The following is a 226,752-nucleotide window of genomic DNA, read 5'->3' on the forward strand; positions in this document are numbered from 1 at the left end:
GAACTGGCCGTGACCCTGCCGCTGATGCCTTGCGACATCAGCAAGGCCGAGCGTGGCTACCGCCTGTTCGATGCCAACAGTTATTCCCTGAGCCTACCCGCGCCGGAACTGAGCGCCTCGATGCCGCTGGACGATGCCTTCGCGGCGCTGACCTGGCACCTGCTGGGCAGCAGCCAGCGCCTGGCCGAGCAATATCGCTTCAACGGCCACTGGCGCCTGCTGCAGGACTGGGTCGACAACCTGGCGGAACTACGCGCCCTAGTCAGCAGCCTGGGCCAGGCCGCACCGCGCCAGGCCACCGCCGAGCTGCGCGCAGCCCTGGATGCCCTGCTGGAAGACTGGCGCCCGCTGGTGCAGGCCGGCCTGGACGACGAAGACGTGCGCAAGGCCGCGCCGGAGCAGTTCCTCGAAGAACTGCAAGACGTGCGCTGGGGCCTGTTCTCGCTGAACACCTCGCGCTGGCTGCTGGCCCGTACCTGGGCCGCCGAGCGCAACACCCGCGGTAATCGCCAGGGCGCGGCGCAACTGGCCAGCTGGTTGCCACGCCTGTTGGCCGAAGAAGCCAGCGCCCTGCAACTGCCGCGTTACCAGCAGCAGCCCGAGGACCTGGCCGAGCAACTGCCGCGCATCGAACGCATTCAGGTCTGGCTGCATCACGCGCGCAACGTGCTGGAAATCCCCGAGCTGGATCGGCTGTACGGCGAGCTGAACAAGCTGGCGCAACTGGCCCACGCGCCGATCAGCGAAGAAGCCCTGGAAGCGCGCAAGCAACAGGCGATCACGGTGTTCCAGAACCGCGCCTGGAAGACCCTGCTGCGCATGTAAGGACCCGATCGCGGGCGAGCTCCCTCCTGCAGGAGCGGGCTTGCTCGCGATAGCATCAACGCAACACCGGCAAGCTCGTCGTCGACTTGATCTCCGACAGCGCGACGATCGAATTCACCTCCTGGATCCCCGGCACCATCGACAGCTTCTCGAAGAAGAAACGCTCATACGCCTCGATGTCCGGCGTGACGATGCGCAGCAGGAAATCCACCGCCCCCATCAGCACATAACACTCCAGCACCTCCGGAAAGCCGCGGATCGCCTCGGTGAATTCGGTGAAGTTGGAGCGGCCGTGGGCGTTGAGTTTGACCTCGGCGAAGATCTGCGTGTTGAGGCCGATCTTCTTGCGGTCGAGCAAGGTCACCTGGCCACGGATCACCCCCTCCTCCTTGAGCCGCTGGATACGCCGCCAGCACGGCGACTGCGACAGCCCCACCTGCTCGGCGATCTGTGCGCTGGACAGCGAAGCGTCCTCCTGCAGCAGGGCGAGAATGCGTCGATCGTAGGCGTCCAGCTCGCTGTGCATATAAATTCCTCGATACCTTGAAAATACGAATCGGGTAATTCGCCTATGGCGAAAATACCTGAATATTAGATAAGAAATACCCGGAACCGAATGTAAAAATTTCTCCACTTTCCAGGAGAAGCCCATGCCCCCTCTCGAAGCCGTCAGTTCCCGCGCCGATGTGTGGAACGTCGCCAACACCCATTGCCGGGTGCATTACCAATTGGTCACCGACGCCGAAGCCGACGTGCTGTGCCGGGTGCTCAACCATTTCGCCCTGCAGTCGCTGCTGCCGCAGCAGGTCCAGGTGCGGCAAGAGGACGATGCGTTGCTGATGGAGGTGGTGCTCGAGGGCCTGAGTTGGCACCGCGCACAGGTCATCGCGGAAAAACTGCGCAACCTGATCAGCGTGTGCTCGGTCCAGTTGCAGCCCGCCGAACGCGAACGGCTGCAAGCCGCCGGCTGAGGGCTGCCGGTAAAATCCGGCAATGCTTGAAGGGCTGGCAGCCGCCACCCCGGGACTATTCTTGGCAATTCGTGGTCAGAGGCGCATCTATCCCGCCCGCCGGATTGTTCACAAGGAGCCCGCATGTCCGTTCCCCTCGTCACCCAGGACCGCTGGCTGGACCTCAACGACCTGCTGCGCGACCTGGTCAGCCAGGGCCGCCTGAGCCAGGATGCGGCCGAACACGCCCTCGGCACCCGGCGCAACGCCGCCAACAGCCAGTTGCACCCGCTGGAGTTCCTCGCCAGCCAGTCCCTGGAAGACCTGCACCGGCCAGGCCGGCGCCTGGACCTGGAAAGCCTGACCCTGTGGCTGGCGCAGCAGGCCGGCCAGCCGTACCTGCGCATCGACCCGCTGAAAATCGACGTCGCCGCCGTCACCCCGCTGATGTCCTACGCCTTCGCCCAGCGCCACAAGATCCTGGCGGTGGCGATCGACCGCGACGCCATCACGGTGGCCAGCGCGCAGCCTTACGTCAGCGCCTGGGAAGCCGACCTGACCCACGTGCTGAAGCTGCCGATCCGGCGGGTGGTGGCCAACCCAGTGGAAATCCAGCGCCTGACCGTGGAGTTCTTCCGCCTGGCCAAGTCGGTCACCGGCGCCAGCGCCGACCAGAAAAGCCAAGCGCCAGGCAACTTCGAGCAGTTGCTCAACCTCGGCGCCAGCGACCAGGAGCCGGACGCCAACGACGCGCATATCGTCAATATCGTCGACTGGCTGTTCCAGTACGCCTTCCAGCAGCGCGCCAGCGATATCCATATCGAGCCGCGCCGCGAGCAAGGCACGGTGCGCTTTCGCATCGACGGCGTGCTGCACAACGTCTACCAGTTCCCGCCCCTGGTCACCCTGGCGGTGGTCAGCCGCCTGAAAAGCCTGGGCCGGATGAACGTCGCGGAAAAACGCAAACCCCAGGACGGCCGGGTCAAGACCAAGACCCCGGAGGGCGGCGAGGTGGAACTGCGCCTGTCGACCCTGCCCACCGCCTTCGGCGAGAAAATGGTCATGCGCATCTTCGACCCCGAGGTGCTGCTCAAGGATTTCGACCAGCTGGGCTTTTCCAGCGATGACCTGCGGCGCTGGCAGGACATGACCCGCCAGCCCAACGGCATCATCCTGGTCACCGGCCCCACGGGGTCGGGCAAGACCACCACCCTCTACACCACCCTGAAAAAGCTGGCGACGCCGGAGGTCAACCTCTGCACCATCGAGGACCCGATCGAGATGGTCGAACCGGCGTTCAACCAGATGCAGGTCCAGCACAATATCGACCTGACCTTCGCCAGCGGCGTGCGCGCGCTGATGCGCCAGGACCCGGACATCATCATGATCGGCGAGATCCGCGACCTGGAAACCGCCGAGATGGCGATCCAGGCCGCGCTCACCGGACACCTGGTGCTGTCGACCCTGCACACCAACGATGCGCCCGGCGCGATCAGCCGCCTGCTGGAACTGGGCGTCGCGCCCTACCTGATCAAGGCGACGTTGCTCGGGGTCATGGCCCAGCGCCTGGTGCGCACCCTGTGCCCGCACTGCAAGACGCCCATGACCCTGGACGAAAACGACTGGCAAGGCCTGACCCGCCCCTGGCAGGCGCCGCTGCCCAGCCACGCCCACGGCGCCAGCGGCTGCGCGGAATGTCGCGATACCGGCTACCGGGGCCGTGCCGGGGTGTATGAAATCATGCAACTGAGCGACAGCCTCAAGGCGCTGATCACGGCCGACGCCGACCTGCTCGCGATTCGCCGCCAGGCCTTCCAGGAAGGCATGCGCAGCCTGCGCCTGTCCGGCGCGCAGAAAGTCGCGGCCGGGCTGACCACCCTCGAGGAGATATTGCGCGTCACCCCACAGAGCGAGCAGCGCTAGCGCGCAGCCGTTTCGCGCGCCTCTGGACTACGCTTAGCCACAGGTCAACGGGAGCAGGGAGTGGGCATGAACATCCGTCAGAAAATGATCGTTTCCGGAGCGCTCAGCGTGCTGGCCATCGCCCTGGTCGCCGGCATCGGCTGGTGGAGCCAGGCGCGCCTGGCGCAGGCGCTGGCCGATAGCCAACTCAACGCCAGCGCCCTGCGCAATCACCTGGAAGCGGACATGATGCATGACGCCTTGCGCGCCGACGTGCTGGCCGCCTTCGCCAGCCAGCCGGGCGACACCAGCGAGGGCGAGCAGATCAGGGGCGACCTGCGCGAACACGGCGACTGGTTCCGCAAGGCCCTCGCGGACAACGCCAAGCTGCCCCTCGCGCCGGACATCCGCCAGGCGATCGGCGAACTGCAGCCGGTGCTGGAAAACTACATTGGCGCCGCCGAGAAGATCGCCGGCGAGGCGTTGCGCGATCCCATCGCCGCCCGCGCGGACATGTCGGCGTTCGCCAAGAGCTTTACCGAAGTGGAAGGCCTCAACGAGGCCCTGAGCAGCAAGATCGAAGCCAGCACCGCGCAAGCTCGCGAAGCCAGCGAGCGCACCGTGCGCCACGCCGGCTGGTGGCTGAGCGGTGGCAGCCTGCTGGCCGTGCTGGCGATCTGCCTGCTGACGCGCCGGCTGTTGCATTCCGTCCTGCGCCCGCTGGAAAAGTCGGTCGGTGCGGCCCGGGCCATCGCGCAAGGCAACCTCAGCCTGCCGATCAGCATCGACAGCGACGACGAGGCCGGCCAGTTGCAAAAGGCCCTGGGCGAGATGCAGGCCAACCTGCGGGACATGATCACCACCATCCGCCGCGAAAGCGAAGGCTTGCAGGGCACCTCGCACAACCTGAGCCAGACCTCCCAGGGCATCGCCGACGGCGCCAGCGAGCAGGCCCAGGGCGCGAACAACATGGCCGCGGCCATGGAACAGATGATCAGCAATATCGCCCAGGTGGCCGAACATGCGCGCAACGCCCAGGACATCTCAGCGCAATCGGAATCCCTCGCCGGCAGCGGCGGCCAGGTCATCCTCGGGGTGGTCGACGGCATGGCCCACATCGCCGAGGCGGTGAACCAGTCCTCGCAGAGCATTACCGCCCTTGGCCAGTCTTCGGAGGAGATCCACTCGATCATCCAGGTGATCAACAGCATCGCCGAACAGACCAACCTGCTGGCCCTGAATGCCGCCATCGAAGCCGCCCGCGCGGGCGAGGCCGGGCGTGGTTTCGCCGTGGTCGCCGACGAGGTCCGCAGCCTGGCGGCGCGCACCGCGCAATCGACCCGGGAGATCACCGGCATGATCGAACGCATCCGCGAAACCACCGGGCAAGCGGTACGCAGCATGCAGACCGGCGTCAGCCGGGTGAACGACGGCGTCGGCATGGCCCAGCAGGCGGGCACCTCGATCAATGAAATACGCGAAGGCGCACAACGCTCGGCACTGATGGTCGAGGAGATTTCCCACACCATCGGCGAACAATCCAAAGCCAGCAGCGAAGTGGCGCAACAGGTGGAGATGATCAACCAGATCGCGCAGCGCAACAGCCTGGCCATGCACGAACTGGCGACCACGGTCGAGCACATGGAACGCTCCGTCGCCACCCTGCAGACTTCGGTCACGCGTTTTCAGTTGTAGGCGCCGGACTGCTCCCGCCTACCAGTCGAGGACGCCCAACCCGGTATTGGGCTTGATCCACAGCACCGCTCCGCTATCGCTGCGTTGCTGTATCGAGCGCCCGGCGTCGAGCGTTTCCCCGGTGCGCAGGTTATGTGCCGAATCCGATCGGCTCGGGCTGAACATCAGGGTGCCTGGCGTGTCCTGGCGAACCCGCATCCGGCGGGGGTAATGCCAATCGCCCAGGGTCAGGTCCTGGGCCAGTTGCCCGCTCCAGCGCCCGGGTCGGCGCTGCTCGTCGAGCTTCAGGGTCAGGTCCGACAGTGCCACCCCCTGGATGACCACCGGCGGCGAAGCCAGGCCCAGGGTACTGACGCTGAAACTGCCGTCATACCGACTGACCTCGCTGGAAGCCGGCCACTTCACCCCTGCCACATCGCTCCCGGCCACCAGCGTGCAGGAGGAGAAGCGCCAGCGGCTGGGTTGCAGGCGGTCCTCGTCGGCAATGTCCAGCGTGACCCAGGTGCCGCCGGCACAGGGCCATCCCATCACCTCCTGGTCGCGGCTCAGCAGCATCTTGGAGAACGGCCCCCCGCCATACATCCGCAACTGCGTCACCTCGACGCCGTTGATCGCATGCGGCGCAGCGAACTCGGCGAAGACAAGGCTGCGCAAGCCATGAGGCTGCGGCCGGCCTTGCGCATCCAACGGCTCCAGGGTGTCCAGGCTCAGCTGGGTGCCGGCAGGCAGCTGCAAGCCATCGAGCTGCACGTCCTGCTCAAGGCGAGGATGAAGGGCCTGGTTACGCTGATCGTCGCGATGGATCTTCCACAGGGTGCACGCCACGAAGAGGGCACAAACGGCTGCCAGCGCGCCGAAGCGCAGGGGTTGGCGGCGCATCCGGCGTCGACTGGCCGGAATGAGCAAGGCAAGCAGCAGCAAGGGAAGTCCGATAAAGGACAGCATCAGCAGGTTCAACAGCGTTCCATACATCATTGCGCCAAAGATCAAGGCCGGCATCCGTGCAGTCGAAACAGTCGCCCATGGTGTCAAATGCCAACCCTGTGTTCCAGCGCATTGGCTGGGCGTCGAAGTGAAGTCACCGCGCCTGAAGATGTCGTTCGGCCCCGCCCCCGCAGGCGAAAGCTTGTTGCGGAGCAGGGAACTCGGGCGGGTGAATGCCTATCAAAGCCCTCGGAATAGTCCCCCCTGTTGGAGTCACCCACCATGCGTTTCAAAACAGCTGTCGCCACCCTGGCCCTGCTTTCCCTGCCCGTAGGTTCGGCAATGGCCGACAGCTTCTGGCGTAATGTCCTTTCCTCCGGCGCGACCACCGCGTCCACCTACCTGACATTCAAGGATCACAAGCTGATCGTCGCCGCCCAGGACGACGCGGGCAGCTTCGTCGCCAGTGAAGGCAACATCCGCGGCCCGTTCCTGGAAGCCGCGATGAACAAAGTCCGGGCCGACAATCCGGGCCTGCAGGCCACCGACATGGAGCTGGCGAACGCCATCCTGGCGAAAAACGCCGTCGCCCAGCAGTGACCGTCCGCCTGTAGCCGGTTGGCGCAATAAAAAATGCCGCTCTTTCGAGCGGCATTTTTTTGCCCGGCGTCCGGCCTCAGCGATAGGCATCCACCGGCACGCAGGCGCAGAACAGGTTGCGGTCGCCGTAGACGTTGTCGACCCGGTTCACCGTCGGCCAGTACTTGTGCGCCCGGGTATGCGGGCTGGGGATCACCGCCTGCTCGATGCTGTAGGGCCGCTCCCAGACACCGGCGATATCCGCCAGGGTATGGGGCGCGCGCTTGAGCGGGTTGTCCTCGGCCGGCCAGTTGCCCTCCTGGACCTGGGCGATCTCGGCGCGGATGCTCAACATGGCCTCGATGAAGCGGTCCAGCTCGGCCTTGGACTCGCTTTCGGTGGGCTCCACCATCAGCGTGCCCGGCACCGGGAACGACATGGTCGGCGCATGGAAGCCGTAATCCATCAGGCGCTTGGCCACGTCCTCTTCGCTGATGCCGGTCTGTGCCTTGAGCGGCCGCAGGTCGAGGATGCATTCGTGGGCGACCCGGCCATTGCGTCCGCTGTAGAGCACCGCGAAGGCCCCGCTCAGTTGTTCGGCCAGGTAGTTCGCGGCGAGGATCGCCACTTCGCTGGCGTCCGCCAGTTGCGGCCCCATCATCGCGATGTACATCCAGCTGATCGGCAGGATGCTCGCGCTGCCCCAGGGCGCCGCGCTGACCGCGCCGTTCTGCGGCAGCGGCCCGTCGATGGCCACCACCGGATGGTTGGCGACGAACGGCGCCAGGTGCGCCCGCACGCCGATCGGCCCCATGCCCGGGCCTCCACCGCCGTGGGGAATGCAGAAGGTCTTGTGCAGGTTCATGTGGGAAACGTCGGCGCCAATATCGGCCGGCCGCGCCAGCCCGACCTGCGCGTTGAGGTTCGCGCCATCCATGTACACCTGGCCGCCGTGGCGGTGGATCACCTCGCAGATCTCGCTGATGCCTTCCTCGTACACGCCGTGGGTCGAGGGATAGGTCGCCATCAGGCACGACAGATGCCCGCCGGCGGCGCTGGCCTTGTCTTTGAGGTCTTGCAGGTCGACGTTGCCGGCATCGTCGCAATCGACGATCACCACCTGCATGCCGGCCATCTGCGCCGAGGCCGGGTTGGTGCCGTGAGCCGAGGCCGGGATCAGACAGACATTGCGCTCGCCCTGCTGGCGGCTCTCGTGGTATTTGCGGATCGCCAGCAGCCCGGCGTATTCGCCCTGGGCCCCGGAGTTGGGCTGCATGCAGATCGCGTCGAAGCCGGTAATGGCGCACAACCAGCGCTCGAGCTCGGCGATCATCAGCGAATAACCCAGCGCCTGCTCCGCCGGGGCAAAGGGATGCAGGTCGGCGAATTCGGGCCAGGTGATGGGGATCATCTCGCTGCTGGCGTTGAGTTTCATGGTGCAGGAGCCCAGGGGGATCATCGACTGGTTCAGCGCCAGGTCCTTGTTCTCCAGCTGTTTGAGGTAACGCAGCATCTCGGTTTCGCTGTGGTGGCTGTTGAACACCGGATGGCTCAGGTAAGGCGTGGTGCGCAGCAACTCCTGGGGGATGCCCGGAGCCAGGGCCTCGGCATCCAGTTGCGCGACCTCCAGCCCGTGGTCGGCGCCGAGGAACACATCGAACAACCGGGCGACCGTATTCTCGTCGCAGGTCTCGTCCAGGCTCAGCCCCAGCTGCCCGCGCCCGAGGATCCGCAGGTTGATCCGCAGCGCCTTGGCGCTCTCGATAATCGCCGTCTGGCTGCCGCCGACGTCCAGGGTGAGGGTGTCGAAGAACCAGCGGTTCACGCGGGCGATGCCCTTGCGTTCCAGGCCCGCGGCCAGAATGCAGGTCAGGCGATGCACGCGCTGGGCGATGCGCCGCAGGCCTTGCGGGCCGTGATAGACCGCATAGAAGCTGGCGATATTGGCCAGCAGCACCTGGGCGGTGCAGATATTCGAGTTGGCCTTCTCGCGGCGGATATGCTGCTCGCGGGTCTGCAGGGCCATGCGCAGCGCGACGTTGCCCCGGGCATCCCGGGACACGCCGATGATCCGTCCCGGAATCGCCCGCTTGTACTCTTCGCGACTGGCGAAATACGCCGCGTGGGGGCCGCCGTAGCCCATGGGCACGCCGAAACGCTGGGACGAACCGAATACCACGTCGGCCCCCAGTTCGCCCGGCGGTGTCAGCAGCAACAGGCTCAGCAGGTCGGCCGCCACGCAGGCCAGTGCCTGCTGGGCGTGCAGGTGATCGATCAGCGGCCGCAGGTCGTGGATCTCGCCGTGGGTGTCCGGGTATTGCAGCAAGGCCCCGAACACCTGGTGCTGCTTGAGCTGCTCCAGGCTGTCGACCACCAGCTCGAAGCCAAAGCCTTCGGCGCGGGTCTGCAACACCGAGAGGGTTTGCGGATGGCAGTTGCGGTCGACGAAGAACAGATTGCTCTTGGACTTGGCCACGCGCTTGGCCAGGGCCATGGCCTCGGCGGCGGCCGTGGCTTCGTCCAGCAGCGAGGCGTTGGCCAGCTCCAGGCCCGTGAGGTCGATGGTCAGTTGCTGGAAATTGAGCAGGGCCTCGAGCCGGCCCTGGGCGATTTCCGGTTGGTACGGCGTGTAGGCGGTGTACCAGCCGGGGTTTTCCAGCACGTTGCGCAAGATCACGGTGGGGGTCAGGGTGCCGTGGTAGCCCATGCCGATCAGGCTGGTCCAGACCTGGTTCTGCTCGGCATAACCGCGCAGCCTGGCCAGGGCGGCCTGCTCGTCCAGCGCCGGCGGCAAGTCCAGTGCCCGGTTGAAGCGGATGCCCGGCGGCACGGTCTGCTCGATCAGTTCGACCCGGCTGCCCAGCCCCAGGCTGTCGAGCATCGCTTGCTGCTCGGCGGCGTCGGGCCCGAGGTGACGCCGCAGAAAGGCATTGGGGTCGCGTAACTGGCTCAAGGACGGCAACTGGGACATGACAGGCTCTCTCTCAGGCGGCGCTCGGCGTCGGTGCAACACGGTCAAAGCAGCATAGCAGCCGATCCCCCGCGCCGACGGTGTGGCACCGCGGGCGCAGCGGGGGCATGATGCTCGACTCCGGCGCGGCCCGCCGCCCGGCCTCGACCTCCGCTTATCGGGTATTCCATCGTCATGAGCCAGCTGCCTTTCCTGCCGTTCTCCAAACCCACCATCGATGAAGCCACCATTGCCAGCGTCGGCGAAGTGCTGCGTTCGGGCTGGATCACCAGCGGCCCCAAGGTCCAGGCCTTCGAAGCGCAACTCTCGGAATTCTGTGGCGGACGCCCGGTGCGCACCTTCAATTCCGGCACCTGCACCATGGAGATCGCCTTGCGTATCGCCGGCATTGGCCCTGGCGACGAGGTCATCACTACGCCGATCTCCTGGGTGGCCACGGCCAACGTGATTCTCGAAGTCGGCGCGACCCCGGTGTTCGCCGATATCGACCCGGTGACCCGCAACCTCGACCTGGCCCAGGTGGAAGCGGCCATCACCCCGCGGACCCGGGCCATCATCCCGGTGTTCCTCGCCGGCCTGCCGCTGGACATGACACGCCTCTACGCCCTGGCGCACAAACACGGCCTGCGGGTCCTGGAGGACGCCGCCCAGGCGCTGGGTTCAAGCTGGAACGGCGAGCGTATCGGCGCCGGCGGCGACTTCGTCTCGTTCAGCTTCCAGGCCAACAAGAACGTCACCTGCAGCGAAGGTGGCGCCCTGGTGCTGAACGACGCCGAAGAGGCGCGCCTGGCGGAGAAGTACCGCCTGCAAGGCGTAACGCGCCACGGCTTCGACGGCCTGGACGTGGATGTGTTGGGCGGCAAATTCAACATGACCGACGTCGCGGCCGCCATCGGCCTGGGCCAGTTCGCCCATCTCGAGGCGCTGACCGCGCATCGCCGCGAGCTGGCCCGGCATTACTTCGATTGCTTCGGCAACGACTTCGAGGCGCGCTACGGCGCCCAGCTACCGCCGGCGGACTTCAGCAACAGCAACTGGCACCTGTTCCAACTGGTGCTGCCGGAGCGGCATGACGGCAAACCGGCACGCGCGACCTTCATGGAGCGGATGCAGGAACGCGGGATCGGCATCGGCTATCACTACCCGCCGATTCACTTGCTGAGCCTGTACCGCGAACGCGGCTTCAAGGAGGGGATGTTCCCGGTGGCGGAGCGGGTGGGACGCCTGATCGTCTCGCTGCCGATGTTCACGGCCATGACCAAAAGCGATGTAGAACGGTCGGTGGCGACCGTGAAGGAAGTGTTGCAAGGGTAAGGCCATCGCCGCCAGGCTCGCTGCGACAAGAACAGCGGGCCTGGCGGCGATCGATGCGCGGCTTATTCGCCGATCGAAGCCTTGTAGCCGGCGGCGTCCAGCAGCTTGTCCAGGTCAGCGCTGTTGCTTGGCTTGAGCTTGAAGATCCAGGCGTCGTACGGCTCGCTGTTGAGCAGCTCCGGGCTGGCGCTCAGCTCTTCGTTGACCGCGATCACTTCGCCCGCCACGGGCGCATAGATGTCGGAAGCGGCTTTCACCGACTCGACTACCCCGGCCTGGTCGCCAGCGCCGAATACGTTACCGACTTCGGTCAGCTCGACGAACACAACGTCGCCCAGGGCTTCCTGGGCGTGGTCGCTGATGCCCACGGTCACGCTGCCGTCGGCTTCCAGACGGGCCCATTCGTGACTTTCGGCAAAACGCAGGTCAGCAGGGATATCGCTCATGTTCTGTGTCCTCAAGAAGAAGTGTCAGCGGAAATCCCGCCGGAAATAAGTTAGATCAAGGTTTTGCCATGACGCACGAAGGTCGGTTTGACCACCCGGACCGGGTACCACTTGCCACGGATTTCCACTTCGGCGCGGTCGGCGGTCGCCATGGGCACCCGCGCCAAGGCGATCGATTTGCTAAGCGTAGGAGAGAAACTACCACTGGTGATCTCTCCTTCGCCAACATCGGCGATGCGCACCACCTGGTGAGCGCGCAGCACGCCGCGCTCTTCCAGCACCAGGCCGACCAGCTTGTGGCTGATCCCACGGGCGCGCTCGGCCTCCAGCGCCGTGCGGCCGATGAACTTACGCGACGCCGGCTCCCAGGCGATGCTCCAGCCCATGTTGGCCACCAGCGGTGAAACGTCCTGGCTTATGTCCTGGCCGTAGAGGTTCATGCCGGCCTCCAGGCGCAGGGTGTCGCGCGCGCCGAGGCCGATCGGGGAAATGCCCGCGCCGACCAGGTCGTTGAAGAATGCCGGGGCCTGATCGGCGGGCAGGACGATTTCCAGGCCATCCTCGCCGGTATAGCCGGTACGCGCGATGAACCAGTCGCCATCGGCCTGGCCTTCGAAAGGCTTGAGTTGCTGGATCAGGGTGCTGCGCGACTGGCTCACCAGCTCGGCGATCTTGTGCCGGGCCTGGGGCCCCTGGATCGCCAGCATCGCCAGCTCGCTGCGTTCGTGCAGTTGCACCTGGAAAGCGCCCAGTTGGGCCTGCATCCAGGCCATGTCCTGGTCGCGGGTGGCGGCGTTGAACACCAGCCGGTAACCGGCCTCGCTGCGGTAGACGATCATGTCGTCGACGATACCGCCGTGCTCGTTGAGCATTGCGCTGTACAAGGCCCGACCGGGGCTGTGCAGGCGTTCGACATCGTTGGCCAGCAGGTGCTGGAGCCAGGCCTTGGCCTGGGGTCCGTCGACATCGATCACGGTCATGTGGGATACATCGAAAACCCCGCAGTCGCGTCGCACCTGATGGTGCTCCTCGACCTGCGAGCCGTAATGCAAAGGCATATCCCAACCGCCAAAATCGACCATCTTCGCGCCCAGGGCGAGATGAAGGTCATACAGAGGCGTGCGCTGTCCCATGGGTTTCTCCTTCCGGGCGTGGCGAAGGTACGGGGGGTCGCCCTATGAGCTGAAAGCCTTGAAATAGATGGTTTTCAGACAGCTACGACGACCAGATCAGAAAGATCGCCCGCACCGAATGCCGCGCATTGTAGCTGCATGGTGTGACCCTGGCACCTAACCGATTCGATGAGCGGAGCGGCGAATCAGGCCAATTACCGGTAGCAATCCCACCAGGACCAGGGTCAGCGCGGGCAATGCCGCACGCGACCATTCGCCTTCGCTGGTCATCTCGAAGATCCGCACTGCCAGCGTGTCCCAGCCGAACGGGCGCATCAGCAGGGTCGCGGGCATTTCCTTGAGCACATCGACGAACACCAGCAGCGCCGCGCTCAGCGTGCCGGGCAGCAACAGCGGCAGATACACTTTGAAAAACAGTCGCGGACCACTGACCCCCAGGCTGCGCGCCGCTTCCGGCAACGAAGGCCGGATCCGCGCCAGGCTGCTTTCCAGCGGCCCATAGGCCACCGCGATAAAACGCACCAGGTAAGCCAGCAGCAACGCCGCCAGGCTGCCCAGCAGCAACGGCTTGCCCGCGCCGCCGAGCCAGCTCGACAGCGGGATCACCAGTTCACGGTCCAGGTAACTGAACGCCAGCATGATCGACACCGCCAGCACCGAGCCCGGCAAGGCATACCCGAGGTTGGCCAGGCTGACGCCGGAACGGATCGCCCGGGTCGGCGCCAGCCGGCGGGCGAACGCCAGCAGCAAGGCCACGCTCACCGTGACCAGTGCCGCCATGGCGCCCAGGTACAGGGTGTGCAGGATCAGCCCGGCATAACGCTCGTCGAGGTCGAAGCGGCCGCGCTGCCAGAACCACACCAGCAGTTGCAGCAGCGGAATGACGAAGGCGCAGGCGAACACCAGCACGCACCAGCCTGTGGCCGCCAGGGCCTTCAACCCGCGCAGCGGATACAGCGCCTTGCCGCGCGGGCGCTCGTTGGCTGAGCGACTGGCACCGCGGGCGCGACGCTCGCCGTACAGCACCAGCATCACCGCCAGCAGCAACAGGCTGGCCAGTTGCGCGGCGCTGGACAGGCTGAAGAAGCCGTACCAGGTCTTGTAGATGGCGGTGGTGAAGGTGTCGAAGTTGAACACCGCCACCGCGCCGAAGTCGGCCAGGGTTTCCATCAGCGCCAGCGCCACGCCGGCGCCGATGGCCGGGCGCGCCATCGGCAGGGCCACCCGCCAGAACGCCTGCCAGGGGGTCTGCCCGAGCACCCGCGCGGCCTCCATCAGGCCCTTGCCCTGGGCCAGGAACGCCGTGCGCGCCAGCAGGTACACATAGGGGTAGAACACCAGCACCAGGACCAGGATCACCCCACCGGTGGAACGCACCCGCGGCAGGCGCAGGCCTGTACCGAACCATTCGCGCAAGAGGGTCTGCACCGGGCCGGAAAAGTCCAGCAGGCCGACGAAGACGAAAGCCAGCACATAGGCCGGAATTGCGAAGGGCAGCATCAGCGCCCAATCCAGCCAGCGGCGGCCGGGAAATTCGCAGAGGCTGGTCAGCCAAGCCAGGCTCACCCCCAGCAGCGTCACGCCCACGCCGACACCCAGCACCAGGGTCAGGGTGTTGCCCAACAGGCGCGGCATCTGGGTTTCCCATAGGTGCGACCAGATCTGCGGGTCGACCACCTGCCACGACAGCAGCAGCACGCTCAGCGGCAGCAGCACCAGGGCGGCGACAGCGAAAACCAGCGGATACCAGCGACGTTGGGCGGGATGGGCCACGAAAAACTCTCAAGCCAGGTGGGTCAATAAAGGACAATCGCGAACCGGGTAAACAAAACGCCCCGCAAAGGCGGGGCGCAGTATAACCAGCGGATCAGTTCCAGCCAGCACGGTCCATCAGGCGAATGGCTTCGGCCTGACGCTTGCCGGCGACTTCCACCGGCAGGGTGTCAGCCACGAACTTGCCCCAGGCCGACACTTCGGCCGAAGGCGGCACGCTCGGGTTGGCCGGGAACTCCTGGTTCACGTCGGCGAAGATCTTCTGCGCTTCGGCGGTGGTCATCCACTCCACCAGGGCCTTGGCGGCTTCCGGGTGCGGCGCGTGCTTGGTCAGGCCGATGCCCGACAGGTTGACGTGCACGCCACGGTCGTTCTGGTTCGGCCAGAACAGCTTCACCGGCAGTTCCGGCTTCTGCTTGTGCAGGCGGCCGTAGTAGTAGGTGTTGACGATGCCCACGTCGCACTGGCCGGCGTTGATCGCCTCGAGTACCGCGACGTCGTCGGAGAACACGTCGGTGGACAGGTTGTTGACCCAGCCCTTGATGATCTCTTCGGTTTTCGCCGCACCGTGGGTCTCGATCAGGGTGGCGGTCAGCGACTGGTTGTAGACCTTCTTCGCGGTGCGCAGGCACAGGCGGCCTTCCCACTGCTTGTCGGCCAGGGCTTCGTAGGTGGACAGCTCGGAAGGCTTCACCCGCGCGGTGGAATAGGCGATGGTCCGCGCCCGCAGGCTCAGGCCGGTCCAGGCGTGGGAAGCGGCGCGGTATTGCGGGGGAATGTTGCTGTCGATCACCTTGGAGGTGAACGGCTGCAGGATGCCCATCTGCTCGGCCTGCCACAGGTTGCCGGCATCGACGGTGAGCAGCAGGTCGGCGCTGGCGTTCTCGCCCTCGGCCTTGATCCGCTGCATCAACGGCGCTTCCTTGTCGGTGATGAACTTCACCTGGACCCCGGTTTTCTGGGTGTAGAGGTCGAAGACCGGCTTGATCAACTCGTCGATACGCGAGGAATAGACCACGACCTCATCGGCTGCCTGGGCGGTACCGCCAATGAGGGTGAGGGCCAGGGCGGTCAATAGACGCTTCGGTGCCAGCATGGGAGCAGTCTCTCGGAATCAAAGGGAAGCAAATGATAAGGACTAGCATTTGCCTTCTCAAACCGAACAGGAAACCCAGGCGTTACCAGATGTTGCATAGCCCGCCGAAGCCCATGCGCCGGGGGATCCAACGCACCCGCGATGGCGATGCCCGCCCCACCACAGCCATCAGGCCCTGGCCAGCTCCGGCAAATCCCCGCTCAAGCCCAGCGCCTGGCGCACGAACAGCGCCTTGGCTTCGGGCATCTGGTCGACCATTTTCAAGCCGGTGTTGCGCAACCAGCGCAGCGGCAGCGGATCGGCCTGGAACAACCGCTCGAAGCCCTCCATCGCCGCCATCAACGCCAGGTTGTGCGGCATGCGCCGCCGCTCGTAACGGCTCAGTACCTTGGTATCGGCCAGCCGTTCGCCGCGGCTGGCCGCCTGCAGCAGCACCTCGGCCAGCACCGCGGCGTCGAGGAAGCCCAGGTTGACCCCCTGCCCGGCCAGCGGATGGATGGTGTGGGCCGCATCGCCGATCAATGCCAGCCCTTCGGCCACGTAGCGTTTGGCATGCCGCTGGCGCAACGGCACGCACAGCCGCGGGTCGGCATCCAGCACCGAACCCAGGCGGCCCTCGAAGGCGCGCTCAAGCTCCCGGCAGAAGTCGCCGTCGGCCAGCGCCATCAGGCGTTCGGCCTCGCCCGGCGTGGTCGACCAGACGATCGAGCACCAGTCCTGCTCCCCGTCGCGCGCAAGCGGCAGGAAAGCCAGCGGGCCGTTGTCGGTGAACCGCTGCCAGGCGGTCATGCGGTGCGGTTCGCTGCAGCGCACGCTGGTAACGATGGCGTGATGCAGGTAATCCCATTCACGGGTGGCGCAGCCCGTCAGGCGTCGCACCGCTGAATGGGCGCCGTCGGCGGCGACCACCAGCGGCGCGCGCAGGGTACGGCCATCGGCCAGGGTCAGCAGCCAGTCGTCGCCGGAACGGCGCATCTGTTCCAGGCGAGCGTTGGCCAAGAGGCCGATGTCGCAGTTGTGCAGGCGCTCCAGCAGCGCATCCTGGACCACCCGATTCTCGACGATATGGCCCAGCACCTCGGCATGCACGCTGGCGGCCGAGAAATGAATCTGCCCGGTGCCGCTACCGTCCCAGACCTGCATCTCGGCATAAGGGCTGCTACGGCGCCGGGTGACCCCTTCCCAGACGCCCAGACGCTCGAGAATCCGCTGGCTGGCCGCCGACAGCGCACTCACGCGCGGCTCGAACGGGGCTTCTTCGTCGAAGGGCTTGACCTTCAGCGGGCTGCCATCGAGCAGCAGCACTTCCAGGCCACTGTCCTGTAACGCCAGCGCCAGGGCGCTGCCGACCATTCCGGCCCCGACAATCAGCAGATCTGCACGCATTTCCATGCTTTAAACCTGTCTCGCTTGCGGCTCGCGCCGCGGGTAAAGGATTTTGCACTCACGCATCGGGACGGGTCCCCAGCCCCATGGCCTGCCGCGCGAACCAACGCTTGGCCGGCGGCAGCAGGTCCAGGCCCAGCAGCCCGATATTGCGCCCCAGCGACACCAGCGGCAGCTTGCTGCCGAACAGTCGGGTGACCTGGTCGGAAAAGCCCACGGTCAGGTCCTGGTCCAGGCGCTGCCGCTCGCGGTAGCCCTGCAACACACTGAAATCGCCGGGTGCCGCCGGGCTGAGCAACAGCGCATCGGCCAACGCCTGGGCGTCGCGCAGCGACAGGTTGAAGCCCTGCCCGGCAATCGGATGCAGGCTGTGGGCAGCGTTGCCCAGCACCACCAGATGCGGGCGCACTTGCTCCTCGGCCTCCACCAGCGCCAGCGGGTAGAGATGCCGGGCCCCGACTTGCTTCAGGGTGCCCAGGCGGTAGCCGAAGACGCCCTGCAATTCGCTGAGGAAGCTGCGCTCGTCCAGCTCGGCCAGGCGCTGCGCGTCCATCCCCAGGCGGGTCCAGACCAGCGCGCAGCGGTTGTCCGGCAGCGGCAGCAGCGCCATCGGCCCGTCGTCGGTGAAACGCTCGAAGGCCATGCCGTTGTGGGCTTCGCTCGGAGTGATATTGGCGATCAGCGCGCTCTGGTGGTAAGGGCGCTTTTTCACCCCGATTCCCAGTTGCTCGCGCAGCCCGGAACGACCGCCGTCGGCCAGCACCGCCAGTTCGCAGTCCAGGATGGTTTCGTCGTTGAGGGTCAGGCGGTAACCGTCTTCCAGCGGCTCCATGCGCGTGACTTCGGCCGGGCAACGCCAGCTCACCACGTCCTGGTCCAGGCCTTGCCACAGGCACTGGCCGAGCCAGGCGTTTTCCACCACATACCCGAGGGCGGGAACCCCCTCCTCCATGGCCGACAGGCGCGCGGTGGAAAACCGTCCGCGGTCGGATACATGGATCTGCTTGATCGGCTCGGCGCGGCGGGAAATTTCCTGCCACAGGCCCAGCCGCTGATAGATCTGCCGCGCGCCGAACGATAGCGCCGAAGAGCGCGCGTCATAGCTGGGCTGGTAACTGTTGCCCGGCGCGAACGGCTCGATCAGCACGATCTTCCAGCCGCGCGCCTTGGCGCCGGACTGCAGGGCCAGGGCCAGGCTGGCGCCGACCAGGCCGCCGCCGATGATCGCCAGATTGACCCGGCTCATGCCGCGCTGGCCCGGGCAGCGGCCATCAGGGCCTCGATCTCGGCCACCGTCTTGGGCACGCCGCCGGTGAGAATTTCACAGCCTTGCTTGGTTACCACCACGTCGTCCTCGATGCGCACGCCAATGCCGCGCCATTTCTTCGCCACGTTCTGGTTGTCCGGCGCGATGTAGATGCCGGGCTCGACCGTCAGGGCCATGCCGACTTCCAGCACCCGCCATTCGCCGCCAACCTTGTATTCGCCGACGTCATGCACATCCATGCCCAGCCAGTGGCCGGCGCGGTGCATGTAAAACGCCTTGTACGCCTCGCTGGCGATCAATTCGTCCACTTCACCCTCCAGCAACCCCAGCTTGACTAACCCTGCCGTGATCACCCGGACGGTCGCCTCATGCGCCTGGTTCCAGTGCTTGTTCGGCGCGATCTCGGCAAAGGCCGCTTCCTGGGACGCCAGCACCAGCTCGTAGATCGCCTTCTGCTCCGGGGAAAATTTGCCGTTCACCGGCCAGGTGCGGGTGATATCGCTGGCGTAGCAATCGATCTCGCAACCGGCATCGATCAGCACCAGGTCGCCGTCCTTGAGCAACGCGTCGTTCTGCTGGTAGTGCAGGATGCAGCTGTTGCGCCCGGCGGCGACGATCGAACCGTAGGCCGGCATCTTCGCCCCGCCCCGACGGAACTCGTAGTCCAGCTCGGCCTCCAGGCTGAACTCATACAACCCGGCCCGGCTGGCCTGCATGGCACGCACATGGGCCTGGGCGGAAATCCGCGCGGCCTCGCGCATCACCTTCACTTCCGCCGCCGATTTATACAGACGCATGTCGTGCAGCAGATGATCCAGGGCAACGAATTCGTTCGGTGGCTGGGCGCCCAGGTGCGCCTTGGAACGGATCACGTTGATCCACTCCATCAGGTGGCGATCGAATTCGGGATTGCTGCCCATGGCCGAATACACCCGGTCGCGACCTTCGATAAGGCCCGGCAGGATGTCGTCGATATCGGTGATGGGAAAGGCATCGTCGGCGCCGTAGTCGCGAATCGCGCCTTCCTGGCCGGCCCGCAGGCCATCCCAGAGCTCACGCTCGGCATTGCGCTCGCGACAGAACAGGATGTACTCGCCATGCTCGCGACCGGGCATCAGCACAATCACCGCCTGGGGTTCGGGGAAGCCGCTGAGGTACTGGAAATCGCTGTCCTGGCGGTAGACATGCTCGACATCGCGATTGCGGATCGCCACGGCGGCGGCCGGCAGGATCGCGATGCTGTTGGGTTCCATCTGCGCCATGAGCGCCTTGCGGCGACGGGTGTATTCCGATTTCGGGATATGGATCATGGGCAGACGGGCTTTCCTATCGAACGATCAGTGCAGAGAAGGCTTGGCCGCTGGCGCAACGCTCTTGTTGGTCTCGGTGAACAGCAGCAGCGGCGCGACACGCAGGTATTCCATGACTTCCATGTAGTCGCTTTCGCCATCCTCGGACTCTTCCAGTGCGTCCTGTACCTGGGCGATCGCCGCAAGGTCCTGCAACACTTCCGTGGCTTCGGTGCTCAGGGAGCTGCTGTCGCGGGAGTTGAGGCCGAAGCCGGTGAGGAAGCCCTGGCACCATTGGCCCAATGCGGCGGCGCGCTCGGCCAGCGGCGCATCGTCGCCAGGCAGCAACAGCACGACGGTCATGTCGTCGCTGGTCAACTCGCCCTTGACCATTTCCTGCAGGCCGATCAAGGCGTTGCGAACGTTATCCTGTGGCTCGCCTTCGAGCACCTCGGCGGCATCGATCAGCCAAGCTTCGACTTCGAAGCCGGCGCCGGCGCAGCTGCGACCCAGCAACAGGCCGTGCAATTCGGCAGGCGAAACAGGATGACCGCTGCTGCTGAGCAGGGTGGCGAAAGCGTTGTACGGGGAATTCTGAATGGGCATGGGCAGCTAGGCGCCAAGCGGCGCAATGTCTAGAATGGAGGCCTTGTATCCTAGCATCGGCAGACGCGCCAAGACCATCGAGGGCGTCAACTCGTTTGCCCAGCCAGTTGCCACTCATCAGACAAACTCAGTGGGATCCAATGGAAGACACCGACCTGCAAGCGCTGATGGCCAGACTCGAACTGCTAATTGACCGGGTCGAGCAACTAAAGAGTCAAAACGCACTCTTATTAGCTCAGGAAAAGACTTGGCGCGAGGAACGCGCGCACCTCATTGAAAAAAACGAAATCGCCCGGCGTAAGGTCGAATCGATGATTTCGCGCCTCAAGGCCCTGGAGCAAGACTCATGAGTTCAAGCAATAGCGTTACCGTGCAGATCCTCGACAAAGAATATTCGATCATCTGCCCCCAGGAAGAACGCAGCAATCTGGTGAGCGCCGCCCGGTATCTGGATGGCAAGATGCGTGAGATCCGCAGCAGCGGCAAAGTCATCGGCGCCGACCGCATTGCCGTCATGGCCGCCCTCAATATCACCCACGACCTGCTGCACAAGCAGGATCGTCCCGACATCCAGGCCAGCGGCTCGACCCGCGAACAGGTACGCGACCTGCTCGAACGCGTGGATCTGGTACTCGCCACCGATACCGACACAACCAAGGCTGATTCCTGAGGGTGGTTGCGGTATAATCCACGCCACTCCCTGGGGTGCTTGCCAGTTGGCGATGTCCCTGAGCCGATTTGCACTACCCTGGAAGTTGCACGTTGGGCCGGTGTGCATGTCCGCCAGACGGAAAGCCTTAACGCCTACTGCATCCTCCGCCTTGAACTTTCGGGTTCAAGGGCTAAGTCGACAGCGGTTCATCCGGGGAGCCTGGATTCCAGATCAATGCCAGCTATGCAGATAGCTGGCATTTTTCTTTTCAGCTGCGCGATGGTTTAGCGGTACGCTGTCCTGCCGTACCCGACCTGGACCTGAGTGACCATGACCGAACCGGCGCCGCTGTCCCGCCCGCAACTTCGACGCATGCTGCGCAAGGCCCGCCGCGCCCTCACCGCCAGCGAACAGCGCCGGGCCGCCGACGGGCTGTATCGGCAGCTGGCGCAGCATCCATCGTTCCGACGCGCCCGGCATATCTCCCTGTACCTGCCCAACGACGGTGAAATCGACCCGCGCCCGCTGCTGCGTGCCGCGCAACGCCGGGGCAAGGCCACTTATCTGCCGGTGCTCAGCGCCTGGCCGCGGACCAAGATGGTGTTCCAGCGGGTTCGCCCCGGAGAAAAACTGCGCCCCAACCGCTTTCGCATCGCCGAGCCACGAGTGAGCCTGGCCCGGCAACGCAAGGTCTGGGCGCTGGACCTGGTGCTGTTGCCGCTGGTCGGCTTCGATGAGACAGGCGGACGCCTGGGCATGGGCGGCGGCTTCTACGATCGCAGCCTGGCTTATCTGGCCCGGCGCAAGAGCTGGCGCAAACCGACGCTGCTGGGGCTGGCGCATGAATGCCAGAAAGTGGCGAGACTGGATCAGGCGAGCTGGGACGTACCGCTGCAAGGAACGGTGACGGACAGGAAATGGTATTTCGCATGACAGGCGCCACCGGACAGCGGCGCCCAGAAAGGAATCAACGCTTGTAAGGCTGCTGCTGCTGTTGCGTGAGTTCGACCGGGGCGTCAGTCTTGCTGGCCCACAGGCTTTGCGCATAACCGGTTGTCACTACGCCCAAACCGAACAAAATAACCAAAATCCATAGTAAATCCGGTTTGCGTTGCATCGATTGCCCCCCTCAGGCATCACACACGATGACAGCAACGGTTTCCATAACAGGCCGTGCAGCAGCGTCAAGCTTAAAATTCCGGCATTCTGCGATAACGTGAACCGACACGCAAATGCTGGCGTCAACCGACCGTCGGTTTGTCATGAAATTGCCCAACAACTTGTCCAGCCACCCTCAAGGAGAGCAAAAAGATGGCCTATTGGCTGATGAAATCCGAGCCGGAAGAACTCTCGATCGAGGGCCTGGCGCGCCAGAACCAGGCGCGCTGGGATGGCGTGCGCAACTACCAGGCGCGCAACTTCCTGCGCACCATGGCGGTGGGTGACCAATTCTTCTTCTATCACTCCAGTTGCCCCGAGCCGGGCATCGCCGGGATCGGCCGCATCATCGAGGCCGCCTACCCCGACCCGACCGCCCTGGAGCCGGACAACCCGCACTTCGATCCCAAGGCCAGCGCCGAGAAGAATGCCTGGAGCGCCGTCGACGTCGCCCACGTCGAGACCTTCTCCAAGGTGCTGCGCCTGGACTACCTGAAACAGCAGGCCGCCCTCGCCGAGTTGCCCCTGGTGCAGAAAGGCAGCCGGCTGTCCGTGATGCCGGTGACCGCCGAGCAATGGGCCGCGGTCCTGGCCCTGCGCTGAACAGCCCAATCGACATTTATCCAGGCATCCCGCGCACAACCAACTAGGCTTGCCCGTTCATTTGACGGACATCAAGCCGCCCCGAGGCTTGAGCCGCCAGACTAGGATGTTACAGCTGCTGGGATGCCTCAATGTCGACGAATCACCGCTCCTCCCGTCTTTTCGCCTGCGCGTTGCTGGCCCTGCTGCTGGTCGCGGGCGGCTTCGGTTATTGGAAGTCCAGGCTGGATCGCCTGCCCGAAGGCCTGAGCATGGGCAACGGCCGCCTCGAAGCCACCGAAGTGCAGATCGCCAGCAAGACGCCCGGGCGCCTGGCCGAAGTGCTGGTCGACGAAGGCGACAAAGTGACCCGCAACCAACTGCTGGCGCGCATGGACACTCGCACCCTGGAAGCGCAGCGGGCCCAGGCCGAGGCCGACGTGGTGCGCACCCGGGAAAACCTCGCGGCGGCCGAAGCCAATGTGCAGTTGCGCCAGAGCGAGCTGCTGCTAGCCACCCAGGAACTCAAGCGCTCCCGGGAACTGTTCAAGCGCGGCTTCGCCAGCCAGCAGATCATCGACCAGCAGCAGGCCCGCCTGAATACCGGCAATGCTGCCGTGCAGGCAGCCCAGGCCCAGGTCGCCGCCGTGCGCGCCGCCATCGGTTCGGCCCAGGCACAAGTCGCCCAGCTGACCAGCGAAATCGACGACAGCAGCCTGCGCGCGCCTATCGACGGCATCATCCAGCTGCGCCTGGCCGAACCGGGCGAAGTACTGGGGGCCGGCGGCCGGGTGTTGCTGCTGATCGACCCGAACGACCAGTACATGAACCTCTACCTGTCCGCTGCGATAACCGGCCGCCTGGCTGTCGGCAGCGACGCGCGGATCCTGCTCGACGCCCTGCCCGAACAACCGCTGCCGGCGAAAATCAGCTTCGTCGCGGCCAAGTCGCAATTCACCCCCAAGGAAGTGGAAACCCGCGACGAGCGCCAGAAGCTGGTGTTTCGCGTCAAGCTGCGGCTGACCCAACCCAGCGCCGTACCGCAGGCCAAGCCCGGCATGCCCGGCGCCGGCTATGTGCGCACGGCGGACGTGGACTGGCCGGCCAACCTGCAATGAACGAGCTGGCGCTGCACGCCACCGGCATCAACCACCGCTACGGCCCGCGGCAGGCCCTGGTCGATCTCGCCTTCAGCCTGCCCGGCGGCACCCGCTGCGGGCTGATCGGCCCGGACGGTGCCGGCAAGTCGAGCCTGCTGGGCCTGATCGCCGGGGTCAAACGACTGCAGCAGGGCCAGTTGCAGGTGCTCGGTGGCTCTATCGAAGAACGCCGGCATCGCAACAGCCTCTATGCGCGGATCGCTTTCATGCCCCAGGGCCTGGGCGGCAACCTGTATCCCGAACTGTCGATCGCGGAGAACATCCGCTTCTTCGCCACGCTGTTCGGCCTGTCGAAAGACGAATGCGAACAGCGCATGCACAGCCTGTTGCTGGCCACCGACCTGCTGCGCTTCGCCGAAAGGCCCGCCGGCAAACTGTCGGGCGGCATGAAGCAGAAGCTCGGGCTGTGCTGTGCGCTGATCCACGAGCCGGACCTGCTGATCCTCGATGAGCCCACCACCGGCGTCGACCCGCTGTCTCGGCGGCGCTTCTGGGAACTGGTGGATGATGTGCGCCGGCAGCGCCCGCGCCTGACGCTGCTGGTGGCCACCGCCTATATGGAGGAAGCCGAGCAGTTCGAGCATTGCCTGATGCTCGACCGCGGCCGGCTGATCGCCCAGGGCTTGAGCCGCGAACTGGCCGCCGTCACGCCCAGCGGCAAGCTCGATGAGGCCTTCACCCATTTCCAGGGCGACAGCGGGCACGACAACCAGCCGCTGGTGATCCCGCCCAGGACTGCGGACAACCAGCAAATCGCCATCCAGGCCCATGAGCTGACCCTGCGTTTCGGCGACTTCACTGCGGTGAACAAAGTCAGCTTCGCCATTGGCCGGGGAGAGATTTTCGGTTTTCTCGGCTCCAACGGCTGCGGCAAGACCACCACCATGAAGGTCCTCACGGGCCTCATGCCGGCCACCGAGGGCAGCGCCAGCCTGCTGGGCAACCCGGTGGATGCCAGGGACCTGGCCACGCGCAAACGGGTGGGCTTCATGTCGCAGAGTTTTTCCCTGTACGGCGAACTCAGCGTGCGCCAGAACCTGGTGCTGCATGCCCGGCTGTTCGACCTGCCCAAGGCCGAGAGCGGCCCGCGCATCGACGAGTTGATCCGCCGTTTCGCCCTCCAGGAGATTGCCGAACAGCCCTCCGGCGCCCTGCCCCTGGGCCTGCGCCAGCGCCTGTCGCTGGCCGTGGCGGTGCTGCACCGTCCGGAAGTGCTGATACTCGACGAACCGACCTCGGGCGTGGACCCGGCGGCCCGCGACGACTTCTGGCGCCTGCTGATCGAGTTGTCGCGGGAACAGGGGGTGACGATCTTTCTCTCTACCCACTTCATGAACGAAGCCCAGCGCTGCGACCGCATCTCGCTGATGCACGCCGGCCAGGTGCTGGCCTGCGATACCCCCGCCGCCCTGCAGCGGCAGTTCGCCGGCGACACCCTGGAAGCCGCATTCGTCCGCTGCCTGGAGGCTGCCCAGGGCACGCCCGAAACGCCTCCTGCCGCCAGCACCCAGGCCGAGGCGCTCCCCCACCCTGTCGCTGGTGGCCGTCGGGGCTTCAGCCTGTCGCGATTGATCGCCGTAGCCGCCCGCGAGGGCAAGGAACTGCTGCGCGACCGGGTACGCCTGGCGTTCGCCCTGCTCGGCGCCCTGTTCATGATGGTGATCTTTGGCTACGGCATTTCCCTGGACGTGGAAAACCTCGCCTTCGCCGTCTACGACCAGGACCAGACGCCGCAAAGCCGCGCCTACCTGGAGGCGTTCCGCAGCTCCCGCTACTTCAAGGAGCGGCAGCCGATCCGCGACGCCGCCGAATTGCACCGGCGCCTGCAACGTTCGGAGATCAAGCTGGCCCTGGAGATTCCTCCCGGTTTCGGCCGCGACCTGTACGCCGGGCGCCAGCCCACCGTGGCCGCCTGGCTCGACGGCGGCATGCCGTTTCGCGCCGAAACCAGCCGCAATTACGTCGAGGCCGTGCACCAGGCCAACCTCGAACAACTGGCCGAACACAGCAGCCCGGCCCTCAAGCGGCCGGCCGCGGCCAAGCTGGAAACCCGCTTTCGCTACAACCAGGACGTGGTCAGCGTCAACGCTATCGGCCCCGGTGTGATGGCGCTGATCCTGGCCTTCATCCCGGCGATGCTCACCGCGCTGGGCATCGTGCGCGAAAAGGAGCTGGGTTCGATCACCAACTTCTACGCCACGCCGCTCAAGCGCCTGGAGTTCCTCCTCGGCAAACAGCTGCCCTACCTGGGCCTGAGCCTGGTCAACCTGGCGCTGCTGGCCGTCATGAACCGCTGGCTGTTCGGCGTGCCGTTCAAGGGCAGCGGCCTGACCCTGGCGGTCGGCGGCCTGCTGTACGTGCTGGCGACCACCAGCATGGGGCTGTTGATCTCCGCCTTCACCCGCACCCAGATCGCGGCGATTCTCGGCACCATGATCATCACCAGCCTGCCGACCATCCAGTTTTCCGGGCTGATCGTGCCACGCTCGTCGCTGGACGGCGCCGCGGCACTGATGGGGCAGTTGTTTCCTTCCGGCTACTTCCTCGACATCGCGGTGGGCACTTTCACCAAGGCCCTGGACCTGCGCGAACTGTGGCCACAGTGCCTGGCGCTGTTCGCCTTCTTCCTCGGATTCACCGGGCTGAGCCTGGCGATGCTGAAAAAACAGGAGGCCTGATGCGCCGCTTCAGTCACATCCTGCGCCTGGGTATCAAGGAGCTCACCAGCCTGCGTCACGACAGCGTGTTGCTGCTGTTCCTGGCATACGCCTTCACCGTGGCCATCTATATGCCCGCCGCCGGTTCGGTGATCGGCGTGCACAACGCCAGCGTGGCCGTGGTGGACGAGGATCACAGCCAGGTCTCGCGCCAACTGGCCGAGGCCCTGCAACCGCCGGAGTTCCAGGTTCCGGTGCAGTTGCCCTACGACCGGCTGGACCAGGTCATGGACAGCGGCCAGTTCACCTTCGTCATCAACGTGCCGGCCAACTTCCAGAACGACCTGCTGGCCGGGCGCCAACCCAGCGTGCAGGTGAACGTCGACGCCACAGCCATGAGCCAGGCATTCATGGGCGCCGGGTATATAGGGCGGATTTTCCAGCGCGAACTGTTGAACTACAGCAACCAGGCCGACCCGACGGGCGGGATGCCGGCACGCCTGACCAGCCGGGCGCTGTTCAATACCAACCTGCAGGGTGGCTGGTTCCTGGCGGTGATCCAGATCGTCAACAACATCACCATCCTGGCGATTGTCCTGACCGGCACCGCGCTGTTGCGCGAACGCGAACACGGCACCCTCGACCACCTGCTGGTGCTGCCGCTGACGGCGCTGGAAATCATGCTGGCGAAAATCTGGAGCAACATGCTGGTGGTGGTGCTCTGCACCTGGCTGTCGCTGGAAGTGATAGTCAAAGGGGTGCTGGGCGTACCGCTGGCCGGTTCGCTGGCACTGTTCCTCGCGGTGACCGCGCTGTACCTGTTCGCCAGCACCGCGCTGGGGATATTTCTCGCGACCCTGGCACGCTCGACCCCGCAATTCGGCCTGCTGGCGATTCCGGTGATCATCCCGATGTTGCTGTTGTCGGGCGGCAGCACGCCGCTGGACAGCATGCCCCAGTGGCTGCAATGGGTGATGCAGGGCTCGCCGTCGACTCACTTCGTCAGCCTCAGCGCCGCGATCCTGTTTCGCGACGCCGGCCTGCCGGTGGTCTGGCCCGACCTGCTGGCCCTTGCGGCGATCGGCCTACTGTTCTTCGGCATCGCCCTGGCGAGGTTCCGCAGGAGCCTGGCGTCCTGACCCAGCAACTTGTAGGAGCGAAGCTTGCTCGCGATCAGCCGTAAGGCTGGGATTGGGCGGGGTGCGCGATATCGCTATCGCGGGCAAGCCTCGCTCCTACAGGATCCTGCATTACTGGATGATCAGGTTGTTGAACAGCAGGTCTTCCACCACCGGCTTGCCGGTTTCGTCGTTCATCACCTGCTGGGTCTGCTTCAAGGCTTCCTGGCGCAGTTTTTCCTTGGCTTCGACGTTGTTCATGGTTTCTGCGGTCTGCTGGGCGAACAGTGCCACCAGCTGGTTGCGGATCAGCGGCTCGTTGGCCTTCACTGCCTGGGCGGCGGCATCGCCGGTCACGCGCAGGGCGACGTCTGCCTTGTAGACCTTGAGCTTGGGACCGCCATCCAGGCCGTAGTTGCCCACGAACGGCGGGTTCAGGCTGATGTAACTGACTTTCGGTGCTTCGCCCTCTTTGGCTTCCTCGGCCATGGCTGCCATCGGCAGAGACAGGGCCAGCATCAACATGATCCACGCTTTCACAGTTCGCTCCTTATCCGGTAGGCGGCCTAGCATAAAGGCCTCCGGTCCTGTGCCCAAGCACAAAGCTTATGGCCGGTTATCAGGACGGGGCATGCTCGTTGACCGCGTTTTTCACCCACCTACACTTATCGGCCATCACTTCCAAAGGAATAGCCCTGATGAAAGCCGTGCTGTGCAAAGCCTTCGGCCCCGCCGAAACGCTGGTGCTGGAAGATGTCGCGAGTCCCGTGCCGAAGAAGAACGAAATCCTGCTGCACGTGCACGCGGCCGGGGTGAACTTCCCGGACACGCTGATCATCGAGGGCAAATACCAGTTCAAGCCGCCTTTCCCGTTCTCGCCGGGTGGCGAGGCCGCCGGGGTGGTGGGTGCCGTCGGCGAGAAGGTGGGACACCTCAAGGCCGGCGACCGAGTCATGGCGCTGACCGGCTGGGGCAGCTTTGCCGAGGAAGTGGCGGTGCCGGGCTACAACGTCTTGCCAATCCCGCCGTCAATGGACTTCAACACCGCCGCAGCCTTCAGCATGACCTACGGCACCTCGATGCACGCTCTCAAGCAACGCGGCCACCTACAGCCGGGTGAAACCCTGCTGGTGCTCGGTGCGTCCGGCGGTGTCGGCCTGGCCGCCGTGGAAATCGGCAAGGCCATGGGCGCGCGGGTCATCGCCGCCGCCAGCAGCGCCGAGAAACTCGCGGTGGCCAAGGCCGCAGGCGCCGACGAGTTGATCAACTACAGCGAAACCAGCCTGAAGGACGAGGTCAAGCGCCTGACCGACGGCCAGGGCGCCGACGTGATCTACGACCCGGTCGGCGGCGACCTGTTCGACCAGGCGATCCGCTCCATCGCCTGGAACGGCCGCTTGCTGGTGGTGGGGTTTGCCAGCGGGCGCATTCCCGAGTTGCCGGTCAACCTGGCGCTGCTCAAGGGCGCGGCGGTGGTCGGGGTGTTCTGGGGGTCGTTCGCCCAGCGCCAGCCCCAGGACAACGCGGCGAACTTCCAGCAACTGTTCGGCTGGTTCGCCGAAGGCAAGTTGAAGCCACTGGTCTCGCAGGTCTACCCACTGGCCGACGCCGCCAATGCCATCAACGATCTTGGCCAGCGTAAGGCGGTGGGCAAGGTGGTGGTGCAGGTTCGCTGAACCGCTTGTTCGCGCAGCGGCGGATGGCCGCTGCGCGGATCGCGAGCAAGCTTCGCTCCTACAGAGGGCGGGAACATTCGTTTGCGACCTTGGCTTATACCTCACCGACATGTTCGCAAAAGAACATCCGTTTGCTCCTTTCTTGTATGCCTGTGGACAAGATGCAGTGCTATTTTCGGTAACGAAACTGTAACATTCGCATCCGCAGTCAAAACAAGAAATTTGGAGCTCTTGAATGTTTGCTTTCTTTCGACCTGCCGCACATCGGGCGCCCCTGCCTGACGAAAAAATAGACAGTACTTACCGCCGCCTGCGCTGGCAGATCTTCGCCGGGATCTTCATCGGCTACGCCGGCTACTACTTGCTGCGCAAGAACTTCTCCCTGGCCATGCCGTACCTGATCGAAGAGGGTTACACCCGCGGCGAGCTGGGCCTGGCCATGTCGGCGATCGCCATCGCCTACGGCCTGTCGAAGTTCCTCATGGGCCTGGTGTCCGACCGCTCCAACCCGCGCTTCTTCCTGCCTTTCGGCCTGCTGGTGTCGGCCGGAATCATGTTCATCTTCGGTTTCGCACCCTGGGCCACGTCCAGCGTGACCATGATGTTCATCCTGCTGTTCATCAACGGCTGGGCCCAGGGCATGGGCTGGCCGCCAAGCGGACGGACCATGGTGCACTGGTGGTCGCAGAAGGAACGCGGCGGCGTGGTGTCGGTGTGGAACGTGGCGCACAACGTCGGCGGCGGCCTGATCGGCCCGCTGTTCCTGCTCGGCATGGGCTGGTTCAACGACTGGCACGCGGCGTTCTACGTTCCGGCCGCGGTGGCTCTGCTGGTGGCGCTGTTCGCCTTCGCCACCATGCGCGACACCCCGCAGTCGGTCGGCCTGCCGCCGATCGAGAAGTACAAGAACGATTACCCGGAAGGCTACGACGCCAGCCACGAAACGGAATTCAGCGCCAAGGAAATCTTCGTCAAATATGTACTGCGCAACAAAATGCTCTGGTACATCGCCCTGGCCAACGTCTTTGTCTACCTGCTGCGCTACGGCGTGCTGGACTGGGCGCCGACCTACCTGAAGGAAGCCAAGCACTTCACGGTGGACAAGACCTCCTGGGCGTACTTCTTCTACGAGTGGGCGGGAATCCCGGGCACCCTGCTGTGCGGCTGGATGTCGGACAAGATCTTCCGCGGCAACCGCGGCCTGACCGGCATGGTGTTCATGGCGCTGGTGACCGTGGCGACCCTGGTGTACTGGCTGAACCCGGCCGGAAACCCGACCGTCGATATGATCGCGCTGTTCTCCATCGGCTTCCTGATCTATGGCCCGGTGATGCTGATCGGCCTGCAGGCCCTGGAACTGGCGCCGAAGAAAGCCGCCGGCACCGCCGCGGGCTTCACTGGCCTGTTCGGCTACCTGGGCGGCTCGGTCGCCGCCAGCGCAGCGATGGGCTACACCGTGGACCATTTCGGCTGGGACGGCGGTTTTGTCCTGCTGGTGGGCGCATGCCTGCTGTCGATGGCCTTCCTGGCACCGACCCTGCGGCACAAGCGGACCGCCAGCCAGGGCCGCGAAGCCATCGCCTAAGCGTCCTGACAGGCGCCTGATTGACAGCGCTTGAGCCGCGCCTCCAGATTGCGATCCGGCATGGCGTGGCTACGCAGGGCGTGCACGGTCTGCTCGACATACTCGCGAGTAGTGCCGTAGCGCCCGCAAGCGCTTTCGAACACCTGGCTCAGCACATGATCCGGCAGGTTGCCGGCATAGCTGGGCAGGTGTCTCTCCAGCACGAAGCCCAGGGCCTGCACCCGGCTACCGTCTTCAAGCCGGCAGTTGAGCCAGTGCGGGCGATAGGATGGGTACGGCATCTCGCGCTGCCACAACGCATACAACGAGGTTTCCAGCTGTTCTTCCGGCAAGCGGTAGGCGAAACCACTGCAGGAACCGCCGCGATCCAGGCCAAACACCAGCCCCGGCTTTTCCGGCGTGCCGCGGTGCTCGTGGGACCACAGGTACAAACCGCGATGGTAGCCATGCACCCGCCCACGCAGCCGTTCGACCGCCGAGCATTCGGGACGCCAGATCAGTGAACCATAGGCGAACAGCCAGACGGGCCCGCCCTTGTGGCGCGCCATGGTGGATTGCATCGAGCTGCGGAGCTGTTCGGGGGTGAGCTGCGGCCCAAGGTCAAGCCGCGGAGGGTAAGCCAGATTCAGGAAACTGGATTCAATGGCTGTCATGGCGAATAGCGTTCGGCTCCCCGCGTATAGAGAATTACTTAATAGAACGCACGGCAGTAACTTCGAGACACATATGTTTCAACGCAAGTTAAGTGCCATTGAAGAGTTCAAACTTTCGACAATGCGTGACATATAACCTACCGATATTTATTCAATTAAATAAATACCGATGGGCTATATGGGAAGTTATAACGAAAGAATCCCGAGCACTCAGGACCTGGGGGCATAGGCAAAAACATCCGCGCGCATCTGGTGCGCGTCCATGCCTGCCTCGACCAGCGCATCCAGCGTGGCGTAGATCATCGCCGGCGAACCACTGGCGTAGACGTGCACGGTCGACAGGTCGGCGATGTCCTCGCTCACCGCTTCGTGCAACAGGCCGCAGCGGCCCTCCCAGCCACAGAGATCGCTGACCACCTGGTGCAGGAACAGGTTGGGCAGCGTCTGCCATTCGTCCCAATGCTCGATCCGGTAGAAATCCTCCGGCCGGCGCACGCCCCAGTACAGGTGCACCGGGTATTTGAAGCCCTTGGCGCGGCAATGCTCGATCAGGCTGTGCATCTGCGCCATGCCGGTACCGGCGGCAATCAGCACCAGCGGCCCTTCGGGCAGCTCGGCCAGGTGGGTATCGCCAAAAGGCAGTTCGACGCGCACGTTGCCGTTGCGCTGCAACTGCTCGATCAGGCTTTGTGCACTGCTTTCGCGCACCAGTACATGCAATTCCAGCTCGCGCCCGGAATGCGGTGCCGAGGCCAGGGAAAACGCCGATTTCTCGCCGTTCTCGCGCTCGAGCATCAGGTACTGGCCAGCGTGGTAGCGCGGCGGCTTGCCGGCGGGCGCCCGCAGCCGGACCCGCCAGACATCGCCGCCGACTTCCAGACACTCGGTGACCTGACACGACATACTGCGCACCGGCAGCTCTCCCAGCGCAAGGACGCCATCCCACAGCACGATGCAGTCTTCCAGCGGCTCTGCAATGCAAGTGTAGAACTCGCCGTGGTCGCGCACTTCGCCGGCCTGCAGGACGCTGCCCTCTACCAGCAAGGCGCAGCACACATGACAGTTGCCATTGCGACAGCTTTGCGGGCACTCATGGCCCAGGCGCCGCGCCGCATCGAGAATCCGCTCGCCGGGCAGCGTCTCAAGCACCGCTCCGGAGGGCTGCAAGGTTACACGCATCAATCTATTCCTAACTGATTCCAGATGGCATCGATCCGGCGGGTCACCGCCTCATCCTTGACGATTACCCGGCCCCACTCGCGGGTGGTTTCACCGGGCCATTTGTGCGTGGCATCGAGCCCCATCTTCGACCCCAGGCCGGAAACCGGCGAGGCGAAGTCGAGGTAGTCGATCGGCGTGTTGTCGATCATCACCGTGTCGCGCTTGGGGTCCATGCGCGTGGTGATGGCCCAGATCACGTCGTTCCAGTCGCGTGCGTTGACATCGTCGTCGGTGACAATAACGAACTTGGTGTACATGAACTGTCGCAAAAACGACCAGACACCCAGCATCACCCGCTTGGCGTGGCCGGGATACTGCTTCTTCATGGTCACCACCGCCATGCGGTACGAGCAGCCTTCGGGCGGCAGGTAGAAGTCGGTGATTTCCGGGAACTGCTTCTGCAGGATCGGTACGAACACTTCGTTCAGCGCCACGCCGAGAATCGCCGGCTCATCCGGCGGGCGTCCGGTATAGGTGCTGTGGTAGATCGGCTTCTGCCGGTGGGTGATGCGCTCGACCGTGAACACCGGGAAGCTGTCGACTTCGTTGTAGTAGCCGGTGTGGTCGCCGTACGGGCCTTCGTCGGCCATCTCGCCCGGATGGATCACCCCTTCCAGGATGATCTCCGCGGTGGCCGGCACCTGCAGGTCGTTGCCACGGCACTTCACCAGCTCGGTGCGGTTGCCCCGCAGCAGGCCGGCGAAGGCGTATTCGGACAGGCTGTCCGGCACCGGGGTGACCGCGCCGAGAATGGTCGCCGGGTCGGCGCCGAGGGCCACGGAGACCGGGAACGGCTGGCCCGGGTGCTTCTCGCACCATTCGCGGTAATCCAGCGCGCCGCCGCGATGGCTCAGCCAGCGCATGATCACCTTGTTGCGACCGATCACCTGCTGGCGGTAGATGCCGAGGTTCTGCCGATCCTTGTTCGGGCCCTTGGTGACGGTCAGGCCCCAGGTGATCAGCGGCCCGACGTCGCCTGGCCAGCAGGTCTGCACCGGCAGCCGCGACAGGTCGACGTCATCGCCTTCGATGACCACTTCCTGGCAGATCGCGTCCTTGACCACCTTGGGCGCCATGGCAATGATCTTGCGAAAGATCGGCAGCTTGGACCAGGCGTCCTTCAGGCCCTTGGGCGGCTCGGGCTCCTTGAGAAACGCCAGCAGCTTGCCGATTTCCCGCAGCTCGCTGACGGCTTCGGCGCCCATGCCCAGCGCTACCCGCTCCGGGGTGCCGAACAGGTTGCCCAGCACCGGGATGTCGTAGCCGGTAGGCTTTTCAAACAGCAGGGCCGGGCCTTTGGCGCGCAAGGTGCGATCGCAGACCTCGGTCATTTCCAGCACTGGGGACACCGGAACCTGGATGCGCTTGAGTTCGCCGCGCTGTTCCAGGCCGCTGATAAAGTCGCGCAAGTCGCGATACTGCATGCGTGAGCCTCGTTTTGGCCGTGGCGTTCGGGGCTGGCAGTTTAGCGCCGAACCCGACTGTTCAGAACAGTGAACTGCCGTTCATCGATAATTCAGATAGCAAAAAGCCGGGTTTCCCCGGCCTTTGCGGTCCCGCTCGACTTACTTGCGTTTCATCGACAGGAAGAACTCATCGTTGGTCTTGGTCTGCTTCAGCTTGTCGACCAGGAACTCGATGGCGGCGACTTCATCCATCGGATGCAGGAGCTTGCGCAGGATCCACATGCGCTGCAACTCGTCGTCGGCGGTCAGCAACTCTTCGCGGCGAGTGCCGGACTTGTTGATGTTGATGGCCGGGAACACACGCTTCTCGGCGATACGACGGTCCAGTGGCAGCTCCATGTTGCCGGTGCCCTTGAACTCTTCGTAGATCACTTCGTCCATCTTCGAGCCGGTTTCGACCAGCGCGGTGGCGATGATGGTCAGCGAGCCGCCTTCTTCAATGTTCCGCGCGGCGCCGAAGAAACGCTTCGGTTTTTCCAGGGCGTGGGCATCGACACCACCGGTCAGCACCTTGCCGGAGCTCGGGATCACGGTGTTGTAGGCACGGGCCAGGCGGGTGATGGAGTCGAGCAGGATCACCACGTCCTTCTTGTGCTCGACCAGGCGCTTGGCCTTCTCGATCACCATCTCGGCAACCTGCACGTGGCGGGTCGGCGGCTCATCGAACGTCGAGGCGACCACTTCGCCGCGCACGGTGCGCTGCATCTCGGTCACTTCTTCCGGACGCTCGTCGATCAACAGCACGATCAGATGAACTTCAGGGTTGTTACGGGTGATGTTCGACGCGATGTTCTGCAACATGATGGTCTTGCCCGCTTTCGGCGGGGCAACGATCAGGCCACGCTGGCCTTTGCCGATCGGCGCGCAGAGGTCGATGACACGACCGGTCAGGTCTTCGGTGGAACCGTTGCCGGCTTCCATCTTCATGCGCACGGTCGGGAACAGCGGCGTCAGGTTTTCGAACAGGATCTTGTTCTTCGCGTTCTCGGGACGATCGTAGTTGATCGTGTCGACCTTCAGCAGCGCGAAGTAACGCTCGCCTTCCTTTGGAGGGCGGATCTTGCCAACGATGGTGTCACCGGTGCGCAAGTTGAAACGACGGATCTGGCTCGGGGAGACGTAGATATCGTCTGGGCCGGCCAGGTAGGAGGCGTCGGAGGAGCGAAGAAAGCCGAAGCCGTCCTGGAGGATCTCCAGCACGCCATCACCGGAGATTTCCTCACCGCTTTTCGCGTGCTTTTTCAGCAGGGAGAAAATCACGTCCTGCTTGCGCGAACGGGCCATATTTTCTATGCCCATCTGTTCGGCCAATTCGAGCAGTTCGGTAATCGGCTTTTGCTTGAGTTCAGTCAGATTCATATAGGAATGACGTAATCATTTATGGAGGGGGGAAATTAAGCTTTTGGCTTAATGAGGCCGCGCCGCGGAGAAGGCGACAGGATCGCGTACTTATTCGAAAAGGAGAGCGTCGGCGACGGCTTGCAGGGGGCAGAGGAGAAACCAGTGCGGGGCCGAATGTAACACCTGATTTTCTGAGCGTCTAGCCCTGAATAATGAAAAAGCCCCGCTATTTACGGGGCTTTTTTGATGCCATTTACAACGACGATCAGATGTTGGCGTCGAGGAAAGCAGCCAGCTGCGACTTGGACAGAGCGCCGACCTTGGTCGCTTCAACATTGCCGTTCTTGAACAGCATCAACGTAGGGATACCACGCACGCCATGCTTGGCCGGGGTTTCCTGGTTTTCGTCGATGTTCAGCTTGGCAACGGTCAGCTTGCCTTTGTAGGTTTCAGCGATTTCGTCCAGGACCGGAGCGATCATCTTGCATGGGCCGCACCACTCAGCCCAGTAGTCGACCAGTACAGCGCCTTCGGCCTTGAGTACGTCAGTCTCGAAGCTAGCGTCGCTAACGTGTTTGATAAGATCGCTGCTCATGGAAGTCTCCAGGTTGTAAGCAAAAAAACGTGGCCCATCATAGCCGCCCTTCCCGCGTTCAGGAAGCCGGAGTTGATTGACTCTCGCTATGGTGCCCGATGAGTTTGGGTATAGCCCAATTCACCGCTACACAGGCGTGACGAAGGCGATTCCGGTGCGCAGGGCCGCGCCGCGCACATGCTCCTGCATGGCTTTCTGGGCCGGCCCCGAGGCATGCCGGGCCAGTCCGCGAAGGATCTTGCGGTGTTCCTGCCAGGTTTCCATGGCCCGCTCGGGCCGGATGAACGGTAGTTTCTGGCTCTCTAGGAAGATCTCTGCGCTGGTGCTGAGAATGCTCGACATCGCCTGGTTGCCGCTGGCCAGCAGGATCTTCTGGTGAAACTCGAAGTCCAGCCGGGCCGCCGCCTCGAAATCCGCCGCCCGCAACTCGGCACGCATTGCCTCGACATTATCCTGCAAGGCATCCAGTTCGTCGGCGGTCAGGGTCACGGCCGCCAGGCCGGCGGCGAAGCCTTCCAGGGCGTAGCGCAGCTGGAAGATGTCCGCCGGCGAGGCCTGGGCCGCGAACGGCCAGCTCAACCCGACGCCGTTGACCGGCGCTTGCGCCGTCTGCACAAAGACCCCCTTGCCCGGCTGCACGCTGATCACCCCCAGGGCGCTCAACGATGACAGCGCCTCGCGCAACGAAGCCCGGCTGACCCCCAGTTGCACGGCCAGATCGCGCTGCGAGGGCAACGCATCGCCCGGGCCGAAACCGCGCTCGCTGATCAATTGGCGAATGCCTTGCAACGCCACTTCGGGTACGGCGCGGGAGATCGAGTTCATAGGGTTCAGGTTGGCCGGTCCAGGAAAAACCTAGTTGTAAAGCTATTCGCCAGGGCCGGCAAGTCGTGCCCCAAGGGGGTTCGGGTGCACGGCCGGACGCTCGATAAAGGGGCGGCAAAGCTGCCCACTGTTCAGACCAGTAAGACCGAACAAAACCAGCAAACTCCAGCGCTCCAGGGCCTTTTCCGGCGTTTGGCACGGGCTGTGCTGTGTGCCAGCGCAGAAATCACTCCCCGTGAATCCGGAGATTTGCCATGACCAAGCGTTTCAGCGCCCTGCTCTCTGCCCTGTTTGCCAGCCTGATGCTGGGCCAGGCGCCCGCCCATGCCAGCGGCCTGGACGACATCGTCGCCCGTGGCGCTCTCAAGGTCGCCGTGCCCCAGGACTTCCCACCGTTCGGCTCGGTGGGCCCGGACATGCAACCCCGCGGCCTGGATATCGACACCGCGAAACTGCTGGCCGAGCGGCTCAAGGTCAAGCTCGAGCTGACTCCGGTCAACAGCACCAACCGCATTCCGTTCCTGACCACCGGCAAGGTCGACCTGGTGATCTCCAGCCTCGGCAAGAACCCCGAGCGCGAGAAGGTCATCGACTTCTCCCAGGCCTACGCGCCCTTCTACCTGGCGGTGTTCGGCCCGCCCGAGGCGCCTGTCGCCAGCCTCGACGACCTCAAGGGCAAGACCATCAGCGTCACCCGCGGCGCCATCGAAGACATCGAGCTGACCGCCGTCGCCCCGCAGGGCGTGACCATCAAGCGCTTCGAGGACAACAACTCGACCATCGCCGCCTACCTGGCCGGCCAGGTCGACCTGATCGCCAGCGGCAACGTGGTGATGGTCGCCATCAGCGAGCGCAATCCGAAGCGCATCCCGGCGATGAAGGTCAAGCTCAAGGACTCCCCGGTCTACGTCGGCGTCAACAAGAACCAGCCCGAGCTGCTCGCCCAGGTCAATCGGATCCTGACCGACGCCAAGGCCGACGGCAGCCTGGATAAGAACGCCCAGCTGTGGCTCAAGCAGCCGCTGCCGGCCGGCCTCTGATCGCGTTCACGGAGGCTCGCCATGGCTTATCAGTTCGACTTTCTGCCGGTGCTGGAAAACACCGGCCTGCTGCTGCGCGGAGCCCTGTTCACCCTTGAGCTGACCGCCATCGGCGCCGTGCTCGGCGTCGGCGTGGGGATCATCGGCGCGCTAGTGCGGGCCTGGAAGATCCAGCCCTTCTCGGCCCTCTTCGGCGTCTATGTCGAACTGATCCGCAACACCCCGTTCCTGGTCCAGCTGTTCTTCATCTTCTTCGGCCTGCCTTCGCTGGGGCTGCAGATTTCCGAATGGCAGGCCGCAGTGCTGGCAATGGTGATCAACCTGGGCGCCTATTCCACGGAAATCATCCGCGCCGGCATCCAGGCCATCCCGCGCGGCCAGCTGGAAGCGGCCGCGGCCCTGGCGATGACGCGCCTGGAAGCCTTCCGCCACGTGGTGCTGCTACCGGCCCTGAGCAAGGTCTGGCCGGCCCTGAGCAGCCAGATCATCATCGTCATGCTCGGATCGGCGGTGTGTTCGCAGATCGCCACGGAGGAGCTGAGTTTCGCCGCCAACTTCATTCAGTCGCGCAACTTCCGCGCCTTTGAAACCTACGCCCTGACCACGCTGATCTACCTGTGCATGGCCCTGCTGATCCGGCAGTTGCTGAATTGGCTCGGGCGCCGCTATATCGCGAGGAACAGCCAATGAGCGATTTCAGTTTCTGGGACATCCTGCGCAACCTGCTGGCCGGCCTGCAATGGACGCTGGTGCTGTCGCTGGTGGCCTTTGTCGGCGGCGGCCTGATCGGCCTGCTGGTCATGACCCTGCGCATTTCCAGGAAGGCTTTCCCCCGCCAGTTCGCCCGCCTTTATATAGAGCTGTTCCAGGGCACGCCGTTATTGATGCAACTGTTCCTGGTGTTCTTCGGTGTCGCCCTGCTGGGGGTCGATATCTCGCCCTGGCTGGCGGCGGCCATTGCTTTGACCCTGTTCACCAGCGCTTACCTGGCGGAGATCTGGCGCGGTTGCGTCGAGTCGATCCCCCACGGCCAGTGGGAGGCCTCCTCCAGCCTGGCGCTCACCCCCTATGAACAACTGCGCCATGTGATCCTGCCGCAAGCGCTGCGCATCGCCGTGGCGCCTACCGTGGGTTTCTCGGTGCAGGTGGTCAAGGGCACCGCCGTGACCTCGATCATCGGCTTCACCGAACTGACCAAGACCGGCGGCATGCTCGCCAACGCCACCTTCGAACCCTTCATGGTCTACGGCCTGGTGGCGCTCGGTTACTTCCTGCTGTGCTACCCCCTGTCCCTCAGTGCGCGCTACCTGGAAAGGAGACTGCATGCCTCTGCTTAGAATTTCCGCCCTGCATAAATATTACGGCGACCACCATGTGCTCAAGGGCATCGACCTCAGCATCGAGGAAGGCCAGGTGGTGGCGATCATCGGCCGCAGCGGCTCGGGCAAAAGCACCTTGCTGCGTACCCTCAACGGCCTGGAGTCGATCAACGACGGGGTCATCGAAGTCGACGGCGAATACCTCGACGCTGCCCGCGCCGACCTGCGCAGCCTGCGGCAGAAGGTCGGCATGGTGTTCCAGCAGTTCAACCTGTTCCCGCACCTGACCGTCGGCGAGAACGTCATGCTGGCTCCGCAGGTGGTGCAGAAGGTGCCCAAGGCCAGAGCCGCCGAGCTGGCGCGGGAAATGCTCCGGCGGGTTGGCCTGGAAGAGAAGTTCGACGCCTTCCCCGATCGCCTGTCCGGCGGCCAGCAGCAGCGGGTGGCGATTGCCCGGGCGCTGGCCATGTCGCCGAAGGTGCTGCTGTGCGACGAAATCACCTCGGCCCTGGACCCGGAGCTGGTCAACGAAGTGCTGAGCGTGGTGCGCCAGCTGGCCAAGGACGGCATGACCCTGATCATGGTGACCCACGAAATGCGCTTTGCCCGGGAAGTGGGGGACAAGCTGGTGTTCATGCACCAGGGCAAAGTGCATGAAACCGGCGACCCGAAAGTGCTGTTCGCTCATCCGCAGACAGCGGAACTGGCGAATTTCATTGGCAGCGTCGAGAACGCTTGACCCTGCAGCCACTGCCGCCAATCGCGCCATGCCCCCGCGGGACCAGCACGGCAACGCCTGGCTTATAGCCTGCCGTAGCGACCGCGGCGGCCGGCTGCGCGAGGTTTCATGCGTTGAATCAACGCATTGGACACTGCGCGTTGGCGCGAGCGATTGATCGTGGCAGGATGGCAAGGTTATCGACCGAGACCCCCAAACCATGCCGCAATCCCAAGCCAAGAATCTGTCCCTGATCGCCGCCATCGACCTGGGCTCCAACAGCTTTCACATGGTCGTGGCCAAGGCTCACCATAATGAAATCCGCATTCTCGAGCGGCTCGGTGAAAAGGTTCAGCTGGCCGCCGGCATCGATGAAGACCGTCAACTCAACGAAGAATCCATGCAGCGCGGGCTCGATTGCCTGAAGCGCTTCGCCCAGCTGATCAACGGCATGCCCCTGGGGGCTGTGCGCATCGTCGGCACCAACGCCCTGCGCGAGGCCCGCAACCGTGGCGAGTTCATCCGCCGCGCCGAAGAGATCCTCGGCCACCCGGTGGAGGTCATCTCCGGCCGCGAAGAAGCCCGCCTGATCTACCTGGGCGTGTCCCACACCCTCGCCGACACCCCGGGCAAGCGCCTGGTTGCCGATATCGGCGGCGGCAGTACCGAATTCATCATCGGCCAGCGCTTCGAGCCACTGTTGCGCGAGAGCCTGCAGATGGGTTGCGTCAGTTTCACCCAGCGCTATTTCCGCGACGGCAAGATCACCCCGGCGCGCTATGCCCAGGCCTACACCGCGGCGCGCCTGGAAATCATGAGCATCGAACACGCCCTGCACCGCCTGACCTGGGATGAAGCCATTGGCTCCTCGGGCACCATTCGCGCCATTGGCCTGGCGCTCAAGGCCGGCGGCCATGGCAGCGGCGAAGTCAACGCCGAGGGCCTGGCCTGGCTCAAGCGCCGGCTGTTCAAGCTGGGCGACGCCGAGAAAATCGACTTCGAAGGCATCAAGCCGGATCGCCGCGCGATCTTCCCGGCCGGCCTGGCGATTCTCGAAGCGATTTTCGATGCCCTCGAACTGCAGCGCATGGACCACTGCGAAGGCGCGCTGCGCGAGGGCGTGCTCTACGACCTGCTGGGGCGCCATCACCACGAAGACGTGCGCGAGCGCACCCTGGGCTCGCTGATGGAGCGCTACCACGTCGATCAGGAGCAGGCAGTACGGGTCGAGCGCAAGGCGCTCCATGCCTTCGACCAGGTGGCCGAGGACTGGGACCTGCAGGACGGCATCTGGCGCGAATTGCTGGGCTGGGCCGCCAAGGTCCATGAAGTGGGCCTGGATATCGCCCACTACCACTACCACAAGCATGGCGCCTACCTGATCGAGCACTCCGACCTGGCGGGCTTCTCCCGCGAAGACCAGCAAATGCTCGCGCTACTGGTACGCGGCCACCGCCGCAACATTCCCAAGGACAAGTTCGCCGAATTCGGCGAGGAAGGCCGCAAGCTGATCCGCCTGTGCGTGCTGCTGCGTTTCGCCATCCTGTTCCACCACATCCGTGGCACCCAGGAAATGCCCCAGGTGAAGCTGCACGCCGCCGGCGACAGCCTGGACGTGATTTTCCCGAAACAATGGCTGGACGATAACCAGCTGACCCAGGCCGACTTCGCCCTGGAAGCGGAATGGCTGACCCGGGTCGGTATCACCCTCAACGTGCACTGATCCCGCGCACAAAAAAGCCGGCTTGCCGGCGATGGCGCCCCGTTGAAGGGACCATCGCCGGCAAGCCGGCTTTTTCATGGGCGCCGTCTCAACGCACCGTCAGCACCGGGCTGCCGAGACGCTCCAGCAAGGTGGCCTGGGCGCTGCGCGGGTTCTGGTTGCCGGTCGGGGTATTGCGGATGTAGCGCCCGTCCGACTGCAGGCTCCAGCTGTGGGTGTTATCGGTGAGATAACTTTCCAGCTCCTTCTTGACCCGCAGGATCAGCTTCTTGCCCTCTACCGGGAAGCAGGTCTCGACGCGCTTGTCGAGGTTGCGCTCCATCCAGTCGGCACTGGAGAGGAACATCTGCTCCTCGCCGCCATTGAGGAAATAGAACACCCGGGTGTGCTCCAGGAAGCGGCCGATGATCGAGCGCACATGGATGTTATGCGACACGCCGGCGATGCCCGGCCGCAGGCAGCACATGCCGCGCACCACCAGGTCGATGCGCACGCCCGACTGGCTGGCCTTGTACAGCGCGCGAATGATCTTCGGATCGGTCAGCGAGTTGAACTTGGCGATGATGTGCGCCGGCTTGCCGTCCAGGGCGAACTGGGTCTCGCGGGCAATCATGTCGAGCATGCCCTTCTTCAGGGTGAACGGCGCGTGCAGCAGCTTCTTCATGCGCAGGGTCTTGCCCATGCCGATCAGCTGGCTGAACAGCTTGCCGACGTCCTCGCACAGGGCGTCGTCGGAGGTCAGCAGGCTGTAGTCGGTATACAGGCGGGCGTTGCCGGCGTGGTAGTTACCGGTGCCCAGGTGCGCATAACGCACGATCTCACCGGCTTCGCGGCGCAGGATCAGCATCATCTTGGCGTGGGTCTTGAAGCCGACCACGCCGTAGATCACCACCGCACCGGCCGCTTGCAGGCGGCTGGCCAGTTGCAGGTTGGACTCTTCGTCGAAACGCGCCCGCAGCTCGATCACCGCGGTGACTTCCTTGCCGTTGCGCGCCGCGTCCACCAGGGCGTCGACGATTTCCGAGTTGGCGCCGCTGCGATACAGGGTCTGGCGTACCGCCAGCACGTGCGGGTCCTTGGCGGCCTGGCGCAGCAGGTCGACCACCGGGGTGAAGGATTCGAACGGGTGCAGCAGCAGGATGTCCTGCTTGCTGACCACGCTGAAGATGTTCTCGCTGTTCTGCAGCAGCTTGGGAATCTGCGGGGTGAACGGGGTGTATTGCAGCTCCGGGTGGCTGTCCAGGCCGGTGATGCTGAACAGGCGCGTCAGGTTGACCGGACCGTTGACCTGGTACAGCTCGGTCTCGCTCAGGCTGAACTGCTTGAGCAGGTAGTCGGAGAGGTGTTTCGGGCAGGTATCGGCCACCTCCAGGCGCACCGCATCACCGTAGCGGCGGGAGAACAGTTCGCCGCGCAGGGCGCGCGCCAGGTCTTCGACGTCCTCGGAGTCCAGCGCCAGGTCGGCGTTGCGGGTCAGGCGGAACTGATAGCAGCCTTTCACCTTCATGCCCTGGAACAGGTCATCGGCGTGGGCGTGGATCATCGACGACAGGAACACATAGTTGTCGCCAGGGCCGCCGACTTCTTCCGGCACCTTGATGATCCGCGGCAGCAGGCGCGGCGCCGGAATGATCGCCAGGCCGGAGTCGCGGCCGAAGGCGTCGATCCCTTCGAGCTCGACGATGAAGTTCAGGCTCTTGTTCACCAGCAACGGGAACGGGTGGGTCGGATCGAGGCCGATCGGCGTGATGATCGGGGCGATCTCGTCGCGGAAGTAGCGACGCACCCAGGTCTTGAGCTTGGCGGTCCAGTAACGACGGCGGATGAAGCGGACCTGGTGCTTCTCCAGCTCCGGCAGCAGGACGTCGTTGAGAATCGCGTACTGGCGGTCGACCTGGCTGTGTACCAGGTCGCTGATGCGCGCCAGCGCCTGGTGCGGTTGCAGGCCATCGGCGCCGGCCTGTTCGCGGGCGAAGGTGATCTGCTTCTTCAGGCCGGCGACGCGGATCTCGAAGAACTCATCCAGGTTGCTGGAGAAGATCAGCAGGAACTTCAGGCGTTCCAGCAACGGGTAGGACTCATCCAGCGCCTGCTCCAGCACGCGGATGTTGAACTGCAGTTGCGACAGCTCGCGATGGATGTACAGGCTGCTGTCATCCAGGCTCGGAATGACCAGGGTCGGCATCGCCACATGGGGCGCATCCGCCTGCACGGGCGGGGCTTCGAGCTCCGGAGGCGTTTCGACGACCTGCTCGACCACGGGCTGAGCTTCTTTTACGGCAACTTCAGTGAGTCCTTCGGTATTCATCGCGTGTTCCTGGGAGGGCTATTTTTGCTCTCGTAACAATTGAGCAGCACGAACGGCAAAGTAGGTCAGGATGCCATCGGCACCCGCACGTTTAAAGGCGGTCAAGGATTCGAGAATCACCCCTTCGCTCAACCAGCCATTCTGGATCGCCGCCATGTGCATGGCGTATTCGCCGCTGACCTGATAGACAAAGGTCGGCACCTTGAATTCATCCTTGACCCGAAAAAGGATGTCCAGGTACGGCATGCCCGGCTTGACCATGACCATGTCCGCGCCCTCGGCGAGGTCGGCGGCCACTTCATGCAGGGCTTCATGGCTATTGGCCGGGTCCATCTGGTAGGAGGCCTTGTTGGCCTTGCCCAGGTTCAGCGCCGAACCGACCGCCTCGCGGAACGGGCCATAGTAGGCGCTGGCGTACTTGGCCGAGTAGGCCATGATCCGCACATTGACGTGTCCGGCCAGCTCCAGGGCTTCGCGGATCGCCTGGATGCGGCCGTCCATCATGTCCGAAGGCGCCACCACCTGGGCTCCCGCTTCGGCATGGGACAACGCCTGCCTGACCAGGGCATCGACGGTGATGTCGTTCTGCACGTAACCGTCTTCGTCGAGAATGCCGTCCTGGCCGTGGGTGGTGAACGGGTCCAGCGCCACGTCGGTGATCACCCCAAGCTCCGGGAAACGCTCGCGCAACGCACGGGTGGCGCGCTGGGCGATACCGTCCGGGTTCCAGGCTTCGGCGGCGTCCAGCGACTTGAGCTCGGTCGGGGTCACCGGGAACAGCGCCAGCGCGGGAATCCCCAGCTCGACCCACTGCGCCGCTTCTTCGAGCAACAGGTCGATGGTCAGGCGCTCGACTCCCGGCATCGACGTCACCGCTTCCCGGCGATTCTCACCATCGAGCACAAAAACCGGGAGGATCAGGTCGTCGGTGGTCAGGACGTTTTCACGAACCAGGCGACGAGAGAAGTCATCACGACGGTTGCGGCGCAGGCGGGTGGCAGGAAACAAGCGGTTGGCTGGGGTAAAGCTCACGACAGACTCCTGAGCCCGGGCAGGCGGGCGAGCGTGACAGTTATAAGCGGCCATTATGACGAACGGATGACAGTTGTGCTTAACCCTGTGACCGGTAGTCGCAGCTATTGTCCGGCCAGCATTTGTTCACGTCGAGACACATTTGGATACTTTCCTCCATGGGCTCGAAGGGGTAGGCTGCGCGTTCATTTCGCCAGCATCCAGACAATGCTCCAACAATTTCTTCAGGAATTCGGCTACTTCGCCCTCTTTCTCGGCACGTTCTTCGAAGGCGAGACCATCCTGGTCCTGGCCGGTTTCCTCGCGTTTCGCGGATACATGGACATCAACCTGGTGGTGGTCGTGGCGTTCTTCGGCAGCTATGCCGGCGACCAGCTGTGGTACTTCCTGGGCCGCAAGCACGGGCGCAAGCTGCTGGCGCGCAAGCCACGCTGGCAGATGATGGGCGATCGGGCGCTGGAGCATATCCGCAAGCATCCGGACATCTGGGTACTGAGCTTTCGCTTCGTCTATGGCCTGCGCACGGTGATGCCGGTGGCCATCGGCCTGTCGGGGTATCCGCCGGGACGCTACCTGTTGCTCAACGGCATTGGCGCGGCGATCTGGGCCGCCGCCCTGGCCGCCGCGGCCTATCACTTCGGCGCGGTCCTGGAAGGCATGCTGGGCAGCATCAAGAAATACGAGCTGTGGGTGCTCGGCGCCTTGCTGGTCCTGGGCTTCGCCCTGTGGCTGCGACGCCGCTTCAAGAACGCGCGGCTGGCCAAGGCCATCTACGAAGCCGAACAGGTCAAGCAGGACGCCAGCTGCAAGCCTAAGACGCCAGCCGAGTAAGGCGGGCCCGACAGCCATACAGCGCGATGCCGCTGAGCAGGCTGTAGCTGACCAGGCCGACCCAGCCCAAAGCGCTGGCCGGCCATAGCCCGACCAGGGGCGCGAGCCACACCAGCGGCAGGTTCGATGCCAGCCGCAGCAACTCCATCTTCAGCGCCCACGGGCGGTTCTCCAGCATCACCCCCAGCACGAACAGCCCCAGGGTCGTGGCGCCCCCGCCCAGTACCAGGGCGGCGACCGGCAGTTGTTCGCCCTGCGTCATCAGGTAACTGCCAAAAGCCGCGTATACCGCGAATTGCAGCACCACATAGAGCTGTTGCCCGACATCCAGCGGCACCTCGAACTTGCGGAACAGGGCAAGGTCCGGCTTGCCCATCGGGTATCTGGCCGCCACATCCGCCGGGCGCCAGCCGGTCCGCATGAACCAGATCCTCAGCTTGTCCCGATAGCGCTCGGCACGCCGCGCATCGGCCAGCAGCTGGGCGTAGAACTGCAGGTTGGCCCACACCGGGTTCCAGCTCGCCAGCGGCGTGGTGACGCCGAACACCGGCGGCTCGTTGTCATCCTCCTCCTGGAAGGTGCCGAACAGACGGTCCCAAATAATGAACACGCCACCGTAGTTGCGATCCATGTAGAGAGCGTTCTGCGCATGGTGAGCCCGATGATTGGACGGCGAGACGAAAAACCACTCGAACCAGCCCAGCTTGGGAATATGCCGGGTATGCACCCAGAACTGGTACAGCAGGTTCAACGCGCCCACGCTGACGAACACCAGCAGCGGCACCCCCAGCACCGCCATCGGCAGATAGAAGATCCAGCTCAGCAAGAAACCGGTGCTGGTCTGGCGCAATGCCGTGGACAGGTTGTAGTCCTCGCTCTGGTGGTGCACCGAATGCGCCGCCCAGAGGATGTTGCGCTCATGCCCCATGCGGTGCAGCCAGTAGTAGCAAAGGTCGTAGAGCACAAAGGCGAATACCCAGGTCCAGGCGCTGTCGGCCGACAGGCTAAACAGACTCAGGTGCTCCAGGGCAAACGCGTAGGTCACCAGCCCGACGCCCTTGGTCAGCAGCCCGGTGGTGGTCGACAAGGCCCCGGTACTGAGGCTGTTGATCGCATCCGCGACCCGATAGTTGCTCACCCCCCGCCAGCGGTCGACCAGCAGTTCGAGGGCAATCAGCACAAAGAAGAACGGCACCGCATACAGAATGAAATTCATCACACGCCCCATCGCAAACCTTGGCGAAGATTAGGTCCGGCAGCGGGATAACCCTATGGCAACGGGCGACAAATTAGTGGACATTTGACGCCATGAATCTGGAGAACAAACCATGAGCAAAAAAGTTGCAGTGATCCTTTCCGGCTGTGGCGTCTATGACGGCGCCGAGATCCATGAAAGCGTCATCACCCTGCTGCGCCTGGACCAGCGCGGCGCGCAGGTGCAGTGCTTCGCCCCCAACATCGCCCAGTTGCACGTGATCAACCACCTGACGGGCGAAGAGATGCCCGAGTCGCGCAATGTCCTGGTGGAGTCGGCGCGCATCGCCCGCGGTCAGGTGAAGGATATCCGCGAGGCCAACGCCGAAGACTTCGACGCGTTGATCGTCCCGGGCGGCTTCGGCGCGGCCAAGAACCTCTCCAACTTCGCCATCGAAGGCGCCGGCTGCGCGGTCCAGCCCGATGTCCTGGCGCTGACCGAAGCCTTCGCCGAAGCCGGCAAGCCGGTAGGCCTGATCTGCATCTCGCCGGCCCTGGCGGCGAAAATCTACGGGCCGGGCGTGACCTGCACCATTGGCAACGACGCCGACACCGCGGCCGCTGTGAAGAAAATGGGCGCCACCCACGAAGAGTGCGTCGTCGGCGACATCATCGAGGACAAGGCGCGCAAGCTGGTCAGCACCCCGGCCTATATGCTCGCGCAGTCCATCGGCGAAGCGGCGGGCGGGATCAACAAGCTGGTGGACCGGGTACTGGAACTCACCCACGACAACGACGAATGACCCCGCAGCCGTGGCGAGCGACCAGCCGCGCTCGCCACACCGCGTGAATCAGGCCTGGCGCGCCAGTCGCGTCAGGATCCGGTCCAGGGCATTGGCGAAAGCCTGCTTCTCCCGATCGCCATACGGCCCCTGCCCCCCGCCCACCTGCCCCTGCTCACGCAGATCGGTAAACAGGTTGCGCACCGCCAGCCGCTCCCCCATGTTCTGCGCGTCGAACTCCTTGCCCCGCGGATCGAGGGCGGCGACGCCCTTCTTCACCAGCCGGTCGGCCAGGGGCACGTCGCTACAGATCACCAGCTCGCCCGGCACGGCGTGCTCCACCAGATAGTCGTCGGCCGCATCCGGGCCGCTGGGCACCACGATCAACTTGACGCAGGCGAACGCCGGCTTGATCTGCGGCTGCCCCGCCACCAGCACCAGTTCGAACTGGCGCTTGAGGGCAAACCTCACCACCTGGTCCTTCGCCGCCTTGGGGCAGGCATCGGCATCGATCCACACACGCATTGCGTCATTCCTCTGAAAAGCATCGCGGGCAAGCCTCGCTCCCTACAGTGATCGCTGTAGGAGCGAGGCTTGCCCGCGATAATGAGCGAAGCGGATGCCTCAGGAAACCTGGGCCCGGCGCTTCTCGGTGATGCGGCTGCGACTGTAGAGCACGATGATCGCCACGATCGCCACCGCCTGGGCGGTCAGCGAGTAGGCGTCGGCGTGAATCCCCAGCCAGTCGAAGTCGAAGAACGCCACTGGCCGCGTGCCGAAGATCCCGGCCTCTTGCAGCGCCTTGACGCCATGCCCGGCGAAGACCACCGACAAGGCACACAACAACGCCGCATTGATCCCGAAGAACAGCGTCAGCGGCAGCTTGGCCGAACCGCGCAGGATCACCCAGGCCAGGCCGACCAGCAGCACCAGCGCCGTGGCGCCACCGGCCAGCACCGCCTCATGACCCGCCGGGCCGGCCTGCAGCCAGAGGGTTTCGTAGAACAGGATCACTTCGAACAGCTCGCGATAGACCGAGAAGAACGCCAGCACCGCGAAACCGAAACGCCCGCCGCCGCTCACCAGGCTGCTCTTGATGTAGTCCTGCCAGGCCGCCGCATGCCGGCGATCGTGCATCCACACCCCGAGCCACAGCACCATGACGCTGGCGAACAGCGCCGTGGCGCCTTCCAGCAGTTCACGCTGGGAGCCGCTGACATCGATCACGTAGGCCGCCAGCGCCCAGGTGCCCAGGCCGGCCAGCAAGGCCAGGCCCCAGCCGATATTGACGCTGCGCACCGCCGATTGCTGGCCGGTGTTCCGCAGGAACGCCAGGACCGCCGCCAGCACCAGGATGGCCTCCAGGCCTTCGCGCAGCAGGATCAGCAAGCCGGAGATGTAGCTCAGCGACCAGCTCAAGCCATCGCCGCCCAACAGGCCCGCGGACTCCTTCAGCTTGGCCTTGGCGGCCTCCAGGCGCTGCTCGGCCTGTGCTACCGGCAAGCCGTCCTGCAACGCCTGGCGGTAGGCCATCAAGGCCTTCTCCGAATCCTTGCGCACGTTGCTGTCGACGTTGTCCAGAGAGCTCTCCACCAGCTCGAAGCCTTCCAGATACGCCGCTACCGACAGGTCATAGGCCTGCTCGCGGTCGCCAGCGCGGTAGGCGGCCAGGCTCTTGTCCAGGGTAGAGGCGGTGTAGTCGAGCAACTGCGCCGGGCCGCGCTTGACCTGCGGCGGCTGGGCGCGCTGGGCGCGGAACGTGGCCACGGCCTGCGAGCCTTCGACGGCCTCTACCTCGCTCGGCGTCTGGCGGGCCAGGTCGGCGAGGTTGTAGTTCTTGTCACCTTTGGCAGCAGCCGGATCGGCGGTGAAGCCGGCGATATAGGTCGCCAGGTCCCAGCGCTGCCGGTCATCCAGTTGATCGGCGAAGGACGGCATGTCGGTGCCTTCGACGCCCAGGCCAAGGGTGTTGTAGATCGCGTAGAGGCTCAGGTGATCCAGGCGGGCCGCATCCCGCAGGTTGGCGGGCGGCGGCGTCAGGCCGACCCCGGCCGGGCCGTCGCCGGCGCCGGTATCGCCATGGCACACCGAGCAGTGCTGGGCATACAGCGGCGCACCACGGCTCGGATCGGGAGTGATGATCGGCGCCTGGCTGACCTCATAGGCCACCGCCAGCCTGGCCCCCAGTTGCCGCGCCTGGCGAGCGACGACCGCGCCTTCGGCCCTGGCCTTGATCGCACTGTCCAGGCTGGCGACGCCCTGCTCCAGCTCGGCCTTTTCCGGCTTGGCCGGCAACTCGGCGATGAGCCCCTGCAACACGCCGAGGAATTCGACCTGCTCGCGGTACTCGGACTCGTCGATCACCTTGCCCGCCTCGACCGTCGGCGGATAATCCGCACCAATGTAGTCGAGCAGATGCAGCGCCTTGGGCGCGCCTTCTACGGTGTCTGCCAGCAGATTGGAGCTGCACAGGGCCAATACTGGCAGTACAAGCCACGCCAGAAAACGGGAGGGGGCAGTCATGAACGAATCTCAAATGGAAATACGAAGTAACACATTGTTCACTTAGAGTGACTTTCACTCAAGCGCTGTCATGTAACCACCCGGCTTCGCCAAGGGCCCGATGCTGGCTCAAAGCCTTGTGCGGCCCGGTCCCCCGGGTTTCCTGAAGAAACATGAAATAAATCCCCGCGCTCGCTCAAGAGCCGTTCGCCGCTGCCCCCTTCCCCTGTCGGACATAAAAAAGGCGCCCCCGAGGGGCGCCTTGTTGTTAAGCGGCGTCTGTCTCAGACCGGCGCTTTGCGGATCGTTGCCAGCAGCCCGGCAGCCCCCAGGAACAGCCCGGCGAACGTGCGGTTCATGCGGCGCTGCTGGGTCGGCGTACGCAGCAGGCGCAGCACCTTCGAGGCCAGCCCGGTGTAGCCGGCCATCACGATCAGGTCGACGGCGATCATGGTCGCGCCGAGGATCAGGTACTGCTTCACCAGAGGCGCGTGCGGATCGATGAACTGCGGCAGCACCGCCAGCATGAACACCAGCGCCTTGGGGTTGCTGATGTTGACCAGGAACCCGCGGAACACCAGGGCCAGGGGCTTGCCGATCGGGCGGATCGCGGCGTCGTCACTCAGGTCGCTGGGCAGTGCGCGCCATTGCTTGACGGCGAGGTAGACCAGGTACGCCACGCCGAACCATTTGATCGCGTAAAAGGCTGTCGAGGAGGCCGCGAGAATCGCTCCCACGCCGGCGGCGACAATCGCGATCTGCATCGCCAGGCCCAGTTGCAGGCCCAGGGCGTTCCAGTAGCCGCGCCAGAAACCGTATTGCAGGCCACAGGACATCGACGCAATGGCGCCGGCTCCAGGGGAAAGGCTGATCACCCAGCAGGCGGCAAAAAATGCCAGCCATGTCTCAAGAACCATCGCACACCTCGGCTCGAATTCGTCGTAGACGCCTAAGCTAATGCGCGAGCGGGCGGATGACCATAGATTTTTGTCGGCCCGCCAGTGGCAGCCGCACGAGGGCTACTTCTCGCCGCTGCCCACCGATACCACATCGCTGCCGCGCCAGCGCCGCACCGAACGCTGGAAGAACAGGCTATTGGGCACCTGGACCATCGCCCCGCCGGTTCCGGCTTCCTCGGCTTCGATCAGCGAGGTGTACAGCAGATTGATCGCCACCACCCGGCCCTTGATGCCCGGCTTGTCGAGGGTGTCCACCAGTTCGACCACATCACCGATGCGGAATGGGCCCACGGTGAAGATCAGAATCGCGCAGAGCAGGTTGGACAGCACGCTCCACATGGCGAAGAACGCCACCGCCGCCACCGCGACAAAGCCGGAAAGCGCGGTCCACAGCACCGTCGCCGAGACCCCGAGCCGGCCCAGGACGAAAATCAGCGCGCTGCCCATGATCAGCCAGCGCAGGCCTCCGCGCAGCGGCATCAGCAACTGCGGCGGAAAGGGATAACGTTCGCCCAGGCGAGTCAGGCCACGCGCGACAAAACGCTGGGCGAGGTAGCCGGCCAGCAAGATCAGCAGGATCTGCACGGCGATCCACAGCGGCTCGATCCACTCGGCCGGCAACGGCAACTTGAAGGCCTCCATCAGGACAAGGCTTCCAGTTCCGCCTGCATGCTTTCCAGCAACTCCAGGGCTTCCATCCAGGCTTCTTCCAGCTCGCCTTCGCGCACCTTCAGCCGGGCTTGTTCGGCCAGCAGGTCGCGCAGTTCGTCCTTGCGCGCCGCCTCGTAGAGGCCACTGTCGCCAAGGCTGGTCTCGATCTGCGCCAGCCGCTCGTGGACCTTGCCCAGCTCGCTTTCCAGCTTGTCGGCTGCACGCTTGTGCGGCGCCAGTTGCTGGCGCAGGGCGGCCGCCGCCTGGCGCTGGGCCTTCTTGTCGGTCTTGTCCGGGTTGACCGGGCCGGTGCTGGCCGGCGCGTTGCGCAGGCGGTAGTCCACCAGCCAGCGGGCGTAGTCGTCCAGGTCACCGTCGAACTCTTCGACCTTGCCGTCGGCCACCAGGAAGAAGTTGTCGGTGGTGCTCTTGAGCAGGTGGCGATCGTGAGAGACCACCAGCACTGCACCGCTGAACTCTTGCAGGGCCATGGTCAGCGCCAGGCGCATTTCCAGGTCCAGGTGGTTGGTCGGTTCGTCGAGCAGCAACAGGTTCGGCCGCCCCCAGGCGATCAGCGCCAGCGCCAGGCGCGCCTTTTCGCCACCGGAGAAATTCAGCACCGGCTCATCGATCCGCGCGCCACGGAAATCGAAACCACCGAGGAAGTCGCGCAAGGTCTGCTCGCGCTCGGTCGGCGCCAGGCGCTGCAGATGCAACAACGGGCTGGCCTTGGCGTCGAGCGAATCCAACTGATGCTGGGCGAAGTAGCCGACCACGGTATTCTCGCCACGGGTCAGGCGGCCGCCCAGCGGCGACAGCTCGCCGGAGAGGTTCTTGATCAGGGTCGACTTGCCGGCGCCGTTGGGGCCGAGCAGGCCAATGCGCGCACCCGGGGTCAGTTGCAGCTTGACCTTCTCCAGCACGGTCTTTTCGCCGTAGCCCAGGCGGGCATCGGAGAGGTCGAGCAACGGGCTGGAGATCTTCTCCGACTCGCGGAACACGAAATCGAACGGCGAGTCGACGTGGGCCGCAGACAGCTCCTCCATCCGCTCCAGGGCCTTGATTCGGCTCTGGGCCTGACGGGCCTTGGTGGCCTGGGCCTTGAAGCGCGCGATGTACTTTTCCATGTGCGCACGTTGCGCCTGCTGCTTCTCGTAGGCTTGCTGCTGTTGCGCCAGGCGTTCGGCACGGGCCCGCTCGAAGGCACTGTAGCCACCGCGGTAGAGCGTGAGCTTGCGCTGGTCGACATGAGCCACATGGTCGACCACCGCATCGAGGAAATCGCGGTCGTGGGAAATCAGCAGCAGGGTACCGGGGTAGCCCTTGAGCCAGTCTTCCAGCCAGAGGATCGCATCGAGATCCAGGTGGTTGGTCGGTTCGTCGAGCAGCAGCAGGTCCGATGGGCACATCAACGCCTGCGCCAGGTTCAGGCGCATCCGCCAGCCCCCGGAAAAATCGCCGACCTGACGGTCCATCTGTTCGTTGCTGAAACCCAGGCCGGCCAGCAACTTGCGCGCTCGCGCATCGGCGGTATAGCCGTCGGCGCTGTCCAGCTCGGCATGCAGGCGCGCCAGGGCGGTGCCGTCATGGGCCGCTTCGGCGGCCGCCAGGTCGCGCTGCACCTGGCGCAGACGCAGGTCGCCATCGAGCACGTAGTCGACCGCCAGCCGCTCGAGGGTATCGACCTCCTGGCGCATGTGGGCGATACGCCAGTCGGCCGGCAGGAAGCAGTCACCCGAATCCGGGTGCAACTCGCCGCGCAGCAAGGCGAACAGGCTGGATTTGCCGGCGCCGTTGGCACCGATCAGACCGGCTTTCTGGCCGGCGTGCAGGGTCAGCTCGGCGTCTTCTAGCAGACGCTGCGGACCACGCTGTAAAGTCAGGTTCTGAAGTCGAATCATAATGGCGGCGGAGTCTACCAGCTTCGCTCGCAACTGGCGCGAGTAGCGAGATGCCCTCTGACCTGTGGAGTTTCACCCTCAAGACCTACGCCCGCCCGGGCGTCGAAAAGGCTTGCCTGGACCTTCAGGCGGCCGGGGCCAATGTCTGTCTTTTGCTCTGTGCGGCCTGGCTGGGCGCACGCGGTGTGGCCTGCGATCCTCAACGCCTGCAACAGCTGCGGGCCCTGGGCCAACCCTGGCACGACGAAGTCGTCAGGCCGCTGCGGCAGCTGCGCACGCAATGGCGGCCGGCCGCGGCGATCGATCCGGAACTGGCAAGCCTGCGCGAGCGGGTCAAGGCATTGGAACTGGAGGCAGAACGGCAACTGCTGGTGCGCCTGGAAGCGCTGGCGGGGGAATGGCCGGGAGATGAAGCGCAAGATCTGATGAGCTGGCTGGAAGGACTGGCGGCCGAAGCCGCCAACCTCAACCGCGACGCGCTGCAGGCGCTGCGCGTCGCGGTGACCGACGCTTAGGAAGCGCTGGTTGGCGTGGTGCTGACAGAAGCGGTCGGCGCTGGAGTGGCCGCGGTGGACGCTGCTGGAGCCGACGAAGGTGCCGCAGCAGCAGGTTTGGCTGCTGGAGCCGCTGGAGTGGCAGGCTTGGCGGCCGCTGGAGCGGTTGCCGGTTTGGCCGCAGGCTTGGCAGCGACAGGCTTCTTCGCGGCAGGCTTGGCAGCTGGTTTGGCAGCAGGTTTCGCCGCTGGCTTGGCAGCCGGTTTTGCTGCGGCAGGTTTCGCTGCTGCCGGCTTGGCCGCGCTGGAGGTAGCCGGCTTGGCAGCTGCGGGTTTGGCTGCAGGCTTGGCCGCGGGTTTCGCTGCAGCCTTCACCGAAGCTTTTGCCGCAGCCGGTTTCGCCGCAGGTTTCGCAGCGGTTTTTGCCGCGACCGGTTTGGCCGCAGGCTTGGCGGCAGCAGGTTTGGCCGCTGCAGTTTTAGCGGCAGGCTTGGCGGCAGGTTTGGCCACAGGCTTGGCTGCGGGTTTCGCTGCAGCCGGTTTGGCCGCCGCGGTTTTCGCAACAGGTTTGGCAGCCGGCTTGGCAGCAGGTTTAGCGGGGGCTTTTGCAGCAGCTGGTTTAGCGGCCGGCTTGGCAGCCGCGGGTTTGGCGGCGGCGGTTTTTGCGGCTGGCTTGGCAGCGGGTTTGGCCGCCGGTTTGCTGGCTGCTTTTACCGGTGCCTTGGCGGCAGGCTTGGCAGGCGCTTTGGCCGCTGGCTTGGCCGCGGCTTTCTGTGCGGGAGCTGCAGCCGGTTTGGCGGAACGAGTGCTCAGCACCTTGGCTGCAGCCTCTTTCACACGACCCACACCCTGGGCCAGTTTCAGGCTTTCCTGGGCATCGCGCTTGAGTTGCAGAATGTAGGCGCGGGTTTCGGATTGACGAGTCTTGAGCGCATCGAGCAGGTCTTCAAGTTCTTTCACCGCGTCCTTGGCCTTGGCTTGCGCCTTGGCCTTGCCGGCCGCCGCGGCGTCCTGCAGTTTGGTGCGCGACTTGTGCAGTTTTTCCTGTGCCTTACCGCGTTGCTTTTCCAGTTTGGCGAGCAATTTCTCAGCATCAGCCAAGGCTTGGGAACAAGCATTTTCCAAGTGCTCGAGCAGGCTGCTCGAAAGCTGTTGGAGCAAGTGCAACGGAGTATTTACAGGCTTCTTATTGGCCGACATGGTTTACCTCCTGGCTGACGTGAGTTGCGGCTCATACTAGACCTCTGCTGCTACCGCCGCTAGGGCATGTTGACAGTATCGAATGCCATGCGTTGCAGAGGATTGAAAATGTTCTTCGCACGCCAGAAAGTTACTCACCAGCCGCCACATCCACACTGGCATAATCCACTCCGTCTCAGGCCGGAGAGTGCCCATGTCGCGCTACCTTTTTTTATCCTTGTGCATGTTGTTGCCGCTGGCTCAGGCCACTGAAGATTCGCAGAAAAACGATGCCCGCGATCTGGCCTACAGCCTGGGCGCCAGCCTGGGCGAACGCCTGCGCCAGGAGGTGCCGGACCTGCAACTCCAGGCCTTGGTGGAGGGATTGCAACAGGCTTATCAAGGCAAGCCGCTGGCCCTCAAGGACGAACGCATCGAACAGATTCTTGCCCAGCACGAGGCTCAGGTCAGCGAGCAGGCGAACAAGCCGGCGATCGAAGTTGCGCTGGAAAACGAACAGCGCTTTCTCTCGACCGAGAAGAAACGACCGGGTGTACGCGAACTGGAAAACGGCATTCTGCTGACCGAACTGGCACCCGGCAGCGGAGCCCGCCCGGGGGCCAATGGCTCAGTACAGGTGCGCTATGTCGGGCGCCTGCCGGACGGCACGGTGTTCGACCAGAACGAGCAGCCACAGTGGTTTCGACTGGACAGCGTGATTGCCGGCTGGCGCAGCGCCCTGCAACAAATGCCGACCGGGGCGAAGTGGCGCCTGGTGATCCCTTCGGCCCAGGCCTATGGTGCCGACGGAGCCGGCGACCTGATCGCCCCTTACACTCCTCTGGTGTTCGAGATCGAATTGCTGGGCGTCACCGGCTAGGTCTTGGCCGAAACGAAAAACGGTGCGCATTGCGCACCGTTTCGTTCAATCTTGCGTTGCAAGTCAGGCCTGCAGCGCTGCCTCTTCCTTGTGCGCGTTGTGCAGCACTTCGATCAGGCAGTCTTCCAGTTCGAAGCGCTCATGCAGCAGGCCACCCAGCTCCTTGAACTTCTCCGCCACGCATTTGCCTGCGTCGCACAGATCGTTGAACGCCAGCAGCTTTTCAGTGATGACATCGATCCGAGGGTAGAGGGTTTCGGCCAGTTCGAGCCCGCGCTTGTCATTGAACGCCTTGGCTTCGCCGGTCAACTGCTCGTAGATTTCAAAGTGCCCGGCGGAAACGTAGTCGACGAGGATGGCGCAGAACTCCTGCAACGGCTGCCGATTGTCAGCCAGTGCCTCAGGCTCTGCGCCGAGAGCATCGTAGGCCCGAACCAGTTCGTGACGCTCCTGCAACCAGCGATCGATCAGCAGATGCACTCCGCCCCAGCGCTCCTGGGCATTCTGACAACTTTCGAGCATGGCGATCTCTCTTCCCTTTTGGGTCATGCCGCTCTGAATCCGCCACTGGGCTGAACATCGTCATTTGCCCAGGCAGAACAGCATCGAGCAACGTAAATGCGGTGACACGTGCGGGCCAGATTATGCCCGCTCGACAGCCGCTTCAAGGTACGCAGGCGATAAAGTTCATACAAGTGTTTAATCTTGAGCTCCGTCGCAAATTGGCGACTCAAGCCCCGGCCGCCCTGCCCCGGCCTCGTGATAGAAGCAGCGCCAGGCGATAAACGCTCAGAATCAGCACCCCGATGAAGAACAGCAGGCTCCACTCCGCCGCGCTCATGTCCAGCAGCGTCCAGGTAACCTCCGCGCACTGTGCCGTACCGGTAAAAGCCAGCCGCAGGGCCCGCTCCCAAGGCAGGTTGCCGAGCATGAACGGCATGTCCGGCAGGCACGCCAGCAACTGATCCGAAGGGATGTTCTGCAATAGCACATGGCGCCCGGCCGTGATGACGCCTCCCAGGCTGCAGAGCAACTCCAGCAGCCAGTACCCGATACTCGCCAGATATTGTGGTGCATGCAGGACCGCCACCAGGCTGACCGAGGTCAACAGCAGGGCGAAGAAACGCTGCAGTACCCAGAGCAGGCAAGGCTCGAGCCCAACCCGGTACTCCAGGTGAAACGAAGCCCACAGGGCCAGGGCACCGATAAGAAATACAAGGCAGAACAGCGAGCGTGAGCCGGCCAGTGACATGGGGTATCCGCAATGGAAGAAACAGGCAGCCACGGTAGAGAAAGCGCCCGCCCCTTTCAAGGCACGCGGCGTCGGGGGGCGACAGAACGAGCAGGCCGGATAGACTGGTCGCCGGGCGGGGCGCATCGAATGGCGCGCCCCGCCCTGGGAGGTCAGGCCCTGGCCGGTATCGGCAAGGGCAAGGCCAGCAGGCGTTCGTCCAGCAGCCCCAGGCCTTCCTGGAACAACTGGTTGCTGCGCTCGGTATCGCCCAGCTGCGCCAGCAGTCGCGCCAGCTCGGCACAGGCTTCCGGGTTGCGCTGCACGCGCAGGCTGCTTTCCAGATAATCCCGCGCCTTGCCCCAGAGACTGGTTTGCAGGCACAGGCGTCCGAGGGTCAACAGCAGGCTCGGATCGTTCGGATGGTCTTTGAGCCATTGCTCGGCGAACTGCAACTGCCGCGCCGGATCGCTGCCACGCAGCAAACCGTAGAGCCGCGCCAGGTGGCTGTCGTACTTGCGCTTGAGGGCTACCCGCAGCACCTCTTCGGCCTCGGCCTCGGCCCCCAGCTGGCGCAGCTGTTCGGCGTAGGCCAGCACCAGTTGCGGTTCCTGGCGCTGGGCGGCGGTCAACTGCTGCCAGGCCCGATTGAGCGATTGCAGGCCAACCGTGCCATTTTCCTCACGATGCGCCGCGAGGGTCAGGTTCTCGCCCCAGGCCCGGCGCTCCAGCTCCGCCAGTTCGCTGGCCGGCAGGACCTTGTCCTTGCGCAGCTCAGGCAGCAGGCGAATCACTGCCGACCAATCACCCCGCTGCTGATGCAGGCGCTGCAACTGCCGCAACACCTGAACGCTGTGCGGGTGACGTTCGTGCATTGCCTGCAGAGTGCTCAAGGCACCTTCGGTATCACCGCGATCGGTCTGTAGCTGGGCATGACTCAAGGCCACCGCCAGCTCAGCCTGGGGCTGACGCTCCAGGGCACGCTCCAGAAGCTTGTCGCTTTCCTCGTAGTGCCCCTGCTCGTTCGCCGCCCGCGCCGCGCCGAGGTAATACAGCAACGGCTGGCGCTCGGCTTCGGCGGCCCGATGCAGATGCCGCTGCGCGCTGGCCCAGCGACCTTCGGCAAGGTCCATCTGGCCTTGCTCGATGGCGATCTGCACCCGACGACTGCGGTTGCGTCGCGACCAGGGATTGACCACGCCACTGGAGGCCATCACCAGCTCGATCAGTGCCTTGATGCCCCAGATCACCAGCCAGATCACCGCGATCAGGATGAGCGTCGCCCACAGGCTCGACTCATAGCGGAAGCTGTTGTAGGCCACCAGCACGTACCCGGCATGCTGGGCGATCGCCAGCCCAAGGAGGCCCGCTGCGGCGATGACCAGGAACAGAATCACATACAGGCGCTTCATGGGCTGGTCTCCTGCACCGGGTTCGCGGCAGGCTTGGCCAGTGGCTTGACCGACTCTTCAGCGCTCAGGTTGCGGCGTTCCAGATAGGCTTGAACGGCACCCAGGGTCTTGGCCAGGTCCGGAGTCAGCACCGTGACCGGCTGTTTGCTCAACTCGGAGACGCGTTCGAGCATGAGTTTGCTCTGTGGGTTGTCCTGGTTGAAGTTGCCCTTCAACACATCGCGAGCCTCGGCCAATGCCTGGGTGTAGACCGGTGCCTGGCCATTGAGCGCCGCCCACTGGGCCTGCTCCAGGGCCAGGCTCAGGGCCAGGCGCACCTGCGTCAGGCTCTGACCGGCGAGCAGCGGCCGCACATTCTTGTCGGCATCGAAGTCGATGCGAATGTAACGCGAGATCTGCTCCCACCATTGCGCCCAGCGGCTGGCGCCGTCGCCATCGGCGGTCAGGCCCAGCAACGAGCCGCCACGGTCGTGATACTCGGGCGCCAGCTCGGTGAGCTCGACCACCTGATCACGCAAGGCGCCCAACTGCAGGAACAGCCCGGTGCGATCCGGCTGCTCGGTGCTGCGCAAGGCTGCGAGGCTCTTGGCCAACTGTTCACGTGCGGCAAAAGAACCGGGATCGTTCTGCTCGCGCAGGATCTCGTCGGCGCCCTGTACCAGCGCCTGCGCGCTGCTGATGTCCTGCAAGGCCGAGAGACGCAGGCTGGCAAGACGCAGCAGGTGTTCCGCCTCGGCCAGGCGCCAGTCCTTGCGGCTGGCGCCCAGTACGCTCTCCAGTCGCTGGCTGAGGCGCTGCTGGTCACCTTGCAACTGCGCGACCAGGCGACGGCGCTCTTCCAGTTCGCCGGCCGGCGGCAGTTGCTCCAGGCGTGTGCTGAGACGCTGCGAGTCGAGCTTCAGGCTCTGGGCTTCATCGCCCAGGGCCTGCAACTGCCCCAGTTGCTGTTGATGGTTGGCCTGCAGGTTGCGTACCTGCCAGACACCCCAGCCACCGGCAGCGACGCCGGCCGCCCCCAGCAACAGGGCCAGGATCGCCAACCCGTTGCCACGGCGCTGCGGAGCAGGGGTTGTGGGTTCAGCCGGTGCATCGAGGACCGGCTGGGCATCATCTTTAGGCAAGGCTGTTTCGCTCACGTATCCATCCTTTGCGTTTAGAGAACGGGCACGGGTTGCTCCCGTAACGCCGTTAGAAAGGCCGCGGCGCTGGCGCCACGGCAATCCACAACTTTCTCGGCCCCAGCGGCACGCGCCATCTCGGCGACCCGAGGGCTCGGTACGAACAACGGCAACTGCGCTACCTCTGGCCACGCCTCGCCGGCCAGCTGCCGCAGGTGCTCGAAGCCCTGCCCACTGCTGACCACCAGCCCATTCAAGCGTTCCGCTCGAATGCGTTGCACCAGGGCTCCGTCGGCATAGTGCGGCAGGTCGCGGCGGTAGAGTTCCAAATAGTCGACACTAGCACCTTGGCCGCGCAAACGTTCAGCCAGCAGCTCGCGACCACCCTCCCCGCGGATGATCAGCACCCGCGCAGCCGACGGTGCAATAGCCTCGCGCAACTGGGGAAGTTCAAGCAAGGCTTCACTGTCGTCGCCCTGTTCGGGGAAAAACACCTCCAGGCGATGCTCGGCCAGAATCTGCGCCGTAGCGGCGCCCACGCTGAACCAGCGTTGCTCGGGCGGCCGAGGCCAGAACTGCTCGAGCAGGTGCACGGCCATTCGCGCGGCCGGCTTGCTGACCACGATCACCGCACGATACAGGGGCAGGTCGCGCAGCAGAGCACGCTGGGCATCGCCGAAAGGCAGGGCGGCGATTTCCAGAAGAGGCAGGCTGCTGCTGAATACACCCGCCTCGTCCAGCGTCTCGGCCAGCAGTGCCGACTCGTCCGCAGGGCGGGTCAGCAACACACGCCAACCGGTCACTCTTCGCCTGCCTCGCCATAGACCGCGCGCAGGATATCCTCGGCGCCCTGGGCCAGCAGGTCGTCCGCCACCTGCACCCCCAGCATCGACGCGGCGCTACGCGAGGCGCGTGCCTCGGCGCTGAGCAGCACGCCGCCGCTCGGCTCGCCGACCAGGCCGCGCAACCACAGTTGATCGCCTTCGAGCACGGCATAGCAGGCAATCGGCACCTGGCAGCCACCATTCAGGTGTTTGTTCAGCGCCCGTTCGGCAGTGACCCGGTCCGCCGTATCGGCATGGTGCAGCGGCGCCAGCAGCCCGTGGATCTCGCTATCGGCAGTGCGGCACTCGATACCCACCGCGCCCTGGCCGCCGGCTGGCAGGCTGTCTTCGACGCTGATCGAAGAACTGATGCGATCTTCGAAGCCGAGGCGGATCAAGCCGGCGGCGGCCAGGATGATGGCGTCGTATTCGCCAGCATCGAGCTTGGCCAGGCGGGTGTTGACGTTGCCGCGCAGAAAGCGGATCTGCAGGTCCGGGCGACGCGCCAGCAGCTGCGCCTGGCGACGCAGGCTGGAGGTGCCCACCACGCTGCCCGCGGGCAGCTCGTCGAGGCTGGAATAGGTGTTGGAGACAAAGGCATCGCGCGGGTCTTCGCGCTCACAGATGCAGAACAGGCCCAGGCCTTCCGGGAAATCCATCGGCACGTCTTTCATCGAGTGCACGGCAATGTCCGCTTGGTTCTCGAGCAGCGCGGTTTCCAGTTCCTTGACGAACAAGCCTTTGCCACCGATTTTCGACAGCGGTGAATCGAGCAGCTTGTCCCCACGACTGACCATGGGCACCAACGTGACGAGCAGTCCCGGGTGAGCGGCTTCCAGACGAGCTTTGACGTATTCGGCTTGCCAGAGGGCCAGGGCACTTTTGCGAGTGGCGATGCGGATTTCGCGAGAGGACATGGATCAATCCGTACTGAAGAAAATACGGCAGATGATAACAGCTCAGCCAAATCGGCTTTGACTTGTATCAGAGCTGCAGCCCCTCCCTGGCTGCAGAAACGCCCTGGACGCGATGCAGAAGCCCCCGGACGCCCGGCTCTAGAGCTGCTGCATCATCTTGCGCACCCCGGCCACATGCCGCCGGCTGACGATCAGCGCATCACCATTGAGGCCCTTGAGGAACAGCTGGAAATGCCCCAGCGGCGTACGCTGCAGGCGCTCGATACGCTCGCGGGCCACCAGGGCATTGCGGTGGATCCGCACGAAACGCTCGCCGAATTCGTCCTCCAGCGCTTTCAGAGGCTCATCCAGCAGGACTTCCCCGCTTTCATGGCGCAAGGTCACGTATTTATGGTCAGCGATGAAATAGACGACCTGGCCCAGCGGGATCAGCTCGATACCTTTGCGGGTGCGCGCGCTGATATGGCTGCGCGGACCGCTGCCGCTCTCTGCGGCGGGCCGGGTCAGGGCAGCCAGTTGAACCCTGTTGGGGCGTTCGGCTTTTTTCAGCGCCTCGAGCAGATGTTCGGAACGCACCGGCTTGAGCAGGTGGCCCACCTCGGTGGCAGCGAAAGCCTCGAGGGCAAACTCGTCAGGAGCGGCACAGAACACCACCGCCGGAGGCGTCTCGCGTTCACATAGCCGGGCGGCAACCTGCAGGCCGTCGAGGCCTGGCATGCGGATGTCGAGCAGCACGATATCCGGCTTCAGGCTGTCGATCAGGGCCAATGCCTCTTCGCCATTGGTGGCGCTGGGCTCCAGGACACTGTATCCCTCGAGCTCACCGACCATACGGCTCAGGCGCTCGCGGGCTAGGGGTTCGTCATCAACGATCAGGACATTCATATTGCGCTGGATTCCTGCGTGAGTCTCGCACAAGGATAGCGTAGACAGGTGAAGTGACGTCCGTCACGGCGATCCACGCTAAGACTAGTGCGAGGGCCAAAAAGTGCCCCACGACGGGCACCAATATTTACCCGGGCCTGTTCGATACCACTCCAGGCCCGCCACTGCACGACAAGGTCATGGGGACTGCTGATACAGGACACAAACACCCCCTCTCTTATAGTCGGCTTCCCTCCTGCCCGCCTCCCTGTGAAGTCACCAGGTGGCGCCGGAGCCGAAGCGCGTGCGACAACGGTTGCGTGATCAGCGGCCGGATCGGTGCGGCATCCGGGAGTGCGCTGTTCCTTCAGTCCAACTGTAGACGGTTGCCAAGACGATATTGCTCAATCGATAAATATCGTTACATCACTCTGCGCAACCGCTATTCGCTCACCTAGTCTCTGCCCGCCCGAAGGCGGCTACAAGCGCCCGCGGGCCCCTGATGGAAATAAAAACCTGCCGACCGGTGCCAGCGACAGGATTGGCAACCCTGTTATCATCCGCGGCAACTTTTCACCCCATTTTTCCTTCCAGCCGATCACGAGCGAATTCATGAGCACTGACAAGACCAATCAGTCCTGGGGCGGCCGCTTCAGTGAGCCCGTCGACGCCTTCGTCGCCCGCTTCACCGCCTCTGTCACCTTCGACCAGCGCCTCTATCGTCACGACATCATGGGCTCGATCGCCCACGCCACCATGCTGGCCAAGGTCGGTGTGCTGACCGATGCCGAACGTGACAGCATCATCGACGGCCTGAACACCATCCAGGGTGAAATCGAGGCAGGCACCTTCGACTGGCGCGTCGACCTGGAAGACGTGCACATGAACATCGAAGCCCGCCTGACCGACCGCATCGGCGTTACCGGCAAAAAACTGCACACCGGCCGCAGTCGCAACGACCAGGTCGCCACCGATATCCGCCTGTGGCTGCGCGACGAGATCGATCTGATCCTGGCGGAAATCACCCGCCTGCAAAAAGGCCTGTTGGAGCAGGCCGAGCGCGAAGCCGACAGCATCATGCCGGGCTTCACCCACCTGCAAACCGCACAGCCTGTAACGTTCGGCCATCACATGCTGGCCTGGTTCGAGATGCTCAGCCGCGACTACGAACGCCTGGTCGACTGCCGCAAGCGCACCAACCGCATGCCGCTGGGCAGCGCCGCGCTGGCCGGCACCACTTACCCGATCGATCGCGAACTGACCTGCCAACTGCTGGGCTTCGAGGCCGTCGGCGGCAACTCATTGGACAATGTGTCTGATCGCGATTTCGCCATTGAGTTCTGCGCCGCGGCCAGTGTCGCCATGATGCACCTGTCGCGCTTCTCCGAAGAACTGGTGCTGTGGACCAGCGCGCAGTTCCAGTTCATCGATCTGCCAGACCGTTTCTGCACCGGCAGCTCGATCATGCCGCAAAAGAAAAACCCCGACGTGCCGGAGCTGGTTCGCGGCAAGAGCGGTCGGGTGTTCGGCGCCCTGATGGGCCTGCTGACCCTGATGAAGGGCCAGCCACTGGCCTACAACAAGGACAACCAGGAAGACAAGGAGCCGCTGTTCGACGCCGCCGACACCTTGCGCGACTCGCTGCGGGCCTTCGCCGACATGATCCCGGCGATCAAGCCCAAGCACGCGATGATGCGCGAAGCGGCACTGCGCGGGTTCTCCACCGCCACCGATCTGGCGGACTACCTGGTACGCCGCGGCCTGCCATTCCGCGATTGCCACGAAATCGTCGGTCATGCAGTGAAATACGGCGTGGAAACCGGCAAGGACCTGGCGGAAATGAGCCTCGAAGAACTGCGCAAGTTCAGCGACCAGATCGATCAGGATGTGTTCGCCGTGCTGACCCTGGAAGGCTCGGTCAATGCCCGTAACCACATCGGTGGCACGGCGCCCGCCCAGGTCAGGGCAGCGGTGGTTCGCGGCCAGGCGCTGCTGGCCAGCCGCTAGAAGCTATCGCGGGCAAGCCACGCTCCTGCAAGAGCCTGGTTTGCCCGCCGTCAGCGATCGGGGCTTTCCTACTTCTTGCTGGCGACCATCGCCAGGAACTGCGGCATTGCCGCATTCTTGTCAGCGGCCACTCGCTGCACATTGGGCATCTGCTCCAGCCGCGCCATCAGGGCCTTGGCCGCCGGTATCCCGGCCAGGTAATCCACCGCGAACAGTTTCTGCCCGACCGCGCAGGCCAGGCTGACGCTGTACAGGAAATACAGATCCGCCACGCTCAGGCTGCTGCCCGCCACATAGGGGGCGAACTTGCCGTGCCTGGCCAGCGAGGCGAAGCCCAGCAGCAGCTCGCTGCGGGACTTTTCCTTGATGGCTTCGGGCACCGTGGCGCCGAAGAACGCTTCGCCGTAGCAGGCGCGCGCCGGCAGCTCGATGTACAACTCGATTTCCTTGGCCAGCGCCAGCACCTGGGCGCGCTCGAATGGATCGCCCGGCAACAGCGCCGGGCCAGACTGGGTGTGTTCGAGGTATTCGAGAATCACGCTGGTCTCGTTGATGAAGCCCTGCTCCACCCCCAGCACCGGCACCTTGCCCCGCGGACTGATGGCCAGCGCTTCGGGGCTTTGCCCGGCATAGAACGGCACTTCCTCGAAAGACAGGCCTTTTTCCAGCAACGCCAGTTTCACCATGTTGTAGTAATTGCTGACGGCGAATCCATAAAGCTTGAGCATCACGTAGCCTCCAGGCCGGGTACGGGGTTGGCAGCCCTTCTTATAGATCCTCGCCAGCCCACTGGCCAGCAGCATCAGCCGGCTGAATACGGGTAAACTGGCCGCCTTTCCTTGAGGAGCCTGCCATGAGCGAGCCAGTTGATATCGACAACGACGAAGAAGAGTTCGCCGAGAACACCTTGATCGAAGCGATCGAAAACCAGATCGCGAGCGATAACCCGCCCGCGGCCAAGGCCACATTCAACAAGCTGACGCTGGTCGGCTACGAGCGCGAGGAAATCCTCAACCTCATGGCCCACGTATTGGCCGTGGAAATCGACGCCATCCTCGAGGAAGACCGCGCGTTCGATACCCAATGGTACGAAGCCGCGCTGCGCGCCCTGCCCGAGCTGCCTCCCGAGAAGCAATAAGCCCGCCCTGCCCCGCGCCCGCAACCGGCCGGCGCGACTGCGGGCCTTGACTACACTGGTACGCACCCTGCGACCGGATGCCGCCGTCCAGGGGCGTAAAAGTCCGCAGCGGACACTGGACAGGCTGCCTAACTGCGGTCACCTTAAGGACGCTGTCGTCTCATTCCTAGAAAGTCTGGAGTCCTTATGTCGTATACCCCTGAGTTGGTTGCCGAACTGGAAATCCTTGCACTCTTCAACCTGGACAATTCCCAGGAAGGCCTGAAAATCCATCAGACCGCTGCCCCTCAAGCCATCGCTGCCGCACGCCGCTTGCACGAAAAAGAACTGATTACCCAGCCCGATGGTGGTTACCTGACCAGCCTGGGTCGGGATGCCGCCGAGCATGCCCAGGGCCTGTTGACCATCCTGACGGTCAAAGAAACCGCCTGAACGCCCCTTCACAGCCCGCGGAATCCCCGCCCGTCGGATTCCGCGAGCAAGACCCGGCCAGACGCTGGGAAACTGACGTCAAAAAACAAAATTCAGCTTAAAGCCCGCCCTCGACAGGCTGTAGACTCTCCCCACCGCAGACCTCCCACGTTCAAGCTTCGCGAGCCTGTTTGAATGACCCGCACCCATGAAATCCGCCCAGACCTGGACGAGGGAATCGATCGCAAGGTTCTCAGCCAGCTACGCACGCGCTTTCTGAAGCTCAACGAGGGCCGCCTGGGTCGGGCCATGGAAGGACTGTCGCCACGCCAGCAGCTGGTGCTCAACCTGTTGCCGCTGTTCTTTCACGTCAACCACCCGCTATTGCCAGGCTATGTGTCGGGGGGCACGCCCGCTGGCTTGTCGAACTATGAGCCCGACACCTCGACGCTCAACGAGGCCCAGCGCCTGACTCGCTCGTTTTCCTACAAGCCCCGGCCAGGCAATGTGCCGCGCCCTATCCATGGCCTGTTTCTGATGGGCAGCCTGGGCACGCTGGCCCAGGCCGATCAGAGCGACATGGATGTCTGGGTCTGCCACGCTCCCGACCTGGGTGAAAACGAACTGGCCGAGCTGCGCAAGAAATGCCTGCTGCTGGAAGCCTGGGCCGCCGGCCAGGGTGCCGAAGCGCACTTCTTCCTGATCGATCCCAACCGCTTTGTCCGTGGCGATCGCGACACCCAGCTGAGCTCCGACGATTGCGGCACCACCCAGCACTACCTGCTGCTGGACGAGTTCTATCGCACCGCCATCTGGCTGGCCGGACGCACCCCACTCTGGTGGCTGGTACCGGTCTACGAGGAGGCCCGCTACCACCAGTACACCCATACGCTGCTGTCCAAACGCTTCATCCCCGCCGACGAGAACCTCGACCTGGGCCACCTGGCCCATATCCCACCGGGCGAATTCATTGGCGCCGGTCTCTGGCAACTGTTCAAGGGCATCGAGTCGCCGTACAAGTCCGTTCTCAAGCTGCTGTTGACCGAGGTCTACGCCAGCGAACACCCGCGGGTGGTGTGCCTGAGCCTGCGTTTCAAGCAGGCGGTGTTCGCCAATCGCCTGGACCTCGACGAGCTGGACCCTTATGTCGTGGTCTACCGGCGCATCGAGGAATACCTCAAGGCCCGTGGCGAACCGGAACGCCTGGAACTGGTGCGCCGCAGCCTGTACCTGAAGGTCAATCGCAAGCTCACCGGAAGCAACGGCGCGCGCAACCCGAGCTGGCAGCGCTCGCTCCTTGAGCGACTGACCCAGGAGTGGGGCTGGGACCACCGCCAACTGGCGATGCTCGACAGCCGCAGCCAGTGGAAAGTCCGCCAGGTCAGCGCCGAACGCCGCGCACTAGTCAGCGAGCTGAATTACAGCTACCGCTTCCTGACCCAGTTCGCCCGTACCGAACAGACCCTCGGCCTGGCCAGCAAGCGCGACCTGAATGTGCTTGGTAGGCGGCTGTACGCGGCCTTCGAGCGCAAGGCGGGCAAGATCGAGTTCATCAACCCGGGGATCGCCCCGGACCTGGCCGAAGACACCCTGACCCTGGTGCAGTCGCCCAACAAGAAAGAGCCGGGGCAAACCCATTGGGGCCTGTACAACGGCAACCTGAATGCCCTGGAATGGGAGAACTTCGCGCCGATCAAGCGCAGCCGCGAGCTGCTGGAGCTGTTGACCTGGTGCCATCGCAACGGGGTGATCGACAGCAGCACGCGCCTGGCGCTCCATCCGGGCAGCAGCGACCTGAGCGAATTCGAGCTGTTCAACCTGCTGGGCAGCCTGCAACAGACCATCGCCCTGCCCCTCGGGATGGTCAGCGAGGAGCGCCTGCTGCATGCCAGCCTGCCCAGCGAAGTGCTGATCCTGGTGAATGTCGGCCGCGACCCGCTCAAGCATCACCGTGACCTGAACATCCTGATGACCACCGAGCGTACCGATTCCCTGAGCTACGCCGGGGTGCGGGAGAACCTGGTGCTGACGCTCGACCAGGTCACCCTGAACAGCTGGAACGAAGTGCTGGTGAGTCGCTACGACGGTGCCCATGCGCTGCTCGACTGCCTGCGCGACTACCTCAACAATCTGCCGCGCGGCCCCGAACAGCCGAAGCTGCGGGTGCGCTGTTTCTGCCACAACCGCGCGCAGTTCATCGCCCAGCGGGTCGAGGAGCTGTTCGACACGGCGCAGAACCTGTTGCTCAGCCAGCTCAATCACCGCTACCTGATCCAGGTGCAGCAGCACTACCACGTGCTGGAGCTGGTGCCGGGCCAGGTCAATCATGTGGCGCTGGCAAGCCTGCCGGCGCTGGTCGACTACCTCGGCGAAGAACAGTCCAGCTACAGCCCGCTGCACCTGGACCCGATGGCCCTGGAAGACCACGACCTGGCGCTGATCCTGCCGATGGGCCAGCCCGAGTGCATCCAGGTGTTCTACCGGATCGTCGACGAGCAGGCCGAGCTGTATGTGCTGGACGAGTTCGACGCGCTCTGGCAGCAACGCCTGCCCTACCACGATGAACAGAGCCTGCTGGTGCCCCTGCAACGGTTCCTGCAATCGATTCTCTACCGGCGCGATACGCAACTGCCGATGGACGCTGCCCAGGCGCTGGTCCCGCTGGATATTTTGTATTACCAGATATTGCCCTCGGGCAGCACACGCGCCCGCAGGGTCGAATCGCGGCCGGCGCCGCAGACGCCGGCAGACAAACCCTTCTATGACGTACAGGGAATCATCGGCAAGGCCGCACCGGGGCAGGTGCAGGTCACCCTGTACTGCAATCAACGGGAGTTTTCCGAGCTGGAGCACGGCGACCAGCTCTTCGCCGCGGTAGCCCAGGAGATTGTCGAGCAACGCCGCGAAACCGAACGCTATCGCTGCTATATCACCGACCTGGACCTGTCCGGCCTGCTCGGCGACCACAACGGTTCAAGCAATCTCTACCTGCGCTACAAGGCCGACCTGGAGCGCGCCTTGAACGACGCGCTCGAGCAGGTCCAGCCGGTCAGGGGCGCCCCTCAGAGGTGAAAGTCGCCAGCCGCTTCCGGCTGGTATTCCACTTCCAGCAGCGTCAGTTTCAGGGTCTTGCCGCCTGGCGCCGGCCAGTCGATGTACTGGCCGACCTGCAGACCGAGCAAGGCGCTGCCCACCGGCGCCAGGATAGAGATCCGGCCTTCGTCGGCGTTGGCGTCCTGTGGGTACACCAGGGTCAGGTGGTAATCCTTGCCACTGCTTTCTTCGCGGCAATGCACACGCGAATTCATGGTCACGACACCGGCCGGGACTTCATCGTGGCCCACCAGGGTTTCGGCGCGATCCAGCTCGGTCTGCAGCGCGATGACGCCAGGCAGCGTGTCGTCCAGGCTGTCGATCAGGCGCTCCAGACGCTGCACGTCGAGCCGGGTGAGAATGATGGAAGGTGCGGTGCTCATGATCCAGGCAGACTCCTTTTTTCGGCACAAAAAAAGCAAAACCCCGTCCAGATAAGACGGGGTTTTCACTGGCCTCGATAGGGCGAGGCAAGGCTGGACACTATCACAGCATTCTGAATAAACAAACCGTACAAGTACGAACCTACAGCCCCTGTGCCGCTACGGCCTGCCTGCGCTCGAGCGCCTGGCGGCAGATCGCCCGCCGGCGCTCGTCGTCCGCCGAACGCCATTCGCGAATGTCCTCGACGTGCCGGAAACAGCCCTTGCAGACCTTTTCCTCGTCCAGCCGGCACAGGCTGATGCACGGCGAAGCCACGGCCGGGCTGACGTTGCTGTACAGCGGCTTGGGCGGTCGTGCGGGAGCGGCAGGGGTCACGGTTTCACAGCCCTTCGAATTCGAGCTTGATGTCGGCCTGCTCGAGCACGATGCGCTCGAGCATCTCGCCCAGTTGCTCTTCGCTCTTGTCGCACATCCAGCGCTCGCTTTCCTCGTCGTAGTCGAAGTGGAAACCGCCGGAGCGCGCGGCCAGCCACAACTGGCGCAGGGGTTCCTGGCGGCTGAAGATCACCTGGCTGCCGTTGTCGAACTTGACGGTGAGCACACCGGCGGAGCTCTCCAGATCGATATCCAGGTCGCTCTCATCGAAAATGTCCTCCAGCGCCTGCTGGGTGGCATCGACCAGGTCGTGGAAACGGGCTTCAGTCAAACTCATTGCGGGAACCTCGGAAAGTGTCTACTCACGCTCAAGCGCCGCAAGATACGGGCGCATCCGGGCGAATGCAAAGGATACCGATCAAGGGCGCCGGCGACAGGGAAAATATCCCCGCGACCGCCCTGCCCGGCGCCCGCGCCAGGGGCAAAGGCCCGCCAGACGGGTGTTCCAGCGCATAGGCAAGCCGCCGGGTGGCCGGTATACTCGGGCGCAATTAACGCATTCTCAAGGATTTCGCCATGAAGCGCCTGATCTCTTCCCTTGCTGCGCTCGTCGCGGTTGCCTGCCTTGTCACTGCCTGCGGCCAGAAAGGCCCGTTGTATCTCCCCGATGAGAGCAAATCCGCTGACGAACAGGGTCACTCGCAGTCGCACAAGCACGACACCAACTAAGGGAACCCCATGGACGCTTTTAACTACCGCGACGGTGAGCTGTTCGCGGAAGGTGTAGCGTTGTCCGCCATTGCCGAACGCTTTGGCACACCGACCTACGTCTATTCCCGAGCACATATCGAAGCGCAGTACCGCGCGTACGCCGATGCCCTCGCCGGCATTCCGCACCTGGTCTGCTTCGCGGTAAAAGCCAACTCCAACCTGGGTGTACTGAATGTCCTGGCGCGCCTGGGCGCCGGTTTCGACATCGTCTCGCGGGGTGAGCTGGAACGCGTCCTGGCGGCTGGCGGTGCGGCGGACAAGATCGTGTTCTCCGGCGTCGGCAAGACCCGCGACGACATGCGCCGCGCCCTGGAAGTCGGCGTGCACTGTTTCAACATCGAGTCCAGCGACGAGCTGGAGCGCCTGCAACAGGTCGCCGCCGAGCTGGGCGTTCGCGCACCGGTCTCGCTGCGGGTCAACCCGGACGTCGACGCCGGCACCCACCCGTACATTTCCACCGGCCTCAAGGAAAACAAGTTCGGCATCGCCATCGCCGCCGCCGAAGACGTGTACATCCGCGCAGCCCAGCTGCCGAACCTGGAAGTGATCGGCGTCGATTGCCATATCGGCTCGCAACTGACCACCCTGGCCCCCTTCCTCGACGCCCTCGACCGCCTGCTGGACCTGGTCGACCGCCTGGGCGAGTGCGGCATCTACCTGCGCCACATCGACCTCGGTGGCGGCCTGGGCGTGCGTTACCGCGACGAAGAGCCGCCATTGGCCGCCGACTACGTCAAGGCGGTACGCGAACGCCTCGACGGCCGTGACCTGGAACTGGTCTTCGAACCCGGACGCTTCATCGTCGCCAACGCCGGCGTCCTGCTGACCCGGGTCGAGTACCTCAAACACACCGAACACAAGGACTTCGCCATCGTCGACGCCGCGATGAACGACCTGATCCGTCCGGCCCTGTACCAGGCCTGGATGGATATCAGCGCCGTACAGCCGCGCACCGGCGAGGCACGCACCTACGACATCGTCGGCCCGATCTGCGAGACCGGCGACTTCCTGGCCAAGGAGCGTCGGCTCACGCTGGAAGAAGGCGACCTGCTCGCCGTGCATTCGGCCGGTGCCTACGGTTTCGTCATGAGCTCCAACTACAACACCCGCGGTCGCGCTGCCGAAGTGCTGATCGATGGTGAAGAAGCTGTTGAAGTGCGTCGCCGCGAGACGGTAGCCGAGTTGTTCGCTGGCGAAAGCCTGCTGCCGGAGTAAAACCATGCTGCTGCGTTTTACCAAGATGCACGGCCTGGGTAATGACTTCATGGTCCTCGACCTGGTCAGCCAGCACGCGCATATCCTGCCCAAACATGCCAAGCAATGGGGCGATCGCAATACCGGTATCGGTTTCGACCAGTTGCTGATTGTCGAGGCGCCCAGCAACCCGGACGTGGATTTCCGCTATCGGATCTTCAATGCCGACGGCTCCGAAGTGGAGCAATGCGGGAATGGCGCGCGCTGTTTCGCCCGTTTCGTCCTGGACAAGCGCCTGACCACCAAGCGCCAGATCCGCGTCGAGACCAAGAGCGGCATCATCGAACTGGATGTGCGCAACGACGGCCAGATCAGCGTGGACATGGGCGCGCCGCGCCTGGTGCCGGAACAGATTCCATTCGTGGCGCCCGCCCAGGCCCTGAGTTATCACGTCGACGTCGACGGCCAGAGCATCGAGATGGCCGCCGTGTCCATGGGCAACCCCCATGCCGTACTGCGGGTCAGCGACATCAACAGCGCGCCGGTGCATGAGCTGGGCCCGAAGATCGAACATCACCCGCGCTTCCCGGCCCGGGCCAATGTCGGCTTTATCCAGGTCATCGACCGTCAGCGCGCGCAGTTGCGGGTCTGGGAACGGGGTGCCGGGGAAACCCAGGCCTGCGGTACCGGTGCCTGCGCCGCCGCAGTGGCCGCGATCAGCCAGGGGTGGATGGATTCGCCGCTATTGATCGACCTGCCGGGCGGGCGCCTGTCCATCGAATGGGCGGGCCCTGGCCAACCGGTGAAGATGACCGGCCCGGCAGTGCGCGTATACGAAGGACAGGTGCGTCTTTGAATGAGCGAAAACCATGACCGATAAGCCTCAGGTTCCAGCCGAAAAGCCCGACGAGTCACCTTCCGAAAACCTGGAGGCCGCGGCGATCGCCGCGTACCTGGAGGCCCATCCGGACTTCTTCGTCGAGCATGAAGAACTGCTCCCGGCATTGCGCATTCCCCATCAGCGCGGCGACACCATCTCGCTGGTGGAACGGCAGATGAAGATCCTGCGCGAGCGCAACATCGAGATGCGCCACCGGCTTTCGCAGTTGATGGACGTGGCCCGCGACAACGATCGGCTCTTCGAGAAGACCCGCCGCCTGATTCTCGCGCTGATGGATGCCACCAGCCTCGAAGATGTGGTGATGAGCGTCGAAGACAGCCTGCGCCAGGATTTCCAGGTGCCCTTCGTCAGCCTGATCCTGTTCAACGACAGCGCCACGCCAGTGGGCCGCTGGGTCACCGCGGCCGACGCCCAGGCCGCCATCGGCGGCTTGCTGACCGAAGGCAAGAGCGTCAGCGGCAGCCTGCGCGAGCATGAGCTGGACTTCCTGTTCGGCGAAGAACAGCGCCAGCAGATCGGTTCGAGCGCGGTGGTCGCCATTGCCCATCAAGGCATCCACGGCGTACTGGCCATCGCCAGCCGCGATCCGCAGCACTACAAAAGCTCGGTCGGGACCCTGTTCCTCAGCTATATCGCCGAAGTCATGGGCCGCGTGGTGCCACGCTTCACCCACTCGCTGCGCTCGGTTCGCTGACCATGGAACGACAACTGGACGCCTACTGCGCGCACTTGCGCAGTGAGCGCCAAGTGTCGCCCCACACCCTGCAGGCCTACCGCCGCGACCTCGACAAGGTGCTGGCCTTCTGTGCCAAGCAGCAGGTGGCCAGCTGGTCCGACCTGGACATCCAGGGCCTGCGCAGCATGATTGCGCGCCTGCACCAGCAGGGCCAATCCTCCCGCAGCCTGGCGCGCCTGCTCTCCGCCGTGCGCGGCCTGTACCACTACCTGAACCGCGAAGGCCTGTGCGATCACGACCCGGCCAACGGCCTGGCGCCGCCCAAGGGCGAACGGCGCCTGCCCAAGACTCTGGACACCGATCGCGCCCTGCAACTGCTCGACGGCGCGGTCGAGGATGACTTCCTCGCGCACCGCGATCAGGCGATTCTCGAGCTGTTCTATTCCTCCGGGCTGCGCCTGTCGGAACTGACCAGCCTCAACCTCGAACAACTGGACCTGGCCGACGGCCTGGTGCAAGTGCATGGCAAAGGCAGCAAGACGCGGGTGCTGCCGATCGGCAAGAAGGCTCGCGAGGCGCTGCAGCTCTGGCTGCCACTGCGAGCCTTGAGCAACCCGCCGGACGACGCGGTGTTCGTCAGCCAACAGGGCCGACGGCTGGGCCCGCGGGCGATCCAGCTGCGGGTCAAGGCCGCCGGCGAACGCGAGCTGGGGCAGAACCTGCATCCGCACATGCTGCGGCACTCTTTTGCCAGCCACATGCTGGAGTCCTCCCAGGACCTGCGCGCCGTCCAGGAGCTGCTGGGGCACTCGGACATCAAGACCACCCAGATCTATACCCACCTGGACTTCCAGCACCTGGCGGCGGTCTACGACAGCGCCCATCCACGGGCCAAACGCAACAAGGGCGATGAGTAATGACGATCAAGCTGATCACCTTCGACCTCGACGACACGTTGTGGGATACCGCGCCCGTGATCGTCAGCGCCGAAGCCGTGCTGCGCCAGTGGCTGACCGACCATGCGCCGCGGCTGGGCGGCGTGCCGGTGGAGCATCTGTGGGCCATTCGCGAACGCGTGCTGAACGCCGAGCCTGGGCTCAGATACCGCATCAGCGCCCTGCGCCGCCGGGTGTTGTTCCATGCCTTGGGAGAGGCCGGCTACGACCAGGAGCAAGCCAACGCACTGGCCGACCAGAGCTTTGAAGTGTTCCTGCAGGCGCGCCACCAGCTGGAGATCTTTCCCGAGGTGCAACCGACCCTGGAAGCGCTGGCCAACCACTTCGCGCTGGGCGTGGTCACCAACGGCAACGCCGACGTACGTCGCCTGGGGCTGGCGGATTACTTCAAGTTCGCCCTGTGCGCCGAAGACATCGGTATCGCCAAACCCGACTCGCGGCTGTTTCACGAGGCCCTGCAGCGGGGCCAGGCCACGCCGGAGACTGCCGTGCATATCGGCGATCACCCGGGCGACGATATCGCCGGGGCACAGCAGGCGGGCCTGCGGGCCATCTGGTTCAACCCGGCCGGCAAGACCTGGGAGGCCGAGCGCCGGCCAGACGCGGAAATCCGCAGCCTGACCGAGTTGCCGAAGTTGCTGGCGCGCTGGCACAGCGGCGCCTGAAAGGACGCTATCGCGAGCCGGCTCGCGCCTACAGTCCGCAGCCCCACGATCCCGAAAAAACGGCGCCCATGAAAAAGCCCGCAGCGACGGCGGGCTTTTTCAGCAAGCAAGTGGCGGGCGCTCAGATAGGCCGGCTACCGTACTTGTTATCAGGCTTCTTGGGCGGATCGGCAACCACATTGGCCTCGACTTCCTGCACCTTGCCGCCACGGGCCAGAAACTCCTCCATGGCGCGCGCCAGTGCGTCACGCTCTTTGTTCTTGGCTTCGACGCTCGGCAGCTCGTCTACCGAGACGGCAGCCTTGGCCTTGCCTTTGGCGGTCGGGGCAGGCGCATCACTGCCATCGTCTTCCGCCACATCTTCGGCGGCCGCTTCAAGACCTTCTTCGGTTTCGTCTTCGTCGCCTACTTCGAGGTCGTCGTTTTCCAGATCATCGTCGCTCATGTTCTACCTCATGACTTGCGAAAAGCAGATTAGTTATAGCCCAGCTGAGCCGACTGTCGAAGGCCGCTGGAAAAAAATCAACATCCACTGATACCAGCGGCTTATGCCTTATCACCGTGCAAGGTGGCAAGGACTTTGCGGGCACCGCCATGATCACGGTGCTCGCCCAGATAAACGCCCTGCCAGCTGCCTAACGCCAAGCGACCCGCCGCTACCGGCAAGCTCAATTGACAGCCTAGCAAACTGGCTTTGAAGTGCGCCGGCAGGTCATCGGGCCCTTCGTCGTCATGTTCGTACCCCGCCTTGCCTTGTGGCACCAGGGTGTTGAAGAAACGCTCGAAGTCACGACGAACCGCAGGGTCGGCATTCTCGTTGATGGTCAACGAGGCCGAGGTATGCTGCAGCCACAAATGCAACAGACCGACCCGACATGCCTTCAGTTCAGGCAGGCCGGCGAGCAACTCGTCCGTTACCAGATGAAAGCCCCGGGGCCTTGCCCGCAGGGTTATCAGAGTCTGTTGCCACATACAGTTCTCCGCACATTCGGCGCGCATTCTAGCGCGCTCTGGAAAAAAACAAAGTGTCGAATATTCCTCCAGTGCTGTAAGTCATTGACCCGAAAAAAAAGCCATCGTCGAACTGGCTGACAAGCTCTGGAAAAAACCTTTGCGCTATCTGGAAATGACAAACTCCAGGCAAAAAAATGCCCGGCAAGCCGGGCATTTTTTCTCGGGCGATTACAGGTTGTAACCGCGCTCGTTGTGTTGCGCGAGGTCGAGGCCAACCGACTCTTCTTCCTCGGTGACACGCAGCCCGATGACCGCATCCAGCACCTTGAGGATGACGAAGGTCACGATCGCGGTGTAGATCACCGTGAAGCCCACGCCTTTGCACTGGACCCACACTTGCGCGGCGATATCGGTCACGGTGCCGAAGCCGCCCAGCGAAGGTGCGGCGAACACACCGGTGAGGATCGCGCCGAGGATCCCGCCGATACCATGCACGCCGAAGGCATCCAGGGAGTCGTCGTAACCCAGCTTGCGTTTCAGGCTGGTGGCGCAGAAGAAGCACACCACGCCCGCCGCCAGGCCAATCACCAGGGCGCCCATCGGGCCCACGGTGCCGGCGGCCGGGGTGATCGCCACCAGACCCGCCACCACACCCGAAGCGATACCCAGGGCACTTGGCTTACCGTGGGTCAGCCATTCGGCGAACATCCAGCCCAGGGCCGCCGCCGCGGTAGCGATCTGGGTCACCAGCATCGCCATGCCAGCGGTGCCGTTGGCGGCAGCCGCGGAACCGGCGTTGAAGCCGAACCAGCCGACCCACAGCATGGCCGCGCCCATCAGGGTGTAACCCAGGTTGTGCGGCGCCATCGGGGTGGTCGGGAAACCTTTGCGCTTGCCCAGCACCAGGCAGGCCACCAGGCCCGCGATACCGGCGTTGATGTGCACCACGGTGCCGCCAGCGAAGTCCAGCACGCCCCAGTCCCACATCAGGCCGCCGTTGCCGGACCAGACCATGTGCGCGATCGGCGCATAGACCAGGGTGAACCAGATGGCCATGAAGATCAGCATCGCGGAGAACTTCATCCGCTCGGCGAAGGCACCGACGATCAGCGCCGGCGTGATGATGGCGAAGGTCATCTGGAAGGTGATGAAGACCGCTTCAGGGAACAGCGCCGCCGGGCCGACCAGGCTGGCGGGCGTGACACCGGCCAGGAAAGCCTTGCCCAGGCCGCCGACGAAGGAGTTGAAGTTGACGACGCCCTGCTCCATGCCGGTGGTGTCGAACGCGATACTGTAGCCATAGATGACCCACAGGATGCTGATCAGGCCGGTAATGGCGAAGCACTGCATCATCACGGAAAGAATGTTTTTCGAGCGCACCATGCCGCCGTAGAACAGCGCCAAGCCAGGAATGGTCATGAACAGCACCAGGGCCGTGGAGGTCAGCATCCAGGCGGTGTCACCGGAATTGAGGACTGGGGCTGCCACTTCGTCTGCCGCCATGGCCAGGCCAGGCATTACGAGGGACAAAAGGGCTCCTAGCCCTGCGATTTTACGCAGAGTCATATTGTTTTCTCCTGGGGCGTTGGGTTTGGGGCGGCTTAGATGGCGTCGGTATCGGTTTCGCCGGTACGGATGCGGATAGCCTGTTCCAGATTGACCACGAAGATCTTGCCGTCGCCGATCTTGCCGGTGTTGGCAGCCTTGGTTATCGCCTCGATGACCCGGTCAAGATCCTTGTCGTCGATGGCGACGTCGATCTTCACCTTGGGCAGGAAGTCGACCACGTATTCCGCGCCGCGATACAGCTCGGTGTGACCCTTCTGCCGGCCGAAGCCTTTGACCTCAGTAACGGTAATGCCCTGCACGCCGATCTCGGACAGCGACTCGCGCACGTCGTCCAACTTGAACGGCTTGATGATGGCAGTGACTAGCTTCATGAAACTCTCTCCCGAATTGGTGGACTTGCCCCAGGAAAACAAACCCGACTCAAGTCTAAGCGCAGTGCCTGGCTTTGTAACGCATCGTCGGCCCTCCTCGGCCAGACCGACGCCAGCTAACCACTCCTGACGAAACACTTCCCCCGCTCCGTCTGCCGCACTGCATTCGTCACAGCGACTGCATCAGTGCATGGGTCATCAGCGTCTAAGCAGAAACCTTGCCATCTCGTGAAAACCCACTGATTTCAACCCCTTGGCCAGCCCTTCGAAAACCACTTCGCCATCATCGCCGCGGATACGCACAACAACGGTGCGCCGCTGCCCGAGACAATGCGCGAAAAGCGTGCACCAAGCCCGTGCAATTGACCGCAGAGCGTGCGTGATACACTGCGCGCCATTGTTTTTCAGGACTTTTCCCATGCTCGCGCCCAAAGACCTTCTCGACGCCCTGAGCGGCCATGCCGCCCGTCTGTTCAGTGGCGACACGCCCCTGCCCCGCGCTGAAATCGAAAGCCAGTTCAAAGCCTTGCTGCAAAGTGGCTTCAGCAAGCTGGACCTGGTCAGCCGGGAAGAATTCGACAGCCAGATGGTGGTCCTGGCCCGCACCCGCGCACGCCTGGAAAGCCTGGAAGCGAAGGTGGCCGAGCTCGAAGCCAGGCTCGACACGAACAAGCAGTAAGCGTTCCAGCGCCCTCTTCCGGCACAGGCTCGAACGCATGCATTGGCCATCGTTCGAGCCTGGCCTGTACCAGCAAAGATTTTCCGTCCTGCCGGTTCATTTCCTCTGCGCTACGCCGATAACATGCCCAGCGCCTGTGACTCGGCCCGGCCATGCCCCGGCATCCCGTCACGCCGCGCGAACGCTTGCCTCGACTTATTCTCCGTTGCGTACCAGGTAGCCCCATGACCGCGCCAGTTCCCTCCAGCCGCTTGGCTTTCTTCGTCCACACCGCCGAAATGGTCAATCACTATCAAGCGGTCTGGAGCCTGCTGGGGGCCGATGCTTTCGAGGTGGTGCTGCATGGTTCCCGCGAAGAACGCACGCAAAGTCGTACGCTCATCGAGGGGCTGGGCTACCGCTGCCATGGCAGCCTGGATGCGATCAACTCCGGGCACCGCTATGAGGTGGTGGTCTCCAACCACAGCATGTTCGACCACGGGACACAGCCGATCATCAAGGCGCTGGGCCACCGGCAGGTGCGCTTCATGTATGCCCTGGGCAAGGCCAGGCACAACTTCTCCGACTGGAACCAGCACTACGACCTGATCCTGTGTTTCGGTCCCTGGCAGGCCGAGCGCATGCGCCAATGCTGCAATGCGGTCACCTTCCAGATGGGCTACCCACGCTACGACGCCTATTTCCGCGAGCCTTGGCTGCAAGGTGCGCATCCGCCCGACCTGGCCCTGGACCCGACGAAAAAGACCGTGCTCTGGCTGCCGACCTGGCTGGAGCTGTCATCGATCAGCCGTTTCGCCGACGCCATGGCCGGGCTGTGCGAGCGCTACAACGTCATCGTCAAGACCCACCCGCTGTCAGCCGAGGCCGACCCCGAGGCGTTGGCGGTGCTGGAGCGCTACCGGTTCACTGCGGTGATTACCCGGGTCTACGACAACCTCACGCTGTTCCGCTGCGCCGACTATGTGGTGTCGGACTACGGCGGTACGGCCTTCGGCGCCCTGTACCTGGACAAGAACCTGTTGCTGTTGAACGTGCCGGACGCCGGGCGGGATGCGCTGACCGGCGAGGAGTCGCCCGATGTGCTGCTGCGCAACGACATCGTCAACCTCGACCCCGAGGCGCGCTGGCAACTGGCCGACCGACTGGAGGACGAATGCCTGTGGCAGGAACAGGCGGCAGTCCGTCAACGCCTGCGCCGCCACTATTTCGCGCCCAGCTATGGTTTCTCTGCGGAACTGGTGGTGCTGGCGCTGCAAAACATCGAAAACATACTCAAGCAGGGGTGAAACCATGGTGATCTGGTTGGTCGGCATGTCGGGCGCGGGCAAGACCACGATTGGCCGGGCCCTGTATGCCAGCCTGAAAGCGCAGCGGCCGCAGACGGTATTGGTCGATGGCGACGAGATCCGCGCCCTGTTTCGCCATGACCAGCGGGCGGATGCCTACAGCCTCGCCGGGCGCCGGGTCAACGCCGAGCGGATCCAGGCCCTGTGCGGCTGGCTCGATAGCCAGGGGATCGATGTGGTCTGCTGCATCCTGTCGATGTTCCAGGACATCAGCGACGACAACCGGCAACGCTTCTCCAGCTACCGCGAAGTCTTCGTCGATGTGCCGCTGAGCACCCTGATCAGCCGCGACAACAAAGGCCTGTACCAATCCGCCCTGCGTGGCGAGCAGAACAATGTGGTGGGCGTGGATATCGAATACCTGCCACCGCAACGCCCGGACCTGGTGTTGCACAACCGTCACGAGCCCGACGACATCCCGGGCTACGTGGCACGTATTCGCCAGCTTTGCGGGTATCCGTCGCCATGCTGAATTACACCTACAGCGAAGGGGATTTGCTGGAGAACCCGCAGACCTACCGTTACAGCAGCTTCCATGGCGCCGCCTTCGTCGTTGCCTGGCGCGACTCTCGCCTGGCCGCGAGCGCCCGGTTGCCGGCGCCGGCCCTCGCCACTGTGCAACCGCAAGGCCCGGCACACGCCGAAGACAGCGTCGCGCTGCTCGGCCACCTGTGCCTGGAAATGCGGGCGGGCAGCGGCGTTACCGGCCCTCTGGCGAGCTACTGGCTGCCCCGCCTGCTGAAGAAATTCGAAGTGAGCAAGCGCCTGTATGCCGGGTACGAGGCCCACGCACCGCACCGCCCTTTGCCGCACAGCGGCTATTCGTCCGTGCAGCCTTATCTGCTGTTGGCCGAATGCATGCTGCATGGCTGGCGGGCAAGCGGCGCGGCCTGCTACCTCAGCGGCCTGCTCAAACTGACCGACACCCTGGTATCGCAGCTGGAGCGCCTGCAGCCGGACCAGGGTGCCGGCCTGGCCTGGCTGCTGGCCCAGGAACGCCAGGTAGTGGCCGACGTCGCACGGGAGGCCGGCCTATGAGTCGCGCTCGCCTGCTCATCCTGTGCGCCCGCACGGCGCGTTCGGTCGCCTACCTGCAAGGCCTGGCCGCCGCCGGCATCGAGCCTGAAGCGGTGATTGTCTATGGCCAGGGAGGCGGCCCCCTGCAAACCACCCGCGACCTGCGGGTGCAGCCCCTGGCGGGGGTGTTCTGCCCCGACCTGAGCCAGGACCTCGACGCCTGCCTGGCGACCCTGGGCTGGCCCCATGAAACGTGCCCGGGGCAAAGCCTCGACGACCCGCACCTGCTGGCATGCATCGCCCGCCAGGCACCGGACCTGCTGGTCTATTCCGGCTACGGCGGGCAACTGGTGCCCGCGGCGCTGCTGAACCGCTACCCGGTACTGCATATCCACTCCGGCTGGCTGCCGGACTATCGCGGCAGCACGACGATCTACTACCAGATCGTCGAACGGCGCGAATGCGCCGCCAGCGCCTTGCTGCTCGACGAGCAGATCGATACCGGCCCGGTACTGGCGCGCAAAAGCTATCCGCTGCCTCCTGCCGGCCTGGACATCGACTACCTGTACGACAATGCGATCCGCGCCGACTTGCTGGTCCAGGTCCTGACGCGCTGGCGCGAAACAGGCCCCCAGGCGCTGCAGCCGTTGCCAGCCGAAGCCGAGCAACCGCCCTACTTCATCATTCATCCCTTGCTCAAGCACCTGGCCTTGTTGGCGGTGGACAAGCATGGGGAAGCGCCATGAACCAGGCCATCGCGGCACCCATTCGTTTCGGCACCAAGTCCGAAACCCTGGAGCGCCTGCAACTGCGGGTGAGCCAGTCGCAAATCCTGCCGTTGTGCTTCTTCACCGTCCGCCAATGGCGGGATGCGCCTGCGCATGTGCTGGCGAGCATTGCCGGGATGGAGCATGACGGTCATTTCGTGATCGTGCGCAGCAGCGCGCAGAACGAAGATGGCCTCAATAGTTCGATGGCCGGCCAGTTCAGCAGTTGCCTGAACGTCAGCTTCACCGACCCGCAAATCCTCAGCGGCGCCATCGAACAGGTCATCGCCTCTTTCGGCGAGCATCATCACGACGACAATCAGATCCTCATCCAGCCGATGCTCACCAGCATCCAGATGAGCGGCGTGGTGATGACCCATGACCTGGAGCATGGCGCCCCGTACTACGTGGTGAACTACGACGACGAGAGCGGATTGACCGATACCATCACCGGCGGCCAGGGCATCCAGAAAACCGTACTGGTCTACCGCGATACCGCCAGGGAACAGCTGCGTTCCCCGCGCCTGCAAGCGGTGATCGATGCCTGCCGGGAGCTGGAAGAGCTGTGTGGCAAAGTGCCGCTGGACATCGAATTCGCCGTCGATCACCAGCAGCAGGTGTATGTGCTGCAAGTACGGCGCATCACGCTGTGCAACACCTGGCATCCGGTCACCGAACGCCGGGTGGCGCGCCAGCTCGAACATATCCAGCGGTTCCTGGGCAAGCGCCTGGCTCCCCAGGCCGGACTGCATGGCGACACCACCCTGCTGGGGGTGATGCCCGACTGGAATCCCGCGGAGATCATCGGCACCACCCCGCGTCCGCTGGCCGCCTCGCTGTATCGCCGCCTGGTGACCGACTCGACCTGGCGCGAAGCCCGCGCCCTGATGGGCTATCACCCCCCCCGGCACCAGGCCCTGATGGTGATGCTCGGCCACCATCCGTACATCGACGTGCGTTGCAGCTTCAACTCGTTCCTGCCGGCGGGGCTGGAGGGCGGGCTGTGCGACAAGCTGGTCAACGCCTGGTTGCAGCGCCTGCAAGCCCACCCGCAATGGCACGACAAGGTCGAATTCGAGATTGTCCAGACCTGCCTGGACTTCACCTTCGACAGCGACTTCGCCGGGCGCTACGGCGTCGGCTTCAGCGCCACCGAACGGCAGGACTATCGCGCAGCCCTCGACCGACTGACCCGGCAGGCGCTGAGCGCAGACGGCGCCGGCGCGCTGGCGCCCTTGCTGGAACAGGTGCGTGCCCACGAGCGCCGGCAGCAGGAACGACGCCTGGGCGCCATGCCCGCCGACCTCGACAGCATCGACCGCCTGCTGCTGGAGTGCCGCGAACACGGCACGCTGCCGTTCGCCATGCTCGCGCGACATGCCTTCATCGCCGAAGCGCTGCTGCGCTCGGCCTGCCGCCGCGGGGCCTTGAGCCAGGATCGGCTGCTGGCCTGGAAGCAGTCGATCCAGACCGTCACCACCGAACTGACCCACGAATACGCCCAGGTCTGCTCCGATGCCCGGACACTGCCGGCTTTCGTCGCCAAGTTCGGCCATCTGCGCCCCGGCACCTATGACATCACCTCGCTGCGCTACGACGAACGCCACGACCTGTTCGCCGTCGCGAACGTCGAACTGAACCCCGGCGACAGCCCGCAGGCACCATTCCAGCTGCTGCCCGCGGAGCGCCAGGCCCTGCAGGCGCTGCTCGACGAGCAGCACTGGCCGCTGTCGGCCGAACAGCTGCTGGGCTACGCCAGCCAGGCCATCCAGGCCCGGGAATACGCCAAGCTGGTGTTCACCCGCGACCTGTCCGATGCCCTGCAACTGCTGGTGAGCTGGGGCGCCGACGTCGGCCTGGCCCGGGACGACCTGTCCTTTCTCGATATCCACCCGCTGCTCGACAGCCTCACCGCGCCCTTGATGGACGATACCGACCGGGTCCTGCTGGAGTCGGCCAGCCAGGCGCGCCGCAGCTATGAACAAGGTATCTCGCTGAAACTCGGGCACCTGATCAGCGCGGTCGACGATGTGTTCGTCGCCCCGCTGCACCGCAGCCTGCCCAACTTCATCACCCGGCAGAATGTCGAGGCCGCCGGCCTGGAGCTGCGCCAGGACACCCCGGCCTCGGCGCCGCTCAAGGGCAAGATCGTCTGCATCGAAAATGCCGACCCGGGCTACGACTGGGTCTTCACCCGCGGCATCGCCGGGCTGGTGACCCAATACGGTGGGGCCAACTCGCACATGGCCATCCGCTGCGCCGAGTTCGGCATTCCGGCGGCCATCGGTTGCGGCGAACAGCTGTTCAACCGCATCCTGCGCAGCCCGCGGATCGCCCTCAATTGCCGCGACAAGACCCTGAACCCGGTGCAGCCATGAAACGTCTCGGCATCAGCCTGAGGACCTGCAACCCCCAGGCCTACCACGAACCGCGCGATGGCCTGGCCAGGGACTGGTATCGCTTTTTTGCCGAACTCGGCTGCGGCAACCAATGGCTGCTGCTGCCCAACCTCGGCGAGGACACCGTGGCCTATGCCCGTGACCACGGCGTGCAAGGGGTGATTTTCAGCGGGGGCGACGACCTCGGCGGCGACCCGCTGCGCGACCAGAGCGAACAGGCCCTGCTGGCCCATTGCGTGGCCGAGCGGTTGCCGGTACTGGGGGTCTGCCGCGGCCTGCAACTGATCCACCGCTTCTTTGGCGGTGACCTGGCCGATGCCGACCGCAAGGTACACGTCGCACAGCGCCACCCCATCACCGTGCTGGCCGTCGACGAGTTGCCCTGGCTCCAGGGCCAGCCTGCCTCGCGCACGGTCAATTCCTTCCACGGCAAACAGCTGCTCGAACCGCTGCCCGGCGTTTTGCGGCGCTGGGCCGTAGATGCCAACGGCACCTGCGAAGCCCTGGTGCATACCCGCCTCAAGCTGGCCGGCATCATGTGGCACCCCGAACGCGAAGCGACACTGGGCGAAGCCGATCGACAACTGTGCCACTGGCTATTTGAGTGACCCGACATGAAAGCTGTAATCCTTGCCGCCGGCCGCGGCTCCCGCTTGCAAGACCTGACCGCCGAACAACCCAAGCCCCTGGCCCGCCTGGCCGGCAAGCCATTGCTGGAGTGGCAGTTGCAGGCCCTGGAAAGCGCCGGTGTCGACGCGGTGCACCTGGTCAGTGGCTATTGCCGTGAAGCCCTCGAAAGCTACGGCCACAGCCGCCTCTACAACGCCCACTGGGCCACCAGCAACATGGTGCGCAGCCTGCTGCGCGCCGACAGCCTGCTGTCCAGTGGGTCGACCCTGGTGTGCTATGGCGACATCGTCTATCGCCCGGACATCGTCCGCGACCTGATCGCCTCCCAGGCGCCCCTGAGCATTACCTACGACCTCGACTGGTGGGACCTGTGGTCGGCGCGCTTCGAGGATCCCCTCAGCGACGCCGAGACCTTTCGCCAACAGGCCGGGCAGTTGCTGGGCATTGGTGAAAAGGCTGCCCGCCGCGAGGAGATCGAAGGCCAGTACATGGGACTCCTGAAGTTCACCGCCGAAGGCTGGAGCCAGGTCAAGGCACTGCTGGCCGAAATGAGCGATGCGCAGATCGACAAGCTGGACATGACCAGCCTGCTGCGCGCCCTGCTCCAGGCCGGCACCGCCATTGCCGCCGTGGCCGTTCGTGGCGGCTGGGTGGAAGTCGACAATCCGTCGGACATTGCGTTGTACGAACAGCGCATCGCCCAGCCGGGCTGGTCCCACGACTGGCGCGGCTGAGCCGCCCGCCGCAACATCCTGAGTCCATTTACTGGCGCGACAAGCCCCCGCCCGGGGCTAGGCTTGCACAACCGCAGGATGCGGTTTCCCCAGCCTCAAGGAACGAGTCATGTCTCTGGCCATCGTCCACAGCCGCGCCCAGAGCGGCGTGCAAGCGCCGGCCGTATCGGTCGAGGTCCACCTGGCCAACGGCCTGCCGGCGCTGACCCTGGTGGGCCTGCCCGAAGCGGCGGTCAAGGAAAGCAAGGACCGGGTACGCAGCGCCATTCTCAATGCCGGCTTCGACTTCCCGGCGCGGCGAATCACCCTCAACCTGGCCCCGGCCGACCTGCCCAAGGACGGCGGGCGCTTCGACCTGGCGATCGCCCTGGGCATTCTCGCCGCCAGCGTGCAGGTGCCGACCCTGGCCCTGGAACAGGTCGAATGCCTGGGCGAACTGGCGTTGTCCGGCGCGGTGCGCCCGGTGCGCGGCGTGCTGCCGGCGGCCCTGGCCGCGCGCCAGGCCGGGCGCACGCTGATGGTGCCGCGTGCCAACGCCGAGGAAGCCTGCCTGGCGTCGGGGCTGAAGGTGATTGCCGTCGAGCATCTGCTCGAGGCGGCCGCGCATTTCAACGGCACCGTGCCGATCGCGCCCTACGCCTCGGACGGCCTGCTCCTGCAGGACCGGCCCTACCCCGACCTGAGTGAAGTGCAGGGCCAACTGGCCGCCAAGCGTGCCTTGCTGGTGGCCGCCGCCGGTGCGCACAACCTGCTGTTCAGCGGCCCACCGGGCACCGGCAAGACCTTGCTGGCCAGCCGCCTGCCCGGCCTGTTGCCGCCGCTGGAGGAGCAAGAGGCCCTGGAAGTGGCCGCCATCCAGTCGGTCAGCAGCCACGCTCCCCTGAGCCACTGGCCGCAGCGTCCCTTCCGCCAGCCCCACCACTCGGCGTCGGGGCCGGCGCTGGTCGGGGGCGGCTCGAAACCGCAACCCGGGGAAATCACCCTCGCCCACCATGGCGTGCTGTTTCTCGATGAGCTGCCGGAGTTCGATCGCAAGGTATTGGAGGTGCTGCGCGAGCCGTTGGAATCGGGGCAGATCGTCATCGCCCGGGCCCGCGACCGGGTGCATTTCCCGGCGCGCTTTCAACTGGTGGCGGCTTTTGTAAGCGAAACTGCTGATCAGGGATTTAGAAGCCAATGCTAGCTTCCCGCTCGCATACTCGCGCCTGAGAAAAGACAGGTCAGTCGCGCTGTTATCGAAGTACTTTGGCCCAGTCACGTCGGATCAGTGCTTCGCAGGATCGTATTCTGGCTGCGAAGTAGTGTTGCGAAACAATCCTCATGCTCCTCTACGTGGAGTAGGAGATGGTCACACCATCTGGATCAAGCAGACCCTACCAGCCCCGGTCAACAGCACATGCCCCACAACCACATCATGAGCCGATACCAGGAACAGTAAACCTCACCATCACCATCACCATCACCTGCCGCTACGCGAGCAAGTCGATAAGCGATACTTGGCATAGCGACAAAATGACCAGTCCAACATCACATCGTCATTGACCAACGACACACCGCGTCGTCAAGGCCGGACACGGAGGTACTGCTGTCGATCTCTTAGACTTGGAGCGCGATGCGCTGGCCCACGCTGTACCTGAGGGATGCTTGGCGGAGAACGGTTGGAAGGTGGGTCGCCGGGGTTCTTAGTCGATGCTATGAACAGTCGTCGAGTGTTCAAGAACGACTTCACCATGGCATTGGGCAAGGTTTTAGCGCAGCAAAAGACTTAATTCTAATTCGGAGGAAGCATGGGTATTTCGTACTACCTTGCATGTTTGGAGACGCGGCAATACGTCTGGGTAGGCAAGCTTGCCCCGCACGGGGTAGTGCCGGCGGCGGATGCCGACGGCTCCATCGCCATGTTCGCGCTGGAGAATCGGAACAAGCCGTTAATCGTCGTGAGCGAAAGCCATCCGATCCTCGAAGAGGGCGTAGAGTGGTCGCCGCCGATAACGCCGGGGCAACAATGACCAATTCACGCCAATCGAATCTCCAGACACTCGCCGCGCTACCTGTGATAGCGCACATCATCGATGGGCAGCTTGAAGCCCTGAAGAGCAGTACATCGCTCTCCAGCAAACACAAGACCAGCCCGGTTCGATGGATGACAGGACAGTTGAGCATGTGCTGAAAGGGGAAAACATGGGGCGCCGACAGCACTATTCTGCGGGGCCCCTCGCTTGCTTTTGGATAACACCAAACACTGCCACCGAGATACCTTAAGACGCGGAGGCTAGGCGCTGGCACTTACCCGCCGAACCTGGATAGCATGGCCAACGCTCACCTTGCGGCGGGGCTTGGCGTTGCCCACGACAATCGCGGATCCGTCGGCTTTGGTTTCAACGAGGTAGCTGCCCTGCACCTTCATGACGGTATGCCCGGCTGCGAGCGCTCGCAGATAGGCCGCGCGAGTCGCATCTGCGGCGACTGCTGGAATCTCGTCTTCAAGATTCCGAATCTCGCGTTCGGTAAGGCGCTTTTTTCTTGGCATACGTTTCTCCCGAGAGGAAGCTGGGCGTATCGGTGCCGCTCTAGGGCAATGCTACCCGCCGCTCACCAGATTCCGGTAGAACCGACCATCACATCTTCATTCCACCAACAGCTCGAACGGTCAAGAATCGACTGGGTCCGAGAACAGCAACGCCACAAGGTATAGTGTTTGAGATATTCGGCGACATTGGCCAAGGTGTTCTCGCTGGAACTCATGAACTTCAGGGCATCGAAGGGAGCCACCTTTGAGCGCATGTTCATCGACCCACAGCCAAGATCGAGGCGAATGTTCATGGTTGTCTAGCAGGCTGATTCGCCAGCTCGTCAACTCTGTGCCCACCGGTTGCAGATCCAGCCATGGATCTGCTGCGCACGGGGCATTGACTCCCCATGCGAGCGTAACCTTGTTTAAGGTAGAGAACGATGTCCACTATTTGCTACATCCGGCACGCGGCCTGTATGACCTGCTCGTGATCCAAGTACTGTTATCGGCTGAGTCGGATCTGGAGCGGCACTGAAAGGGAGGATGAGGTCGACCGGAATTTCATGAGCGCGCCGTAATAGCGACCTTGCCCTCCAGACCTGATGTGTGCAGGCAAACCATGTCACGGCATCGACGTGAGGTGTCCGCGGGTGGGACGGTTTCCGATCAACAGGCCCCACAGCTCATACAACCAGATACATCAAAAAAATTACGATGGGCAGGTCTACTCGGCTGGCTCACCAGGCGGGTGCTTAAGTTTCAAGGACAGCACACCCTCGACACGCTCAAGGATCAACTCATCCCCCACGATCCATCCCAGCCTATCCAGCAACTCGGAAGGCAGCTCGATGATGGCCTCACCACTACCGTCTCCGGGGTCTTGGCAGACCACTCGCCAGCTGTTGAGGTCACCCATGGTCATGTCCTCGTCACGTGATTACATCGCAGGCAATCGAGCAGTGGTCCCGGCCAAGCCGCGTGAGTCCAAGCTGAGCCGGCCTGCTCTATGACTTACGGAATCGGCCGCTCATGAGTAGCGGTACTCTTGCGGCGAAAAGCGTCCCTGGGGACCAAACAACAGCGTGGCAGTGAACTTTTCCAAATAAGCCACCGCTTCCTCTGGTGCGTGCTGCGTGAAATACGCCCGTTGCGCTGCGGGCAGTATGGCGCGGTGCGCCAGACAGGCCTTCACCATTTCTGCCAGCACAGAACCGCGAACGTCGTAACGCGCATCCACAGTGTCTAGGACCGTGCGATAGCAGGAGTGGTAGGCCGATTGATGATCGACCTGCCGTTGGCCATCACGACTCATCCCTGACTTCCCGCCTGCCAGGAGGCCAGAAACTGCAGCACTCGTTCAACCTGGCCCTGACTGACCAGTTGCTCCGCGGTCTGCTGTTCGAAGGTCGGTAAAGGCTCGAGGCGAAACCAAGTGATCGCCCGCTCGACGGCGACTCCGCTCTCGGCTACGGCCAAGATCACCCGCAGGACATCCGCGATAAAACGTTGTGTCGCTTCGGCATCGGATGCGCTGGCCGCATTTGGTTGGCTGCGACGATAGGCCGCGACCTGACCGGCAAACACGGCAGGGCTGAGGCCAAAGATCTCGGCATAGTGCTCAACCGAATAGGGCGCCCCGTTCGCGGGACACAGACAGTCGATAAGCTCAGCGGCCGACAGCACCTCTGGCCGGAGTGCTCCCTGGTTCATGGCTCATTCCTCCTGCCACGTCTCGCTCACAGCATGCCCGCAAACCTGCAAGGGGCAAAGCTCCCATTCGCTAGCCCGGGCCATTACGGTCTCCTTTTCCACGGAGTCGGCCAAAAGCTGCCGCTCGTATGCCCACTCTCGCCATGAGGGATAAATATTAACCCCTCAGGTCGCGACCAAATTTCCTAGCTCACCAATTCCTGAAGAAAGTCCGTGAGCGCCTTCTTGGGGTCATCCTCCTCCGAGACGATCATCTCAATTCCCCATTGACCCAATACTTCCCGTGCCACAGGGTTTGGTCGATTCATGAAGACGTAGGACTTCGGTCTGGCAGATGGCAGAACCGAGCGCCCCCACATTTCAGTCAAGCGATAAAACAGGAGTCGAATGTTGATATCCGAAATGCTGTATCCGATGAAGAGAACGGAATTTCCCAAGACGTCGTTGCTGAGCTTGATGTCCAGCGGAGAGTCATAATTCAATCGCTGAAAGTAACTGGTTTCATCAAGTACGATTGATGCCTCGTCATCGAAATCTCCATGGAATTTCACAATCTGACGCCGACCCTCAGTAGCAGATACGAGGTCGGCAACGCTTGCAATCTTGTCGTATGGCACCTCGTACTTGTCGTGGGCCATTTCCAGCCATCGATCGTAGTTGGTAGTGTAGATCCGCGAGAATCGTCCAAGAGCAATCAAACGATGAATCTCGGATGCAGCGATATCTGTACTGGACTTGTGCCATTCGCGGTCCATCCAACTCCGAAGCGGCCCCAAACTACCTTTTTTCCTCTTGTAGTACTCCGCAAGCGCTAGCGGCGTTCCATAAGTGGAGAAGATCTTTGGGTCATAGCCCAAGTCCTGAGCAATGCGCGCGATTAGTTCACCCCAAGTAGGCAGGCTAAGATTGGCAGACACCCCAGCACCTACAAAAAGCATCAGCTTGCCGGTTTGATATGCACGTAGTAACTCAGCGTTCATCTTATGCCCCCACAAGTTTTGAGATATTCGGCGAACTGGTCGAGTGCTTTGCGGCGCATTGAGATAGCGTCCTTAGCCGATCCCATCTCAGCGAAAGTTTGGGTGTGCCCGTTCGGGACGAAAACACAGTCCCATTGAAAGTCCGTTGGACCGGCCGGTACGAGTGGCACAGTTCCTTCGATGGAGCCTTCGAAAAGACGAATCTCGCGCCCATCACAATACCCGAGCACCGTCTTTGCGATTACTGCGGCATCTTTGAGACCAGCTACAAGCTTAACGAATCGATCTGCCTCCAGCTTATCCCAGAAAATCTGGGTTAAACCTGCTGGAAGCCCATTGAGACCGCTCAAGTAGAGTCCTGTGTGCTCGACGAAAAGAGGACGACCTATAGCCTCGAATGCCTTGGTCAACTTGTCCCGCACCAAGCGGTCAACATCCTCGGTCTGCAGCTCTTCAATTTTGCGCGACACCGATACGACTTCTACCCCAACAGGGGCAAGAATTCGCTGCACCTCAGTGACCTTGTGCTGATTTCCGGACATGAATCGAATTTTCAATCTAGACCCTCTATGAATGAATACCGTTTGGCGACGTCGAACTGCTCGTAAATATCACTAGCGGAGAGTCCCTCAATCATCGCCGTCGTATGATCATCCGCTAGGCCTCGCTGATGAATCGCCGGGTTGTCCGAGCAAATTACAAAGGGGACTTGGTGACGCCGAAACTCCAGCAGAGGATGGGCCTCGTCGACAGGAACAGCTCCGGTGAGCCGGTTGCTAATTGGGCATACTTCGACGCAGATATCCTGCTTTGCCAAGAGGTCTAGCAAATGAGGATCCTTGCTGGCTGCTGTTCCATGGCCAATACGATCTGCGCCAAACAATTCCACGGCTGCTCGAACGTTGTCCACGCGACCGGTTTCGCCTGCATGTATGGTGATCCCGAGTCCGAACCGATCTTTCGCCTTCCGAAACAGTGACGGTAATTCAGCTGGATGCGCAATTTCCTCGTCACCTGCCAGATCAAGCCCCACCACTTCATCCGGTTCACCGAGGTTTTGATACGCTTGCAGAAGTGCAGACAAACCAACCGAGCTGTAATCGCCGCGCGTCACCGTGAGGATCAAGCCGAGACGCATGCCGAAGAGGTCCGACGCGGCTCTGGACGATTCTATGAGGCGTTCCAGGGCTTGTGTGGGTGAGCAATTTTGCAGAGTAGCAAGGTACAAAACGCTGCTTCGGAGCTCCACAAAGCGCACATTGTTCTCCGCGAGACTCGTGACGACTGCAAGGGAAAGACGATCCAGGTTTTCGCGTTTTTTAGGAAAGAGCCGCAACACTTGCCAAGGGGTCAGGTATGACGCCAGTGACTGACACGGCGTGTGCCGCAACAGATCCCGCTCAATTAGAAAGCCAGACGGCAGCTCTGTTAATTCGTCCGCAAGAATGTCTTGAATGGTCGATACCGGGATCGCTCCGTTCATGTGCACATGAAGCTCTCCGCGATACAGCTTACTAAATTCTGCAGTAAAGCTCTGGCGCACCACCTCGTGCTCTATCTCTTCGCTCTGCGTTTTTGATAGGTCAACCTGCCACTGATTCAATCGCTATCCTTAGTCGCTAGCCACGAGCCAAGTTTTCACACCCCTTGACCGTCTGCGTTTTTACGACAATCCGAAAACCACCCTATGTACCTGCTGGTCAGGTAGTTCGTCCACATTTCTGACTTAGTACTTCCTCATTGCTATGGCTCGAGGGGTGACGGTTGGCCCGTACAGGGATCGGTGGCTGCCGGACTCGGTAGCATAAGCTGCTGTTCGTGACAGGCTGCTTCTAGCCGATTCTGTTGAAAAAGTAGCTGCTTCCCCATGCCGTCGGCAGAATTGCTCTGTCAGCGAGTGTGGGGGCGAACAGCATGATGGGACAGTTACCGAGAGGGCAGCAGCGCCTGTTCTACTCGTTCAATCTGGAAGATCACGTCCCAACCCAACACCTCCTGCGCAGCATCGACCAGTGTCTGGATCTCAGTGATCTGCGCGCCTCTACCTGGCGGATTTCTATAGCCCCATCGGGCGCCCCTCGATTGATCCGGAATTGATGGTGCGCATGCTGGTCGTCGGCTACTGCTATGGCATCCGTTCCGAGCGGAGATTGTGCGAAGAGGTACATCTAAACCTGGCCTATCGCTGGTTCTGCCGGCTGGGTCTGGAAGACGAAGTACCCAATCACTCGACCTTTTCGAAGAATCGCCACGGCCGTTTCCGTGACAGCGATCTGTTCCGCTGGTTGTTCAATGAGGTGCTGCGGCGCTGCATGGCGGCCGGCCTGGTAAAGGGGGAAGGTTTCGCCGTCGACGCCAGCATCATCAAGGCTGATGCCAGCCGGCAAACGCCGAAAGGCAACTTGAAGTAGCTTGCAGCCACTTCAACTACAGGCACACCCAACCGTCTGGCTGCCGCTGACCCTACTTTTTCAACAGAATCAGCCAAAAGCGGACGTCAAGAGTAGCGAAACCCACTGCCGGCAGTGCATTGTGCCCAGTCCCCCGGGCTCCACCCTGCTCCTAATGAACGACTTGTAATCCAAACGCATTCCTTGTGGGCATTGTCCGGTAATTAACATCAAAGTAGCATCAGGCCAGCCTACAGAAACCGATCTCAATGGATATGGTGCATGCACGATACGATCAATACGGACACTCGCCCCTCCCGCAGCGAGAGAAACATATCGCCTTTCTTAGCCAAGGCTGGGATACCTCGCACAGGTGAAGATCGGCTTCCGGGATATTACTGCGAGCAACAGAAAATGTGGGTGGTCGACACAGAGCAAGGCACACAGCCCATTATCAATGAGCAGGCGCTCTCGCAGTTGCTGACCAAGACGCGAGCGCACGAAGAGGAAGATGACGATTCCTACCTTGCGCTTGAACTGATGACCAAGACCCATCAGCAAATCGAGAGTGACGATGACACCCGGCCCACGGGGTACAGCAACCTCTTACAGCTAGTGACCAAAACTGAATCGGTTCAAGAGGTTGATGACAATTACTCAGCAAGCCAACTGCTGGAGCTGGTCACCAAGACCAAGGTTCAACAGGAAGCAGACGATGACGGCTTCCAGTCCTTTGGGTTTCATTGCTGACCAGGACGGATCAAGTTAGGGAAAACGAATGCTGTTATTAGTCACAAATCGCCGCGACATCACGGTCGATTACGTCGTGGCCGAGCTGAAGCGCCGGCAGACTTCCTTCTTCCGTCTGAACACCGAAGAGCTATCGACGGCCCGCTGCACAATGACTGCATTTCCCAGAAACGCCTGGTCACTGTCCTTCGAGGGACCAGTGCTTCAGGGATCCGATGTCAAAGCGGCATATTTCCGACGTCCAGCCCCCCCTACTGGCAACGTCAGCATCACCGATAACGGCGAACGGGAGTACGCGGAAGCAGAATGGGGCGCCTTCCTGAAGAGCTTGTATGCACGCCTGGAAGGTCTTTGGCTCAACGCGCCGATGGATATTTTCGCGGCTGAAGACTGAATCGCCCCAGGTTTTCTAGACACTCTCCAGGCTCTGGAAATAGCGCTTTTCAAACTCTACCGGCGACAGCTGATTGTTGAAACCGTGCCGGCGTTTTGGGTTGTAGAACATCTCGATGTAATCGAAAACATCAGCGCGAGCATCCTGCCTGGTGCTGTAGATCTTTCGCCTGATCCGCTCCCGCTTCAGCAGCTGGAAAAAGCTTTCCGCCACCGCATTGTCATGGCAGTTGCCACGTCGACTCATGCTGCCAAGCAAGTTGTTGGCTTTCAGGAAACTCTGCCAGTCACCGCTGCTGAACTGACTACCTTGGTCTGAGTGAATCATCACCTCTTGGTTTGGCTTACGCCGCCAAACCGCCATCAGCAATGCATCAATAGCCAAATCGCTGGTCATCTGTGGCTTCATCGACCAACCGATTACCTGCCGCGAAAACAGATCGAGCACCACCGCCAAAAATAACCAACCCTCATAGGTGCGGATGTAGGTGATGTCCGTAACCCAGACTTTGTTGGGCTCGGTGACATTGAATCGACGCTCAAGATGATTCGGTGAGGCCGCTGGAGGCTTGCCGCCATAACGTCCTGGACGCCGCCGATATCCCGTCTGCGAACGCAGGCCTTCCTGGCGCATTAGTCGAGCAACGCGATGCCTGCCGCACTGTTCTCCAAGCTCACGCAGGTCGTCATGGATTTTGCGGTAGCCATAGACTCCACCGCTCTCTAACCAGGAGTGCTTGATCAAACTCAGCAGCCGCTGATCATCCTTAGCTCGTGCCGAGTTCGGCTCTGCCAGCCAAGCGTAGTAACCGCTGGCATGTACTTTCAGGGTCAGGCACAGGCGGCGAACCGAATAGTCTGCGGATAACTGATTGATGAAGGCGTACTTCAGCCGCACTCCTTGGCAAAGTACGCGGCGGCCTTTTTTAGGATGTCTCGCTCTTCGGTCACGCGCTTGAGTTCGGCACGCAGGCGACGTAACTCAGCGTGTTGATCGTCTTCTTGCGCTCGCTGCTCTTGGGGCTTGCTGTAGCGCTTCACCCAGGCATACAGGCTGTGGGTCGACATGCCCAAGCGAGCAGCTACCTCAGCCACCGGCAGACCTCGCTCGGTCACCTGTTTGACGGCTTCGATTTTGAATTCTTCGGGATAACGCGGGTTGCTCATGGCACCTCCTAATGGGCCGTATTATGAGGCCTGGAGGTGTCTACGAAACTAGGGGCGATTCAGACAAGCCAAGGCAGTTGATGCTCGCGAGCGAGATTGGCTTCAACGTACCGCAAGCAGTGATCACGAACGATATCGCCTCGGTACGTGAGGTAGTCCAGGCAGGGCCTGCTATCGGAAAGCCACTTAGGCAAGCGCTGATCAACGGCGAGCAGGAGCGGGTGATTTTTACCACTCGACTGGAGGATCTTCGCGACAGCGACGAAGACGCCATTTCGCTGGCCCCCTTCATTGCCCAGACCGAGATCAAAAAGCAGTACGACGTCCGAGTGACAGTCGTAGGAAGCCAACTTTTCGCAACCGCGATCAGGTCGCAGGAGTACGAAGAAACCACGGTGGATTGGCGCCAGGGTAGCCGGTCAGATCTTAAGCATGAGCGCATTGAGCTTCCTAGCGAAGTTGAGGAGCAATGCACTGTGCTCATGAAGCACCTGAACCTACGTTATGGGGCGATCGACCTAGTGTGCGACCAACAGGGCAAACTGTGGTTCTTGGAGATCAACCCGAATGGACAATGGGCCTGGATCGAGAACCTCACCGGGTACCCAATTGCCGCCGCGATCGTTGATGAGCTTGAGGACATCGCCCGATGCCAAAGCTAATCCCAGCATGGCTGTGGCCCCGCTTGACGCCTTCATCACCAGAGGATGAATCCCGACAGCAGAAGTGGCTTCGAAGTGAGCAAGAAAAGGTCGATCAAGGATCTTGGGCAGATAAAAGTGATGTTGCGCTGGAGGAGGCACGTAGGCTCTTTGACGCTGAGCATGAGCGCCGCCGAGGGGCAGACTCCAAAGCCGGCCTTTATCTCGCAGCAATTACCGCGCTGATCCCTATCCTAGCCACAATCCTTCCTGGACTCTGGAATGATCAGATCAGCAGAACCCTGAGAGGCACCCTGCTTGGGATCTTCATCTGCGCACTGCTCTATCTGATGCGTGCCGGGTTGTGGGCCTTGCAGACCATCAAGACCACGCCTGCGGCACAGTTAGGTGCAGGCGATATCGCTGAAAGCTTCAGCTCCGATAAGCCTGAAGAGAAGCTTGTGAAGCAGCTGCTGAGTGCCGTGATTTACAACTTCACTGGTACGAACCAGAAAATCAGCTGCATAAAGATGACGCACGAGTTTTTGCTGCGAGCCTTCTTTTGCTTCGTGGCCTTTCTGGCCATTCAGGCAGTTTGGCCTGCGGCAGCTTGGGCGATTGGTCGGATTCATAACGAGATCATCACCCCGCTAATGAGCTGTTTCCCTTAGGCCCCGCGCCCCTAGAACGCTTGGCTCACCTTGCTCACGTCGTGACAGCATTATCTAGAGCTCCACTTACACGGAGCTCTTTGTATGAACGACCTCACGATTTGCCTGGACTGCGGTCTGCCTTTTGGACCAGTGGAATGGAGCGCGGACCTCTCCGGCATCGGTGATGACTGCTCCAACTGGGCAACCTTCGTAGACGATGAGGTGTGCCAATGCGCCGTCGAGGATCACGATGATTGACTCTTTGGCCAAGCCTCCCCCTGACCTGCAGGCCGTGAGCGATCAGAAGCCTCAACCGGCTTGCTCGATAATCGTGTTGGCCTTGAGCTCGGCCATATCAATCTATTCGCCCTGGAGAGCCCCATGACATTTCGCGTCGAAACCCTCTTCGATCAGACCCATACCTGCTCCACGGGTCATGATGATCCTGATCACATCACCGACCGCGACCTGCGCACCTGGACTTGTTCGCCCCCCTTCGCGACGTCTTCCAGTGCCGTCAGATGGCCTACCTCGATGCGCAGGCGATCGGCGTGCAACTGGTGACCCTGCGCAGCGAATCCGTGCGTGGCAACTTTGTGTTCCCCGGGCCGGATAGCCGGGGCCACCATCCGCCGCAAACTGGCGGCGCTGGCCAGCCTGTTTGATCACCTGCTGGAATCTAACGCGGGAGCCGGCGGCAACCCGGTACACGGGTTACGCTTATCTCGAATCCGACGCCGAGCGGGGGCCTGGGCCGGGTCCATTATTTCGCTCGCTACGCGGCCGTGACCTGTCCGGTACCGGGATCAGTGCGAACGGGATCTACCTGCTGGTGGCCCACTGGGCCAAGGTCGCGGGGATCCAGACGAGGGCTTGGGGGTGCACGGACTGCGCACCACGGCGGCAATCAACGCCCTGAAACACGATGCAGATATCGCCAAAGTTCAGGCCTGACTGGGTCATGCCAACATCAGCACGACCCGCCTATACGATCGCAGGGGCTGCGGCCAAGGATTCGCCTACCTACAAAGTGAAGTATTGAGGCTGTGCTCATAGCCGCTATACCGCATCAGGAACTTTGCCTAGACGAGGATCGGCGACCGTCAGGCCTCGGATGAAGTAGGCCCTGAACGCAGGCTTTCCGTCCTCGGGATGGACCATATCGGCGTGCAGCAGCCCGATCGAATAGAGTTCCGACAAGCCGGCTCGAACGTCCGCCCGTCGAACTCCCGTGTGCTCCACGATTTGCTCGTAGGTCAGAGCAGTCCAGTCAAATTTGTTGCTCCGGCGCGCAATCAAAATCACATAGATCTTCAAAGCGGCCAAGCGTATTGCACCACGATTCCCCAACTCTTTAAGGCGAAGACGGAGGAGGTCGAAGGGAAGCTTCGCCCAGTAATTGTCGCCCACCTCATTCACCGTATAGCGGTGCGCGTGATCGCCAGCGATCGTAAGGATCTGCATGTCCGCAAGCATTCGAAGTCCCTTCGAGATCATGGGCCGCGAAAGGCCGGTGAGCAGCTCAAAATCGTTATAGGACACAGCAGCCGTGCGGGTGTGGAAATCGGCCTGCAGCGAAACCGCGAGTAAGCACTTCAGCGCAGCAATGCTTGTTCCCGCTTGTCCGCCGGCCTTGAATGCCCCCAGATCGCAACCAGTGGTCCGCGTCCATCCGGTTGGGAGCTTGCTGAATCGGTAGGCCATATCAGTCCTTCTTCGAGCCGGTGAGATGACGTACAACCTGGTAGATCACCACCAGGGCAACAATAGAAACGCAAGACACCAAGACAGCCGGATCGGCATGGGAAAGGGTACTTGCAAGTTTGGAAATGGAATCCATGGGTAGGCCCTCATTGGCTGAATGTGTGTCCATTCCACCCTACACCACAGATGTTAATCTAGAATAGGTGCCAGCCCTTTCTATGCTCGTGATCTCTGTAAGCCTTGTTGTGAAAGGGCTATACGAGCTAATCGGGAAAAAATGAAAATCCCAAGTTGGTTAACGAGATGGGGAAAAGTACCCATTTTTGGTAAATGGCAAAGATGGTGAAAATTCCTCTTAGTAAATGGGAAGCACCTAAAAACTCCTAGCGCTCTAAAAATCTTGGCTAGGGACGGCCCGATCAGGCGCCACTGACGCCCATGCACAAGGTCGGCACGTCCACTGGCTTTTGGGAGAAAGCGCGTAGGCGCTTCGTCAGTGCCGGCGTCGACTGACCGTGGACATTCGCACTGGCAACCAAGAAGACGAACAGCAGCGCTGGCAGCACCTGGCACCAGAACACGAACACGAACACGAACACGAACACGAACACGAACAGAATGAGGGCCTGGGGATGCACGGACTGCGCGCCACGGCGGCGATCAGCGCCTTGGAACCATGCAGATATCGCCAAAGTACGCATTCAATCGGGGGCAGCATCAAGATGCAATACGCGATGGTTTGAAGGCTCTCAAGCTTCGCTTCTGCGATGATGAATACGTCCAAGGATTTGAAAAGGTCGGCGCCGTAGCCTACGCACAGTTTCTGGGAGCCGATGATGAAAAGGAGTTGATGAGGGAGAACGATAGAACTGCAGTAACGGCTTCGCTGAAGCTGTGAGTACGCGGCTCGGGCCGCACGGGCCCTCAAGTAGCGATACATTCGAATCGCACCTAACATGGCACTAAAGTCATGAGATTATCTACCGCCAGACAAGGAGGGTCGAAGTGCATCTTGTGCGTGTTCGCGTCCGGAACTTCAGAGGCATCGCCTATGGCGAGGTCAACCTCGATGGACACACTGCTTTCATCGGTGACTGCGAAATTGCATCTAACTTGACCAGTCAATTGCATCCATGTTGACCACTGTTTGCATCCGACTTGACCTGTCACGCCGAAGAGGCGACCGGCAGAGAACGGCCATTTGCGGACATTGAGTCATGGCAGCCGCCCACTTCGAATGACGGGCATCGCTACCTCCTATGATCCGCCCCATGAGGCCGCACATGCCGAGCAAGGCAAGCGCATCCCGTCAGCCCAACGGCTTCAATGAATCTCTGGACGGCTGACGCGAACGTATGTCCGCTATGGGGCGAGTAGCTGCCTCTCGGCAGCGGCAGCAATCGGCTGCGGACATCGCGCCCCCCCCTCAAACCAACGATCTTGTCGGTAGCTTGAGGCTTGCGAACAATGCGATGGCGACCAGTACCGCCATCAGCTCGAGCATTACCGACGCTCCTTGCCCACTCAGCACAAACGCTACCGCAAATGGCCCGGCGGCCTGCGCCAGAAGCATTGGTCGTGCTAAAACGCCCATTCTCGCCCCGTAGCCCTCGGCGCCGAAAAGTACCAGCGGCAGTGTCCCTCTCGCGATAGTCAGAATTCCAACGCCCGCCCCATAGAGCGCAGCAGCGACGAATGCCAGCCAGGGCGTTCCTGGGATGAGTAGGCAGATACCGAGCAGGCTTATCAGCACGCCAGCACGAGCAGACCAGGTCGGATGGAGATGTCGCGCAAGGGAGAACTCCAACACCCTCGCCACCACTTGGGCCGGGCCGATAACCATGCCGATTGCCAGCACTGTTACGGTCGGAATCCCAAGCTGCTGCAATGACGCCAGTAGGTGAACCGAAAGGCTTGCCATAACGAATGCAATGACCGTCAGCAGGCCAGCCACCAACCAGAAGAGCCGCCGAGTAGATCGATCCTCAGCGAGGGCGGTCTGCCTCTGCTTAGGCACCTCTCTCACAGCGTTGACGGGCTTGGGGACTGCCAGCCAATGGATCGGCAGGCCGATCACTGCATGTACTGCTGCGAGCACCCAGCAGGTCTCCCGCCACCCGCACCAGGATTCAAGTGCAGCCATGGCGGGCCACCCGGCAGTGCTCGCGAACCCGCCAATTAGGGTGAGTCCCGTGATCGCCCCACGAGCTCGCTCTCCCAGAAGCGTACCTAGTGTGGCGAAGGCCGAATCGTACAAACCAGTGGCCATCCCCAACCCAAGAATCGACCAGGCCAAGTAGTAAACCCACAAACTGCTTGCCGTGGACATCACCAAGAGACCCACGCTCAGCATCAACGAACTGAAGGCGAGTACGACACGCCCTCCGTGCCGATCAAGCAGGCGGCCAGCAACAGGCGAGCAGAGCCCTGCTACTAACATCCCCCAGGACAGACCACCGACAACGGCCGATAGAGACCAACCAGTGTCCCGTGCAATTGGGCTCGCCAGCACTGCCGGCAGGTAGAAGGTGGAACCCCACGCGAAGATCTGCGTTATGCCGAGTGCGGACACCAACCGCAGACGATTAGGGGCGGCTGGAACGTGTGATTCGAGCTGAGTCACGGTACCCTGCACGCATAGTTGTTAGTAGCAACCAAGCTAGACTACCGTGGCCTTTCTGGCCAATCGGAGGCGGCAATAGCTTGACCGCTGTATCCTCTCGGAATATTGTTGCAGGTAACAACCAATTGGAAATGACATGCCGAACAAGCGTACCGACGACCTGAGCCAGGATGCCGAAGCCCTGTATGAAGCGCTGAACCAACTGGTGCGGGTCTACCAGTTCAGAGACCGCGACCGTATTTGCTGCTACGACGTTTCAGTGACTCAGTGCTACGCCGTTGAGACCTTGGTGAAGCAGGGGCCGCTCCGCCTCCAGGCACTCGCTGAGGAGATGTTCCTGGACAAGAGCACTGCGAGCCGGGTGGTCGATACCCTCGAGCGCAAGGGCTACGTGTCGCGCGTTGAAGATCCAGAAGACCGCCGTGCAGTACGAGTTCAAGCTACTGAAGCCGGCGCAGATTTGTACGAACGCATTCGAGCCGACCTGATCGCCGAAGAGAAGGAAATGATCAGCGGCATGCCAGCCGAGGTTCGCCAGGGTGCGCTGACTTTACTGCGTCAGCTCACTCGAGCTGCCGAGATTCGTTGTGGCCTTGTCAGTGAATGCTGCCCAGGCCAGACCAAGGACAAGTGAGGGGGTAGCTCCCCCCTTTTTTAACTATATTGTTGTCACTACCAATCAAAAGGAAAGCACGATGCTAGTCCGCCTCGCAAAGCTCAGTGATAGCCAAGCCATCACCGATATCTACAACCAAGGCATCGAAGATCGCAGCTCCACATTCGAGACCCAGCCGCGCACCGTCGAGGACATGCAGCCCAAGGTAGCCGATATGTCGCGCTACCCGGTTCTCGTGGTCGAGCTCGATGGCGAGGTGGTTGCCTGGGCGAACTTGAGCAGCTATCGCGCGCGCTCCTGCTATGACGGTATCGCTGATTTCTCGATCTACCTGCGCCGGGATGCGCGAGGTCGTGGTATCGGGAAAGTACTCTTGAATGCTCTGTTGGCGGAGGCAGAAGCACGCGGATTCTGGAAAGTCCTTTCTCGGATTTTCACCTTCAACGAGGCTAGCCTCGCGCTCTGCCGCTCCTGCGGGTTCAGACAGGTTGGCGTCTACGAGAAACACGCTTGCCTGGAAGGCCGCTGGCTGGACTGCGCCATCGTCGAGCGGGTCATCTCTTCGAATCAACCTGTCTCTGGAGAATCAGCATGAGCCTGACTGACCTTCCCGTTGTCGTTATTGGCGCCGGCCCAGTTGGACTGGCCGCTGCTGCCCACCTCCTGGCTCGTGATCTGAATCCGCTAGTCATTGAGGCAGGAAATCAGGCTGGAGCAAGCATCAGCCAGTGGGGGCACGTCAGCATGTTTTCGCCCTGGGAATACAACGTGGACAAGGAGGCGGCCAAGCTTCTGGCCGCGACTGGCTGGGAAGCTCCGCGTCCTGACACATATCCCACCGGGCGCGAGCTGTTGGATCGCTATCTCCTTCCGCTCGCTGCTCTTCCGGTGATCCGGGAGCGGACACGTCTGAATACTCGCGTCCTCGCGGTGACCAAGTCGGGGGCTGATGCGCTGAAAACCAAGGGTCGTACTGCTTCACCGTTCCTGGTGCGCATTGCTGGCCCCAATGGTGAGCAGGACATCCTCGCTCGCGCCGTGATCGATGCCTCCGGTACCTATGAAACTCCGAACTGGATGGGCGCCTCGGGTATTCCCGCATTGGGCGAGCTGGAAGCAAGCTCGCATATTGCCTATGGCATTCCCGATGTAACCGGCGGTGCACGTGAGCGCTATGAGAGCCGCCGTGTACTGGTCGTGGGTGGCGGCCACTCCGCCTTCAATGCCTTGCAGGATCTGGTTGGACTGCCCGGCACCAAGGTGTTCTGGGGCATCCGTGGACACTCTCTGGAGAGAATTCTGGGCGGTGGTGCCAACGATAAGCTCGCCGAGCGCGGCAACCTGGGCCTTCGCATCCGAGCGTTGCTCGAACAGGAAAAGATCACTCTGTTCCAAGGCATATCGATCAACCGGGTTGATACCACTGGCCAAGGACTCGTCGTCCACAGCAATGGCGAAACACTGCCGGAAGTCGACGAAATCATCGTAGCCACGGGCTTCCGGCCCAACCTTCAGCTGCTGGGCGAGCTAAGGCTGGCAATTGATCCTGCCACTCAAAGCCCAACCCAACTGGCCCCGCTGATTGATCCGAACGAGCACAGCTGCGGGACGGTTCGCCCACATGGCATCGATGAACTCTCTCATCCTGACGAGGGGATTTTTATTGTCGGAATGAAGAGCTACGGGCGGGCCCCTACCTTCCTAATGCTAACGGGCTACGAGCAAGTTCGCTCTGTAGCGGCAGGGCTCGCGGGCGACTGGGAAGCTGCTCGGCGTGTCGAGCTCGAACTACCCGAAACGGGAGTCTGCAGCCTTCAGTTCGAAGAGCAGGAGCAGTCGTCGAGTTGCTGTGCACCCGCAGCACCGGCGCAGGCCAGTTGCTGTGGTACGCAAGAGTCTCCCGCTGCAGTTGTGGCCCAGAAATCGACCTGCTGCACACCAACGAGTCGCTCATAAGAACTCGTTTCCCATCGACGCTTCGCCGACGTGCCCTTGATCAAAGCCGGCGAAGCGAAGCTGGCATATAACAACCACAAGCCTTGGTGCTCTTTGACTTTTTATCAGTCGTCATTGGAGAACCAGCATGCATCTCATCCAGATATACGATCCCGCCTTGTGCTGTAGCACCGGCGTTTGCGGGGTTGAAGTGGATCAGTCCCTTGTCACCTTCGCGAGTGATGTCGAGTGGGCAATCCGGCAAGGCGCCAATGTTCAGCGTTTCAATCTGGCGCATGAGCCTCAGGCCTTTGCTGAGCAATCCGCTGTTCGCGACTTCTTGCAGCGTTCCGGCCAAGGCAGCCTGCCTTTGACCCTGGTGGATGGCGAAATCGTTATGGCAGGCCGCTATCCGTCACGCACCGAGCTGGCTCACTGGGCCGCCGTTCAAGCCTCACCCTCTACGGACTCGGAGAGCAACGGATGCTGCTCTTCCGGTCGTTGCTGCTGATAGGAGGATTCCATGCAATTTCTTCAATCCCCACCCCGCTTCCTCTTTTTCACTGGTAAGGGTGGCGTGGGCAAGACTTCTATCGCCTGCGCTGCTGCCGTCCAACTGGCCGGCGAGAACAAGCGCGTCCTATTGGTCAGCACTGATCCGGCGTCCAATGTGGGCCAAGTATTCAGTACGGAAATCGGCAACAAGGTCACCGAGATCCGGGAAGTCGCCCGACTGGCTGCGCTGGAAATCGATCCCCAGCAGGCTGCTCAGGCATACCGCGACAAAATTGTCGGGCCAGTGAAAGGTGTGCTGCCCGAAGACGTGGTGAAAGGTATCGAGGAGCAACTTTCCGGGGCCTGCACCACCGAGATCGCGGCCTTCGATGAGTTCACCTCACTGCTCACCGATGACGCGCTGATCGCTGAATTCGACCACATCATTTTTGATACTGCGCCAACTGGCCACACCATCCGCCTCCTGCAGCTTCCTGGAGCCTGGAGCGGCTTTTTAGAGAGCGGTAAGGGCGACGCCTCGTGCCTCGGGCCACTCGCCGGGCTGGAAAAGCATCGCGCCCAGTACAAAGCGGCTGTAGCAGCGCTGGCTGATCCCGTACGTACTCGCCTGATACTCGTTGCACGAGCCCAAAATGCTGCGCTTCGCGAAGTTGCGCGCACCCATGAGGAGCTTGCCGATATCGGCTTGAAGCAGCAGTACCTGGTGGTGAATGGCGTGTTGCCGGCCGCCGCTGCAGAAGGCGACGAGCTTGCCGCCGCCATCTACCAGCGGGAGCAACAGGTTCTAGCGAAAATACCGGAGGTACTTCGTAGCCTTCCGCTCGATCAGGTGGCACTCAAACCCTTCAACCTGGTGGGGCTCGATGCACTGAAGCACCTGTTCCTTGATGTGGCCATTGGGCCAGTCACGGAGACCGAAACGAACACCGAGCTGCACCTACCGAAGCTGTCGCCTCTCGTTGATGAAATCGCCGCCGAAGGGCACGGTCTGATCATGCTGATGGGCAAAGGCGGTGTAGGAAAGACCACCATGGCCGCAGCGGTGGCAGTCGACCTGGCCCGCCGAGGCCTTCCGGTACACCTCACGACTTCCGACCCGGCGGCGCATCTCGCGGAGACGCTCGAAGGCGTCATGGAGAATCTCACGGTCAGCAGAATCGATCCTCAGGCGGAGACCGAGCGATACCGGCAGCACGTACTCAAGACAAAAGGCGCCAGTCTCGATGCGGAAGGCCGTGCCCTACTGGAGGAAGACTTGCGGTCGCCCTGCACCGAAGAGATCGCCGTGTTCCAGGCCTTTTCCAGAGTCATCCGGGAAGCTGGCAAGAAGTTCGTCGTGATGGATACCGCCCCTACAGGACATACCTTGCTTCTTCTGGACGCCACAGGGGCCTATCACCGCGAGATTGTCCGCCAGATGGGCGACACGAAGGTGGGCTACACCACTCCCATGATGCAGTTGCAGGATCCGAAGCAGACCAAAGTGCTCCTGGTAACGCTTGCCGAAACCACCCCCGTTCTGGAGGCGGCCAACCTGCAGGACGATTTGCGCCGCGCAGGAATCGAGCCATGGGCTTGGGTGATCAACAACAGCGTCGCGGCAGCAGCGCCAAGATCCGCATTGCTGCTCAGAAGAGCAGAGAATGAGCGCCGCGAGATCAATGCGGTTGCTACCAAGCACTCTTCCCGCTACGCGGTTGTCCCGCTGCTGAAAGATGAACCTGTCGGCATAGATCGTCTGCAATCGCTGGTCGGAAACTGCTAAAGGCTGCGCCGAGCACCACCAAGGCTGAGAGGCTTCTGGGGTGCTCGGCATTTCCTTCGAATGAGTAAGCGCGTGGACAACGTCTCGGAAAAGCAGAGACACCCGCAAGGCACGTCGGTGTCAGCTATGCCGCCAGACCTTCACCGAGGAAATCAGCAGAATAGCGGCGAGCAGGGGTAGCAGGTATGTAGTGGAAATCAGCCCAAGTAACTGCCCACCGATGAAGGTTCCAATGATCGAGCCAGCGGCCATGATCAGGATGAACGTCCGCTGTGTTCTGACCACCGAAAAGCTCTGGTTGCGGCTGTAGCGGGTGAATCCCACGATCATGGTGGGCAGGCTCACCGCCAGTGAAAGGCTACCGGCAAGCTTTATGTCGGCGCCAAACAAAAGAACGATGGTCGGAATGAGTAGTTCGCCACCTGCGACTCCCATCAGCGCTGCTACGACGCCGATCCCGAAACCGACGACCACACCGACCATAATCAACGCTGCGCCATGAAACAGTGGCTCACCCGTCGCGTTTGCGTCATGGCCAAACAGCAACGCAATGGCGATTCCTACCAGCAGCACTGCCAGCACTCTGTAAAGAGTCTGGCTCTTGAGCTTGGTTGCCCACCCCGCCCCATACCAAGCTCCAGCAAGGCTTCCGGCAAGGAGTGTGACAATGATGTCCCAACGTTCGAGGACGTCCGCATAGGGGACGCTCATTGCACGAAACGGCAAAGCCGTCGCGACGACGATGAGACTCATCGCCTTGTTAAGGATAACTGCCTCAAGAGCCCCAAAACCGAAAAGGCCAATCAGCAGAGGAAGTCGAAACTCTGCGCCACCTAAGCCTATGAGCCCTCCTAAAGCACCAATCAAGGAGCCAGCGGAGAAGACTGCGACATTGTTCTTTTCTTTTTCGGCGCTCATACGGCTCCTGCCTCGTTTCGCATCATCGGATTGCGCGCCGTCGTGCCAGGTCTCCTAAAGGGGCGGCTCGGCGGCCATGCAAGCTATTCCGATGGCAACCTAATGTCTAGGCTCCACAACAGCGCATGGGCTCATGCGACGGATTCGAGCGAAAAGGCAGCGTGAAGGCATGCAGATTCAACGCGCCCGGTACTTTGTCAGTTACACCCGCCCCCACCAATCACCGCACACCGTGCTCCGGGCGTCGGCCCAAACAGCTCATGACAGAACTGTCACTTGAAGTTTATGCGAAAAAACGTATATTCGAAAAACCATATACATCCGGACATCCCGAGATGACTGACAAGATCCGCGTCCTGTTTGTTTGTACCGCCAACGCCGCTCGCTCCCAACTTGCCGAAGCGCTGCTTCGGCACACCGACAGTGAGCACTTCGAGGCCTTCAGCGCTGGAACTCAGCCTGGCGTGATCGACCCGAGAACCTATGCCGCCCTCGATCATCTCTCCATTGATACCAGCGGCCTGCGCAGCAAATCCATCGAAGAGTTCGCGGGTGAACGCTTCGACTATGTCATCACCCTTTGCGACAAAGCCGCTCAGGAATGCCAAACCCTTCCAGGGACTGGCGAGGCATTGGCGTGGAACTTTGAAGATCCGGTGACCAGCAACCGCCACGACGCCTTCCGTCACACGCTTCACGAGATTCACGAGCGCATCAAGATGTTCGTCCTTGTGAAGACCAAACACTGAGAACCGCCATGACTGACTCCCTGACTCCGACCCAGGTTTTCAAATGCCTGGCTGACGAAAACCGCATCCGGATGATGCTGTTGATCGCTCGCGAGGAAGAGCTCTGCGTCTGCGAACTGACCTGTGCCCTGGATGAAAGCCAACCGAAGGTGTCTCGCCACCTGGCTCAGCTGCGTACCTGTGGGCTACTGGAAGACCGCCGGCAAGGCCAGTGGGTGTACTACCGACTGCATCCAAAACTGCCCGCCTGGGTACGCGAGATTCTCGTAACGACGCTTGAGGCCAACCGCCAGTGGTTGAGCACGAGCTCCAAGCGACTGGACACCATGGGCGACCGCCCCGAGCGCGTTGCTGCCTGCTGCTGAAGACTGCCGAGAAGATCCGATGAAAGTTCTGTTCCTCTGCACCGCCAATAGCTGCCGAAGCATCTTGTCTGAGGCTGTCTTCAATCACTTGGCCCCAGCCGGCATGAAGGCATACAGCGCCGGTAGCCAACCCAAGGGGGAAGTGAATCCGCTGTCCATCACAGCCCTGCAGCGCGCCGGTATCGCCACTAATGGCCTGAGCAGCAAGTCCACCGATTCACATGCCGACCTGGCACCGGACTTTGTCATCACCGTTTGCGACAAGGCAGCCGGCGAGGCGTGCCCCGTGTTCTTCGGGCCCGCTGTGAAGGCCCATTGGGGACTTGCCGACCCGTCCGATCTGCAGGGTAGCGAGGAAGAGATGGATGCTGCCTTCGATGACACGCTCGGGCACATCAAACGACGCATTTCTGCGCTTCTCGCACTGCCCTTTGAACAACTCGATGCCGCCCAGCTCAAGGCAGAACTGGCACGCATCGGCACTCTCTGAAGCTACGGAGACCCATCATGAGCAAGAGTCGTCTTACTTTCCTGGATCGCTACCTGACGATCTGGATCTTTCTCGCCATGGGGCTTGGTATAGCGCTCGGTAGTTTCTTCCAGGGGCTGCCGGCTTGGCTGAACGGCCTGTCAGTAGGCTCGACCAATATCCCCATCGCCATTGGCCTGATCGTCATGATGTATCCGCCATTGGCGAAGGTGAAATACGAGGAGCTGCCGCAAGTCTTCAAGGACAAACGCATCCTCGCCTTGTCACTGATTCAGAACTGGGTGATCGGCCCGGTACTGATGTTCGTGTTGGCCGTGGTGTTCCTCTCCGATAAGCCTGAGTACATGACGGGGCTGATCCTCATAGGCTTGGCGCGCTGCATCGCCATGGTGCTGGTGTGGAACCAGATCGCGGGCGGTAATAACCAGTACGTTGCGGGCCTGGTCGCCTTCAACAGCATCTTCCAGATTTTGTTCTTCAGCGTGTACGCCTGGATCTTCCTGGGCGTGTTGCCGCCCCTGTTCGGGCTGGAAGGCAGCGTCATTGAAACGAGCTTCGTCGATATCGCGCAGTCAGTACTGATCTACCTGGGCGTTCCGTTCCTGGCCGGCTTCCTGACCCGCAAAATCCTGATCAACCGCAAGGGTGCAGCCTGGTACCAAGATCGCTTCATTCCGAAGATCAGCCCGCTGACGCTGGTAGCTCTGCTGCTGACCATCGTTGCGATGTTCAGCCTCAAGGGCGACATGGTGCTGCAGCTGCCGCTGGACGTACTGCGTATCGCCATCCCGCTGACCATCTATTTCGTGGTGATGTTCTTCATCAGCTTCTGGATGGGCAAGCTGCTGGAGGCCGACTACCCACGTACCACCGCGCTGGCATTCACCGCCGCGAGCAACAACTTCGAACTCGCCATTGCCGTGGCCATCGCCACCTTCGGCCTAGCCTCCCCCGTCGCCTTTGCGACCGTGATCGGGCCGCTGGTTGAAGTACCTGTACTGATCTCTCTGGTCGGCGTTGCCTGGTGGCTCAAGCGTCGCTGGTTCGATCAAGCCTCTGGCGCCCTTTCCCAGGAGTGAAATCATGACCAATGACCATATCCCCAATATCGACAGCGAACTGATCGATCTGCCGTCCCCGGACAAACTGGCTATCGAACAGAAATCGACTCACAAACCGCGCATCCTCCTGCTGTACGGATCGACTCGCGAACGCTCCTTCAGCCGTTTGCTCACCGAGGAGGCCGCTCGCTTGCTAGAGCACTTCGGAGCCGAGACGCGGATTTTCAATCCGTCAGGTCTGCCCCTTCCGGATGACGTGTCCGATGACCATCCCATGGTCAAAGAACTGCGTGACCTGGTGCTCTGGTCGGAAGGCATGGTCTGGTGCTCGCCGGAGCGCCACGGCGCCATGACAGGCGTGTTCAAGTCGCAGATCGACTGGATTCCGCTGAGCATGGGCGCCGTGCACCCCACTCAGGGTAAGACCCTGGCGGTAATGCAGGTCTGCGGCGGTTCGCAGTCGTTCAACGCCGTTAACCAGATGCGCGTGCTCGGCCGCTGGATGCGCATGTTCACTATCCCCAACCAGTCCTCCGTGCCCAAGGCCTACCTGGAATTCGACGAGGCAGGTCGCATGAAGCCTTCTCCGTTCTACGACCGAGTCGTCGACGTGATGGAGGAACTGGTGAAGTTCACCCTGCTACTGCGTGATCGCGCCGACTACCTGGTCGACCGCTACTCCGAGCGCAAGGAGTCGGCGGAAGAGCTATCCAAACGTGTCAATCAACGATCCATCTGAGGCTTTCTGAACGTGCAATCGCATCCGTATTCCGTTCTTACCGCGTCCGATCTGAGCGGCCAACTGATCTTCACTCCGTGCCCCGGCACCAAGGACACGTCGGTGTCCGAGGCGCTAGCCACGCTTCGCGATGCCGGCGCGGTGGCTCTGGTGACCCTGATGCCAGAAGACGAACTGCTGCAGAACGAAGTCGATCTACTTCCCGAGGAATGCCAACTGCAAGGGATCGAATGGTTCCACTTGCCAGTGGAGGATGACCAGGCGCCCGGTGAAGCTTTCTCCACTGCGTGGGAAACCAATCGAGATCGCCTCAAGGAGCTGGTCAATGGCGGCCAGAAGATCGCCATCCACTGCAAGGGCGGCTCTGGTCGCACAGGCCTGATCGCAGCCCAACTGTTGATCGAGTGCGGCATGCCCATGCGAGAAGCCGTAGCCCAGGTACAAGCCCTTCGTCCCCGTGCGATTCAGCACCCTGCACACATTAACTACATCAGCCAGTTCGACAAAAAATCGCCGAACGCTCGCTAACCGCACTCGAGAACAAAAACATGGCCATCAAAGTAGGCATCAATGGTTTCGGACGTATCGGTCGCCTGGCGCTGCGCGCGGCATGGAACTGGCCGGAGTTTGAGTTCGTACAGATCAATGACCCGGCTGGCGATGCTGCGACGCACGCCCACCTGATCAACTTCGACTCGGTTCACGGTCGTTGGCATCACGAAGCGAGCTCCGACGGTGACTCGGTGGTTATTGGTGGTAAGCGCATCAAGATCACGGCGAACAAAGCCATCGCTGACACTGACTGGTCGGGCTGCGATCTGGTCATCGAGGCCAGTGGCAAGATGAAGACCGTTGCCGTGCTGCAGACCTACCTGGATCAAGGTGTGAAGCGTGTTGTCGTGAGTGCGCCGGTAAAGGAAAAAGGTGCGCTGAACGTCGTAATGGGCGTCAACCAACACCTGTTCGACCCGGCTCAGCATCGCATCGTGACGGCAGCCTCCTGCACCACCAACTGCCTCGCGCCGGTGGTGAAGGTGATCCACGAAAACCTTGGTATTCGCCACGGTTCGATCACCACCATCCACGACCTGACCAACACCCAGAGCATCCTGGATCAGCCACACAAGGATCTGCGTCGTGCTCGTGCGTCAGGTATGAGCCTGATCCCTACCACCACTGGCTCTGCCACCGCCATCGCGGAGATTTTCCCGGAGCTGCGCGGCCGACTGAATGGCCACGCCGTTCGCGTCCCGCTGGCAAATGCTTCGCTGACCGACTGCGTCTTCGAAGTCGAGCGGCAGACCAGCGCGGACGAGGTCAACCAGTTGCTCAAGCGCGCCGCCGAGAATGAGCTGAAGGACATCCTTGGCTACGAGGAGCGCCCACTGGTTTCCATCGACTATCGCACCGACCCGCGCTCCTCGATCATCGATGCGCTCTCGACCATGGTTGTGAACGGTACACAGGTGAAGCTGTATGCCTGGTACGACAACGAATGGGGCTACGCCAACCGCACTGTCGAACTGGCGAAGCTGGTCGGCCTGGCTGGCTGAAGGAGCGGGGCCCGATCATGAAGGCGCTATCGTCGCTCTCACCAGAAGTTCGCCAGTACCTGCTGGTAACGGGCAACTACTGGGCTTTCACGCTCACCGATGGCGCCTTGCGCATGCTGGTGGTACTCCACTTCCATTCTTTGGGGTACTCGCCGCTACAGATCGCAGCCCTGTTCCTGTTCTATGAGTTCTTCGGTGTCGTCACCAATCTGGTTGGCGGTTACCTGGGGGCGCGGGTGGGACTGAACCGCACCATGAACATCGGACTCGCCATGCAGGTCGTGGCGCTGCTGATGCTCACCGTGCCGTCTGCCTTGCTCACGATACCGTGGGTTATGGGAGCCCAAGCGCTATCCGGCATCGCCAAGGATCTCAACAAGATGAGCGCCAAGAGCTCGATCAAGCTCCTGGTGCCAGATGCTCAGCAAGGCAAGCTCTACAAGTGGGTGGCGATCCTTACAGGCTCGAAGAATGCGCTCAAAGGCGTGGGCTTCTTCCTGGGTGGCGCGCTGCTGGCCTTGCTCGGCTTCAAAGGCGCCGTGCTGGCCATGGCCGTGGTGCTAGCCCTCATCTGGGTCGGCAGCATGCTGTCGCTGAAAAAAGACCTGGGCAAAGCCAAGGCCAAGCCCAAGTTCCGCGACATGCTCTCCAAAAGCCGAGCAATCAACATTCTCTCTGCTGCACGGATGTTCCTGTTCGGTGCTCGGGATGTCTGGTTCGTCGTCGCGCTCCCGGTCTATTTGAGCGAGACGCTGAGTTGGGACTTCTGGCTGGTCGGAGGTTTCCTTGCCGCGTGGGTGATCGGCTACGGCATCGTCCAATCCTTCGCGCCGGCATTGACCGGCAAGAAGCGAGGTCACGTCCCCGACGGTCGCGCTGCCTTCATCTGGGCGCTGATACTTGCGGTGCTGCCGGCCGCCATCGCCCTTGGTCTGGATATGAACCTCTCTGCTCAGATCGTGCTCCTGGGTGGGCTGATGCTGTTCGGGGCGCTCTTTGCCGTGAATTCCTCGCTGCACAGCTATCTGATTGTCTCGTACGCCAAGGAGGACGGCGTATCGCTGGACGTGGGGTTCTACTACATGTCCAACGCCATGGGACGCCTAATCGGCACGGTGCTTTCCGGGTGGGTATTCCAGGCCTACGGACTGGTGGCCTGCCTTTGGATCTCTGCGGCATTCGTTCTCCTGGCCGCGCTCATTTCAATCGCCTTGCCCAGACATGCAGAGGTGGTGACCACCCCGAACTGACTAGGGGTGTGAATGCATGAGACTCCTGCCTTCCTGGGCAAGGCAGGCCCGAAGACCTGATGCAATGTGGAGGCACATCATGAACAGGTTGATAGGGTTACTACCGCTTCTCGTCTCCGCACTGTGGCTTAGCGCGTGCGACAAACCGAGCGACGCCCACAAACCCGTTGCCGGCATCGAACAACCGATTGCCGGCAGCTGGTTCGATGGTCAGTGGCGGGCCGAAGCATCATCCGCATCGAGTCCGCCCCTCCTTACGATCTCTGCAGAGGGGCTGCGCTGGGGGGACTGCAAGGCCTCTGGCGACGGGCAGGTCAGCATCAATGGAAAGCAGGCAACCTATGCCATCACGAGCGGATTCGACTGCATCAGCAGGGACGCGACATTGACTGGCGTGGTGTTAACCCAACGGGGCAATTGCGAGCTTCTGTTGGAAGCGTATGCCTCCGATGTCGAGATTGAGAATGGAGTTCCCGCTATCCGGAACACCTACCTCAAGAGTGGCTGTACGCCGTAGCGGCAAGAGGGCGTAATAAACTTCATGTGCAACTTATCGTCAGGCTGACACGTTCACCATGGCACCAAACCAGCTTCTGATCGGGAAATCAGCGTTCATCGTCAGGGCGCAGTCTCTGCCCAATGGCTACAACCAGCGCCCTGGCATGACCCTGTTGCTGGCTGACGGCGAACCGCTCGAGTTGGAGATCGATGGTTTACCAGCCGCCACCTCGGAGGCTTGGCTGTTGGCACCCGAAATACGTCGCCGTTTCCTGCGCCCGCAGCCGCATACGAGCATCACCGTCGAGCCAAGCCACCCGTCATATCTTCGAATGTTGCGCTGGGCCCGTAGCAGCCCTGATGCGGCGCTTCGAGTCGACGTACCAGTTGCCTCTCGCTTCAGGCTGGCCTCCGCAACCACGCAGCAGACCTTCGATGACGCGCTGAATGAGTTGCTTGCTCTGCATGAGCAGCCAGAGATCACACCAAGCCCGCGCCTGGAGTATCTGTTGTCACTGGTCGAGGCATCAGGCGAAGACAGCACCGCAGAGCAGATTTGGGGAGCATTCCGGTCTCGCTATTCCAGTACCCAAGCACACTGCTCCCACTGGCTACAGGAGTCGCTCGGTTTGCCACTGCGCAAATTGCTGCTGTGGCGAAAGCTCCGGCGTGCCCTGGAGGGGCTCAATGACCCGAATGGAGCCACCGCCGTCGCTCATGAAGCAGGTTTTGCCGACTCAGCCCACCTGTCCCGCATCTGCCTGCGGACTTTCGGGCTTCGCCCTTCACAGGCGAACAACAACAAAATCCTTCAAGTAAGCTGGCTGCAGGATTGCTGAAACTCTCCCTCACATCTTGAGGGAGGCATTAGATGCCACATCTGGACACCTGGGCTGTCAGCGGCCTTCTGGTTTTACTGGGAAGCTTCGAGTTGCTTGCCGGACGCATGCTGAACAGGCGCCAATCCGACGAGCTTGCCGTTGACGCGATCAGCCTTGCCCAGTTCGCATTGCTGATTAAACCAGCAGTCATCGCCGGAGCTGCGTTGATCCTGGCCCAACTGGCACCTGGCGCAGCTGGTCAGCTGGGCTCGCTTCCACTTTGGCAGGCGGTTCTGCTGGTCATAATCCCTGCTGACTTCATGCACTACTGGTACCACCGACTAGGCCACACCATTCCTTTCATGTGGCACATGCACCGTACCCACCACACCGCAACGGCAATGAGCATCAGCGTTGCCTACCGGGAGAACTGGCGTTGGTTCTTGTTCATGCCGGACATCTGGTACGCCGGGGCTCTCGTCTATCTCGGCCTAGGCGAGGCGGTGCTCATCGCTCACCTGATTTTCGGTTGCGCCAACGTATTGGTGCACAGCGCGTTCGCCTGGGACAAGGTGCTCTACAAATGGCGCTGGCTGGCGCCCGCTACCTGGCTGCTAGAGCGGCTGGTTCAGCTGCCTAGCACGCACCGCGCGCATCACGCCGAGCTTGATGAGCACGGCAAGCCGCCCCATCACAACTTCGCCCAGTTGCTGTTCATCTGGGACACGCTGTTCGGAACCGCGAACTTCACTCGCGACCGATACCCAGAGCGATATGGAATCCCGAATGATCCTGGTGATCCGTGGTGTGCCCAGCTGTGGTGGCCCTTCTGCAGATCGCGGAAAGCAGATAGTGAATACAGGTGAAGCCGGCGACGAGGCGTCCGTAAACGTCCGCTATGGGCCGGTAGCGGCTGCTATCGGCTGCAGCAGGTCGTGGCTACGGTGTGACTGTTGTGGCCGCATGCAAGCGGTGGTCAGCACGAATGCATATGCTCGGCCAGGAGTTGGTCAGGAGGAATGCAATCGGGTGGCCAAGTCAGTGCAATTGCGCAGGTGACAACAATGCCGGCAAGTCAACATTGCTGGAAGCAGTGGACCTGGTGCTTGGCCCAGAACGCCTCAGTCGCCGCCCCGTAATAGACGAGCACGATTTCTATGCCGGGACGTATGTAGACCCGGTCAAAAAAGAGGTGGTTCCGATCCAGATCGAGGTTATTGTCGCCGGCCTCTCCGATGAGCAGCAGCGGCATTTCCGCGACCACATCGAATGGTGGGATGCGCAGGCCAAAACGTTACTTGTGGGGGCTCCCCCGGAAAGGACAGACGCCCCTCACGTTGGTGCAGCAATGCGCGTCTTCTTCAACGGCTGGTATGACGTAGAAGAGGATGACTTCTCTGGGGATACCTATTACGCCACTCCTGAAACACCGGATGGTTCCTACCTGCGCTTCTCTGCACCCGACAAGCGAAAGTGCGGTTTTCTCTATTTGCGCACCCTGCGAACCGGCACCCGTGCACTCAGCTTGGAGCGAGGCTCTTTGTTGGACGTGATCCTTCGACTGAAGGAGACACGACTGACAATGTGGGAGGACCTGCTCGACCAGCTAAGGGCACTGCCAGTTGGAGAGACCGAAGACATCGGCGAGCTGCTTGCCGCAGTCCAAGATGCCGTGCGGCACTACGTACCATCCGACTGGGCAGAAGACCCTCACATGCGTGTCTCGGATCTCACCCGAGACACGCTCCGCCGAACACTGACCGTCTTCATGGGTACGGGCGCAAAGAGGCCGGACGGTTCCGTCTACTCTGCGCCATATCAGCACCAAGGCACTGGCACGATTAACACGCTGGTGTTGGCTCTGCTGTCCATCATCGCCGAACTCAAGCAAAGTGTAATCTTCGCGATGGAAGAGCCAGAGATCGCGCTTCCGCCGCACACCCAGAAGCGAATCATCAATTCTCTGCGCCAGAAGTCAGCACAAGCCATCTTCACCTCTCACTCACCCTACGTGCTGGAGGAGTTCGAGCCTGCCCAGGTGGTGGTTCTCAAGCGAGTGGCCGGTGTCATGACCGGAATCCCTGCTACATACCCACCATCAGTCAAGCCCAAGGCTTATCGCACCGAATTTAGAACTCGATTCTGCGAAGCCCTACTGGCCCGTTATGTACTCGTTCTTGAGGGTCGTACGGAGTACGACGCATTGGCTGCCGCCGCCCGCCGGCTTGGCGAGTTGGATCCCACACGATTCAAATCACTCGAAAACCTTGGGGTAGCCATCGTCGACGCTCGCGGGGAGACCAATGTCGCTCCGCTGGGTGCATTCTTCCGGTCACTCGGTAAGACCGTGTTTGCGGTGTTCGACAAGCAATCGCCGGAGGCACTCGCAGCCATCAAGGCCTCAGTCGATCATCCTTACGAGTCTGCGAGCGCAGGCTTCGAAGACCTGGTGCTGCAGGGCGCATCTGAGGCCGCACTCCGCAGCTATGCCGCTGCTGTAGTTGCCGGAGGCGATTGGCCGCAGCATCTCGCGGCATGGACACCAGCAGCCGCAACGCCGTTGGCTGATCTGCAGGCTGCTCTGTCGAGTTATTTCAGCTGGGCTAAGGGTGGTGGCGACGCCGGCGACTTGCTCGCCTCCTGTCAAACCGCCGACGACATGCCTGAATACGTGAGAACCACGTTGGCAGCCATCAAGAACGTCATTGAGCCACCACGGCTGCCTCCATTACCTCCCCAGGCAGCCGGCATGCCCCTTCTCCCAGAAACTGCAGCCAAGCCGGCACCATTGGCAGCCGCCTATGGAAGGTTTCAACCGTCCCCGCCCCAGCCTTCGACATGACTGAAGTGTGGAGCGATCAGAAGCGCGGCTTCCTGGCGTGCACCGGGCACGCCCTAGCGCTGGGTGGTCCTGGTGGAGGCAAAACACACGTCGCGCTGGTGAAGGCTCGCGATGAGATTCGCTCAGGAGTACTCAAGCCAGGCCAGAAGATTCTCTTCTTGAGCTTCGCCAGGCCTACCGTAGCGCGCATCATCGAAAAGGCTTCTGAGCTGATTTCTCGTGAGGACCTGAAGCAACTGGAGGTTAGTACGTACCACGGTTTTGCATGGAGCATTCTCCGGAGCCATGCCTATTTGCTGAATGGCAGGCGAAGCCTGCAGCTCCTGCCACCGCCAGAAGCAGCAGCGCATTTGACTGATATCGATAAGGCCCAACACGAAAATGAGAAGCGGCGCCTTTTCGAGCAGGAAGGCCGTCTGCATTTCGATTTGTTCGCAAGCTTGGTCAGCGACCTGCTTCGTCGAAGTGATCGGCTAAACACCATCTTCTCCGACACCTATCCCATAATCATCCTCGACGAGTTTCAGGACACAAACAGTGATGAATGGGCGCTGATTCAGCAGCTTGGAAGACGCAGTCGCCTCATTGCACTGGCAGACCCCGAACAGCGAATCTACGAGTTTCGAGGCGCTGACCCCAGGCGGGTGGGCGACTTTCTGGAGAGCTTCAGCGCCGCTCACTTCGATTTCGCCGGTGAAAACCATCGCAGCGGCGGTACCGATATCGCAACCTATGGGAACGACCTTCTCACCGGGGCGAACAAGGGCAGGACCTATCAACAGGTCAAAATCATTCGCTACGGCTTCTTATATGGAAAGAGCTCGCACTTCAGCGCCAAGACCGCAGTTTACTCGGCATTGGAACGGCTCAAGAAAGTACCGGACAAGTCGATCGCGGTTCTGGTGCCATCCAAACGGCTAATGCTTGAGCTTTCTGACTATTTCTCATCCACGTCTGATGGTCTGCCGGAGCTATATCACGACGTTGCAATGGATGCAGAGCCGCCGGCTCTAGCCGCTGGCGTTATCGCCACGCTACTGGAGGGAGGTACGGCTAGCGATGTGGCAAGCCGCATGCTCGGCGCACTTCACTCGCACATTCGCGGACGGCGCGGAGGCAAGCCTACACCTCAGACGGAGCTTGACCTGGCAGGCGCTCTTAGCGGTTTCCTTTCCACGGGAAAGATCCGCGGTGCCAAGCGCCAGTTGATTGTCAGCGAAGTTCAACGGATCTCAGAGTTGCGGCAACGACTGGAATTCACAGGTGACCCTTCGGAGGACTGGCTATATCTGCGCGGCCTGTTGGCATCCTCCACCGCGGAAGCCTTGAGGCAAGTAGCAACGGATGCCCGCTACTTACGACTTCTTCATCGAGGCTCGGTACTGCGCACCAGCTTGGGTGCCCTGTGGCGTGCCCAGGGTGGGTACAGAGGTGCTGAAGAGGCAGTCCGCAGTGCCTTGATGCAGGAGCATTTCGCTGCTGCTCAAAAAGACTGGCGCGGCATCCATCTCATGACAATTCATAAGTCCAAAGGCAAAGAGTTCGACGAGGTCATCATCTACGAAGGCCTATACCAGCGCATCGCCAAAGCCCCGCAGGACCCAAAGACCTGCGCTCAAGACCTGTTAGCTCTACGGGTAGGAGTGACTAGAGCGGTACGCCGTACTACCGTTGTGACGCCGAAGCGCGAACCTTGTCCTTTCCTGTGACTCTGCATTGCGGGGCACATCAAAGCATAGGAAGTTTCTAATTCAGAAGCGGTCCTAAAGCGGATTCAGTCATAGCAGAAAGAAATCAGGTTATTGTGACTACTTGCAAATAAGAAATCCGAAACGACGCAGGCAAGACTATCCATGTCGAGACTAAGTAGCAGAGCCACGAAGGGAATGGGCCACCACACTTGGTAACTCATAACTCTTCGTCCTGAGTTGCAACAAAGCCTCTTTCACAATTAAAATTGACTCTGCTAGAGCCCTATTTTCACTACTCTTCGCTTCACCCATCAAAGCTTCAATAACACTCATCGCCTCGGCGGCGACGTTTGCAGAATCCTTGTATTCAACCTCAAGCTCTTCGTAGGCCCAATCTACATAGCGCCACATGCTATCAAGCGAAGAGTGACCACTGAGACTCGCGACCTTTGAGAGAACAGTAGTAAGTGCCTCAACGCCAATTGACCCCCGGCTGCTCAAAGATCGAAGCCTAGCCATAACCTGCAATGTAATATATCGGTGCCTAAGCATGTGAGCGGATACCCGCTCAGTAAGGCCCGCCTCTGCCCGGAGATCAGAAAACAACTGTGACACTGTTGAGGGCGCCATCTTGAACCCCTCTCTGGTGCAAAACAGCCAGTCCAGATCTTTGAAGCCAATCTTTCTCCTCTTTAATCTCCTAATCTGAATAGAGCGAGTAACATCGATATACTCCAAGAGCATTCTAAACGTTTCGTCTGAGATAGGTATTAACCTGTAAGGATTGCCTTTTCTTTTAGATGTTCTTACGGGCAATTTCCGGTCAGCAGATGCCCCTACAATATCAGAAACTCGGATCCAAGTTAGCTCTTCTCTACGTATGCCCGTATCTGCAAGGAGAACAAGCATACATCGATCACGGCTGCGACGAAAATTAGTTTTGGCAGTCCATTCACAAGAATCCAGCAGAGCAGATATTGCATTAGAAGAAATAGGGCGAACTGTACGAGGAATGCTTGCAGGCACCATCGCATGATGCTGGGTTCGAACCCTTACAACACCTTGCTTACTCTTCAACGAACGCAAAGAAATTGTTACTTGAGCCCCCTGCCCTAATGAACCCACTAAACGCTTTCCAACCAACAAAGTTTGATACCATTCTAAGAACGATATAACCCGCAACAAAATTCTATTTATGTGGTTCCCAGAAGATTTTTTGCGCTTAATTAACCAGTCTGAAAATGAAACCAGCACATCATCACACACTTCCTCAATCACCACCTCAGACTCAAACAAAAAACGTACAAACAAGGATAGTTCTGATGCATAAGTGTTAATTGTGGAAATAGCGCTATTTGAGCGCCTAAGATGAAGGAAATAAACGTTAAGCTGCCAACATATACAACCATCTGGCCAATACATCACCCTCATTTCGGGGGCCGCCCATCGCTCCGACCTCCTCAACTTATCATATCCAGGCAAATAAAATTCTTTAGAGGAAGTGCGCCAAAGCCGACCAGCCGAAGTCATTTCACAACCTTAATGTGAGGATTTTTTTCATATCGCCGATAATGCCGTTGCAACTCAGACTCTGCTAAATCTGACCGCAACGATAATCTCTTCAGCCGTTCAAGCAAATCCAAGTATCTAGCGGTCATGTCTAGCGCAGCATCTACCGCTAACTGAGAGCTTAACTTCCAAGCATCAACATCATCAGAAGACTTTTTTCGGATCAGCTGTCGGGAGTCGCCGATGATCAAAGCAGCATCACGTAGAAGCTGGGAAAGTCCACCTTCATATAGCCCATTCACATATTTCCGTAATGTTTTATGACTTAAAGGAGTAATTCCAAGAGACTCATTATCCCAAGCAGCTAGTTTTGAAACAGAGGTGAAAGCTGATAGCTCACTCTTAGAAGGGGAAGGAGTTGCTCTAATCCTATCAAACTCAGAGATTCTACAAGCAGCGCTCCTAGCGGCAGTTTCAGATAGGACTTTGATGCTTGATGCAATTTGGCCTTTACCAAGTCGAGGCATCGGCACCCTCCCTAACTGAAACTGCCACCGTATACCTCTTTCTTTTTCCAGCATTAATTTGAATTGGGGTAGCGGTGTATACACCTTTTTCCGACAATAATTCTAGGTAATCTCTTAACTCATCCTCATGCATGACGTTGATTTTTTCAGTGCCAAAATGCTTAATAAGGATATTCCTGAGTTGCTGAACGCCATGAGATTGATCATCAGAGCAAACTGCAGAAGTAGCCAACGCAGCTTCGGATGCACTGAGCTCTTTTCCTGTTAAGCTTTCTTTAATGTAGCGCCAGGTTTCCCCAATATCTTCATGCCCCATAAACCAAGAAAGCGCCGGCAAGGAATTCTCCAATCCTCCGAAGTGAAAAAATGTCATAGCAAAATAGCGGCGAAGTTGATGTGGGAGCACCACCCATCGTTCTCCCGAGTTATCAACAAGTTTTAGGTACTCACTAAGCTCCTTTAGAAAAACATAAGCATCAGCCACATTGAATGGAGAGGCACCTCTGACGTTAACTTTAAAAAACGCCTGCGACTTAAATAAAATATCACTTGAAGGCACTATGATTTGCCAAAGTTTTTTTAGCGCATTTAAAGATAATAAACACTCATAAACAAGGCGCGGAACCGGCTTTTCCATCGGCTCACGCATATTATCAAACCCAGTTTTCCTCAGTAAAACAGAAAGATAGAATCTACCGTCAACCTCATAACTAGCGCTTTTATCCAGATCAACCAGTTCATTTCTGCGACAACTAGTCAGGACACCGATCAAGCAGAAGCAGACGGCCGTATGAAGCCTCAACAAGAAAATCGAGAATGGAAACTGAGTTCTAATTTTTGCCTCAGAGATAAGAGGATCCACCTGCATTCGTCTGTAAGCATCAAAAGCAGAGACCAGTCCATCTGGAATCGGAACAATTTCTTCTGATATGGATAACGCCGTAAACACTGAAACATTCGACTCATCCATTATCGACCGTGAAAGAGGAACAACTTCATTGCAGTAATAGTTGAGTGCCGGATACGTATCAATCATCCATTTGCCGCAACCGAACATAAGACTTCTTCCCGTAGAAAGAGGCAAGGTTCTTGTTCTACCGTTTCCTCCGATGCGGAAAGGCCGCACAATATCCGATATTAAATAAGGATTACCTATTTCTACATGCGATTGAATAGGCAGAGAAGATAGCAGTTCACAGAAATTAACCATCCAGTTTGATAGAGCAGTTGTGGCTCTTGATGCCCCGTTCTCGCTGGACTTACCTCCAGCCTCACAATCAAACCCATGCGTCAAGTATCTTCTGAACTCGGTAGATTGAGATAACCGTTTGTAGTCAACCCCCAAAGCAGCCGCAGCGAAGCGCAAATTTAGATTACCGTTACCATCCAGTGCTCCTAGTTTTCCCAAATGCTCGGAAAGTGATATTGGCTCAATTCCATCCTTGGAATTTGCTAGATAATCTTCCCAGCGCTGTATGAAAGCCCCTGTTCCACTAACACCTCCTACCTCTGCCACTCCAAGAAACTCAACTACGTCATCCACCCCAAAAATAGAAAACCCCTCTTCAGAAAACTTGTTTCCATATCGAACAGCAAGAAACTCAGCTAGCCACAACAGATATAAATGAAAGTGAAGAATGCCTCTTAACGATCTAGCGACTTTAAGAGCTCCATCATAGGCGCACACCACTATCATTTTTGCCTGTTCCAAAGGAACCGCATAAACAGGGCTTGTGAAGCTTCCGCTTGGCAAAAGCCTGTTCCAATTTAGACGAACACCACCTTTAATGGTGCCGTCTACATTCCGAACAACCACCCCTGAGTCTACGACCCATGTAGAACTTTCCAGCTCATTAAGAAGCCATGCAGGTCTGTATATATGATTTATTTTTCTAGTTGTTCGATCAAAAAAATCAATGACTCCGACCGGTAATTTGTGTCGACTCATCACCCCACCTCTGGCAGGATAACCATAGCCGACATCGCTTCTTTCTTCAAAAGCGCCTTCTTGACAAGATTACTTAAATCGCTCATTGATAACGGAAGTGGTGCCATAACTGCGTCAATGAAGTCCATCCAAAATTTCGGTGTGATGCCAGTAAGACTGTCTGGCCTATTTAGGAAGGTTGGGGTTGCTTTGTCGAGAGCATCCCGATAAAGCATTGCAACCGCAAGCGATTCAGGATCATTAGATATGACGAGTCTGGACAAGGTGGCAAAATCAAAGGTTAGCTTTTCGGATGTTTCCCTTCTTTGCGCTTCCAATTCACTTTCAAACAAATAATTATCGATGGACTTAAGAAATTCATGTAATTGTTCCACTGTTCTAAAGTCCGAAATCTTCAGCATTTCGCTTTCTTCATCCATCGCTGAAGTGATTAGTAGATTCTGATGCCTACGGATCTGCCGCTCAAAAATTGCACGCTGCAGCGCAAGCGGAATATAATTATTAATAGTAGTTTTAATGTGCTTATGGCCAAATGCCTTAGCTGTAGCAACCAAGTCGCCATTAGTATTAAGATATGTCGCCACACCCACATTTACACGAATTGCCTTATAGTTGATCTTATCTCTCCACGGCATGAGCACCGGGTGTCTATCTACAAATGAATACGCCCTTGTACTAAACTCTTCCTTACCTGTCGAACGCCAAATTGGATTCATATAAAGCGCTCCTACCAACGCCTTCTCAGAAAAGGACTTCAAGTCATAGTTCAAAGAGCTTATTCCCACCCAAAGATTAGAAGCCTCCTCGTTTCGCCCCTGCTTTCTCAACTCTTCTCGGATAGGGGCAGTCCACTCCATTACTTTCGAAATAACGTCTCTCGCCAAGTCACTCAATATTTCTGATTTCTGCTCCCTAGCTCTCGGCTTTTTAACCGTAAGGCGCAAATTATTTCCATCGGCAGACGACAGGAGGATTGCGAATCCATCCGCGTCTTCAATTTTGGCTCTGTACAATGAAGTCGAATTGAACTTTGGATGCTCTATCATTATCAAGAGCATGCAAACTGCCGCAGCCTCGCTATTCATTAATCCTAAATACGGGATGAGCTTATTCTTTCCGTATTTAGCAACATATTGCCAATGAGAATTTCCGCTGTTTGATACCGGCCTTCTGTCACTCGACTTGAATTTTCGATGAGGCTTAGGGATCCCCCCCATCTCATGATGAACAACAGAAAGTAGGTTTCCAAGCAAGTTAGGATGTCCACCGTCTGCCTCAAAGTAATGGCGCCTAGTGGAAAAATCAAAATACCTCATAAGCCACGGATTCTCTTTCATAGCCGTCAGATAACCACAGCCGGTATTCTTTATCAGCGCATCTCCTTCTGCCTGTTTCGACTTTAGTAGATTAAAGTCCTCTAGCGCGCACGACTTAATTGTATCCAGCACACGATTTATTCTAGCAGTGTACTCGGTCAGGTACCTTTCATCAGAAGCAGTTAAAGATATTGACTCAAAAAGATCGTCATTGTATGAGTTTTTATCCGGTCTAAATGATTTCGGCACCGAAACAACCGCAGCACCATCAACCACTGATTGCCTTTCAGTTAATATTTCTGATTTTCCTGGAGCTCGAACGTATGCACCTATAGTGATATTGGGGATAACTTCTGCAACTACTAGAATCTCAATTAGTCTTACGAAAGATATCCACTTATTTGAGGTCGTTGTGAGGGCCAACCCCTTTTCTGTCTCATCGGTATAAAAGCTTCTCCGAAGCTCAGATAGTTGAAGTTTGAAGTCATCCGCATCTGTATCCTTAGGTTTTTTCCAGCCTCTCTTTCTATGCATCATTGCCCAATACTGGAGAATACGCCGTATAGCGTATGTAGGGGCCGCACTTGTGTAGCGTCTAGAGAAGCGCGAAATGCCTTTCAAAAAGGGATCTGCATCCTCACCCAACCACTCAGTCAGGAAGTCAAAGCTGACGACCGTAAATCCTGACTGGCGGCCATCGTTCCTGACCTTCAGTTCTAGCCCAGACTTCTTTTTCCCTGATGAAGCTTTTCCCTTGGTGGAGCGTGCGCGCTTAGCCATTTTTGCTCTCTAGCAGCTGAGTTTCGGGCGCATGCTCCACGACGGTTCTATTTCCCTCAATAGGGTTTGCTAACAAAAGCTCCACATGAACCCCTGCCCCTGTGGCTACCTGGGCGAACCCAGTGGCCGCTGCCGCTGTACCCCGGAGCAGGTCCAGCGCTATCGCAACAAACTCTCGGGGCCGTTGCTCGATCGTATCGACCTGCACCTGACCGTGGCCCGGGAAAGCACCGCGCTCAACCCCCAGCCGCAGGCTGGGGATAACACCGCGCAGGCCGCGGCCCAGGTGGCGCGCGCCAGGGAGCGCCAGCAACGGCGCCAGGGCTGTGCCAATGCCTTTCTCGACCTGCCGGGCCTGCGCCGGCATTGCAAGTTATCCACAGATGACGAGCGCTGGCTGGAAGCCGCCAGCGAACGCCTGACCCTGTCGCTGCGCGCCGCCCACCGCCTGCTCAAGGTCGCCCGGACCCTGGCGGACCTGGAGCAGGCCGAGCGGATCAGCCGCCAGCACCTGGCCGAAGCGCTGCAATACCGGCCGGCCGTGAGTTGAGCAGGGTCACTCCTTGCTCAGGTCCACCAACGGGGTCGGCCGCACTTCGGTTTGCCGGCCGTCCTGGATCCGCTCGATGGCGGCCAGGGTTTTATCCACAGCCGCCTTGTCGGCCAGCAGGTGGTAGCGGATCTGGAACTGCCGCTGCTCCTTGGCGCCGATGGTCGGCACCAGGTTCAACGGGCGCTGGTAGCGGCGGTTATAGGAAAAGCTGGTGCCGGGTTCCAGGCCGGTCACATAGCCCTGGCCCCGGGTGTCGGTGTTTTTCCACAGGGAGAACACCGGCAGTTGCCGGGTATTGAAGCTCACCGCCACGCCGAGGTTGCCGGCCTTGTTGTGCAACGCCGTCAAGGTCTCGCCATTGGCATCGGCATAGGGCACCACGTTGTACACGGTCTCGTCGTAGTCCCGCGTCGGGCCGCGATAGGTCTGCCAGGTCGCGAGATCGGCCTTGGCCTTGTCATTGAAGGGCGATACCTGGCGCACCGGCGCCGCGAATTTCGCGCCCTCTTCAAGGAATGGCGTACTGAAATTACTGTGGTACAGCACCTGGTATTCCTTCGGATAGTCACCGTTGTTGGTCAGGGTGTCGTTCAAGGCAAAACCGCTGCTGCCCGGTTCGGTCACCAGCTCGGTGGCCACCGAGAAGTCGACCTTCTTGAACGCCTGCTCCTTGAGCTCGCCGCGCAGGCTGATGGCGTAGGGCGGTTGCTCATCGATATGCAGGGTGACCTTGCTCGCCGGAATGTTCGCCGCGCGGCCGTGCAACGTCAGCAGCTCGCCGTTATCCAGGCCGGGGTGCCCGACCCATTCGTAGCCGCAGCGGGTCACCAGTTCGTTGAAGCCCTCCAGCCAACCCAGGCCGCCACGGCCATTGAGCTCGATGAAGGCCGGGTTGACCACCTCCTTGACCGGCGAATCCCAGCCCAGGCGAACCTCGCCGACAGAGGCCTGCAAGACATTCATGCCACGGGTCGGCACCACCGAGAGCTTCATCGCGCCGTTGTCGATATCGACAATGCTCACCCCTTCCTGGCGTCCGCCATGCAGGGTGCGCAGGCTGACCGAGAACGGCTGGGCGGGCTTCACCCCCAACTGCGCACTGGTGATGTGGAAATCCTGGGCGGCCTTGTCGGTATCGAGCAGGACATAGTCCCAGGCCATGGCGTGGGAAGCGGCGGTGAATGCAGAGAGAGCGACCAGCAGTCGGAGCGGAGTCATGGGCTTAGCCTTTATTGGAGTTGTGCGGTTTTTATAGCGCTAGTGAAACGATTCAGCAAGTTCCGAAACAAACACCTCTGCCAACCCCTGAGCGCGCGGTTTGTCTGCTTCTCCGTCAAACCACTGCACACGCCCGCCAACCCATGACACACTCGCCGGCGCTCCCCCGATGTCACGTTGACGACGACATCATTATGACATTAAGGTCGCCAGCTAATTGAGGGAGCAATACAGACACCCTGTCTGGCATTTTTTGCGCGAATGAGCATATGGAGTCTGAATGCGCGGGGCACTATTACGCAGCGGTAAAAGCGGGTCATTCACAGCCCTGGGCGAAACAGGTCAGCCGGTCTACCGGGCAGCCCTGCAACTGCGCGAAGCCATTCGCCGCAAGAACCCCGACATGGTCGACCACCTGGCCATTCCGCAAAGCGACGAGCTGGGCAACCAGATCGACTGGTACAGCGGCATGCCCGGCGATGTCATCCCCTGGAGCAGCGCCACCGAAGAGGAGCGCGCTCCTGCCCGCGTCCAGCTCGCGGCCCTGAAAACCGCGCTCGAAGAACTGAGCCAGCGCTTCCTCGGCAGCGATCCCGCCGAGCAGCAAGGCGACAAGGCGGTCTTCGGCAAGCTGCTCAAGCGCGTTATCCATTTCCCCGACGAAAACTTCGTCTACCTGGTGAACGGCAAACCGGTGCTGACCTTCTGGGGTTTCGAGCACGCCGACGCCGATCGTAATCGCGACCCGCTGCACAGCCTGCAAGCGCCTGCCCCAGCTGCGCCGATTACCCCCGTTGCCCCGCCCCTGGCCGCCGCGGCTGCCGTAGCAGCGCCCGTCGTCGCTCGCCCCTGGTGGCGGCGCTGGTGGTGGCTGCTGCCGTTGCTCCTGCTGCTTCTGCTCCTGCTTCTGTTCGGCCTGCGCGGCTGCATCCCGGGCGTGCCGCTGGTGACATTACCGGTGCTCGGCACCCAGCCCGCAGAACCTGTGGTCGAGGCGCCCCTGGACACCACCGTCGTGCCCACGGTCAACGGCGTGGTCACGCCCGGCACGGCCGTGGTCGGCAGCGGCGCCAACCTGGGCACCACCGAGGTGCCAGTCACCGGTGAGACGCACGAGGCCGCGACGCCGGCCGACATCAAGGTCGATCCAGAGGCCCCGTCGAGCGTACAAACGCCGAACGACCCGGCACAGGACTCCACCGCCACGCCACCCGAAACCCCGCCGGCCACACCTGAAACGCCGGCCGAGACGCCAACCCAACCCCCGGCGCTAACGCCGCCAGGGCCTGCCTTGAGCATTCCGGCCAACAGCGCCGACGGCGTGGCCGACTTCCTCAACGGCCAGTTCCGTGCGGGCGCCGGTATCCAGGATCGTCGCACCGGCAAGCCGCTGCGCCTGGAATACCAGTTCAAGGACGGCAAGGGCCAGGTCACCGTGCGCCGCGCCAATGGCGTCAACTGCACCGGCCCGGTCACCGCGGCCATGAATAAAGGCAGCCTGTCCATCGACAGCCAGGGCCAGGCCGTCTGTGGCGACGGCAGCACCTACGACATGCCAAAGGTCGATTGTCGGCCAGGCGCGACCAGCGTCGCGGACTGCACCGGCGGTTATGGAAATGACAAATTCCCCTTGTCCATACGGCAGACGGGCGAATAAGACTGGAAACCCCTGACATGTTGCCTGAAGTCACCCAATTCGAAGATACCGTCACCCTCGTCAGCGACACCGGCATCCAGTTCATGGACTTTGCCCTGCGCCTCGATCCGCGCAAGGAGCCGGCCGGCGAGTTCGCCCCGATGATCAGCGGGCTGGTCTGCCGCCTGCTGTACAACGAAGCGAAGGATTTCTACTTCTACGAGCCCGAACCGGAAAAGATCGAAAAGACCAAGCCGGTGTTCAGCGTCGACATGAAAAGCAGCCTCGACCTGCTGGACGGTGTCTGGCTGCCGATCCCGTTCTTCCGCTTCATGCCACCGCACCGTTTCGACGAAGGCCCTAGCAACTGGTCGCGGATGCGCCTGGTCAAGCTGCCGGCCCCGGACATCGACGGCAACACCCACCGCCTGACCCTGGCCTTCGACAGTCGGGTCATGCCCAAGCGCGAAGGCACCGCCTACCTGGCGCCGAACGAGGAAGACATCAGCTCCGGTGTGTCCTTCAGGCTCGCCGGCCAGGCGCGCGAGCTGCGCTGGTTCCTGGCCCAGCCGTGGGTCAACGAATGGCTGCTGGAAGTGTTCAACGAGGGCAATACCCACCGCTCCCGCGAAGAACTGGATATCGACATCCGCGCCAATCACCACCTGGCCCACTACCTGAACGTGCTCAGCCTGCTGGACAAGCCGACGGCGGCGCAGCAGTCCGACAAACCGCCGAAGGTCGAGATCCCCGAGCTCAAGGTGGTCGCCAACGGCAGCAACGGCCTGGTCAAGCCGATTCCGGTGGACCTGGTGCTGGACGTCGGCAACTCGCGCACCTGCGGGATCCTGATCGAGAACCACGGTCAGGCCGGGTCCGGGCTCAAGCAGAACTACGTGCTGGAACTGCGCGACCTGATCACTCCCGAACACACCTATAACCAGCCGTTCGAAAGCCGCGTGGAGTTCTCCCAGGCCTACTTCGGCAAGGACCACTGTTCGGTCAAGAGCGGCCGGCACGATGCGTTCCAGTGGGCGACCATCGCCCGTGTCGGCAGCGAGGCCGGGCGCCTGGCCAGCCGCCGCCGGGGCACCGAGGGCTCCACCGGGCTGTCCAGCCCGAAACGCTATCTGTGGGACGAGAACGCCTACGGCCACGGCTGGCGTTTCAACTGCGCCTACGTCAAGACCGACAACGAGCCCTACGCCACCGCGGCGCCGTTCTCGCACCTGATCAACGAAACCGGCGAGGCGCTCTATGCCCTCGACGAAGACGACCGCCTGCCGGTGTTCATGCCGCGTTATTCGCGCAGCTCGCTGATGACCTTCATGCTGGCCGAGGTGCTGGCCCAGGCGCTGTCGCAGATCAACAGCCCGGCCCAGCGCTCGCGCCAGGGCCACACCCGGGTGCCGCGCCAGCTCAACAGCGTGACCCTGACCGTGCCGCCAGGCATGCCCCAGGCCGAACGCAGCATCCTCAACGAGCGCATGCTGCAGGCCATCGGCCTGGTGTGGAAAAGCCTGGGCTGGCACGCCGGCGAAGAAGACCCGCACCAGGATGAAAGCCACAAGGCACGCACGCCGATCCCAAGCATCCGCGTGGAATGGGACGAGGCTTCCTGTGGCCAATTGGTGTACCTGTACACCGAGGTCAATGAGAACTTCGCCGGGCACCCGGAAGAGTTCTTCGACACCATCGCCCGCCCGGACAAGACCGATCGCGAGCGCATCACCCTGGCGACCATCGACATCGGCGGTGGCACCACCGACCTGGTGATCACCGATTACCGCCTCGACCGCGCCGGCAACATGGGCAGCGGCAGCAACGTGCACATCGTGCCAGAGCAGCGTTTTCGCGATGGTTTCAAGGTCGCCGGCGACGACATCCTGCTCGACGTGATCCAGGACTTCATCCTGCCCAGCTTCGAAAAAGCCCTGCGCAACGCCGGCGTGCATGCTCCCGACTCGTTGATGTCGCGCCTGTGCGGCGGCGAGACGGTCAGCGTGCAGGATGAGATCCTGCGCCAGCAGCTCAACCTGCAGGTCTTCGTCCCCCTGGGCCTGGCGCTGCTCAAGGCCTACGAACACTACGACCCACAGGACCAGGCGGACGTGGTCATCCACAGCTATCGCGACCTGCTGGGCGACAACGCCATCGGCCAGACCGTGCTCGACTACGTCAACAGCGCAGTGCGGCGCGAGGTCGGCGGGCAGAGCACCTTCGACCTGTACCAGGCATCGATCGGCTTCGACCTGCAGCGCCTGCACGGCGCTTTCCTCAACGACCAGATCAACATCAGCAAGATTCTCGGCGCGCTTTGCGAGGTGGTGGCCCACTACCCGTGCGACGTGTTGCTGCTGACGGGCCGGCCGTCGCGCCTGCCCGGCGTCCTGGCCTATATCCGCAAGGTCCTGCCGCTGCCACCGGGGCGGATCCTGGCGCTGCAGAACTACCGCACCGGCGGCTGGTACCCGTTCCACAAGAACGGCCGCATCGACGACCCGAAAAGCACCGCCTCGGTCGGCGCCATGCTCTGCCTGCTGTGCGCCAATCACAGCATGCCGAACTTCTATTTCCGCTCTTCGGCGCTCAAGCCGTACTCGACGGTCAAACACATTGGCATCATCGATCAGAACAACGTGATCAAGGATGCCGATGTGCTGTATCGCGACATCCAGTCAGAAGACAACAAGATCAAGCTGCCGGTGATCGGCACCGGGGACGAGGCCGACACGCCGCAGCTGGAAATGCGCGGCGACCTGCGCCTGGGCTTCCGCCAGCTGGCCGCCGAACGCTGGGCCGCATCGCCGCTCTACACCCTGAGCTTCACCCCCGCCGGCCGCGACAAGTTTTCCCGCGCCATCGGCGAGAACGGCGAAGCGCCGCTGCTCAAGGTGCGCTTCGAGGTCAAGGGGCCGGACAAGCACACACGCAAGCACGGCCTGGTCAGCGACCGGCTCTCGGTCAGCGGCATCGAATCCAACAGCAACAACGTCAGCTTCAACCCGCGCAGCGACCTCAAGCTGGAGCTCAACACTCTGCTTGATGCCAGCCTGAGCGAGACCAAGTACTGGCTCGACAGTGGAAGTGTGAAACGCAAATGAACGACCTGACCCCCGAACAGACTCAGCTCTCGACCAGTTGGGCCGCGGTTTATGAAGGTGCCGGTCAGGCGCTGGAATGGATCGGCCAGACCCGCGGCAACGCTCCTCGGCTGGACGGCGAAGCCGACAACCTGAACCTGCGTCTGCACCGCGCGCGCAACCTGGCGCACAGCCTCGGGCGCGTCGCGTGCACGCCGATGACCATCGGCTTCTTCGGCCTGTCCCAGGCCGGCAAGTCGTACCTGATCTCGGCCCTGGCGGCGGGCCGGAACGGCAAGCTGGAGACCGATTTCGGCGGCAAGCGCCTGGACTTCATCGAGCACATCAACCCGGTGGGCGGCGGCAAGGAAGCCACCGGCCTGGTCACGCGCTTCAGCCGCCGGGCCAAGCCCAGCGACGACCCGCAGTTTCCGGTGGAGCTCAAACTGTTCAACGAGATCGAGCTGGCAAAGATCCTCGCCAACTCCTGGTTCAAGGATTTCGACCTGGAGCGGATCTCCTACGAGATCGACGAAGAACGCATCCAGCGTGTGCTCAAGCCGTTCGAAGGGCGGGAAACCGGCCCTGTGCAACCCGGGGTCAGCTCCGACGACCTGGTGTCGTTGTGGGACTACCTGCGGGACAACTTCCGCAACTCGGTGAAGAAGCTCGAGCACCTGTACTGGCCCAAGGCCCTGCAACTGGCGCCGCGCCTGAACTTCCAGGAGCGCGCCGAACTGTTCTCGATTCTCTGGGGCGAGCAACGGGAACTGGTCCGCGCCTATCAGCAGCTGGCCGGGGCGCTGCACACCCTGGGCCTGGCGGAAACCGTGTTCGCCCCGCTGCACGCCCTGGTGCGTTTTGAAAACGACGCCTACAGCCAGCGCGACAGCATCATGAACGTCGATATCCTCGAACGCTTCGGCAGCCCGCAAGACCTGCCCATCGAGGTCCGCCCACGCCTGGCCGGCAGCCTGCGCAACAGCCAGGGCATCCCCGTGGCGCAACTGGCGGCGTTGACCGCGGAAATGACCTTCCGCCTGATCGAGCCGCCCAGCGACGAGATCGTCGACCAGGTCGACCTGCTGGACTTCCCCGGCTACCGCGGGCGCAAGAAGCTCCATGACATCGCCAGCTCCAGCGACCCGGAGTCCAGCACCCGGGACAATTCCGTTTCCCAGCTGATCCTGCGGGGCAAGGTCGCCTATCTGTTCGAGCGCTACACCGACAACCAGGAAATGAACGCCCTGGTGGTCTGCACCAGCTCGACCAAGCAAAGCGACGTCAACGACGTGGGGCCGGTACTGACCCGCTGGATCGAGAAGACCCAGGGCGGCGACGCGGCAACCCGGGCCAAGCGCGAAACCGGCTTGATCTGGGCGCTGACCATGCTCGACCTGCGGGTCGGCTCCTCGCTCAAGCTGACCCCGGCGCAGTACGACGAAAGCTGGGACGGGATGGTCAAGCTGACCATGCTCGAACGCTTCGGCAGCCTGCCGTGGATGAACGACTGGGCCGGGACTCCGTTCCAGAACACCTTCCTGGTACGCAAGCCGCGCATGGACGCGGCCTTCATCAAGCAAGACGGCTCAGGGGCGGAAACCGGGATCAACCCGGATTATCAGGCGCGCCTCGACGAACTGGGGCAGAGCTTCGCCAGCAACGCCCTGGTGCGCAAGCACATCAAGGAGCCGGGCCAGGCCTGGCAGGCCATGCTCAAGACCGACGACGGCGGCATCAGCCATTTCAGCGGCAGCTTCGCCGGCGTCGCCCATACCGGCTTCAAGCTGCAACGGATTCGTGAGCAGCTGGACGAGTGCATAGAGAGCCTGACCGTCCATGGCCTGAGCACCTGGTACCACGCCGATGGCGATGGCGCCGCGGCAGCCAAGAAGGCCCAGGCGCAGATGATCCTCAGCCAGCTGGGACGGCGCCCGGCCGTGCTCGGCGAGCTGATCGACCACCTGGGCGTGCCCAGCGAAGAGATCCGCGACCTCTACCTCAGCGGCGTCTACGACAGTGACGAGGCCGAAGCGGCCAGCGACGAACCGGCCGCCCCGGCAGCGAGCCCGAGCCTGTATGGCGACGAAGGCGGCTTCGATTTCGGCGACCTGGGCGACGACCTGGGCCCGGACAGCAGCCCGGCCAGCCCCGCGGCCGCCACCCAGGCGCCGGAAGCGCAAGGCAACGAACATCGCTTCGCCAAGGCCGCTTTCACCGCCTGGATTGCCCACCTGCGCGACCTGCCGAGCCGCCAGAGCCTGCTGACGCTGTTGGGGCTGGAAAAACCGCTGGTCGAAGCCGTGGTCGACGAGCTGGTCACCGCCGGCTACCGCCAGGACCTGCCCGGCCAACTGAGCCGGGCCGTGCTCAAGCGGGCCCAGAGCGGCGCCCGCCGCGACCAGCTGGTGGAGCGCCAGGTGCTGGAAGTGCAGCGGGTGCTGCGCGACTTCGTGTCCTGGTTCGGCTACATCCAGAAGCCGATCGGCGAACGGCCCAACAGCCGCGCGGGCGCCAAGGCGCCGCTGTTCTCCTTCTACACCGACGTGGGGCCGGGCCAGGTACCGGTGCTGCCGGCGCAACCAGCGAACCAGGCGCAGCTGTTCCTGGGCGACTGGCTCTCGGGCCTGGCCTACATCACCCTGGACAATGCCGGCCATGGCGCCGGCCGCGAAATCACCCCCGAACAGAACGAAAAGCTGGGCCGCGTGCTCACAGCCTTCACAGCGAGATAAGTAATGCCCATTCGAGTCGACCTGCTCGCGTTAGAACCCAATGCACCCGGCCAGGCCCGCCTGACCGTGAAGAAATGGCAAGGCAGCGCGCAGAACCTGGAGTTCTCGATCCAGCGCAACCAGGATGCCTTCTACCTGCAGCACGGCCAGCAGTGGAGCAACAGTCCCTACTGGTTCCAGGTCTCCCGCTTCGACCAGGATGCCAGCGGCGAAGCCCTGGAAACCCTGGTCGGTCCGGAGGTCGTCGACCCGTTGCTGGAAGGCAGCGCCAACTCCAACTTCCAGATCGAGCTGCGCGAGCAAGGCCCGGGCTTCAGCGACAAGGGCGTAGTGCGCCCCGGCGCCGGCCTGTTGCCGTCCACCGCGGGCGGCCAGACCCGCTCGACCTACGACGCCGGTCACCTGGCGGCAACGGCGGCGGTCGCCCCAGAGATTCCTCAACTACCGGAACTGCCCTTGCCCGAGCCTGAGCCTGAGCCTGAGCCGGAACCCGAGCCCACCTTCGTCATCAGCGAAACCGAGCCCCTGGCGCCCCCTCTGGCGACGAAAAAGAACAAGCCGCTCTGGATCTGGCCATTGCTGCTGATCCTGGCGCTGCTGATCGCCGCCGCGGCCTGGTTCTGGCTGAAGAAGCCGCAAGCCCCGGCGCCGGTTGCCAGCGCGCCGGCGACCACCGCCGATGCCGCGGCCTGCACCCTGGAAAGCATGAACAGCCAGCCCGAGCTGGCGTTCGTCCAGGCCTGCATCAAGGCCGCGCCGGCCAGCGCCCAGTTGCTGGAGATCATCAACCTGGCCAAGGCCAACAAGCACTGCGGCGTGGCCCAGCGCCTGTACGCCAACCGCGCCCAGGCCGGCGACCTGCAGATCGCCAGCGCCTATGCCCATGAGTACGACCCCAAGTACCACCAGGCCAGCAGCTGCTTCGCCGAGCCCGACAAGGCCACGGCCGCCTACTGGTACGAAACCATCCTCAGCCATGAACCGGACAACGCGGAAGCCAAGCAGCGCTTCGAGGAGTTGCAGAAGTGAGTCGCGCATCCCTGAACCGCTTCCTGCTCGGCGGCGCCGCGCTCCTGGCGCTGGGCATCAGCTCCCTGTCCCAGGGCGCCGACCAGCCGCTGATCCAGGCCGGCAAGAAGACCCTGTTCCAACGCGTGCTGACCACCCCGGGCTGTCACCTCAGCCCGTCGGCGGGCGGCGCGGCCGGCGAGGCGCAACCGACCTTCTCCCGCTTCTATGTGTATGAACGGGCCCAGGCCGGTAACGCCGAATGGCTGAAAGTCGGCCCCGACAGCTACGGCAAGACCGTCGGCTGGCTGCCGGCCAGTTGCACCACCGACTGGAAAATGCAGCTGACCCTGGCCTTCACCAACCCGGCCAACCGCGACCGCCTGCTGTTCTTCAAGGACCGCGCCACCGTCGAAGGCATCCTCGATGCGCCGGACCCGGTGAGCAAGGTCGCGCCGCTGCGCGCCAAGCTCAAGCAGGGGGCCCAGGCGCCCGGCGTGCTGGCGCAGGAACCGGAGTACTTCGTCGACCTGCAAAAGCAGTTCTACCTGCTGCCGATTCTCAGCGGCGAAGAAGTGATGACCGAAAGCGGCTTCCGCACGCGCCTGCTGAACGTCGCCTCGGTCAGCAAGGACGAGGACCAGCACGCCAAGGGCAGCAACGCCGCGGGCGCCAATGGCGGCGCCGGTGGCGACGTCAATGCCAGCAGCCAGTTGAAGGAATTCAGCGCCGCGGTGGTGTTCGTCATCGACTCGACCATCTCCATGGACCCCTACATCGACCGCACCCGCGAGGCGATCCGTAAGGTCTACCAGCAGATCGAGGCGCAGAATCTGGGCAAGCAGGTCAAGTTCGGCCTGGTCGCCTTCCGCTCCAGCACCAAGGCCGTACCGGGCCTGGACTACGTCACCAAAATGTACGCCGACCCCAACCAGGTCAAAGACAGCGCCGACTTCCTGGCCAAGGTCGCGGACCTGAAACAGGCCAAGGTGTCCAGCAGCAGCTTCGACGAGGACGCCTATGCCGGCGTCATGCACAGCATCGACAAGGTCGACTGGAGCCAGTTCGGCGCGCGTTATGTGGTGCTGATCACCGATGCCGGCGCCATCGAAGGCGACGACAAACTCTCGAACACCGGGCTCAGCGCGACCCAGGTGCGCCTCGAGGCGGCCAAGCCCGGCGTCGCCATCTACACCCTGCACCTCAAGACCCCAGCGGGACTGAAGGACCACAGCAAGGCCCAGGCGCAATATCAGAACCTCTCGACCTATCCGGGCACCAACACCTCGCTGTACTACCCGGTCGACGCCGGCGACGTCCAGGCCTTCGGCCGCAAGGTCGACGCCCTGGCCGCCGCCATCACCTCCCAGGTGAAGGCCGCGTACATGGGCGAAGACGCCATTGGCAGCGCCCTCAACGCCAAGCAGGACCCGGCCGAGAAGAAAATGCTCGAGGACGCCGCCCTGATCGGCCACGCCATGCAACTGGCCTACCTCGGCGAGAAGACCAACAGCAAGGCGCCACCCGTGTTCAAGGCGTGGATCACCGACCGCGACCTGATCAAGCAGAACATCCCCACCACCGACGTGCGGGTACTGCTGACCAAGGCCCAGCTCAGCGACCTCAGCGACGTGATGAAAAAGATCCTCGACGCCGCCAACGAAGGCCTGATCTCACCGACCGAAATGTTCGAGCGCCTGCGCTCGGTGGCCGCCACCATGGGCGCCGACCCCAACCAACTGAAGCAGAAGGGCAACGCCAAGCTCGCCGAGATGGGCGTGCTCGGCGAGTACCTGGAAGACCTGCCGTACCAGAGCGAGGTGTTGAACCTGGATGAGGAAACCTGGAAGAGCTGGGATGGCCTGGCCCAGGAGAAATTCATCCGTACGCTGAACACCAAGCTGCGTCACTACCAGCGCTACAACGCCGACGTCGACCGCTGGGTGGCTCTGGCCAAGGACAGCGACGCCCGGGACAACGTGTACCCGGTGCCCCTGGAAATGATGCCTTAACGAGACGCCCATGCTGGATATCAAGAACCTGCTGGTGCGCCGGGGGGAAGGCGCGCAGGCGCACCAGGTGCGCCTGCCGGAGCTGCGTATCGGTGCCGGCCAGATCCTGGCCATCACCGGCGAAAGCGGCTGTGGCAAAAGCACCCTGCTCGAAGCCATCGGCCTGCTGCTGCGCCCCGTGGAACTGCAGCGCTTCAGCCTGAGCCCGGCGAACTCGCCGGCTGCGGCGCCGCTGGACATCGGCCAGTTGCTCGCCGCCGACGACCAGCCGGCCCTGGCGGCGGTGCGCTCGCGGCACCTGGGGTTCATCCTGCAGAGCGGCGGCCTGCTGCCCTTCCTCAGCGTCCGCGACAATATCCGCCTGCCCCGCCGCCTGCTCGGCATGCCGCTGCACAGCGAGCACGTCGACCAGGCCATCGCCGCCCTGCGCCTGGAAGCGCTGCTGGACAAGCGCCCCCAGGCCCTGTCCATCGGCGAGCGCCAGCGGGTCGCCTGTGTCCGGGCGATTGCCCATGAACCGCAACTGCTGCTGGCCGACGAACCCACGGCGGCGCTCGATCCCCACAGCGCCAGGCGCCTGTTCGAGTTGCTGTTGAGCCTGGTCGCGAATCTGGGGCTGAGCGCCCTGGTGGTGTCCCATGACTGGGCCTTGCTCAAGGACTTCGGCTTGTCGCGGCTGGCCGCCACCAGCCGCCAGGGAGAAACGTCGTTTGAACCTTTGGATTGATCGCCTGCGCCTGCTCGGCAAGCTGGCCATGGAAGACCTCTGGCACGACCGCAAGGTCTCGCTGTGCATCGCCGCCTCGCTGGTGGCGGTGATCGCGCCGCTGTTGCTGCTGTTCGGCCTCAAGCACGGGGTGGTCAGCCAACTGCAGGACGAGCTGCTGCGCGACCCGCGCAACCTTGAAGTGAAGATGCTCAGCAGCGGCAACTACAACGACGCCTGGATCGAACGCCTGCGCCAGCAGCCGGAAACCGGCTTCGCCCTCGGCCAGACCCGCTCGCTCAACACCCAGGCCGACCTGTTTGTCGGCCTGCAGCGTTTCGTCGAAAACGCCGAGATCATCCCCACCGACGTCGGCGACCCCCTGCTGAACCTGCCGCAGATCAACCCCAGCGGCCATCAGGTGATCCTCAGCGCACAGGCCGCGCAGCGCCTGCAGGCCAAGGTCGGCGACAGCGTGCGCCTGCGCGCCGAACGGCGCCTGGACGGCAACCGGGAACGCGGAGAAGTGACCCTGAGCGTGATCGCGATTCTCGACAGCGCGCGTTTCGGGCGCGCCGCCGGGTTTGTCGCGCCGGCCCTGCTGCTGAACCTGGAGCGCTTTCGCGACGGCTATCAGGTCAGCGAGTTCGGGGTCGACAGCGGCAAGCCGCTGGGCGACCTGCAGCCGCTGTACGCCCGGGCCCGCCTCTATGCCCGCGATATCGACCAGGTGGCGGCGCTGGAGCGCTGGCTCAACCAGCAGCACATCGAGACCTCCAGCCGCCTGGCCGACATCGACAACGTCAAGGCCATCAACCATGTGCTGGGGCTGATCTTCGGGGTCATCGCCCTGGCGGCGCTGATCGGTTGCGTGGCGTCGATGGTCGGGGCCTTCCTGGCCAACATCGACCGCAAGCGCAAGAGCCTCGCGGTATTGCGCCTGCTGGGGTTCGCGCGCCCGGCGGTGGCCGGCTTCGTGGTGCTGCAGGCGCTGTTCCTGAGCCTGGCCGGCTACCTCGGCGGACTGGGGTTCTACTGGGTCGGCAGCCAGCTGTTCGACCGCCTGCTCGGCAGCAGCCAGGCCACCGGCACCTTTGTTTGTCACATCACGATCTGGCACGGCCTGGCGGCCCTGCTCATCACCTTTCTGGTCGCTGCGCTGGTTGCCGTCATCGGCGCCGCGCGAGCCATCAGCATCCAACCTGCGGAGAGTCTGCGTGAGCTATAAACGTTTCGGCTGGCTGTTGCCCCTCAGCCTGGGCTACCTGCTCGACGCCTCGGCCGCGGGCTGGGAAGAGAAGTTCTACAACCCGATGCCCCAGGACAACGACGTGGTCCTGCCCATGCCCTGCGAAGGCTCGATGGTGTTTCGCAAGGTGTTCATTCCGGTGGCCGGGCCGCTGGACGATTACCCGACCAACATCGGCCAGGACGGTTCGGAGTACGGCTACGTCGAGCAGACGCGGCCGACCTTCATCGCCGGCAGCTTCACCGGGGCCAAGAGCGACAAGTCCCGCTACTACCTGCTGGCCAAGTATGAGATGAGCCAGTTGCAATACGCCGCCCTGACCGAAGATACCTGCCCGACCGCCTCGACCAAGATGCGCCTGCCGCAAGTGGCGATCAGTTGGGTCCAGGCCGTGGAGGCGGCGGACAAATACAACCTGTGGCTGCGCAAGAACGCCGCCGCCAAGCTGCCCAAGGAAGACGGCGCGCTGGGCTTCCTGCGGCTGCCGACCGAGGTGGAATGGGAGTTCGCCGCCCGGGGCGGAATCGAGGTCGGCACCGCCGAATTCCGTGACACCCGCTACCCGATGCCGGAAGGCCTGAACGCCTACGAATGGTTTGCCGGCGCCCAATCGGCCAACGGCAAGCTGCAACTGAGCGGCCTGCAGAAGCCCAACCCTCTGGGCCTGCACGACATGCTCGGCAACGCCGACGAGATGATGTTCGAACCCTTCCGCCTGAACAAACTCGATCGCCAGCACGGCCAGGCCGGCGGCTACGTGGTGCGCGGTGGCAACTACCTGACCGCCCAGGCCGACCTGCGGACCTCGCTGCGCAAGGAGGAGCCGTACTACAACAGCGAAGGCCAGGTGAAGAACAAGACCACTGGCCTGCGCCTGGCCCTGGTGTCGCCGACCCTGACCTCCCGCGAGCGGGTGGCCAGCATCGAAAGCAGCTGGAAGAAACTCGGCAACGGCGCCCCGGCCAACGCCCCTTCGACCCCCGGCACCGCCCAGGCCCTGGGCACCCTGGCATCGGGCGTCGAGGACAAGGCGCTCAAGGAGAAGCTCCAGGCCCTGGAAAACCAGCTGCGCGCCAGTAACCAGCAACAGGAAGAAACCCGCGACCAGGCGATCCGCGCCAGCCTCAACCTCGGCGCCTTCCTGTGCACCAAGATGCTCGACGACGGCCAGTACGTGGATTTCCTGCAGAAGAACTACGCCCTCAACTGCGAATCGGCCGAGAAAGACGCCACCTGCGACATGCGCAAAGGCAAGCTCGACGAGCAGAAGGACCGCCTGCACAAACTCAGCCGCTACTACGCCAGCAGCCTGGTGGAGTCGGCCTCCCTGTACGGCCAGCCGCTGATCGAACCGCAGGTGCCGGTGATGGAGGAAATCATCTCGCGCAACAAGCAGCTGCAAGACCTCAAGCCGTACCTGCGCACCCACTGGGCCAATCAGAAAACCTTCCTGCAAAAGCAGAAGATCGACACCGAGGCCTGGCTGAAGAGCTGCAAGTCCGTGACCCAATAGCAACACCCGTACCGCTATAAAAAATGCCCATATCGTCTACCAGGAGCACCCCCATGTCGCGCAGCCTTCGGACTCGCTTCAAGCTACAGATCGCTTTCATCCTCGCCGGCAGCCTGCTGCTTGGCGGCTGCGCCAACACCGGCAGCTCCTTGCTGGACGACGATGCAAGCCCCGATCCGCGCCTGACCCAAGGCAACGACGCGCAGTTCTTCAGCAAATCCGGCTACCAGGCCTGCGCCGTCGGCGCTGGCATCGGCATCCTCAGCTGCGCCCTGTCCAACAGCAATAACAAGGCGGTATGCGCTGTCGCCGCGGGCATCGCCGCCTGTGGCGTGGCCATGGGCGCCAACTACTACCTGGACCAGCGTCGCAGCGAGTACGCCGACACCAGCACCCGCCTGCAGAAAATGAACGCCGACGTGCAGCAAGACACCCAGAATGTCATCGCCCGGACCGCGACCGCCCAGCAGGTGATCAGGGACGACCAGGCGCGCATCGCCCAGATCAAGCGCGACATGGCCAACAAGAAGCTGGACAAGGCCAGGGCCCAGACCCAGATCGCCGAGATCGACCAGAACATCGCCCGCCTGCGCAAGGACCTGACCAACATGCGCAACAAGGCCACCGAGTATGCCAAGGTCGCCGACATGGAACGCGCCCAGGGCTCCAGCGCGGAAATCAAGCAGGTCGACATGAGCATCATGAAGATGAACGCGAAAGTCGCTGCGCTGCAGAAAGAAGTGGACGCCCTGTACAGCCAGCGTTCGGCAATCACCCTGGGTTGAGATCATGAATATGAAGCCAAGACACTGGGCGACGCTCGCCCTGGCCCTGACCCTGGGTGGCTGCGCCAGCAACCCGGGCGATTGCGACGCGACCGACCGCGATGCCAGCCTGCTGACCAAGATGAACTGCGACTACTCCGGTGGCTACAGCGAACAGGTCAAGCAGAAGGAACAGGCCCTGACCGCCTCCCGTCAGGAAAACGCCATGTTCCGCCAGGTATACGACAATATCGCAGCCCAGCAGGCCAGCACCCGCAAGGACCTGGCCAGCCAGCAGCAGGCCCAGGCTGCGCTGAACCAATCCCTGGGGCAGTTGCTCAAATCGCTCAAGTCCCGGCATGGCAACGAGAGCCAGGTGCAGAAACAGATCGCCGGGCTCGAGCAGCAACTCAAGGCCTCCCAGGCCAAGAGCGCCAGCAACACCCCGACAGCCCTGGCCGCCAAGCAGGAAGAACTCAAGGCCCTGCAGAAGAAGGTCAACCAGCTGCAGTTCAGCCTGGGTTACGAGTAACCCGCTCCCTTTTCAACCTTGCAGGCATCTTTCGGGATGCCTGCGCCCTTTTCAGGAATCGTCTGCATGCAACGGGTCATCAGGGATGGTCAGTTCACTGTCGACAAGGCCGATGCGCTGTCGGCCAAGGTCGCGCTGATCCAGAAACACTTCCCGCCCACCATCGCCAGCCTCTATGCCATTCCCCGCCAAGGCAGCGGCGAGGTGCTGGAATGGTGGACCGAGCTGGGTGGCCAGCCGACGCCCTATGCCGCGCTGAACGAGGACCAGCAACGGCGTTTGCTGGACCTCTACCAGCAGCGCCAGGAAGCCCTGGGCCGACTCGCAGACGAGTTGCAAAAGCGCAACGAGCCCGACGCCGCCAGCCTGCGCACGCTGATCGGCCCGCCGGAGCTGGAGGACCTCTATAGCCTCAACGGCGAGCCGCTGGTGATTCGCTGGGGCCTGCGCCCACCCAAAGCCGTGCCACCGCCGGTCATGGTGCCGCCCGTTGTGGCGCCGCCAAGCCGCAATGGCTGGAAACTCGCCGCGGCATTGCTGGCCCTGCTGCTGTTGCTGCTCCTGCTATGGGCGGCCTACTGGTTTTTCTGCCCGAAAAGCCATCCCGTGGTACCGGAGCCCAAGGCGCCCGCGCCCGTCGAGACGCCCGCCAAGGCAGCGGAACCGGTCGTCGAGCCGGTCGCGCCCCCGGTCGCTCCAGAGCCTGTCGTGCCCCCCACGCCAGAGCCAGCGCCAGCGCCGGAACCCGCACCGCCACCACCGCCGCCACCGCCACCGAAGCCCAAGCCCGCTCCGGCCCCGACCCTGGACAACTACGCCTGCCGCAAACAGGCGCCTGATGCGGTGCCACCGCAGTTCGTGGTGGTCCTGGATACGTCCGGCTCGATGAACATGAACATCAAGTCGGTGTACGACGATGAAGTGTGGTTCTTCGGCAGCGAACTCAACCAGTTCCTCGATCCGGCCCGTGCCGAGCGGATCTTCACCCCACCAAGCCGGCTGTCGGTGGCCACCGAGTCCCTGACCGGCATGATCAATGGCCTGGACCCGAAGATCGATACGCGCCTGATCACCTTCAACGGCTGCGCCAGCCAGATCGACCATGGCGTGTTCCGGGCGGCCGACCGGCCGCGCCTGATCAATGGTATCCGCGGCCTCCAGGCCAACGATGGCACGCCATTGGCCGCCAGCCTGGCCAAGGCGGCGAGCACCGTGGACGGACGCAAGAACGATGCGGTGATCGTGATGTTCGTCGACGGCGAGGACGGCTGCCAGCAAGACGTCTGCGCCGTGTCCCGGAAGATCGCCGCCGAGCAGCCGCGCCTGCGGGTCAACGTGGTGAACATCGGGCGCGGCGGCCCTTCGCGCTGCATCGCCGAGAACACCGGCGGTCGGGTCTACAGCAGCAACGACGCCGCCGAGCTGGGCAAGGCCCTGAAGATGGCCAGCAAGGAAGTGTCCAGCAGCACCAAGTGCAACTAGGCCAGCACTGGCGTACCGCCTCGTCCAGGGCCGCTTCGGCGGCCTCGGACGAAGGGCGTAGCGCCAGGTCGTTGGCGGTCTGGCGTTATCGCGGGCAAGCCTCCTACAGACACCACATGACCTTGTAGGAGCGAGGCTTGCCCGCGAAGCGCTGTCAGCGGAAGCGATCGACCTCCTGCCGCAGGTCCGCCGCCAGTTGCTCCAGCTCCTTGGCGGTAATCGCCAGGTTGGAGACCACCTCGCGCTGTTCGCTGTTGGCCAGGGCGATGCTTTGCAGGTTGCTGCTGAGCAGGGTCGCAGTGCTGCTCTGCTCCTGGGTCGCGGTGGTGATCGCGGCAAACTGCTCGCCGGCCGCGCGGCTCTGCTCGTCGATGCGCGCCAGGGCCGAGGCGACATTGGCGTTGCGGGCCAGGCCTTCCTGCATCAGCACGTTGCCTTGTTCCATGGTGGCGATGGCGTTGCCGGTTTCCTGCTGGATGCTGTTGATCATCCCCGAGATTTCGTCGGTCGCTTCGCGGGTCCGCGAGGCCAGGTTGCGCACCTCGTCGGCGACCACGGCAAAACCGCGACCCTGCTCGCCGGCGCGGGCGGCTTCGATGGCGGCGTTGAGCGCCAGCAGGTTGGTCTGGTCGGCGATCGAGGTGATCACGCCGACGATGCCGCCGATTTCCTCGGAGCGCTGGCCCAGAGTGTTGATCACCGTGGCGGTGCTGTTCAGGGCGCCGGCGATCTGTTCCAGCGAGGCCGAGGCTTCATCCATGGAGGTGCGGCCGATGCGGGTCTGCTGGGCATTCTCCTGCGCCAGGCGCTCGGTGTTGCCCATGTTGTCGGCAATGTTCAGCGAGGTGGCGCTGAACTCTTCCACCGCCCCGGCCATGCTGCTGATCTCGCCCGACTGCTGTTCCATGCCTTCATAGGCGCCCCCCGACAGCCCGGACAGCGCCTGGGCCCGGCCATTGACCTCCTGGGCCGCCTTGCGGATGTGCTCGACCATGGTCGACAGCGCCTGGCCCATCTGGTTGAAACTGCCGGCCAGCTGGCCGATTTCATCTTGGCTGGCGACCTTCAGGCGCGCGCTCAGGTCACCCTTGCCCAGGGCATCGGCCTGGCGCACCAGGTCGCCCAGCGGCGCCAGTTTGCTGCGCAGCAGCCAGACCGTGGCGCCCACCGCCAGCAACATCGCCAGCAGGCTGCCGATGACCAGGCGCGTGCCGACGCTCCAGGTCACCGCGCGGATTTCGGCTTTCGGCATGCTGGCCACCACCGACCAGGGCCCACCTTCGAAGGGCACGACCACGCTGTAGAAGTCCTCGCCCTGGTCGCTCCAGAAGCGCCCCTTGCCCGGCTGCCTGGCCAGCTCGGCCAGGGTCTTCGCCGACTGTTCCGGGGCCTGCACGCCAGCCGGCGGCACCAGCCATTTCTGCTGTTCGTCGAGCAAGGCCAGGGAACCGGTCTGGCCGATGCGGAAACGCTTGAGGTTGTCGAACTGGGCGTTCTGCGCGTCGGTGTAGTCGAAACCGACGAACAGCACCGCGATCACCTTGCCGCTGCTGTCCCGCACGGGCGTGTACTGGGTCATGTAGAGGCGATCGAAGAGCAGCGCACGGCCGACATAGCCCTGCCCGGCCATGAGCTTCTGGTAGGCCGGGTGCGCGTGGTCCAGCAGGGTGCCGATGGCGCGGCTGCCGTCCTGTTTGCTCAGCGAGGTGCTGATACGCACGAAGTCGTCGCCGCTGCGCACGAACACGGTCGCCACACCGGCGGTCATCTGCTTGAACTCGTCGACTTCCTCAAAGTTGTTGTTCAGCACCACATCACCCAGGTGCAGACCGGGGGTCTGGGTACCGGCCACCGTCACCGGCTGCTCCAAGTGCAGGCTCAGGCCGCCGCTGAAGCGCTTCTCGAACAGCCCGCTGAGGCGCTGGGTACTTTCCCGCAGGGTGCCGTGGAAGGTGTTGAGCTGGTCGGCCAGCAGCCGCGCCTCGCTGGCCAGGTGTTCTTCCCGGGTGTCGAGGTTGGCGGCGTCCAGCGAACGCAGGGCGAAAACGGTACTGCCGCTGATCACGACCGCCAGTATCACGGCGAGGGCAAGACCAAGCTGCGAGGCGATCCGGGCACGAGGTTGAGGCATGACAGCTCCTGGCCGAGAGACCGGATCGTCCTGATCTCGTCCCACGCTCGGCGATTTCTTCTAGTAGGAATGAGGTGTCGAAACCATCCAGAACGAAGGTTCCACTTCCAAGGATTCGGCGGCGTCGATCAATACTTGAGCGAATCGGACGGGTATCGTGCAGGCCCCTTGCCACGGCACCTTCATCGTTTCAGCCGAGGCGCTCTACCGCGGGCAATTGCATGGCCCGGACCTCGTTCTGGAGAAAATCGCTGAGGCGGCGCAAACGTTCACCTCCGGGCCGGGTCTTGGGCCATACCAGGTAATAGTTCTCGCCACTGGCCACCGCTGTCGGCCACGGCAGGCTCAGGCGTCCCTGGGCCACATCCTCGGCCACCATCAACAGGTCGCCCATGGACACCCCATAACCACGCGCCGCGGCGATCATGCCCAGCTCCAGGGTGTCGAATACCTGGCCGCCCTTGAGCGACACCTGTCCGGACAGCCCCATGCGCTCCAGCCAGTTGCGCCAGTCGCGACGGTCCGGGGTCGGGTGCAGCAGCTCGGTGGCCGCCAGCCGCGCCACGTCCCAGGGCTGATCGTTGAGCAGGTTCGGCGCCCCTACCGGGATCAGCAGTTCCGGAAACAGGTAGCTGGCCTCCCAGTCCGGGGGAAAGTGACCATTGCTCAACAGCACCGCGCAGTCGAATGGCTCCTGGTTGAAGTCCACCGAGTCGACGTCCATCCAGGCACTGGTCAATTGCACTTCGTTGCCCGGCTGCAAATGCCGGAAGCGGCTCAGGCGCGCCAGCAACCAGCGCATGGTCAGGGTCGAGGGTGCCTTCATGCGCAGGATGTCATCCTCGGCGCGCAGGGTATTGCAGGCGCGCTCGAGGGCGGTGAAGCCTTCGCGGATGCCCGGCAACAGCAACCGCGCGGCCTCGGTCAGTTGCAGGTTGCGCCCGCTGCGCTGGAACAGCCGGCAGGCGAAGTGTTCTTCCAGGGTACGGATATGCCGGCTGACGGCACTCTGGGTAATCGACAGTTCCTCGGCCGCGCGAGTGAACGAGCTGTGCCGCGCCGCGGCCTCGAAGGCGCGCAAGGCATACAGGGGCGGAAGACGACGGGGCATGGCAGCACTCCACAGGCGCAAGGGCGACAACTTAGCAGAATTCACCCAGCATGAGTTTTAATCATGCTACCAATCGTTTTTATCCCTTTGTGCAAGTCGCCCAGAGCACCGAGAATCAACGTTCTTGACTCCCTCCCCGCGCTTGAGACCGATGATCATGCAGCATCCAGCACGTACCGAACTCTGGGCCATTCTGCGGTTGGCCGGACCGCTGATCGCCTCGCAGTTGGCGCACATGCTGATGGTCCTGACCGACACCCTGATGATGGCCCGCCTCAGCCCGGAAGCCCTGGCCGGCGGCGGCCTGGGCGCGGCCACCTATTCGTTCGTGTCGATTTTCTGCATCGGCGTGATCGCCGCGGTCGGCACCCTGGTCGCGATCCGCCAGGGCGCCGGCGACATCGAGGGCGCCGCCCGCCTGACCCAGGCCGGGCTCTGGCTGGCCTGGCTGATGGCGCTGGTCGCCGGCTTGCTGTTGTGGAACCTCAAGCCGGTATTGCTGCTGTTCGGCCAGACCGAGAGCAACGTGCAGTCCGCCGGCCAGTTCCTGCTGATCTTGCCGTTCGCCCTGCCCGGCTACCTGAGCTTCATGGCCCTGCGCGGCTTCACCAGCGCCATCGGCCGCGCCACGCCGGTGATGGTCATCAGCCTGGGCGGCACCGTGGCCAACTTCCTGCTCAACTACGCCTTGATCACCGGCATGTTCGGCTTGCCGAAACTGGGGCTGGTGGGCATCGGCCTGGTCACCGCGATCGTCGCCAACTGCATGGCCCTGGCGCTGGCCTGGCATATCAAGCGGCATCCGGCCTATGCCGCCTACCCGCTGCGCCAGGGCCTGGCGCGGCCCAACCGCCAGTACCTGCGGGAACTGTGGCGCCTGGGCCTGCCCATCGGCGGCACCTATGCGGTGGAAGTCGGGCTGTTCGCCTTCGCCGCGCTGTGCATGGGCACCATGGGCAGCACCCAGCTGGCGGCGCACCAGATCGCCCTGCAGATCGTCTCGGTGGCCTTCATGGTGCCGGCCGGGATCTCCTACGCGATCACCATGCGCATCGGCCAGCACTACGGCGCCGGGCAGCTGTTGCAGGCGCGCCTGGCCGGGCGGGTCGGGATCGCCTTTGGCGGCGCGGCGATGCTGTGTTTCGCCATGGTGTTCTGGCTCTTGCCGAACCAGTTGATCGGGCTGTTCCTCGACCATGACGACCCGGCCTTTCGCGAGGTGATCAACCTGGCGGTCAGCCTGCTGGCGGTAGCAGCCTGGTTCGAGCTGTTCGACGGCACCCAGACCATCGCCATGGGCGCGATCCGCGGCCTCAAGGACGCCAAGACCACCTTCCTCGTGGGCCTGGGCTGCTACTGGCTGATCGGGGCGCCGACGGCCTGGCTGATGGCGTTCACCCTTGGCTGGGGAGCGACCGGCGTGTGGTGGGGCCTGGCGTCGGGGCTGGCCTGCGCCGCCATCAGCCTGACCCTGGCGTTTGAATGGAAGATGCAGCGGATGATCCGCCGGGAAGGCGCCGGCAGCCGTTCGCAGGATGGTTTCCAGGCAGTGCGGGATTCTCTGTAGGAGGGGCGAGCCAGCTCGCTCTTACACAGTCAGGATCTGCTGGCTGCGGCCGAACGTCAGGTATTCCACCAGCTCCGCCAGCGGCAACGGCTTGCTGATCAGGTAGCCCTGCACCTGGTCGCAGCCGAAGCTGCGCAGCAAGGCCAGTTGCTCGGGGGTTTCCACGCCTTCGGCCACCACCTCGAGATGAAGGTTGTGCGCCAGGTTGATCATGGCGTGCACCAGCTTGCGGTTCTCCTCACGCTGCTCCATGCCGCCGACAAAGCTCTTGTCGATCTTCAGCAGGGCGATCGGCAGGCTGTTGAGGTGCACGAACGACGAGAAGCCGGTGCCGAAATCGTCCAGGGAAAACCGCACCCCCAGCCGCCCCAGCGCATCCATGGTCTGCTTGACCAGGTCGCTGCGGCGCATCACCGCGGTTTCGGTCAGCTCGAACTCCAGCCATTGCGCCTCGACCCCGCGCTCGGCAATCAGCCGGCTGAGGGTCGACAGCAGTTGGCTGTCCTGGAACTGGCGGAACGACAGATTGACCGCCATGTGCAGCGGCGACAGGCCACGCTCGCGCAACACCTGCATGTCGCGCAGCGCCCGGGAAATCACCCAGTAGCCCAGCGGCACGATCAGGCCGCTCTGCTCGGCCAGCGGCACGAACTCGCTGGGCGGCAACAGGCCGCGTTCGCCATGGCGCCAGCGCACCAGGGCCTCGAGGCCGACGATCTGCCCGTCGTGCAGGTTCAGGCGCGGCTGGTAATGCAGCTCCAGTTCGTCGCGGCGCAAGGCCCGGCGCAGCTCGCTTTCCAGGTCGGCGAGGCTGCGGGCGTTGCGGTTGATGCGTTCGTTGAAGACATGAAAGGTACAGCCCTGGGTGCTCTTGGCCTGCTGCATGGCAATGTGCGCGTGCCACATCAGCGGGTCAGCACCGGCGTTGGCCCGGGCATGGGCGATGCCCAGGCTGCAACCGATCAACAGGCTTTCACCATCGATCCAGTACGGCTCGGCCATGACTTCGGCGATGCGCTCGGCCATCCATTCGGCGCGCTGCGGCGCCCGGCGGGTGTCGATCAGCAGGGCGAATTCGTCGCTGCCCAGGCGTGCCAGCTGATCGCCGGCCTCCAGCTGGCTTTTCAGCCGCGAGACCACTTGCAGGATCAAGCGGTCGCCGGCCTGGTGGCCCAGCGCATCGTTGGCGTGCCGGAAGTTGTCCAGGTCCAGGTGCCCCAGCGCCAGCCCCCGCCCTTCGTTTTCCGCCAGGCGCGCCGCCAGCAGGGTCTGGAAACCCTGGCGGTTGGCGATGCCGGTCAAGGGGTCCTGCTCGGCCAGGCGCTGCAGGGTGCTCTCCAGCAGCCCGCGCTCGCGCACATGGCGCAGGCAACGGCGCACCGTATCGGTACCGAGGTTCTTGCTCACCAGCCAATCGCTGGCGCCCGCCGGCGTACTCGATGGCTCCTGGTCCAGCAGCAGTATGGTGGGCAGGCTGCATCGGCCCGGGGCCGGTTGCAGTTGGGGGACGGTCAACAGAATCGCCGAGCGATCCTCGTCGAACAGGCGGCTGACAGACTCCCAGGTTGGCGCGCTGATCAGCACCACCGAGTCTCCCAACGGCGCGAGACACTCGCGCAACAACGCTGCCCACGCCGGATCTTCAGCCAGCAGCAGCAAGCGCAAGGGTTCGACAGGCTTGGACAAGCTAGCTCCCTGGAGTCTGGAAAAGTAGTGGCGGGCATTATGACGCGCGGACAAACAATGACAAATGACATTGATTATCAAACGCAATTTATTCTACCGCTCTAACTCGAACATTAGACGCAAATTGAGCGCGCATCCTGAGGGAAAGTAGCAAAACCGGCAAATTTAGATAGCGTGCTGCGTCACAAGTCGGAGAAAGCGGCAGAATCCGTCCAGCCTGTTAAAATGCCCGCCCGTTTCGCTACAGACCCCTTTTTTTCGTCATGTCCCGACTCAATCCCCGGCAGCAAGAAGCCGTGAACTACGTCGGCGGCCCTCTTTTGGTGCTCGCCGGTGCTGGCTCCGGCAAGACCAGCGTGATCACGCGCAAGATCGCCCACCTGATCCAGAACTGCGGCATCCGCGCGCAGTACATCGTCGCCATGACCTTCACCAACAAGGCCGCGCGCGAGATGAAGGAGCGGGTCGGCACCCTGCTGCGCAGCGGCGAAGGCCGCGGGCTGACCGTGTCGACCTTCCACAACCTGGGGCTGAACATCATCCGCAAGGAGCATGTGCGGCTGGGCTACAAGCCGGGCTTCTCGATCTTCGACGAGACCGACGTGAAGGCCCTGATGACCGACATCATGCAAAAGGAATACTCGGGCGACGACGGCGTCGACGAGATCAAGAACATGATCGGCGCCTGGAAGAACGACCTGATCCTGCCGGCCCAGGCCCTGGAAAACGCGCGCAACCCCAAGGAGCAGACCGCCGCCATCGTCTACACCCACTACCAGCGCACGCTCAAGGCGTTCAACGCGGTGGACTTCGACGACCTGATCCTGCTGCCGGTGAAGCTGTTCGAGGAGCACGCCGACATCCTGGAGAAGTGGCAGAACAAGGTGCGCTATCTGCTGGTGGACGAATACCAGGACACCAACGCCAGCCAGTATCTGCTGGTGAAGATGCTGATCGGCAAGCGCAACCAGTTCACCGTGGTGGGCGACGACGACCAGTCGATCTACGCCTGGCGCGGCGCGCGTCCGGAAAACCTGATGCTGCTCAAGGAAGACTACCCGTCCCTGAAAGTGGTGATGCTCGAGCAGAACTACCGCTCCACCAGCCGCATCCTGCGCTGCGCCAACGTGCTGATCTCCAACAACCCCCACGAGTTCGAGAAGCAGCTGTGGAGCGAAATGGGCCATGGCGACGAGATCCGCGTGATCCGCTGCAAGAACGAGGACGCCGAGGCCGAGCGGGTGGCCATGGAGATCCTCACCCTGCACCTGCGCACCAACCGCCCCTACAGCGATTTCGCGATCCTTTACCGGGGCAACTACCAGGCCAAGCTCATCGAGCTGAAGCTGCAGCATCACCAGATTCCCTATCGCCTGTCCGGCGGCAACAGCTTCTTCGGGCGCCAGGAAGTGAAGGACCTGATGGCCTACTTCCGCCTGATCGTGAACCCGGACGACGACAACGCCTTCCTGCGGGTGATCAACGTGCCGCGCCGGGAAATCGGCTCCACGACCCTGGAGAAACTCGGCAACTACGCCACCGGGCGCAAGATCTCGATGTACGCCGCCACCGAGGAAATCGGCCTGGGCGAGCACCTGGACAGCCGCTTCACCGACCGCCTGGCGCGCTTCAAGCGCTTCATGGACCGGGTTCGCGAGCAATGCGCCGGCGAGGACCCGATCGCCGCCCTGCGCAGCATGATCATGGACATCGACTACGAGAACTGGCTGCGTACCAACAGCTCCAGCGACAAGGCCGCCGACTACCGCATGGGCAACGTGTGGTTCCTGATCGAGGCGTTGAAGAACACCCTGGAGAAGGACGAAGACGGCGAGATGACCATCGAGGACGCCATCGGCAAGCTGGTGTTGCGCGACATGCTGGAGCGTCAGCAGGAAGAGGAAGATGGCGCCGAAGGCGTACAGATGATGACCCTGCATGCGTCCAAGGGCCTGGAATTCCCCTACGTGTTCATCATGGGCATGGAGGAGGAAATCCTCCCCCACCGCTCCAGCATCGAAGCCGACACCATCGAGGAAGAACGCCGCCTGGCCTACGTGGGCATCACCCGCGCGCGCCAGACCCTGGCGTTCACCTTCGCCGCCAAGCGCAAGCAGTACGGCGAAGTCATCGACTGCGCCCCCAGCCGCTTCCTCGACGAACTGCCGCCGGATGACCTGGCCTGGGAAGGCAACGACGACACCCCGACCGAGGTCAAGGCGGTGCGCGGCAATAACGCATTGGCGGATATACGCGCGATGCTAAAGCGCTAGAATTGTCCCTTTTTCAATCGACCCCTTTTATCAGAATTCAGGCGTACCCGACGCCCACAGAGGAAAGCTTCATGGAAGCACTGCACAAGAAAATCCGCGAAGAAGGCATCGTGCTTTCCGATCAGGTCCTGAAAGTCGACGCGTTCCTGAACCACCAGATCGACCCGGCCCTGATGAAGCTGATCGGCGACGAATTCGCCGCGCTGTTCAAGGACTCGGGCATCACCAAGATCGTCACCATCGAAGCCTCGGGTATCGCTCCGGCGATCATGACCGGCCTGAACCTGGGCGTACCGGTGATTTTCGCGCGCAAGCACCAGTCCCTGACCCTGACCGAGAACCTGCTGTCGGCGACCGTCTACTCGTTCACCAAGCAGACCGAAAGCACCGTGGCGATTTCCCCGCGCCACCTGACCAGCAGCGACCGCGTGCTGATCATCGACGACTTCCTGGCCAACGGTAAGGCATCCCAGGCCCTGATCTCGATCATCAAACAAGCCGGCGCCACCGTGGCCGGCCTGGGTATCGTGATCGAGAAGTCGTTCCAGGGCGGCCGCGCCGAACTGGATGCGCAAGGCTATCGCGTGGAATCCCTGGCCCGGGTCAAATCCCTGGCCGGCGGCGTGGTGACCTTTATCTAAGAGGCTCTGCCTCTTTGATCGCAAACAAGCCTCGCCCGCTTCTGTAGGAGCGGCCGGTCGACGTTCGATTGCCCGCGATGACGCCGCCAGGCGTCTAGCCCTGGGGCTGCGCGGTCTCGCGCAACGCCGCCAGCAGCAAACGCTGATAGATCTCCTCGCGCCAGCCCTCGGGCTGCACCAGCCGCATCCGCTCAAGGTGCGCCGCGAAGGCCTCGGGCGCCGGCGCATCCAGCGCCGCCTTGCCCAGTTCGAGGATCTCGCTGAGCTTGAACTTGCTCTTCAGCCAGTTCAGCGCGCGCAGCAGGTCGCGCTCCTCGACGTTGAAATCGCTGCCCAGCGGATACTCCGGGAACAGATGCCGATGTTGCGCCTGGATCGCCAGCAGGCGCTGCGGGAGGTTGTCGGTGAAACGCGGATCGAGGCGAAAGTCCGCCGCCAGCTTGCCGGCCTTGCGAGCCTGTTCGATCAGGCCCGGCTGGAACCGCGAGTCGCTGATATTGAGCAGCGCTTCGATGACCTTCGCGTCGCTCTTGCCGCGCAGATCGGCGATCCCGTATTCGGTGATCACAATGTCCCGCAGGTGCCGCGGGATGGTGCAGTGGCCGTACTCCCAGACGATGTTCGAACTCACCACGCCTGCGGATTCGCGCCAGCTGCGCAGGATCAGGATCGAACGTGCGCCCTGCAACGCATGGCCCTGGGCAACGAAGTTGTATTGCCCGCCGACGCCGCTGAGCACCCGCCCGTCCTCTAGTTGATCCGCGACCCCGGCCCCCAGCAGGGTGACCATGATCGAGCTGTTGATGAACCGCGCATCCAGGCGCTGCAGGCGCTTGAGTTCTTCATTGCCGTACAGCTCGTTGATGTAGCTGATGGCGGTCATGTTGAACTCGTCGAGCTTGCTCCTGGGCAGATCCCTGAGGCGCTGGTAGAAGCTGCGCGGGCCGAGGAAAAAGCCGCCATGCACCGACACCCCGCCCGCCGCCTGGCTGGCGCCCAGCGTCCCGGCATTGGCCTGCCGCTGCTGGCTGACCGTGGGGTAGACCTTGCGACGCACGATGCCCGCGTCGGCCAGCGCCAGCAGGCCGTTGACGAACATCTCGCTGCAGCCGTAAAGCCCCTTGGCGAAAGGCTCCACCCCGCCCTCACGCTCGATCAGCGGCTTCCAGCACTGGATTTCCAGGTCCGCCAGCACCGCCCGGTAGCCATCGTTGTCGGCCTGGCGCGCCAGTAACGCGGCCGTCAGCGCGTCGCCCATGGAGCCGATGCCGATCTGCAAGGTGCCGCCATCGCGCACCAGGGTGCTGGCATGCAGCCCGATGAAGTGGTCCTGGAAACCCACCGGCATGTTCGGCGTGGAAAACAGCGTGCTGCTCTCCTCCTCGTCGAGCAGCAGGTCGAAGGTCGCGGCATCGACCTCGGCGTCGCCCGGCATATAAGGCAGGTCGCGATGTATCTGGCCCAACAGCAGGATGGTTTCGCCGGCGGCACGGCGCTCGGCGATCATCGGCAGCAGGTCGAGGGTGATGTCCGGGTTGCAGCTCAGGCTCAAGCGATCGCTCTGCTGCGGGTCCCGGGCCACCATCTGGGCGACCAGGTTCAAGCCCGCGGCATTGATGTCCCGCGCGGCATGGCTGTAGTTGCTGCACACGTAGTCCTGCTGCGCCGGCGCGCTGTTGAGCAGGCTGCCGGGCTGCATGAAGAACTGTTCGATATGGATATTGGCCGGCACCTGGTTGCGCTGCAGGTCGGCCAGGAAGTCCAGCTCGGGATAGTCGCCGAAGACCTGCTCGACGAAGGGTTCGAGAAAGCGCCGCTGCAAGCCATCGCCCAACGCAGGCCGGCCCAGGCTCAGGGCGGTATAGATCGTCAGCTGGCGTTCGGGCAACTGCGCAATGCGCCGATACAAGGCATTGGCGAAGCGGTTGGGCTTGCCCAGCCCCAGCGGCATGCCCAGGTGAATATGCGCCGGCAAGCGGGCCAGGACCTCATCCACCGCCCGCTCGATAGAAGATGATTGCACCATCCGATCCTCCAGTACCGTCCATGAATTGAGGTTGGACCGAGCTTGCCGGGAGTTTGCTGCAATGACCAGTGCCGGGCGGATCGCGGGCATGAAAAAAGCCGCTCGTAAGCGGCTTTTTTGCGCAAGATGCTGGCTTATTTCAGACCGGACATCTTCTGGATGGCGCCCTTGAGCTCGGCATCGGAGCAATCGGCGCAGGTGCCTTTCGGCGGCATCGCGTTGAGGCCGGTGATGGCCTTGGCCAGGATGCCATCGAGGCCGCCCTGGTGATCCGCGCGCTCTTTCCAGGCCGCGGTATCGCCGATTTTCGGCGCGCCCAGCAGGCCGGAGCCGTGGCAAGCATTGCAATGCTTGGCAATCACTTCGTCAGGGGTTTTCGCACCACCGCCACCGGCGGCGACAGCGACTTCCATGCCCTTGCATTCCTGACCCTGGACGCAGACCTGGCCAACCGGCTCGAGGCGCTTGGCAATGTCGTCGTTGGTCGCAGCTTGAGCGCTGACAGCCCAGAGGGCCAATACGGTTGCTGGTGCGGCCAGCATTTTCATAATTAGGTTCACGCGTACACCCTCAATGGTGGCTAGTCACGCCCACGGCCACGGTTTCGCGGGCGGCGCAAGTATAGCGGTTAGCCCGCCACTCTGAAACAACCCCAAAGTCCAAAGGGGAATTGCCAGGAAACGAAATCCTGCGTCGGGCACCGCTGCAATCGCTGCAGGGCGCCGCTTCCCTCAGAAGTTCGCGGGCGTGGCTGCGCTGATTAGTCGCGCGGGTACGTCGAAAGGATTACGAAAACGGTGCGGCTTGGTGCTTTCGAAATAGTAGCTGTCGCCCGCTTCGAGCACGAATGTCTCAAGACCCACCACCAGTTCCAGGCGTCCTTCCACCAGGATCCCGGTTTCCTCGCCTTCGTGGGTGAGCATCTCTTCACCGGTATCGGCGCCCGGCGGATAGATCTCGTTGAGAAAGGCGATCGCCCGGCTCGGATGCGCCCGGCCCACCAGTTTCATGGTCACCGCGCCATCGGAGATATCGATCAGTTCGTGGGCTTTGTAGACGATCTGGGTGGGTTCTTCCTGGAAGATTTCTTCCGAGAAAAACTCGACCATCGACATGGGAATGCCGCCAAGAACCTTTCTCAGCGAACTGATCGAGGGGCTGACGCTGTTCTTCTCGATCATCGAAATGGTGCTGTTGGTGACGCCCGCGCGTTTGGCGAGTTCGCGCTGGGAAAGACCCTTGAGCTTACGGATGGATTGCAGTCGTTCACCGACGTCCAATGCGGCGGCCTCCTAGGGAATCAGGCGTTGTTGTAGTGAGCGTTATCATGGCGATAGCGTTCAGTATTTACAACACTTGGGCCTGAATCCCCCACAGGAGGCGACCTTCGGCAAGGCGCGCTCAGCCCTCGGAATAGATCCGCGGTACCCGGCGCAGGTTGCAGAAGATCTGATAAGGAATGGTCTCGGCGGCGGCCGCCAACTCGCTGGCGAGAATGTTTCTGCCCCACAGCTCGACGGGAGACCCCAGCCCGGCCTGCGGCACATCGGTCAGGTCGATGCACAGCATGTCCATGGAAACCCGGCCCAGCAACTGGCTCCGTTGTCCCGCCACCAGCACCGGCGCGCCGGTCGGCGCATGGCGCGGATAGCCATCGGCGTACCCCATCGCCACCACGCCGATACGCATCGGCCGCGAGGTGACGAACTTGGCGCCATACCCCACCGGCTCGCCGGCCGGCAGCTCGCGCACGCAAATCACTTTCGATTCCAGGGTCATCACCGGTTGCAGGCGCGAGGCCAGCGGGTGGCTCTCTTCGAAGGGGGTCGAGCCGTACAGCATGATGCCGGGACGCACCCAATCGCTGGGAATGTGCGGCCAGCCCAGCACCGCGGGCGAATTGCGCAGGCTGACCTCGGCGGACAGCCCCTGGCGCGCCGCCTCGAACACCGCGACCTGTTCGTCGCTGCGGGCGCAACCGAGCTCGTCGGCGCGGGCGAAGTGGCTCATCAGCACGATCTTCGCCACCTTGCCGCTGGCCAGCAGCCGCTGGTAGGCGGCCTGGTAATCCTTGGGATGCAGGCCGACACGGTGCATGCCCGAATCCAGCTTGAGCCAGACTGTCAACGGCTTGGCGAGCGTGGCCCGCTCGATGGCCTCCAGTTGCCACAACGAATGCACCACGCACCAGAAATCATGCTCGACGATCAGCGCCAGTTCGTCGGCCTCGAAAAAGCCTTCCAGCAGCAGGACCGGCGCACGAATCCCCGCCGCCCGCAGCTCCAGGGCCTCCTCGATGCAGGCCACGGCAAAACCATCAGCCTCGGCCTCCAGCGCCTGGGCGCAGCGCACCGCGCCATGGCCATAGGCATCGGCCTTGATCACCGCGAGCGCACGGGCTCCCGGCGATGCTTCGCGGGCCAGTTGGTAGTTGTGACGCAGGGCTTGAAGATCGATCAGGGCACGGGCAGGACGCATGGCGGCAGACTTCTAGGCGGTCATGTGGGAAGAAAAAAACCGGCGCCGGCCGACAGTATCGACCGTCGGTAGCGCCGGGAGAGGGATAGTGCTTATGGCAGGGCGGCCACGACGGACAGCTCGACCAGGATGTGCGGCTCGCAGAGCTTGGCTTCGACGGTCGCACGGGCTGGGGCGACGCCCTTTGGCAGCCACTGGTCCCATACGCTGTTCATGCCGGCGAAGTGCGCATCGATGTCTTTCAGGTAGATCGTCACCGACAGCAGTCGCGATTTGTCGGTCCCGGCCAGATCCAGCAGGCGCTCGATATTGGCGAGGGTTTCACGGGTCTGCTGCTCGATCCCGGCCGTCAGGTCGTCGCCGACTTGCCCGGCCAGATACACGGTGCCGTTGTGAACGACGATCTGGCTCATGCGCTCATTGGTGAGCTGGCGCTGGATTGACATGTTTTGCAGGCTCCTGAGGATTACCGTAACGAGAAATATCGAGACCTTCGGCGCTGATCTGCGGCTTTTTCTTCGCCATCAGGTCAGCCAGCAGGCGACCGGAGCCGCATGCCATGGTCCAGCCGAGCGTGCCATGTCCGGTGTTCAGGAACAGGTTGCGCATAGGGGTGGCACCGACAATCGGCGTGCCATCCGGGGTGGTGGGACGCAGGCCGGTCCAGAAACTGGCCTGGGACAGATCGCCGCCCTGAGGATAAAGATCGTTGACGATCATCTCCAGCGTTTCGCGCCGACGTGGATTCAGCGAGAGGTCAAAACCGGCTATTTCAGCCATGCCGCCGACACGGATGCGGTTGTCGAAACGGGTGATCGCGACCTTGTAGGTTTCGTCGAGGATGGTCGACGTCGGGGCCATCGCCGGATTGGTGATCGGCACGGTCAGCGAGTAACCCTTGAGCGGATACACCGGCGCCTTGATGCCCAGCGGCTTGAGCAGTTGCGGCGAGTAGCTGCCGAGGGCCAGCACGTAGCGATCGGCGGTTTCCAGCTTGCCGTCGATCCACACGCCATTGACCCGATCGCCGGCGAAATCCAGGCGCTGGATGTCCTGGCCGAAGCGGAATTCCACCCCCATCTTGGTGCACATTTCCGCCAGGCGGGTGGTGAACATCTGGCAGTCGCCGGTCTGGTCGTTCGGCAGGCGCAGGGCACCGGCCAGGATGTCGGTGACGCTGGCCAGGGCCGGCTCGACGCGGGCGATGCCTTCGCGGTCCAGCAGCTCGAACGGCACGCCGGACTCCTTGAGCACGGCGATGTCCTTGGCCGCGCCATCCAGTTGCGCCTGGGTGCGGAACAGCTGGGTGGTCCCCAGGCTGCGGCCTTCGTAGGCGATGCCGGTCTCGGCGCGCAGTTCGTCGAGGCAGTCGCGGCTGTACTCGGACAGGCGGACCATGCGCTCCTTGTTCACGGCGTAGCGGGCAGCGGTGCAGTTGCGCAGCATCTGCGCCATCCACAGGTATTGATCGATGTCGGCGGTGGCCTTGATCGCCAGCGGCGCGTGGCGCTGCAGCAGCCACTTGATGGCTTTGAGCGGTACGCCCGGCGCGGCCCAGGGAGAGGCATAACCCGGCGAAACCTGGCCGGCGTTGGCGAAACTGGTTTCCATCGCAACGGCCGGCTGACGGTCGACAACGGTCACTTCGAAACCGGCACGGGCCAGATAGTAGGCACTGGTGGTACCGATCACGCCGCTACCCAAGACCAGAACGCGCATTTTCATATCCCTCATCGCGGCTAACCGCTGACGTTGTTATTCAGAGCGAAGATGCGCGCAGTATAAGAAGCAACGGGCAGTGCTTTTCACTATATAAACGCCTATATTTGGCGAGAATTCTCGGCAAAAACCCTTTTCACGGAGGCGCATCCCCTATGCGTACCAACCATCAGACAAAACGCGAACTGGACAAGATAGATCGCAATATCCTGCGCATCCTGCAGGCCGATGGGCGCATCTCGTTCACCGAGCTGGGGGAAAAGGTCGGGCTGTCGACCACGCCCTGCACCGAGCGGGTTCGTCGCCTGGAACGCGAAGGCATCATCATGGGCTACAACGCCCGGCTCAACCCGCAGCACCTCAAGGGCAGCCTGCTGGTGTTCGTCGAAATCAGCCTGGACTACAAGTCCGGCGACACCTTCGAGGAGTTCCGCCGTGCCGTGCTGAAGCTGCCTCACGTCCTGGAATGTCACTTGGTGTCGGGCGACTTCGATTACCTGGTGAAGGCGCGGATTTCCGAAATGGCCTCATACCGCAAGCTGCTGGGCGACATCCTGCTCAAGTTGCCCCATGTGAGGGAATCCAAGAGCTATATCGTGATGGAAGAGGTGAAAGAGAGCCTGAACCTGCCGATTCCGGATTGAGTGCCACTGGCCGAGGAAATGAGTCGTCAGGACAATCGCTATCGCGGGCAAGCCTCGCTCCTACAAGACACCATGGCCTGTAGGAGCGAGGCTTGCCCGCGATGACGGCTCAGACCAACACCTGGCGGGTGCTCGCCATATAGTCATGGATCTGTTTTTCCACCCGCGGGTGGATCAGTTCCACCGGGCGCCGGCCGTTGGGGCAAGGCAGGCTCGGCGTGGTGCCGAACAGGCGGCAGATCAGCGGCCGCTCGTCATACACCGTGCAGCCGTTGGGCCCCAGGTGCACACAGTTCAGTTCTTCCAGCGCCGCGTCCTGCTCGGCGCGGGTCTTGCGCGGCAGGCGTGACATTTCTTCGGTCGAGGTGGTGACCGGGCCGCAGCAGTCGTGACAGCCAGGCACACACTCGAACGAGGGAATCTGCTGTCGGAGCCTGCGGACTGTCTGGCTGTTGCAGCTCATCGAAGCGCTTACCGGGAACGTGGAGAAGCGGCGATTTTGCCCTAAAAGCCCTGTTCCAGACAGCACCGGCCGACCAGTGTTGCCGCACCGGAAAGGTCCGGCTTATGCTCCGTCAAATTTTCCAAACACTCGAATCAGGATGATCCACATGAACACCCGTGTTCAGCCGGTGGTGCCGAACCCTGCGCACCCCGCCTCCTATTACGCCGCCAGCAGCCTGCCGCAGCCCGATCATCCGACGCTGGCCGGCGAACACACGGCGGACGTCTGCGTGGTCGGTGGCGGTTTCTCCGGGCTCAACACCGCCATCGAACTGGCCGAACGCGGGCTCAGCGTCATCCTGCTGGAAGCGCGCAAGATCGGCTGGGGCGCCAGCGGGCGCAACGGCGGGCAGTTGATTCGCGGGGTGGGCCACGGCCTTGAGCAGTTCGCCCCGGTGATCGGCGAAGACGGCGTGCGGCAAATGAAGCTGATGGGCCTGGAAGCGGTGGAGATCGTCCGCCAGCGGGTCGAGCGTTTCCAGATCCCCTGCGACCTGACCTGGGGTTATTGCGACCTGGCGAACAAGCCGCGCGACCTCGAGGGCTTCGCCGAAGACGCCGAAGAACTGCGCAGCCTGGGCTACCGCCACGAAACCCGGCTGCTGCAGCCTGATGAAATGCACAGCGTGGTGGGTTCCGATCGTTACGTCGGCGGCCTCATCGATATGGGTTCGGGGCACCTGCACCCGCTGAACCTGGCCCTGGGCGAAGCCGCCGTCGCGCAGCAACTGGGCGTGCGCCTGTTCGAACACTCGACCGTGACCCGCATCGACTACGGGCCGCAGGTCAAGGTGCATACCGCCCAAGGCTCGGTCCGCGCCAACACCCTGGTGCTGGGGTGCAATGCCTACCTCAACGACCTCAACCCGCAACTGGGCGGCAAGGTCCTGCCCGCCGGCAGCTACATCATCGCCACCGAGCCCCTGAGCGAGGAACTGGCCCATGCCCTGCTGCCGCAGAACATGGCCGTCTGCGACCAGCGGGTCGCGCTGGACTATTACCGTCTTTCCGCCGACCGGCGCCTGCTGTTCGGCGGTGCCTGCCATTACTCCGGGCGCGACCCGCGGGACATCGCTGCCTACATGCGGCCGAAGATGCTGCAGGTGTTCCCGCAACTGGCGGCGGTGAAGATCGACTATCAGTGGGGCGGCATGATCGGCATCGGCGCCAACCGCCTGCCGCAGATCGGCCGGCTCAAGGACCAGCCCAATGTGTATTACGCCCAGGCCTACTCCGGCCACGGTGTGAATGCCACGCACCTGGCTGGCAAGTTGCTGGCCGAAGCCATCAGCGGCCAGCAGGGCGGCGGCTTCGATCTGTTCGCCCAGGTGCCGCACATCACCTTCCCCGGCGGCAAGCACCTGCGCTCCCCGCTGCTGGCACTGGGGATGCTCTGGCATCGCTTGAAAGAGCTGGTCTGAAGGCGGCCAGCCACCGCGCAACCCATAAAAAAGGCCGCATCCGATGAAGTGGGATGCGGCCTTTTTTTGCTGCGCGCCGATCGCGGATTGCGCCAGCGGCTACCGATCAATGCCGGGCTTCAGAGCCGCCAGAACGGCTTGAGCCCTTCCTCCCGCGCCTGTTCGCGACTCAGGCCGATATCGCGCAACTGTTCGGGCGTCAGTTCGAGCAGCGCCTTGCGTGTACGCAGCCGATGCCAGTACAGCCCCCAGAGGCCAAGGCCGGCCGGTGCATGACGAACGGAGTTCGCCCCTCCTGCCCGCTCCTGCTCAGCCGCCAGTTCCTGACTGTGTAACGACAGACGCACATCGCTCAAGCCATTCATTTTTGCTGCTCCTGTTTACTGGGTCGCTATGAGCAGACATCATGCGCGGGAGCGAAAAACCATTACAGATTCAAAGCATCGCTATTATTTCCATACAGAATTCCCCTAACCGGCCTGAATCCTGTAATTATTCGCCATCTGTACCGGTTACCCGATTCCATTACTCCGAGGCTGCGCCATGACCCTCTATGTCAATCTCGCCGAATTGCTGGGCACCCGTATCGAACAGGGCTTCTATCGTCCCGGCGACCGACTGCCGTCGGTACGGGCCTTGAGTGTCGAGCATGGGGTCAGCCTGAGCACCGTGCAGCAGGCCTATCGGGTGCTGGAAGACAGCGGCCTGGCAACGCCCAAGCCCAAGTCCGGCTACTTCGTGCCGGTCAGCCGCGAACTGCCGGCGCTGCCAGCGGTGGGCCGCCCAGCGCAACGCCCGGTGGAAATCTCGCAGTGGGACCAGGTGCTGGAACTGGTGCGCAGCGTGCCGCGCAAGGACATCGTCCAGCTGGGCCGAGGCATGCCCGACGTCACCACCCCGACCCTCAAGCCGCTGCTGCGGGGGCTCGCCCGCATCAGCCGGCGCCAGGACATGCCCGGCCTGTATTACGACACCATCTACGGCGTGCACGAACTGCGCGAACAACTGGCGCGGCTGATGCTCGATTCCGGCTGCCAGATCGGCGCCAACGACCTGGTGATCACCACCGGCTGCCATGAAGCCCTGTCCACCAGCATCCGCGCCACCTGCGAGCCCGGCGACATAGTCGCCGTCGACTCGCCGAGCTTCCACGGTGCCATGCAGACCCTCAAGGGCCTGGGCATGAAGGCCCTGGAAATCCCCACCGACCCGCTCACCGGCATCAGCCTCGACGCCCTGGAACTGGCCCTGGAGCAATGGCCGATCAAGGCCATACAGTTGACCCCCAACTGCAACAATCCGTTGGGCTATATCATGCCGGAGTCGCGTAAACGGGCCCTGCTGACCCTGGCCCAGCGCTTCGACGTGGCGATCATCGAAGACGATGTGTATGGCGAGCTGTCCTACACCTACCCGCGCCCGCGGACCATCAAGTCGTTCGACGACGACGGCCGGGTGCTGTTGTGCAGCTCCTTCTCCAAGACCCTGGCGCCCGGGTTGCGCATTGGCTGGGTCGCCCCGGGGCGCTACCTGGAACGGGTGCTGCACATGAAGTACATCAGCACCGGCTCCACCGCGCCGCAACCGCAGATCGCCATCGCCGAGTTCCTCAAGAGCGGCAATTTCGAGCCGCACCTGCGGCGCATGCGCACCCAGTACCAGCGCAACCGCGACCTGATGATCGACTGGGTCAGCCGCTACTTCCCCGCCGGCACCCGCGCCAGCCGCCCCCAGGGCGGCTTCATGCTGTGGGTCGAGCTGCCGGAGGGCTTCGATACCCTGCGCCTCAACCGCGCCCTGCTCGGCCAGGGCGTACAGATCGCCGTGGGCAGCATCTTTTCCGCCTCGGGCAAGTACCGCAATTGCCTGCGAATGAATTACGCTGCCAAGCCGACCGCGCAGATCGAGGAAGCGGTGCGCAAAGTGGGCGCCGCAGCCATCAAGCTACTGGCCGAAGATTGCGCGACGGACTGACCTTTTCCTGTGAAACCGGCGTCACAACCGGACCATCGTCGCGATTCGAGATGACCTGACTTGAGACCCAGACAGACCCTGGCCTTCCTTATGCTGATCGCGCTGTGCCTGAGCGGCTGCGCCAGCCTCGATGTGCCTCATGTGCCGAGCCAGGCGCTGCCGGCCGCCGACTCGGCTTTCGGACGCTCGATCCAGGCCCAGGCCGCGCCCTATCAGGGGCGCTCCGGGTTCCGCCTGCTATCCGACAGCACCGAGGCCTTCATGGCCCGCGCCGAACTGATCCGCAATGCCCAAAGCAGCCTCGACTTGCAGTACTACATCGTCCATGACGGCATCAGCACGCGGATGCTGGTGGACGAGTTGCTCAAGGCCGCCGACCGCGGCGTGCGCGTGCGCATCCTGCTGGACGACACCACCAGCGATGGCCTGGACCAGATCATCGCCACCCTCGCGGCCCACCCCAATGTCCAGATCCGCCTGTTCAACCCCCTGCACCTGGGCCGCAGCACCGGCTTTACCCGTGCCCTGGGGCGGCTGTTCAACCTGTCGCTGCAGCATCGGCGGATGCACAACAAACTGTGGCTGGCGGACAACAGCGCCGCCATCGTCGGCGGACGCAACCTGGGCGACGAGTACTTCGACGCCGAGCCCAACCTGAATTTCACCGATATCGACATGCTCGGCGTCGGCCCGGTAGCCGAGCAGCTGGGGCACAGCTTCGACCAGTACTGGAACAGCGCGCTGAGCAAACCCATCGGCGAATTCCTGTCCCGCTTGCCGTCGGCCCGGGAACTGGCCAATACCCGCCTGCGCCTGCAACAGTCTTTGGAGGAGGCCGAACAGCAACACCATGCGCTGTTCCAGGAACTCAAGGCCTACAGGACACAGCCGCGCATGGACGCCTGGCGCAAAGAACTGATCTGGGCCTGGAACCAGGCGCTGTGGGATGCGCCGAGCAAGGTCCTGGCCAGGGACGAGCCCGATCCGCGCCTGCTGCTGACCAGCCAGCTGGCGCCGCAGCTGGAGGGCGTCAGCAAGGAGCTGATGCTGATCTCGGCCTATTTCGTGCCGGGCCAGCCGGGCCTGGTGTACCTCACTGGCCGCGCGGACGCCGGGGTCGCGGTGAGCCTGCTGACCAACTCCCTCGAAGCCACCGACGTGCCGGCGGTGCACGGCGGTTACGCGCCCTATCGCCGGGCATTGCTGGAGCATGGGGTGAAACTTTACGAACTGCGGCGCCAGCCCGGCGACCGTGGTGGCAGCGGCAGCGGTCCCCATCTGTTCCACAGCGCCTCGTATCGCGGTTCGGACTCCAGCCTGCATAGCAAGGCGATCATCTTCGATCGCCAGAAGTCGTTTATCGGCTCGTTCAATTTCGACCCGCGCTCGGTGCTGTGGAACACCGAAGTCGGCGTGCTGGTGGACAGCCCCGAACTGGCCGAGCGCGTGCGCGTCCTGGCGCTGCAAGGCATGGCCCCGGCGCTGAGCTACGAAGTGAAACTGCAAGACGGCAAGCTGGTCTGGGTCACCGAAGACAACCAGCAACTGCACACCCTGCCCCGCGAGCCCGGCAGTTGGTGGCGCCGCTTCAATGCCTGGATGAGCACCACGGTCGGCCTCGAGCGGATGCTCTGAGCCCTGCACTTGCAGGAGCACGGCTTGCCCGCGATGAGGGACTGACAGTCAACATGATTGATGTAGTTCCGCTATCGCGGCAAGCCTCGCTCCTACAGGGTTTGTGGCTGGACCACGCCAAACGCGCCTTCGCGCAGCAACAGCACGATCAACCCCAGGGCGCCGGCCGCCATCAGCAACAGCAAGGCATGCCCGCTGATCCACTGGCTGCCCGCGCCCGCCACCAGCGGCCCGACCAGGCAACCGATGCCCCACAGCTGGGCAACGTGGGCGTTGGCGCGCACCAGCGCATCGTCGCGGTAGCGTTCGCCGATCAGAATCAGCGACAAGGTGAACAGGCCGCCGGCGCTGGCTCCGAACAGCACCCACAGCGGCCAGATCAGCAGGGTATCGAGCAGCAGCGGGATGGCCAGGCTCGACACCAGCAGGATCACCGCGCAACCGGTAAACAGCGCACGCCGCGAGACGCGATCGGCCAGGGCGCCGATCGGCAGTTGCAGCAAGGCATCGCCCACCACCACGGTACTGACCATCGCCAGGGCGATCTCCTCGGTGAACCCCTGGCGCAGGCAATAGACCGGCAGCAGGGTCAGGATCATCGCCTCGAAGGCGGCGAACAGCGCCACCGCCCAGCCAATGGCCGGCAGGCCACGACAGAATCGCCAGAGATCGCCGAGGGTCACGCTGCAGGACTCGCTGCTTGGCGCCCCGCTACGGCCGATCAGCAGCAAGGGCGACACCACCAACAAAACGACGCCAACCCAGAAGCCGTAGTCATGCTCGGTGCCCAGGGCGCCCAGCAACAACGGGCCGGCCAGCTGGCTCAAGGCATAGCTGCTGCCGTAAAGCGCCACCAGGCGGCCGCGCCATTGCTCCACCACCAGCTGGTTGATCCAGCTTTCGCCCAGGATGAAGACGATGGTCAGCACCATGCCGATCATCAGCCGCAGCACCAGCCACAACGGATAGCTCGGCAACAGGGCCAACAGACCGATGGAAATCGCCCCGCCCCACAGGCACAGGCGCATCAGCCCCGCGGTGCCGAAGCGCGCCGCCAGGCGGCTGGACAGCTTCGCGCCGAGCAGGACCCCGATCGCCGGCATCGACGCCATCACCCCGATTGCGAAAGGTCCATAACCCCAGCTTTCCAGGCGAAACGACACCAACGGCATGCTGACGCCCAGGGCCAGCCCGACACTCAGGACAGCCGCCAAAACTGCGAAATAGGTTGCCCAGCGCATTTCCACGCTCCTGTGGATGTTTTTTTCAAGACAGAGACAGCGCAGCCGGGCTTCCCTCGCGGAAAGTCCGGCTGCGCTCTGGATCGAGTAGCGATGCCTGCGATAACGCCTCTTCAGGCGCCCGACATCCGCGGCCCTTGAATTACAGCTTGATCCAGGTTGCCTTCAGTTCGGTGTACTTGTCGAACGCGTGCAGCGACTTGTCGCGACCGTTGCCCGATTGCTTGAAGCCGCCGAATGGCGCGGTCATGTCGCCACCGTCGTACTGGTTGACCCAGACGCTACCGGCGCGCAGCGCCTTGGCGGTCAGGTGGGCCTTGGAGATATTGGCCGTCCATACCGCCGCGGCCAGGCCATAAGGCGTGTCGTTGGCGATCTGGATGGCCTCCTCCACCGTGTCGAAGGCGATGACCGAGAGCACCGGGCCGAAGATTTCTTCCTGGGCGATCTTCATCGCATTGCTGACGCCGTCGAAGATGGTCGGCTCGACGTAGGTGCCGCCGGTTTCCTGCAGGGTGCGCTTGCCGCCCACCACCAGCTTGGCGCCGTCGGCATGGCCGGACTCGATGTACGACAGCACGGTGTTCATCTGCTGGGTATCCACCAGCGCGCCGACGGTGGTGGCCGGGTCCAGCGGGTTGCCCGGCTTCCAGGCCTTGAGGGCCTCGATCACCAGGGGCAGGAACTTGTCCTTGATCGAACGCTCCACCAGCAGGCGCGAACCGGCGGTGCAGACTTCGCCCTGGTTGAAGGCGATCGCGCTGGCCGCGGATTCGGCCGCGGCCTGCAGGTCAGGGGCATCGGCGAACACAATGTTCGGGCTCTTGCCGCCGGCTTCCAGCCAGACACGCTTCATGTTCGACTCGCCGGAGTAGACCATCAGTTGCTTGGCGATCTTGGTCGAACCGGTGAACACCAGGGTGTCGACGTCCATGTGCAGGGCCAGGGCCTTGCCCACGGTGTGGCCATAGCCCGGCAGCACGTTGAGCACGCCTTTCGGAATGCCAGCCTCGACGGCCAGGGCGGCGATACGGATAGCGGTCAGCGGTGATTTTTCCGACGGCTTGAGGATCACCGAGTTACCGGTGGACAACGCCGGGCCGAGTTTCCAGCAGGCCATCAAGAGCGGGAAGTTCCAGGGCACGATGGCGCCGACCACACCTACCGGCTCGCGAGTCACCAGGCCCAACTGGTCATGGGGCGTGGCGGCGACTTCGTCGTAGATCTTGTCGATGGCCTCGCCGCTCCAGCTCAGCGCCTGGGCCGCGCCCGGTACGTCGATGCCCAGGGAATCGCTAATCGGCTTGCCCATGTCCAGGGTTTCGAGCAGGGCCAGTTCTTCGACATGCTGTTTCAGCAAGCCGGCAAAACGAATCATGGTGGCCTTGCGCTTGGCCGGTGCCAGGCGCGACCAGACGCCGGAGTTGAAGGTGGCGCGGGCGTTTTCAACGGCGCGCTGCGCGTCGGCGGCGTCACAGCTGGCAATCTTGGCCAGCAGACGGCCATCGACCGGACTGATGCATTCGAAGGTTTCGCCGGAAACCGCGGCAGTGTATTCGCCATTGATATAGGCGCGGCCTTCGATCTTCAGCTCGCGGGCACGCTGTTCCCAATCGGCTCGAGTCAGGGTGGTCATACGAGTGTCCTCCTCTTGTTGGATACGGGCGCACGCGCATTCGCTGCCGGCACCTCCAGGAATTCTGCCCGGCCAGCCTGCTGTCGGCCCACGGCATCCGCCACCCTAAACCAGCGGCGCCTGAAGTTTCAATATATTTGACAGAATGGTGGGTAAACGCCATTGCCATGTTCATTTTAATAAACATAGACTCTGGCCTTTCCAATCACCCGCACTGCAATCAGGGGGGAATACCAGTATGAGCATCCAGGACATCGTCGACTTCGGCCAGGCCAATACTGCCGCCGAGCGTTATCGCCCCGCCCAGGAAAAAGTCCTCAAGGGCGACCCCGAGCAAGCCGTCTTCAACCACTACAGCAGCCCCTGCGGCCAGATGAACGCCGGGGTGTGGGAAGGTGCGATAGGCCAGTGGACGGTGAATTACACCGAGCATGAATACTGCGAGATCGTCCAGGGCGTTTCGGTCCTGCGCGACAGCGATGGCAACGCCAAGACCTTGCGCGCCGGCGATCGCTTCGTGATCCCTGCCGGCTTCAGGGGCACCTGGGAGGTGCTGGAAGCCTGTCGCAAGGTCTACGTGATCTTCGAGCCCAAGGCCTGAATCCCGGGCACAAAAAAACCCGCTTGAAGGCGGGTTTTTTTGTCAGAAGAAAAATCAATTACTTGATTTTGCCTTCTTTGTAGATCACGTGCTTACGAACAACCGGATCATATTTCTTGATCTCGATTTTGTCCGGAGTGGTGCGCTTGTTCTTGTCGGTAGTGTAGAAGTGACCAGTACCGGCGCTCGAAATCAAACGAATCAATTCACGCATGATTAGCTCCCTTAAACCTTGCCATCGCGACGAAGTTCGGCCAGCACGACATCAATGCCACGCTTGTCGATGATACGCATGCCTTTGGCAGATACGCGCAGACGCACAAAACGTTTCTCGGACTCAACCCAGAAGCGGTGATGCTGCAGGTTCGGCAGGAAACGACGACGGGTTTTGTTGTTTGCGTGGGAAATGTTATTCCCGGTTACCGGACCCTTACCGGTAACTTGACAGACTCTCGACATGCCTCAGCCCTCTAAAACCACATGCCCAACCCGGCATGGGTTGGCCGCTTAATCTCTCAGTCATTTGGCGCCAGGCGCCGCGTTTCTTTAGGGTCTTACCGGCTACACCTACAAGCGAAGGAACCGGGCCCCTAGAAAAGAGCGCTGCTTTATACCAGAAAGACCCCGTAGCAACAACAGCCGGTGTGCTTTGGATTTCGAAAAGTCCCTGTTTTCTTGCTCCGGATGCCTGCACCAAAGGCTGGCGCCATGACTGACCGCTCGTCGCAGAATAGATTTTCCGAGGGCGAAATACAGGGCAAAACCCGCATGAACAGCCACTGCTCGGGTCGCGCCAGGTCAATATATGGAAAAAACCTCTGTCAATTTATGCCTAATGTGAGCATGGCGGTACGCCATGAACCGGCTCGGCATAGCGATAAACATGAACCTATCCAGCCCACAGGCAGAAAAAGGGGATAGTCATTTTCCAGCGAGGCCACTAGGGTAGGCCTTTTTCCAGACTGCACTCGCAGATGGGCCTTCGATCTGCAAAGGAAGCCAAACATGCGCCTCGCTGCCCTCCCGCTGTTGTTCGCCCCTCTTCTTCTGAGCCCGCTGGCCAATGCCGCCGCCTTGAGTGTGTGCACCGAGGCCAGCCCGGAAGGTTTCGACGTCGTGCAGTACAACTCGCTGACCACCACCAACGCCTCGGCCGACGTGCTGATGAACCGCCTGGTGGACTTCGACGCCGGCAGCGGCAAGGTCGTGCCGAGCCTGGCCGACAGCTGGGAAGTCTCGGCCGATGGCCTGACCTACGTCTTCAAACTGCACCCGAACGTGAAGTTCCACCGCACCCCGTACTTCAGCCCGAGCCGCGAATTGACGGCCGAAGACGTGAAATTCAGCTTCGATCGCATGCTCGATCCGGCCAACCCCTGGCATAAAGTGGCGCAGAGCGGTTATCCCCATGCCCAGTCGCTGCAACTGCCGACGCTGATCAAGAAGATCGACGCCCTGGACCCGCTGACCGTGCGCTTCACCCTCGACCATGCCGACTCGACCTTCCTCGCCACCCTGAGCATGGGGTTCGCCTCGATCTATTCCGCCGAGTACGCCGATCAGCTACTCAAGGCCGGCACTCAGGACAAGCTCAACAGCCAGCCGATCGGTACCGGCCCCTTCATTTTTGGCCGCTTCCAGAAAGACGCGTCGATCCGCTACAAGGCCAACCCCGACTACTTTGCCGGCAAACCGGCGGTGGATCCGCTGATCTTCGCCATCACTCCGGACGCCAACGTGCGCCTGCAGAAGCTGCGCCGCAACGAATGCCAGATCGCCCTGTCGCCCAAGCCGCTGGACGTGAACGCCGCCCTTCAGGAGCCTGCGCTCAAGGTCGAGAAGACCGCGGCTTTCATGACGGCCTTCGTCGCCCTCAACAGCCAGCATCCACCTCTGGACAAACCGGAAGTGCGCCAGGCCATCAACCTCGCCTTCGACAAGGCCACCTACCTGAAAGCCGTGTTCGAGGATACCGCGGAGCCCGCCAGCGGCCCCTTCCCGCCCAATACCTGGAGCTATGCCAAGGAACTGCCGGGCTACGCCCACGACCCGGCGAAAGCGCGCCAGCTGCTGGCCAAGGCCGGCCTGAAGGACGGCTTCCAGACCACCATCTGGACTCGCCCTTCCGGCAGCCTGTTGAATCCCAACCCGAGCCTGGGCGCCCAGCAATTGCAAGCCGACCTGGCGCAAGTCGGGATCCAGGCGGAGATCCGCGTGATCGAATGGGGCGAGCTGATCCGCCGGGCCAAGGCCGGCGAGCACGACCTGCTGTTCATGGGCTGGGCCGGCGACAACGGCGATCCGGATAACTTCCTTACCCCGCAGTTCACTTGCGCGGCGGTGAAGTCCGGAACCAACTTCGCCCGCTACTGCGACCCGGGGCTGGACAAGCTGATCACCGCCGGCAAGACCACCACCGAGCAGGGCGTCCGCAGCAAGCTGTATCAGCAGGCACAGACGCAGATCCAGCAACAGGCCCTGTGGCTGCCATTGGCGCACCCGACGGCCTTTGCCCTGACCCGCAAGGACGTGCAGGGTTATCAGGTCAGCCCGTTCGGTCGCCAGGACTACTCGAAGGTCAGCCTCAAATAAGCAGCGGCAGCGGCAGCGGCGAGCCACAAGCTGCAAGTTCAGAGCAGTCCTCGTACCGCTTTAACTTGCAGCTTGCCGCTTGAAGCTTGTCGCTGCGTCCCTACATCCAGCCGTACTCGGCCATCGACAGCGGCTCGCCTTCGCCGACGATGAAATGGTCGAGCACCCGCACATCCACCAGGTCCAGCGCCTCCTTGAGCCTGCGGGTCAGAACCCGGTCCGCCTGGCTCGGCTCGGCGACGCCCGAGGGATGGTTGTGACACAGGATCAGGGCCGCGGCGTTATGCGCCAGGGCCCGTTTGACCACCTGCCGCGGGTAGACGCTGGTGGTATTGATGGAGCCTTGAAACAGCGCCTCGAAGGCCAGCACCCGGTGCTTGGAGTCGAGAAACAGGCAGCCGAAGACCTCATGCGGCTCATGCCGCAGCAGCGCCTTGAGGTAGTCACGGACCGCCACCGGGCTTTCCAGCACCGAGTTGCGGCTAAGCTTTTCCGCCAGGTGCCGCCGCGCCATTTCCAGCACCGCCTGCAATTGCGCGAATTTTGCCGGGCCCAGGCCCAGTTGCCGACTGAACGTCAGCTGGTCCGCCTCGAGCAGGCCACGCAGGCTGCCAAATTGGTGCAACAGGTGTCGAGCCAGGTCCACGGCGCTTTTTCCGGCGACGCCGGTACGCAGGAAGATCGCCAGCAATTCGGCGTCGGAAAGGGCCAGCGCGCCCTGCTCGAGAAGCTTCTCCCGCGGGCGCTCCGCCGCAGGCCAGTCGCGAATGCTCATAGCACCTCCATGTGTGTGGGCGCCGCTGTTCCATAGCGGTCGCTGTGCTATCTTAGCCCATCTTTTTGCGTGGAATTTCCCCTGGGGAGGGGGTGTTACACGCAGCAATCATTGAACTGAAAGGCAGGCCTATGCAGCGGCTGTATCGGAAACGCATCGTTCTCGGCGTCGGCGGCGGCATTGCTGCCTACAAGAGCGCCGAGCTGGTTCGCCGACTCCTCGACCAGGGCGCGGAAGTGCGTGTGGTCATGACCCGTGGCGGCAGTGAATTCATCACCCCGCTGACCCTGCAGGCCCTGTCCGGACACCCGGTCCACCTGGACCTGCTCGATCCCGCGGCCGAAGCCGCCATGGGCCATATCGAACTGGCCAAATGGGCCGACCTGGTACTGATCGCCCCGGCCACCGCCGACCTGATCGCCCGCCTGGCCCAAGGCATCGCCGACGACCTGCTGACCACTCTGGTCCTGGCCACCGATGCCACCGTCGCCATCGCCCCGGCCATGAACCAGGCCATGTGGCGCGACCCGGCCACCCAGGCCAACACCCAGTTGCTGCAGAGCCGTGGCCTGAAGGTGTTCGGCCCGGCCTCCGGCAGCCAGGCCTGCGGCGATGTCGGTCTGGGCCGCATGCTCGAGGCCAACGACCTGGCCTTGTGTGCCGCCGACTGCTTCCAGCACTTGGCGCTGACCGGCAAGCATGTATTGATCACCGCCGGCCCGACCCAGGAAAACATCGACCCGGTGCGCTACATCACCAACCACAGCTCCGGAAAAATGGGCTTTGCCCTGGCCGAAGCCGCCGTTGAAGCCGGGGCTCGGGTGACCCTGATCACCGGTCCCGTGCACCTGCCGACCCCGGACCGCGTGACGCGGATCGATGTGGTCAGCGCCCGCGACATGCTCGCCGCCTGCGAAGCCGCCATCCCGTGCGACCTGTTCATCGCCTCGGCCGCGGTGGCGGACTACCGCCCGGAAGTCGTTGCCCCACAGAAATTGAAGAAAGACCCTACAAACGGCGACGGTCTGCTGCTGCAGATGGTGCGCAACCCGGACATCCTGGCCACTATCGCCACCCGCCCCGACCGCCCGTTCAGCGTCGGCTTCGCCGCTGAAACCGAACATTTGCTCGACTACGCTGCACGCAAACTCAAAGACAAGAACCTCGACCTGATCGTCGCCAACGACGTGGCCAACCCGAGCATTGGCTTCAACAGCGAGGAAAACGCCTGCAGCGTAATTGACCGGGAGTTGCACGCAACTCTCTTCGCCCAGACCAGCAAGGGCAAGATTGCCCGCCAACTGATCGCTTTCATCGCCGAACGGCTGAACCAGGTTTAACTCGCATGCACGCTTTACAAGCCAAGATCCTCGACCCACGCATCGGCACCGAATTCCCTCTGCCGCAATACGCCACGCCAGGCTCCGCCGGCCTGGACCTGCGCGCAATGCTCAAGCAGGACACGCTCCTGGAGCCGGGCCAGACCCTGCTGATTCCTACCGGCCTGTCGGTCTATATCGGCGACCCGGGCCTGGCCGCGCTGATCCTGCCGCGCTCCGGCCTGGGCCATAAACACGGCATCGTCCTGGGCAACCTGGTCGGCCTGATCGATTCCGATTACCAGGGCGAACTCATGGTGTCCTGCTGGAACCGTGGCCAGACCGCCTTCAACATCGCGGTGGGCGAGCGTATTGCCCAACTGGTGCTGGTGCCGGTGGTCCAGGCGCACTTCGAGGTGGTCGAAGCCTTCGACGAAAGCCAGCGCGGCGCGGGCGGCTTCGGTCACTCCGGCAGCCACTGAGCAAAGGCTTCAGGCCGCGGCAAACAGCCCGGCCTGAACGGGCGGTGGCGTCTCAGCATAAAAAGTTCATCGGATTCACTCACGGACTCAACTGCCCGGAATCACAGCAGAAGGTGCGTAAAAAAGAACTGACGCTCATCAGATGGCATTTTTGCACCATGAACCCAAGGGCAAAAACGCCGTCATACCCTTCAGTTTGAGCCCTTCAGCCCGTATTACGGCCTGTCCTGCCCCCTTTTAGACGGAGCACCCCTGTGATGAGCAATGCAGCCCAAGTCGTACCCACGTTCCCTGAAAGCATCTTTCGCGCCTACGACATCCGCGGAACCGTTCCCGAGACCCTGAATGCGCAAACGGCCTACTGGATCGGCCGCGCCATCGGCTCCCAGAGCCTGGCCCAGGGCGAACCCAACGTGTCCGTGGGCCGGGATGGCCGCTTGTCCGGCCCGGAACTGGTTGCCCAGTTGATCAAGGGTATCGCCGACAGCGGTTGCCACGTCAGCGATGTCGGGCTGGTGCCGACCCCGGCGCTGTATTACGCCGCCAACGTGCTGGCCGGCAAGTCCGGCGTGATGCTGACCGGCAGCCACAATCCGTCGAACTACAACGGCTTCAAGATCGTCATCGCCGGCGACACCTTGGCCAACGAACAGATCCAGGCCCTGCACGATCGCCTCAAGACCAACAACCTGAGCAGCGGCCAGGGCAGCATTACCCAGGTCGATATCCTCGATCGCTACGGCAAGGAAATCACCGCCGACGTCAAACTCGCCCGCCGCCTGAAAGTCGTGGTCGATTGCGGTAACGGTGCGGCCGGTGTCATCGCCCCCCAACTGATCGAAGCGCTGAACTGCGAAGTCATTCCGCTGTTCTGTGAAGTCGATGGCAACTTCCCCAACCACCACCCGGACCCGGGCAAGCCCGAGAACCTGGAAGACCTGATCGCCAAGGTCGCAGAAACCAACGCCGACATCGGCCTGGCGTTCGACGGTGACGGCGACCGCGTCGGCGTGGTGACCAACACCGGCAGCATCGTCTTCCCCGACCGCCTGCTGATGCTGTTCGCCAAGGACGTAGTAGCGCGCAACCCGGACGCGGAGATCATTTTCGACGTCAAATGCACTCGCCGCCTGACCCCGTTGATCAAGGAATATGGCGGTCGCCCGCTAATGTGGAAGACCGGCCACTCGTTGATCAAAAAGAAAATGAAACAGACCGGCGCATTGCTGGCCGGTGAAATGAGCGGCCATATCTTCTTCAAGGAACGCTGGTTCGGTTTCGACGACGGCATCTACAGCGCCGCGCGGCTGCTGGAGATCCTCAGCAAGGAAAAATCTACCGCGGAAGAGCTGTTTGCCACCTTCCCGAATGATATTTCCACGCCGGAAATCAATATCCATGTGACCGAAGAGAGCAAATTCAGCATCATTGATGCGCTGCACGACGCGCAATGGGGCGAAGGGGCCAACCTGACCACCATCGACGGCGTACGAGTCGACTACGCCAAGGGCTGGGGCCTGGTCCGCGCCTCCAACACCACACCGGTGCTGGTGCTGCGTTTCGAGGCCGATGACGAAGCCGAACTGCAGCGCATCAAGGATGTGTTCCACGCCCAGCTGAAACGTGTTGCACCTGATCTCCAACTACCGTTTTGATTTTCTTCAAGCGCCTTTATTGAAGTGCCGGAGCCCCGAATGACCCTCGAACGCGATGCCGCCGCCAATACCGCCAAGGTCCTGTCCGAAGCGCTGCCTTATATTCGCCGCTATGTCGGCAAGACCCTGGTGATCAAATACGGCGGCAACGCGATGGAAAGCGAGGAGCTGAAGACCGGCTTCGCCCGCGACATCGTGCTGATGAAGGCCGTCGGCATCAACCCGGTGGTGGTGCACGGCGGTGGCCCGCAAATCGGCGACCTGCTCAAGCGCCTGTCCATCGAGAGCCACTTCATCGATGGCATGCGGGTTACCGACGCGGCCACCATGGACGTGGTGGAAATGGTCCTCGGCGGCCAGGTGAACAAGGACATCGTCAACCTGATCAACCGTCACGGCGGCAGCGCCATCGGCCTGACCGGCAAGGACGCGGAGCTGATTCGTGCGAAGAAGCTCACCGTGACCCGCAAGACGCCGGAAATGACCACGCCGGAAATCATCGACATCGGCCACGTCGGCGAAGTGGTCGGCATCAACACCGACCTGCTGAACCTGCTGGTCAAGGGTGATTTCATCCCGGTGATCGCGCCGATCGGCGTCGGTGAGAACGGCGAGTCGTACAACATCAACGCCGACCTGGTGGCCGGCAAGGTGGCCGAGGCACTGAAGGCCGAGAAGCTGATGCTGCTGACCAACATCGCCGGCCTGATGGACAAGTCGGGCAAGGTGCTGACCGGCCTGACCACCCAGCAGGTCGACGCCCTGATCGAAGACGGCACCATCTACGGCGGCATGCTGCCGAAGATCCGCTGCGCGCTGGAAGCGGTACAGGGTGGCGTGGGCAGCTCGCTGATCATCGACGGTCGCGTACCGAATGCGATCCTGCTGGAGATCTTCACCGATACCGGTGTGGGCACCCTGATCAGCAACCGCAAGCGTCCTTAAGCACTGCAATAAAAAGACCCCGCCGGGCCTGGCCCGACGGGGTCTTTTTTATTGCGCCTTCTGTAGGAGCGGAGCTTGCCCGCGATAGCGGTGTATCAGGTCAGACCGCAATCGCGGGCAAGCCTCGCTCCTGCAGGTATCAGACGCCGAATTGCGCGCGGTAGGCTTCCACCGCCGGCAGGTGCTGCTTGAGCGCCGGATCGTCCGCCAGGAATTGCAGGACCTGGGTCAGGGAAACGATGCTCACCACCGGAATGCCGAAGTCACGCTCGACTTCCTGGATCGCCGACAACTCGCCGTTGCCACGCTCCTGACGGTTCAGGGCGATCAACACGCCCGCCGCCTTGGCGCCTTCCTGGGATGCAATGATCTGCATCACTTCGCGAATCGCGGTACCCGCGGTGATCACGTCGTCGATGATCAGCACATCGCCAGTCAGGGGCGCGCCTACCAGGCTACCGCCCTCGCCATGGGCCTTGGCTTCCTTGCGGTTGAAACACCACGGCAGATCGCGCTGATGGTGCTCGGCCAGGGCCACGGCCGTCGCCGCCGCCAAAGGAATGCCTTTGTACGCAGGGCCGAAGAGCACATCGAAGGGAATGCCGCTGTCGACGATCGCCGCCGCATAAAAACGCCCCAGCTGCGCCAGGGCCGAGCCGCTGTTGAACAGGCCGGCATTGAAGAAGTAAGGACTGGTACGCCCGGACTTCAGGGTGAACTCACCGAAGCGCAAAACCCCGCGATCGATGGCAAAACGAATGAAATCGCGCTGATACGCCTGCATGAAAAAGCCCCAAATACCACGGATTTAGCTAATTAGGTAGACCTCGGGTATCATACACGCACGTGATTTTTGGGGCCATTTATGCGGATCATCAGTGTGAACGTCAATGGTATTCAGGCTGCAGTGGAGCGAGGTTTGCTCAGTTGGCTGCAAGCACAGAATGCCGACGTCATCTGCCTGCAGGACACCCGCGCCTCCGCCTTTGAACTGGACGATCCGGCCTTCCAACTGGATGGCTACTTCCTTTATGCCTGCGATGCCGAAGTTCCCGCCCAAGGCGGTGTGGCTTTGTACTCGCGGTTGCAACCGAAGGCTGTCATCAGCGGTCTCGGCTTCGAGACGGCCGACCGCTACGGGCGCTACCTGCAAGCCGATTTCGACAAGGTCAGCATCGCGACCTTGCTGCTTCCTTCCGGGCAGAACGGCGATGAAGACTTGAACCAGAAGTTCAAGCTTATGGACGATTTCGCCCGTTATCTGGATAAGCAGCGGCGCAAACGTCGCGAGTACATTTATTGTGGCTCGCTGTACGTGGCGCAACAGAAGCTGGATATCAAGAACTGGCGCGACAGCCAGCAATCTCCAGGCTTCCTGGCGCCTGAACGCGCCTGGATGGATGAGATTGTCGGCAACATGGGTTATGTCGATGCCCTGCGCGAAGTCAGCCGCGAAGGCGACCAGTACAGCTGGTGGCCGGACAACGAACAGGCCGAGATGCTCAATCTGGGTTGGCGCTTCGACTATCAGTTGTTGACCCCGGGCCTGCGTCGCTTCGTACGCAGCGCACGCTTGCCGCGCCAGCCACGCTTCTCGCAGCATGCGCCGCTGATCGTGGACTACGACTGGACGCTGACCATCTAAGCGTCTTTTCGCAGCCACAAAAAAGCCGACAGCAATGTCGGCTTTTTTGTGCGCGCCCGGCCTACTTGATCAAGCGCCAGGTGAATGGGTAGCGGTACGCCACCCCTTCATTGGCCTTGACCCCGGCAATGATGGTCAGCACCAGGGCGCCGATCGCCAGCAGGCCGAAGAGCAGGAATCCCACCAGCACTACCATCAGCAGGAAGCAGATCAACGAAGCGATGGCCACCGTGATCTGGAAGTTCAGCGCTTCCTTACCCTGGGCATCGATGAACGGATCCGTCTCGCGCTTCATCTGCCAGAGCACCAGGGGACCGATCAAGGTTCCGAACGGAATCCAGATCCCCAGCAACGCCGACAGATGACAGAACATTGCCCATTGCCGAACTTCATGGCTCGGCAGGGGCTGCGGAAGCTGGTCGTCACTCATGATGCTCTCCTTGCGACAATCGCCGGGCAATCAGTCAGCTAGGGCTGCCTGCTGCAATTCAAAGATCTCATTCATGCCTTTCCTGGCCAGCGCCAGCATGGCGTTCAGCTCTTCGGGCTGGAATGGCGCGCCTTCGGCCGTGCCCTGGACTTCGATGAAACCGCCCGTGCTGGTCATGACCACATTGAGATCGGTCTCGGCCGCCGAGTCTTCCAGGTAATCCAGGTCCAGCACCGGCTCGCCCTGGTACATGCCCACGGAGACCGCGGCGATCATCTGCTTGATCGGGTCGCCGCCCTTCAGGCCGCCACGCTTCTTGATCACTTTCAGCGCATCCACCAAGGCCACCATGGCACCGGTGATCGACGCGGTACGGGTGCCACCATCGGCCTGGATCACATCGCAGTCGACATAGAGGGTGACGTCGCCCAGCTTGGTCATGTCCAGCGCGGCGCGCAGGGAGCGACCGATCAGGCGCTGGATCTCCAGGGTCCGGCCGCCCTGCTTGCCGCGGCTGGCTTCGCGCTGGTTACGCTCGCCGGTCGAGCGCGGCAGCATGCCGTATTCGGCGGTCAACCAACCCTGGCCCTGGCCCTTGAGGAAACGCGGTACGCCGTTCTCGACACTGACCGTGCAGATCACTTTGGTGTCACCGAATTCGACCAGTACAGATCCCTCGGCGTGTTTGGTGTAGTTGCGGGTGATGCGGATCGAGCGGAGCTGATCGGCAGCGCGACCACTTGGACGTTTCATAGGGAAATACCTGTACGGGGACGGAAAACTGCCGGTCATTATAGAGCCCGCAGCCCTGCCTGGGCAGTTCTAAAAGTCCCGCTCCGTCGGCAGAGCCTCTGGAACGCTCCTCCGGTCGCCCCGCAGCGCTTTGTCACACCCGCAGTTTGGGAGCATCCCTCGCACTGCGCTACAATCCTGCGCCTTCGCAGCCTGTGGGCTTCAATTCATTCATATCGGGCCCGTGCAACCCATCAAGGGTTGGCGGCGGACCTGTATCGGAGGTACCTCCATGGTGCACAGCATGACCGCCTTCGCCCGGGTAGAACGGGCCGGCACCCAGGGCACCCTGAGCTGGGAACTGCGCTCGGTCAACAGCCGCTACCTGGAACCGCACCTGCGCCTGCCGGAGTCCTTCCGCGATCTGGAAGGCGCCGTCCGCGAAGCCCTGCGCCAGGGACTGTCGCGCGGCAAGCTCGAATGCACCCTGCGCTTCACCGAGGAAACCACCGGCAAGCCGCTGCAAGTCGACCGCGAACGCGCTGCGCAACTGGTGGCCGCCGCCGAATCCGTGGCCAGCCTGATCAAGCAGCCGGCGCCCCTGAACCCGCTGGAAGTCCTGGCCTGGCCTGGCGTGCTGGTGGCCGACGCCAGCGATCCACAAGCGCTGAACAACGAGGCTCTGAGCCTGTTCAACCAGGGCCTGAAAGAGCTGAAGAATGGTCGCGAGCGTGAAGGCGCCGAGCTGGCCCGATTGATCAGCGACCGCCTGACTGCCATCGAGGAAGACGTCGCGACCCTGCGCGAACTGGTGCCACAGATGCTCGCCACCCAGCGCCAGAAAGTCCTCGATCGCTTCGCCGACATGCAGGCCGAACTGGACCCCACACGCCTGGAACAGGAAATGGTGATACTCGCCCAGAAAAGCGACGTCGCCGAAGAACTGGACCGCCTGAGCACCCACATCATCGAAGTGCGCCGCGTACTCAAGTCCGGCGGTGCCGCTGGCCGACGCCTGGACTTCCTGATGCAGGAACTCAACCGCGAAGCCAATACCCTGGGCTCCAAGGCCTTCGACCCGCGCAGCACCCAGGCGGCGGTCAACCTCAAGGTGTTGATCGAGCAGATGCGCGAACAAGTACAGAATATCGAGTAAGGCTACCCCGACATGAACCACAGCACCGGCACCCTCTACATCATTTCCGCACCCTCGGGCGCGGGCAAGACCAGCCTGGTCAAGGCCCTGATCGATGCCGACCCATCGATCCGCGTTTCCGTATCCCACACCACCCGCGCCATGCGCCCGGGCGAAGTGGACGGCGTGAACTACCACTTCGTCTCGCGCGAAACCTTCGTGAAGATGGGCGAGCACGGCGACTTCCTGGAGCGCGCCGAAGTCTTCGGCAATCTCTATGGCACCTCGCAAAGCCATCTGCAGCAGACGCTGGACGAAGGTCATGACCTGATCCTGGAAATCGACTGGCAGGGGGCCGAGCAAGTGCGCAAGCTGATGCCCCAGGCCCGCTCGATCTTCATCCTGCCACCGTCCCAGCAGGCTCTGCGCCAGCGCCTGACCAACCGTGGCCAGGACAGCGACGAGATCATCGAAGGCCGGATGCGCGAAGCGGTCAGCGAGATGAGTCACTACGTCGACTACGACTACCTGATCATCAACGACGATTTCGCCCACGCGCTGGACGACCTGAAGGCGATTTTCCGTACCAACCAGCTGCACCAGAAGCGCCAGCAACAGCGTTTCGGCAAATTGCTCGCCGAACTGCTGGGCTGATACAGCTCTTCCCAAAACCGCTGCAAGGGCTTTACATTGGCGCTTGTAGCGCGTCGGAAAGCTTGGTTAAAAAATCAGCGCTTCCCTAATCGCTGGTGATTTTTTAAACTGTTGAGTCCGCTCGCCCATCCGGGCACCGCGCATATTGCATTTGCTACGAGGAAGACCATGGCCCGCGTAACCGTTGAAGACTGTCTAGAACACGTGGATAACCGCTTTGAGCTGGTCATGCTCTCTACCAAGCGTGCCCGTCAACTGGCAACCGGCGGCAAAGAGCCGAAAGTAGCCTGGGAAAACGACAAGCCTACCGTCGTCGCCCTGCGCGAAATCGCTGAAGGCCTGATCGACTACGCAGCTATCGCCGAAGCCGAAATCGTTGAAGATGAACCGCTTTTCGCTGCATTCGAGGACGAGTCCAACGAGGCCGTCTAAGCCTATGCCTGGTCGACGTAGCACGGCGCGGGATCACAGCTTACGGCAGGAGTCATCATGCCGAGCATAGACGCCCTCGCCGATCGCTTATCGACCTACCTCGGCACGGACCAGGTCAATCTGGTCCGCCGAGCGTATTTCTACGCCGAACAAGCCCATGACGGTCAGCGCCGTCGCAGCGGCGAGGCGTATGTCACGCACCCGCTAGCGGTCGCCAATATTCTCGCCGACATGCACATGGACCATCAGAGCCTGATGGCCGCGATGCTGCATGACGTCATCGAAGACACCGGTATTGCCAAAGAGGCGCTGCAAGCGCAGTTCGGCGAGACCGTGGCCGAACTGGTCGACGGGGTCAGCAAACTGACCCAGATGAACTTCGAGACCAAGGCCGAAGCCCAAGCGGAAAACTTCCAGAAGATGGCCATGGCCATGGCACGCGACATCCGCGTGATCCTGGTCAAGCTGGCCGACCGCCTGCACAACATGCGCACCCTGGAAGTGCTGTCCGGCGAAAAACGCCGGCGGATCGCCAAGGAAACCCTGGAGATCTATGCCCCCATCGCCAACCGCCTGGGCATGCACAGCGTACGCATCGAATTCGAGGACCTCGGCTTCAAGGCCATGCACCCGATGCGTTCCGCACGCATCTACCAGGCCGTCAAACGGGCCCGGGGCAACCGCAAGGAAATCGTCAACAAGATCGAAGAATCCTTGAGCCACTGCCTGGCCGTCGACGGCATCCAGGGTGAAGTCAGCGGTCGCCAGAAACACCTGTACGGCATCTACAAGAAGATGCGCGGCAAGCGCCGGGCCTTCAACGAGATCATGGATGTCTACGCGTTCCGGATCATCGTCGACAAGGTCGATACCTGCTACCGCGTGCTCGGCGCCGTACACAACCTGTACAAGCCGCTGCCCGGCCGCTTCAAGGACTACATCGCGATCCCCAAGGCCAACGGCTACCAGTCGCTGCACACGACGCTGTTCGGCATGCACGGCGTGCCGATCGAGATCCAGATCCGTACCCGCGAAATGGAAGAAATGGCCAACAACGGCATTGCCGCTCATTGGCTATACAAATCCAGCGGCGACGAGCAACCCAAGGGCACCCATGCCCGGGCCCGCCAGTGGGTCAAGGGCGTGCTGGAGATGCAGCAACGCGCCGGCAACTCCCTGGAATTCATCGAAAGCGTGAAGATCGACCTGTTCCCGGACGAGGTCTACGTCTTCACGCCCAAAGGTCGGATCATGGAGCTGCCCAAAGGCTCCACCGCGGTCGACTTCGCCTACGCGGTACACACCGACGTCGGCAACAGTTGTATCGCCTGCCGCATCAACCGCCGCCTGGCGCCGCTGTCCGAACCGTTGCAAAGCGGTTCCACCGTGGAAATCGTCAGCGCTCCGGGCGCACGCCCGAACCCGGCCTGGCTCAACTTCGTGGTCACCGGCAAAGCGCGCACGCACATTCGTCACGCACTGAAACTGCAACGCCGCTCCGAGTCCATCAGCCTGGGCGAACGCCTGCTGAACAAGGTGCTCAACGGTTTCGACAGCGCACTGGACAAGATCCCCGCCGAGCGCGTGCAAGCCATGCTCGCCGAATACCGCCTGGAGCTGATCGAAGACCTGCTCGAAGACATCGGCCTGGGCAACCGCATGGCCTATGTGGTGGCCCGCCGCCTGCTCGGCGAAGGCGAACAGCTGCCAAGCCCGGAAGGCCCGCTGGCCATCCGCGGCACCGAAGGCCTGGTCCTGAGCTACGCCAAGTGCTGTACGCCGATCCCGGGCGACCCGATTGTCGGCCACCTGTCCGCGGGCAAGGGGATGGTGGTGCACCTGGACAACTGCCGCAATATCAGCGAAATCCGCCACAACCCGGAGAAATGCATCCAGCTGTCGTGGGCCAAGGATGTCACCGGCGAATTCAATGTCGAGCTGCGCGTGGAACTCGAACACCAGCGCGGCCTGATTGCCCTCCTGGCCAGCAGCGTCAACGCGGCCGACGGCAATATCGAGAAAATCAGCATGGACGAACGCGATGGCCGCATCAGCGTGGTCCAACTGGTGGTCAGCGTGCACGACCGCGTGCACCTGGCCCGTGTGATCAAGAAGCTGCGCGCCCTGACCGGGGTCATCCGCATCACTCGCATGCGCGCGTAACTCGCCACCAAACCCGACCATTACAAGGAGTCATTCATGACCAAGACCGTCATCACCAGCGACAAGGCACCCGCCGCGATCGGCACCTATTCCCAGGCGATCAAGGCTGGCAACACCGTCTACATGTCCGGCCAGATCCCGCTCGATCCAAAGACCATGGAACTGGTGGAAGGCTTCGAAGCCCAGACCGTCCAGGTGTTCGAAAACCTCAAGTCGGTGGCCGAGGCTGCTGGTGGTTCGTTCAAGGACATCGTCAAGCTGAACATCTTCCTCACCGACCTGAGCCACTTCGCCAAGGTCAACGAGATCATGGGCAAGTACTTCCAACAGCCTTACCCTGCCCGCGCCGCCATCGGCGTTGCCGCCCTGCCAAAAGGCGCGCAGGTTGAAATGGATGCCATCCTGGTCATCGAGTGACACACCCGGCGCGGCCACCCAGGCCGCGCCGTCTTCGTTCTGAAAGGATTTGCTCATGCGCAAAGCGCTAGCCCTCTCGTTGGGCGCCCTGATCCTCGGTGGCTGCGCCAGCGATCCGGCCGACCGTGATATCAGTGGCACCTGGATCAACCAGGTCGCCATCGACGCCGCCGCCAAGGGCGGACCTCTGCGCGAAGCCCTGCAAGGCTACGGCCCGAACCTGGAGTGGGACGTCAATACCAGGGCCGGCCAGGCGCGCTACACCAACGGCTTCGAAAACGTCGAAGGCAAGGTGCTGGCCGAAGAGTCCGGCGCTTGGAAAGTCGATTTCTACGGCAGCTCTGCCAGCGAATTGAAGCGCGACGGCAAGCAACTGCGGCAGGAAGCCAACGACAACGAGCCGGAACAGGTGTTCGACCGTCCCAAAGACCCGGCCCCGGAAGGCGCACCACTGGGCGCCAACTTCGAGCGCGCCCTGTACTCGGCCTACCTGGGCGGCGAGTGGAAGATCGTCAACGGCCCGGGCGAAGGCGGCACGGTGCTGTTCCAGGCCAACGGCCAGATCATGGGCCTGCCGGGCGCCGATCGCTACGCACTGTGCCTCGCCGGCGACTGCGCGTCGATGAGCGGCGGCTACGACAGCCTGTGGTTGCAGCTCAACGGCCAGGGCAATCCCTGGATCTTTGCCCGCGACGGCAAGAAACTGGAGATTTTCCAGCCGATCAACACGGCCCAAGCAGACGAAGTGCCCTCGCTCACGCCGGGCACGCGCCAGTGGCTACTGGAAAAACAATGACCCAGTAAAAAGGAGCCGCCAGGCTCCTTTTCTTTATCCGGGATGGGGCTCAGCCCAGCCCTTCGAGAATCTGCGCATACCCCTCGCGAAAGCTCGGATAACGCGGCTCCCATCCCAGGGCCCTGGCGCGGGCGTTACTGCACCGCTTGCTGCCTGAACGCCGCACACTGGCATCCGCCGCCCACTCGGTCACCCCCAGGTACTCGCGCAGCCAGGCCACCACCTCTGCCAGGGGCGCCGGCGCATCGTCAACGCCGATATAGCAATCCTCGAGCGCCGTGCCGCGCCGGTCGGTCCGCAGCAGGAACGCCAGCAGCCCTGCGGCATCGTCGGCATGGATACGGTTGCCATACAGCGGCGGATCGATAACGACTCGATAACCCTGGCGCACCTGGTTCAGCAACCACTCCCGCCCCGGACCGTAGATTCCGGTCAAACGCACCAGGCTGGCAGGAATGCCGCTGCGCAGGGCCACTTGCTCGGCCTCGAGCATCAGCCGCCCGGAATAACCCTCGGCCCGGGCAGGCGACGTTTCGTCGATCCATTCGCCGTCCTTCTGGCCATAGACGCTGCTACTGGACACGAACAGCAGGCGCTTCGGCGATTGTCCGTGCTGCTTGAGCCACCCCAGGACGTGGGTCAGGCCTTCGACATAAGCCGCGCGATAACCCGCCTCGTCATGCTCGGTGGCGGCCGCGCTATACACCAGGTAATCCAGCGGTCCGGTGGGCCAGGCGGGTGGGCACTGCGCGTTGAAAAGGTCGCCCGCCACGCCGATCACCCCCGCCGGCAATTGCGCCACCGTGCGCCGCAGGCCATGGACCTGCCAGTTTTCAGCCAGCAATTGCCTGGCCAGGCGGCTGCCGACATCACCACAGCCAGCAATCAGAACAGTAGGGGCGGACATCGAAAAACTCCTATCGGAAAGGCACAGACTAGCGTCGGCAATGGACGAGCGGCTAGCAATCAAAGAAAAAAAGATACTCTATTACTTCTGTTAACAAGAATTAGTTGCAATAATGACGACCCATTTGTTCTCGGCCCTGCGAGGCCTAGAAGGACACTTACCCCTTTTTCCTCTCAGGTCCGGCCAGCATGACACGCAATCAATTCCCCGCTTCGCCAACCCAACGCCCAAGCCCGCTGCGCGCCATGAGCGCGGCCGCCGCGTTGCTGTTCAGCCTGCTGCTGGCCCCGAGCGCGGCCTTTGCCGATGAGCAGGCCCCAACCGCCGCTGCCACTACCCCGGCAGCCGCCCACACCCCTGCCAATACCGCAGCCCCGGTAGCCGCACCCGCGGTTGAAGCGCCGGCTCCCGCCGAAGGCGAACCGGCTGCCGACGTACCTGAAGTCCTCGAAGCGAACAACACCCTGGGCATGGCCCATGACCTGTCCCCCTGGGGCATGTACCAGAACGCCGACATCATCGTGAAACTGGTGATGATCGGCCTGGCCATCGCCTCGATCATCACCTGGACCATCTGGATCGCCAAAGGCTTCGAGCTGATGGGCGCCAAGCGTCGCCTGCGGGGTGAAATCCTCAACCTGAAAAAGGCCACCACGCTCAAGGAAGCCAGCGCCACCGCCGCCAAAGAAGGCACCCTGGCCAACCTGCTGGTCCACGACGCCCTGGAAGAAATGCGCCTGTCGGCCAACAGCCGCGAGAAGGAAGGCATCAAGGAACGTGTCAGCTTCCGCCTCGAGCGCCTGGTCGCCGCCTGCGGCCGCAACATGAGCAGCGGCACCGGCGTCCTCGCCACCATCGGTTCCACCGCCCCCTTCGTCGGCCTGTTCGGGACCGTGTGGGGCATCATGAACAGCTTCATCGGCATCGCCAAAACCCAGACCACCAACCTCGCCGTCGTCGCCCCCGGCATTGCCGAAGCCCTGCTGGCAACCGCCCTGGGCCTGGTCGCGGCGATCCCGGCCGTGGTCATCTACAACGTCTTCGCCCGCTCCATCGCCGGCTACAAGGCCCAGGTGTCCGACGCCTCGGCGGAGGTCCTGCTGCTGGTCAGCCGTGATCTCGATCACCTGCCGACCGCCGAGCGCACCGCCCAGCCCCACGTGGCCAAGGTAGGGTAATCCGCCATGGGCCTGCATTTGAAAGAAGGCGCAGAAGACGATCTCGCCGAAAACCACGAAATCAACGTCACGCCGTTCATCGACGTGATGCTGGTGCTGCTGATCATCTTCATGGTCGCCGCCCCCCTGGCGACCGTGGACATCAAGGTCGACCTCCCGGCCTCGACCGCCAAGCCGGCGCCTCGGCCGGAGAAGCCGGTGTTCCTCAGCGTCAAGGCCGACCAACGCCTGTATCTGGGCGACGACGAAGTGAAAGCCGAAGCCCTCGGCGCCACCCTCGACGCCAAGACCCATGGCAAGAAAGACACGACGATCTTCTTCCAGGCCGACAAGGGCGTGGATTACGGCGACCTGATGAGCGTGATGGATGCCCTGCGGGCCGCCGGATACCTGAAGGTCGGCCTGGTCGGACTTGAGACGGCTACCAAGAAATGATCACGACGCGCCAAAAACTGACGCGTTACAGCGGTAGCCTGGCCATCGTGCTGGGAGTTCATGCGGTCGCGATCCTGCTCGCGCTCAACTGGAGCTCCCCCACCCCGGTCGAACTGCCGCCCCAGGCGATGATGGTCGAGCTGGCGCCGCTTCCGGCACCGCCTCCACCCGCTCCGCCCAAGGTCGTGACGCCACCGCAGCCGCCGGCTCCGGTCGAAGAGCTGCCGCTGCCCAAGCTTGCGGAAGCACCGAAGCCGACGATTTCCGTACCCAAGCCGGTCAAACCCAAGCCCAAGCCACAACCGCCCAAGCCGGTGGAGAAAAAGCCGGAACCGCCGAAGGAAAAGCCGAGCGAAGAAAAACCCAGCGACGCTCCGCCAACCCCGACCGCGGCGCCGTCCTCGGCCCCCGCTCCGGGCCCGTCGCCATCGCAGATCGCCGCCAAGGAAAGCTGGCAAGGCACGCTGCTGGCGCATCTGGCCAAGTACAAGAAGTACCCGCCAGGCGCCCAGGCCCGCGGCAAGGAAGGCCTGAACCGCCTGCGCTTCGTGGTCGACGCCCAGGGCAACGTCTTGTCCTACGAACTGGTCGGACGTTCGGGCAACGCCGATCTGGACCGGGCCACCTTGGAAATGATCCGCCGCGCCCAGCCACTGCCCAAGCCACCGGCGGACATGCTCAACAACGGCTCGATCGAAATCGTCGCGCCCTTCGTGTACTCCCTGGAAAAACGTCGCCGCTGAGCAGGCTGCGCAGATAGACCCCGCAAAAGGCACCGCAAGGTGCCTTTTTTGCTGTTGCGCACACACCCTGCATGCATTGCCCGGTGTCACAGCAAGTCCTGCGTCTGATAACGTGCGTCTATCGATTGCAGCCGGTATGCTTGGCCCGCAACCTCATGGACGTCCGCTATGACTCTCACTGAATTACGCTACATCGTTACCCTCGCCCAAGAGCAGCACTTCGGCCACGCGGCCGAGCGTTGCCATGTCAGCCAGCCGACCCTGTCGGTGGGCGTGAAGAAGCTGGAAGACGAACTCGGTGTGCTGATTTTCGAGCGCAGCAAGAGTGCGGTACGTCTGACGCCGGTCGGCGAAGGCATTGTCGCCCAGGCGCAAAAGGTCCTCGAACAGGCCCAGGGCATCCGCGAGCTGGCCCAGGCCGGCAAGAACCAGCTGACCGCGCCGCTGAAAGTCGGTGCGATCTATACAGTCGGCCCGTACCTGTTCCCGCATCTGATTCCGCAACTGCACCGGGTCGCCCCGCAGATGCCGTTGTACATCGAAGAAAACTTCACCCATGTGCTGCGCGACAAGCTGCGCAACGGCGAACTGGACGCGATCATCATCGCCCTGCCGTTCAACGAAGCCGACGTGCTGACCCTGCCGCTGTACGACGAACCGTTCTACGTGCTGATGCCAAGCACCCACCCCTGGACCCAGAAAGAGACCATCGACGCCAGCCTGCTCAACGACAAGAGCCTGCTGCTGTTGGGCGAAGGCCACTGTTTCCGCGACCAGGTGCTGGAAGCCTGCCCGACTCTGACCAAGGGCAACGACGGCGCCAAGCACACCACGGTGGAATCCAGCTCCCTGGAAACCATCCGTCACATGGTCGCCTCGGGCCTGGGGGTTTCGATCCTGCCGCTGTCGGCGGTGGACAGCCATCACTACGCCCAGGGCGTGATCGAGGTGCGTCCATTGACGCCGCCAGTGCCGTTCCGCACCGTGGCGATCGCCTGGCGCGCCAGCTTCCCGCGGCCCAAAGCCATCGAGATCCTCGCCGACTCGATCCGCCTGTGCTCGGTGGCCAAGCCGCCTGTCGCGAGTTAAGCCGGCGCGATGACGGAGCTGTCGAACGTGCCGGTCACGGCACTCAAGGGCGTCGGCGAAGCCATGGCCGAGAAGCTGGCCAAGGTCGGCCTGGAGAATCTGCAGGACGTGCTGTTCCACCTGCCCCTGCGTTACCAGGACCGCACCCGCGTGGTGCCGATCGGCGCGCTGCGCCCCGGCCAGGATGCGGTGATCGAAGGCACCGTCAGCGGCGCCGATGTGGTGATGGGCAAGCGTCGCAGCCTGTTGGTGCGCCTGCAAGACGGCACCGGCGGGCTGAGCCTGCGCTTTTACCATTTCAGCAACGCGCAGAAGGAAGGTCTCAAGCGCGGCACCCGTGTGCGCTGTTATGGCGAAGCCCGCCCCGGCGCCTCGGGGTTGGAAATCTACCACCCGGAATACCGCGCCATCAGCGGCGACGAACCGCCGCCGGTGGACCAGACCCTGACCCCCATCTACCCACTCACCGAGGGCCTGACCCAGCAGCGCCTGCGCATGCTGTGCCAGCAGAGCCTGGCCCTGCTCGGCCCGCGCAGCCTGCCGGACTGGCTGCCGGAAGAACTGGCGCGGGATTACCAGCTAGCGCCGCTGGACGATGCGATCCGCTACCTGCACCACCCGCCGGCCGATGCCGATGTCGACGAACTGGCCCTGGGTCACCATTGGGCGCAGCACCGCCTGGCATTCGAGGAGCTGCTGACCCATCAGCTGTCCCAGCAGCGCCTGCGCGAAAGCCTGCGCTCGCAACTCGCCCCGGCCCTGCCCAAGGCCACCCGGCTGCCAGCGCTCTATCTGAAGAACCTCGGCTTTCCCCCCACTGGCGCGCAGCAGCGGGTCGGCAACGAGATCGCCTACGACCTCAGCCAGCCAGAACCGATGCTGCGGCTGATCCAGGGCGACGTCGGGGCCGGCAAGACCGTCGTCGCCGCCCTGGCGGCCCTGCAGGCGCTGGAAGCCGGGTATCAGGTGGCGCTGATGGCGCCGACCGAGATCCTCGCCGAGCAGCATTTCATTACCTTCAAGCGCTGGCTGGAGCCGCTGGGGCTGGAAGTCGCGTGGCTGGCCGGCAAGCTCAAGGGCAAGAACCGCACGGCCGCCCTGGAACAGATCGCCGCCGGCGCGCCGATGGTGGTCGGCACCCACGCGCTGTTCCAGGACGAAGTGCAGTTCAAGAACCTGGCGCTGGTGATCATCGACGAACAGCACCGCTTCGGCGTGCAGCAGCGCCTGGCCCTGCGCCAGAAAGGCGTGGGCGGACGCCTGTGCCCGCACCAACTGATCATGACCGCGACGCCGATTCCGCGAACCCTGGCCATGAGCGCCTACGCCGACCTCGACACCTCGATCCTCGATGAGCTGCCGCCGGGCCGCACGCCGGTCAACACCGTGCTGGTCACCGACTCGCGGCGGGTCGAAGTCATCGAACGGGTGCGCGCCGCCTGCGCTGAGGGGCGCCAGGCCTACTGGGTGTGCACGCTGATCGAAGAGTCCGAGGAGCTGACCTGCCAGGCCGCGGAAACCACTTACGAAGACCTGAGCAGCGCCCTGGGCGAGCTGCGGGTCGGCCTGATCCACGGGCGCATGAAGCCGGCGGAGAAAGCCGAGGTCATGGGCCGGTTCAAGGCCGGCGAGCTGCAACTGCTGGTCGCCACCACCGTGATCGAAGTCGGTGTCGACGTACCCAACGCCAGCCTGATGATCATCGAGAACCCCGAGCGCCTGGGCCTGGCCCAGTTGCACCAGCTGCGCGGACGCGTGGGCCGGGGCAGCGCCGCCAGCCACTGCGTGCTGCTCTACCATCCGCCCTTGTCGCAGATCGGTCGCCAGCGCCTGGGCATCATGCGCGAAACCAACGACGGCTTCGTCATCGCCGAAAAAGACCTGGAACTGCGCGGCCCCGGCGAAATGCTCGGCACCCGCCAGACCGGCCTGCTGCAATTCAAGGTCGCCGACCTGATGCGCGACGCCGACCTGTTGCCGGCCGTGCGCGACGCCGCCCAGGCCCTGCTGGAACGCTGGCCGCACCACGTCAGCCCGCTGCTGGAGCGCTGGCTGCGCCACGGGCAGCAATACGGCCAAGTGTGAGCAGCGTCTCAGTTAAGGGGCGAACGCCCCGGTCAAGCTGGTTATACTCCTGAAATTGTTTGAAAACGGATACAGACCATGACAGAAGTTGCCCTCGCCGCCGCAGCCCCGCACGCTCCGTCTGTAATCCGGCTGCTGCTCGAAAAGCTCAACATCGGCTTCACGGAAGTACTCGACCAGCCAGGCCTGCCAACCGCGCGCAAGGTCCAGGCGGTGCTGCTGGACGACGCCGTCGGCGCGCTGATGGTGCTGTTTCCGCAGAGCCAGTTGCTGGACCTCAATCGCCTCGCCGAACTGACCGGCCGCCGCCTGACCGCGGTTTCCACCGAGCGCCTGGAGCGCATGCTCGGCAAACACAGCCTGAGCCTGCTGCCCGGCCTGCCGGCGCTCACCAGCTCGCCCTGCCTGTATGAAGACAGCCTGCTGCGCGAACCGAGCCTGCTGATCAATTCCGGCGAACCGGGGCTGTTGCTGGAAATCAGCAGCGACGCTTTCAAGAGCATGCTGAGCAAGGCCAGCGCCGGCCACTTCGGCGAAGCCCTGAGCAGCATCCGTCCGAACCTCGACCGCCCGGATGACGACCGCGAGGAAATCACCCAGGCGGTGCAGGCCTTCACCGCCCGGCGCATCCAGCAGCGCCTGGAAGCGACCATCGAGATTCCACCGCTGGCCGAGACGGCGCAAAAGATCATCAAGCTGCGGGTCGATCCCAACGCCACCATCGACGACATCACCGGCGTGGTGGAAACCGACCCGGCCCTGGCCGCGCAAGTGGTGAGCTGGGCCGCTTCGCCCTACTACGCTTCGCCGGGCAAGATCCGCTCGGTGGAAGACGCCATCGTCCGCGTGCTGGGCTTCGACCTGGTGATCAACCTGGCGCTGGGCCTGGCCCTGGGCAAGACCCTGAGCCTGCCCAAGGACCACCCTCAACACAGCACGCCGTACTGGCAGCAGTCGATCTACACCGCCGCCGTCATCGAAGGCCTGACCCGCGCCATGCCCCGCGCCCAGCGCCCGGAATCCGGCCTGACCTACCTAGCCGGCCTGCTGCACAACTTCGGCTACCTGCTGCTGGCCCACGTCTTTCCGCCGCACTTCTCGCTGATCTGCCGGCACCTGGAGGTCAACCCGCACCTGTGCCACAGCTACGTGGAACAGCACCTGCTGGGCATCAGCCGCGAACAGATCGGCTCCTGGCTGATGCGCTACTGGGACATGCCCGACGAGCTGTGCACCGCCCTGCGCTTCCAGCACGACCCAAGCTACGACGGCGCCTACGCCGAATACCCGAACCTGGTGTGCCTGGCCGTGCGCCTGCTGCGCAGCCATGGCATCGGCTCCAGCCCCGACGAAGCCATCCCCGACGCCCTGCTCGAGCGCCTGGGCATCACCCGCGACAAGGCCGAAGACGTGGTCAGCAAAGTCCTCGAAGCCGAAGTCCTGCTACGGGAACTGGCCTCGCAGTTCAGCCAGCACTAACGCAAAACGGGCAAGCCCCACTCCCTGCAGGAGCGAGGCTTGCCCGCGATAATCTCCCCGATTAAACCCAACCGGGCCTAACCCGTTCTCAAGCCTTCGGCTTGGCCTTCTTCGGCTTCAGGTACTTGGTCAGCCCCTGGAACCAGATCACCAGCGCCGGATTGCCCTTGATCTGGATCGACTTGTCCTGGATCCCGGTCATAAAGGCCAGCTGCTTGTTCTTCGCCTGCATCGTGGCAAAACCATAGGCCGCGTCTTTAAAGGCAATGGCAAACGCCGGCTCGGGGTACAGCCCGGACTTACTGGTGATCCGCTGGTCCTTCACAAGGAAGTGCCGCGCCACCTTGCCATCCAGCGTTTGCAACTGAAACACCAGCTCCTTGTCACCCAACTGCTGCTGGAACGCCGGATTGGTCCGGCTGGCCTTGCCCATCAGCAGCCCCATCATCCACAGAAGAAAACGAAATTTCATGCGCAAAGCCCCAAAGGAAAAATGAACGGCTGGGGGAGTGTAAGGGATTCGAGGGATAACGCCAGTATCTGCCACTGTTAGAAGATTATGCAGCACTTTTCCCGGCTGATGACTACCAAGTCACGTTTTTTACTTGAAGATTGATCGCTTCCAAGCTCCGCGTGGGAATGCATCCCGTGACGCTCCGCGTTCTGCCAACCACCGTCCTATACCTGAAGAAACACATTCCTGTAGGAGCTGCCAAAGGCTGCGGTTTTTTGCTCCACTACCCTGCAAAAACGTGAAAAATATCCTGCAAATCGCCGGGCGGTGCACAAACTAGGCGAGTTGGGTGATCGTCGATAACCTCTGTTAGTCGCCACAAAAGCGGTGACTCGGACGTGCAAGTTCGGCGGAGTACACATTCGGTTATGGCAATTTATCGAGCCTTTTTCCTATGCTCGCGAATCTTTATGGCTGCTGTGTATGGGAGGTCTTCGGGCCTGCTGGGTGACTCCTTCTTCACCCACGACAACCGGTCTCTGGCGAAGCCTCCATAGTGATGTCTTGATCAAACGAATACTGCTTACCCGATTTATAATTCGTTTAGCGCATGGGGTTAACCCGAACTTCCTGCATCGCAATCACGTGCTATCTCGCTCAATCGAAAACCTTACTTTTTAAGTTTCGCAACACAATCGCCATAAAGCCTTGAATATTTCTTGTCGTAAGCAAGCTTGACAGGCTCCTCCAAGTCAGCAGACTCATTAAAAAGCGATTCATCCTTTACGTAATACGTTATCCAACCAATAATCCCCTCACCAGAAGTTTTATAGAATAGCTGAGCTTGAACTCTCTCGCCATCATCATCATCAATTAATAAATTTACTTTATCTTTTGTAGTGTACCGGAACGGAAAATCACTGCTTCTAACCAGTTCCGTAAGAAATCCATAACAACCCTCACCTTCCGAACGCGCATCAACAGAATCCTTACTACTCGCTACAACCAATCCAGAGCATACTGACATCACGAAAGCAAATACAACATTGAATGCAATCTTGTTGAATCTTTTAATACTCATTTACTCACCAGCCTCCAGTTCTTCTACAAATCGAGCACGAATAGCCTCAATATGCTTCTTATAATTTGCCTGAGTGGCAGCATCTTTAGAGTGCCAGCGCGCCCAGTTCCCATCATATCTATTAATATATGCTGCTTTATACTCCATGCCCGCCAATACGGACGGCAAAACCACAAACACTTTCTTTCTATCTGTTACCTGCTTATTACCTCCTTGTCCACTCATACCCGGGTTTTCAAAAGCCGACCATGTACCAACAGGAGCATATTCTGGATGTGCCTCGAATATCGAACCATCCCACCCATAGTATGGCGGCTTGCCAAATGCTTCCATGCCACCGGTACCACAGTGCTCGTACTGCCCAGACCTAAAGTGCTTAGTTTCATCACGATACATACGCTCAACTATGATCGCCATCTCTTTGCCATACTTCTCGTAAATAACTTTGATAGCAGCTTTACCATCCGCAACAGTGAACAATCCGTCATGAGCAACCGGACCATCCAACTTAAGATTAGCAATAAATCCTATTGGATGAAAATGATAAACTTGGCTCGGTAGTGCAATTTGCATAGAGCCTGCCATTTCATCCCAGAATACTAAATCGTCTATTCGACCCTGCTCATGCTTTAGCAAACTCGGAGAATCCTCCAATAAAACTTTAAGCTTTTCCCATTTTGGCTCTGAGGACTTCGCCTGCCATTCCGTTGGATGGTAACCAATCAGTTTTGACCATTTATCACGTATGGATGTATCACGCAGCGAGGCCTGAAGCTCACCGGGATTTATGTTACTATCACCGTCACTATCTACTTCTTTATACAGTTCCTGAAAGAATTTCGGCATTTGTTCAGGGTCAAGAAATCCATCCGCTTTTTGGCTATTCTCTTTGACGACTGTAAAACCTAACCTCTCCCAATCGTGCTGACAAACGATCTCGCACTTTTCCTTATTGATATATCCCGCTATCTTCTTTTCAGGGCCCGGGGTGGTAATTTCAAACCACTCTTTACCTTGGACATCTTTTATCTTCTTGGCTTGACCCAATGCCACTATCAATTTTTCTTCCAGCGGGACTGTCTGCTCAGCAAATATTGGCTTTTCAGAACTTCCGCCTTTTGATGCCAGCTTTTGTCCTTTACTGACGATGATGTACTTTCTCCCATCCAGAATCCCAGCTGGATTTTTCAAAAAGCTCTCTAGTCCACTATCCGCACTAAAAATCTCGACATGAACCTGGTGCTTGCTATTCACACCACCTTTGGCACTGGCCGGGGACTCATAAAGCCCCATATACCCGATAGGCTCCCCTGCCTTTATCGCTGTATTGGTTAAGACCACACTATCGAAGCGAGTTGGAACAACGCCCTTTCTGGTGATGAACGGCTTTGCCCCAGTATCACTTACACAACACCAAAACGTCGGAGGCAGGACACCTTCGCCCTTCAGGCCGGCCCCGTCTCCAGGAATAAACTTACACTCGGCCATAGGGTAGCGTTCTCCATCCTCAAGAGTCAGCCACTTGATTTTTGCAGAATCGAATTCAATCGTGCTACCGGTACAAAGTACTTGCTGTGGAGCAAGCTGCGGACCAGCTTTTTCCCCTGTGGGAGCTCCACGCACCTTCAGTCCTCGAAGGGCCGTTACGGTCGCCTTTACTGTTCCATGCCAATACCCTGGAGTCGTCCGTTCGGGCGGGGGAATATCCTGGAGACGATTACTCCCTTTATTGTTCTTGATTGCTTCGCCATTTTCCTCAATGGCAAACCATACGCAGTCATCTATCTTCTTGTTCGAAAAGCTGCCTTTGGTAATACGACCATAGGCGAATTTATATTTCCCGTCGGCCGACTTCTCTTCCTTAATAACCTCAAATTCTGTACCAGTAGGAATATTACCAAGAACCTCACTTCCCTCCTTCCCCAACGGTAAGCTTCGCGCAGGCCAGCCGCCATTAATGGCCTTGACCTTTCTTTTTAAATCAACTTCTTTTGCGGAGTAGTCTTTGAATGGAAGAAGGTGCATATACAAGCTATAAAAAGTTAGGCAATTCTGCCCCCCGCCTTTTTCGCCTTCAGCTGGCTTCTTTTTAGGGGACTTATACTCATGGCGCACAAGGCAAAACGACGTAGAATACTTCAAAGATGCGCAGTCATTCGAGCCTACAAACTCAGAAGTCAGATGACTTTCATTTAACCGATACGCAACAACCTCACCGTCTCCGATACACCGGACAGGCGTTTCACGTACACACTGAGGTGCGCTTTTATCACTAATATGAATCCCACCATGCCAGAACCCATGAGCACTCAACAAGTAGTGCCCTGAGGTCTCTTTTTGCAAGACCTCATAGATTTCGTCGGCATTTTTATATTCCTGACCATCTGGCTTTCTAAAAGGGAACTGATACCCTTCAATCGATGTATTCTTTGCAGTACCTGTGGATGAACCTTTAGGAGCAACCCCAGGCCTGATAACTCCACTAACAATATCAGCAATATATTTTTCAAACTGCGCCTTCTCCAATTCAATATGAGAATGCACAGCATAAGTCACTTTTCCCGCTACACCGACTCCAGACTGAATCCCGATAGGCTGGCCATATTCTATATACTGCCCATCCTTGACCTTGAACTTAGTATCCAGGTGAAGTGCTTGGCCTATAAGTCTACCGCCTGTCGGTGCATCATAGATTTTTACAGCACCATAATTTATGGATGTTTTTACATATCCAGAAATTGGAGCAGGAACTTCCACGCCTTTGATACTGCCATTTACCTTGAGGACAAAATCCTTCTTGATAAGAGTTGGCCCGTTCTTGCTTTTTCGTATTTCTTCGTTATGCCCGTCAATGACCTCATAATCCCGCCCTTTCTCTTGACCGGAAGATGGGTGATGTTTTGCCAGACTGGAAAATGAAGTTACATTTCGAATAGTCTTGCCAACACTTTCAACGATTTCATACTTTTCAGACGACATACATCTCTCCAACGCCAATCAAGCTCAATATCAAATTCCGCATCGAATGCCATACATTTTTACAACTTCGACCTTCCCTTGATATGTGAACTTAACCTCTACATCTCTGTCGTCCGACTCTTGATACTCTGAGAAATTATATTTCTTGAGTACCTTGTATGACATTTTCAACTCTCCATCTCTAGAGCTGTAACTTCCGGTATTTTCGTCTCTATCCTTGCCAGCCAGCTCAATGATGCTTCCATTTTTTTTGATATAAAGAAAATCTTCTATTTCCACGGCGGCCAGGGGCGAGTTTTCGGTTACACCGGAAAGGCTATATTGGCACCTGTAATTTTCATCCGAATGTTCTTCATTGAACTTCTCCAATGCCTCTTCATAAGTGATAACGTCAAACCCTTTGCTTATATTATTTTTCTCCGCACATGCAGCCCCACTCAGCAAAAGCAAACATGCCAGCGCACGCGCCATGAAAGTTTTAAAAAAAACAGTATGAAAATTCATGTCAGTTCCTAACAATTCATTCTGAAAACACAAAAAAAGCCTTCGGCTTAACCTTCTCCGGCGGCGCATTCACCACCGCCTCATCCATCAAACTCCCCGCCTTATCCCTATCCGCCGCCCCCGGTAACGTCGGCGGTTTGATGCCGATCCCCGTCCCGCTCCCCGGCGAGCCGCCGGCGTTGATCTTCACCATCGGCCCCACCACCGTGACGCCGCCAGCGTCCAGCTTGATGAAGCTGCCGCCGGCCTTGATGGTCAGTTCGCTGCCGGCTTCGATGACCATCTTGGCGCCGGCCTTGAGGTGGATTTCCTGGCCGGCCTTGGTCAGTTGCGCGGTGCCGAGTTTGATGTGCTGGTTTTCGCCCACGGTCAGGTGGTCGTCCACCTTGGTTTCGGTCTTGCGGTCGGCGTGGGTGATGCGGTGTTCTTCGGCCTTGAGTTCGGTGTAGGTGTTCTTGACCACGGTGTCGTGGCGTTCGTGGCCGATGCGGATTTTCTGGTCGTGCTCGATGTTTTCATCCCAGTTGCGCTGGGCGTGGATGAAGATCTGCTCGGCGCCCTTTTTGTCTTCGATGCGCAGTTCGTTGTAGCCGGCGCCGCCCGGCGAGCTCATGGACTTGAACACCGTGCGGGTCTTGTTCGCCGGCAGGGTGTAGGGCACCGGGTGTTCCTTGTGGTACAGGCAGCCGGTGATCAGCGGCTGGTCGGGGTCGCCTTCGAGGAAGGTCACCAGCACTTCCATGCCGATCCGCGGGATGACGATGGCGCCGTAGCGGTCGCCGGCCCAGCTGCTGGAGACGCGCAGCCAGCAACTGGTCTTGTCGTCGGCCAGGCCTTCGCGGTCCCAGTGGAACTGTACTTTCACGCGGCCGTACTGGTCGCAATGGATCTCTTCGCCCTTGGGCCCGGTGACCACCGCGGTCTGGCTGCCGAGGATGCGCGGCTTGGGATGTTCCAGCGGTGGGCGGTAGAACACGTCCCACGGGGTGGCGAGGAAGCGGTTGCGATAGCCCTGGTGGAAGTCGTCCTTGTTGTCGGTGGTGTCGCTGGTCACCGACTCTTCCAGCACCTGTGGCTGCTTGCCTTCGTGGACGACATGGGTCAGCAGCCAAAGGTCGTTCCACTCGCTGCGTGGATGATCGGAGAGTTCCAGGAAATGCCCGCTGACCAGCCGCGTCTGGTCGCCCCAGCCTTCGGCCTGGCGGTAGTCGGCGCGGTGGCGTTCCAAGGCGCGCTGGCTGAGGAACTTGCCGCGGGCGCGGTCGAGGAAACGGCCCGGGTAGTCGTAATCCTCCAGCTCCGGCTCTTCGTATTCCGCCTCGGGCTGGTAGCCGGCCTCCAGTTGCAGGCGCGGTTTCTCGAAGTCGTAATCGCGGCGCGTGGTGCGGCTGGTGCGGGTTTCCAGGCGCAGGTTGAAGCCCTTGATCACCGGCTCGTCGGCGACCATGCCGCTGCCCTGGACATAGGCGGTGGGCTGGCCGAGCTTGGGGAACACGGTCTGGTCGTCGCCGAATACCAGCAGGTGGCCTTCGGGGCTGTGCTGGAAGTGGTAGTGCAGGCCTTCCTCTTCGCACAGGCGCTGGATGAAGTGCAGGTCGGTCTCGTCGTACTGCACGCAGTAGTCGCGGTCCGGACACGGGGTGCCGAGCTGGAAGCGGTAGGCGTTGCCCTGGATGCCGTGCTCTTCGAGGATCAGCGCGATGATCTTCGGCGCCGACAGCTGCTGGTAGATGCGCTGGTTGGTGCGGTGCGCCAGGTACTGCAGCTGCGGCACCAGCGACACCTTGTAGCGCGTCAGGCGCTTGCCGGCATCGCCCTGGGCCACGCGGTAGATCTGCCCGTGGATGCCCGAGCCCTGCGGGTCGAAGGCGAAGAACGCCTGCTTGTGCAGCAGGGTTTCCAGGTCCAGGTCGGGGTTCTCGCTGACCAGTTCCAGGTCGAAGCGGAACGGCTGGCTGATGCCTTCGATCCCCTCGAAAGACAGCACCTGCACCTCACCCTGGAAGTCGTCGACGGTCAGGCTGAAGTGGGTTTCGTTGGAAGGATTGAACATGACTTGCTCCCTGTTCGGTGATCATCCGTGGCGCCGGTGGAACCAGCGTTGCAGCCAGGACGAATCCGCGCGCATGGCGTCGCGCAATGCTTGGGCGGTGATGCGGCGCTGCGCCACATCGAAGGCCAGCGCCGCACGCAGGGCTGGCCAACAGTGTCGGGGAAGGTTCCTGGGGGCCTGCAGGGTGCGGTCCAGGTGTTGCTCGCGGGCCTGGATCGACGGCAACCGGCGGTACGGGTGCTTGCCGCAGGCCAGTTCGTAGATCACACAGGCCACCGCGTACAGGTCGGCGCTGGCCGACAGGGCACCGCCCTCCAGCAGTTCGGGGGCGGCATAGCCGGGCGTCCAGGCGTTGAAGCGTTCGCGGCTCAGCTGGGGCAGGCCGGGGAGCACGCCCTCCTCGGCCTGGCTCAGGCCGAAGTCGAACAGGCGCACGCCGTCTTCGCAAAGCATCACGTTGCTCGGCTTCAGGTCGCCGTGCAGCACACCGCGTGCGTGGCTGTAGGCCAGGGCATCGAGCAGCGGCCGCACAATCTCGCGCAGCTCTGGCCAGGGCAGGCCCAACGGCCGCTCGCACAGCAGTTTGTCCAGGGTCAGGCCGCGCATCAGCTCCATGGTGATGAAGGCGCGCTGGCACTGGGTGTCCACCTCGAAGCTGTGCAGGCGCACGACGTTCGGGTGGCGCAGGCGCCGGGTCAGGGCGAACTCGCTGTAGAGCAAGGCACTGGCGTCCGGCGTCTCGGAGAATTCTTCGCTCATGAGTTTGAGCGCTATATAAGGGTCGGGGTCGCCGAACTGCTCATGCAGCAGGTCCCGCGCGCGGTAGACCGCGCCCATGCCACCGGCCCCGAGCAGGCGCTCGAGGCGGTAACGGCCGGCCAGTACCTCCGGCAACCCGCCCACGGGGGCCACGGTCTTGGCCTTGGTGCGTTTGCGGGAACGGTTGCGACCCTTGCCCTTGGCCTTGGCCGGCGCCACGGGACGCGGTGCCTCGTTGGCCTTGGCGAAGGCGAAATAGGTCAGGTTGCTGGCCTGTTCCTCGCTCACCAGAAGGTCGTCCAGGCCGGATTTGAGATCGCTCATTGGCGGATCACCACGGCGGTCAGGTTGTCCCGCGCCGAGCCGCGCAGGGCGCCGTCGAACAGACGCTCCAGGGCCACCTGCGGCGAAGCCAGGCTCAGGGCGTTGCCCAGTGCGTCGCTGCTCAGCCCCTGGTACAGGCCGTCGCTGCACAGCAGGAAGGCATCGCCGGGATAGACCTGCAACTCCAGCACATCCAGGGTCAGTTGCTCGCTGGCGCCCACCGCCCGGGTCAGGGCGTTGGCCGCCGGGTGCGCCCGCGCCTGCTCGACGCTCATCTGTTGCTCGTCGATCAACTGCTGTTGCAGCGAATGGTCCCTGGACAGCTGGTACAGCCGCTGCCCGCGCCATAGATAACAACGGCTGTCGCCGGCCCAGATGCACGCCGCGCGGTCGCCTTCCAGCAACAGCGCGACCACGGTGCTGCCCATGATGCTGTCGTGGCGCTCGGCGGTGACGGTCAACTCCTGGCCCAGGCGCCGGTTGAGCCAGTGCAGGCACTGGCGCAGGTCCTTGAGCCGCTCGTCGAAGCTGTTTTGCGCCGGTAACTCGGCCAGGCTGGCGACGATCAACTGGCTGGCGATATCGCCCCCCTGATGCCCGCCCATGCCATCGGCGACCGCCCAGAGCCCCTGCTCCGGACAGTCGAGGAAGGCGTCTTCGTTGCGCGCCCGAACCTTGCCCGGGTCGGTGCGCGCAGCGCTGCGCCAGGTACTGGCAACCAGCATCAGAGCTGCACCGGCATGCGGAAGGTGCGCAGCACGCCCATGTCGAACGGGTTCGGCGTGCGCTGGCTCATCAGCAGGTAGTTGGCGCGCAGGCCGCCCAGGTCGGCCTTGAGCACCAGCACGTCGCGGCCGGTCAGGTACTCGGTCTGCATCAGGTCGAACAGGCGGAACAGCGACCAGGGCCCGGTGTTCTTCTCAATGCCCACCGGGCGCCCGGCCATCTTGTCCAGTACCAGGCTGGTGCGCCCGTCTTCGGCGTCGGTCGGCCACTTGAAGGCCACCGGCACGATGGGGCCATGGCGATATTCCATGGTCTTGTCGCCGAAACGGAACTCCGAGCGGCTGACCGCCGGGTCCAGGGTGTAGGGCTCCAGCTTGAACTGCACCTGCGGCTCCGCCGGGTTCTCCGAGAAGAAGCTCTGGCGGATCACCTGGGCCGCGGCCATCTGGTCGAGGTAGACCTTGGACATCGGCAGGCTGTGGCCATCGATGCTGCGCAGGCGGTAGTTGCCCGGGTCGCCGCTGACGAAAGGCCGCATGTAGGTTTCGAAGAAGCGATCGGCAATGCCCTGTGCCTTGAAGAACTCGCGGAAGTCGCTGATGGCGACATCGCTGGTGCTGTGGGCGTTGAACGGATAACGCTTGCTGATGGCCTTGCCGTAGAAGCTGTACAGCTCGCTCTGGTAACGCTGGTTGAGGTACTGGTAGGAGTCGTTGAGCACCAGGCGCCAGGTGTCCTCGGCCAGCACGTTGAACCACACGCTCACCGGACGCGGCAGGCGTACCGACGCGTTGCGCAGGCTGCTCAGCGCATCGCGCTGGCCGCTCATGCGGGTCTTGGCCATCTCGAACGCGGCCTGTTCGGGCGCGCTGGCGCGGGCCAGGCCGGCCAGTTGCAGTTGCAGGTCGTTCAGCGCTTGCAGCGCCGGCGTCAGGTCGGCCGCCGGGCCGTTGTTGTCATCCAGCAGGCGGTGCAGCGGTTCGAAGCGCCGTTGCAGCGATTTCTTCGCGGTGTCCGGCAGGTTCTTGGCCAGGGCTTCCTGGGCCTTGCCCGCGGCAGCCGCCGCGACCTTGCCCAGCGCCCCGCCCTTCTCGGCAGCCTTGTCCGCCACGGCGGTGGCATCTTCGGCCGCTTCGGCGATGGCCTGGAAGCGGGTGTTCTCCCGCACTTCCACCAGCAGTTGCAGCACCGGCGAGTTGGCCGACGTCAGGCCGGCGACCTGGTCGGCGCCTTCGCCGGCGTCGTTGAACGGCTGCAGGCCGACCTGGCCCACCGCCTCGCTCCAGTAGTTGGCGTAGTCGCGGAAATACAGTTGCTCCAGCTCCACCATCAGGCGGCGCAGGTCCATGCCGCTGATGCCGCTGCCTTCGCCCAGCACCCAGTTGTCGCGCAGGATCTCGGTGACCAGCGCCGTGCCCTGGACCGAGAAGTACTGCTGGTAGCCCTGCTGGGTATAGAAACCCGGGATGGCGTAGTCGGTGCCGACGAACAGCCCGCCCTGCGGCCCCAGGTGCTGGCTCAGGCGGTATTCGGGCAGGCTGCGGGCCTGCTCGCGCAGCACGCGATACACCACATTGGCCAGCGATTCGCTGCGCAGTACCTGGCGTGCCTGGGCCACCAGCGTGTCGTTCAGCGGGTAGCTGAACGGCAGCTTGAGCAGGCGTTCGAAGTGCGCGTTCAGGCCGTTCTGCACCGCGGTGTTGCCGGCATAGCGCGTCGACCAGTCGCTGGCCACCCAGTCCTTGAGCCAGGACGGATCGCGACGGTCCTGCATGTTCAGCATCAGGTAGGCCCGCAGGCTGTTGAGCAAGCGATCGCGGTCGCGCAGGTTGTTGCGGATCTGCCCTTCCAGCATCTGCGCCACCCGTGGCAGCAGCTGCGCTTGCAACTCACGCTCATAGGCGCCGAGCACCACCGGGTTGCTCTCTTCGCCCTGGTACAGGCCCAGGCGTTCGTGCAGCGAGACGTCGCCCTTGGCCGGGAACACCTTGGTCGCGTCGAAGCTGGTATCGAGGGTCTTGAGCGCCGCCATCGCATCGTCGCGGGCACTCAGGGCCGTGCGTTGCTGGCCCCAGTTCTGCGCCAGCGAGCGCAGGTTTTCCAGGCGCTCGTAGTTGGCGGAGAAACCACCGGCCCATAGCAGGCCGAACACCGCCAGGGCCGCCAGCGCGCCCACGTAGAGCGCACGCTGGCCCCAATGGATGCGGCTGCGCTCGCGCTTGTCCAGGCCGGCCAGATCGGCCTCGGGGAAAATCACCCGGCTCAGCAGGTGGTGAATGAAGCGCGAACGGCCGCTGCGCAGGGTCGGCAGCACGCCGGCCGCCATGCCCAGGCTGGCGCCGATGCTGGCGGTATCGTGGTCGAGCTTCTGCATCAGGTGCGGTGCGCTGGTCAGGTAGAAACCGCGCAACTGGCTGGCCCGCTGGTAGCGGTTGCCGGTGAATGCCATGTCGACGAACAGGCACAGGCGCTCGCCGATCTGGCCCAGCTGGTGCGGGAAGTCGAGGATGCGGCCACGGCGCTGGGTGTCGCGCTCCTGGTGCATGCGCATGATCACCTGGCTGTTCAGGCGGCGCAGCAGCTCTTCGAACTCCTGGCGCAAGACGGCGACGTCGGTGCCGTTCTGCTCCTTGCGGAAGCTGGTGCCGAGCACCTGGTCGCTTTCCTCGCGGCTCAACTGGTCGAAGAACTCATCGAAGCCCAGCAACTGGTCGGCCTTGCTCAACACCAGGTACACCGGCACGTCCACATGCAGCTTCTGGTGCACGTCCTGCAACCGAGCGCGCACCTGGCGCGCCAGGGTGTCGAGGTCCTGCTCGTTGCTGCTCAGCAACAGTTCCACCGGAATGGTCACCAGCACGCCATTGAGCGGACGCCCGCGACGACGCTTGCGCAGCAGGCCGAGCAAGGTGTTCCAGGCGCTGGCGTCGACTTCCGCGTCGGGCTGGGTCAGGTAGCGGCCGGCGGTATCGATCAGCACGCCGTGGTCGGCGAAGTACCAGTCGCAATGCCGGGTGCCGATGGTGTCGCGGGTCAGCTTGCGGTCGATCTTGTTGATCGGGAATTCCAGGCCCGAGAAATCCAGCAGGCTGGTCTTGCCGCTGCCCTGCGGACCGAGCAGCAGGTACCACGGCAGGTCATTGCGCCAGCGCTCGCTGCGCCCGCGGTACAGGCTGGAGGTCTTGAGGGTGCGCATGGCTTCCTTGAAGCGGCTGCGCAGCTCTTTCTGCTCCTCGTCGATCAGCTCTTCACGGCGCAGGCGTTCCTGGCCGTCTTCGCTTTCTTCCATTTCTTTCTTGCGGATCCCGGCGCGCCAGCTGACGAAGACCATGGTCAGGCCCCAGATCAGGAACAGCACGCTGATGGTCAGCAGGCGCGAGGTCGCGCTTTCCCAGAACTTGTAGTCGTTGACCGCCAGCAGCGGCCCGACGAACCACACCAGCAGCGCCACGAACAGCACCAGCAACAGCGTCCAGACCCACGTCTTGCGCAGGAAGACGCCGACTTTCTTGAAGAAGTTTTTCATCACACGTCCCTGTATTACTGCTGGGGCTGGACCACGGCCGGGTCAAGCTGCTGATAAGGTTGCAGAACGGTCTCGCGCTGCTCGCCCAGAACCCAGGCGAACCCCGAATACATCACCACCAGGCAGACCAGGGTGAACAGCGCGACCATCCACCACGGCACGATGCGCACCAGGCTGCGGCGCTTGTCCTGCAGGCCTTCCCAGTGCGGCGACAGCTCGCGCGGCACATCCCCGCGCAGCTGGCGGATCTGCCGGTACAGCGCATCGCGGATGCCTTCGAGCTCGAGCATGCCGCGGGCCATGACCCGGTACTTGCCCTCGAAGCCCAGCGACAGGCACAGGTACATCAGCTCCAGCATCGGCAGGTGCTTGACCGGGTTCTTCGACAACCGGTCCAGCAGCTGGAAGAACTTCTCGCCACCGAAGGTCTCGTTGTGGAAGCTGCTGAGCAGGCTCATCTGCGACCACTCGCTTTCGTTGCCCCAGGGGGTGGTGACCACCGCCTCGTCGACCACGGTGCACAGCACGTAGCGGGCGGCCATCACCTGGCTGCTCTCCGCGCCGTTGTGCAGGGCGCGCACCTCGAACAGTTTCAGGCTGGAGGTCAGCCGCTCGTTGAGCGCATACAGGTCTTCGCGGGTGTCGCTGTGCTTGAGGCGCACCACTTCCGACAACAGGTCCGAGGCCGCCGCCACCAGCGCATTCAGGCTGATGTTGAAGGCCTCGGCCGGACGCAGGCGCGCGGCGTAGATCATCCGTTCTTCCAGTTGCTCGAAGCGCGGCGGCGCGGCGAAATCGGTCAGCGGACTCTGCGCCGGGCCATGGCCCTGGCGATCGAGCAGGACGGTCTTGTCGTCCTGGTTGTGTTCCATGTCCTTGATCATGTCGGTCAGTTCCTGATGGCCCAGAATTTCAGTTCAAGCTCGGCGAATTCGCCGGACACGTGGAAGGCGAAGCCGCCGGAACGCTCCAGTTGCGCCAGGTCTTCGGAACTGAGTTCGAGGATGAAATAGGTTTTGTTGGAGTGGAACGCGATCTGCCGCGGGGCCACCGGCAAGGGTTTGACCTTGATCCCGGGCAGGTGCAGGTTGACCAGCTGGCGAATGCGCTCCACCGGGCCGACCTTGAGGTGCGCCGGCAAGCGATGGCGCAGTTCTTCGGAGTCGCAGTTGGCACTGGCGGCCAGGACGAACGAGGCCGAGCCCAGCAGCTTGTGGTCGTGCAACGGCGACACGATGATCCCGTACTGGCGCGCCTGCAGCACCAGCTCGATGGCGTGCTGTTCGAGCACCATCGACAGCACCTGGCGGATCGCGTCCATCAACTTGCGGAAGCTCGCGCCCTGGTCGCTGTGCTGGTAACGGCTGTCCAGGCGCGGTCGCTTGCTGTCGCTGGCGAAGGTCGCCAGATCGCCGAGCATGGTCAGCAGCGTGCGGTACAGCTCTTCCGGGTGCACCTGCTCCAGGCCCAGGTAGTGGCGCAGCAGCAGCTCGGTGCGGTTGATCAGTTGCAGCATCATGAAGTCGCCGACTTCGGCGCCGCCGACCTTGCCGTTGGAGCGGATCCGGTCGGCGATGGTGTCGCCGCGATGGCTGAGCATGCTGATCACTTCCTTCAGGCACGACAGCAGGTAGCTCGAGGCGTGGGCATGGATGAAGGTCGGCACGAAGTCCGGGTCGAGGCTGATCACTCCGTCGGGCGTGGTGTCGAGGACTTCGCAGAGCTTGAGCTTGACGTAGGCCTGGTCGCTCTGTTGCTCGCCGAGCAGCAGGCGGAAATCCGGCCGTGCACAGCTGACCTGGCTGCTGGAGTCGTCGCCGGCGTTGGAGTCGGCCACTTCCGCCTCGTAGGTGGTGTAGCGCGCCAGCACGTCGGACTGCTCCGGACGGCGCGACTCGATGTGGTTGCCGGTGACCAGCGGCAAGGCCAGGTAGACCGGGGTATTGCCGGTGTTCGGCGGAATGTCCAGGGCCAGCGGCTCGGTGTTGCCGCCCAGCTCGAACAGGCTGCCGTCGGGCAGGATGCCGGACGCCTGGCTGATCACCAGCTTGCCCATGTTGAGGAACTGCAGGTCGATCTCCAGCCCCAGGAACCCCCAGCAATAGCTGCCCAGCAACTGGGTGCGGGTCTTCATCTGGTAGTCGTAGTAGCGATCGTTGTGCTGGAAGTGCTGCGGGCGCAGCAGCATGCCTTCCTGCCAAATGACTTTATGCACGTTCATGATTACTTGTCCGCCTTGGCGAGCGTTGCGTTGCTGGTGCGGATACCCGCCTGGTCGAGGGTCAGGTCGGCTTCGGTCAGCTCCACCGGAGTGAGCTGGACCACATAGCGCCACTGGGCCTCGGAGATATCGCGGTAGGCCGCCAGCACGCCGACGTAGCGGCTGCCTTCTTCGACGCTGGGCTTGAGTTCCACGGTTTCACCCGGGCGCAGTTCCAGCTCTTCGCTGGCCACCATGTCTGGCGCCAGGGACTCCTTGGCGCGCTCGTAGAGGCTGAAGAAATCGGCGTTCTCGAAGGCCACCGGGTGCTTGAGCTCGATCAGCCGCACCACGATCGGCGACGGCCGCCCATTGAGGTCCGGGTTGAGCTGGTCACTGGCGGTCAGCTTGAGGTTGAGCTTGGTCAGGGTCGAATACGGCGACAGCGTCGAGCAGCCGGCCAGCAACACCAGGGCGGTCAGCGCGGCCAGCGTCTTGAGTAACAGGGTCGAGCAGCGAGACATGCGCATCATCCTTGGTGTTCGGTGTGAAGGGTGGAGATCAGGCGGATCTGTTCTTCGTAGGCCTGGGCGAAGTCGCGGGCCAGCAGGCGCTCGCTCCAGTCATCGTCCTGGCGCAGGGCCTGGTGGTAGCGGTTGTAGGCTCTCCAGCGACTGCCGGAGGTGGCCAGCAGCGGCTTGTTGTCGCGCTCGAAACGCAGGGTCAGTTGCTGCGGCGAGAAATGCTCCAGGGTGCCGCGCACGGCCGCGCGGCTGGCGGTCAGCAGCGCCACCTGGTGCGCCTGCAGATCGCGGAAGGCCCGGGAGATCGCCTGGTCGGCGGGCAGTTGGCCGGGCTTGTTGCCCTGCAGCAGGATGCCCAGCGCCTCGCTGGCGTCCACGGCGAACTTGAGCGGGTTCTTGCTGCCGCCCTGGGCGGTGGTCAGGGCCAGGCGCAGCTCGTTTTTCAGCTCGCTGCGGGTGCGCAGGCTCTGCTGCAGGCCGCCGATGCTTTGCTTGAGCAGGCGCGCGGCGTCGATCGCCAGGGCTTCGCGGGCGTCGTGGTCGAGACCCTTGAGGTCCACCCCCAGCGCCGCGCCGAAATGCTCCCAGAAACCTTCGCGCTGGCGCTCCACCGGAGGCGGCTCGACGGGGGCCGGCGCCTCGGGCTGCGCCACCAGTTCCGGCACCAGCAGGCTTTCCATGTCGATGCGCGCATAGTCGGCGCGCTGGCGTGGTTCCTGGCGCGGCGTGTTGAGCGCGGTCAGCTCGTCGATTTCCGAATACACCCGCTCCTGCTGGTCCAGCGCGTTGAGCGGATCGAGGTCAAGGAAGGCGTCATCGGGAATGATGCTGCCCGCGGCTTGCGGACGCCCGACCTCGGTGTCGAAGGTCGCCGGGTCGCGTACCAGGCGTGCGCGGATCTCGAAATCCCCCAGCACATAGACGCTGCCGTGCTCGATGCGCTGCGGCTCGCCCTTGCGCAGGCGGGCGCCGCTGTCGCTGGCCTGGATGCCGTTGCTGCTGGTGTCGGTGAGGAAAAACACCCCGTCGCGGTAGCTGACGATCGCGTGGTGATTGGACAGGTGGCGCTTGCGGTCCGGAATGATCCAGTCGCAATCCTCTCCCCGCCCGATCACGCCGCCGGCCTGCTTGAAGGTTTTGCTGCTCAACTCCGTGGGCACGAACTGCTTGGTGTTCAGCATTTCGAAAACCAGTTCCATGATGATGCTCCTTGCGGTCACTTGCCGCGATTGACCGCCTGCGGATCACCCAATGGGCGATAGGTGTTGTCGTTGAATTTGTAATTGCCGCTACAGCCGCCGAGGCCGCTGAGAACGACCAGGGCCAGCAGGACGGCTTGCCAGTGACGAACAGACATCAGAGGGTCTCCATGGATAGACAATGCACAAAGCGCCGACCCTGACGGACGACGCTTAGAGAAACGAAACAGGCGCTGGGGGAAGTCATGCCGCGCTATCCCTCGAAGTCGCCAAGATTGATATTCAGCCGCCCCAGCCGGTACAGCAGCGTGCGCCTGGGCAGCCCCAGTTCGCGGGCCGCCAGGGTCTGGTTGCCGTCGTTCTTGCGCAGGCAGTCGAGCAACAGGTGACGCTCGACCTTTTCCAGGCGCTCGCGCAGGTTCAGCCCGGGCTCCTCCGGCAGCGCCTCGCTGCTCAGGGAAAAATGCTCGGCCAGCAGCTCGCCGCCCTCGCACAGCAATACCGCGCGCTCGACCAGGCCCTTGAGTTCGCGCACGTTGCCCGGGAAGGTGTAGCCCGACAGGTGATTGAGGGCGGTGTCCGACCAGCTCACCGGGTCGCGCTGCAAGAAGGCGCAGGCCTTGTCGGCGAAGTGCCGGGCCAGGGCGAGGATGTCGCCGTCGCGCTGGCGCAGGGCCGGCAGCTCGATCGGGAACTGCGCCAGGCGGTAGTACAGGTCCTCGCGGAACTTGCCTTCGCTGACCAGAACCGCCAGGTCGCGGTGGGTCGCGGCGATGATGCGCACGTCGATCTTGTGGGTGTCGTTGGAGCCCAGCGGACGGATCTCGCCCTCCTGCAACACGCGCAACAGCTTGGCCTGCAGCGACAGGGGCATGTCGCCGATCTCATCGAGCAACAGGGTGCCGCCGTTGGCCGCGTCGAACAGCCCCGGACGATCACGGTCGGCGCCGGTGAAGGCGCCCTTGCGATAGCCGAACAGCTCGCTTTCCAGCAGGTTCTCCGGGAACGCCGCGCAGTTCTGCACGATGAACGCCTGGGAGCGCCGCGGGCCGTAGTCGTGGATGGCCCGCGCCACCACTTCCTTGCCGGTGCCGGTCTCGCCGCGCAGCAATACGGTGTAGGGGCTGTGCAGCACCTTGCTGATCAGCTGGTAGGTCTGGCGCATGGCCGCGCTGTTGCCGATCAGCCCATAGCCGCTGGCACCCACCGGCGAGCTGGCCACCGGCGGCGTTTCGCCCACCGGACGACGCAGGCGTTGCAGCAGGTGCAGCTGGCCAAGCACGAACGACCCCAGTTGGCCCATGGAGTCGGCAAAGACCTGCAGGTCGACGTGCTCGCGGCTGGCACACAGCAGCAGGCCCTCGACGGCCTTTTGCGGGTTCACCAGCGGCACGCACAACAGCGATTGCCAGGGCGTGTCGCGCACGGGCAGGAAACTGGTTTCGTGCAGGCTGCCGCTCAAGCCCACCAGGCTCACCACGCGGTTTTGGCACAGGGCGAACTGCAGCAGTTGTTCACCGTTGTAATCCGCCGGCAGGCTCGCCGCTTCCCGCGGTTGCAGGAGGCCGCCCAGGCACTCGGCGCTCAGGCCCAGCCGGGTATGAGTGGCGTCCAGCAGGTACAGCTGGCTCAGCTCGCAGCCGCTGAGCCCGGCCACCCCGCGCACGAAATCGCCCAGCAGCGCGGCGCCGTCGGCCGCCCGCGACAAGCTGGCGAATTGCGCCAGCAGCGCCTCGGCGTAGATCAGCGGTTGCGGTACACGAGTGAACATCACACCCACCTCAGGCGAACTCGCAGGTCACGCTGCCGCTGCTGTCGAGCGTCGCGTGCACGCGCTTGAGGGTCTCGCCGCTGGCCATGGCGTCCAGCAGGCGGTCGGCCACCAGCGGCAGGACGTGCAAGTCGAGCAGATGGTCGATCAGGCGCGCGCCGCTTTCGCTCTGGGTGCAGCGTTCCGCCAGGTGATCCACCAGGTTCTGGCAGTGGCTGAAATCCAGCTGACGCCGGTTCAGGCGCTCGCCCAGGCGACCCAGCTTGATTTCGATCAGCTCGCGCAGTACCGGGCCGCCCACCGGGTAGTACGGCACCACGCGCATGCGCGCCAGCAGCGCTGGCTTGAAGTGCTTGCTCAGGACCGGGCGGATGGTTTCTTCCAGGGTCTCGGCGCTCGGCCGCTCGCCGTTCTCGCACAGCGCGGCGATGCGGTCGCTGGCCAGGTTCGAGGTCATCAGGATCAGGGTGTTGCGGAAGTCGATCTCGCGCCCTTCGCCGTCGTTGGCCACGCCCTTGTCGAAGATCTGATAGAACAGGTTGAGCACGTCCGGGTCGGCCTTCTCGACTTCATCGAGCAGCACCACCGAATACGGCTTCTGCCGCACCGCCTCGGTGAGCATGCCGCCTTCGCCGTAGCCGACGTAGCCGGGCGGCGCGCCGATCAGGCGCGACACGGTGTGCTTCTCCTGGAACTCGGACATGTTGATGGTGGTGATAAAGCGATCGCCGCCGTACAGCAGGTCGGCCAGGGCCAGGGCGGTTTCGGTCTTGCCGACGCCGCTCGGGCCCACCAGCAGGAACACGCCCACCGGCGCGTCCGGCTTGTTCAGGCCGGCGGCGGTGGCGCGCATCGAGCGGTCCAGGGCATGCACCGCCTGTTCCTGGCCACGGATCCGTGCGCGCAGGTCGGTGGCGAAGCTTGCCACCTTGGCGTTGTGTTCACGGGCCAGCTGCGCCAGCGGCACGCCGGTCCAGGCGCTGATCACCTCGGCCACCAGGCGCGGGCAGACTTCGAAGCTGACCAGGCGCTCCTTGGCCTGCGCCGCGGTCAGGGCGCTGTGGGTCTGGTGCAGTTCGGCTTCCAGCGCTTCGACGCTCTGGCCTTCCTCGACGTCGGCGGCGAGGGTTTCGATCACCGTGCCTTCGGCGTCTTCCTCGACGCTGATCACCGGCTCGAGCGCCGCGGCCTCGCGCGCCTTGGCCAGTTGCTGGCGCAGTTGCAACAGGCGCTCGGCCAGCTGCTTCTGCTCGGTCCACAGGCTTTCCAGGGCAACCTTTTCGCTTTCGGCCTCGTCCAGGCGCGCCTCCAGCGCCTCCAGGGCTTCCTGGTCGATCGCCAGGCCGGCTTCGGCGTCGCGGCGCAAGGCCTGGCGCTGACGACCACCCTCGGCCAGTTCACCGCGCAGGCGCTCCAGGCTTTCCGGGGCGGCAGCAAGGCTGATGCGCACCCGGGCGCAGGCGGTATCGAGCACGTCCACGGCCTTGTCCGGCAGCTGGCGGCCGGCCAGGTAGCGGGCCGAGAGTTCGGCCGCGGACACCACCGCGTCATCACGCAGGTAGATACCGTGGCTCTTCTCGTAGACCTGGGCCAGGCCACGCAGGATGGTCACCGCCTCGCTGACGGTCGGCTCGTGCAACTGTACCGGCTGGAAGCGCCGGGCCAGGGCCGGGTCTTTCTCGAAGTATTTCTTGTACTCGGCCCAGGTGGTGGCGGCGATGGTGCGCAGTTCGCCACGGGCCAGCGCCGGTTTGAGCAGGTTGGCCGCGTCGGAACCGCCGGCATTGCCACCGGCGCCGATCAGGGTGTGGGCTTCGTCGATGAACAGGATGATCGGCTTGGGCGAGGCCTTGACCTCGTCGATCACGCCCTTGAGGCGGCGCTCGAACTCACCCTTGACGCTGGCGCCGGCCTGCAACAGGCCCATGTCCAGCGCCAGCAGTTCGACGCCCTTGAGCACCTGCGGCACCTCGCCGGCGGCGATGCGCGAAGCCAGGCCTTCGACCACCGCGGTTTTACCCACGCCGGCCTCGCCGACCACGATCGGGTTGTTCTTGCGCCGCCGGGCGAGGATGTCGACCATCTGGCGGATCGCGCCGTCGCGGCACAGCACCGGGTCGAGCTTGCCCTCGCGGGCCTGCTGGGTCAGGTTGTGGGTGAAGCGCTGCAACAACGATTCACCAGGCGCGGCGGGCTTGCCGCTGGCCGGTTCTTCCTTCTGCGACAGGGCAAAGCCTTTCAAGCGTTCAATGTTGAGCTTGGCCAGCAGCGGCTGGTAACGGCTCCCGGCATAACGCAGCGGGTTGCGCAGCAGCGCGAGGATCAGCGCCGCCTGCTCGACCTGGCTCTGGCCCAGTTCGAGGTTGGCCACCAGCAAGGCGTCCTGCAGCCACTGCACCAGTTCCGGGGCGAACACCGGGTTGCGCGAGGCGCTGTGCTCGACCCGCGATTGCAGGGCCGCGCTCAGCTCGCCGGCATCCACCTCGGCGTCCTGCAGCGCACGGGCGAGCAGGCCTTGCGGGCGCTCCAGCAGGCCCAGCAACAGGTCCTCGACGAGGATCTTGCTGCCGCCCCGGGCGACACAGCGTTCGGCGGAGCTTTCCAGGTCGCGGCGGGTCTCAGCGTCCAGCGCCTGGATCAATTGCTGCAGGTCTACGTTGATCATGTCATCTGTCCTTAATGAATTTTGCTGCCCAGGGTCACCACGCCGTCCGCGCGTTCGCGGCCCAGCCAACTGGTCCACCCGAGGCGACAGGCGTTCTGCTCACCGATGCGCAGTTCGCGGATTTCTTCCTGGCGCAGGACCAGGCGAATGTCGTAGTCCAGCGGGTCACGCAGGGTGAACCGCACCAGCGCGCACAACGGCTGGTAGCCGAAACCGATCGGCAGGAATTCGTGGAAGCGTTGCCAGTCGAGCTGGCGGATATGGATGCGGAACTTGCCGCTGCGGTCGCGCACCCGCTCGCCCAGCACCAGGTCCTCGCCCAGCTGGCTGTTGGCGCGGCCCAGGCGGTTGCGCTGCTCTTCGAGAATCTCCACCCGGCGCTCGATGCATTGCTCGATCACCAGGTCCGCGTGCTTGAAGTAGTAGCGCAGCACGGCCTCGATCAGCGCCGCCGAGTGGGCGCGCAGGCTGAGCAGGCCCAGGTACGGCAGCAGGCGTTTCCAGTTCAGCTCCTTGGCCTTGCGGATGTCTTCGCCGCCCAGGCCGATCAGGGCGAACAGCTGGGCGGAGAACGGGTCGATGGCACCGCTCTTGAAGCTGGCGCGGTAGCGGTACTTGCGCCAGATCGGCAGCATCAGCCGCTGCAGGCGATGGTGGAACAGGTCGAGGAAATTGCGGGTCGGGTTGCCGTCCTCGCTGTCGCCCAGGGCCTGCTCGCCGTAGAACGCCGGCAACGGCGAACCGGAGCCGAACAGCCCGATCAGGTTGAAACGCAGGCGCGCGCGCATCTGCCCGTGCTCTTCGAAAAACTCCACGCGATCGACATCGCTGCCGGGGAAACCCAGGCTCGGGTTGGCCTGGAATTCCAGCTGGTCGTAGAGATCCTCTTCGCTCAGGCCCGGGTGCGAGTCGCGCAGCCGGTCCACTACCAGCAACACGGCCTGGAACAGCGAGTACTCGCGGATGACCCGGGTCAGCCCGCTTAGAGCAGGGGCTGAAGCCCCATGCGTGGTGTCCATTGGTACACCTCTCCCTGTGTACTTTTTACCCGCAGCTCGTGGTACGAGTTGAGACTGGCGTAAAGAGCGAAAAACTCGTTGAGAACCGAAGCGAAGACGAACATGTCGCCCTCACCGATATAGCCTTCCGGATCGATGGTCAGCTCGGTGCGCAAGCCACGCAGCGGCAGGCCCCGGTGCAGCCGGTCGACATGCTCGTGGCGGATCGACTTGAGCCCGCCCAGCAAGCGCTTGCTGACCTTTTCCAGGTGCTGGTCGTAGTACCGCGGCAGGTCGTAGGTCTCGAGGATCACCTTGAGCGCATCGACGTTGGCCAGTGACAGGTAGTTGAGCGACATGTTGCTGATCAGCTTCCACAGGAAATCGCGGTTCAGCGGCGGCGCGTAACTCGAGGTGGCCGGGGTGATATTGCGGAAGCTGAGGAACTCCGGGGTTTCCTCGCACGCCTGGTTGATCTGGCCCAGCTTGAGCCGGCGCGGCAGGTTCTGGTTGGTGCAGGTCAACTCGATGGACAGGGTTTCGTGGGCCTCGGTATGGCGGATACCGAAGCTCAGGTAGGTGTCCAGGCCGTCGTGCAGCAGCGAGGAACGCTGGCGGATGCTGTAGTGCGGGCGGCTTTGCGGCACGTCGAAACTCGGGTCGTGCTCGAAGGACTCGAACGGCACATATTCCTGGTAACCCAGGCCACCCGGCTTCCAGCCGGTCACGCCTTCCACCGAGAACACACCGCAGTTTTCCAGGTCGTACTCGGCCGGCAGCAGCAGGTATTCGTCCTGCTTGCCATCGAGGCGGATCGGCAGGGCATCGTGCTTGAACAGGTTGGCGATCGGCGTGCAGTACAGCTTCACGTTGTCCAGGGTCGGGCGCAGGCGCTGGATGCCGCTCTTGCGAATGTCGAAGCGCACTTCCAGGCCGTGCAACTGCTTGAGGGTCTCTTCCGGCAGCGCCTTGAGCAAGTCGAGGCCGTTCAGGTCGACGAACAGGAACTTGTCCTGGAAGGCGAAATACTCCTGCAGGTAGCGATAGCCGCGGAAGGTGTTCAGCGGATACGGGATCAACGCCTCCTCTTCGGCGAACCCCACCGGCTGCACGCGGTTGCCCGGCATCTTGAACGACATGGCGTCGCCGTTGACCCCGGGGAATGGCCTGCCATCCATGCCCAGCGGCACCAGCTCGATGCCTTCGAGGTTGCGCAGCAGGCTCAGGTAGAGCATCTGGCTGATGTAGCGCTCGCCGGCCAGGTGCAGGCGCAGGCGGCTCAGGTTCAGCTCGCCGAGGTGACCGTCGCAGCTCATCTCCAGGCGCAGGCTGAGCAACGCGCCATCGCCTTTCACCGAATAATTCAGCGCCGTCAGGTCCAGCGGCAGGACCTCGGTCGGATAACAGGTGCGGAAGCGGCAGCGCACCTCATCGATCGGCTCGCTCTCCACCGGCGTGTCGCGCTCCACCCGCAGGGCCGGCCCGGACTGCTTCAGCGGGTCGAACTGGAGGATGCTGAACGCCGGCAGCGGCCGCATGTAGTTGGGCCACAACAGGTGCATCAGCGAATGGCTCAGCTCCGGCAGCTCGTCGTCGAGCTTCTGCCGCAGGCGGCCGGTGAGGAAGGCGAAACCTTCGAGCAGACGCTCCACATCCGGGTCCCGCCCGGCCTGGCCGAGAAACGGCGCCAGGGCCGGACTACGCTCGGCGAAACGGCGACCCAGCTGGCGCAGCGCGGTGAGTTCGCTTTGGTAGTAGTGGTTAAAGGACACGGGTTACCTGCCTGGTAATGGATCTCACGAAAAAACCGTCCTGGAGGGCGCCGCGATGACTGGCGTCGGCCCCTTAGAAAAACTCATGGGCCACCCATGGCTCGCACCGACGAGGCTTGCGCCGCTGAAAGTTTTCGGAAAAAGCCCCGCGCAAGCCAAAGTACAAAGGCGCACAAACAACGCTCTTTCCGGCCAAATGCTTTTCACTGTGCGCTACCTTTCTGGGCACTACACCAAGTGGTGTAGTCCTGCCGGTTAAACATCGGACAATCATTCGACTTGGAAATAAACAGATAAGGACTCGACGACTCGTAAGAGAAGTAATAATAATTTTTGCGGTCTTGGCCATATATCCAGTAATTCGACGACCCCTGATTTATTTCATAAGGCTCGAATGAAAAAATCGACGATTGCGCAGGAATAAAGTTGTCGCGATCCATCAACATCATAAAAGCGTTGGAAAACAGATTCGTGGCCGCCAGCAGCACTAGAACTGCAGCGACAACAACCCATTTGCTAATCCTTGCGGGAGACCATTTATTTTTCATAGAAATACAGCCGTGCCGTCCCCGCCTTGGCTTTTTCAAGCAATGCCATGGCATCACTTGAATACTTCTCCGCTTTCGGCCCGGAACCGTTGTAACCGGCGACCACCTTTTTCAGCTGTTCCTGGGTCAACGCGCCGTGGTGACAGCGCGTACCCGTCACCCGGTCGATGAGTTCACGCAGATGGCCCGCGGCGTAGTAGAGATCGGCCTTCCAGTCGTCGCCAGGAATGCGCGTGTCTTGATCCCAGCCAAAGATGCGGTACTGAACATCTTCCGGCATGGGCTTTTTGCAGTAGTAGTTTTCGGTGTATTTCACCGAGTTCTGCAGGGTCGCCCGGCTCATGTTGGCAAAACCGCTGGAGCCGCCCGCCCCTTTGTCGGGAACGAGGTCAAAGGCCACGCTGTCGACAATCGCCAGAAACGTCGTCAGCGAGCGCTCGCCAAACTGCATGGCCTGGAGAAACTTACTGCCGTTGGGACCATTTTCCTGTTGCAGGATCAACGCCAACAAAATATGGGGAACGCCATGATAAGCAGCCGCCTGCTTTATCCAGACCCGTATTTCCGTATCGGAAAAACTTGTCTTGAGCAGTTCTTTCGTCTTCGGTACATACCACATGATCTGCAAAGGAGATGGCAGTTCTCCCGTATAACTGGGAACAGCGTCATAACCCGTCACGGTCGTCACTTCCTTTCCAGTGCAACGACAGAACTTCACTTCTATAGGCTGGGTATCGACAGTCTGCGTACTCGCACCGGCGCCGGCCTTTACATAGTCCTGTCCGTCTTTATTAAGTTTTTCGGGTTCGGCCATGAACTCCACTCCTTAATTCTCAATAAAGACTTCGATCTTTTCCGATGACTTATGCGCAGCAAGCCGATGAGTCAGACCGTGTTCATCGCTCACTCCGCTCTCCAGCGAACCATCCTGTCTGCGAATCAGATACTTGGTGTTTGCCAAGGGATTGCCCAGGCCATTCTTTAGTTGAAACTGCGCGTCAAACCCTGGAAGCACCAAAGGCAGCGGTGCCACAAACGACGCCGGCGAATGCGCATCGCCGATAAACACCGTCCCCGAACCGGCCGTGACCGTGTTGCCGTGGGTGCCCACCGAGCCGACGGTCGCCGCCGCCTTGCCATTGATCAGCACAGTGGTCGCCAGGCCGCCGGACATGGCGCCGCCACAGGCCGAGGCATCGCCCTGGCGAGCAGCCGGCAGGCTGTCGAAAAACACGTCGCCGGAGCCGGCGGCGATCGGGTTGGTGGCGTGGCCGGGGAGCGGGCAGGCGGTAGGGTCGCTGACGCGTGCTGCGGGTTTACCTGACATCGTCCTTTCCTTCCCTTAGCTGACCTTGACCTGACCGCTGCCATCCAGGCGCGCGGAAAAACTGACCTGGCGCTTGAACCCGTCCACCTCAAGCAGGCCTTCGATGTTGAAAGCCAGCTTGAGCTGATCGTGATCACGCGGCAGGGAAACGACACGCACATTGCTCAGACGCGGCTCGTAGGCTTCGATGAAGCTTTCGATGGCCAGGCGGGCCTGGCTCAGGGCATCGTGCAGGCTCAGGCGCATGTCGTTGAGATCGGGCAACCCGTAATCGGACAGCGTCTGCACGCTGCCCGCACGGGTGCTGAGCATCTTGCCCAGATGGGCAGCCACCGACGCCATGGCGGAAACCTCGCGGCTCCAGCCGACACGTTTGTCGGCCTCGCCACTCAGGCGTTCGAAAAGGCTGCCGTATCCGGTCATGACCTTGCTCCTGGTTACTCTTTGTCCAGCTTGCCAACCAGCGACAGGGTGAAGTCGGCACCCATGTACTTGAAGTGCGGGCGCACGTTCAGGCTGACGCGGTACCAGCCCGGCTCGCCTTCCACATCGCTGACGATGATCTGCGCGGCGCGCAGCGGACGACGGCCACGCACTTCGGCGCTCGGGTTTTCCTGGTCGGCGACGTACTGGCGGATCCACTTGTTGAGTTCCAGCTCGAGGTCGGTACGTTCTTTCCACGAACCGAGTTGCTCGCGCTGCAGCACCTTCAGGTAGTGAGCCAGGCGGTTGACGATCATCATGTACGGCAGCTGGGTGCCGAGCTTGTAGTTCAGCTCCGCGGCCTTGCCTTCGGCGCTGATGCCGAAGAACTTCGGCTTCTGCACCGAGCTGGCGGAGAAGAACGCCGCGTTGTCGCTGCCTTTACGCATGGTCAGGGAGATGAAGCCTTCCTCGGCCAGTTCGTATTCACGGCGGTCGCTGACCAGTACTTCGGTCGGGATCTTGGTTTCGATTTCGCCCATGCTTTCGAAGTGGTGCAGCGGCAGGTCTTCTACCGCGCCACCGCTCTGCGGGCCGATGATGTTCGGGCACCAGCGGAACTTGGCGAAGCTGTCAGTCAGCTTGGTACCGAAGGCATACGCGGTGTTGCCCCACAGGTAGTGCTCGTGGCTGTTGGCGACGGTTTCCTTGTACACGAACGATTTGACCGGGTTCTCTTCCGGGTCGTACGGGTTGCGCAGCAGGAAGCGCGGTACGGTCAGGCCGATGTAGCGCGAATCTTCGGACTGGCGGAAGCTCTGCCATTTGGCGAATTGCGGGCCTTCGAAGTGGTCCTTCAGGTCTTTCAGGTCCGGCAGGCCGGTGAAGCTTTCCAGGCCGAAGAACTTCGGACCGGCCGCAGCGATGAACGGCGCGTGGGACATGCAGGCAACGCTGGACACGTACTGCATCAGCTTCACGTCGGGCGAGCTTGGCGACATGAAGTAGTTGGCGATGATCGCGCCCACCGGCTGGCCACCGAACTGGCCGTATTCAGCGGTGTAGATGTGCTTGTACAGGCCCGACTGCATGACTTCCGGCGAGTCTTCGAAATCGTCCAGCAGGTCCTGCTTGGAGACGTTGAGGATCTCGATCTTGATGTTTTCGCGGAAGTTGGTGCGGTCCACCAGCAGTTGCAGGCCGCGCCAGGCCGACTCCAGGGACTGGAAATCTTCGTGGTGAAGGATTTCGTCCATCTGGCGGCTGAGCTTGGCATCGATCTCGGCGATCATGCGGTCGACCATGGCCTTCTTGACCGGCTCGCCGTCGTTCTGCGGCTTGAGCAGCTCTTCGATGAAGGCCGACACACCGCGCTTGGCGATGTCGTAGGCTTCGTCGTCCGGCGTCAGGCGGGTTTCGGCGATGATGCTGTCGAGAATGCTGTATTCGCCTTCATTGCTTTTCTGTTGTGCTGCACTGGTGCTCATAGTGTTGGCTTCCTTGACTGCTGGGGGCTCAGGCTTCGGTGGCTGCGGCGTTCAGGCCCAGCTCACCGAGTACGCGACCGCGCGATTCGTCGTCGGCGAGTACGCCTTCGATGGCCTTGCGGAATGCAGGGGCGTTACCCAGCGGACCCTTCAGGGCCACCAGCGCGTCGCGCAGTTCCATCAGTTTTTTCAGCTCCGGCACTTGCTCGACCAGGCTGGCCGGGTTGAAGTCCTTCATCGAGTTGACACGCAGCTTGACCGCCAGCTCTTCGGTGTCGCCCTCTTCCTGAAGACGGTTAGGCACGCTCAGCGTCAGGCTCAGCTCCTGCTTGGCCAGCACTTCGTCGAACGTCATTTTGTCGATGCTGATGGGCTTGCGGTCTTCCACCTTGCGCTCGTCCACGCGCTGGGTGTAATCACCGATTGCCAGTAGCTTCAACGGCAGTTCAATCTCTTCCTGAGCACCGCCAGTGGCGGGTTTGAAGGTGACGTTGATGCGTTCCTTGGGGGCTACCGAGCCTTCTTTGGCCATGGCTTTTCTCCTTGCGGTTGTTGGCCCTGGGGCCTATTCGAGTACCACTTCGAGGTCGAGGTGGCACAGCCTGCGATAAATCTCTTCCTTGCGTTCTCGCACTGCGTGGTTCTGCGGCAACAACTCACAGCAGCTATGCAGGAGGTGCAGCACTTCCAACGCAAGATCCGGCTCCCAGGCATGCAGGCCCGAGCTCTGTAATTCGTGATCGAGGGTTTCGAGCTGGGTCTTGGCCAGCTCGTACTTCTTGGCGATGAAGCACAGCCGCGCCAGGCTGAACTGCCAGAAGAACCGTACCCGCCCGCCATGGGCGTTTTGCAGGCCTTGCTTGAGGATCTGCACCGCGGCCTTGAGGCCGTCCTTGCGCAGGATCGGCAAGACTTCTTCGAGGGCTTCCTCCCAGGCCGGCTGGCTGGCGCTGGTCTCGACCTTGCGTGGCGCGCTGGCGCTCTGCAGGTGGGGCATGACATGGGCGCTGATCCAGGCGCGGGTAGCCGGGTCGGCGAACGGCGCACCATCGTGGAAACGCAGCTCGACCACCCCCGGCAGGCGCTGCAACAGGAGCGCGAAGTGAAACTCCACTTCGCGCATCGCCTGGTCGGCGTTCAGCCCCTGCAGGCATTCCCAGACCATGCGCTGACCATCGAACCAGAACGGCGCGCGGGTCAGGCTGGCTTCGAGCTCCACCAGCAGGTCGGCGTATTGCCCGTTGGCGAAACGCTCCTGATAGACCTTCAGCTTGTCGGCCGGCAGCCCGCGCAGAGCGGTGATCTGCTCGGCATTGCGCTCGGGAACGGCATCGATGGGCAGCCACAGCATGGTGCGGTTCAAGCGCAGGGCACGGACATCGGTGGCTTTCTGCTTGAGCCACCAGGCGCTCAGCGGGCGGGCGTTTTCCTGCAAAGCGCGCAGGGCCTTCTGCGCTTCCTTCTCGTTGTCGATCGGCGCGCCGGGGGTGAACAGCTGGGTCGCGGCTTGCTTGACCTGCGCCACCACCGCTCCTACCGCGCCAGGCTCGGGCTGGTTATCGGCGGCGCGCTGGACCATGGTCGACAACCGCCGGCAGATCGGCAGCAGCAAAGGCGCCTCGTCCCCCAGATGCTGGGTGAGCGCGGCGTCGAGTCCTTCCAGGTGTTCCACCAGGCGACGGAACAGCGGCAGTTGCTCCTTGATCGCGACGTTCTCGCCCAGCACCTGCTCGAGGCGCGGCACCAGCCAGCCGATGGCGGCGGCCCGGGTGCGCAGTTTGGCGGGGTGGATTTGCGCCCAATGCTGTTCGCACAGGTGCTGCAGCAGACCAACGCCGGCCAGCAGGCCGGCAAAGGATTCGCGCTGATACAAGGCCCAGGTGAGCCAGGCGGCAACCCGCAGATCCTTGGACTGGGTACGCAGCAGCGCTTCGCTGTTTTCGAGGATTTTCAGCCAGTCGATCTGACCGCTTTCGTGAATGGATTGGGCTTTGCCCAGCTCGCTTTCCAGGGCCTCGTATTCGCTGGAGAAGCGAACGTCCTCACCCGCAAAATTCTCTTTGGAAATAGAGACTTTAGCGAGGTCGAGGTAATGGGCGGAAAGTTTGCTTGAGTAGGACATCCATGGCCTTTTTGGTGATTACGGTCTATACGCACGCGAAACAGTCAATGCGTGCTGGACAGTATCAAAGAGCAATTGCTGCTACTCATCCGGTTGAGTCTTGCTCTTTCAAGAGCGCGCATCGTAATCAGTATGATGGCCACTAGCAAGCATCCCCTGAAACAACAAGACGAGCTGTCATAACCTGCGCGTAAGAGATCGCCCTATATATGACAGGGGGTCCCCTTAGCCCGCCAGTTGAATCCCTATTCCGACCAGAGTTACCGGAAGCCTCGTGCCAGAGCCCCGCGCAATATGAACCAGAGATTGATTCAATGATTAAGGGGCGTTCCCCGACAGTCTCGAAAAGTCCGGGTCGGGAATAATCTTAATTCTGAACTTTTATAAAAAGTTCCAAGGTAAAAATCCGAGGTAACTTCAGAAAGTGCCACTAATATGATGGCACTGACGATAGTAGTTCGTCATCCGGCTGGGTATTTTTTGAACAGTGCAATTACAACCGTGGAACTTGCCCCGTACATTCCTCTTTCTTATATGCCGAACGATCATCCATAAAAAATGGGCATCCGATTGACTCGGCCTGCCCATTTTTCAATACGGATCTCCCCACTATCCGGGGAGTTCGCAACCGTTAAGGATTGACGCTGTCTTTCAGGGACTTGCCTGGCTTGAAGGCTACGGTGTTGCTCGCCTTGATCTTCACCGGCTCGCCGGTTTGCGGATTCTTGCCGGTGCGGGCACCGCGGTGACGTTGCAGGAAGGTCCCGAAGCCGACCAGGGTGACGCTGTCTTTACGATGCAGGGCGCCGGTGATTTCTTCGAGAACGGCGTTGAGAACGCGGTTGGCCTGCTCTTTGGTCAGATCCGCTTTTTCAGCAATTGCAGCAGCGAGTTCTGGTTTACGCATAGTGAAGCCTCTTTGACGGTTTTTTGTTGTTATGTCCGTGCTGTTCTTCCGGAACAGCGCCCAAGGCGCCGCAGGCTCTACTCTGCGGCAGACGGGTGTGAGGATGGCACGCGGTTGGGAGTGGCGCCAGTCTCTGCGCGACCTTTGTAGTGGCAAACGCACGATTATTCCGACAGAACGACCAGTATTCAGGCCAACAAGCCGGGAAGCTCCTTGTTCAGGGCCAGTTTGTCCATGACGGCCGCTCCGGTCAGGGCATAACCCAGCAGGTTGCCGCTGGCGTCGCGGCACAGCGCCTTGATATCGGCGCCCTGCCCTTCGACCGTCCACACGCCTTCCAGGCCACGCGGTGGCGGCGACACCACCAGCGGGCAGACCGGGGTTTTCACGGTGATCGGCATGGCGCCATAGCTGACCGCCGTCGGGTTGCCGGCCAGGGTCTGTGCCAGCGCTCGCGCACAACTCATGAGGGGCATCACGTACAGCAGGTTCAGCCCATCGACCTCCGCGCAGTCGCCCAAGGCATAGATATTGGCGTGGGAAGTCTTGAGGTGGCGGTCCACCACGACCCCACGGTTGACCATCAGCCCCGCGGCGGCGGCCAGGTCGATCCGCGGGCGCAAGCCGATCGCTGACACCACCAGGTCGCAGGCGATGACCTGGCCATCGGACAGATGGGCCTCAAGCCCATCCGCCGTGCGCTGCAAGCGGTTGAGCACCGGCCCCAGGTGGAAGCGTGCACCCAGGCTTTCGAGCCCGGCCTGTACCGCGGCGGCCGCGGCAGGATGCAGCAGCGTCGGCATGACCTGCTCGCAAGGCGCCACCAGGTCCACTTCGTAGCCGCCCAGGATCAGGTCGTTGGCGAATTCGCAGCCGATCAGCCCGGCACCCAGCAACAGCACCCGACGCTTGCCGGCCGCGGCCGCGCGAAAGCGCGCATAGTCCTCCAGGTCGTTGATCGGGAAGATCAGTTCGCCGGCATCGCCCTGCACCGGCACGCGCAGGGTTTCCGCGCCCCAGGCCAGGATCAGGTCGCGGTAGTTCACAGCCTCCTCACCGATCCACAGGCGCTTGTGGCCCGGGTCGATGCCGCTGATGCGGGTATGGGTACGCACCTCGGCCTTCAGTTGCTCGGCCATGGCGCCGGGTTCGGCCATGCTCAGGCCGTCGGCTTCCTTGTTCTTGCCGAAGCCGGTGGACAGCATCGGCTTGGAGTAGGAACGCCCGTCATCCGCGGTAATCAGCAGCAGCGGCGTTTCGCTATCGAGCTTGCGAAACTCCCGGGCCAGGTTGTAACCGGCCAGCCCGGTGCCCACGATGACGACAGGTGCGTTCATTCCTTACTCCTTCAGGTTTTGGGGTTTAGCGCTCGCGATCAGCCGATCTCGATCATTTCGAAGTCCATCTTGCCGACGCCGCAATCCGGGCAGAGCCAGTCTTCCGGCACGTCTTCCCAGCGGGTGCCCGGCAGGATTCCGTCGTCTGGCCAGCCATCGGCTTCGTTGTAGATCAGGCCGCAGACTACACATTGCCACTTCTTCATTTACGCGTTTCCTCAGGTTCTCAGGCTATTGCCGGCAGGATGGTCGATGAATCGACTCTGGATGGCGCCGCGAAGGCGCGCCCGGTCCAGCGCGTTTTGTACTGGTGAGTACCGGATGATGCAAGCCTGTTCGCCACGGACGGCCGCTGCGCTGCGGTAAAGTCGCCTGTCGCCATGGTAAGCTCGCGACCTCATTTGCTGCCAATAACGACTCACCGTGCCGCACTCAATGTCCCCCCTTTCCACCCCGGACTGGCTTACGCAAAGCCGGCTTGCGCCCCTCCCCGATGCCCGAACCTTCGATTGGCTATTCGATGAAGGCTCGCTGACTCGCCGCCTGACCCGTCTCTCCCATGACGGCTTCAGCGTGACCCCGCTGGTCGAGGGCTGGCAGACCCTGCGCGCCGACGAATGCGCCGCGCTGGACCTGCCGCCCGCCAGCCAGGGCTGGGTGCGCGAGGTGTACCTGCGCGGTCACGGCCAGGCCTGGGTATTCGCCCGCAGCGTGGCGGCCCGCGGTGCGCTGCAGGCCGGCGGGTTGAACATGGACGAACTGGGCAGCCGTTCCCTGGGCGAACTGCTGTTCTGCGACCAGGCCTTCGAGCGGCGCCCCATCGAGGTCTGTCATTACCCGAGCCACTGGCTGCCCGCCGACGTGCGCGCCGATCGCCTCTGGGCCCGGCGTTCGCGCTTCGACCGCGGCGCCCTGAGCGTGCTGGTCGCCGAAATTTTCCTGCCGACCCTGTGGAGCGCCGCCAGCGCCCAGCCGGAGAACCGCTGATGTACCAGAGCCTGCTCAAATCCCTCAACCGCCTGCATCCGCGCGCCTGGGACTTTATCCAGCTGACCCGCATGGACAAGCCGATCGGCATCTACCTGCTGCTCTGGCCGACGCTCTGGGCCCTGTGGATCGCCGGCAAAGGCTCGCCGTCGCTGGCCAATATCCTGATCTTCGTGCTTGGCGTGACCCTGACCCGGGCCGGTGGCTGCGTGATCAACGACTGGGCCGACCGCAAGGTCGACGGCCATGTGAAGCGCACCGAACAGCGCCCGCTGGCCAGCGGCAAGATCCGCTCCCGGGAAGCCCTGGTGTTCTTCGCCGTGCTGATGTTCATCAGTTTCCTGCTGGTGCTGTGCACCAACGCGACCACCATCTGGCTGTCGCTGGGCGGTCTGGCGCTGGCGGCCACCTACCCCTTCATGAAGCGCTACACCTATTACCCGCAAGTGGTGCTGGGCGCGGCCTTCTCCTGGGGTATCCCGATGGCTTTCACCGCCGAAACCGGCGAACTGCCGGCCGCCGCCTGGCTGCTGTTCATCGCCAACCTGCTGTGGACGGTGGGCTACGACACCTACTACGCGATGACCGACCGCGACGACGACCTGAAGATCGGGGTGAAATCCACCGCGATCCTGTTCGGCGACGCCGACCGGGTCATCATTCTGACCCTGCAGGGCATGGCGCTGCTGTGCCTGTTGCTGGCGGGCGCGCGCTTTGAACTGGGGGGCTGGTTCCACCTCGGCCTGGCGGTGGCGGCCGGGTGTTTCGTCTGGGAGTTCCGCTACACCCGCGATCGCGAGCGGATGAAATGCTTCAAGGCGTTCCTGCATAACCACTGGGCGGGGCTGGCGATCTTCGTCGGGATAGTCGTGGATTACGCGCTGCGCTGAAGATCGTTATCGCGGGCAAGCCTCGATCCTACACAGGAGCGAGGCTTACCCGCGATGAAAGCACCGTATCAATCAGGCTTGGCTACCTTCCAGGCACCGTCCATCTTGCCGTCACCGGTCATGTCGCCGGCTTTCTTGTCCATCACGAAG

The 226,752-nt window shown here is 62.4% G+C and carries 213 protein-coding genes, 1 other RNA gene and 8 pseudogenes (2 of these 222 running past the window's edge); 112 read left to right on the forward strand and 110 right to left on the reverse strand.

From position 1 onward, the window contains the following. Positions 1–825, forward strand: the 3' portion of a protein-coding gene (locus TO66_RS30020; protein ID WP_044465652.1) for an inorganic triphosphatase. 543 nt of this gene lie to the left of the window's left edge; the window shows 825 of its 1,368 coding nt (coding positions 544–1,368); the start codon falls outside the window, past its left edge; its stop codon occupies positions 823–825. A 55-nt stretch (positions 826–880) separates the two neighbouring features. Here TO66_RS30020 and TO66_RS30025 read toward each other — a convergent pair whose 3' ends face one another. Then, positions 881–1,351: an Lrp/AsnC family transcriptional regulator gene (locus TO66_RS30025; protein ID WP_044465653.1), complete on the reverse strand. Its 471-nt coding sequence runs from the start codon at positions 1,349–1,351 to the stop codon at positions 881–883. A 124-nt stretch (positions 1,352–1,475) separates the two neighbouring features. On the opposite strand from TO66_RS30025, the gene TO66_RS30030 reads away from it, so the two are divergent. From TO66_RS30030 to TO66_RS34370, 4 genes and pseudogenes are all read left to right on the forward strand, one after another. After that, positions 1,476–1,796: a hypothetical protein gene (locus TO66_RS30030; protein WP_044465654.1), complete on the forward strand. Its 321-nt coding sequence runs from the start codon at positions 1,476–1,478 to the stop codon at positions 1,794–1,796. A 123-nt stretch (positions 1,797–1,919) separates the two neighbouring features. Then, positions 1,920–3,698 (forward strand): GspE/PulE family protein, encoded by a 1,779-nt coding sequence (locus tag TO66_RS30035; protein ID WP_044465655.1) that lies wholly within the window; start codon positions 1,920–1,922, stop codon positions 3,696–3,698. A gap of 492 nt (positions 3,699–4,190) precedes the next feature. Then, positions 4,191–4,517, forward strand: a pseudogene (locus TO66_RS34365) (HAMP domain-containing protein); the annotation flags it as partial. A gap of 141 nt (positions 4,518–4,658) precedes the next feature. Then, positions 4,659–5,372 (forward strand): methyl-accepting chemotaxis protein, encoded by a 714-nt coding sequence (locus TO66_RS34370; protein ID WP_409077205.1) that lies wholly within the window; start codon positions 4,659–4,661, stop codon positions 5,370–5,372. Positions 5,373–5,390: 18 nt separating this feature from the next. Here TO66_RS34370 and TO66_RS30045 read toward each other — a convergent pair whose 3' ends face one another. Next, complete coding sequence (locus TO66_RS30045; protein WP_256241919.1) at positions 5,391–6,329, reverse strand: hypothetical protein; 939 nt, start codon at positions 6,327–6,329, stop codon at positions 5,391–5,393. Between the two features lie 249 nt (positions 6,330–6,578). Between TO66_RS30045 and TO66_RS30050 the strand changes: the two genes are divergently transcribed. After that, positions 6,579–6,896: a DUF2388 domain-containing protein gene (locus TO66_RS30050; protein WP_044465658.1), complete on the forward strand. Its 318-nt coding sequence runs from the start codon at positions 6,579–6,581 to the stop codon at positions 6,894–6,896. A 76-nt stretch (positions 6,897–6,972) separates the two neighbouring features. On the opposite strand, the gene gcvP is transcribed toward TO66_RS30050, so the two are convergent. Next, a complete protein-coding gene (gcvP, locus tag TO66_RS30055) occupies positions 6,973–9,846 on the reverse strand; it encodes an aminomethyl-transferring glycine dehydrogenase (protein ID WP_044465659.1) in 2,874 nt (957 codons plus the stop codon). Between the two features lie 174 nt (positions 9,847–10,020). On the opposite strand from gcvP, the gene TO66_RS30060 reads away from it, so the two are divergent. Next, the gene (locus tag TO66_RS30060) at positions 10,021–11,160 is read left to right on the forward strand and encodes a DegT/DnrJ/EryC1/StrS aminotransferase family protein (protein WP_044465660.1); all 1,140 of its coding nucleotides are present in this window, start codon (positions 10,021–10,023) and stop codon (positions 11,158–11,160) included. Positions 11,161–11,222: 62 nt separating this feature from the next. On the opposite strand, the gene gcvH is transcribed toward TO66_RS30060, so the two are convergent. The 8 genes from gcvH to TO66_RS30100 form a co-directional block, all read right to left on the reverse strand. Continuing rightward, on the reverse strand, positions 11,223–11,606 hold the full coding sequence (gene gcvH, locus TO66_RS30065; protein WP_044465661.1) for a glycine cleavage system protein GcvH: 384 nt from the start codon (positions 11,604–11,606) through the stop codon (positions 11,223–11,225). Positions 11,607–11,656: 50 nt separating this feature from the next. Beyond that, a complete protein-coding gene (gene gcvT, locus TO66_RS30070; protein ID WP_044465662.1) occupies positions 11,657–12,739 on the reverse strand; it encodes a glycine cleavage system aminomethyltransferase GcvT in 1,083 nt (360 codons plus the stop codon). Positions 12,740–12,895: 156 nt separating this feature from the next. Beyond that, positions 12,896–14,512, reverse strand: coding sequence for an iron ABC transporter permease (locus TO66_RS30075; protein WP_044465663.1), 1,617 nt, complete (start codon positions 14,510–14,512; stop codon positions 12,896–12,898). A 94-nt stretch (positions 14,513–14,606) separates the two neighbouring features. Next, the gene (locus tag TO66_RS30080) at positions 14,607–15,608 is read right to left on the reverse strand and encodes an extracellular solute-binding protein (RefSeq protein WP_044465664.1); all 1,002 of its coding nucleotides are present in this window, start codon (positions 15,606–15,608) and stop codon (positions 14,607–14,609) included. Between the two features lie 168 nt (positions 15,609–15,776). After that, positions 15,777–16,994 (reverse strand): 2-octaprenyl-3-methyl-6-methoxy-1,4-benzoquinol hydroxylase, encoded by a 1,218-nt coding sequence (locus tag TO66_RS30085; protein ID WP_177330454.1) that lies wholly within the window; start codon positions 16,992–16,994, stop codon positions 15,777–15,779. A gap of 58 nt (positions 16,995–17,052) precedes the next feature. Beyond that, positions 17,053–18,240 (reverse strand): 2-octaprenyl-6-methoxyphenyl hydroxylase, encoded by a 1,188-nt coding sequence (gene ubiH, locus TO66_RS30090; protein WP_044465666.1) that lies wholly within the window; start codon positions 18,238–18,240, stop codon positions 17,053–17,055. Next, complete coding sequence (gene pepP / locus TO66_RS30095) at positions 18,237–19,571, reverse strand: Xaa-Pro aminopeptidase (protein WP_044465667.1); 1,335 nt, start codon at positions 19,569–19,571, stop codon at positions 18,237–18,239. Before pepP ends, ubiH begins: the two co-directional genes overlap by 4 nt. A gap of 27 nt (positions 19,572–19,598) precedes the next feature. Then, entirely contained in the window at positions 19,599–20,156 is a 558-nt protein-coding gene (locus tag TO66_RS30100; RefSeq protein WP_044465668.1) for a YecA family protein, read from the reverse strand. A 140-nt stretch (positions 20,157–20,296) separates the two neighbouring features. Here TO66_RS30100 and TO66_RS30105 point away from each other — a divergent pair, with 140 nt between their 5' ends. The 4 genes from TO66_RS30105 to TO66_RS30115 all read left to right on the forward strand — a co-directional run bounded on the left by TO66_RS30105 (position 20,297) and on the right by TO66_RS30115 (position 21,741). Continuing rightward, entirely contained in the window at positions 20,297–20,506 is a 210-nt protein-coding gene (locus TO66_RS30105; protein ID WP_044466189.1) for a TIGR02449 family protein, read from the forward strand. Next, a complete protein-coding gene (locus TO66_RS30110) occupies positions 20,503–20,826 on the forward strand; it encodes a cell division protein ZapA (protein ID WP_044465669.1) in 324 nt (107 codons plus the stop codon). The genes TO66_RS30105 and TO66_RS30110 overlap by 4 nt, the downstream gene beginning before the upstream one ends. A gap of 24 nt (positions 20,827–20,850) precedes the next feature. Then, positions 20,851–21,029: non-coding RNA, 6S RNA (gene ssrS, locus TO66_RS33045), on the forward strand. A gap of 109 nt (positions 21,030–21,138) precedes the next feature. Next, complete coding sequence (locus TO66_RS30115; protein ID WP_044465670.1) at positions 21,139–21,741, forward strand: 5-formyltetrahydrofolate cyclo-ligase; 603 nt, start codon at positions 21,139–21,141, stop codon at positions 21,739–21,741. Between the two features lie 34 nt (positions 21,742–21,775). On the opposite strand, the gene TO66_RS33545 is transcribed toward TO66_RS30115, so the two are convergent. Next, on the reverse strand, positions 21,776–21,925 hold the full coding sequence (locus TO66_RS33545; RefSeq protein ID WP_156162107.1) for a hypothetical protein: 150 nt from the start codon (positions 21,923–21,925) through the stop codon (positions 21,776–21,778). Positions 21,926–22,119: 194 nt separating this feature from the next. Here TO66_RS33545 and TO66_RS30120 point away from each other — a divergent pair, with 194 nt between their 5' ends. The 4 genes from TO66_RS30120 (at position 22,120) to TO66_RS30135 (ending at position 27,504) form a co-directional block, all read left to right on the forward strand. After that, entirely contained in the window at positions 22,120–22,569 is a 450-nt protein-coding gene (locus TO66_RS30120) for an EVE domain-containing protein (RefSeq protein WP_044465671.1), read from the forward strand. A gap of 131 nt (positions 22,570–22,700) precedes the next feature. Next, complete coding sequence (locus tag TO66_RS30125) at positions 22,701–23,666, forward strand: HlyD family secretion protein (protein WP_044465672.1); 966 nt, start codon at positions 22,701–22,703, stop codon at positions 23,664–23,666. Beyond that, positions 23,663–26,386: a ribosome-associated ATPase/putative transporter RbbA gene (gene rbbA, locus TO66_RS30130; protein WP_044465673.1), complete on the forward strand. Its 2,724-nt coding sequence runs from the start codon at positions 23,663–23,665 to the stop codon at positions 26,384–26,386. Before TO66_RS30125 ends, rbbA begins: the two co-directional genes overlap by 4 nt. Then, positions 26,386–27,504, forward strand: a complete 1,119-nt coding sequence (locus TO66_RS30135; RefSeq protein ID WP_044465674.1) for an ABC transporter permease — start codon at positions 26,386–26,388, stop codon at positions 27,502–27,504. The genes rbbA and TO66_RS30135 overlap by 1 nt, the downstream gene beginning before the upstream one ends. A 111-nt stretch (positions 27,505–27,615) precedes the next feature. Here TO66_RS30135 and TO66_RS30140 read toward each other — a convergent pair whose 3' ends face one another. Then, entirely contained in the window at positions 27,616–28,023 is a 408-nt protein-coding gene (locus TO66_RS30140; protein ID WP_044465675.1) for a flagellar basal body-associated protein FliL, read from the reverse strand. 158 nt (positions 28,024–28,181) lie between these two features. Between TO66_RS30140 and TO66_RS30145 the strand changes: the two genes are divergently transcribed. Both TO66_RS30145 and glpT read left to right on the forward strand, forming a co-directional pair. Then, positions 28,182–29,159, forward strand: a complete 978-nt coding sequence (locus tag TO66_RS30145) for an NADPH:quinone oxidoreductase family protein (protein WP_044465676.1) — start codon at positions 28,182–28,184, stop codon at positions 29,157–29,159. Between the two features lie 235 nt (positions 29,160–29,394). Continuing rightward, complete coding sequence (gene glpT, locus TO66_RS30150; RefSeq protein ID WP_044465677.1) at positions 29,395–30,744, forward strand: glycerol-3-phosphate transporter; 1,350 nt, start codon at positions 29,395–29,397, stop codon at positions 30,742–30,744. Here glpT and TO66_RS30155 read toward each other — a convergent pair. From TO66_RS30155 to TO66_RS30180, 6 genes are all read right to left on the reverse strand, one after another. Beyond that, positions 30,741–31,397: a gamma-glutamylcyclotransferase gene (locus TO66_RS30155; RefSeq protein WP_044465678.1), complete on the reverse strand. Its 657-nt coding sequence runs from the start codon at positions 31,395–31,397 to the stop codon at positions 30,741–30,743. The genes glpT and TO66_RS30155 overlap by 4 nt on opposite strands. A 210-nt stretch (positions 31,398–31,607) precedes the next feature. Further along, positions 31,608–32,576 (reverse strand): CDP-6-deoxy-delta-3,4-glucoseen reductase, encoded by a 969-nt coding sequence (locus tag TO66_RS30160; RefSeq protein ID WP_044465679.1) that lies wholly within the window; start codon positions 32,574–32,576, stop codon positions 31,608–31,610. After that, the gene (gene ubiD, locus TO66_RS30165; protein ID WP_044465680.1) at positions 32,576–34,042 is read right to left on the reverse strand and encodes a 4-hydroxy-3-polyprenylbenzoate decarboxylase; all 1,467 of its coding nucleotides are present in this window, start codon (positions 34,040–34,042) and stop codon (positions 32,576–32,578) included. Before ubiD ends, TO66_RS30160 begins: the two co-directional genes overlap by 1 nt. Positions 34,043–34,183: 141 nt before the next feature. Further along, positions 34,184–35,443 carry a transcription termination factor Rho gene (gene rho / locus TO66_RS30170; RefSeq protein ID WP_044465681.1) on the reverse strand — a complete coding sequence of 420 codons (1,260 nt, stop codon included), beginning with the start codon at positions 35,441–35,443 and terminating at the stop codon, positions 34,184–34,186. A 247-nt stretch (positions 35,444–35,690) separates the two neighbouring features. Next, entirely contained in the window at positions 35,691–36,020 is a 330-nt protein-coding gene (trxA, locus tag TO66_RS30175; RefSeq protein WP_044465682.1) for a thioredoxin TrxA, read from the reverse strand. 126 nt (positions 36,021–36,146) lie between these two features. Beyond that, positions 36,147–36,845: a FadR/GntR family transcriptional regulator gene (locus TO66_RS30180; protein ID WP_044465683.1), complete on the reverse strand. Its 699-nt coding sequence runs from the start codon at positions 36,843–36,845 to the stop codon at positions 36,147–36,149. Between the two features lie 254 nt (positions 36,846–37,099). On the opposite strand from TO66_RS30180, the gene TO66_RS30185 reads away from it, so the two are divergent. The 5 genes from TO66_RS30185 (at position 37,100) to ppx (ending at position 41,645) form a co-directional block, all read left to right on the forward strand. Next, on the forward strand, positions 37,100–37,885 hold the full coding sequence (locus TO66_RS30185) for a transporter substrate-binding domain-containing protein (protein ID WP_044465684.1): 786 nt from the start codon (positions 37,100–37,102) through the stop codon (positions 37,883–37,885). 21 nt (positions 37,886–37,906) lie between these two features. Then, positions 37,907–38,575, forward strand: a complete 669-nt coding sequence (locus tag TO66_RS30190) for an amino acid ABC transporter permease (RefSeq protein ID WP_044465685.1) — start codon at positions 37,907–37,909, stop codon at positions 38,573–38,575. Beyond that, entirely contained in the window at positions 38,572–39,222 is a 651-nt protein-coding gene (locus tag TO66_RS30195; protein ID WP_044465686.1) for an amino acid ABC transporter permease, read from the forward strand. The genes TO66_RS30190 and TO66_RS30195 overlap by 4 nt, the downstream gene beginning before the upstream one ends. Next, positions 39,209–39,943 carry an amino acid ABC transporter ATP-binding protein gene (locus TO66_RS30200; RefSeq protein ID WP_044465687.1) on the forward strand — a complete coding sequence of 245 codons (735 nt, stop codon included), beginning with the start codon at positions 39,209–39,211 and terminating at the stop codon, positions 39,941–39,943. The genes TO66_RS30195 and TO66_RS30200 overlap by 14 nt, the downstream gene beginning before the upstream one ends. A 199-nt stretch (positions 39,944–40,142) precedes the next feature. Beyond that, positions 40,143–41,645 carry an exopolyphosphatase gene (gene ppx / locus TO66_RS30205; RefSeq protein ID WP_044465688.1) on the forward strand — a complete coding sequence of 501 codons (1,503 nt, stop codon included), beginning with the start codon at positions 40,143–40,145 and terminating at the stop codon, positions 41,643–41,645. Positions 41,646–41,733: 88 nt separating this feature from the next. Here the strand turns inward: ppx and ppk1 are convergent, their stop codons facing one another. After that, the gene (ppk1, locus tag TO66_RS30210) at positions 41,734–43,953 is read right to left on the reverse strand and encodes a polyphosphate kinase 1 (protein WP_044465689.1); all 2,220 of its coding nucleotides are present in this window, start codon (positions 43,951–43,953) and stop codon (positions 41,734–41,736) included. Between the two features lie 18 nt (positions 43,954–43,971). After that, the gene (hemB, locus tag TO66_RS30215) at positions 43,972–44,985 is read right to left on the reverse strand and encodes a porphobilinogen synthase (protein WP_044465690.1); all 1,014 of its coding nucleotides are present in this window, start codon (positions 44,983–44,985) and stop codon (positions 43,972–43,974) included. A gap of 207 nt (positions 44,986–45,192) precedes the next feature. Between hemB and TO66_RS30220 the strand changes: the two genes are divergently transcribed. Continuing rightward, the gene (locus TO66_RS30220; protein ID WP_044465691.1) at positions 45,193–45,816 is read left to right on the forward strand and encodes a DedA family protein; all 624 of its coding nucleotides are present in this window, start codon (positions 45,193–45,195) and stop codon (positions 45,814–45,816) included. On the opposite strand, the gene TO66_RS30225 is transcribed toward TO66_RS30220, so the two are convergent. After that, a complete protein-coding gene (locus tag TO66_RS30225) occupies positions 45,797–47,032 on the reverse strand; it encodes a sterol desaturase family protein (RefSeq protein ID WP_044466190.1) in 1,236 nt (411 codons plus the stop codon). The two genes, TO66_RS30220 and TO66_RS30225, sit on opposite strands and share 20 nt — an antisense overlap. A 112-nt stretch (positions 47,033–47,144) precedes the next feature. Here TO66_RS30225 and elbB point away from each other — a divergent pair, with 112 nt between their 5' ends. Next, positions 47,145–47,813 carry an isoprenoid biosynthesis glyoxalase ElbB gene (gene elbB / locus TO66_RS30230; protein ID WP_044465692.1) on the forward strand — a complete coding sequence of 223 codons (669 nt, stop codon included), beginning with the start codon at positions 47,145–47,147 and terminating at the stop codon, positions 47,811–47,813. Positions 47,814–47,861: 48 nt separating this feature from the next. Here the strand turns inward: elbB and TO66_RS30235 are convergent, their stop codons facing one another. The 5 genes from TO66_RS30235 to TO66_RS30255 all read right to left on the reverse strand — a co-directional run bounded on the left by TO66_RS30235 (position 47,862) and on the right by TO66_RS30255 (position 53,805). Further along, positions 47,862–48,317, reverse strand: a complete 456-nt coding sequence (locus tag TO66_RS30235; protein ID WP_044465693.1) for a YaiI/YqxD family protein — start codon at positions 48,315–48,317, stop codon at positions 47,862–47,864. Positions 48,318–48,416: 99 nt separating this feature from the next. Further along, positions 48,417–50,315, reverse strand: coding sequence for a cytochrome c/FTR1 family iron permease (locus TO66_RS30240; protein ID WP_044465694.1), 1,899 nt, complete (start codon positions 50,313–50,315; stop codon positions 48,417–48,419). Between the two features lie 263 nt (positions 50,316–50,578). Then, positions 50,579–51,211 (reverse strand): LysE family transporter, encoded by a 633-nt coding sequence (locus TO66_RS30245; protein ID WP_007926706.1) that lies wholly within the window; start codon positions 51,209–51,211, stop codon positions 50,579–50,581. Positions 51,212–51,313: 102 nt separating this feature from the next. Beyond that, positions 51,314–51,895, reverse strand: coding sequence for a mechanosensitive ion channel family protein (locus tag TO66_RS30250; RefSeq protein ID WP_044465695.1), 582 nt, complete (start codon positions 51,893–51,895; stop codon positions 51,314–51,316). Further along, positions 51,895–53,805, reverse strand: coding sequence for an ATP-binding cassette domain-containing protein (locus TO66_RS30255; protein WP_044465696.1), 1,911 nt, complete (start codon positions 53,803–53,805; stop codon positions 51,895–51,897). Before TO66_RS30255 ends, TO66_RS30250 begins: the two co-directional genes overlap by 1 nt. A gap of 50 nt (positions 53,806–53,855) precedes the next feature. Between TO66_RS30255 and TO66_RS30260 the strand changes: the two genes are divergently transcribed. Further along, complete coding sequence (locus tag TO66_RS30260; RefSeq protein WP_044465697.1) at positions 53,856–54,320, forward strand: TIGR02444 family protein; 465 nt, start codon at positions 53,856–53,858, stop codon at positions 54,318–54,320. On the opposite strand, the gene TO66_RS33050 is transcribed toward TO66_RS30260, so the two are convergent. Continuing rightward, positions 54,317–55,498: an AlgP family protein gene (locus TO66_RS33050; protein ID WP_044465698.1), complete on the reverse strand. Its 1,182-nt coding sequence runs from the start codon at positions 55,496–55,498 to the stop codon at positions 54,317–54,319. The genes TO66_RS30260 and TO66_RS33050 overlap by 4 nt on opposite strands. Before the next feature lie 193 nt (positions 55,499–55,691). On the opposite strand from TO66_RS33050, the gene TO66_RS30270 reads away from it, so the two are divergent. Then, the gene (locus TO66_RS30270) at positions 55,692–56,357 is read left to right on the forward strand and encodes an FKBP-type peptidyl-prolyl cis-trans isomerase (RefSeq protein WP_044465699.1); all 666 of its coding nucleotides are present in this window, start codon (positions 55,692–55,694) and stop codon (positions 56,355–56,357) included. Between the two features lie 63 nt (positions 56,358–56,420). Here the strand turns inward: TO66_RS30270 and TO66_RS30275 are convergent, their stop codons facing one another. The 8 genes and pseudogenes from TO66_RS30275 to TO66_RS34375 all read right to left on the reverse strand — a co-directional run. Further along, complete coding sequence (locus TO66_RS30275; RefSeq protein ID WP_044465700.1) at positions 56,421–56,879, reverse strand: Rsd/AlgQ family anti-sigma factor; 459 nt, start codon at positions 56,877–56,879, stop codon at positions 56,421–56,423. Between the two features lie 208 nt (positions 56,880–57,087). Then, positions 57,088–57,609: a disulfide bond formation protein B gene (locus TO66_RS30280; protein WP_044465701.1), complete on the reverse strand. Its 522-nt coding sequence runs from the start codon at positions 57,607–57,609 to the stop codon at positions 57,088–57,090. A 152-nt stretch (positions 57,610–57,761) separates the two neighbouring features. Beyond that, entirely contained in the window at positions 57,762–59,000 is a 1,239-nt protein-coding gene (locus TO66_RS30285; RefSeq protein WP_044465702.1) for a heme biosynthesis protein HemY, read from the reverse strand. Then, complete coding sequence (locus TO66_RS30290) at positions 58,997–60,136, reverse strand: uroporphyrinogen-III C-methyltransferase (protein WP_044465703.1); 1,140 nt, start codon at positions 60,134–60,136, stop codon at positions 58,997–58,999. Before TO66_RS30290 ends, TO66_RS30285 begins: the two co-directional genes overlap by 4 nt. Before the next feature lie 17 nt (positions 60,137–60,153). Then, positions 60,154–60,921 carry a uroporphyrinogen-III synthase gene (locus TO66_RS30295; protein WP_044465704.1) on the reverse strand — a complete coding sequence of 256 codons (768 nt, stop codon included), beginning with the start codon at positions 60,919–60,921 and terminating at the stop codon, positions 60,154–60,156. Beyond that, positions 60,918–61,859: a hydroxymethylbilane synthase gene (gene hemC / locus TO66_RS30300; RefSeq protein WP_044465705.1), complete on the reverse strand. Its 942-nt coding sequence runs from the start codon at positions 61,857–61,859 to the stop codon at positions 60,918–60,920. Before hemC ends, TO66_RS30295 begins: the two co-directional genes overlap by 4 nt. Before the next feature lie 138 nt (positions 61,860–61,997). Beyond that, positions 61,998–62,744, reverse strand: coding sequence for a LytTR family DNA-binding domain-containing protein (locus TO66_RS30305; RefSeq protein ID WP_044465706.1), 747 nt, complete (start codon positions 62,742–62,744; stop codon positions 61,998–62,000). After that, positions 62,741–63,144 (reverse strand): annotated as a pseudogene (locus tag TO66_RS34375) (sensor histidine kinase); the annotation flags it as partial. The gene TO66_RS30305 and the pseudogene TO66_RS34375, both read right to left, overlap by 4 nt. A gap of 191 nt (positions 63,145–63,335) precedes the next feature. On the opposite strand from TO66_RS34375, the gene argH reads away from it, so the two are divergent. Next, a complete protein-coding gene (gene argH / locus TO66_RS30310; RefSeq protein ID WP_044465707.1) occupies positions 63,336–64,730 on the forward strand; it encodes an argininosuccinate lyase in 1,395 nt (464 codons plus the stop codon). Positions 64,731–64,798: 68 nt separating this feature from the next. On the opposite strand, the gene TO66_RS30315 is transcribed toward argH, so the two are convergent. Continuing rightward, a complete protein-coding gene (locus TO66_RS30315; protein ID WP_044465708.1) occupies positions 64,799–65,458 on the reverse strand; it encodes a glutathione S-transferase family protein in 660 nt (219 codons plus the stop codon). A gap of 125 nt (positions 65,459–65,583) precedes the next feature. Here TO66_RS30315 and TO66_RS30320 point away from each other — a divergent pair, with 125 nt between their 5' ends. The 3 genes from TO66_RS30320 (at position 65,584) to TO66_RS30330 (ending at position 69,351) form a co-directional block, all read left to right on the forward strand. Next, a complete protein-coding gene (locus tag TO66_RS30320) occupies positions 65,584–65,868 on the forward strand; it encodes a hypothetical protein (protein ID WP_044465709.1) in 285 nt (94 codons plus the stop codon). Between the two features lie 186 nt (positions 65,869–66,054). Then, entirely contained in the window at positions 66,055–66,300 is a 246-nt protein-coding gene (locus tag TO66_RS30325; RefSeq protein WP_044465710.1) for a TIGR02647 family protein, read from the forward strand. 174 nt (positions 66,301–66,474) lie between these two features. Next, entirely contained in the window at positions 66,475–69,351 is a 2,877-nt protein-coding gene (locus TO66_RS30330) for a class I adenylate cyclase (RefSeq protein WP_044465711.1), read from the forward strand. Here the strand turns inward: TO66_RS30330 and rnk are convergent. The 3 genes from rnk to cyaY all read right to left on the reverse strand — a co-directional run bounded on the left by rnk (position 69,342) and on the right by cyaY (position 70,468). Further along, positions 69,342–69,755: a nucleoside diphosphate kinase regulator gene (gene rnk, locus TO66_RS30335; protein WP_044465712.1), complete on the reverse strand. Its 414-nt coding sequence runs from the start codon at positions 69,753–69,755 to the stop codon at positions 69,342–69,344. The genes TO66_RS30330 and rnk overlap by 10 nt on opposite strands. A 142-nt stretch (positions 69,756–69,897) precedes the next feature. Continuing rightward, positions 69,898–70,131, reverse strand: coding sequence for a DUF1289 domain-containing protein (locus TO66_RS30340; RefSeq protein ID WP_044465713.1), 234 nt, complete (start codon positions 70,129–70,131; stop codon positions 69,898–69,900). Between the two features lie 4 nt (positions 70,132–70,135). Then, the gene (gene cyaY / locus TO66_RS30345) at positions 70,136–70,468 is read right to left on the reverse strand and encodes an iron donor protein CyaY (protein WP_044465714.1); all 333 of its coding nucleotides are present in this window, start codon (positions 70,466–70,468) and stop codon (positions 70,136–70,138) included. A 239-nt stretch (positions 70,469–70,707) separates the two neighbouring features. Between cyaY and lptM the strand changes: the two genes are divergently transcribed. From lptM to TO66_RS30375, 6 genes are read left to right on the forward strand one after another with little or no spacing between them, the layout of a single operon-like run. Then, on the forward strand, positions 70,708–70,860 hold the full coding sequence (gene lptM, locus TO66_RS33060) for an LPS translocon maturation chaperone LptM (RefSeq protein WP_044465715.1): 153 nt from the start codon (positions 70,708–70,710) through the stop codon (positions 70,858–70,860). 9 nt (positions 70,861–70,869) lie between these two features. Continuing rightward, positions 70,870–72,117: a diaminopimelate decarboxylase gene (gene lysA, locus TO66_RS30355; RefSeq protein WP_044465716.1), complete on the forward strand. Its 1,248-nt coding sequence runs from the start codon at positions 70,870–70,872 to the stop codon at positions 72,115–72,117. Positions 72,118–72,121: 4 nt separating this feature from the next. Beyond that, complete coding sequence (gene dapF, locus TO66_RS30360) at positions 72,122–72,952, forward strand: diaminopimelate epimerase (RefSeq protein WP_044465717.1); 831 nt, start codon at positions 72,122–72,124, stop codon at positions 72,950–72,952. Between the two features lie 13 nt (positions 72,953–72,965). Then, complete coding sequence (locus tag TO66_RS30365; protein WP_044465718.1) at positions 72,966–73,691, forward strand: DUF484 family protein; 726 nt, start codon at positions 72,966–72,968, stop codon at positions 73,689–73,691. Positions 73,692–73,693: 2 nt separating this feature from the next. Then, positions 73,694–74,590, forward strand: coding sequence for a tyrosine recombinase XerC (xerC, locus tag TO66_RS30370; protein ID WP_044465719.1), 897 nt, complete (start codon positions 73,694–73,696; stop codon positions 74,588–74,590). Then, on the forward strand, positions 74,590–75,294 hold the full coding sequence (locus TO66_RS30375; protein ID WP_044465720.1) for an HAD family hydrolase: 705 nt from the start codon (positions 74,590–74,592) through the stop codon (positions 75,292–75,294). Before xerC ends, TO66_RS30375 begins: the two co-directional genes overlap by 1 nt. A 121-nt stretch (positions 75,295–75,415) precedes the next feature. Here the strand turns inward: TO66_RS30375 and sutA are convergent, their stop codons facing one another. The 4 genes from sutA to glnK form a co-directional block, all read right to left on the reverse strand. Continuing rightward, a complete protein-coding gene (gene sutA / locus TO66_RS30380) occupies positions 75,416–75,739 on the reverse strand; it encodes a transcriptional regulator SutA (protein ID WP_044465721.1) in 324 nt (107 codons plus the stop codon). Positions 75,740–75,840: 101 nt separating this feature from the next. Continuing rightward, positions 75,841–76,266 (reverse strand): secondary thiamine-phosphate synthase enzyme YjbQ, encoded by a 426-nt coding sequence (locus TO66_RS30385; RefSeq protein ID WP_044465722.1) that lies wholly within the window; start codon positions 76,264–76,266, stop codon positions 75,841–75,843. Positions 76,267–76,476: 210 nt separating this feature from the next. Next, positions 76,477–77,814: an ammonium transporter gene (locus TO66_RS30390; protein ID WP_044465723.1), complete on the reverse strand. Its 1,338-nt coding sequence runs from the start codon at positions 77,812–77,814 to the stop codon at positions 76,477–76,479. Between the two features lie 35 nt (positions 77,815–77,849). Then, positions 77,850–78,188 carry a P-II family nitrogen regulator gene (gene glnK / locus TO66_RS30395; protein WP_002555808.1) on the reverse strand — a complete coding sequence of 113 codons (339 nt, stop codon included), beginning with the start codon at positions 78,186–78,188 and terminating at the stop codon, positions 77,850–77,852. Between the two features lie 418 nt (positions 78,189–78,606). On the opposite strand from glnK, the gene TO66_RS30400 reads away from it, so the two are divergent. From TO66_RS30400 to TO66_RS30445, 10 genes and pseudogenes are all read left to right on the forward strand, one after another. Next, positions 78,607–78,867, forward strand: coding sequence for an accessory factor UbiK family protein (locus TO66_RS30400; RefSeq protein WP_044465724.1), 261 nt, complete (start codon positions 78,607–78,609; stop codon positions 78,865–78,867). A gap of 224 nt (positions 78,868–79,091) precedes the next feature. Next, positions 79,092–80,153, forward strand: a complete 1,062-nt coding sequence (locus TO66_RS30405; protein WP_044465725.1) for a CDP-glycerol--poly(glycerophosphate) glycerophosphotransferase — start codon at positions 79,092–79,094, stop codon at positions 80,151–80,153. 4 nt (positions 80,154–80,157) lie between these two features. Beyond that, on the forward strand, positions 80,158–80,685 hold the full coding sequence (locus TO66_RS30410; RefSeq protein WP_044465726.1) for an adenylyl-sulfate kinase: 528 nt from the start codon (positions 80,158–80,160) through the stop codon (positions 80,683–80,685). Beyond that, positions 80,679–81,251 carry a hypothetical protein gene (locus TO66_RS30415; RefSeq protein ID WP_044465727.1) on the forward strand — a complete coding sequence of 191 codons (573 nt, stop codon included), beginning with the start codon at positions 80,679–80,681 and terminating at the stop codon, positions 81,249–81,251. The genes TO66_RS30410 and TO66_RS30415 overlap by 7 nt, the downstream gene beginning before the upstream one ends. After that, positions 81,248–81,976 carry a formyltransferase family protein gene (locus TO66_RS30420; RefSeq protein ID WP_044465728.1) on the forward strand — a complete coding sequence of 243 codons (729 nt, stop codon included), beginning with the start codon at positions 81,248–81,250 and terminating at the stop codon, positions 81,974–81,976. Before TO66_RS30415 ends, TO66_RS30420 begins: the two co-directional genes overlap by 4 nt. After that, positions 81,973–84,375: a PEP/pyruvate-binding domain-containing protein gene (locus tag TO66_RS30425; protein WP_044465729.1), complete on the forward strand. Its 2,403-nt coding sequence runs from the start codon at positions 81,973–81,975 to the stop codon at positions 84,373–84,375. The genes TO66_RS30420 and TO66_RS30425 overlap by 4 nt, the downstream gene beginning before the upstream one ends. Next, the gene (locus TO66_RS30430; RefSeq protein ID WP_044465730.1) at positions 84,372–85,004 is read left to right on the forward strand and encodes a gamma-glutamyl-gamma-aminobutyrate hydrolase family protein; all 633 of its coding nucleotides are present in this window, start codon (positions 84,372–84,374) and stop codon (positions 85,002–85,004) included. The genes TO66_RS30425 and TO66_RS30430 overlap by 4 nt, the downstream gene beginning before the upstream one ends. 6 nt (positions 85,005–85,010) lie before the next feature. Continuing rightward, a complete protein-coding gene (locus TO66_RS30435) occupies positions 85,011–85,760 on the forward strand; it encodes a phosphocholine cytidylyltransferase family protein (RefSeq protein WP_044465731.1) in 750 nt (249 codons plus the stop codon). A 109-nt stretch (positions 85,761–85,869) separates the two neighbouring features. Beyond that, a pseudogene (locus tag TO66_RS30440) lies at positions 85,870–86,898 on the forward strand (YifB family Mg chelatase-like AAA ATPase); the annotation flags it as partial. Positions 86,899–87,547: 649 nt separating this feature from the next. Then, positions 87,548–87,769, forward strand: a complete 222-nt coding sequence (locus tag TO66_RS30445; RefSeq protein ID WP_003109817.1) for a hypothetical protein — start codon at positions 87,548–87,550, stop codon at positions 87,767–87,769. Positions 87,770–88,032: 263 nt separating this feature from the next. On the opposite strand, the gene TO66_RS30450 is transcribed toward TO66_RS30445, so the two are convergent. From TO66_RS30450 to TO66_RS30480, 8 genes are all read right to left on the reverse strand, one after another. Further along, a complete protein-coding gene (locus tag TO66_RS30450) occupies positions 88,033–88,290 on the reverse strand; it encodes a hypothetical protein (protein ID WP_003109818.1) in 258 nt (85 codons plus the stop codon). 62 nt (positions 88,291–88,352) lie between these two features. Continuing rightward, a complete protein-coding gene (locus tag TO66_RS33550) occupies positions 88,353–88,583 on the reverse strand; it encodes a hypothetical protein (protein WP_153274562.1) in 231 nt (76 codons plus the stop codon). Positions 88,584–88,996: 413 nt separating this feature from the next. Continuing rightward, positions 88,997–89,188 (reverse strand): hypothetical protein, encoded by a 192-nt coding sequence (locus TO66_RS30455; RefSeq protein ID WP_003109819.1) that lies wholly within the window; start codon positions 89,186–89,188, stop codon positions 88,997–88,999. Between the two features lie 111 nt (positions 89,189–89,299). After that, entirely contained in the window at positions 89,300–89,584 is a 285-nt protein-coding gene (locus tag TO66_RS30460) for a hypothetical protein (protein WP_003109820.1), read from the reverse strand. Continuing rightward, positions 89,581–89,982 carry a hypothetical protein gene (locus tag TO66_RS30465; protein ID WP_003109821.1) on the reverse strand — a complete coding sequence of 134 codons (402 nt, stop codon included), beginning with the start codon at positions 89,980–89,982 and terminating at the stop codon, positions 89,581–89,583. Before TO66_RS30465 ends, TO66_RS30460 begins: the two co-directional genes overlap by 4 nt. 185 nt (positions 89,983–90,167) lie before the next feature. Further along, entirely contained in the window at positions 90,168–90,962 is a 795-nt protein-coding gene (locus tag TO66_RS30470) for an SIR2 family protein (protein ID WP_003118060.1), read from the reverse strand. Then, entirely contained in the window at positions 90,959–91,519 is a 561-nt protein-coding gene (locus tag TO66_RS30475; protein ID WP_025986878.1) for a non-canonical purine NTP pyrophosphatase, read from the reverse strand. Before TO66_RS30475 ends, TO66_RS30470 begins: the two co-directional genes overlap by 4 nt. Beyond that, positions 91,516–92,565, reverse strand: a complete 1,050-nt coding sequence (locus TO66_RS30480; RefSeq protein WP_003109824.1) for an adenosine deaminase — start codon at positions 92,563–92,565, stop codon at positions 91,516–91,518. Before TO66_RS30480 ends, TO66_RS30475 begins: the two co-directional genes overlap by 4 nt. 311 nt (positions 92,566–92,876) lie before the next feature. Here TO66_RS30480 and TO66_RS33065 point away from each other — a divergent pair. The 3 genes and pseudogenes from TO66_RS33065 to TO66_RS30495 all read left to right on the forward strand — a co-directional run. After that, a pseudogene (locus tag TO66_RS33065) lies at positions 92,877–93,349 on the forward strand (transposase); the annotation flags it as partial. A gap of 285 nt (positions 93,350–93,634) precedes the next feature. Then, positions 93,635–94,102 (forward strand): hypothetical protein, encoded by a 468-nt coding sequence (locus tag TO66_RS34070; protein ID WP_019396500.1) that lies wholly within the window; start codon positions 93,635–93,637, stop codon positions 94,100–94,102. A gap of 28 nt (positions 94,103–94,130) precedes the next feature. Next, complete coding sequence (locus TO66_RS30495) at positions 94,131–94,496, forward strand: MvdC/MvdD family ATP grasp protein (RefSeq protein ID WP_044466192.1); 366 nt, start codon at positions 94,131–94,133, stop codon at positions 94,494–94,496. A gap of 15 nt (positions 94,497–94,511) precedes the next feature. Here TO66_RS30495 and TO66_RS30500 read toward each other — a convergent pair. Further along, a protein-coding gene (locus TO66_RS30500) for an IS3 family transposase (protein ID WP_088540460.1) occupies positions 94,512–95,662 on the reverse strand; the annotation gives its coding sequence in 2 pieces (ribosomal slippage) (positions 94,512–95,419 and positions 95,419–95,662; 1,152 coding nt in all). 62 nt (positions 95,663–95,724) lie between these two features. Here TO66_RS30500 and TO66_RS30510 point away from each other — a divergent pair. The 5 genes and pseudogenes from TO66_RS30510 to TO66_RS34075 all read left to right on the forward strand — a co-directional run. Then, a pseudogene (locus TO66_RS30510) lies at positions 95,725–96,324 on the forward strand (hypothetical protein); the annotation flags it as partial. After that, complete coding sequence (locus TO66_RS30515; protein ID WP_003109828.1) at positions 96,312–96,974, forward strand: hypothetical protein; 663 nt, start codon at positions 96,312–96,314, stop codon at positions 96,972–96,974. The pseudogene TO66_RS30510 and the gene TO66_RS30515, both read left to right, overlap by 13 nt. An 84-nt stretch (positions 96,975–97,058) precedes the next feature. Next, entirely contained in the window at positions 97,059–97,214 is a 156-nt protein-coding gene (locus TO66_RS33745) for a hypothetical protein (protein WP_003109829.1), read from the forward strand. A 263-nt stretch (positions 97,215–97,477) separates the two neighbouring features. Next, on the forward strand, positions 97,478–97,621 hold the full coding sequence (locus tag TO66_RS33750; RefSeq protein WP_003109831.1) for a hypothetical protein: 144 nt from the start codon (positions 97,478–97,480) through the stop codon (positions 97,619–97,621). Next, positions 97,569–97,998, forward strand: a pseudogene (locus tag TO66_RS34075) (tyrosine-type recombinase/integrase); the annotation flags it as partial. The gene TO66_RS33750 and the pseudogene TO66_RS34075, both read left to right, overlap by 53 nt. A 17-nt stretch (positions 97,999–98,015) precedes the next feature. On the opposite strand, the gene TO66_RS30520 reads toward TO66_RS34075, so the two are convergent. The 4 genes from TO66_RS30520 to TO66_RS30530 all read right to left on the reverse strand — a co-directional run bounded on the left by TO66_RS30520 (position 98,016) and on the right by TO66_RS30530 (position 101,295). Further along, on the reverse strand, positions 98,016–98,660 hold the full coding sequence (locus TO66_RS30520) for a hypothetical protein (protein WP_003109833.1): 645 nt from the start codon (positions 98,658–98,660) through the stop codon (positions 98,016–98,018). 1 nt (position 98,661) lies between these two features. Continuing rightward, positions 98,662–98,796: a hypothetical protein gene (locus tag TO66_RS34080; RefSeq protein ID WP_023082484.1), complete on the reverse strand. Its 135-nt coding sequence runs from the start codon at positions 98,794–98,796 to the stop codon at positions 98,662–98,664. A 283-nt stretch (positions 98,797–99,079) separates the two neighbouring features. Continuing rightward, positions 99,080–99,361, reverse strand: a complete 282-nt coding sequence (locus TO66_RS30525; RefSeq protein ID WP_177330422.1) for a hypothetical protein — start codon at positions 99,359–99,361, stop codon at positions 99,080–99,082. Between the two features lie 725 nt (positions 99,362–100,086). Then, complete coding sequence (locus tag TO66_RS30530) at positions 100,087–101,295, reverse strand: MFS transporter (protein ID WP_305956560.1); 1,209 nt, start codon at positions 101,293–101,295, stop codon at positions 100,087–100,089. Positions 101,296–101,419: 124 nt separating this feature from the next. On the opposite strand from TO66_RS30530, the gene TO66_RS30535 reads away from it, so the two are divergent. From TO66_RS30535 to arsA, 5 genes are all read left to right on the forward strand, one after another. After that, entirely contained in the window at positions 101,420–101,917 is a 498-nt protein-coding gene (locus tag TO66_RS30535; protein WP_003109836.1) for a MarR family winged helix-turn-helix transcriptional regulator, read from the forward strand. 61 nt (positions 101,918–101,978) lie between these two features. After that, entirely contained in the window at positions 101,979–102,494 is a 516-nt protein-coding gene (locus TO66_RS30540) for an arsinothricin resistance N-acetyltransferase ArsN1 family A (RefSeq protein WP_003109837.1), read from the forward strand. Further along, a complete protein-coding gene (locus tag TO66_RS30545) occupies positions 102,491–103,855 on the forward strand; it encodes an FAD-dependent oxidoreductase (RefSeq protein WP_003109838.1) in 1,365 nt (454 codons plus the stop codon). Before TO66_RS30540 ends, TO66_RS30545 begins: the two co-directional genes overlap by 4 nt. A gap of 127 nt (positions 103,856–103,982) precedes the next feature. Further along, a complete protein-coding gene (arsD, locus tag TO66_RS30550; protein WP_003109839.1) occupies positions 103,983–104,345 on the forward strand; it encodes an arsenite efflux transporter metallochaperone ArsD in 363 nt (120 codons plus the stop codon). Between the two features lie 12 nt (positions 104,346–104,357). Beyond that, positions 104,358–106,115 carry an arsenical pump-driving ATPase gene (gene arsA / locus TO66_RS30555; protein ID WP_003109840.1) on the forward strand — a complete coding sequence of 586 codons (1,758 nt, stop codon included), beginning with the start codon at positions 104,358–104,360 and terminating at the stop codon, positions 106,113–106,115. Positions 106,116–106,235: 120 nt separating this feature from the next. On the opposite strand, the gene TO66_RS30560 is transcribed toward arsA, so the two are convergent. Further along, on the reverse strand, positions 106,236–107,033 hold the full coding sequence (locus TO66_RS30560; protein WP_003109841.1) for a sulfite exporter TauE/SafE family protein: 798 nt from the start codon (positions 107,031–107,033) through the stop codon (positions 106,236–106,238). A 335-nt stretch (positions 107,034–107,368) separates the two neighbouring features. Here TO66_RS30560 and TO66_RS30565 point away from each other — a divergent pair, with 335 nt between their 5' ends. The 13 genes from TO66_RS30565 to TO66_RS30625 all read left to right on the forward strand — a co-directional run bounded on the left by TO66_RS30565 (position 107,369) and on the right by TO66_RS30625 (position 119,110). Beyond that, entirely contained in the window at positions 107,369–107,782 is a 414-nt protein-coding gene (locus TO66_RS30565) for an arsenate reductase ArsC (RefSeq protein WP_003109842.1), read from the forward strand. Between the two features lie 8 nt (positions 107,783–107,790). Then, positions 107,791–108,147: a metalloregulator ArsR/SmtB family transcription factor gene (locus TO66_RS30570; protein WP_003109843.1), complete on the forward strand. Its 357-nt coding sequence runs from the start codon at positions 107,791–107,793 to the stop codon at positions 108,145–108,147. A 19-nt stretch (positions 108,148–108,166) separates the two neighbouring features. Next, complete coding sequence (locus TO66_RS30575) at positions 108,167–108,637, forward strand: arsenate reductase ArsC (protein ID WP_003109844.1); 471 nt, start codon at positions 108,167–108,169, stop codon at positions 108,635–108,637. A gap of 17 nt (positions 108,638–108,654) precedes the next feature. Continuing rightward, positions 108,655–109,716, forward strand: coding sequence for an ACR3 family arsenite efflux transporter (arsB, locus tag TO66_RS30580; RefSeq protein ID WP_003109845.1), 1,062 nt, complete (start codon positions 108,655–108,657; stop codon positions 109,714–109,716). Between the two features lie 4 nt (positions 109,717–109,720). Continuing rightward, positions 109,721–110,437: an arsenical resistance protein ArsH gene (gene arsH, locus TO66_RS30585; RefSeq protein ID WP_044465732.1), complete on the forward strand. Its 717-nt coding sequence runs from the start codon at positions 109,721–109,723 to the stop codon at positions 110,435–110,437. 12 nt (positions 110,438–110,449) lie between these two features. Further along, on the forward strand, positions 110,450–110,965 hold the full coding sequence (locus TO66_RS30590; protein ID WP_020750917.1) for a cyclin-dependent kinase inhibitor 3 family protein: 516 nt from the start codon (positions 110,450–110,452) through the stop codon (positions 110,963–110,965). 20 nt (positions 110,966–110,985) lie between these two features. Then, positions 110,986–111,990, forward strand: a complete 1,005-nt coding sequence (locus TO66_RS30595) for an ArsJ-associated glyceraldehyde-3-phosphate dehydrogenase (RefSeq protein ID WP_003109848.1) — start codon at positions 110,986–110,988, stop codon at positions 111,988–111,990. A 17-nt stretch (positions 111,991–112,007) separates the two neighbouring features. Beyond that, a complete protein-coding gene (arsJ, locus tag TO66_RS30600; protein ID WP_003109849.1) occupies positions 112,008–113,240 on the forward strand; it encodes an organoarsenical effux MFS transporter ArsJ in 1,233 nt (410 codons plus the stop codon). A gap of 79 nt (positions 113,241–113,319) precedes the next feature. Continuing rightward, a complete protein-coding gene (locus TO66_RS30605; RefSeq protein WP_020750918.1) occupies positions 113,320–113,757 on the forward strand; it encodes a hypothetical protein in 438 nt (145 codons plus the stop codon). Between the two features lie 58 nt (positions 113,758–113,815). Continuing rightward, on the forward strand, positions 113,816–114,577 hold the full coding sequence (locus TO66_RS30610; protein ID WP_019396504.1) for a helix-turn-helix domain-containing protein: 762 nt from the start codon (positions 113,816–113,818) through the stop codon (positions 114,575–114,577). Between the two features lie 32 nt (positions 114,578–114,609). After that, on the forward strand, positions 114,610–115,425 hold the full coding sequence (locus TO66_RS30615) for a sterol desaturase family protein (RefSeq protein ID WP_003109852.1): 816 nt from the start codon (positions 114,610–114,612) through the stop codon (positions 115,423–115,425). A gap of 125 nt (positions 115,426–115,550) precedes the next feature. Next, positions 115,551–117,401, forward strand: coding sequence for an ATP-dependent endonuclease (locus TO66_RS30620; protein WP_003109853.1), 1,851 nt, complete (start codon positions 115,551–115,553; stop codon positions 117,399–117,401). After that, positions 117,398–119,110 (forward strand): UvrD-helicase domain-containing protein, encoded by a 1,713-nt coding sequence (locus TO66_RS30625; protein ID WP_003117144.1) that lies wholly within the window; start codon positions 117,398–117,400, stop codon positions 119,108–119,110. The genes TO66_RS30620 and TO66_RS30625 overlap by 4 nt, the downstream gene beginning before the upstream one ends. 153 nt (positions 119,111–119,263) lie before the next feature. Here TO66_RS30625 and TO66_RS33080 read toward each other — a convergent pair whose 3' ends face one another. From TO66_RS33080 to TO66_RS30635, 4 genes are all read right to left on the reverse strand, one after another. Further along, the gene (locus TO66_RS33080) at positions 119,264–120,514 is read right to left on the reverse strand and encodes a site-specific integrase (protein ID WP_171885274.1); all 1,251 of its coding nucleotides are present in this window, start codon (positions 120,512–120,514) and stop codon (positions 119,264–119,266) included. Positions 120,515–120,618: 104 nt separating this feature from the next. Further along, a complete protein-coding gene (locus tag TO66_RS33555; protein ID WP_124082609.1) occupies positions 120,619–121,128 on the reverse strand; it encodes a hypothetical protein in 510 nt (169 codons plus the stop codon). After that, positions 121,112–123,076 carry an integrase gene (locus TO66_RS33085; protein WP_014834171.1) on the reverse strand — a complete coding sequence of 655 codons (1,965 nt, stop codon included), beginning with the start codon at positions 123,074–123,076 and terminating at the stop codon, positions 121,112–121,114. Before TO66_RS33085 ends, TO66_RS33555 begins: the two co-directional genes overlap by 17 nt. After that, entirely contained in the window at positions 123,076–125,172 is a 2,097-nt protein-coding gene (locus tag TO66_RS30635; RefSeq protein ID WP_020750937.1) for a hypothetical protein, read from the reverse strand. The genes TO66_RS33085 and TO66_RS30635 overlap by 1 nt, the downstream gene beginning before the upstream one ends. Before the next feature lie 85 nt (positions 125,173–125,257). Between TO66_RS30635 and TO66_RS30640 the strand changes: the two are divergent. Then, positions 125,258–125,722: pseudogene (locus tag TO66_RS30640) on the forward strand (ATP-binding protein); the annotation flags it as partial. Positions 125,723–125,728: 6 nt separating this feature from the next. Here the strand turns inward: TO66_RS30640 and TO66_RS30645 are convergent. Beyond that, positions 125,729–126,943 (reverse strand): aldose 1-epimerase family protein, encoded by a 1,215-nt coding sequence (locus tag TO66_RS30645; RefSeq protein WP_044465734.1) that lies wholly within the window; start codon positions 126,941–126,943, stop codon positions 125,729–125,731. A gap of 280 nt (positions 126,944–127,223) precedes the next feature. Between TO66_RS30645 and TO66_RS30650 the strand changes: the two genes are divergently transcribed. From TO66_RS30650 to TO66_RS30700, 11 genes are all read left to right on the forward strand, one after another. Further along, on the forward strand, positions 127,224–128,600 hold the full coding sequence (locus tag TO66_RS30650) for an SrfA family protein (protein ID WP_044465735.1): 1,377 nt from the start codon (positions 127,224–127,226) through the stop codon (positions 128,598–128,600). Between the two features lie 17 nt (positions 128,601–128,617). Next, the gene (locus tag TO66_RS30655; protein ID WP_044465736.1) at positions 128,618–131,683 is read left to right on the forward strand and encodes a virulence factor SrfB; all 3,066 of its coding nucleotides are present in this window, start codon (positions 128,618–128,620) and stop codon (positions 131,681–131,683) included. Then, entirely contained in the window at positions 131,680–134,397 is a 2,718-nt protein-coding gene (locus TO66_RS30660) for a putative virulence factor (RefSeq protein WP_044465737.1), read from the forward strand. Before TO66_RS30655 ends, TO66_RS30660 begins: the two co-directional genes overlap by 4 nt. A gap of 3 nt (positions 134,398–134,400) precedes the next feature. Next, positions 134,401–135,426 carry a hypothetical protein gene (locus TO66_RS30665; RefSeq protein ID WP_044465738.1) on the forward strand — a complete coding sequence of 342 codons (1,026 nt, stop codon included), beginning with the start codon at positions 134,401–134,403 and terminating at the stop codon, positions 135,424–135,426. 23 nt (positions 135,427–135,449) lie between these two features. Further along, positions 135,450–137,417 (forward strand): vWA domain-containing protein, encoded by a 1,968-nt coding sequence (locus tag TO66_RS30670; RefSeq protein WP_409077206.1) that lies wholly within the window; start codon positions 135,450–135,452, stop codon positions 137,415–137,417. 10 nt (positions 137,418–137,427) lie between these two features. Then, positions 137,428–138,144 (forward strand): ABC transporter ATP-binding protein, encoded by a 717-nt coding sequence (locus TO66_RS30675; protein ID WP_044465739.1) that lies wholly within the window; start codon positions 137,428–137,430, stop codon positions 138,142–138,144. After that, on the forward strand, positions 138,128–139,351 hold the full coding sequence (locus tag TO66_RS30680) for an ABC transporter permease (RefSeq protein WP_156162108.1): 1,224 nt from the start codon (positions 138,128–138,130) through the stop codon (positions 139,349–139,351). Before TO66_RS30675 ends, TO66_RS30680 begins: the two co-directional genes overlap by 17 nt. Further along, entirely contained in the window at positions 139,341–140,885 is a 1,545-nt protein-coding gene (locus tag TO66_RS30685; RefSeq protein ID WP_044465740.1) for an SUMF1/EgtB/PvdO family nonheme iron enzyme, read from the forward strand. The genes TO66_RS30680 and TO66_RS30685 overlap by 11 nt, the downstream gene beginning before the upstream one ends. Before the next feature lie 53 nt (positions 140,886–140,938). Next, entirely contained in the window at positions 140,939–141,670 is a 732-nt protein-coding gene (locus tag TO66_RS30690) for a hypothetical protein (protein WP_044465741.1), read from the forward strand. A 10-nt stretch (positions 141,671–141,680) separates the two neighbouring features. Next, on the forward strand, positions 141,681–142,181 hold the full coding sequence (locus TO66_RS30695) for a hypothetical protein (RefSeq protein WP_044465742.1): 501 nt from the start codon (positions 141,681–141,683) through the stop codon (positions 142,179–142,181). A 66-nt stretch (positions 142,182–142,247) separates the two neighbouring features. Then, positions 142,248–143,663, forward strand: a complete 1,416-nt coding sequence (locus TO66_RS30700) for a VWA domain-containing protein (RefSeq protein ID WP_044465743.1) — start codon at positions 142,248–142,250, stop codon at positions 143,661–143,663. Between the two features lie 154 nt (positions 143,664–143,817). Here TO66_RS30700 and TO66_RS30705 read toward each other — a convergent pair whose 3' ends face one another. After that, complete coding sequence (locus TO66_RS30705; RefSeq protein ID WP_044465744.1) at positions 143,818–145,794, reverse strand: methyl-accepting chemotaxis protein; 1,977 nt, start codon at positions 145,792–145,794, stop codon at positions 143,818–143,820. A gap of 190 nt (positions 145,795–145,984) precedes the next feature. After that, positions 145,985–146,905, reverse strand: a complete 921-nt coding sequence (locus tag TO66_RS30710; RefSeq protein ID WP_044465745.1) for a LysR substrate-binding domain-containing protein — start codon at positions 146,903–146,905, stop codon at positions 145,985–145,987. A 157-nt stretch (positions 146,906–147,062) separates the two neighbouring features. On the opposite strand from TO66_RS30710, the gene TO66_RS30715 reads away from it, so the two are divergent. Further along, entirely contained in the window at positions 147,063–148,472 is a 1,410-nt protein-coding gene (locus tag TO66_RS30715) for a NorM family multidrug efflux MATE transporter (RefSeq protein WP_177330423.1), read from the forward strand. 21 nt (positions 148,473–148,493) lie between these two features. Here the strand turns inward: TO66_RS30715 and TO66_RS30720 are convergent, their stop codons facing one another. After that, positions 148,494–150,158: a bifunctional diguanylate cyclase/phosphodiesterase gene (locus TO66_RS30720; protein WP_044465747.1), complete on the reverse strand. Its 1,665-nt coding sequence runs from the start codon at positions 150,156–150,158 to the stop codon at positions 148,494–148,496. Positions 150,159–150,421: 263 nt separating this feature from the next. On the opposite strand from TO66_RS30720, the gene rep reads away from it, so the two are divergent. Together rep and TO66_RS30730 are read left to right on the forward strand one after the other, a co-directional pair. Next, complete coding sequence (gene rep / locus TO66_RS30725; RefSeq protein ID WP_044465748.1) at positions 150,422–152,431, forward strand: DNA helicase Rep; 2,010 nt, start codon at positions 150,422–150,424, stop codon at positions 152,429–152,431. A gap of 71 nt (positions 152,432–152,502) precedes the next feature. Next, entirely contained in the window at positions 152,503–153,072 is a 570-nt protein-coding gene (locus tag TO66_RS30730) for a xanthine phosphoribosyltransferase (protein WP_044465749.1), read from the forward strand. Between the two features lie 94 nt (positions 153,073–153,166). Here TO66_RS30730 and TO66_RS30735 read toward each other — a convergent pair whose 3' ends face one another. From TO66_RS30735 to dadA, 6 genes are all read right to left on the reverse strand, one after another. Then, positions 153,167–155,098: an acetyl-CoA hydrolase/transferase C-terminal domain-containing protein gene (locus TO66_RS30735; protein ID WP_044465750.1), complete on the reverse strand. Its 1,932-nt coding sequence runs from the start codon at positions 155,096–155,098 to the stop codon at positions 153,167–153,169. A gap of 134 nt (positions 155,099–155,232) precedes the next feature. Next, positions 155,233–155,646, reverse strand: coding sequence for a cytochrome c5 family protein (locus TO66_RS30740; protein WP_044465751.1), 414 nt, complete (start codon positions 155,644–155,646; stop codon positions 155,233–155,235). 183 nt (positions 155,647–155,829) lie between these two features. Then, positions 155,830–156,378, reverse strand: a complete 549-nt coding sequence (locus TO66_RS30745) for a cupin domain-containing protein (protein WP_044465752.1) — start codon at positions 156,376–156,378, stop codon at positions 155,830–155,832. A gap of 121 nt (positions 156,379–156,499) precedes the next feature. Next, on the reverse strand, positions 156,500–157,576 hold the full coding sequence (gene alr / locus TO66_RS30750; RefSeq protein WP_044465753.1) for an alanine racemase: 1,077 nt from the start codon (positions 157,574–157,576) through the stop codon (positions 156,500–156,502). A 92-nt stretch (positions 157,577–157,668) separates the two neighbouring features. Further along, positions 157,669–158,022 (reverse strand): RidA family protein, encoded by a 354-nt coding sequence (locus tag TO66_RS30755; RefSeq protein ID WP_044465754.1) that lies wholly within the window; start codon positions 158,020–158,022, stop codon positions 157,669–157,671. After that, positions 157,994–159,295, reverse strand: coding sequence for a D-amino acid dehydrogenase (gene dadA / locus TO66_RS30760; protein WP_044465755.1), 1,302 nt, complete (start codon positions 159,293–159,295; stop codon positions 157,994–157,996). Before dadA ends, TO66_RS30755 begins: the two co-directional genes overlap by 29 nt. Positions 159,296–159,450: 155 nt before the next feature. Here dadA and TO66_RS30765 point away from each other — a divergent pair, with 155 nt between their 5' ends. Beyond that, positions 159,451–159,939 carry an Lrp/AsnC ligand binding domain-containing protein gene (locus tag TO66_RS30765; RefSeq protein ID WP_017125528.1) on the forward strand — a complete coding sequence of 163 codons (489 nt, stop codon included), beginning with the start codon at positions 159,451–159,453 and terminating at the stop codon, positions 159,937–159,939. A 109-nt stretch (positions 159,940–160,048) separates the two neighbouring features. Here TO66_RS30765 and TO66_RS30770 read toward each other — a convergent pair whose 3' ends face one another. Then, positions 160,049–160,402 (reverse strand): YkgJ family cysteine cluster protein, encoded by a 354-nt coding sequence (locus TO66_RS30770; protein ID WP_044465756.1) that lies wholly within the window; start codon positions 160,400–160,402, stop codon positions 160,049–160,051. 148 nt (positions 160,403–160,550) lie between these two features. Between TO66_RS30770 and TO66_RS30775 the strand changes: the two genes are divergently transcribed. Then, entirely contained in the window at positions 160,551–161,864 is a 1,314-nt protein-coding gene (locus TO66_RS30775; protein WP_044465757.1) for an FAD-binding oxidoreductase, read from the forward strand. Between the two features lie 119 nt (positions 161,865–161,983). On the opposite strand, the gene TO66_RS30780 is transcribed toward TO66_RS30775, so the two are convergent. Beyond that, on the reverse strand, positions 161,984–162,229 hold the full coding sequence (locus tag TO66_RS30780; protein WP_044465758.1) for a DUF1127 domain-containing protein: 246 nt from the start codon (positions 162,227–162,229) through the stop codon (positions 161,984–161,986). A 178-nt stretch (positions 162,230–162,407) separates the two neighbouring features. Here TO66_RS30780 and TO66_RS30785 point away from each other — a divergent pair, with 178 nt between their 5' ends. Beyond that, entirely contained in the window at positions 162,408–163,838 is a 1,431-nt protein-coding gene (locus TO66_RS30785; protein ID WP_044465759.1) for a PLP-dependent aminotransferase family protein, read from the forward strand. Between the two features lie 90 nt (positions 163,839–163,928). Next, entirely contained in the window at positions 163,929–165,473 is a 1,545-nt protein-coding gene (locus tag TO66_RS30790; RefSeq protein WP_044465760.1) for a phospholipase D family protein, read from the forward strand. 92 nt (positions 165,474–165,565) lie between these two features. Here TO66_RS30790 and TO66_RS30795 read toward each other — a convergent pair whose 3' ends face one another. Together TO66_RS30795 and TO66_RS30800 are read right to left on the reverse strand one after the other, a co-directional pair. After that, on the reverse strand, positions 165,566–166,714 hold the full coding sequence (locus tag TO66_RS30795) for an MFS transporter (protein ID WP_044465761.1): 1,149 nt from the start codon (positions 166,712–166,714) through the stop codon (positions 165,566–165,568). A 142-nt stretch (positions 166,715–166,856) separates the two neighbouring features. Continuing rightward, entirely contained in the window at positions 166,857–168,350 is a 1,494-nt protein-coding gene (locus tag TO66_RS30800; RefSeq protein WP_044465762.1) for an aldehyde dehydrogenase, read from the reverse strand. A 238-nt stretch (positions 168,351–168,588) separates the two neighbouring features. Here TO66_RS30800 and TO66_RS30805 point away from each other — a divergent pair, with 238 nt between their 5' ends. Next, the gene (locus TO66_RS30805; protein ID WP_044465763.1) at positions 168,589–168,951 is read left to right on the forward strand and encodes a cupin domain-containing protein; all 363 of its coding nucleotides are present in this window, start codon (positions 168,589–168,591) and stop codon (positions 168,949–168,951) included. Positions 168,952–169,009: 58 nt separating this feature from the next. On the opposite strand, the gene rpmG is transcribed toward TO66_RS30805, so the two are convergent. Continuing rightward, on the reverse strand, positions 169,010–169,165 hold the full coding sequence (gene rpmG, locus TO66_RS30810; protein ID WP_003177274.1) for a 50S ribosomal protein L33: 156 nt from the start codon (positions 169,163–169,165) through the stop codon (positions 169,010–169,012). A gap of 11 nt (positions 169,166–169,176) precedes the next feature. Next, the gene (rpmB, locus tag TO66_RS30815; RefSeq protein WP_007921114.1) at positions 169,177–169,410 is read right to left on the reverse strand and encodes a 50S ribosomal protein L28; all 234 of its coding nucleotides are present in this window, start codon (positions 169,408–169,410) and stop codon (positions 169,177–169,179) included. A 546-nt stretch (positions 169,411–169,956) separates the two neighbouring features. Here rpmB and TO66_RS30820 point away from each other — a divergent pair. Further along, positions 169,957–171,543, forward strand: a complete 1,587-nt coding sequence (locus TO66_RS30820; protein WP_044465764.1) for an ABC transporter substrate-binding protein — start codon at positions 169,957–169,959, stop codon at positions 171,541–171,543. A gap of 100 nt (positions 171,544–171,643) precedes the next feature. Here TO66_RS30820 and radC read toward each other — a convergent pair whose 3' ends face one another. Further along, positions 171,644–172,318 (reverse strand): RadC family protein, encoded by a 675-nt coding sequence (radC, locus tag TO66_RS30825; RefSeq protein ID WP_044465765.1) that lies wholly within the window; start codon positions 172,316–172,318, stop codon positions 171,644–171,646. A gap of 131 nt (positions 172,319–172,449) precedes the next feature. Here radC and coaBC point away from each other — a divergent pair, with 131 nt between their 5' ends. From coaBC to argB, 4 genes and pseudogenes are all read left to right on the forward strand, one after another. Then, positions 172,450–173,658, forward strand: a complete 1,209-nt coding sequence (gene coaBC, locus TO66_RS30830; RefSeq protein ID WP_044465766.1) for a bifunctional phosphopantothenoylcysteine decarboxylase/phosphopantothenate--cysteine ligase CoaBC — start codon at positions 172,450–172,452, stop codon at positions 173,656–173,658. A gap of 5 nt (positions 173,659–173,663) precedes the next feature. Beyond that, on the forward strand, positions 173,664–174,119 hold the full coding sequence (dut, locus tag TO66_RS30835) for a dUTP diphosphatase (protein WP_044465767.1): 456 nt from the start codon (positions 173,664–173,666) through the stop codon (positions 174,117–174,119). Positions 174,120–174,367: 248 nt separating this feature from the next. Next, positions 174,368–175,774: pseudogene (locus tag TO66_RS30840) on the forward strand (phosphomannomutase/phosphoglucomutase); the annotation flags it as partial. 39 nt (positions 175,775–175,813) lie between these two features. After that, complete coding sequence (argB, locus tag TO66_RS30845) at positions 175,814–176,719, forward strand: acetylglutamate kinase (RefSeq protein ID WP_044465769.1); 906 nt, start codon at positions 175,814–175,816, stop codon at positions 176,717–176,719. A 139-nt stretch (positions 176,720–176,858) separates the two neighbouring features. On the opposite strand, the gene pyrE is transcribed toward argB, so the two are convergent. Beyond that, positions 176,859–177,503 carry an orotate phosphoribosyltransferase gene (gene pyrE / locus TO66_RS30850; RefSeq protein ID WP_044465770.1) on the reverse strand — a complete coding sequence of 215 codons (645 nt, stop codon included), beginning with the start codon at positions 177,501–177,503 and terminating at the stop codon, positions 176,859–176,861. An 81-nt stretch (positions 177,504–177,584) separates the two neighbouring features. Between pyrE and TO66_RS30855 the strand changes: the two genes are divergently transcribed. After that, on the forward strand, positions 177,585–178,364 hold the full coding sequence (locus TO66_RS30855; RefSeq protein ID WP_003176915.1) for an exodeoxyribonuclease III: 780 nt from the start codon (positions 177,585–177,587) through the stop codon (positions 178,362–178,364). A gap of 61 nt (positions 178,365–178,425) precedes the next feature. Here TO66_RS30855 and TO66_RS30860 read toward each other — a convergent pair whose 3' ends face one another. Together TO66_RS30860 and rph are read right to left on the reverse strand one after the other, a co-directional pair. Then, positions 178,426–178,794: a DUF4870 domain-containing protein gene (locus tag TO66_RS30860; RefSeq protein WP_044465771.1), complete on the reverse strand. Its 369-nt coding sequence runs from the start codon at positions 178,792–178,794 to the stop codon at positions 178,426–178,428. Between the two features lie 30 nt (positions 178,795–178,824). After that, entirely contained in the window at positions 178,825–179,547 is a 723-nt protein-coding gene (rph, locus tag TO66_RS30865; protein WP_044465772.1) for a ribonuclease PH, read from the reverse strand. A gap of 271 nt (positions 179,548–179,818) precedes the next feature. Here rph and TO66_RS30870 point away from each other — a divergent pair, with 271 nt between their 5' ends. From TO66_RS30870 to TO66_RS30895, 6 genes are all read left to right on the forward strand, one after another. Continuing rightward, complete coding sequence (locus tag TO66_RS30870; RefSeq protein WP_044465773.1) at positions 179,819–180,682, forward strand: YicC/YloC family endoribonuclease; 864 nt, start codon at positions 179,819–179,821, stop codon at positions 180,680–180,682. 12 nt (positions 180,683–180,694) lie between these two features. Further along, on the forward strand, positions 180,695–181,315 hold the full coding sequence (gmk, locus tag TO66_RS30875; protein ID WP_044465774.1) for a guanylate kinase: 621 nt from the start codon (positions 180,695–180,697) through the stop codon (positions 181,313–181,315). A gap of 168 nt (positions 181,316–181,483) precedes the next feature. After that, on the forward strand, positions 181,484–181,747 hold the full coding sequence (gene rpoZ / locus TO66_RS30880; RefSeq protein ID WP_007921129.1) for a DNA-directed RNA polymerase subunit omega: 264 nt from the start codon (positions 181,484–181,486) through the stop codon (positions 181,745–181,747). A 57-nt stretch (positions 181,748–181,804) separates the two neighbouring features. Beyond that, positions 181,805–183,910 carry a bifunctional GTP diphosphokinase/guanosine-3',5'-bis pyrophosphate 3'-pyrophosphohydrolase gene (gene spoT / locus TO66_RS30885; protein ID WP_044465775.1) on the forward strand — a complete coding sequence of 702 codons (2,106 nt, stop codon included), beginning with the start codon at positions 181,805–181,807 and terminating at the stop codon, positions 183,908–183,910. Positions 183,911–183,946: 36 nt separating this feature from the next. Beyond that, complete coding sequence (locus TO66_RS30890) at positions 183,947–184,327, forward strand: RidA family protein (RefSeq protein ID WP_007921133.1); 381 nt, start codon at positions 183,947–183,949, stop codon at positions 184,325–184,327. A gap of 55 nt (positions 184,328–184,382) precedes the next feature. Continuing rightward, positions 184,383–185,123, forward strand: coding sequence for a hypothetical protein (locus TO66_RS30895; protein WP_044465776.1), 741 nt, complete (start codon positions 184,383–184,385; stop codon positions 185,121–185,123). A 49-nt stretch (positions 185,124–185,172) separates the two neighbouring features. Here TO66_RS30895 and TO66_RS30900 read toward each other — a convergent pair whose 3' ends face one another. Further along, entirely contained in the window at positions 185,173–186,030 is an 858-nt protein-coding gene (locus tag TO66_RS30900) for an SDR family oxidoreductase (RefSeq protein ID WP_044465777.1), read from the reverse strand. Between the two features lie 188 nt (positions 186,031–186,218). Between TO66_RS30900 and exbB the strand changes: the two genes are divergently transcribed. From exbB to TO66_RS30930, 6 genes are all read left to right on the forward strand, one after another. Next, positions 186,219–187,208: a tonB-system energizer ExbB gene (gene exbB, locus TO66_RS30905; protein WP_044465778.1), complete on the forward strand. Its 990-nt coding sequence runs from the start codon at positions 186,219–186,221 to the stop codon at positions 187,206–187,208. Between the two features lie 6 nt (positions 187,209–187,214). Continuing rightward, positions 187,215–187,643 carry a TonB system transport protein ExbD gene (exbD, locus tag TO66_RS30910; protein WP_044465779.1) on the forward strand — a complete coding sequence of 143 codons (429 nt, stop codon included), beginning with the start codon at positions 187,215–187,217 and terminating at the stop codon, positions 187,641–187,643. After that, complete coding sequence (locus tag TO66_RS30915; protein WP_044465780.1) at positions 187,640–188,386, forward strand: energy transducer TonB; 747 nt, start codon at positions 187,640–187,642, stop codon at positions 188,384–188,386. Before exbD ends, TO66_RS30915 begins: the two co-directional genes overlap by 4 nt. A 168-nt stretch (positions 188,387–188,554) precedes the next feature. Next, positions 188,555–189,475 carry a hydrogen peroxide-inducible genes activator gene (locus tag TO66_RS30920; RefSeq protein WP_044465781.1) on the forward strand — a complete coding sequence of 307 codons (921 nt, stop codon included), beginning with the start codon at positions 188,555–188,557 and terminating at the stop codon, positions 189,473–189,475. A 9-nt stretch (positions 189,476–189,484) separates the two neighbouring features. Next, positions 189,485–191,560 carry an ATP-dependent DNA helicase RecG gene (gene recG, locus TO66_RS30925; protein WP_044465782.1) on the forward strand — a complete coding sequence of 692 codons (2,076 nt, stop codon included), beginning with the start codon at positions 189,485–189,487 and terminating at the stop codon, positions 191,558–191,560. 78 nt (positions 191,561–191,638) lie between these two features. After that, positions 191,639–193,039, forward strand: coding sequence for an aminoacyl-tRNA deacylase and HDOD domain-containing protein (locus tag TO66_RS30930; RefSeq protein ID WP_044465783.1), 1,401 nt, complete (start codon positions 191,639–191,641; stop codon positions 193,037–193,039). 88 nt (positions 193,040–193,127) lie between these two features. On the opposite strand, the gene TO66_RS30935 is transcribed toward TO66_RS30930, so the two are convergent. The 26 genes from TO66_RS30935 to TO66_RS31065 all read right to left on the reverse strand — a co-directional run bounded on the left by TO66_RS30935 (position 193,128) and on the right by TO66_RS31065 (position 224,931). Further along, positions 193,128–193,511 carry a hypothetical protein gene (locus TO66_RS30935; RefSeq protein ID WP_044465784.1) on the reverse strand — a complete coding sequence of 128 codons (384 nt, stop codon included), beginning with the start codon at positions 193,509–193,511 and terminating at the stop codon, positions 193,128–193,130. A gap of 652 nt (positions 193,512–194,163) precedes the next feature. Beyond that, a complete protein-coding gene (locus TO66_RS33090) occupies positions 194,164–194,574 on the reverse strand; it encodes a hypothetical protein (protein ID WP_227698249.1) in 411 nt (136 codons plus the stop codon). After that, on the reverse strand, positions 194,575–197,553 hold the full coding sequence (locus tag TO66_RS33560; protein WP_156162109.1) for a hypothetical protein: 2,979 nt from the start codon (positions 197,551–197,553) through the stop codon (positions 194,575–194,577). Positions 197,554–197,583: 30 nt separating this feature from the next. Next, the gene (locus TO66_RS30950) at positions 197,584–198,057 is read right to left on the reverse strand and encodes a hypothetical protein (RefSeq protein WP_044465787.1); all 474 of its coding nucleotides are present in this window, start codon (positions 198,055–198,057) and stop codon (positions 197,584–197,586) included. 16 nt (positions 198,058–198,073) lie between these two features. Then, positions 198,074–200,110, reverse strand: a complete 2,037-nt coding sequence (gene tssI / locus TO66_RS30955; protein WP_044465788.1) for a type VI secretion system tip protein TssI/VgrG — start codon at positions 200,108–200,110, stop codon at positions 198,074–198,076. A 21-nt stretch (positions 200,111–200,131) separates the two neighbouring features. Next, positions 200,132–201,193 carry a serine/threonine-protein kinase gene (locus TO66_RS30960; protein ID WP_044465789.1) on the reverse strand — a complete coding sequence of 354 codons (1,062 nt, stop codon included), beginning with the start codon at positions 201,191–201,193 and terminating at the stop codon, positions 200,132–200,134. Further along, positions 201,190–201,918, reverse strand: coding sequence for a PP2C family serine/threonine-protein phosphatase (locus TO66_RS30965; protein ID WP_044465790.1), 729 nt, complete (start codon positions 201,916–201,918; stop codon positions 201,190–201,192). Before TO66_RS30965 ends, TO66_RS30960 begins: the two co-directional genes overlap by 4 nt. Then, positions 201,918–205,445 carry a type VI secretion system membrane subunit TssM gene (gene tssM / locus TO66_RS30970; protein WP_044465791.1) on the reverse strand — a complete coding sequence of 1,176 codons (3,528 nt, stop codon included), beginning with the start codon at positions 205,443–205,445 and terminating at the stop codon, positions 201,918–201,920. The genes TO66_RS30965 and tssM overlap by 1 nt, the downstream gene beginning before the upstream one ends. Positions 205,446–205,459: 14 nt before the next feature. Next, positions 205,460–206,329: a type IVB secretion system protein IcmH/DotU gene (icmH, locus tag TO66_RS30975; protein ID WP_044465792.1), complete on the reverse strand. Its 870-nt coding sequence runs from the start codon at positions 206,327–206,329 to the stop codon at positions 205,460–205,462. A 5-nt stretch (positions 206,330–206,334) separates the two neighbouring features. Further along, complete coding sequence (gene tssK, locus TO66_RS30980) at positions 206,335–207,666, reverse strand: type VI secretion system baseplate subunit TssK (protein ID WP_044465793.1); 1,332 nt, start codon at positions 207,664–207,666, stop codon at positions 206,335–206,337. 2 nt (positions 207,667–207,668) lie between these two features. Then, on the reverse strand, positions 207,669–208,169 hold the full coding sequence (gene tssJ, locus TO66_RS30985; protein ID WP_044465794.1) for a type VI secretion system lipoprotein TssJ: 501 nt from the start codon (positions 208,167–208,169) through the stop codon (positions 207,669–207,671). 5 nt (positions 208,170–208,174) lie between these two features. Continuing rightward, positions 208,175–209,368: a type VI secretion system-associated FHA domain protein TagH gene (gene tagH, locus TO66_RS30990; protein ID WP_044465795.1), complete on the reverse strand. Its 1,194-nt coding sequence runs from the start codon at positions 209,366–209,368 to the stop codon at positions 208,175–208,177. A 17-nt stretch (positions 209,369–209,385) separates the two neighbouring features. Further along, positions 209,386–209,526 carry a hypothetical protein gene (locus TO66_RS30995; protein ID WP_044465796.1) on the reverse strand — a complete coding sequence of 47 codons (141 nt, stop codon included), beginning with the start codon at positions 209,524–209,526 and terminating at the stop codon, positions 209,386–209,388. 95 nt (positions 209,527–209,621) lie between these two features. Next, positions 209,622–211,139 carry a sigma-54-dependent Fis family transcriptional regulator gene (locus tag TO66_RS31000; RefSeq protein WP_044465797.1) on the reverse strand — a complete coding sequence of 506 codons (1,518 nt, stop codon included), beginning with the start codon at positions 211,137–211,139 and terminating at the stop codon, positions 209,622–209,624. 10 nt (positions 211,140–211,149) lie between these two features. Then, positions 211,150–213,804 carry a type VI secretion system ATPase TssH gene (tssH, locus tag TO66_RS31005; protein ID WP_044465798.1) on the reverse strand — a complete coding sequence of 885 codons (2,655 nt, stop codon included), beginning with the start codon at positions 213,802–213,804 and terminating at the stop codon, positions 211,150–211,152. Positions 213,805–213,815: 11 nt separating this feature from the next. Beyond that, a complete protein-coding gene (gene tssG / locus TO66_RS31010) occupies positions 213,816–214,823 on the reverse strand; it encodes a type VI secretion system baseplate subunit TssG (protein ID WP_044465799.1) in 1,008 nt (335 codons plus the stop codon). Beyond that, positions 214,787–216,574, reverse strand: coding sequence for a type VI secretion system baseplate subunit TssF (tssF, locus tag TO66_RS31015; RefSeq protein ID WP_044465800.1), 1,788 nt, complete (start codon positions 216,572–216,574; stop codon positions 214,787–214,789). Before tssF ends, tssG begins: the two co-directional genes overlap by 37 nt. 537 nt (positions 216,575–217,111) lie before the next feature. Beyond that, positions 217,112–217,936, reverse strand: coding sequence for a hypothetical protein (locus TO66_RS31025; protein ID WP_227698248.1), 825 nt, complete (start codon positions 217,934–217,936; stop codon positions 217,112–217,114). A 12-nt stretch (positions 217,937–217,948) separates the two neighbouring features. Beyond that, positions 217,949–218,449, reverse strand: a complete 501-nt coding sequence (locus TO66_RS31030; protein WP_044465802.1) for a PAAR domain-containing protein — start codon at positions 218,447–218,449, stop codon at positions 217,949–217,951. 15 nt (positions 218,450–218,464) lie between these two features. Next, positions 218,465–218,872: a type VI secretion system baseplate subunit TssE gene (tssE, locus tag TO66_RS31035; protein WP_007930282.1), complete on the reverse strand. Its 408-nt coding sequence runs from the start codon at positions 218,870–218,872 to the stop codon at positions 218,465–218,467. A 14-nt stretch (positions 218,873–218,886) separates the two neighbouring features. Then, positions 218,887–220,359: a type VI secretion system contractile sheath large subunit gene (gene tssC / locus TO66_RS31040; RefSeq protein WP_044465803.1), complete on the reverse strand. Its 1,473-nt coding sequence runs from the start codon at positions 220,357–220,359 to the stop codon at positions 218,887–218,889. Between the two features lie 28 nt (positions 220,360–220,387). Further along, entirely contained in the window at positions 220,388–220,891 is a 504-nt protein-coding gene (tssB, locus tag TO66_RS31045; RefSeq protein WP_007930286.1) for a type VI secretion system contractile sheath small subunit, read from the reverse strand. 33 nt (positions 220,892–220,924) lie between these two features. Next, a complete protein-coding gene (tssA, locus tag TO66_RS31050; RefSeq protein WP_044465804.1) occupies positions 220,925–222,481 on the reverse strand; it encodes a type VI secretion system protein TssA in 1,557 nt (518 codons plus the stop codon). A gap of 631 nt (positions 222,482–223,112) precedes the next feature. Next, positions 223,113–223,388 carry an HU family DNA-binding protein gene (locus TO66_RS31055; RefSeq protein WP_003213368.1) on the reverse strand — a complete coding sequence of 92 codons (276 nt, stop codon included), beginning with the start codon at positions 223,386–223,388 and terminating at the stop codon, positions 223,113–223,115. Between the two features lie 188 nt (positions 223,389–223,576). Next, positions 223,577–224,725 (reverse strand): NAD(P)/FAD-dependent oxidoreductase, encoded by a 1,149-nt coding sequence (locus tag TO66_RS31060; protein ID WP_044465805.1) that lies wholly within the window; start codon positions 224,723–224,725, stop codon positions 223,577–223,579. A 38-nt stretch (positions 224,726–224,763) separates the two neighbouring features. Next, complete coding sequence (locus TO66_RS31065) at positions 224,764–224,931, reverse strand: rubredoxin (RefSeq protein ID WP_007930291.1); 168 nt, start codon at positions 224,929–224,931, stop codon at positions 224,764–224,766. Between the two features lie 217 nt (positions 224,932–225,148). Here TO66_RS31065 and TO66_RS31070 point away from each other — a divergent pair, with 217 nt between their 5' ends. Together TO66_RS31070 and ubiA are read left to right on the forward strand one after the other, a co-directional pair. Further along, on the forward strand, positions 225,149–225,712 hold the full coding sequence (locus TO66_RS31070) for a chorismate lyase (RefSeq protein WP_044465806.1): 564 nt from the start codon (positions 225,149–225,151) through the stop codon (positions 225,710–225,712). Further along, a complete protein-coding gene (gene ubiA / locus TO66_RS31075; protein WP_044465807.1) occupies positions 225,712–226,602 on the forward strand; it encodes a 4-hydroxybenzoate octaprenyltransferase in 891 nt (296 codons plus the stop codon). Before TO66_RS31070 ends, ubiA begins: the two co-directional genes overlap by 1 nt. A 68-nt stretch (positions 226,603–226,670) precedes the next feature. Here ubiA and TO66_RS31080 read toward each other — a convergent pair whose 3' ends face one another. After that, positions 226,671–226,752, reverse strand: partial view of a hypothetical protein gene (locus TO66_RS31080; protein ID WP_044465808.1) — the 3' end only. Its footprint extends 302 nt past the window's final position; 82 of the gene's 384 nt are visible here — the last part of the coding sequence; its start codon lies beyond the right edge, outside the window; the stop codon is at positions 226,671–226,673.

The sequence above is a fragment of the Pseudomonas sp. MRSN 12121 genome, assembly GCF_000931465.1.
In the GTDB taxonomy this organism is placed as follows: Bacteria; Pseudomonadota; Gammaproteobacteria; order Pseudomonadales; family Pseudomonadaceae; genus Aquipseudomonas.

Excerpts from the sequence above, each read along its gene's own strand:
- TO66_RS30635 (WP_020750937.1), bottom strand. The coding sequence starts at position 125,172 with ATGGCTAAGCGCGCACGCTCCACCAAGGGAAAAGCTTCATCAGGGAAA.
- TO66_RS30025 (WP_044465653.1), bottom strand. The coding sequence starts at position 1,351 with ATGCACAGCGAGCTGGACGCCTACGATCGACGCATTCTCGCCCTGCTG.
- gcvH (WP_044465661.1), bottom strand. The coding sequence starts at position 11,606 with ATGAGCGATATCCCTGCTGACCTGCGTTTTGCCGAAAGTCACGAATGG.
- glpT (WP_044465677.1), top strand. The coding sequence starts at position 29,395 with ATGTTTGCTTTCTTTCGACCTGCCGCACATCGGGCGCCCCTGCCTGAC.
- TO66_RS30415 (WP_044465727.1), top strand. The coding sequence starts at position 80,679 with ATGCTGAATTACACCTACAGCGAAGGGGATTTGCTGGAGAACCCGCAG.
- TO66_RS30740 (WP_044465751.1), bottom strand. The coding sequence starts at position 155,646 with ATGAAAATGCTGGCCGCACCAGCAACCGTATTGGCCCTCTGGGCTGTC.
- TO66_RS30275 (WP_044465700.1), bottom strand. The coding sequence starts at position 56,879 with ATGCTCGAAAGTTGTCAGAATGCCCAGGAGCGCTGGGGCGGAGTGCAT.
- TO66_RS30235 (WP_044465693.1), bottom strand. The coding sequence starts at position 48,317 with ATGCGTGTGTGGATCGATGCCGATGCCTGCCCCAAGGCGGCGAAGGAC.
- arsB (WP_003109845.1), top strand. The coding sequence starts at position 108,655 with ATGAGCAAGAGTCGTCTTACTTTCCTGGATCGCTACCTGACGATCTGG.
- tssA (WP_044465804.1), bottom strand. The coding sequence starts at position 222,481 with ATGTCCTACTCAAGCAAACTTTCCGCCCATTACCTCGACCTCGCTAAA.
- ppk1 (WP_044465689.1), bottom strand. The coding sequence starts at position 43,953 with ATGAATACCGAAGGACTCACTGAAGTTGCCGTAAAAGAAGCTCAGCCC.
- TO66_RS30860 (WP_044465771.1), bottom strand. The coding sequence starts at position 178,794 with ATGAGTGACGACCAGCTTCCGCAGCCCCTGCCGAGCCATGAAGTTCGG.
- TO66_RS30255 (WP_044465696.1), bottom strand. The coding sequence starts at position 53,805 with ATGATTCGACTTCAGAACCTGACTTTACAGCGTGGTCCGCAGCGTCTG.
- TO66_RS30790 (WP_044465760.1), top strand. The coding sequence starts at position 163,929 with ATGCTGATCGCGCTGTGCCTGAGCGGCTGCGCCAGCCTCGATGTGCCT.
- TO66_RS30995 (WP_044465796.1), bottom strand. The coding sequence starts at position 209,526 with ATGTCTGTTCGTCACTGGCAAGCCGTCCTGCTGGCCCTGGTCGTTCTC.
- TO66_RS30700 (WP_044465743.1), top strand. The coding sequence starts at position 142,248 with ATGCAACGGGTCATCAGGGATGGTCAGTTCACTGTCGACAAGGCCGAT.
- TO66_RS30920 (WP_044465781.1), top strand. The coding sequence starts at position 188,555 with ATGACTCTCACTGAATTACGCTACATCGTTACCCTCGCCCAAGAGCAG.
- ubiA (WP_044465807.1), top strand. The coding sequence starts at position 225,712 with ATGTACCAGAGCCTGCTCAAATCCCTCAACCGCCTGCATCCGCGCGCC.
- arsH (WP_044465732.1), top strand. The coding sequence starts at position 109,721 with ATGACCAATGACCATATCCCCAATATCGACAGCGAACTGATCGATCTG.
- TO66_RS30035 (WP_044465655.1), top strand. The coding sequence starts at position 1,920 with ATGTCCGTTCCCCTCGTCACCCAGGACCGCTGGCTGGACCTCAACGAC.
- xerC (WP_044465719.1), top strand. The coding sequence starts at position 73,694 with ATGGAACGACAACTGGACGCCTACTGCGCGCACTTGCGCAGTGAGCGC.
- TO66_RS30690 (WP_044465741.1), top strand. The coding sequence starts at position 140,939 with ATGTCGCGCAGCCTTCGGACTCGCTTCAAGCTACAGATCGCTTTCATC.
- arsJ (WP_003109849.1), top strand. The coding sequence starts at position 112,008 with ATGAAGGCGCTATCGTCGCTCTCACCAGAAGTTCGCCAGTACCTGCTG.
- TO66_RS30405 (WP_044465725.1), top strand. The coding sequence starts at position 79,092 with ATGACCGCGCCAGTTCCCTCCAGCCGCTTGGCTTTCTTCGTCCACACC.
- TO66_RS34370 (WP_409077205.1), top strand. The coding sequence starts at position 4,659 with ATGGAACAGATGATCAGCAATATCGCCCAGGTGGCCGAACATGCGCGC.
- TO66_RS30540 (WP_003109837.1), top strand. The coding sequence starts at position 101,979 with ATGCTAGTCCGCCTCGCAAAGCTCAGTGATAGCCAAGCCATCACCGAT.
- recG (WP_044465782.1), top strand. The coding sequence starts at position 189,485 with ATGACGGAGCTGTCGAACGTGCCGGTCACGGCACTCAAGGGCGTCGGC.
- TO66_RS30425 (WP_044465729.1), top strand. The coding sequence starts at position 81,973 with ATGAACCAGGCCATCGCGGCACCCATTCGTTTCGGCACCAAGTCCGAA.
- TO66_RS30250 (WP_044465695.1), bottom strand. The coding sequence starts at position 51,895 with ATGGAGGCCTTCAAGTTGCCGTTGCCGGCCGAGTGGATCGAGCCGCTG.
- TO66_RS33560 (WP_156162109.1), bottom strand. The coding sequence starts at position 197,553 with ATGTCGTCTGAAAAGTATGAAATCGTTGAAAGTGTTGGCAAGACTATT.
- TO66_RS31060 (WP_044465805.1), bottom strand. The coding sequence starts at position 224,725 with ATGAACGCACCTGTCGTCATCGTGGGCACCGGGCTGGCCGGTTACAAC.
- tssG (WP_044465799.1), bottom strand. The coding sequence starts at position 214,823 with ATGGACACCACGCATGGGGCTTCAGCCCCTGCTCTAAGCGGGCTGACC.
- TO66_RS30115 (WP_044465670.1), top strand. The coding sequence starts at position 21,139 with ATGACCGAACCGGCGCCGCTGTCCCGCCCGCAACTTCGACGCATGCTG.
- TO66_RS30240 (WP_044465694.1), bottom strand. The coding sequence starts at position 50,315 with ATGACTGCCCCCTCCCGTTTTCTGGCGTGGCTTGTACTGCCAGTATTG.
- TO66_RS30315 (WP_044465708.1), bottom strand. The coding sequence starts at position 65,458 with ATGCTCAAGCTTTATGGATTCGCCGTCAGCAATTACTACAACATGGTG.
- TO66_RS30430 (WP_044465730.1), top strand. The coding sequence starts at position 84,372 with ATGAAACGTCTCGGCATCAGCCTGAGGACCTGCAACCCCCAGGCCTAC.
- TO66_RS30155 (WP_044465678.1), bottom strand. The coding sequence starts at position 31,397 with ATGACAGCCATTGAATCCAGTTTCCTGAATCTGGCTTACCCTCCGCGG.
- TO66_RS33090 (WP_227698249.1), bottom strand. The coding sequence starts at position 194,574 with ATGAGTATTAAAAGATTCAACAAGATTGCATTCAATGTTGTATTTGCT.
- TO66_RS30460 (WP_003109820.1), bottom strand. The coding sequence starts at position 89,584 with ATGAGTCGTGATGGCCAACGGCAGGTCGATCATCAATCGGCCTACCAC.
- TO66_RS33745 (WP_003109829.1), top strand. The coding sequence starts at position 97,059 with ATGAACGACCTCACGATTTGCCTGGACTGCGGTCTGCCTTTTGGACCA.
- dapF (WP_044465717.1), top strand. The coding sequence starts at position 72,122 with ATGCTGCTGCGTTTTACCAAGATGCACGGCCTGGGTAATGACTTCATG.
- TO66_RS30465 (WP_003109821.1), bottom strand. The coding sequence starts at position 89,982 with ATGAACCAGGGAGCACTCCGGCCAGAGGTGCTGTCGGCCGCTGAGCTT.
- TO66_RS30705 (WP_044465744.1), bottom strand. The coding sequence starts at position 145,794 with ATGCCTCAACCTCGTGCCCGGATCGCCTCGCAGCTTGGTCTTGCCCTC.
- TO66_RS30200 (WP_044465687.1), top strand. The coding sequence starts at position 39,209 with ATGCCTCTGCTTAGAATTTCCGCCCTGCATAAATATTACGGCGACCAC.
- rpoZ (WP_007921129.1), top strand. The coding sequence starts at position 181,484 with ATGGCCCGCGTAACCGTTGAAGACTGTCTAGAACACGTGGATAACCGC.
- TO66_RS30285 (WP_044465702.1), bottom strand. The coding sequence starts at position 59,000 with ATGAAGCGCCTGTATGTGATTCTGTTCCTGGTCATCGCCGCAGCGGGC.
- TO66_RS30385 (WP_044465722.1), bottom strand. The coding sequence starts at position 76,266 with ATGTGGCAACAGACTCTGATAACCCTGCGGGCAAGGCCCCGGGGCTTT.
- TO66_RS30060 (WP_044465660.1), top strand. The coding sequence starts at position 10,021 with ATGAGCCAGCTGCCTTTCCTGCCGTTCTCCAAACCCACCATCGATGAA.
- TO66_RS30120 (WP_044465671.1), top strand. The coding sequence starts at position 22,120 with ATGGCCTATTGGCTGATGAAATCCGAGCCGGAAGAACTCTCGATCGAG.
- rpmG (WP_003177274.1), bottom strand. The coding sequence starts at position 169,165 with ATGCGTGAATTGATTCGTTTGATTTCGAGCGCCGGTACTGGTCACTTC.
- TO66_RS30930 (WP_044465783.1), top strand. The coding sequence starts at position 191,639 with ATGACAGAAGTTGCCCTCGCCGCCGCAGCCCCGCACGCTCCGTCTGTA.
- TO66_RS30895 (WP_044465776.1), top strand. The coding sequence starts at position 184,383 with ATGCGCAAAGCGCTAGCCCTCTCGTTGGGCGCCCTGATCCTCGGTGGC.
- dut (WP_044465767.1), top strand. The coding sequence starts at position 173,664 with ATGCACGCTTTACAAGCCAAGATCCTCGACCCACGCATCGGCACCGAA.
- TO66_RS30545 (WP_003109838.1), top strand. The coding sequence starts at position 102,491 with ATGAGCCTGACTGACCTTCCCGTTGTCGTTATTGGCGCCGGCCCAGTT.
- tagH (WP_044465795.1), bottom strand. The coding sequence starts at position 209,368 with ATGGAACTGGTTTTCGAAATGCTGAACACCAAGCAGTTCGTGCCCACG.
- TO66_RS30030 (WP_044465654.1), top strand. The coding sequence starts at position 1,476 with ATGCCCCCTCTCGAAGCCGTCAGTTCCCGCGCCGATGTGTGGAACGTC.
- exbB (WP_044465778.1), top strand. The coding sequence starts at position 186,219 with ATGACACGCAATCAATTCCCCGCTTCGCCAACCCAACGCCCAAGCCCG.
- lptM (WP_044465715.1), top strand. The coding sequence starts at position 70,708 with ATGAAGCGCCTGATCTCTTCCCTTGCTGCGCTCGTCGCGGTTGCCTGC.
- TO66_RS30435 (WP_044465731.1), top strand. The coding sequence starts at position 85,011 with ATGAAAGCTGTAATCCTTGCCGCCGGCCGCGGCTCCCGCTTGCAAGAC.
- TO66_RS30525 (WP_177330422.1), bottom strand. The coding sequence starts at position 99,361 with ATGCGTACTTTGGCGATATCTGCATGGTTCCAAGGCGCTGATCGCCGC.
- TO66_RS30535 (WP_003109836.1), top strand. The coding sequence starts at position 101,420 with ATGCCGAACAAGCGTACCGACGACCTGAGCCAGGATGCCGAAGCCCTG.
- TO66_RS30160 (WP_044465679.1), bottom strand. The coding sequence starts at position 32,576 with ATGCGTGTAACCTTGCAGCCCTCCGGAGCGGTGCTTGAGACGCTGCCC.
- TO66_RS30085 (WP_177330454.1), bottom strand. The coding sequence starts at position 16,994 with ATGCGTGCAGATCTGCTGATTGTCGGGGCCGGAATGGTCGGCAGCGCC.
- TO66_RS30775 (WP_044465757.1), top strand. The coding sequence starts at position 160,551 with ATGAACACCCGTGTTCAGCCGGTGGTGCCGAACCCTGCGCACCCCGCC.
- spoT (WP_044465775.1), top strand. The coding sequence starts at position 181,805 with ATGCCGAGCATAGACGCCCTCGCCGATCGCTTATCGACCTACCTCGGC.
- glnK (WP_002555808.1), bottom strand. The coding sequence starts at position 78,188 with ATGAAGCTAGTCACTGCCATCATCAAGCCGTTCAAGTTGGACGACGTG.
- alr (WP_044465753.1), bottom strand. The coding sequence starts at position 157,576 with ATGCGTCCTGCCCGTGCCCTGATCGATCTTCAAGCCCTGCGTCACAAC.
- TO66_RS30145 (WP_044465676.1), top strand. The coding sequence starts at position 28,182 with ATGAAAGCCGTGCTGTGCAAAGCCTTCGGCCCCGCCGAAACGCTGGTG.
- dadA (WP_044465755.1), bottom strand. The coding sequence starts at position 159,295 with ATGCGCGTTCTGGTCTTGGGTAGCGGCGTGATCGGTACCACCAGTGCC.
- TO66_RS30515 (WP_003109828.1), top strand. The coding sequence starts at position 96,312 with ATGCCAAAGCTAATCCCAGCATGGCTGTGGCCCCGCTTGACGCCTTCA.
- TO66_RS30330 (WP_044465711.1), top strand. The coding sequence starts at position 66,475 with ATGACCCGCACCCATGAAATCCGCCCAGACCTGGACGAGGGAATCGAT.
- TO66_RS30195 (WP_044465686.1), top strand. The coding sequence starts at position 38,572 with ATGAGCGATTTCAGTTTCTGGGACATCCTGCGCAACCTGCTGGCCGGC.
- TO66_RS30325 (WP_044465710.1), top strand. The coding sequence starts at position 66,055 with ATGTCGTATACCCCTGAGTTGGTTGCCGAACTGGAAATCCTTGCACTC.
- TO66_RS30180 (WP_044465683.1), bottom strand. The coding sequence starts at position 36,845 with ATGAACTCGATCTCCCGCGCCGTACCCGAAGTGGCGTTGCAAGGCATT.
- TO66_RS30660 (WP_044465737.1), top strand. The coding sequence starts at position 131,680 with ATGAACGACCTGACCCCCGAACAGACTCAGCTCTCGACCAGTTGGGCC.
- TO66_RS30820 (WP_044465764.1), top strand. The coding sequence starts at position 169,957 with ATGCGCCTCGCTGCCCTCCCGCTGTTGTTCGCCCCTCTTCTTCTGAGC.
- TO66_RS30270 (WP_044465699.1), top strand. The coding sequence starts at position 55,692 with ATGTCGCGCTACCTTTTTTTATCCTTGTGCATGTTGTTGCCGCTGGCT.
- TO66_RS30730 (WP_044465749.1), top strand. The coding sequence starts at position 152,503 with ATGGAAGCACTGCACAAGAAAATCCGCGAAGAAGGCATCGTGCTTTCC.
- TO66_RS31030 (WP_044465802.1), bottom strand. The coding sequence starts at position 218,449 with ATGTCAGGTAAACCCGCAGCACGCGTCAGCGACCCTACCGCCTGCCCG.
- TO66_RS30900 (WP_044465777.1), bottom strand. The coding sequence starts at position 186,030 with ATGTCCGCCCCTACTGTTCTGATTGCTGGCTGTGGTGATGTCGGCAGC.
- TO66_RS30420 (WP_044465728.1), top strand. The coding sequence starts at position 81,248 with ATGAGTCGCGCTCGCCTGCTCATCCTGTGCGCCCGCACGGCGCGTTCG.
- TO66_RS30390 (WP_044465723.1), bottom strand. The coding sequence starts at position 77,814 with ATGACTCTGCGTAAAATCGCAGGGCTAGGAGCCCTTTTGTCCCTCGTA.
- TO66_RS30455 (WP_003109819.1), bottom strand. The coding sequence starts at position 89,188 with ATGGGTGACCTCAACAGCTGGCGAGTGGTCTGCCAAGACCCCGGAGAC.
- tssJ (WP_044465794.1), bottom strand. The coding sequence starts at position 208,169 with ATGTCTCGCTGCTCGACCCTGTTACTCAAGACGCTGGCCGCGCTGACC.
- TO66_RS30870 (WP_044465773.1), top strand. The coding sequence starts at position 179,819 with ATGGTGCACAGCATGACCGCCTTCGCCCGGGTAGAACGGGCCGGCACC.
- icmH (WP_044465792.1), bottom strand. The coding sequence starts at position 206,329 with ATGATCAAGGACATGGAACACAACCAGGACGACAAGACCGTCCTGCTC.
- rpmB (WP_007921114.1), bottom strand. The coding sequence starts at position 169,410 with ATGTCGAGAGTCTGTCAAGTTACCGGTAAGGGTCCGGTAACCGGGAAT.
- rep (WP_044465748.1), top strand. The coding sequence starts at position 150,422 with ATGTCCCGACTCAATCCCCGGCAGCAAGAAGCCGTGAACTACGTCGGC.
- TO66_RS30375 (WP_044465720.1), top strand. The coding sequence starts at position 74,590 with ATGACGATCAAGCTGATCACCTTCGACCTCGACGACACGTTGTGGGAT.
- TO66_RS30125 (WP_044465672.1), top strand. The coding sequence starts at position 22,701 with ATGTCGACGAATCACCGCTCCTCCCGTCTTTTCGCCTGCGCGTTGCTG.
- TO66_RS30100 (WP_044465668.1), bottom strand. The coding sequence starts at position 20,156 with ATGCCCATTCAGAATTCCCCGTACAACGCTTTCGCCACCCTGCTCAGC.
- rho (WP_044465681.1), bottom strand. The coding sequence starts at position 35,443 with ATGAATCTGACTGAACTCAAGCAAAAGCCGATTACCGAACTGCTCGAA.
- TO66_RS30765 (WP_017125528.1), top strand. The coding sequence starts at position 159,451 with ATGCGTACCAACCATCAGACAAAACGCGAACTGGACAAGATAGATCGC.
- TO66_RS30245 (WP_007926706.1), bottom strand. The coding sequence starts at position 51,211 with ATGGTTCTTGAGACATGGCTGGCATTTTTTGCCGCCTGCTGGGTGATC.
- TO66_RS30470 (WP_003118060.1), bottom strand. The coding sequence starts at position 90,962 with ATGAACGCTGAGTTACTACGTGCATATCAAACCGGCAAGCTGATGCTT.
- TO66_RS30780 (WP_044465758.1), bottom strand. The coding sequence starts at position 162,229 with ATGAATGGCTTGAGCGATGTGCGTCTGTCGTTACACAGTCAGGAACTG.
- ppx (WP_044465688.1), top strand. The coding sequence starts at position 40,143 with ATGCCGCAATCCCAAGCCAAGAATCTGTCCCTGATCGCCGCCATCGAC.
- tssH (WP_044465798.1), bottom strand. The coding sequence starts at position 213,804 with ATGATCAACGTAGACCTGCAGCAATTGATCCAGGCGCTGGACGCTGAG.
- rbbA (WP_044465673.1), top strand. The coding sequence starts at position 23,663 with ATGAACGAGCTGGCGCTGCACGCCACCGGCATCAACCACCGCTACGGC.
- TO66_RS30805 (WP_044465763.1), top strand. The coding sequence starts at position 168,589 with ATGAGCATCCAGGACATCGTCGACTTCGGCCAGGCCAATACTGCCGCC.
- TO66_RS30715 (WP_177330423.1), top strand. The coding sequence starts at position 147,063 with ATGCAGCATCCAGCACGTACCGAACTCTGGGCCATTCTGCGGTTGGCC.
- TO66_RS30645 (WP_044465734.1), bottom strand. The coding sequence starts at position 126,943 with ATGACTCCGCTCCGACTGCTGGTCGCTCTCTCTGCATTCACCGCCGCT.
- hemC (WP_044465705.1), bottom strand. The coding sequence starts at position 61,859 with ATGTCCTCTCGCGAAATCCGCATCGCCACTCGCAAAAGTGCCCTGGCC.
- TO66_RS30735 (WP_044465750.1), bottom strand. The coding sequence starts at position 155,098 with ATGGTGCAATCATCTTCTATCGAGCGGGCGGTGGATGAGGTCCTGGCC.
- TO66_RS30665 (WP_044465738.1), top strand. The coding sequence starts at position 134,401 with ATGCCCATTCGAGTCGACCTGCTCGCGTTAGAACCCAATGCACCCGGC.
- TO66_RS30890 (WP_007921133.1), top strand. The coding sequence starts at position 183,947 with ATGACCAAGACCGTCATCACCAGCGACAAGGCACCCGCCGCGATCGGC.
- TO66_RS30965 (WP_044465790.1), bottom strand. The coding sequence starts at position 201,918 with ATGCTGGTTGCCAGTACCTGGCGCAGCGCTGCGCGCACCGACCCGGGC.
- TO66_RS33050 (WP_044465698.1), bottom strand. The coding sequence starts at position 55,498 with ATGTCGGCCAATAAGAAGCCTGTAAATACTCCGTTGCACTTGCTCCAA.
- exbD (WP_044465779.1), top strand. The coding sequence starts at position 187,215 with ATGGGCCTGCATTTGAAAGAAGGCGCAGAAGACGATCTCGCCGAAAAC.
- TO66_RS30675 (WP_044465739.1), top strand. The coding sequence starts at position 137,428 with ATGCTGGATATCAAGAACCTGCTGGTGCGCCGGGGGGAAGGCGCGCAG.
- TO66_RS30625 (WP_003117144.1), top strand. The coding sequence starts at position 117,398 with ATGACTGAAGTGTGGAGCGATCAGAAGCGCGGCTTCCTGGCGTGCACC.
- trxA (WP_044465682.1), bottom strand. The coding sequence starts at position 36,020 with ATGAGCAGCGATCTTATCAAACACGTTAGCGACGCTAGCTTCGAGACT.
- pepP (WP_044465667.1), bottom strand. The coding sequence starts at position 19,571 with ATGATCCATATCCCGAAATCGGAATACACCCGTCGCCGCAAGGCGCTC.
- cyaY (WP_044465714.1), bottom strand. The coding sequence starts at position 70,468 with ATGAGTTTGACTGAAGCCCGTTTCCACGACCTGGTCGATGCCACCCAG.
- tssM (WP_044465791.1), bottom strand. The coding sequence starts at position 205,445 with ATGAAAAACTTCTTCAAGAAAGTCGGCGTCTTCCTGCGCAAGACGTGG.
- ubiH (WP_044465666.1), bottom strand. The coding sequence starts at position 18,240 with ATGAGCCGGGTCAATCTGGCGATCATCGGCGGCGGCCTGGTCGGCGCC.
- TO66_RS30755 (WP_044465754.1), bottom strand. The coding sequence starts at position 158,022 with ATGTCAATCCAGCGCCAGCTCACCAATGAGCGCATGAGCCAGATCGTC.
- TO66_RS30080 (WP_044465664.1), bottom strand. The coding sequence starts at position 15,608 with ATGCTGGCACCGAAGCGTCTATTGACCGCCCTGGCCCTCACCCTCATT.
- TO66_RS30520 (WP_003109833.1), bottom strand. The coding sequence starts at position 98,660 with ATGGCCTACCGATTCAGCAAGCTCCCAACCGGATGGACGCGGACCACT.
- tssK (WP_044465793.1), bottom strand. The coding sequence starts at position 207,666 with ATGAACGTGCATAAAGTCATTTGGCAGGAAGGCATGCTGCTGCGCCCG.
- TO66_RS30915 (WP_044465780.1), top strand. The coding sequence starts at position 187,640 with ATGATCACGACGCGCCAAAAACTGACGCGTTACAGCGGTAGCCTGGCC.
- TO66_RS30935 (WP_044465784.1), bottom strand. The coding sequence starts at position 193,511 with ATGAAATTTCGTTTTCTTCTGTGGATGATGGGGCTGCTGATGGGCAAG.
- TO66_RS33555 (WP_124082609.1), bottom strand. The coding sequence starts at position 121,128 with ATGCCTCGACTTGGTAAAGGCCAAATTGCATCAAGCATCAAAGTCCTA.
- TO66_RS30410 (WP_044465726.1), top strand. The coding sequence starts at position 80,158 with ATGGTGATCTGGTTGGTCGGCATGTCGGGCGCGGGCAAGACCACGATT.
- TO66_RS30710 (WP_044465745.1), bottom strand. The coding sequence starts at position 146,905 with ATGCCCCGTCGTCTTCCGCCCCTGTATGCCTTGCGCGCCTTCGAGGCC.
- TO66_RS33750 (WP_003109831.1), top strand. The coding sequence starts at position 97,478 with ATGGCCTACCTCGATGCGCAGGCGATCGGCGTGCAACTGGTGACCCTG.
- pyrE (WP_044465770.1), bottom strand. The coding sequence starts at position 177,503 with ATGCAGGCGTATCAGCGCGATTTCATTCGTTTTGCCATCGATCGCGGG.
- arsA (WP_003109840.1), top strand. The coding sequence starts at position 104,358 with ATGCAATTTCTTCAATCCCCACCCCGCTTCCTCTTTTTCACTGGTAAG.
- tssE (WP_007930282.1), bottom strand. The coding sequence starts at position 218,872 with ATGACCGGATACGGCAGCCTTTTCGAACGCCTGAGTGGCGAGGCCGAC.
- arsD (WP_003109839.1), top strand. The coding sequence starts at position 103,983 with ATGCATCTCATCCAGATATACGATCCCGCCTTGTGCTGTAGCACCGGC.
- TO66_RS30280 (WP_044465701.1), bottom strand. The coding sequence starts at position 57,609 with ATGTCACTGGCCGGCTCACGCTCGCTGTTCTGCCTTGTATTTCTTATC.
- TO66_RS30960 (WP_044465789.1), bottom strand. The coding sequence starts at position 201,193 with ATGAGCGATCTCAAATCCGGCCTGGACGACCTTCTGGTGAGCGAGGAA.
- lysA (WP_044465716.1), top strand. The coding sequence starts at position 70,870 with ATGGACGCTTTTAACTACCGCGACGGTGAGCTGTTCGCGGAAGGTGTA.
- ubiD (WP_044465680.1), bottom strand. The coding sequence starts at position 34,042 with ATGCAGTATCGCGACTTGCGCGACTTTATCAGCGGCCTGGAACAGCGC.
- TO66_RS30400 (WP_044465724.1), top strand. The coding sequence starts at position 78,607 with ATGCTCGCGCCCAAAGACCTTCTCGACGCCCTGAGCGGCCATGCCGCC.
- TO66_RS30320 (WP_044465709.1), top strand. The coding sequence starts at position 65,584 with ATGAGCGAGCCAGTTGATATCGACAACGACGAAGAAGAGTTCGCCGAG.
- TO66_RS30650 (WP_044465735.1), top strand. The coding sequence starts at position 127,224 with ATGCGCGGGGCACTATTACGCAGCGGTAAAAGCGGGTCATTCACAGCC.
- TO66_RS30050 (WP_044465658.1), top strand. The coding sequence starts at position 6,579 with ATGCGTTTCAAAACAGCTGTCGCCACCCTGGCCCTGCTTTCCCTGCCC.
- TO66_RS34070 (WP_019396500.1), top strand. The coding sequence starts at position 93,635 with ATGCACGATACGATCAATACGGACACTCGCCCCTCCCGCAGCGAGAGA.
- TO66_RS30220 (WP_044465691.1), top strand. The coding sequence starts at position 45,193 with ATGCTCCAACAATTTCTTCAGGAATTCGGCTACTTCGCCCTCTTTCTC.
- TO66_RS30605 (WP_020750918.1), top strand. The coding sequence starts at position 113,320 with ATGAACAGGTTGATAGGGTTACTACCGCTTCTCGTCTCCGCACTGTGG.
- TO66_RS34080 (WP_023082484.1), bottom strand. The coding sequence starts at position 98,796 with ATGGATTCCATTTCCAAACTTGCAAGTACCCTTTCCCATGCCGATCCG.
- elbB (WP_044465692.1), top strand. The coding sequence starts at position 47,145 with ATGAGCAAAAAAGTTGCAGTGATCCTTTCCGGCTGTGGCGTCTATGAC.
- sutA (WP_044465721.1), bottom strand. The coding sequence starts at position 75,739 with ATGAGCGACGATGATCTGGAAAACGACGACCTCGAAGTAGGCGACGAA.
- gcvP (WP_044465659.1), bottom strand. The coding sequence starts at position 9,846 with ATGTCCCAGTTGCCGTCCTTGAGCCAGTTACGCGACCCCAATGCCTTT.
- TO66_RS30610 (WP_019396504.1), top strand. The coding sequence starts at position 113,816 with ATGGCACCAAACCAGCTTCTGATCGGGAAATCAGCGTTCATCGTCAGG.
- TO66_RS30445 (WP_003109817.1), top strand. The coding sequence starts at position 87,548 with ATGGGTATTTCGTACTACCTTGCATGTTTGGAGACGCGGCAATACGTC.
- TO66_RS31055 (WP_003213368.1), bottom strand. The coding sequence starts at position 223,388 with ATGCGTAAACCAGAACTCGCTGCTGCAATTGCTGAAAAAGCGGATCTG.
- tssB (WP_007930286.1), bottom strand. The coding sequence starts at position 220,891 with ATGGCCAAAGAAGGCTCGGTAGCCCCCAAGGAACGCATCAACGTCACC.
- TO66_RS30365 (WP_044465718.1), top strand. The coding sequence starts at position 72,966 with ATGACCGATAAGCCTCAGGTTCCAGCCGAAAAGCCCGACGAGTCACCT.
- TO66_RS30800 (WP_044465762.1), bottom strand. The coding sequence starts at position 168,350 with ATGACCACCCTGACTCGAGCCGATTGGGAACAGCGTGCCCGCGAGCTG.
- TO66_RS30185 (WP_044465684.1), top strand. The coding sequence starts at position 37,100 with ATGACCAAGCGTTTCAGCGCCCTGCTCTCTGCCCTGTTTGCCAGCCTG.
- TO66_RS31065 (WP_007930291.1), bottom strand. The coding sequence starts at position 224,931 with ATGAAGAAGTGGCAATGTGTAGTCTGCGGCCTGATCTACAACGAAGCC.
- gmk (WP_044465774.1), top strand. The coding sequence starts at position 180,695 with ATGAACCACAGCACCGGCACCCTCTACATCATTTCCGCACCCTCGGGC.
- TO66_RS33085 (WP_014834171.1), bottom strand. The coding sequence starts at position 123,076 with ATGAGTCGACACAAATTACCGGTCGGAGTCATTGATTTTTTTGATCGA.
- coaBC (WP_044465766.1), top strand. The coding sequence starts at position 172,450 with ATGCAGCGGCTGTATCGGAAACGCATCGTTCTCGGCGTCGGCGGCGGC.
- TO66_RS30785 (WP_044465759.1), top strand. The coding sequence starts at position 162,408 with ATGACCCTCTATGTCAATCTCGCCGAATTGCTGGGCACCCGTATCGAA.
- TO66_RS30225 (WP_044466190.1), bottom strand. The coding sequence starts at position 47,032 with ATGAATTTCATTCTGTATGCGGTGCCGTTCTTCTTTGTGCTGATTGCC.
- TO66_RS30620 (WP_003109853.1), top strand. The coding sequence starts at position 115,551 with ATGCTCGGCCAGGAGTTGGTCAGGAGGAATGCAATCGGGTGGCCAAGT.
- TO66_RS30695 (WP_044465742.1), top strand. The coding sequence starts at position 141,681 with ATGAAGCCAAGACACTGGGCGACGCTCGCCCTGGCCCTGACCCTGGGT.
- TO66_RS30495 (WP_044466192.1), top strand. The coding sequence starts at position 94,131 with ATGCTGTTATTAGTCACAAATCGCCGCGACATCACGGTCGATTACGTC.
- TO66_RS30135 (WP_044465674.1), top strand. The coding sequence starts at position 26,386 with ATGCGCCGCTTCAGTCACATCCTGCGCCTGGGTATCAAGGAGCTCACC.
- TO66_RS30560 (WP_003109841.1), bottom strand. The coding sequence starts at position 107,033 with ATGAGCGCCGAAAAAGAAAAGAACAATGTCGCAGTCTTCTCCGCTGGC.
- radC (WP_044465765.1), bottom strand. The coding sequence starts at position 172,318 with ATGAGCATTCGCGACTGGCCTGCGGCGGAGCGCCCGCGGGAGAAGCTT.
- TO66_RS30655 (WP_044465736.1), top strand. The coding sequence starts at position 128,618 with ATGTTGCCTGAAGTCACCCAATTCGAAGATACCGTCACCCTCGTCAGC.
- tssC (WP_044465803.1), bottom strand. The coding sequence starts at position 220,359 with ATGAGCACCAGTGCAGCACAACAGAAAAGCAATGAAGGCGAATACAGC.
- TO66_RS30570 (WP_003109843.1), top strand. The coding sequence starts at position 107,791 with ATGACTGACTCCCTGACTCCGACCCAGGTTTTCAAATGCCTGGCTGAC.
- argH (WP_044465707.1), top strand. The coding sequence starts at position 63,336 with ATGAGCACTGACAAGACCAATCAGTCCTGGGGCGGCCGCTTCAGTGAG.
- TO66_RS30105 (WP_044466189.1), top strand. The coding sequence starts at position 20,297 with ATGGAAGACACCGACCTGCAAGCGCTGATGGCCAGACTCGAACTGCTA.
- TO66_RS30450 (WP_003109818.1), bottom strand. The coding sequence starts at position 88,290 with ATGCCAAGAAAAAAGCGCCTTACCGAACGCGAGATTCGGAATCTTGAA.
- TO66_RS30795 (WP_044465761.1), bottom strand. The coding sequence starts at position 166,714 with ATGCGCTGGGCAACCTATTTCGCAGTTTTGGCGGCTGTCCTGAGTGTC.
- TO66_RS33550 (WP_153274562.1), bottom strand. The coding sequence starts at position 88,583 with ATGAACATTCGCCTCGATCTTGGCTGTGGGTCGATGAACATGCGCTCA.
- TO66_RS30190 (WP_044465685.1), top strand. The coding sequence starts at position 37,907 with ATGGCTTATCAGTTCGACTTTCTGCCGGTGCTGGAAAACACCGGCCTG.
- TO66_RS30595 (WP_003109848.1), top strand. The coding sequence starts at position 110,986 with ATGGCCATCAAAGTAGGCATCAATGGTTTCGGACGTATCGGTCGCCTG.
- gcvT (WP_044465662.1), bottom strand. The coding sequence starts at position 12,739 with ATGGGACAGCGCACGCCTCTGTATGACCTTCATCTCGCCCTGGGCGCG.
- rnk (WP_044465712.1), bottom strand. The coding sequence starts at position 69,755 with ATGAGCACCGCACCTTCCATCATTCTCACCCGGCTCGACGTGCAGCGT.
- argB (WP_044465769.1), top strand. The coding sequence starts at position 175,814 with ATGACCCTCGAACGCGATGCCGCCGCCAATACCGCCAAGGTCCTGTCC.
- TO66_RS30950 (WP_044465787.1), bottom strand. The coding sequence starts at position 198,057 with ATGAATTTTCATACTGTTTTTTTTAAAACTTTCATGGCGCGTGCGCTG.
- TO66_RS31000 (WP_044465797.1), bottom strand. The coding sequence starts at position 211,139 with ATGTTCACTCGTGTACCGCAACCGCTGATCTACGCCGAGGCGCTGCTG.
- TO66_RS30575 (WP_003109844.1), top strand. The coding sequence starts at position 108,167 with ATGAAAGTTCTGTTCCTCTGCACCGCCAATAGCTGCCGAAGCATCTTG.
- TO66_RS30565 (WP_003109842.1), top strand. The coding sequence starts at position 107,369 with ATGACTGACAAGATCCGCGTCCTGTTTGTTTGTACCGCCAACGCCGCT.
- TO66_RS30770 (WP_044465756.1), bottom strand. The coding sequence starts at position 160,402 with ATGAGCTGCAACAGCCAGACAGTCCGCAGGCTCCGACAGCAGATTCCC.
- TO66_RS30855 (WP_003176915.1), top strand. The coding sequence starts at position 177,585 with ATGCGGATCATCAGTGTGAACGTCAATGGTATTCAGGCTGCAGTGGAG.
- TO66_RS33545 (WP_156162107.1), bottom strand. The coding sequence starts at position 21,925 with ATGCAACGCAAACCGGATTTACTATGGATTTTGGTTATTTTGTTCGGT.
- TO66_RS30305 (WP_044465706.1), bottom strand. The coding sequence starts at position 62,744 with ATGAATGTCCTGATCGTTGATGACGAACCCCTAGCCCGCGAGCGCCTG.
- TO66_RS30110 (WP_044465669.1), top strand. The coding sequence starts at position 20,503 with ATGAGTTCAAGCAATAGCGTTACCGTGCAGATCCTCGACAAAGAATAT.
- TO66_RS30260 (WP_044465697.1), top strand. The coding sequence starts at position 53,856 with ATGCCCTCTGACCTGTGGAGTTTCACCCTCAAGACCTACGCCCGCCCG.
- TO66_RS33080 (WP_171885274.1), bottom strand. The coding sequence starts at position 120,514 with ATGTATTGGCCAGATGGTTGTATATGTTGGCAGCTTAACGTTTATTTC.
- TO66_RS30615 (WP_003109852.1), top strand. The coding sequence starts at position 114,610 with ATGCCACATCTGGACACCTGGGCTGTCAGCGGCCTTCTGGTTTTACTG.
- rph (WP_044465772.1), bottom strand. The coding sequence starts at position 179,547 with ATGAAACGTCCAAGTGGTCGCGCTGCCGATCAGCTCCGCTCGATCCGC.
- tssI (WP_044465788.1), bottom strand. The coding sequence starts at position 200,110 with ATGTTCAATCCTTCCAACGAAACCCACTTCAGCCTGACCGTCGACGAC.
- TO66_RS31025 (WP_227698248.1), bottom strand. The coding sequence starts at position 217,936 with ATGGCCGAACCCGAAAAACTTAATAAAGACGGACAGGACTATGTAAAG.